Below are 162,519 nucleotides of genomic sequence, written 5' to 3'. Positions count from 1 at the left end.
CACAGAAAATAAAGAGCCTTATATAAGCACAAAGGCAAGCTCGGAAAAAATCACGGTTTCCGGTGTTGAATACAGCCTGTACAACTCAACTTCTGTAACGGTTGCGGCAAAGGCAAAAGATGCGACAACAAACGTCTCAAATCTTCTATATAATTTGAACGACGAGAAAGACAGTTCATCTTCATTAGTCTGGAAAACCGTGGACAACGGAAACATCACCGTGGAAAACCTTGCGCAGGGCTTAAACACGCTCAAGATAAAGGCCGCCGACGAGGCTGGAAACGAGACTTCACCGTTTGCGATTTCATTCTTCGTGGATTCCCTTGCTCCGGCAGAACCGGCTTTGAAATCTGTTGACAGCGACTCTGACGAAGGCTCAATGGCGGATTTTGCCGCCCAGAACAAGCAGAAGCTCGTAAACGGAAAAGAAGATGTTACGTTCACCCTTGAAGCCACGGACGACACTTCAGGCGGAGAAAACTCTTACAGCGGAATCGCCTCTGTTGAGCTTACAAAAATCGGAAACAAGACCCTTGCCAAGGCAATTTCCGGAACTTTTGTTTCGGAAGGAACCGGAAAAAAAGTCTATTCAATCACAATTCCGGCTGGCGAGCTTGCAAGCGGATCTGCAAACGTGACTGTAAAGGACAAGGCAGGAAACGCGACAACGCTTGGAATGTTCAATCTTCTTCTCGACAAGAATGAGCCAACTGTAACTTTGACGGCACCAGCGGACGCAGACAGCTCAACTTCTGAGCTCGATGTGAACAAGACAATCTCTCTGAGCGCAAGCGCGAGCGACAACCAGACTTTGGACGAAAGCTCAGTTTATCTTGAATACAGCACGGACAATGCAAACTGGGAAATTCTCACAACAGAAAACGCGGGCGAGAATTACAAAGCCGAATGGAATTCAGGAATTTTAGCAAGCGGAATCGACACTTCAAAATTCGCTGACAAGTCAACTGTTCATATCCGCGCGGCGGCGAAAGACGAGGCTGGAAACACTGGATATTCTGACCCTGTTGCGCTTTATGTAAACCAGGACTCTGACCGTCCGATTGTAAAGATAGACAATCTTGCAAGGCTTGGAGACGGAACTTTCATCCTCAAGTACGGAACAAACGCCCAGATTACAGGAACTCTTTCCGACGACGACTCAACTTCAAGCGCAGTTGTAGAGGAATTTGTTATTTCAGAAACTTCTTATACAGGAAGCGAAAGTGTAAAGGGAACAACAACTTTTGACAAGAAGACAGGCGATTTCACATTCACTCCGAGCAGCAAGGAAGACGGAGAAAAGACATTCTACATCTACATAAAAGACAACGGCGGAAGCGAATTCTACACAACGGCTTCAACCGGCACAGATTCCAGCGGAAAAACAACATATCTTAAAAACCCGCGGATTTATCTAAAAACTGATGCTCTTGAAGATTCACTTGCGGCTTCTTCATTCACGTACAAGTCGGATTCGGCTTCTCCTCAGGTTGGAAATGTCGAGGGAAAAATTTCATCTTCTGCTGAAAAAACATCGTACAGCGGAATTTCTGTAAGCTTTGTTGCAGGAGGCGACGACAGTCATCTAAATCTTAGAGTTACAGCAAACGACGCAAACGGAATTGACGGAATTTTGCTTGATGTTACAGATTCAAGCGGAAACACGCTTTTCAAACGCGCAACGGCTTCTGTAATTGCGGAAAACGCGATTGATTCTTCAACAAATGAAAGCGACGGAAACTTAAAATATTATGTGAATTCTTCTGATTCAATAACCGAATCTTCTGACGGAACATCTTACGTTTGGGAGCTTGCTTCTGCTCTTGACTTGGGAAGCGTTCCGACAGGCTCGCTCACAATAACCGTAAAGCCTTACGACAACTCTGGACTTTTCGGAAACGGCTCTTATACATTCATGGTCGATAATTCCGGTCCTGCTGTAAAGATGACAAGCCCAAGCTCTTCAACGATTGTTTCAGGCTCTTCAATCAGTGTTTCTGGAACAGCAACGGAAATCGGCTCAAGCTCGGTTGACTCAATTCAGTGGCTGATTCCTACTAATGAACAGAATGAAAATCTTAATTCGCTTGAATGGAAAGGCGAGCTTAGCAAAGTTTCAACAGCAAGCGCGTGGACATTTGTGTTTAACGGAACTGACAATGCTCTTTTAAGCGAATATACAAAAGACTCTACATATGCACCTCCTGACGGTGATGGTGTTTATACGCTTCCGATTTATTTCAAGGCGACAGACGCGCTTGGAAACTACACAATCTGCAAAGATTATTCAATCAGATACAATCCAGATGCAGACCGGCCTGTTACACAAATTACTTATCCAGATTCTTCAATATTGACGTCAGAAGGATATGCGGTTCTTGGCGGAACAATTCGTGTTACAGGAACTGTAGAAATTCCTTCTGGCGACAGTGTTGCTTATCAAGTCTATCTTCAGGTTTCTAATGATAAGGGTAATTTTGATGATAAAAACACTGCTGTAACTTATGGATTTAAGGTTCTTGATGCTGATGGACTTGAGAAAGAATGGCAGTCATCACAGGGAAGCACAGCGAGCCTCAATTTTGCTGACAGTACAAAGCGCACTGACTGGTGGGGAATTCCTGCAACGCTCTACAGCTCAAAAACTTCCTGGTATATAAAAATCAACGAAGATGGAGAGATGGACGTAAAAGATGACACAAATAACGTAAAAATACGGGTTTGTGGCGTTGGCGAAAACGGAAAAGTTGGACTTTGGTCAGACGCTTACTCAATCCACATTGATAGTCAGGTTCCGCAATACTCGGATTCTCCGCTCTTGTATCAATATTCAAATTCAAGCGAACTTTCAACTGGAGACAAATTCCATAATGCTAATCCGACTTCCTCACAAGCATATTCTTCTGGAATTTACTTGAAAGGACAGTGGTATCTCTGCACAAGTGTAACAGACGAGACAAATGTAAAAGTCAACAGCGTTTCCATTGGCTCAACTTCCCTTTCTTGCGGAAAAGATTATTTTGTTTGGCCTGAAACTGCAAACAACAGCAGCGGAAATGCGAACGGTTCTGAGCAAAAGGATTCTTCTGGAAGAAACATCGCTTATGTCTACATAAAAATTGACACTGACAAGACATCAACACAAAGCTACACAATAACTGCGGAAGATTCTGAAGACAGCGGAAAAAACAACATTTCAACTGCGACATTTGAGGTGAATGCGGACAACGTTGCGCCTGTATTCTCGCTTAACTCTAGCGGAAAGCCTGTGGTTACAGACGGCAACGATTCTGAAATTTCAATGACAAAGCTTAAGAATTCTGACCACGTTGTAACATTCGGCTCGACTGCGACAGATACAGGCTCTGGATTTGAAAGAATAGCGTTCTATTTTGTGCGCACATTTGTGCGCACAGTTGGCGAACAAAAGACCGTTGAACTTCCAATACCTTTAAATAATGGTTCTGCCTGGGAAAATTCTTCTTCTGCGGCTTATGTTGGAGAAATTGCTTCGTCTGGGTCTGTCGGCTTGCAGACAGACAAAGATTTGACAGCTTCAGATGACACAAACTACAGCGACAATGCTCTTTACGGTGTAACGCTTTCAGGAAATTCAACTGTTAATTCTTCTGCAAACACAACAACTTTCACAGCCGATTCTGGTATTTCTAATTACAAATTTATCCGTAAGGGCGGAATTATAAAGCTCTCAGGCATTTACTATACGATTTCAAGCGTAAACGTAGATGAAAAAGCAATTACGGTTGATGGCGCAATTTCGACAACACCAACAACGGCTTTTGTTCCTGCAGCCTTAATTGTGGACAATACTTCTGCCGAATCAATCGGAACTTGGTCTAGTGGTTTTGTAATCAACGGTGATGACGGAGACGGAATCATTGAGTCTGTAAAGAAGAGCGGTTCAACCTGGACATGGAACGCATCGGTTTATCTTGACGAACTTAAAGACGGACCTGTTACCCTTGTAACTATGGCATTCGATAAAGCAGGAAACGTACGTACTCTCGAAACACCTGTGATGATTGCAAATAATACACCTCGTCTTGCAAAAGTCTATCTTGCGACAGACTTGAATGGCGACGGAAAATTCTCAGACAATGAACTTGGTACAAGTAAAATGTCTGACACAAACGTAATTCAAAAGTTCTACAGTGCGCTTACAAACGGAATTAGCGGTCGTTCTCAAGAAGTTCTTACAATTGAAAGCTCTCAAGGTTCTGGAAATACTGGAATTACAATGAGAAACGACCTTGGACTTTCATTTGAATTTGTAGGAAGTGGATTTGAAGGCTACGGAAGTGGAAACGGACAGCTTTTCTACAAACTTGACGTTGCCAAGCCTACAGCAACCGAGGGAACTGTTACTGATGATTACAAGTTTACTGAGGCAACCAGTGGAATTGATGGCGAACTTGTTGTGGCAACTGCCGATACTTATGACAACACTAAAAACTCAACAACAGCTGGCATTATAAGCAGTGAACTTACAGGATTCAAAATTCCGACAAGCAAATTTAACAACGACTCAGAAACAAGCGGATTTAAGTACAATGAATGGGGAGACAATAACAAGATAAATTATATTGGCGTAACATTGTGGGATTCAACAAAGGGCACAACACCAGGAATAGGCGACACAATTGATAAGCAAGGAAATATTACAGAGTTTGGCTCTCAGTGGACTGTTGTAAATATTCCTTTGTATATCGACCTTGTTGATGACCAGTTCCCAGTTCCTAAAATCGCTGCCCCGACAGCGGTCCTAGTTCCTTCAATTACTGACCCGACAGCGCACTCTCCAATCGGACACGTTGATTTAGGCAGCACTTTGCCAGCCGCAAATTTTACTGGAACAAGCGAAGAATTTGACCCGAAAGAATTTGACACGGATACAAAGATTTCTGGAACTGTAGTCTTTACAGGAACAGTAACTGACGAAAAGCGCGTTGAAAGCATTTATCTTACGAGCAAAAGTTTTAGTTCGGAAGCTGTTGATATGGAGGTTGCAACATACGAATCTGGAAAACTCACTGAGAAAGAACTTCCAGCAGGACTTACTGGACTTACTTTTGCAATAACAAGCAACGAATTCAGTACAAAAAACGGACATACCGTTGGCTGGAGTTTGACCGTTGATACAAGTAAAGTTGAAGGTGTTGCTGCCAGTGACGTAAAATTCATAGTTGCCGCATACGACGGAACAAATAAAAACGCTTCCGGTTCAAAAGTTAAGCCTGCTGAATATCAGGCAGACATCGTGCCGTATATTACGGGAATTGAGAGAAGCTCGACAACAAAGAGCACCACGACAATGAACCGCTCTACTTACGGCGAATATCCAGTTGCAGTTGGCGATACATTGAAAGTTTCTGGCTGGAACTTTGGAACTTCACCGACTGTAAATGTTGGAACAAAACCAGCCACGGCTTCAGGGGCAGACGGAACTTCATTTACGATTAAGATTGACGCGCCTGAAAAATCTAGTGGCGCACTAACAAATTCCGGTGAACTTACAGTAACAAATTCCGGTGAACTTACAGTAACAGTAAATAAAATGGTTTCTCTGAACGACAAGAATAACAATGCCTCAAAATCAAACCTCGACTCAGACGGCAAGTTTGACAACAGATATATCCGAGTTTGGGACGTGGGACATTATTTCTCTCAGAGTTCAAGTGGAAATATTCCTACTTTGATAGCAGATAAAAAAGGAAATCTTTTCTCTTCTTGGACGATGATGGGATCTGGAACTGTCCAGCTTCAACGAAATCTTTCAAGTGGAACAACTGGTTATTCTCAAAAACCGTCTTATGCGGGATATGACCAGCCTGACAAAATAACTGCATTTGCTGTAGATAATTCAAAAGATAATGGGGACTTGAGTGTGCTCTTCTTGCCTGCAAATGTAGGAAATGGAGGAAAGGTAACTAATATAGGTTATGCTAATGGAAAAAATATTGGCGGTGCATGGGGGCAGGGAATCAGCAATAGTTTAGGTAATATTTCTGTTTCAATGGGACAGAATAAAACTGTTAAAATTACAGGTAACCCAACACATGCTATTGACGGTACGACAAATGTTGCTGGCTTCCAAATTGCAAGTTACGCAATGGGACGTGAAGTAAGCGTATTTGATGCACCAAGAACTGCAAGATACGGAAATAAATTGCATTATACATATTATGATTCTGTGAATAAGGCTCTTAGATATTCGTATATAGACATGGATGATTATAGTCTAGATACAACATCAAATGCTTACAGATATAATGTTGATGGCTGGGTTCTTATTGATGGAACGTCTACAGGAATCGACAGATTGCATGAAAAGGTTGTGTCTCCGACTGGAACTAAAATTACCAGTGGTGTTAGTAGAGAGGTTGTAAAAACAAATACTGATATTTTCGGAATTTATTCTACGGCAATAGATTCTACTTCTCAGTATAAGGAGGAGAAAGATGGGAAGAAAACAGCTTATGACTACACTAGTGATTTTTCTAATCTTGTTGCAACTGTTAAAGTTTCTAACAAATCTTATCAGACTGCAAATGTCAAAATGGCACAATATTCCGATATGGAAAATGCTTATTCAACAAATGGTATTTCTATAGCTTTGATGTATACAGATGGTTCTGGTAACTTTAAGTATGATTTGCATGATTTAAGTTCAAAACCGACTTATAGTGATGGGGCTTATACATTTACATGGGATACATCTGTTTCCGGAGAAACCCCAACTGGTTGCAGCAGATATACAGTTGCTATATATTTTGGTGCAAAAAATATTGTTTCATCAGGAAGTTCTTCATCTTCTGCTGGTAAATATCAAAGTCTTGCACTTACTTCTAACGGAAAACCTGTGATTGTTTATTATGATGCTGAACATGAACAGTTAAAAATTGCTTATTGTTCTGCGTCTTCAAATGGTGCAACGGCTTCAAATTGGACTCGTCAGGCAATCCCTGACGTTCGCGGTGGAACTTACGTTCAGGCAAAGATTGACGGCGACGATTGTCTGCACATAATGTACCGCAACTCACTCGGCGAGCTCTGTTACTTGAAGTCAACCTATAATCCTGACAATAATCCTGAAAAAAACGGTTACAAATTCGGCAGTCCTATGACAATTGACTCAAGCGGAACTTATGGAACTCTTTCTGTTATGAAAACTGATTCGGGTTACGTTCCTTGTGTATCTTGGCTCAACAGCGAAGGCACTGCAAACGGCGTAAAATACGCGCTTCTCCGCGATGTTGACACTGGCAATGGAAAAACAGAGAGCCTTTGGGACGTTCAGATTGTTCCTGCTGTTGTTGATGGCGGAAACCATTATGTAAGTGGCGGCGAGCTTGTCTACGTTGAAGGAAAGTCTGGCTCATGGAGTGTAAAAGAAGACGGAGTTTCTATGGCTGACTGCGATTCTGTAGTGGGCTTTAACACTGGTCGCATGGACGTTGTGTTCTTAAAGAGTGAAAAATAGTTTTTAGAGGCATACTAGAACAAAAAGCCCGAAAGTTCGAAAGGCTTTCGGGCTTTTTTTGTCTTTTTTTCGGGGAGAAACACCTGTTGAGGCTTATTTTGTGCAGAGCAGACTGTTTTTTATCTCCTCTACCTCGGCAAGGGAAAGTCCGGTACATCGGGCAATCACCTCAGGAGAAATATTCTCTCTTAAAAGGTTTGTGGCATCTTCAACTGCCTTTTGGTGCAGTCCACTGTCATAGCCATTGTCGTAACCTATGCTGTAACCCCGTTCTTTTTCGTAGTTTAGTTCTCTTGCCCAGTCCATGTACTGCCTCCTTGTAAGTGCGTTCTGTTTTGCTTTGGCGGTGCACAGTTCCAGTTCCTGGGTGTAGCTGTCTTCTGTTCTGCCGGTTATAAGCATTTTTAAGAACGCTTTTAGTTCTTTGTCGCTTTCTATCCTATCATAGTTTTCTGCTACGAAAAAGTGTTTAAGACTTCTGTCGCCGAGCCTTATTCTGGGGTTTTGGAGGCAGAGGTTTTCGAAGGTGTAATGGGCCAGCCCCTGTTTAAAGATGTCTTTCAGGCAGATGAATATCACGTGGCTTTCTTTTAATGCTCTGTAGGGCTCTCCGGATTTGAGCATGTCCACATCCATAACCCCCTGGTAATATCTTGACCTCTCCGGCAATTCCCCCGTGTCCTTAACCTGCATCTCCACGTCAAAAACCCTCTCCTCGTCTTTGACGTACACATCCAGCCGTATGCCCTTGGATTCTGTGTCGATTCCTAAGGATTTTTCCCCCAGGATTTCAATTTTTTCGATTTTAACGTGCAGGAGCAGTTCCAGAAGGCGGCGGCAGGTGTCGGGGTTTTCGGTCATCACCTTGTAGAAGATAAAGGTGTCTGTAAGACCTGCCCGCTCCCATTTTTCTTCGGTAGTGAGCATCTCTGGTTCTGTCAGACCTTTATGCGTTTGTGGGCTTCTCAAGTTTTCTGTCTTTTGCAGCATCTCCTGTCTTGCGAGACTTTTTGGCATTTTTGATGTCTCCTGTTTTTGCGGCACCGCTGGTTCTGCCAGTCTTTTTGTGCCTGTGGGATTTTGTGTCTGCATTTGTGCTCCTGCCGGATTTGTTTTTTCGTCTCTGTTCATAAATCTCTCTCCGTAAAAAGTTAACGAGGAAACATCAGTTTCTGATTTTGTGTTTTACGTCGCTTTATGCGAGCTTTCTTGCATCTACTATTTAATTGTTTCTGAAATTCAAATTTTGCACATTTTCGTGGGGAAAAATTGAAAATTTTAACTTTTTTTGCTGGTTTTTCTCCGGAAACTGGCGCCGGATAGTAGAGGCCGCTTTGCGGGTGCGGAGCACCGAAGGCGCTGTGACGCCGGAGCCTCGGATAGCCGTTTGTGCGTAATTTGTGCGCCTCCTTTTTATTCTTTTGTTTGCTAATTAAAAATTTCGGTCGTATAATTAAATCAGAAAGTTGCTTGCGGGCGATTTTTGAAATTTGCTGGTTTTGCTTTTGCGAAACTGTTTTTGTTTGCCGGGAATTGTGTTTTCCGGCGAATTTTGGAGGATTTATGAAAAAAATTTTAGGTCTGCTTTGTATTTCGGCCATGGCTTTTTCGCTTATGTCGTGTGGTGACAAGAAAAATGCTAAAAATGCCGGCGAACTGGTTGTTTACGGTTCTTGCGAAGAAGAATATCTTGCTGCTGCCTGTGCAAAATTTGAATCTTTGACTGGCGTACGGACTACTTTCCAGAGACTTTCGACTGGCGAAGTTCTTACAAAAATCGAAGAAGAAAAAGGAAATCCTTCGGCTGACGTTTGGTTTGGCGGTACTACTGACCCTTACAACGAAGCTGCGGCTAAAGGACTTTTGTTGCCTGTTGAGCCGAAAAATGCAAGTCATCTTGTTGGCAAGCAGTTTAAAGATGCTAATAACAACTGGTTTGGTATTTACCGCGGAATTCTGGGCTTTTTCTGGAATACGGAAGAACTTCAGCGCTTAAAGCTTGAGCCTCCGAAAGATTGGGACGACCTCTTAAAACCTGAATATAAAGGTCTTGTTTCTTTTGCAAACCCTAATACTGCCGGTACTGGTAAACTTATTGTAAATACGATGGTTCAGCTGAAGGGCGAAAAGGCTGCTATGGATTATTTTGCTAAGCTCGACAAAAATATCTGTCAGTACACTAAATCTGGTTCTGGTCCTTCAAAGCTTGTTCCAACTGGCGAAATTGTAATCGGCATTGGATTTTTGCACGACGTTGTCTATCAGATTGTAAATAACGGTTACACAAACATTGGAATGACTTCTCCTTCTTCGGGAACTTCTTACGAAATCGGTGCAACTGCAATCTTTAAGGGTGCTAAAAACCTTGACAATGCAAAAAAATTCATCGAATTTGCGCTTTCTCCAGATTGTGTAAACCTTGCCCAGGACAATGGTTCTTATCAGTTCCTGGTTATCGACAACGCAAAACCGGTTGAAGTTGCCATTAAGAACGGTTTGGACAAGATTGAAACTATGGTCTACAACTTTGATGATGCAAAAACTAACGGTCCAAAATACTATGCTGAATTCTTTGAAGTAATTTCAAAAGATGACCGCGTAAAGACTAAGTAATTTATTTGTATTTTTGAAAGGTCTGGCTGTCGGAAGGCGCATAAAAGTTATAAACAAAATGCGTTTTTTGGCGGCCAGACTTAAATTCCTGCTTTTTATTTTTGATTTTTTTTAGTTATATACAAAGGAAAATAAATGCCAAAATCACAAGGACGAGCTTTAGACAGAAAAAAACTGCTTGCAGATCCTATTCTTGTTGCTGCAATTATCGGAATTTTTCTTTTTTTATTCCTATTTATTTTGTATCCGCTGGCTATTCTTTTGACGGACAGTGTTGTTGTTGAAAAAAATATAAACGGAACGACTTTAAAGACTATCGGTTTTGCCAATTTTATAAAAATTTTTAAGATGACGAATTTTCGCCATGCCATTTCGAATACGCTTTGGCTTGGTCTTATCTCTGGAATTGGTTCTACTGTAATAGGTTTTTTGTTTGCCTATGTTGATTCGTACGTTGATGTTGGCTCTAAAATCGTAAAAAAACTTTTTGGCGTTGTGTCTATTCTTCCTGTTGTTTCTCCGCCTTTTGTTCTTTCGCTTTCCGCAATTCTGCTTTTTGGGCGGACTGGCGTTATTACCCGCGGACTTTTTAATATGAATAATACCCAGCTTTACGGCTGGCGCGGAATTGCTCTTGTTCAGATTCTGACTTTTTTTCCTGTCTGCTACATGATGCTTAAAGGGCTTTTAAAAAACATTGATCCGTCTCTTGAAGAAGCTGCCCGGAATATGGGCGCCGGCAGGTTCAAGGTTTTTCAGACGGTTACTTTTCCGCTTTTGCTTCCGGGAATCGGAAACGCTTTTTTGGTTTCGTTTATTGAATCTGTAGCGGATTTTGCAAATCCAATGATTATTGGCGGCAACTTTGACACTCTGGCGACTTCGATTTATCTTCAATTGACTGGCGCTTATGATAAATCTGGAGCAACTGCTATGGCTGTTGTTCTTCTTGTAATTTCGATGGGACTTTTTATTCTGGAAAAATACTGGCTGGAAAGGAAGTCTGTTGCTACTTTGACCGGAAAGGCAACGAGAGGAAGGGCTGCAATCACCGATTCAAGCGTAAGAATTCCTTTGGTAACAATATGTACGCTTTTGACGGTTTTTGTAATTTCCATGTATATTCTTGTTCCTTTTGGTTCTCTCTTTAAAATTTGGGGACGAGACTATCATCTTTCTCTAAAATGGTACGAATATATTTTTAAAAATAAGGGGTATCGTGTTTTTACGGATTCAATGCTTCTTTCTGCAATTGCCTCTCCGATTACGGCCTTTCTTTCTATGATTATTGCATATCTTGTCGTTAAGCGAAAATTCTTTGCCAAAGGGTTTATGGAATTTGTCGCAATGCTTGCAATGGCTGTTCCGGGAACTGTTCTTGGCGTTGGTTTTATCCGCGGTTACAATTCTGGACTTTTTCATTCTGGAATTTTGTCGGGCCTTTACGGTACAGGAGCAATCCTCGTAATTGTTTTTATTGTCCGTTCGCTTCCAATCGGAACTCGTTCGGGAATTGCGGCTTTAAGGCAGATTGACCGGTCAATTGAAGAAGCGGCCTACGATATGGGTGCAGACAGCGCAAAGGTTTTTCAGACGGTTACGTTGCCTCTAATCAAGGAATCTTTTATCAGCGGACTTGTAACAACTTTTGTGCGCTCAATTACTGCAATTTCGGCAATTATTCTTCTTGTAACTCCAAAATATCTTTTGATTACAGTACGAATAAATGAGCATGCAGAAAAAGGCAACTACGGAATTGCCTGTGCTTACGCAACAATCTTAATCGTAATCACTTATGTTGCAATCACGATAATGAATTTTGTTCTTGGAAAATTGGGAACAAGCAAACCGACAAAAGAGGTGTAAATTATGGAAAGAAAAGAGCCACAGGGCGTTAAACTCGAAAATATTACAAAAATCTATCAGGATCCAAAAACAAAAAAGGATTTTGCCGCTGTTGACAATGTTTCCCTTGACATAAAACCGGGAAGCTTTGTAACGCTTTTAGGACCTTCTGGCTGCGGAAAAACTACAACTCTGCGCATGATTGCCGGTTTTGAAAGTCCAGACCATGGCGAAATTTATCTTGGCTCAAAGGCAATAAACGAACTTATGCCAAACAAACGCGATACGGCAATGGTTTTTCAAAGCTATGCGCTTTTGCCGCATTACAACGTTTTTGACAATATTGCCTACGGTCTAAAACTCAGAAAACTTCCAAAAGAAGAAATAAAAAAACAGGTTTTTGACATGCTCGACCTTGTAGAACTGACTGGAATGGAAGAAAGAATGACAAACCAGCTTTCTGGAGGTCAGCAGCAGCGTGTAGCTCTTGCGAGGGCTCTTGTAATGCAGCCGGGAGTTCTGCTTTTTGATGAGCCTCTTTCCAATCTTGACGCAAAACTCCGCGTAACAATGCGCACAGAAATCAGAAAAATCCAGCAAAAACTCGGAATTACAGCAATTTACGTAACTCACGACCAGAGCGAAGCCATGAGCCTTTCCGACGAAATTATCCTTATGAAAAATGGCAGAATCGCGCAAAAAGGCACACCGCAAGAAATTTATTACAGCCCAAAAAGCGAATTTGTCGCGGATTTTATTGGCGAAGTAAGTTTTCTTTCTGGAAAAGTAAAATCAGTTTCCGGCCAAAACGTTGTCGTAGATGTAAACGGCATTGATGTAAAAGCCGAAAGTTACGGAAACCTTGTTGCAGGGGATTTGTGCAAAATAGTCCTGCGCCCGGAAAATGTCCAGCTTACGGATACAGGAAACGCCATTCCTTGCGAGGTCGTTTTTTCAACTTTTATGGGCGCCTACCAGTATTATCAGGTCAAAGCGGAAAACACCATAATAAAAATAAACGATTACAATCCGCGCGCCCACAAGATTTACAAAGCCGGCGACAAAGCCTATCTGAACCTGGAAAATTCAAAACTCCATGTTCTCTAAGTTTTTAGGAGCGCACCACAATCACAAACCGGCTCTGCACGGTTCCGCTGACGCTACATTCAAAAGACGGAATTTTTTTCCGCCTTTTGAACTGACCCCCCAAAAGCTCCGCCAGTTAATTTTGGCTATGTTTATAAAGACAAAAAGCAGGCGCGAACATTCAAATGTACTGTCCGAATTATTCAGATGTACTGTCCGAAAGATTCAGATGTACTGTCCGAAAGATTCAGATGTACTGTCAGAAAGATTCAGATGTACTGTCCGAAAGATTCAGATGTACTGTCTGAATTATTCAGATGTACTGTCCGAAAGATTCAGATTTATTGTCAGAAAAAATTTATGTTTTTCACGCTGCATTCGTCTTTTTATGTCCATCAAATGTGGACAGATTTCATTTATCAGGGGGCATTTTTGCAACGGCTACGGCAACGCCACTTTTTTATTGATAAATCGTGATGTTTTGAAAAAAACTGTGGTATTACCTGTTCGATGGAAGAAAGAATGACAAACCAGCTTTCTGGAGGTCAGCAGCAGCGTGTAGCTCTTGCAAGAGCTCTTGTAATGCAGCCGGGAGTTCTGCTTTTTGATGAGCCGCTTTCCAATCTTGACGCAAAACTCCGTGTAACAATGCGCACAGAAATCCGAAAAATCCAGCAAAAACTCGGAATTACAGCAATTTACGTAACTCACGACCAGAGCGAAGCCATGAGCCTTTCCGCGGAAAACACCATAATAAAAATAAACGATTACAATCCGCGCGCCCACAAAATTTACAAAGCCGGCGACAAAGCCTATTTGAACCTGGAAAATTCAAAACTCCACGTTCTCTAAGTTTTTTTAGGAGCGCACCGCAATCACAAACCGGCTCTGCACGGTTCCGCTGACGCTACATTCAAAAGACGGAAATTTTTTCCGCCTTTTGAACGCTCCGCGCCGTTCCGATCCGGGCTAAAACTCGGCTTTTTAATGCGCTAGCGCATTTGCGCGGTTTCGATGCAAGAGCCTGTGCTGCCAGAAATCTGGTAAGCAAAGACTGCATTTTTTGAACCATTGCCGTAGCACTGGCTTGTTTCTGTAGAAGAGTAGCCGTTTACGGAAATGCTGCAGGTGCTTGTGCCAATGTTTGAATCTGCCGGTGCATTGCCGTCTGTTGTAGACCAGTTTAGTTTTCCGTCTTCATCCTTGAACACTCCTATGTTAATCTTGTCTTCCCTGTTTGTGGTGGGACGGCTTGGGGTCGGTAATACCGTTACTTCCCAGGCTCCCGTAAACCGCTCGTAATCATCAACACCGGCTGGCACTTTGCCTTTTGTCGTGTCTGAAAGCCAGGCATACTTTGGAGCCTTTATGGCTGCCGTAAAGTAGCCGATGTACGGAATACTGTTTCCTTTTTCGTCCAGGGCCACGTCCAGAGTCAGGTGTTCTCCTACGGCACCGGAAGAGTCCACCGTGCAGGAATTTGTTCCTTCGCTGTATGGCGAATTATATCTTTCAAGATAAGCGTATTTTACGTCACCGTTACCAGCGTAGGCTGCAATGTGGATGTGGTTTTCTGCGTCCACAACAATCTGGCAGTATTCGCCACCTTCTTCAAAAATCGTTTTTGGTGTAGACCAGCCTGTTGCCTTACTGTCGCCTTTAAGGTTTTCCCAATTGCTGATGGGGTCTACGTAATAACTGTATTTAAGGCAGTTTTCGTAGGCATCGAACCATACAACACAGACGGCGTCTTTGTTATTTGTGCCGTTTGTTGCAACTGCAATGTCCACGTACTGTCCGGCACCCCGCCCTGAGATTGGGGCAACTTTGGTAGTGCTACCGCTGTCATCTGTAAGGAAACGTCCTCCGCTTACAGAGTTGTTTGCTATTACCTGACAGTTAGCCGTGCTGTAGTAGGATGGGGTTTGACCTTTATAAGTATCTGTAAAGCCTCCGGTAAATTGGTTTGTTGTACTGTCAAAAGTTCCTGCCCTAAAGCGTATTTCGTCCGTAAGGGCATCGTAGTTTACCAGATACAGGTTTGTGGAAGAAGAAGCAAATTCCGAAGAAAGATACCGGTACTTCATAAGGGAATAGTCAAATGTTTCTGGGCCTGTTTTTATGGCTATTTCTTCAAGCCTTAGGGCATTTGAACCGCCGTATGTTCCACCTGTGTTTCTTGTACCTAATCCCCAGCGGCTTGTGTAGAATGCGTATTTATCAACATGACCTTGAGCATTTGTATCTCCACCGCTGGCTACGGAGTAGGTGTTGCCACTGGCGTCTACGTGGAAGCCTACGCTAGGGCCTGCAAAGGTATCCCAGTCCCCTGCCCAGTAATAGCTTGAGTAGTCTGTATCCCCCACTTTTCCGCCCATGCTAAAGAACAGACCACCGTTTGCAAAGGCAAAGTTCAGCATTTTTGAACTCTGGTTTACCTGCATCTGCACTCCTGTGGCAAGACCGTTAATCGGCTTTGCTGCCCTGTCGTTAAATTCCCACACGTCAAACACAAGGTCGTCTGTAAGTATGTTGTTTGTGTCGCCGTTTGCCTGCCTGTTGTACATATTTTTGCTGGCAGTTCCCTCTGTTTCTGCAGTTCCCATGGCATCGTTGTCGTTGTAGTTGTTGATAACTTCTACGTTATTTACACTCAGTTTAAGCGTACCAGAAGCCAGGTCTGCAACGTTGAATGTGATTTTTGACAGGTCAGTGGCTGTCTGTTCAGAAACATTTCCGGTTATAACAGCATTTTTCCTTCCTGTTATTGTTACCGAAGTTCCGTTCAGGTTAAAGCCGTGCAAAGTTACGTCTTCCGAAGTTTTGGTGTTGAGTATTCCGCTGGCAACATTGCTTACAACGGACTGTACCGGATAGTGTCCGAGGGCAGAGCGGTTGTAGACAGACCAGTTGGATTTTTTCTGTTTTGAAAGTTTTGTTTCAACTTTTACGACATACGGCACAACGTCCACCCGATATTCCGGTCTGTTGAAGATGGTTTCGTCTTCTGTTTGGGCGGAGGCGGTCTGCCAGCTGTAGTTTCCTTTGTGGTCTTGGGCGGCTATGCCTATTACCTTGTCTGCTCCGACAATTCCGCTGACTTTGCTTGTGTCCCAGTCCAGCTGCCAGGTTACCCGGTGCCCTGTCTGGGAAATTCCACCGTCTGTTACCGAAAAGTTCCAGCCGTAGTCATCCATTCCGCCTTTTGTTACTGTCCAGCTTCCATTTTCGTAAGTTGCCAGCTTAACCATGGTGCGGGTTTTTGAGCCACTGCTTTCTGTGGTTGTAATGCCGGTTGTTTCCAAACCTGTGGAAGCCGTGGAGTTTGCGAAAGTAAAATCGTCGATTACAGCGTAAAGGGCGGTCAGGTTGGTGTTGTCGTAAGCAGACCCCCGGATTGTGATTTTTCCAGAAACTTTAGGGTCGCCGTCGAACTGCCCGTTTGTTTCGCTGTCTTTGTAGCCGGTGGCTTTTTTCCAGTCGGCTTCAAGTTCAATGTGGCCTTTAAGGTCAGAAAAACTTTCTGATGTTTCTGAGCCGTAGATGGAGTTGTCTGTAAGACTGTTCCACTGGAACGGGTCTATTACCGCATTTGGAGGGGTATTGTCTTTCTGGGCAATGGAAAAATTCTTCACAAAAAGAACCGAGTACTGGCTGTTTGTTCCCTGTTCTGTTTCTTCGGTTTTGTCCCAGAAAGTAAAGCTCATTCCCCTGTTTTCTCCGTCATCTCCCAGTTCATTTTCAGATATTACAAAGGCATATATGGAATTTGCTTTTGCATTTGTTGTAAATTTTTGACTGGTAAATTTTGGAGAATCGGAACTGTCCATAAGGGTCTTTTCTGTTCCTGTAACTGTAACGTCCCTGGCAGAAGCTTCTGTTACGGTGCCTGTGGTTTTTGTGGTGTCCGTTGCCGTCAGGTTGGAAATCATTCCTATGGAGCCGTTTCCGCCGGTAAATTCCGGGATAACCGCAAGATCTTTTTTTATCTTGAAGATTCCAGACTCATATTTCGGTGTTCCGTCGGATTTTTTTGCCGTAAAGTCCAGTTCATATTCCTTCTGTTCGTTGCCTTCTGCTGCCAGAATGTTGTATTCCACAATCTCTTTAATGTCAGAGCTGGAGGTGAATTTTCCATCGTTGTTCAAATCCGTACCCAGCCATACTTTTGCAAGCCTTGGTGCGTTGTTGACAATCATCAGGTTGTAACTCTTTCTGCTTACGTTTCCTGCTTCGTCAAAGGCCATTATGACCAAAGTTACAGGGCCGTCCGGCATATTGTAAGAGTGAATTGTCGCGTCCCAAGTCCATGTAGTTCCTGTCTTTGAGAATGTTTCCGGCATTCCGTCGCCGTCATCTCCGCTTTCAAAAGTGAATGGATTTGCCGAATTGCTCTTTACTTTTTCGGTGGCTGTGTTGTCGATAACCTGGGCAATAGGGAAGTATGCGGTTACAGAAGCTTTTGCCTCGGACATTGCAGGTTCAAATGTGACTGTTGTTCCGTCAAGTTTTGTAATTTTTCTGTACAGACCGTCAATGTAGATTAGCCCGCCAGTTCTAATATGAGAATCTGCCGATGTAAGAAGTGTAAACGTGTCCTTCGTGGCGCTTGAAGTCTGTGCTTTTGCATACAGATAGAATGTTTTATTTTCCTGCGTAACTGGCAATGCGGTCAAAGTTGAAAGTTCGATTTTGCTTTTGTCCGTGCCTGTTGTAATCATCGGGTCGAGAAGAACTTCGTCAGTAATCGTAGTTTTTGTTATGCCTGACTTTCTCATAAAGTAGAACAAAACTCTTTCTACTCCGGAACCTGAATCTTCGGATTTTCCGCCTACTGTGTAGACATAGTTTGAATCTTCGATAATTCCGTTTGGTGCCAAATCTTGACCGTTTCCTGTAAGGCTTTCGAGTGTTGGCGCTGTGTTGTCGAGTCTAAAAGAGAATGTTTGGGTTGCAGTGTGTTCTTTATCGTTTGCCGTGATTGTGTACGAAACAGAATCAGAATCCTTATCAATAGGAATGTAGAGCCTGTAACCGTTTTTAGACTTGTCTTCAACGTTGCTTTGAACAAAATATCCGCTTCCTTCTGTAAGCGAGGTTGTGTCCTTTTGAACTGAGTAGCTTGTAACTGCAGTTTCGTCTAAGAGAGTAACTTCAAGATACCACTGTTCTCTCAAGAACATATCAGAAACGTAATTCTGACTTGCTTTACACTCTGGAAGTTTCGTTGGATTTGAAGTGATTTCGTCTTCTTTGTACTGTTTTACAATGCTGTTGATTACTGGCGCTTTGTCATCAATATGAATTGAAATTACGTTGTCGCCGCTTGTCCATGCGCCGAATTTTCCTTCAGCATTTATGCCACAGGTGCGGATTTTTATATTCGTTGTAGAACCATCTGTTTCTGGATTGAGTTCTCCTCTTTCGTTAAGAATTATGTTCCATGCGGCAGTTCCGTTTGCCTTAATTCCCCACCAGGCGTCCATTTCGGCCTTTGTTGAGAATCCAAACTTTTTAAGCATAGAATCATCAATAGTTCTTGAAGTTGAAGAATAATCTGTTCCTGTTATTTCTTTTACAACGTCATAAGCTGTTAAAACAGCGTATCCATAGTTAGTTGAGGCAGCAGTTTTGTCAGATTCTGAGAAAGAGCCGTTTTCGCCTGCAATCTGGTAATAAACGGATCTTACGGTAGTTGTTCCGCTTGGAATTACCGCGCTTCCCGTTGCACGGATTGTGCCTCCAAGAACAACATATTCAAGGTCTTTTCCATAATCGGAAACGGTAGGGTAGAGGAAGTCGAGTTTTGGCTTGTCGCCGTCAGGGTTATGGCGCAGAGCATATTTTTCATAAATCGAGTAATTTCCGATTGCGTCTGTTGCCATAAAATAAACTGGCAGTGCATAGATTCCGTCTGTTACATTTGTTGCAAAAACGTCAGAATCATAAACGTCGAGAGCCGGGTTTCCGCCTTTGAAAATAAAGTTTGCCGGGTCGGAAGCTGCATCGTCGTTTTTGCCGTCAAAGTCGAACTGCCATGAAGTAAGTGTCGCTGTTGCCGCAAGCGCGTCTTCGCCTCCATTCCAATTCAAACTTTTCAGATATTCAAGTTTTTCTGTGCCTGTTTTTGTATTTGCGACAGTCACAAATTCTTTTTTTGGAATAAGCCATTGAATATTTGCGGTTCCTGAGCTTCCTGTGTCGGTTGCGGTTCCTGCAATGCTTACGGTTCCTGTAACTTCTTTTCCGCTTATTGGGGAGCGAATCACGATTTCTGGAGCGGAATTGTCTATGAAGAATGAGTATGAGCCGTTTCCTGCAAGACCTGCCTTGTCGTAAGGAACTATTTTTGCGGTGTACTGGGCGGTGGTCTTACCTTCTAAATCTATAATTTCCGTTGTCCAGATTGATGTTGTCGGGTCTGTCTCATTTGGTTTTATTTGTTTTTGTTCTATTGTTCCGCTTGTTGTAAATCCGCTGGCACCTGTTATTGAATCAGGAGTCTTTAGTTTTAAAACGGAATTATTTGCCTCATCAAACAGTTCAAGCGTCATTCCCTCAATTCCGCTTGCGTCATTTGCTTCAAACTGGAATTTTACGAATCTTCTTTCTGAGCCGCCGGCAACAAAACTTGTGTTAAGAGTTGAATTTGAGCTGGCAAAATCGAAAGTTTCGCCATTCGCGTCTTTTGCGGCATTTTCTCCTGCATTGTCCGAATAAAGGACACCTTTTCCTGCTGTTACTGTCGGGCTGTTCGAATCCGATTTATAAGAAAAAACTTTTGCCGCAAGAGAGTCATCGAGTGGTTCTGTCTTTAGGTACAGCTTCGGGTTTTTAAGATATGCTGTGCTTCCGCTGGAATCCGCGCCTGTCGGAGCCGTTGTGTAGAATTCGCTTCCGCCGTTGTCTTTTATATAGAAGTAAAGTGTCTTTGTCCCGTCTTCTGTGTTTTCCGGCTCGAACGTAAAGTCGCCTGTGGCAGAATCGAATTTTTTTGCAAGATTTTTTACACTTTCACTTCCTGTATAAGGGGTCTCAGAAATAACAAATTCTTCTACAACTGCGCCTGAAGTTGAGTCGTCGTCGGAAAGAGTTCCCGTAATCTGGGCGTTTGTTCCGTACTTGAGGATGAAAGTTCCGTCTCCAAGCCTTGCAAGATTGTCTATCTTTACAACCGGACGGTCAGAGTCCTGGTTTATTCTGAGGGCTACCTCTTCTGACTTTCCTTCATTCTTCGCCTTGTCGCTTATAACTGCCCTTACGTAGACTGTGGATTTGTCCGCAAATTTTGTAGTGTCAAAGCCTGTAACGCTTATTACAGAATCCGAGATTACAGCCTTGTATTCTGGGCCGGCATTATCTCTCGAAAGTTTTGTCCAGTTTGTTTTGTCGGTACTGTATTCAAGTTTAAGCGTGGCCCCGTCGATTTCCTGGTTGTCGGTCGCGCTTGCGCTCAGGGAGATTGTCTTGTTTACATCGCCTGCAGGAGAAGACATGGAAACAGCAGGAGCCTTGTTGTCCAAAAGGAAGTTGAACATTCCAAGCGTTGTCGAGTTCCCTGCCTTGTCTTTTACAGTCACGTTTGCAGATCCGCTTGCAAGCTCGCCAGCCGGAACTGTGATTGAATAGACTTGTTTTCCGTTTTCTTCTGAGACAAAAGTTCCGGAAATTGCCTTGGAAAGGGTCTTGTTTCCGATTTTTGCAAGCTCAACAGAGGCGATTCCGCTGTAAGAGTCTTTTCCGTCTGAAGTGTCGTCCGCGGCTTTGTCTGCCACCTCCACTTTGAATACGACATCAGAATTTCCGTTCACAAGTTTCTGCTTGTTCTGGGCGGCAAAAATCTTCATTGAGCCTTCGTCAGAGTCGCTGTCAACAGATTTCAAAGCAGGCTCAGCCGGAGCAAGGGAATCCACGAAGAATGAAATCGCAAACGGTGAAGTCTCGTTTCCAGCCTCGTCGGCGGCCTTTATCTTGAGCGTGTTTAAGCCCTGCGCAAGGTTTTCCACGGTGATGTTTCCGTTGTCCACGGTTTTCCAAACCAATGCAGATAAACTGTCTTTCTCGTCGTTCAAGTTGTAAAGCAGGTGTCCGACGTTTGTTGTCGCATCTTTTGCCTTTGCCGCAACCGTTACAGAAGTTGAATTGTACAGGCTGTATTCAACACCGGAAACCGTGATTTTTTCTGAGCTTGCCTTTGTGCTTATATAAGGCTCCTTATTTTCTGTGTTGTCTGTGTACCAGTAAGGAGCTGTGGTGTCGGTCGTAACGCGGCAGGTTTTAGTTGAAGTGTTTCCGACTTTGTCTTTTGCGGTTACGGTGTAAGTGTGTGAGCCGTCATTTGTCTCGTCTGCGCCTGCCGCGATTGAAGAAGGCTTCAAAGTTACAGACCATTTTCCACCGCTAACAGTCGCCTCGTATGATTTTGCAGAATCAAGAGAATCTGTTATAACGACAGATTTTACACCGATATTGTCTGAAACAGTTCCACTCAGCGTAAATTCGTCTTTTGTCGCATTTTCAGGATATGACGAGATCGCAACGGTTGGCGCGGTCGAGTCAATCATTACGTCATCGATTGTTGTTTCTGAAGAATTTCCAACGCTGTCCATTGCAATAACGCTGATTGAAGCAAAGCCATTCGAATCTGGAGTTACAGAAACTGTTCCAGTGTAAATTCCGTCATCGCCTTTTACAAGAGATGTTGAGTTAGCCGAAACGCTTGCAACTCCAGCAACATCTGTCGCAGTTACAGAAACGTTGAATGAATTTGAGCCGTAAACTCGGTAAAATTTTTCATTTTTTGTATAAGTCAAGCCTGAATCAGGCACAGAAGCCTTCAAATTAGGTCCAGTTTTATCGATGTAAAGACTGATATAATTATAGTCTTCGCTTCTGTTTCCAGCATTATCTTTAGCTTTTATATGAACTGGATAATTTTTTCCTTCCTCAACATTTAAGTCTGTAAGAGAAATAGTCCAGCCTGTTTCGCTTTCGGTTTTTGTGAGATTTGCAAGAATCCAGCCGTTTTCTGTCGATGGAATCTCTTTTCCTGTGATGTCGCCAATGTAATAGTAGACGCTGTCTATTCCGCTTCCGCTTTCGTTGTCGGCGCAGGTTCCTTTTATCGTCTTTATGTTCTCTGGGTTGAGATAGAAATTCAGTGGTTCTGTAAATCCGTTTTCGTTTTTAATCGAGTTGTATTCTGTTATTTTTACAGTTGGTGCTACGTTGTCTACAGTGAATTCTGCTTCCGAAGAGTTTGATTCGCCATATTTATTTTCAGCAGTAAAGCGAATCGTGTAGTTTCCGTTGTCAAGAGATGCCCCTGAATTGAGAGAAACTGTCCATTTTTTCGCATTTACTTCTGATTTGCTGAGCAGAGCGGTATATTTTGAAAGCTCTGTTTCGTCGGCATCTTTGCCACCAATGTTTGCCTTTGTAAATTTGGCGCTGACAGTTGCCTGGTCGCTGGAAACTGTTCCTGTAAAGCTAGGTGTAGCCGTCAAGTAGGTTTTTACAGAGTCAAGGCTTATGGTTGGAGCTCCCGCAGAAACAGCAACAAAGAAAGGACCGATGACAGTCGTCTTCGCTTCTCTTTCCCCAGAAAGTTCTGTCGATAAGATGTCGTCTTTCGCAATAACTTCAACCTTGTACACTCCTTCGGCTGTTGGAAGCGCAAAGGAAGCACTGTAGGTTGATTTTCCAATTTCGTCTTTTGTTGTCGAGTCGATTACCTCTCCTGCTTCGCTGGAAACCTTCATCGTAACGCTTTTTATAAGGTCATCGTCAGAAACAGATACTGAAATCTTGTTATTAGAAACCGTTCCAAACAGATTCTCATCCACACTTATGCCGTCAGCGCTCTTTATCGCTGGGCTTGCATTATTCAGCGTAACAACCGGCATATCCGTCTTCTGAGCAATCTTAAGTTCCTTATAATCCTCCAGCGCAGTCGAAGAAACACAGGTTTCGTTTCCTACCTTGTCTACGGCTTTAAGTCTTATTTCCAGGGCAGAGTCATCTTTCAGTGTGGTAGTGTCAATTTCGTAATTGATTGAATATTTTTTACCCAGGCTGGCATTTGAAGCCTTCTCTACAAGAGTGTCACCAGCATAAACTTCAACGGCAACGTTTTCCAGGTTTGTTTCTTCCACATTGCCTTTTACCCAGATTGTCCCGTTTACAAAAGGGCCTTTCTCCTCATCGTATTCATCAACCGTCGGCGTAATCGAAGTAATTTCCACCGCCGGATTTTTCGAGTCAATCTGAAGGTTTAAAGTTGAAGAGCTTTCGTGGCCAGAAGAAGCCTTTCCCCAAACTTCCAGAGTATAAAGGTAAGATTTTCCAACTCCCTTCACAACCTTAAAATTATCGTTACCCAGCTTGTCTGGGGTAAAAATCCAGTTTTCCTTATCAGTAAATTTAAGGGCAGCGGTTTCTGACCAGGGCTTGTCTAAGGCAGAGCGGGTCAGTGTTTCCGTTACAGTGCCAATTATCTTATCAGAGTCCTGATCCTCTACCGTAAGAGTTACAGAAAATTCCGAAGTATAGAGAGAAGAGCCTTTCAAAGTTGCTTTACCGGTAAAGTCAAAATTAGAAGACGGCACAAGATTTTTTACAGTTTTTGCCTTGTCCCCATAAATGTCGTCGATGGTCAAAGTCGGTGGAATTCCCGCTTCGTTTCCTTCAAAACCGTAAATCTTGCTCTGAGAAAATTCAACATTGTCAATGTCCCGTCCGGTTACCACCAGAAGATAATACTTGTTCAGGGCGATAGAACCCGCCGGCAAAGTTACAGAGAAAGTCTTTGTAGAAACAGAGCTTTCCCCGGAATTGTTCTGACCGTAGTCAAAAATCAGCTTCCAGCCTTCAATTTCAGTTACAGGAACTTCTTTCGTTCCCTTTACATATTCCACAAAACCTTCATTTCCCTCGTCTTCCTGGGCCTTTACCTTCGGAGCCAGAGTCTCCGTAATCTCCTCTTTTACCGCCGCTTCGTCCAAAGGTCTGTCAAGAAATTCCTTCATCCAAACCTTTACCGTTGAATTAGACTTTTCGTTTCCGTCCGGATCACCGTCCAAATCAATCATAGTCTGGTCAAGTCCCTGAAGAACAGTCACAGAAACAGCATTTCCGGCAGAAGCCTGCTGCAAATAATCGTCTTCCACAAAACTGTACTCAAAACCGTTTACGTTATAGGTAGGGTTTGCCTCTGGATTTAAAGAAAAATAAAGCCTTTTTGAAGCATCTCCAGCCGAGTCAGTGTTTTTTTCTTTCTCCAGAAGAAAATTTCTGGCTTCTTTGTTATCCAAGGTACAGTTGATTAAGTTTTTCAAATCCCCGGCACTGAGTTTTTTGCTTTCAGGATTTTTCTGGCTCAAAAGGGCGTTATAAACATCGTCGTAAAGATAGATGCTGCAGGTTGAATTTCCCTTTTCGTCCAGAGCAGCTTCCTCCGCCGACCTGGAATCGCTGAGTTCAGGAGGATTCACGTATTTTTTTGCGTTGTCGGTAAGTTTTATAGAACAGGTGAATTTTTGAGTGCCCGAACCCTCACCGTAAATCTTGTTGTACCTTCCGTCAGTAGAGCCGGACTGGGCAATAATTACGCTGGTACCACCGGCAATTTCAATGTCCTCTTCCACAAATGCCTGTAAAGTTTCCCCGTCGTAGAATTCTTCAGAAACACAGTTACCGGCTTCGTCGTAGACAGTTACTTCCATAGAACTTACAGAATGGAGTTCCGAGATTGTTCCTTCAACCGTAAAGATAGAACCGTAAGCCGAAGGAGAACTGGTTTCGGTTTTCAAAACTCCCGGATTTTTAATCACAAAGACAGGAGCGGTGTTGTCAATTTCAAAAGAAGAAGAAGTGCTGCTTTTTTCGTCAGAACTGCTGTCGTGGGAACCGTCATAAGCCCGGACAGTAACGGTATATTTTCCGTCCGCAAACTGCCAGCCGTTGTATTTGTTTTCCTCAGAGTGGGAATTCAGTTTGATTCTCCAGTGTTTCTGGTCAGAATCCACCGTAGCCGGCACATCAGAAAGCACAGTAGTCCCGGTGTCGATATTCACAAGAGTAATTTTTACCGCCGTGATCTGCTTGTCGTCGTCGCAGTCGCCGTAGAGTATGAAGGTGTCGCGGATTATGGCGTTTGTGTTCGGATCAGGATATACGATTTTTACAGATGGCGCCTCGGTGTCTACAGAGTCCCCAAGTCCTACCTTGCAGGAGCCCGCCGCGCAGACGAGGGCGCACAGCATAATTGCAAATACCCCCCCCCGTATTACTTTGAGAGGTTCTTTCCCTTTTCCTAGATTAAAAACACTTTTTTCCATGAAAAATCACCTTCCTAAAACAAAATCAATCTACATGTGCTAATCCTAGAAAAAAATTTCTAGAATACATTTACACGCAAACCTACAGAGATTTGCGGAACCAGGTTGTCAATATCAACGTCCGAACTTACATCTGTTGGAATAAACCACAACTGACCTTCTGTATAAATTGAGAACGTCCTGAACATCTTCTGCTTTGCAAAAGTCACCCTCGGGAATTCAATCTGGGCAAGCAAGGCAGAAAGAACCTGCGGCTTACCAGACTGACCTTGATTAAATCTCGTAAAGTTTGCACCGACAGTCACGTTTGCAGAAAGCCATTCGTAATCGCGTCCAAGGAAGTACATAAATGGAATATATGCAACGTTTGCAAGAATTTTTGCTCCCAATACGCTGTCGCCGCCATAACGCTGGTTTGTTTTTGTAAACATTTCGCGCTGTGTCTGCGTAAACTGTCCCCACTGCACCTGAATACGAACGTTGTCGTCAAAGAACGAAAGTCCGGCACCAATATCAAACAGAGTTGCGCCCCAGAAATGCCAGTCAAAATACAATCCCTGAATAAAAGCTGGAACTTCGTAACTTGACTTGTCACCTTTTCGCAAAGCAAGAGAAACGCTCTTAAGCGCAACATCGTCGTGTGCAAGACCGTTAAATTCAATGCTCTGGTTAAAGCGTCCGCCTTCGCCCGGGCTTATGAGCTTAACAGTCGGCTTAGTCTTATCAACCTGAACAATAGTTCTTGTAACCGCTGTCTCGCCGTTTTTCATTGTCGCACGCACGAGCATAAAGTGATAGCCTTCGGTAATGTCTTCATTTTCAATGCGGTAGCGCCATTTTCCAGTTTTTGAAATTTCTTCAAATGATTTTCCATTGTTGAAAGAAATTTCAACTTTTTCTACAGTTTTTGCCAAGGTGGCGTCTTTCATTTCTTTTTGAGCGCCCTTTGCCTTTGCAGCAACAAGTTCCGTTTCAGAAATTGCATATCCGGCATCGCCAACAATGTACGGTCTTTCGATTGCAAAATCTCCGTAAGTAAAATTGTCGATTGTAACCCAAGGACCAACAGAAGTGTAATTTATAAACTGTTCGTTAGACATAATTGTGCTTACATTTGCAAGATTTGCCTTAACCTGAATTTTGTGCTGTCCGTCAGTAAGCATTTCCGGCGAAAGATTAAATTTGTAATATCCGCTTTCGCTCAGTGTTGTTTCTGCCGTTTTTTCTCCGTCAACCAAAAGTTCAAGGCTTTCAATGTTGATTTCGCTTACTGCCGTTCCATAAATATTGAATACGCCTTTTACAAATTCTCCATTGAGCGGATACAAAAGATCAACCTTTGCCATTGCGGCGCGTTTGTCCAGCTGAACGTTTCTTGAAACGCGGGTAATGTTGTCTGCCGCGTCCATTCCTGTCAATTCAACATTGTAAAAACCGTTGTCGAGAGAAGACAAATCTATTGATTCTGTAATGATTTCTCCAGGGGTCAAGTTGATGTTTGCAAGTTTTTGACTTACAGTTTTGCCTTCAAGAGAACGAATCGTAATATAAAGTTTTTTAAGCCCAATATTATCCGTTGTCTGACCAGAGAAGAACAGCATTTTTGTTGTTTTTGAATCGTCAAGCGGCAATTCAAGGTCAATGCTCGGAGCGGTGTTGTCAATGTTTATCAAAGATGAATAAAGGCCTTCGATTCCAAACCAGTCAACAACTTTCATAAATACAACATGAGTTCCGTCTTCTACGACTCTTGTGTCGAATTCGTAAGACCAGTCAGAAACTTCATTTTCGTGGGCAAAATTTCCAGTCGCCTCGTTATAAGTATTTCCGTTGTCTACAGAAATATAAACCTTGCTTATGCCGTTTTTATCAGTTGCTTTTCCTGTAAGCTTTACCCAGCCGCGGACTGTATTGTCAATCGGAGGAGTTATAACCGCGCCCTTTGGTTCTTCAAGAGAAATTTTAAAGTTGCGGACAAATTCCGGTCCTTTTACACCATTCAAGTCTTCTGCATAAACAGTAACCGAGTGTTCGTTGTCTTTCATCGTTGAAAGAGGAACATCGATTGAAAAACTTGTGCCATATTCTTCAGAAACAAGCTTGTATTCACCGTTGTCGATTTTGTAATAAACTTTTGAAGGTCCATCGTCATCAACTACAACGCCCGAAACAACAAAGTCTGTCGTTATTACGGCATCTTCTTCCGGCATATGAACTTCTGCAATTGGAAGATCCGATTTCTGGTCAATTATAAAGTCCCAGCGGCGGAGCGTTTCGACATTTCCTGTCTCATCATAAAAATTGAATGACATCAAATCGCTAATCTGCTTGTCCGCTGTTCCAATATGAGTAACAACCATAGGTCCAAGAGGAAGTTCAACTGGCGCAGAAGCGGCATTTCCGTTTTTAGGCGCAACATATTCTGCACGGCTAAAGTGTCCGCTGTCCTTTACAATAAATGCGATAAGATTTTCGCCGTTTACAACATCATCTGCGCAAGGAACAACAACCTGAACCTGCGGAGTCTGAGTATCTTTTTGAATTACTGTCTGAGCATAAGAAATTTTTCCTGCAATGTCTTTTACAAACACGTCAACAGGAATGATTCCGTCTTCAAATGATTCAAGATTGAGCGCGGCAACATAAGTTCCGCTTCCGTTTCCTTTGCAGGGATTCCAGTTTCGACCGCCGTCTACCGAATATTCAACGCTTTCAATTCCATTTAAATCGCCGGCTTTTACAGTAAGCATTGTGTTTTTTTGAATCCACTTTTGCAGCTCAGGAGCAACAATTTCTACGGTTGGAGCAGAATCATCAACTAAAAGTTCTATCACAGTTGAATTATATGTTACGCCCTGACTGTCAGTCACTTTAAGGCCGACATTTTTATAAATTCCTTCTTTTTCTGCAATAATGTATGCAAAATTTCCGTCCGCTTGAACAGTAAGTCCGTTTTGATAAGTTGAAAGAGTCGCCGATACAGGGCCAAAAACGTTTACAAATGCTCCAAATTTTTCGCCGGTTTTTAATACATAGCGGGAATTTGCAGTGTCGAACGGAGTTTTTTCTGTCGGCGCCCAGTAAATTCTATTTTCGTTGTCCACAAGAGCAGAATCCCTTTCGCGCACAATTCCGACAGTTCCCTTATAAAAAGCATTTCCGCCAGCAGTTTCTGCCGTTATTTCAAGAGAAGTAAGTCTTGAAGGAAGATTATTCAAAGGAATATTTGCTTCGTAATGAGTTGAATCAATTTGGCGGATTTGTTTTGCATCAACTTTCCCGCTTTGTTTTTCGTCACCGCCAGGAAGCTTTTCTCCAGAAATAGCCCAGTTTACGGAAGTTACAGGGAAGTCGGAAACAATGCTCACACATGCGTTTTTTGGAGAATTAGAATTTCCGCGGGGAAGTGCAATTCTCATTCCGCTTGCGTAAGTTTTTCCGTCAATTTCTGAAATAAACACTTTTGCAGAACCTGGTTTTTTTGCAGTGTATTTTGAAATAACTTTTCCGTCGCTTGCTTTTACCGAAAGTTCTGAAGAACCGGCAGCCATTTCTGAACGGAAGAATGTTCCGCTAAAATTTGAAGAAGTAGTCTGAGAAATAATTACATAGTAAACGTCTTCCGCATCAATCCACGAATAAACAGGTTTTGCCGGAGTGATTTTTTTGCCGTCGGCTGTTTTTGAAGGCAATTCCGGAAGATTTCTGATTTTTACAGAATCTGCCGCCGTTTTTCCGTTGTTTGCTACAATTTCGACTACAGAAATTCCCTTTCTGAGCTCAGCAGCATCAATTTCGAACTCAAATCCGCCTGTTTTTGCAGGAAGTTCTGCAAATTGTCCGAACGAAGGAGAACCTGCTCCTGTCACCAGCGAAGGAGTTTTTAAGTCAAAAACAGCAGGAACTGTTATAATCCGGTATTTTAGAGAAGTAAGAGGTGTTTCTGAAGAAACCGCTCCAGAAATTTTTATTTTTGAACGTTCTTCTATCGGGTTTCCGTCTTCGTCAAACTGCTGTTCAAGATTTTCTTCAGTTTTGTCAACGGCAACTTTTGGCGCCGGAGAATCCGAATGGAAGATCAATTCGCGGCTTTCGTAAGCAACATTGTCCTGAGAAATTACACGTACTTTTACAGGAGATGAAGTTCCGAGAGCGTCAGTTGCAGTCAATTTTATCGTAAATTCATCGTACTCAATTTTTGCAAAAGGAGTTGCAGGAACAATAGAAGCGCTTTTTATTTTTCCGCCGGCAAAATATCCGGAAACAGGATGTTCAATGTCGTTTGTAATGTCGCCATTTTCGCTTATGCGGCTGTCCTCAAAAACAACCGCCGGTTTTTCGACATTTATCTGAGTAAGATCCAAAAGTTTTACAAGTTCAATTTTCTGAGATACGCGATTATAAATATCAATCGCCGTAATTTTAAGATTTACCGCTCCATAAGCAACATCATCACCGCCAAGCGCAATGCTTACAGGAACTGATTTTTCTCCGCCTTTGAGGGCAACTTCTCCGGTCTTGCTTCCGTTGTCGCCCCAGTTTAACTGCCATGCAACCGAAGAAATTCCGCAGTCGCTCAAAACTGTAGTTTCGTATTTTGGATTAGACTCAGGATGAACTGCCACTCCTGTGAACACAGGTTCGCTTCCGAGGCTTGAATTGATTTTTCCCTCTTCAATCGCTGGAACTTTTCCCATAGAAACAAAGGTTGAAGTTACAGGATTTCCGCGCACACCGTGAATGTCGGTTGCAATTACCGTTACGCTGTGTTTTCCTGCCGAAAGGTCATTTTCTTCGCTGAGAGGAACATAGAAAACACCATGAGTTTCGAGAGTTTTTGTTTCTCCGTCGTCGAGTTTGTATTCGACAGAAACAACTCCGTCATCGTCCGCCGCAATTCCGCGCAAGAACAAAGTTCCGGCCTCTCCTTCGACAATTCCGTCCTTTGCAGGATATTCAATCGTTACGACAGGCTTATCAAGTTCCTGGTCGATTGGAATTGCCTTTTTAACGGTCACTTCGTTTCCGGCAGTATCCAAAGCCGTCACCGAAAATTCAATTTTTTTTGTATTAAGACCGATTGTGTCTATTTCGTGATACCAGTATGGGTTTCCTGGAGTAAGTTCAAATTCGCCGGATTTTTCGCCGCAAGCCCATGTAAGTTTCTGAACGCCGATTGTGTCTTTTGCATAACCTGCAACTCCAAAACGGCCGTTCATAACTTCGCCGTCAGCAGGAGAAACAATTTTTACGTCTGGTTTTGTGTTGTCGATAAAATAAAGGAACGAATTGTATCCGACAGAACCCATTTTGTCCGTTGCCTTAAACCAGCAGACTGCCGCTCCGTCCGGAGATTCTTTTGTGTTGATTGGAAGCTCAAAGGTGCAAATTCCAGTTTTTTTGTCTTCATTGATTTTTACTTCGCTAAAGGTTTTTCTTCCGTCAAGTGAATATGAAAGAGCTTTTATGCCGTTTCCGTCAGAAACTGTTCCTTTGAGATTGATTTTGCCAGAAACAAGAGTTCCGAGCGCAAGATTTGTAACTTCTGTAACAGGAAGCCTGCGGTCAAGGTTCCAGGTTACCTTTGCGTTCTTTGAAGGTTTTGCCGCAGAAGAAAGTCCGTTTATATCAATTCCATAAACTTCGATTGTATGAGGGCCTTCCGAAAGTTCCGTAGTATCAAGATAATAAGACCAGAATTCTTTTCCTTTTGCTTTGACAGGTTCTGCTCCGTCAAGGCTAATCCAAACTTCGTCAACTCCGTCATCATCAATACAGGTTCCGACAATATTCAAGTTGCCCGGAACACGCATATTTTTAATCGGGTTTGTTATACCAGAAACAGGATAATCCGAATCAGGATCAATAAAAATATTATAAGGTCCGCCGACAATTTCGTTACCGCCTTTATCCTTTACGGTAACCATGGCATTGTACTTGCCTTCTTTTTTGCCGCTAATATCAAATTCTTCCTGCCAGCTGTCCATCTGGGCAACGTCGCGCTCATCAATATCGCGCTTGCCACGTGCAAAAACAGATAATCCACAGACAATTAAAACAGAAAAGAAAAACGCACTTTTTTTCATGCTCGTCCCCTTATATAACACTTTTTTATTACTTCCTAATACTATAACAAAAAACTTATAAGCGCAAATTTCCGGAAATAAATAATTTCTCGATTATATTTATCGGCATATTATAAAATATTATAACAATTATGGAGAAATTCGACATTTTGTTCAATTCTCAAATATTTTTTCTAAGTTTTTTGTTAATTTTTACCAAAAACATTGACTTTATAACTTTACAAATTATAAAACTTGTAAAATTTAGAAACAGTTTATTTTTTTATGCAAAATTGAATATATAAATATATAATTGATAAAAAATTCTATTCACATCCGGCTGATTAAAACCGGCAGTCAAAAAAAATAAAACAAAAAGAGGCGGAAGACATGGACGAAAAAATTGAACAACTTCAAAAAATGATTGATGAAAGTTCACGGATTGTATTTTTTGGAGGCGCTGGCGTAAGCACAGAGAGCGGAATTCCGGATTTTAGGAGCCAGGACGGTCTTTACCAGCAAAAATGGAAGTATCCGCCGGAAACAATAATTTCAAGAAGTTTTTTTGACACCAATCCAAAAGAATTTTACAGATTTTATCGCGAAAAACTGATTATAAAAAACGCAAAACCAAATATTACGCATTTTAAGCTTGCAGAACTTGAACAAAAAGAAAAACTTTCCGCAATCGTTACGCAAAACATTGACGGTTTGCACCAAAAAGCAGGAAGCAAAAAAGTTTTTGAACTGCACGGAAGCACTTTGCGCAATTTTTGCATGAAATGCGGCAAATTTTACGACGAAAATTTTATTCTCGAAAGCCAAAATTCTCCGGACAGCCTTCCGCACTGCACAGAATGCAACGGTCTTGTAAAACCGGACGTTGTTCTTTACGAAGAAGGCCTGGACGACAATGTTGTTGAAGGAGCAATTCAGGCAATAAAAAATGCGGATATGCTCATAATCGGAGGAACTTCACTCGTCGTTTATCCGGCAGCAGGCTTTATCCGCTATTTTACCGGAAAAAATCTTGCAATGATAAACAAAACCCAAACTCAAGCCGACGAAATGGCAAATTTAGTCATTCATCAAGGTCTGGGAAGCGTTTTTGAACAAATAAAATAGAAAAAAAGCCCGAATCTAGTGGTTTATAAAGTCAAACAAGCGGTTAAAATCGTCCTTGCTAAAATACGAAATCTCAATTGAGCCTTTTTCGTACGAACCCTTAATCTGAACTTTAGTTCCAAGTTTCTGGATAAGCTGAGTTTCGACGTCGATTAGATCCGGATCGCGCGTCAAACTTTTTGCACCATCGTTTTTCTTAATCTTTGGCTGAGGATTATTGATTTCCGATGCCATAACTTCCGTCTGATGAACAGAAAGTCCCTGGCCTACGATTTTTCCGAACAAAATGTGCATATTCATTTTGTCCTTTACCATTAAAAGAGCGCGCGCGTGTCCTGCGGTAATCTGTCCGCTCACAAGCGCATTCTGAATGTCTTCCGGAAGTTTTAGGAGGCGGATTGCGTTTGCAACAGTGGCGCGATTTTTGCCGACTTTCTGGGCAACCTCTTCCTGCTTGAGTCCGCCGAGTTCCATAAGCTTGTAATAAGCCCGGGCTTCTTCGACAGGATTTAAATCCGCGCGCTGGATATTTTCGATAAGCGCGACTTCGAGTTTTTTCTGGTCGCTAAATGCAGAAAGCTGGACAGGGATTTTTTCAAGTCCTGCAAGGCGGGAAGCGCGGGTACGGCGCTCACCGGCAATAATATAAAAAGTGCCGTCCTTTGCATCTTCAATCGTGACTGGCTGAATTACACCGTTTTCTTTAATCGAATCCGAAAGTTCTTTTAACTGCTCAGGATCAAATTCCTGACGCGGCTGGTAAGGATTTGGGCGCAAAAGTTCCGGGTTAATCCAAAGTTTTCCAAATTCGTCCTGTTCAATTCCGGCAGGCAGATTTGTCTTTACAGATTGAAAAGAATTCTCTGTTTTTGCCGGTTCGTCCTCTTTTGCAGAAGAGCCTAGAAGAGAATCAAGACCGTTTCCAAGCCCAAATTTTTTAGCCACGGCGGATTACCTCCCCAGCAAGTTTTTCATAACTTTTTGCACCGACACAACTCGGGTCGTAAAGGCAGATTGGCACTCCGTGAGAAGGAGCTTCCGAAAGACGGATATTTCGGGGAATAATTGTATTAAAAACAACATCCTTAAAATAAGCCTGAACCTGACGCACAACATCCTGGGCAAGACGGGTACGGCTGTCGTACATAGTAAAGAAAATTCCGCCGATTATAAGTTTTGGATTTATTGATTTTTGAACTTTTTTTACAGTCTGAAGCAAAAGAGTAATTCCTTCGAGAGCAAAATATTCGCACTGCATAGGAACAATTACAGAATCTGCGGCAGCAAGTCCATTAAGAGTTAAAATTCCGAGAGATGGAGGACAGTCAATAAGAATAAAGTCGTATTTTTCTCTAAGCGGCTCAAGCGCCTTTTTTAAGAAAAATTCACGGTTTTCTTCATCAACAAGTTCGATTGCAGCACCAGAAAGGTCGGTATCTGCGGTGATTGCGTCAAGATTTTCAACCGGAGTATTTTTTACAGCCTGCTCGCAAGAGCACTGGCCGGCAAGAAGTTCGTAAATCGTAGGTTTGTCTTTTTTTGCGCCAACGCCACTGGACATATTTCCCTGAGAGTCAAAATCAACAAGCAGAACTTTTTTTCCTGCCTTTGCAATATACGCTCCAATGTTTATGGCAGAAGTCGTTTTGCCAACACCACCCTTCTGATTAACAAAAACAATAATTTTTCCCATATAAATACTATACCGCAAAACAACATTAAAAATACAGTCCTTTGAGAAACATTTTTTGTTTCTCAAAAATCCGGGCGTCCCCCGCTTTGCGGGTCGCTACGGCCGCAGTTCCGGCTTTAGCCTCCATTCCTGAGTGCCGCGCGCTCAGGAACGCTTCGCGCTGCTATCATCGCTGACGCATTTTGGATAAAATACAAGCTATGCTTTTATCCGCAACACTTTCTAAACCTGCAAAAAAAACAAATGACAACCCGGAAAGCTCTTATATCCGGGTAAAAATCAAACTTTCTGTCTCTTCAAACCTGGAACAAAACCTCTATCTTGCCGAGTTTTACACAAAAACCCAGGTTTTTCATAAAAAAATGAGCGCCGTGGAAGTTGCAGAATTTATCCAAAAAAACATTCCTGCAAATTTTAAAAACTGCGTTGAACGCACAGAAACAGAAGAAATTACGGTTCTTGCAAACAAAAAAGGCGAAGTTACCCGTCTTGTAAAAAAACTAAAAAAAGAGAACGCGTTAGGGGGTGGAACCGCGCCGAAAGGCGTTGCCGAAGGCAATGACAACGGTGGAACACCCGACCCGGCAGGGGAACGCCCGATTCCGTACAAAAATCTTTTAACCGGAAAATCCTTTAATAAAAAGAAAAATTACATTCTGCCGGAAGGAAAAAGTGTTCCGTTTTTGGTGCGGCTCGGAATTATGACGGCGGAAGGCAGGGTTATTGCGGCAAAATACGACAAATTCCGGCAAATCAACCGTTTTTTGGAAATTTTTAAGGACGCGGCTCTCGAGGTTTTGGCAAAAAAAGGCGGCGGAGAACTGAGCGTTGTTGATTTTGGCTCTGGAAAAAGTTATCTGACGTTTGCTGTTCAGTATTTTTTGACGGAAATTTTAAAAGTTCCGTGCAGAATTTTCGGGCTGGATTAAAAAAAAGACGTGATTGAATACTGCTCAAGACTTTCGGACGAGCTTTGCCTTAAAAATTTGAGCTTTGCGGTCGGCGACATTGCAGAATTTGGCGAAGACAAAAAACCAGACATTATAATCACCCTGCACGCCTGCGACACTGCGACAGACTACGCCTTAAACTATGCAATAAAAAAAGGCGCGTCCGCGATTCTTTCTGTGCCTTGCTGCCAGCACGAAATAAATTTGCAGCTTAAAAAAAATAAGGCCGGCGAAAATCCGGTTTTTGAACCGCTTTTAAAATATGGACTTATAAAAGAGAGGTTTTCCGCACTTGTTACGGACGCTGTCCGTGGCGAACTTTTGGAAAATTTTGGATACAAGGTGCAGATGATTGAATTTATTGACGACGAAGGCACTCCAAAAAACCTTATGATCCGCGCAATAAAAAAAACAGGTTTTGAAAAAGAAACTGTCGCAAAAAAAAGTTCCTGCAAAATTTTACAGGAACTTGGTGTAAGCCAGACTTTAGAAAATCTTCTTAATTAGTTTTATGCAGATTTTTATTTTTGGATAAGTTTTCCGTTTTCAAAAATCATGCTTGCGGTGTCGAGATATTTTTTTGGAATTTCGATTCCGCAGTTTTTTGCCGAATCCAGGTCAAACAAAAGGTCAAAGTCTTCTGGTTCTGTCATAAAGCGGACTGGGAGTTCTGACGGTTTTTTGCCGTTCAAAATCTGAAGAACCATTTCGCCGGTTGCGCGGCCAGCCTTGTAATAGTTAAATCCAGAAGCAATTACACATCCGCCGTTCATTGCGCCAGTAACGTCGCCGGAGAAAATCGGCTTTTTTGCCTTTTCAAAAACCTGAATAAGGCTTGAAAGAGCGCTAAAAACGGTATTGTCGGTTGTAAGGTAAATTCCGTCAACGCGGTTTACGATTGTTTCTGCCGCCTGTTTTACTTCGCTTGAATTTGCAATTGACTGAGTTACAAGGTTAAGTCCGAGTTTCTGGCAGGCATTTTTTACGAGCTCGAGAGAAGAAACAGAATTTGCCTCGCTCGATGTGTAGATGTAGCCGAGTGTCTTGATTCCGGCAATTTCCTTAAAAAGCGCAATGTGCTGTTCTGTCGGAATCGCGTCGCTCATGCCGGTAACGTTTCCTTCGCCGTGGTCAAGAGTTGTTACAAGTCCAGCGCCGAGAGGGTCTGTAATTGTTCCAAATACAACAGGAATATCTTTTATTGAATTTGCAAGGGCAAGTGCTACAGGAGTTGCAATTCCTACGGCAACATCCACGTTTTCGTCCTTGTATTTGAGCGCAATCTGTGCGGCTGTATTTACGTCGCCGTTTGCATTCTGCAAGTCGTATTCCGCATCAATTCCGTTATCTTTTAAATAATCGACAATGCCCTGTTCAACAGAATCCAAAGCAACGTGCTGAACGATTTTTGCAATTCCAATCTTTACTTTTTTTTCAGAATTTGCTGATTTTTTTGAGCAGGAAAGAGTTCCAAAAAGCAAGGCCGCGGCAATTGCAGAAAAAACAATTTTATTTACGAGTTTCATAAAGTTCCTCCAAAACAAGTGATTACTTCATAATGTTACTATAAATAGAAACATTATGTCAAGAAGAATTTTCTTTTTGCTGTTTTTTTTATTTTACTGAAGCATCAATGCGTCGTTTGAAACCTGTATTTTTTTAAACTGGGCGATTAAGTCTTCCATTGTAAGATTTTTTTTCTGCTCGCCGTTTATGTCCAGAATTATCTGACCTTTGTGCATCATGATGAGGCGGTTTCCGTAATCGAGCGCATGCTGCATATTATGAGTAACCATCATCGTTGTAAGTCCCATTTCGCGTGTAAATTTGAGGGTAAGCTGCATTACAAGGTCTGCATTTGCCGGGTCAAGGGCGGCAGTGTGTTCATCAAGCAAAAGCAAATCCGGCTTGCTCATAACCGCCATCAAAAGCGTAAGAGCCTGCCTTTGGCCGCCAGAAAACTGGTCAACATTGTCGTTTAGGCGGTTTTCGAGTCCCATATTGAGCTCTTTAAGCTGTTCGCGGAACTGCTCGCGAAGACGGTTGTTCAGCGAAATTTTTAAGCCTTTGTTTCCTTTTTTGCTGGAAATCACCATATTGTCTTCTAGCTTCATTTTTCCGGCTGTTCCCAAAAGAGGATTTTGAAAAATGCGTCCAATGTAGCGTGCGCGCTTGTACTCAGGATCACCTGTTATATCGCGGACAGAACCGTTCTGTTCAAGAAAAATTTTTCCGGCAGTTGGCTTTAAGGTTCCTGCAATTATGTTGTAGAGAGTTGATTTTCCGGCTCCGTTTGAACCAATTACAGTTATAAAATCTCCGCGGTTAATTTTTAAATTTATTCCTGACAAAGCCTTGTTTTCGTCAGGCGTATGCGCATTAAATGTAATTCCAATATCTTTTAATTCAAGCATCGTTTTCTCCCATAATGAAGTTTAGACAAAGTTCTCTATTGGTCTTTATTGTTTTTCCCAATTTTCAACTTACAGAAGGCCTTTTTAAGTGTTCCTTAAAATATGCGCTAATATTCGTTTTTGAAATTATCAGGCAGACGATGATTAAAAGTCCGGTAATAAGTTTTAAGTCGTTCGGCCCAAGCCCAACAACGCTTCCATAACGCCGGGCAACGTACATAAGAGCGCGGTACAAAATCGAACCGAGAATTACACGGAAAGTCTGCCAGCCGATTTTGTTTGAACGAATCAAAAATTCACCAAGCATAAGAGAAGCAAGTCCCGATACCACAACTCCAGTTCCGCTTCCAACATCGGCAAACCCCTGATACATTGCAAACATAGCTCCAGAAAGTGCGGCCATTGCGTCTCCAAGGCAAATTCCAACCGCACGCACAAAACGCGGGTCAACACCCTGGCTAATCACCATCTGCGGATTAGAACCTAAAGCGCCCATCGTCAAACCAAAATCCGTCGAAAAAAAAGTGTTGAGCAAAAAAGTAAGGATTGCAACAAAAACCGCAATAAAAATCACGATTGCCCAGTCGCCGGCAGCAGGAAAAGCCCCGGAAAGACTTTTAAAAATCGTATTGAGCCGCAAAAAAGAAACATTTGCGTGGTTCGACATAATCCGCAGGTTCACGGAATAAAGCATTGTCATAACCAGAATTCCGGCTAAAAGGTCAGGAATCCGCAGTTTTGAATAAATCAAAGTGGTAAAAAGACCGGCAACCGCGCCGCCGCAAAAGGCAATCAAAAGCGCGCAGGAAGGCGAAATTCCGTGCGTAAGGCAGGCAGCAAGAATACACGCGCCCATCGGAAAAGAGCCGTCAACCGTCATGTCGCAAAAGTTAAGGACGCGAAATGTCATAAAAACGCCCAAAACCATAATGCCGTAAATAAAACCTTCAATTAAAATTCCAGAAATCATTTTTTTTTGTGTCCGTTTTCAGTAATATTTTGTTCTTATATAGAGTAACAGATTTTTGAAATTTTGTCAGTTTTTATTTTGGAGCGCAATTTTCCGTCTTATCCGGCTCTTACTGCAAGTCCTCCTTCGCTCCGCTCGTCCGGTCTTTCCGTGGCGATCCGGGCTAAGTTTTCCGGTCAAACAAAAAAAACTCCGCACGAAAAAGCATTTTGTTTACTTTGCCGTACGGACAATTTTTCAATTTATCTTAAAACCGAACCGCGTATCCGCTTTACGTTGCGTGCCTGTCCAAGAGAAAAAGCTCTCTCTTCGTGTTCAGGCTCAACGACAAGATGAACAACGCTGTCCACCGGATTTTTTTCTACAGAAACTGGAGTTCCAACAATTATTGCAAGTCCGTCCGGCATTTTTTTGTCGTCGTATTCAAGTTCAAGCATCATATTTTGAGTAATTGCGCTTTCCGCAACATGAACTTTTCCCTGATAATCCATTCCATTCGCTTCAATTTGTTCGAGTTTTACGCTGTCCGCATTGAGCTGCTGTGGAGTCAAAATAATTTTTCTGTTTATTCTGAGCAAAAGTCCTTCCCTCTGCTCCGGAGTAATCGCCATTTTGTCCAAAAGTCCGCGGAGCATATCAAAATGCTCTTTTCTTTCTTCGTCCGTAGTTATAACTCCGTAACTGTCGCTTCCTTCGCTTTCAGAAATTGCTCCGCTCCTAAGCTGTGCTGTTCCACCGCCCAAAAGCGCACTTCCTGCAGTTCTGTTTATCTCAAAAACTGGAAAAGCCGGTCCGGAAAATTCGCTCTTTGGCGTCTGAATGCTTCCGATAAAGTCCAGTCCGCTCTCTTTTATCAGGTTCTGAGCTTCTTCGTCAGAGGCAACGTTCAGCAAAAATGCGCCGGGTGCAATGATTTTAGAAATTTTCGGAGAAATCGAAGGGTTGTTCTGAACCAGGACTGTGCTTTTTTCATCAACTTTTAGAACATAGCCTTTGTACAAGCTTGCAGAAGAATAAGAATTGCTCCAGTCCTCAATGCTCACAAGAAGATTTTCCGGAAGTTCATAAGCGCAGAATTTTTTTATAATTTCCAAAATTTCTTTTTCGGCCAAACCGCTGTCCAAAGCGCGCATTATGGATTTTCTGGTAATCTCAAAAACCGCCGCAGTATCAAACTGCTTTAAGTCCATAATTCTCATAAGCGGTAAAAGCTCTTTCAGAGGAAGCCCCGGAAAAACCGTAACATTAAAGGCCGGATCGATATTTAAAACCTTAGGAAGCTCAGGTTCGGCTCCAATTCCTGTTCTAGAAACAGTCTTCTTAAAAAGAACGCCGCCTTTTACAAAAACAGTTTCGCCGTTTTCGTCCTTTCCGTATTCCTGCAAAATTCCAAACATTGCGGCGCTGTCGCAGAGTCTGTCCATAACCGCAGAAGGATTTTCCAAAATCGAATTTGCCGAAGAATTTTCATCTTCTCCCTGAGCGCGGGCCAAAATCGAATTAAAACGTCCGCCACCAAAAGCGCGCTCCGACGAAGAAAATGAAGAAGGATCTTTTTCAAAAAGCAAAAATGCAGTTCTCAAAACGCAGGTGCGCGCAAAACCAGTTGCCGGCAAGGAATTTGCTGTTTCGAGAAGGAGCTTTGCCTGGCTCATAAGAGCAGTGCGGCTAAAGCGTCCGATTCCCGCGACACACAGATAAGCATACTGAAGTTTTTCGTCAAGCCCGGCAAAAGAATTCAGTCTTGAACCGTCGATTTCATAACCGTTCAAATTTTCTTTTACGAGCGAAAGATTTATAAAAGCGGTAAAAATATGCTGAAAAACAGGCGCTGTTCCAGAACCGAATATTTCTTCGAGTTTTTCGCAATCGCGTTTTTTTATAGTTCCGTCCGCCTTGCAAAGTCCGGGATTTGTGCAGACAAAATTTATAAAGGCGGCAAGTTTTTCCGGCGTAAGCGACAAAGGGACTTCTTCGTTCCGGGTTTCGAGAACCGGCAATGGCAAGAGAATTTTTTTGCTGAGAAGCGGAAGAATTTCATCTTCGAGCATAGGATTCAACGAAATCAGGGTTTTGCGCGTATTTTTGTCGCCGTGGCGGTAAATCAAGAGTCTTTCTTCAAGATTTAAAAGTCTCTCGTAAAGTTTTGCAAAATTGATTGTTTTGTCAAAAAAATTGGAAAGTTTTTCGGTTGTCGCATTTGGAATATAATAAACGGCGGCAAGAATTAAAATGTCGCTTTCGGACAGAAGATTGATTATTGTGCGGCGGTTTTCTTCTTTTCTCAAAAAAGCGCCGAGCTGTTCAATGAGTTTTTGCTTGTTGAACGGGGAATGAATTTCGCCCAGATACATTCTAATAAGCTCAAAAAAATGATTATCCGGCAAAGTTATAAAACTTTCTCTCCAGTCAATTATTCTCTGCACCTTAGGATCAACTTTTATCATTTTATTCCCCCTCAAAAACTACGGCTTTTTTTTGATTTTTTCTGACGGCATAAATCCGTTCAGCTCAACAACCGCATTTTTTAATTACAGCAATCTGAAAGCACCAGTTCTGTTGAATTGGAAACTCTCACGACGCGGTAAGCATATCCTTGTTCCGCCAGAAATTTCTGACGATTAGAACCAAAATCTTCTTCGACCGTGTTTCGCGTAATCAGCGTAAAGAAACGGCTTTTTCGCTCTTTCGGGCGCAGAATTCTGCCAAGACGCTGGGCTTCTTCCTGACGGCTTCCAAAAGTTCCGCTCACCTGAATCGCCATGCTTGCATCCGGCAAATCAATTGCAAAATTTGCAACTTTTGAAACAACCAGAACCCGAATTTCGCCCGACCTGAATTTTGCATAAATCTGATCGCGCTCTTCATTCGGAGTTTTTCCGGTTATGACAGGCACTTTCAGCATTTTTGCAATTTCGCCGAGCTGCTCCAGATACTGTCCGATAACCAGAATTTTGTCTTCGGGATTTTCTTTTACGAGTTTTTCGACGATTTTATATTTTTCAGGATTTTCACTTGCAATCCGGTGTTTTTTTCTCAGAGGAGCAACTGCATATTCAAGCTCTTTGTCGCTGCTCAAATCCAACCGCAATTCAATACATTCGGCGGAAGCAATCCAGCCCGTAACTTCAAGGTCTTTCCACGGAACATCGTAGCGTTTTGGACCAACAAGGCTAAAAACGTTTCCCTCGCATCCGTCTTCGCGCACCAAAGTCGCAGTAAGTCCGACACGGCGAATCGCCTGAATTTCTGCCGTCACGCGAAAAACAGGAGCCGGAAGCATGTGCACTTCGTCGTAAATTATAAGTCCCCAATTGCGCTGCCTAAAAAGCGCAAAATGCGGATAAGGTCCGTCTTTTTCCGGACGCCATGTTAAAATCTGATAGGTTGCAACTGTAACAGGCTTTACAACTTTGTTTTCTCCGGTATATTCTGCAATCATATCGCGCGGAAGGTCGGTTTTGTCGACAAGCTCATCAATCCACTGATGCACAGCAGAAATATTTGTCGTAATAATCAGAGTGCTGGTCTTTAATAAATCCATTACCGTCATACCAACAACTGTTTTTCCTGCTCCACATGGAAGGACAATGGTGCCAAATCCGGTTCCAGGACCTTTATCGCCGACAAGAGCTGCGGCCGCTTCTTTTTGATAATTGCGAAGTTCAAAAGGACGTCCAGAATTAGTCACTTTCCGAAGGTTTACTTCCAAAGGCTCGCCTTCTGCCAGAGGGACGTCGTCTTTTACAGGCCAGCCAAGTCTCAGCAAGTCCTGCTTTACAGTTCCACGGTCGGTCAAATGCAGCATAAAGCAGTTGCGTTTTTCGTTTTCGGAAACCTTTACTTTTTTATCTTCGCTTATTCCGGCAGGCTCTTCATACTGACACTCGGTCAGCATTTTTTTTCCAACGCTACAGGCGGCAATTTCGCGGTAAACGAGAGAACTTTCTGTCACCAAATACAAATATTCTTCCGTAACCTGTTTAGAGCCTTTTTCGCCTTCAGAGTTAGCCGCAGTCAAAGGAACTTCAATTTTCGGTCCCTGCACAAGACGCAGTTTTCCAAAACGGCCGGCAGTTTCCAAAATCCACTGCTCGACAGACTGTGGCACATCGTAACGCGCAAATTCCTTAAGAACGCCAATCGCCTGTTCAGGTTTAAAACCTGCGCCGGAAGCATTCCACAAAGAAAGCGCAGTTAAACGGTAAGTATGCAAATGTTCGGGAGACCGTTCAAGCTCGGCAAAGGGAATCAGCGCATTGCGGCATTCGGCTGCACGCGGAGCATGTACATCAAGAAGCAGAGTTCTGTCACTTTGAACAATTAACGGATTATCAAATTGCATAACAGATTATTCTAGGCGATTAAAAAAGTTTATTCAATCATTCGCAATTGACTTAATCCGCAATTATTAACCTGTAATCGAAACTTCTAAAAGAGGCGCAACCTTATTCAACTCGTCAATAAATTTTGAATAATCGTTGATTTTTGGAGCGCTCACAGAATAATGGACAATCGTCTGCTCTGTTTCGAGCAACTGCGTAATATTCACATCGTTAATCACAAAACCTGTTTCAATAACAACTTTACGCAAATGCGTCATGTCCATTTTTCCGACATTAAAAGTAAGATGAAGCGATTTTGAGCGTCCTGCAGGAAACCATCTTTTTTCAATTTTTTCGAGCAAAACCAGAGACAGAATAAAAACTGTCAAAAGAAAAAACGAAGGAATATAAAGCCCTTCTCCAATGCAAAGCCCGATAGTCGAATCTGCCCAAATAACCGCCGCCGAAGTCAAACCTTTTACGTTGAGTCCGGTTTTCATAATTACGCCAGCACCTAAAAAACCAATTCCGCTGATTACGCCGGCAGCAATACGCGCAGTGTCAGCCGCTCCACTTTGAATTGCAATCCATTCGGACAAAATCGAAAGCATGGCCGAAGAACAGCAGATTAAAATCAAAGTGCGCATTCCAACAACCTGCTGGCGAAATTTTCGTTCCAGACCAAAAACAAAGCCTGCTATAAACGACAAAATAATTTTAAACACGCAAGAAATAAAAAAATCACTCATAAAAAATCCAGACAATTCAGGCAGTTGCTTTTTGAACTTCCCTATTTTTTAAAAATTCCAAATCCCCCAGGAACTTTTGCTCCTGCCTTTATCCAGCTCACCTTCTGTTTTGCAGAAAGCTCTTTTTTTAAGTCGTCAAGTTTAGAAAGATATTCGCAAAGCCAGGCCATAAAAGCAATGTCGTTTTTTGAAAGCTCGTTAGAAGAATCACATTCAACCAAAACTGGAATAACGTCGTCCGCTTCGCAAACTGAAGCCGCAAAATTTTCAGCAAAGACCTTAAATGCGACCGAGGCCGAAGCAACAAGGGTTTTAGAAAGAATCCGGTTTTCAAGACGGAGATTTGGATTTTTTACGGCATCCGCCTCGTTCACATTTGGTTTATAGACAAAAACAATTTTTCCGGGATTTTTTTCTAAGCCGGCAATTTTTCGTTGGTTAAAGCGCAACAAAAGTTCCGCAGTCAGATACTGATAGCCCAAAATCAATTCGTCGCAGGCACGTGTGCTTTCGGCAGGACCGGGAACTCCAAATTTTGGAGCAAAATATTCTTCATCAAAAATCAAGACAGCTTCATCAAGGTGGCCGTTTTTGTTCGATGCAGAAATTAAAAGGGAACGCGAAGAAAGAGCAGAGCCTTTGTTCCAGGCAACAGGATTTGAACCGTCCGCCAAACCTGTATCCGTCGCATCGCTTTCGGCAGTAATAAAAACAGTTCTTCCATGTAAAACAGCAGAAGAAGCTAAATCTTTTCCGGCCGGAACTTCTTTTCCAGCAATAAGAATTGTCTTGTCCATAGAAAGTAATTATATCATTACCGGTTATATATGGCAAAGGGCGGATTTTTTTAATATAATTTTATTCATTATGAAACTTTGGATTAAATATTTGATTGCAATAGCTCTTGGACTTGGAGCGGCTTTTATTCTTCCGGCAAACAACACTGCAATAGCGTCTGTTGTTGCTTCTTTGAGTGAATTTTCTGTCAGATTTGGAAGATACACACTTCTTCCGCTTCTTTTTTTTGGAGTTTCAACCGCCGTATTCCAGTTAAGGAGCACAAAACTCCTCGGAAAAACAGCGCTATGGACAATAATCGCAGTTTTCGGAACAACGCTGATTCTCGCACTTCTCGGTCTTCTTTCCATTTTAATTGTAAAACTTCCTAGAATTCCGATTACTGGCGAAAAAATGTCTTCTCTTCCGGCAATCGACATTAAGTCGCTCACAATGCAGCTTTTTCCGTATTCCGGCTTTGAAGCCCTGCTGCACGGAGCATATCTCCTGCCTTGCTTTATTTTTGCAGGATTTGCAGGAGCCGGCTGTACAACAGACCAAAGCGTCTCAAAACCTGTAATCTCCTTTTTGGATTCTGCGGCAAAACTCTGCTATTCAATTATGTCATTTTTTATCGAATGGCTTTCTGTCGGCATGATTGCAATTTCTGCCTGGTGGATGTTTTCTGCACGCCCGGTTTTTGCTTCAGGAACATATACTCCGCTTTTTATAATGCTTTTGGTCGATTTTGTTCTCGTGCTTGGATTGATTTATCCGCTTATTCTTTATTTTTTGTGCAAAGACCAGCATCCGTATCACGCAATTTACGCCTGCATTACCCCGATAATCACAGCGTTTTTTTCTGGCGACTCAAACCTTTCTCTTCAGGTAAATCTCCGCCATGCCCGCGAAAGTCTTGGAGTTCACCAGCCGTCTTCTGACGTTACAATTCCGCTGTTTTCGATTTTTGCACGCGGAGGTTCGGCCTTAGTAACAACAATCTGTTTTGTTATGATCTTGCGTTCTTATTCAAGCTTGGGATTCGCTTTTTTTGATATTCTGTGGATTTTTTGCGCGTCGCTTGTAATAAGTTTTGTCCTTTCTTCTCTTCCAACCGGAGGAACTTTTGTAGCGCTTACAATTCTCTGCACAATATACAGCCGCGGTTTTGAATCCGGTTATCTTCTTTTGCGTCCAGCCGCTCCTGTTTTTTGCAGTTTTGCAGCAGCCTTCGATGCAGTTTCCGCTGTTTTCGGAAGCTATGTTGTAGCTGTAAAAACAAGGCAGTTTGAACACGTTGAATTAAAGCACTTTATCTAAAAAACATGCAGAGTTTGCGGACAGATTTTTATCTTTAGTCCGCAAACCATTATTTTTCCGCCGGTTTTTATTTATCTGTCAAAACGAACATCCGAGCGAATATATTTTTCCCGGAACTGATCAGCCGTGCAAGGCCGTCCAAAATAAAATCCCTGGAATTTATCCGGATCATAAACTTTTAGTTTATCAATATCTTCGGCAACTTCAATTCCTTCCATACAAACTTTCAAGTTCAATTCATGCGCCATCTGCGTAATGTGCTTTATAACGTAACTGTCGCCCTGATCTCCGCCAGTCGCCTTATGAACAAATGAATAGTCGAGTTTTAAGGTATAAGCGTTAAGATACTGCAAATAGCGCAAATTTGAATATCCGGTTCCAAAGTCATCAATGTCAACCTTTAATCCGAGTTTATTAAAACTGTGAACCAAAGTTTCCAGTTCATGAATATCGTCCATATAACCGCTTTCTGTCAGTTCAAGCGTAATATTTTCCGGTTTTACGCCAGAATTCATCAAAGCCATTTGAACATCTGTCAAAATGTCGCTTTTTTTTACCTGAATATACGAAAGATTCAGGCTCAAATGAAAATCTTTTTGAACCTTATTCCATTCCCAGCATTGCTTAAAACCAGTTTTAAAAAGCCAGCGGCTCACAGGAATTATAAGTCCGGTTTTTTCAAGAATCGGAATAAATTCTTCTGGCGAAACAACACCGAATTCAGGACAGGAATAGCGCATCAGTCCTTCGGCTCCAATCACGTTTGTAATTGTCTTGTCGCTGTCCAGATAAATATTTTTTGCGTCCACAACCGGCTGATAAAAAATCTGAAATCCTTCGTAATTATTCTTTATTGCAAGGCGCAATTTTTCCTGAAGTTTTAAGTCGCGCTGATGTTTTGAATAATCCGTAGCATTGAACATGGAAAGGTTGTTTCCGCCCTTTTCTTTTGCCACAGAAACCGTAAAATTTGCCTTTTTTAACAAATCGTCAAGCTGCACGCTGTCCTTAAAAAACGCAACTGCACCGGCAGAAACCGTAAAAACTTCTTCATAATCAATCCGCTGCTCAGCTTCGGCAAGGGAGCGTTTTAAATTTTGATAGAACAAACTCGCATCAACGGCGGTCGCTCCTTTCAGGTTCATGCAGATAAATTCATCGCTGTTTATTTTGTACGCAACTCCAAAGTTTTTTATGCTGCGTTTAACAGAATCAGAAATCATAGAAAGAATAAAATCTCCGACACGAGTTCCATGCCGCTCATTTATTTCGCCCATTTTGTCAACGTCGATTTTCATAATAAATCCGCTGAGTTTTTCTTTCTGTTTGTAAACTTTATCAAAATCTTTTCTGAGCTGAACTTCTGTAGGCAGTTTTGAAACATCGTCAAGCTGAATAATATCGTCGATAATTTCAATTCTTCCGACCAAAATTGATTTTTTTTCTTCGCCAAAGCAGACTATTTTTCCGCGCAAATTTACCCAGGTTGAATTATGGCTTTTTGTCAAAGCGCGATAATTTAAATTAAAATTGTCTTTTTTTCCGGAAATAACATCGTCCAGCTCATTAGAAAAAAGACTTTGGTCTTCTTTTGCAACAAGCCTCAGCAAAATGTCGGTTGCATGATGAAATTTTTTGCCGGGAAGGTCAAATATTGCACCGGCCTGCTCAGAAATAAAGACCGAATTATTTTCTACATCAAGCAAAACCAAAAATGAATCTGTACAGTCGCTCAAAATATCAACAAGAGCTTCAAAAGAACTGAATGAAATGTCTTTAAAATTCTTAACCAACATAAAACTCCAAAAAAATAACAAATTTATTATAAATCATAATTTATTTTTTTTCGCTAATTTTGCGTTTATTTTTTCATTTTTTTTTGACAGAATTTTATAAAGTTTTTACGGAAAACTCCAAGATCAACAAAATATCATTTTTTAATTGCGTTTTTAAGAGCTTCGGCCGTAAATTTCTAGAATTTTTTGAGTATATTTTCCTTCCTCGTCATAAATTATCAAATCTTCAAGCTGAACTTTTTCATCACCTTCAGAAATTTCAGTTTTGTTTTTTTGCGCCAGATTTTTTTTCGCCATAATCAAAACCATTGTCGCGTCCTTTTCCTTAAAAGGTTTTACGTTCTGCCAAAAAAAATTTTTAAAGCCGGACTTTTCAAGCGCAAAAAAAATGTCGTTCAGTCTTCCGGCACGATGAATCATAAAAAAGTTTCCACCGTCTTCAAGCAAAAAATCCGCGGCACGAACAACATCTTCAAGACAACACAAAATTTCCTGGCGGGCAACCATTTTTGCAAAATTATCGCTCTGACGCCCCTGAGAAACGACCATATACGGCGGATTAGAAACAACTGCCTGCGCAAATCCGCCTTTTAAATTTTGGGGAATTTTTTTTATATCACCTTCCAGAATTTCAATCCGTTCTTCAAGCGAATTTATTTTTACAGAACGGCAAGCCATTTCTGCAATTTCCGTCTGAATTTCAATTCCCTTAATTTTTACACGCGGCCCGGTTTTTGCGGCAAGAAGAATTGGAATTATTCCGTTTCCAGTTCCAAGGTCAATAAACAAAAAATCCTTGTTCGTCTCAAAATCTTTAATCCTGCTTTTTGTATTTTTTAAGGCAAAATCCGCCAAAAGAACGGCATCAATTCCATAACAGAACTTTTTTTTATCCTGAAGAATTGAATATCCGTCCAAATGAAGTTTATCCAGCCGTTCTGCCATTTATTTTCCGTTTTTTTTCAAATCTTCTTTTATAAGATTCCGTAAACCCTCAACAGCAACTCTTACAGAAAGCTCTGTATCGTGAACCTGCGGATTTGGAAGTCCTTTTTTTGCCCTTTCCTGATTTGCAACAACCAAAAAGCACGAACCAACCCTTACCCGCAAAAAACTTCCTGCAATAAAAAGAGCGGCGCTTTCCATTTCGCTTGCAAGACAGCCCATTCTAAGCCAGGCTTGCCATTTATTTTCAAGTTCATAGCTTACAGGCATAACTTCCGGCTCATGCTGCCCAAAAAACGAATCCTTGCACTGAACAACACCTGCGTGATAAGAAATATTTTTGTCCTTTGCAGCCTTAATCAGAGCATTTACACATTCAATGTCCGGAACTGCCGGATACTCAATCGGAGCAAATTCACGGCTTGTGCCTTCCATTCTTATTGCTCCAGTTGCAATCACAATGTCGCCGCTCAAAACATTTTCCTGCATTCCACCGCAAGTGCCAGTTCTTAAAAAAGTATGCGCTCCGCATTTTGAAAGTTCTTCAATTGCAATAGCCGCAGAAGGGCCGCCAATTCCTGTCGAAGTAACGCTTACCTTTACGCCTTCGAGTGTTCCTGTATAAGTCGTGTATTCGCGCACATCCGCAACAAGACGAGGATTGTCAAAATGAGAGGCAATCTTTGCACACCGCTTAGGATCGCCCGGCAAAATTACATATTTTCCAATATCTTCAGGTCCGACGCCTGTATGGTACTGTTTTCCAGAACCTTCAGCATAATCAACCATAAATTTTCCTCTTAAAAATAAAAATCGCCATGCAAAATCCGCATAAGCATTCACATTATAACATATTCAGTTGATTTTTCGCCAAAAATTAAAATACAATGTGCGTACTAACAAAAAACTGGAGGTGCATTTTATGCCAATGATAAATTCAAAAGTGACAGTTTCTCTTCCACAGGAAAAACGCGACATTTTAAAAGCAGAGCTCGGAAAAGCCGTTGCAATTCTCGGAAAACCAGAAAGCTACCTTATGCTCGGTTTTGAAGACAATTATGACCTTTATTTTGGCGGAAAAAAACTCGAAAAAGGCGCTTTTATTTCTGTCGAAGTTTTGGGCGATATAGATTCGCAGTCAAGTTCAAAAATGAGTGGCAAACTTTGCGAAATTTTTGAAAAAGAACTCGGAATTCCCGGCGACAAAATCTACATCACCTACAGCGGCTACAAAAACTGGGGCTGGAACGGCGGAAATTTCTAAACTACCCGGTAATTTTATGCAGCCATTTACCGGATTTTATTCTCCAGATTCCGCAGACAGTTTTTAAAATCTGTTCGGTTTCCAGACAAAGCAAAATCTGGTAAGGTTGCAGTCCAAGCTTAAACGAAGCAATATAACCGAGAGGAATAGCAAAAGCCCACATCCAGCCATTATCAATCAAGGTTCCAAAAATCGTATCTCCGCCAGAACGGCAGATTCCGACAATTAAAAGCATATTAAAAGCCCGCCACGGATACAAAAATACGAGGGCAAAGAGCATGGATTGTGCAATTTTTACAATATGCGCATCAACGTTAAAGATAAATGGAATTAAATAGCTCAGCGGAATTAAAAAAAGTCCGATTACAAATCCCAAAATCGGGAAGAACCAGCAAAATCTGTGCGTAAAGGCGATCACGCTTTCTTTTTCGCCGGCACCGATTTTTTTACCGAGAATAATCGCCGCGGCATTTCCCATTCCAATAAAAACAACCCAGGTTAACTGGCTAATCGTGTTTGTAATGCTGAACGCCGCAAAAGAATCAGTTCCAGTATGAGCAAAAATTGAATTCTGAGTGGAAATTCCAAGTCCCCACAAAGTCTCGCTAAAAATTACAGGCAAGCCGACTTTTAAAAGTTTAAGCAGAAAACCTTTTGTAAACGAAGTCATTTCCTTAAAAGAACCAATCGCCTCAAATTTCTTTATGCGGCCATAAAAAACCGTAATAAAAAATTCAACAGTTCTGGAAAGCAAAGTTGCAAGAGCAGCGCCGGCAACTCCCATCTGAGGAATACCAAGGCTTTCAACACCAAAAATAAAAATCGCGTTTCCGGCAACATTCAAAACAAAAGAAATCGCGGTTGTCGTCATTGGCAAGATTACATGCTCCGTGCTGCGGTACGCCATTTGGCAGGCAAACGAGACAGCCATAAGCGGATAACTCAGGGCAACAATTCTAAGATATTCAGAAGCTTTTTGAATAACAACAGAATCTCTTGTGTAAAGCCCGATTAAAAATTCAGGCTTAAAAATTCCAGCAACGGTAAAAGCCAGCGAAACGAAAACGCAGACAATCAGCATAATTCCAAAAGTCTTGCGGATTCCTTTAAAATCTTCCTGTCCCCAAAACTGCGAAATAAAGATTGAGCAGCCGGAAGAAACGCCAAAAACAACCATATTCAAAATAAAGAAAATCTGGTTTCCAAGTCCAACAGCAGCAATTTCGACAGAACCAAGCCGTCCGACCATTACAGTATCCATCATATTGACGAAAGTCTGCAAAAGGTTCTGCAAAATAATCGGAATTGCGATTGAAAAGAGAATTTTATAAAAACCCTTAAGGTGATTTTTTTTGAGAGAATTAGAAGAATTTAAAAGTGTCATAGTTAAAAAATTTTATAAACCTAAAAAATGTGATGTTATATTCTGGCGTCAAAACCAGTCAGGTCGCCTTCGTAATCTATTCCTTTAAGCTTAAAGACCAGATTACCTTTTTCGTCGTTTGAAATTTGCAAACTTGTCGAAACCCATTCATCGCCAATCTTTACTTCAAAATTGTCGCCAAATTCAATGTTTGTAAAAGGAAAACTCTGTTCGTCCTTTGCAATTGCAAATTTTCCGTCAAATTCGTTAAAAACCAGAATTCCTTCCTTTTTTTCCATAAAAACTCCATATATTTTTTCTAAACAACTGTATACAGGATATAAAAAATAACTGCTTTTGAAAATAGAAAAAGAACCGGTCTCAAACTTAAAACGTATAATTAAGAGAAGAAACAAAAAAATGAATTGAATTCAAATTAAAAAAAACAAAAAACCGTCACTGAGCCTGACCGTTCATCGAAATAATCCATTTTAGGCGGCGGACGGTTTCGGGAAGACTGTCGCGAATCAGTTTTGTACGTTTATCCTGCGGATTTAAATTCTCAACTTCTTCCATTAAATCGCTCATAACAGGAGGAACAGTTCCAAAAATATTCAAAATTTCTTCCTGCATATAATTTTTATGCGCAAGAGGCGTTTTAAACTGAGACAGTTTTTCTGTCGGGTAAAATTTGCACGGTTTAAACATAATCTTGCCGTTTTTAGAGCGGCTTCCACAACCGCCAAACAGACGGCAAATGCAGGAACGGCCACCGTAAATCGTACAATGATATGAATTATGTTCATTCCAAAACGGACAGCCCTTGTTTTTTTCAAACGGAAAATTTCCCTCTGCAATTTTATTTACAATTTCCGGCTGATTTTCCATAAGCCAGGCCGCCATGTACAGAGCTTCACACTCAAGCAAATCCGGCTCAAAATTCCGGCAGCACTCACCGCAACCGCTCGTACAGGTAAAAGAAGATTTTTCGTACCATTTATTCTGTTCGATGGCAATCTTACTGTAAGCATTTTCCATCTGCAAAATAATTTCCGCTTCGTTTGTTCCTTTCAGTTGATTCAAAATTTTTTCAACCATCATTTTTTTTACCCATAAAAAAAAAGCCGTAAAAATGCTGTAACAAGCAGAATAACTGCTCCTTACAAGATTCTTACGGCTTCTTTGCCAAATTAAATAAATTTATGCAGGAATATTAGCGAAATGAAAAAAGTTTTTCAAGAAAAAATAAAAAAAATATCAAGCAAAGAACATTTTATTTATCGCGAATTTTCTGAATTGAATTTTATGAATTGATTGAATAAAAAACTGAAAAAAAAACAAAGACAGGCATAAAAAAAACCGGTCTTTTGACCGGTGCAATTTTCGTGAGACTGACACGATTCGAACGTGCGACCTCCACCTCCGCAGGGTGGCGCTCTAATCCAACTGAGCTACAATCTCAAACAGTTTAACAACACTTTGAAGGAAGCGTTCGTTTCTCGGAGGCGACAGGAGTTGAACCTGCCCAGCCCGTAAGGAACTGACGGATTAGCAATCCGTTGTATTACCGCTCTACCACGCCTCCAGGCGTCATCAAAAGAAACGGAGCGAGAGGGATTCGAACCCCCGATACATTGCTGTATAACGGTTTTCAAGACCGCCGCCTTCGACCGCTCGGCCATCGCTCCAGTTGATGCTCTATTAAGATATATTTTTTAAATATTTGTGTCAAGCACACAAAAGCATTTTTTTCTAATTTTTTAAGGAATTTTTAGGCGCATTGATTAAAAATAAAGAAAATTGTAATCAAAAGCTTGTTTTTTAAAATAAGCATGCCATTTTTTAGTTTAATCCGATTTTTTATAGACTAAAACCCGACTGTATGATTATATTTTAAACTATGGATAAAAATAAATTTATATTATCGATTTTAGTTGCTGTTATCGGACTTTTAATGCTGCTAAGTCCGCAGACTTTTATTGCCTTTGCAGTAATTATGCTTGGGATTGCTTCTGTTATTGACGGCGTTTTTATAATGGTTGCAACCAGAAACCTTGTTTTGGATCCGGATTATCGCCTTATGATGACAATCCGCGGAATTTTAAGCATTGTTGTAGGAACCGTTGCTGTTATTCTGCCTATTGTAACAGCGGCAATCATATGGAAAATTATGGCATACGTGCTTGGCGGATATCTGCTCGTTTCTGCAGGACTTGAAGTTTATGGAATTTTAAAACTTCACCGCAACGGCATTATGATAAAACAGTCTTTAATCGAAACCATAGTTCTTGTAATTCTTGCGATCGCACTTTTTATCATTCCTTCAAAAACGGCAGGAGGCATAATCGTGGGAATCTGCGGTGCGCTCTTAATCTTTGCAGGCGTTTTCAGCGCATTTTTGCAGTGGAGAAACCGTCCAATCACCGTTGTTCCAGATTCTGTCGTAACCGAAAACCCTGACGATTCAGAAAAAACTGATTCTGACGAAAACACTGAAAATATCTAACCATAAAAAAACAGTCCAAGGTTGACATAAAAATGGCAGTCCGGACTGTTTTTTTTGTTTCAAAAAATCTTAACAATTCAAAATTCTTCATAAAAATAAAAAGAAAAAATCTACAAAACCATCACAAGAGTTCCTGCGGCAAGAAGAATCGAGCCGACCAGCGATTTTAAGGTAAACTGCTCGTGTAAAAATACAAAAGCAAGAATTAAAGTCAAAACAGTGCTCATCTTGTCAATTGGAACAACTTTTGACGCGTCCCCAATTTTCAAAGCCTTGTAATAACAAAGCCAGGACGCTCCGGTCGCAAGTCCGGATAAAATCAAAAAAATCCAGCTGCGCTTTCCAATATTGAAAATGCCGTCTTGAGAGTGCGTCAGAAAGACCATTCCCCATGCCATCAAAAGCACAACAAATGTTCTTATGGCAGTTGCAAGGTTTGAACTTACACCTTCAATCCCAACCTTTGCAAGAATCGAAGTTAAGGCTGCAAAAACAGATGAGCCGACTGCAAATAAAATCCACATATACAAAATATATTGAATTGATTTTTTTGGTTCAATTGGTTCAGTTTTTGCTTGTTTTTTGAAGATTTTTTATGCTTTCTGCAAAAAGTCTGTTTTGGTCATCGCGCACAGGCACGCTAAAAGCAGGACCGCCGTCTTTTTCAGAAATTCTATAAATATTTTCCGAGCCGCCAGAATATGCAGGACTTTCAACATTGTTAATCCACCAATCGAGAACGCTAACAAGGCACATTGCATATTTTATCAAATTAGCATTTGTCGCAGCGCTTTCGCCCTGAGATTTTCTGCCTAAAAGCACATCGAGCCTTTTTGAAACCGGATTTGGAATATCGAATTCGTATTTTTCCCAGGGATTTGAAATTCCTAAAACAAGACCTTTTGTTCCAGCCTGTCTGTCGATTTCCTTGGAAAGCGAGGTCAAATTCTGGCGCAAAAAATCAGTGCGAAGACAGAGCGGAATATACTTGTCGTCGCTTGCAGGTTTTTCGAGCAAAAGCTGTTCAAATTCAAAATGCGGCAAAAAGTTATATTTCGTCTGCCACAAAATCGAAGTTAAAAGTTTTTTTCCAAAAAGTGAATTTTTAAAATCGCTCTGAGAATACTGCTGGTTTACAAAATCGCAAAGCTGCTCGCAGTATTTTTTTTCAAAAAGCTCTTCACGGTAAACTGTCCATTCGTTGAGGGCAACCGAAAGTTTGTCCGTCCTTTTATTTGACTTGAACTGAGATCCGTCATCTTCTTCCGTAAAAACAATGTTTCGGCAGCCTTGAAGCAAATCTTCGATAATCCTCAAAAGCGTAACGACAACCTGCATTGGATTTTGCGGGCTCAAAAGGTTGTAACCGTCACGGAATTCATAAATCGGCTGAAAATACGGATACAAGTCCGGCATTGAGTCAAGCCTTGAAAATCCGGCATCTGGAAAAAGTCTCTCAAGAAGCTTTATTCCGGCGTCCACGATTTCTGTATGCTTTCCGCGTTGAAGTTCCGGATTGTTTTTTTTGCGTTCTTCTTCCTTTTGCTTGCGTTCCTGCTCCGCCTTTTGCTGAGCCGCCTTTATATCTTCTTTTTTTTCTGGAAGAATTATGTCGAATTTAGAAATTCCAAGAAAAGAAAGAATATTTGCCGTTTCTTCTGTAAAAAATGCCGGAAAATATTCAAATTTCGGACTGCACATACGCATTAAAAGCGGATACATTCCTTTTATAATCTGGGTGTAAACATAAAGCCATTCGGTAATTCCCTGCTTAGAAAGCATGATCAGCTTTTTTTGATCCGAATTTGGATACTTCATCAAATCGCTGTAGATTTCCTTAAAAAAGCGCGGAATTGCGTTTTCGCCAATGTAATAAATTTTAAGCAAATCCTTGTAAACAGTCTTTACAATCGGCTGCATCATTGCAACTGTAACTTCTTCCGGATGTTCCTGAACGTCGAGCGCCAAAATCTTTAAATTTTTCATTGTCCAGCCGCCGACAGTCCTCAAAAACTTGAATTTTGCATCCTGACTGCTGACAATTTTTGACTTATAAGTTTCCGGGCATATTTGAATTAAAGATTTTACTGTCGTTATAAAACTTTGGTAGTGGTCAAGATGATTCTGCAAGTCGTAAGAAATGTAGCCTGGACGCAGAAGTTCCGTTCCGTTTTTTTTAAGATAGCGGACAAAGTTAAAGATTCCAAAATTCGGCTTGATCTTGTAATCTTCGCTCATCATCAGTTTGTCCATTAAGCCGCGTTCTTTTGAAGCAATTTCCGGCAGTCCGTTTTCTTCTCTTTTTCGGGCTGTTTTTGGAACATATCCGTATTTGTCGCCTTTTTTTTGTTCTGAAGATGAATTTGAATTTTTTGTCTGGGAATTATTTGCCGACAAAGAAGCGACATCCGCCGCCGAACGTCCATTTGCCCTGTGCGAATAATGCCTTTCTTTTTGAGGAAATGCAGAATAATCAATCGGTGCCGATTTTTCCTGCAAAATTTCGCCGCCAAGAAGTTTTGTCATTCTGACGGCTTCTTCCTTGTCGATTGGACCGATTGCTCTTCTTGTAGCATCGAGTGTTCCAGGTTCCCAAGACTGTTCGACTTTTTTCCGACCAAACTCATCGCTCATTTTCAAACCCTCAACAACTGCTCTCTGGCGAGTCCGCCAAAACCGCTTACAGTTATATCTTCTCCGTCTTTTGTCTTAAAAACACCTTCAAATTTTCCATAAAGGTTTAAAACTACGATTTTAAAAGCAAAAAGGCTCAGTTCCCGGTAAATTCTAGAAACAGGAACAAAAGTCAAGTCAACCATGTTTTCTGTGTCTTGAATTATCCACTTTTTGTTTACACCAAAAGGCTGTGTCATTTTTACAGGCGGAAGAGTCGTGCAGTTTCCATCGACCATCAAAACATTCTGATTTACAGCTTCCTGAAGAGAAACAGAGTCCAAAGAATTATTCAACACAAAAGAAATGCTTCTTCCTTTAAAATCTCCGGAAGCAAAAATTTTTTGTTCCTGAGTTCTGTAACCGTAATACGCGCGTTTTATCGAAAAAACAGAAGTTTCGTTTTCTACATTTATAACCTGTCCGGCAGATTTTTTTGTCTTGCCGATTGTAAGGGTTCCACGCAATTTTTGCGAAGTTACATAAGTTGCGCAGCAGCGCCGCCTGGATTTTAAAGGAACGCACTGAGTAACTTCGTTAGAGGCAGGGTCAGAAAAATGCCCGGTCAAAGCCGCCTGGACAGAAGGACTTCCAGAAGTTCCCTTTAGGTTGAATATTATCGAAATTCTATCGCGTTTGTGATCCCAGCTGATCCGTACATAACGACGCGGATTAAAACTTGCGCAAAATCCCTGTTCAAGATTATGAGGAATAAAACGGTGTCTTGGTCCCATCAAATTTCTGTAAACATATTTGCGGCCGTTTTCTTTATTCCATAAGTCAATTTCTACAAGACCAAACATTTTATTGTCAAAAAAACTGATCAGTCCCTGATAAGACCCGGCATTAAAATTAAAAAGAAGTGAGCTTTTTATACGGAAATTTGAAATGAATACAGGAAGAGGAACTCCACCGAACGGCGAGTGCAATCCACGAATGTCTAGTTGAGAAACATGCCCCGCAAAAGTTCCGAAAAGCGCGTGTCCATTTTTTACAAGCGCAGGAGGCGGTTCAAGCATTTGCCTAAAATACATTCTGTAATTATATATCAGCACCTTGGATAATTGCAAATAGAAGCATAAAAAAACTACTTTTTTTGCAAAAAAAGCAAAAGTCAATAATTAAATGTTGTAAGTCGATAAATTTCACAAATAAAAAAAAGAACTCAGTTTGACTTTGCGAATAAAGCTTAGACAAGTTATAATATTCTTATGAGGCTTTCTATTATGAAAAACACAATAAAACAAAAATCTGCTGCAAAATTTATCACAGTCCTGCTTGCAATCGGGATTGTCCTTTACGCAACCATCGTAGTCTTTGTAGTAAACAACCGGCTTTCGAGCGGAATTGTTTCTTATTTTGCCAGCGAAATCGAAAATCAGTCAAAAACTCTTACCAAAGAAATGAACAAAACTTTGGAACAGGCACAGTCAACAGCTGCAAATATCCAGCTCGCGTATGCAACAATATATCCAGAATACGGTTTTGACAGAACAATCATGAACAGTTTTGCCATTGGCGCAAGAGAATATTACGGCGCAAAAAACATTGTATTTTTTAACAGTTTTGGAATGCAGGTTTCCAGTCCAAAGTACGGTGTCGTACCAAAAACCTCCATTATCCGCGAAGTTTTAAATGGAAAAGAAGTTACAAAATTCGAAAAAGACGGAGCGGACATTTATGCAACCGTTATTCTTCCTTTAAAATCAAAAGATAAGATTTTTGGCGCTGTTGAAATAAGAACTCCGGTTTCGACCGAAGATGTCGTTAAAGAGGCTGCTTCTTACAGCGACTGCGATTTTACAATTTTTGACGGAAATACCCAGTACGTAACTTCTCTGGGCGAAATGGCAGGAACAACACTTGATGATGCCGAAGTGTTTGAAACCGTAAAAAGCGGCCAGACAGTTACCTTGCACTCAGTTTTTAACGGCCATCGCTACATTTCTTATTACTTTCCGTTTTATGACAATGACGGAAACTTTTTAACCACTCTCTTTATCGGAAAAACTCTGGATATTGCAAAGAGTCTTTCAGGCTCAATCTTCCGCTCGTTAATCGGCGCAATTGTTTTATTCTCAGCGCTTCTTCTTGTAGTCCTTTCATTTGCAATTTACAAAAAAATGATAAATCCTCTCGAAAAAATCAGAAAAGCAGTCGGAAATCTTTCTTCCGGAGATGCCGATTTGACAGTAAGAATTCCTGTTAAAGGAAATGATGAATTCTCTGGACTTGCTTCGGATGTAAACAAATTTGTCGAAATGCTCCAGAAAATAATTCAGGATTTGAATCTTTCTCAAAACGCGCTTAACGAGGCAAGCGAAAGCCTTGAACAAAGCGCCCAGGGTTCTGCTTCTGCCGCATCGGAAATTCTTGCAAATATTGAAAGCGTACGGAAACAGTCAAAAAACCAGGCCGATTCTGTTATAAACACATCTTCGGTTTTGGATTCATCTTCGAAAACAGTCGACAAGCTTTCGGAACTGATTGAAAGCCAGGCAGCCGGAATTGCACAGTCATCTGCCGCAATTGAAGAAATGCTCGGAAATATTTCGACGGTAACAACTTCCGCAGGAAAAATGGCAGACAGTTTTGCAGAGCTCTCAACGACAGTCGGCAACGGAAGTTCAAAACTTACAAGCGTTGACAAAAAAGTCACTCAGATTGCAGAGCAATCAAAAACTTTGATTCAGGCAAACAGAATTATTTCTCAAATTGCCTCAGAAACAAACTTGCTTGCAATGAACGCCGCAATCGAAGCAGCGCACGCAGGAGAAGCAGGAAAAGGCTTTAGCGTTGTTGCAGAAGAAATCAGAAAACTGGCAGAAACTTCAAGCGCACAGACAAAGACAATTTCTTCCGAATTAAAGGGAATTTCCAATTCAATCCAGGAAGTTGTTGAACTTTCTCACGAATCAAGCACGGCATTTGAAGCGATTGTTTCAAAATTGAATTCAACGGATTCGATAATTCAAGAAATTGACGGTGCAATGGGAGAACAGCAGACTGCTTCAAAACAGATATTCGAGTTTTTGGCAAGAATGCGCGACCAGTCTGGCGAAGTAAACAAAAAAGCAGACGATATGAAGGGCGGAATTGCAAACGTTTTAAGAGACATGAACAATGTTTCTCAAATCTCAACGACAATCCTCGGCAGCATGGACGAAATGACAGTCGGAATGCAGCAGATTGGCGAAGCCACACAAAACGTTTCTACCCTTGCAGAAAGCACAAAAGAAAACATTGGAACTATGAGCAGACAGCTCGGACAGTTCAAGGTTTAAGTCAATCATAAACAGCAAAAAAAAGGGGCTGTCCTAGAAGTTATTAACAGACTTCAAAAAGGGCGGCCTTTTTTATGTTAAATGAATTTTGTAGATTTTTGTTTATTGTTTTTTTTCTTAGGTGTTCATTAATCGAATCAGCTGCTTGAAATCATATCCCAGCATCAATAATCCCCATTCAATTCCAACTTTTTCTTTTCCCCGAAGATGAAATCGCCTGAATTTTAAATTGCCTTTTGTCTGTCCAAAGACAGTCTCACATTCAGTGGAGCGCTTTTTCATGAGAGTTTTATATTCTTCACTGGAAAGAAGTTCTTTTACTTTTGCTTTCTGTTCAAGCCAGTGCCCGTTTCTTTGAATCACTCTGCCATATTCAGATTTTGTACATAACTCTCTGAACGGACAGCCTTCGCAGTTTTCACACTGGTAAACTTCGTAAGTCTGTAAATATCCGGATTTATTTTTCTTAGTCACCGTCTTTCTGTAAGGAACTGGATTTCCGCAGGGGCAGGTATATTCTTTCTGTTCAGCATCGTATTTCCAGTTTTCAGTGTTGAATGTCTTTTTCTTGAAACTCCTTTTTGTTTCTTTTTCATAAGTTGTGTACTTTACGATTCCTGTGATTTCATTTTCTTCCAGATAATCGTAATTCTCTTCGCTTCCATAGCCAGCATCCGCAATTGCAAACTTAAACTTACATCCAAGACGTTTCTGAACATTTTCAAGATGAGGAATAAATGTCCTTGTGTCCGTAGGATTTGGAAATACGTCATATCCTATTACAAAATTGTTTTCAGTTCCAACCTGAATATTATAGCCCGGTTTGAGCTGACCATTGAGCATGTGGTCTTCCTTCATCCGCATGAAAGTTGCGTCTTCGTCTGTTTTTGAGTAGCTGTTTCTGTCATTAAAAGTGGCGTTAGCCTTCTCGTATTTCTCTTTTCCAGACGAATGTGTATTTATTTGCGGCACTTTCAATTTTTGTTCCGTCAACGAAATATTTTTCAAGGCTGACATAACCTTAAGCAGCATGACCGGATTGTATCTGCTTGCTCCGCCGCCTTTTGTGTTTCGTGCAAATACTTCTTCAATTTCGAGTTCATCTACTGTTTTACTGACAATTCTTACAAAATGATTTTGCGGAACCAGTTGTCCAGACTTGGTGGCAGGAGCCACTGCCCGCCCTGGTTATATGGTTTGTATGTGATTTTATCGCTTACGCCTCTGCTCATATTTAAATTTTAGCAGATTTGAATTCTCTTGTAAATTTAAAATAATTAGGGCTGCCCATTTCTTTTTGGACAGCCCCTTTTTTTTTAAATTATTGCATTTGTTTTATTTTGTAAATGCAATAACCTTGTCCATAAGGTCTTTTCCGTAAATTTCAGAGAAGATTTCAAATACGCTCTGTGTAGCCTTTTTGAATTCGCCAAGGTCTGGTCTTGTTACAACCATTCCTTCTTTTTTAAGGCTTGCAACAAGGCTGTTTGTCTGATCTTTTACAAGAGTTCTGTTAAGGTTCTGTGCTTTGATTGCCGCATCCTGAACAACTTTCTTTTCAGCAGCAGAAAGCTTGTTCCAGACATCTTTTTTGATTACGAGAGGCATTGCATCGTAACTGTGGTTTGTAATTGCAAGATATTTCTGAACCTGATAAAGCTTGTTGTTGTAAATTACAGGAATCGGGTTTTCCTGAGAATCAAACTGACCTGCTTTTAATGCGGCCGGCAATTTTCCAAAATCAAGAGGTTCCGGACGAGCACCCAAAGCTGTCATTGTTTCCATTACAATCTGGTTTGCAGGAGTTCTGATTTTAAGGCCTTTCATGTCTGCAACTTTTGTTACTTGGCGGCTTGTTGTTGTAACACAGCGGAAACCGTTGTCATAATGAGCAAGAACTACAATGTTAGATGATTCAAGTTCTTTATTAACGCCTTTTACAATATCGCTGTCCATGAATTTCCACGCTTTGTCAAAATCTGTAAAAAGGAACGGCAAAGCAGAAACACCTACGTTTGTAGCATAAATACCGAAGTTTCCTGCGCTTGATACTGTCATATCAACAGGCCCTCTGTTGATAATGCTTTCTATAAGGTTTGTGTCCGAAGCCTTCATTCCAATTGTTGGAAGTCTTGAACTGTCATAAAGTTCAACAGTAATGCTCCCTTTAGAATTTTTTTCAACCTCTTCCTTAAACAACTTTGAAGCTACAGCGCGAGGATCAGATGAACCTGTCGAGTAACCTAACTTTATTACAGTTGCGGAAAAAGCACTTGCAATAAATGAACCAGCCATGAGGGCTGCAAGAATTGTTTTCTTCATACGTGTACTCCTTAAATAAGTCTTAAGATTATTAAATTATATCACTTTTTTAAGAAAATATAAAAAAATTCTAAAAAATATGAATATTAAAACTAAGTTTTTAACAGAAAAATTTTTGCTATATTGATATAAAAAATAAAACAGACTGCGTGTTGATTTTTATGTTCTGATATGATAGATTCTCTGTATTGCCAGGATCTAACAAAGTCTGCTTTAAGCACCGTGTCAGAGGGGGAACCCAGCAGCACACTTTTTGCAGTCTTGTGTATAGACATCCTGGCTTTTTTTATGCCTAAAAAAAACTGGAGCAAAAAACATTTTTTACAAAAAGCCATGCCCCAGTTTTTCTAATTTTTTAATCCAGCGAATAAACCTGATTTCCCAAATAAAAAGTCGTATGAACGCGTCCGGTGAGTTTTTGACCTTCAAACGGCGTTGATTTTCCTTTGCTCTGGAATTTTTCTGAACAAACCGTCCACTGCTCATCTGGATCCACAAGAACAAGATTTGCTTCGTAACCTGGAGCGAGTTTTCCAGAATTGAGCTTTAAAAGTTTTGAAGGATTTTCTGACATAAGCTGGCTCAGGCGGCACAAACTTAAACCTTCGCGTTTTACAAGAACCGTATTGCATACAGCGAACGAAGTCTCAAGTCCGGTAAACCCCGGACTTCCGGCGGCCTTATCCTGCTGAGTATGAGGCGCGTGGTCTGTCGAAATTACATCGACAGTTCCGTCTTTTATTGCGGCAATAAGGGCAGAACGGTCTTCTTCGCTTCTGAGAGGCGGATTTACGAGCGCACGAAGATATGGAGAATCAGTACCAACAAGTCCGATATGGTGAGGCGTTACTTCGACAGTACATTCAAAGTCTGCTGAAGTTTTTCCTTCTTTTCTGAGGGCTTTTGCGCGTCTTACAGCGTCCATGCTGATTGCTGTGGAACAGTGGCAAACGTGAATATGGCAGCCGGCAATTTTTGCAATTTCGATATTCCGCTCTGTCGCCGCATCTTCCGCAAGAGCCAAAAGCTGGTTTGCCGCCGTCAGACAGCCGTCAATTTCAAAATTTACGGAATCAGGAACATTCTGCGTTACTACATTCACCTTGCCGGCAGGAATATTGTAATTTTCCATAAATTTTAAGGCACGCTGACGATACGGTCTTGCAGCAGCAGCCAGGAAAGGATCTTCGCAGTGGCAGCTGACAATTATGCTTTTTTTTCCGGCAGCCTTCATTCCTTCAAGCATAACAGCAGAATTTGCAACTTCGCGTCCGTCTTCGCTGATTACAGGAAATTCTTCAACTGAAAGATTTTGAATTTCAGAAACATCATCGCCTTCAAAATTTTTTGTAATGCTTACAGTCTGAAAAACGCGCGCAAGTTTTTTTTCTGACGCCTCGCTCATTATTTGACGGGCAAGTTTTGCGCTGGAAACAACAGGCGCAGTATTTGGCATTGTAACAACTGTTCCAAAGCCTCCTGCCACAGCCGCCCTTAAACCAGAATCAAGGTCTTCTTTTTGAGTCTGCCCCGGATAACGAAAATGCACGTGCATATCAACAAATGACGGCATCAAGACAAGTCCTTTTGCGTCAAACAAAACAGGACTTCCCTTAATTTCTGGCAAAACAGAACTAGCTATAACAAAAGCCATTTCTGAATTTTTAACTTCGCCAAGAAAAACTCCGCAGATTTTGCCGTTTTTTACAACGACAAGTCCAGGATTTTCTATCGAAGAATCTACTAAAATTGCATTGTAAATAATCAGTATTTTGGAGTCCATTTTATTTTCCTTGTTAAAACTTATTCGATTTTTCCTGCGGTATAGAAAGCGTCGCAGTATTCGCAGCGGTAAGTTGCCTTTTTTCTGTCAGCAAGAATAAAAACCTGAGGAACATAATGTTCGGTCATTGTTATACAGCGCGGATTTTTGCATTTTATAACGTTTTCTACACGGTCTGGAAGTTCCATTCTAATTTTGCGGACTATTTTTTCGTCTTTTATTATATTAACGCAAATATTTGGATCCACAAAACCCAAAACCGAAAAATCAATATTGATGATATTGTCGATTTTTATAATGTCTTTTCTTTCAGCCTTTTTGCTCGGAACGTTCATAATCAGCGCGCTTGTAAAACTTGCCTTATCAAGTCCAAGCCAGTGAAAAATTTGCGGGCCGCAGCCTGCCTTTATGTGGTCGATTACAAGACCATTTTTGATTGTATCAACATTAAGCATTACAGAACCCCCAGAATTTTTGCAATAAGAGCCATTCTCGCATACATTCCATATTTTACCTGCTTAAAGTAGGCGGCACGCGGATCAGAGTCAACTTCCGGTGAAATTTCGTTTACGCGTGGAAGCGGATGCAAAACAATCATATCTTTTCGGGCAAGCTCCATTTTTGCCTTGTCGAGGATATAACTGTCCTTTAAGCGCAGGTAATCCTGTTCGTTAAAAAAGCGTTCCTTTTGAACCCGGGTCATGTAAAGAATATCAAGATCGCCGATTACATCTTCCAGACGGCTTGCGGTTGAATAAGGAATATTGGCTTCGTCCAAAAAATTAGAAACCCAGTCAGGAATTTTTAATTCTTCCGGGCTTATAAAGACGAATTTTACATTTTTGTAACGGCACATTGCTTCTGTCAGAGAATGAACGGTTCGTCCAAATTTCAAGTCGCCGCAAAAACCGATTGTGTGTCCTTCAAAACCGCCTTTTAACGCACGGATCGTCACAAGGTCGGTTAGAGTTTGCGTCGGATGATAATGTCCGCCGTCGCCGGCATTGATAATCGGGCATTCTGAAAATTTGCTCGCCAGAAGAGCCGCGCCTTCTTTTGGACTTCGCATTGCAATTACATCAACGTAAGAACTTACAACGCGAATCGTGTCCGCTAAAGTTTCGCCTTTTGAAGTTGAACTGTTGGAAGCATCGCTAAAACCTTCGACAGTTCCGCCCAAATGCAGCATGGCCGCTTCAAAACTCAAGCGCGTTCTAGTGCTTGGCTCAAAAAAAAGTGTCGCAAGAATTTTCCCGCGACACACGTCCTGAAAAGATGATGGATCAACAATAATCTGTTCGGCGAGAGTACAAATCTCGTCAATTTCTGAAACAGTCAAATCGTTTGGCTGGATTAAACTTAGACCTTTAAGCATGGCTTGAGTTTACCACAACGAAAAATTTTTACCAATAGAAAACAAATCGCTTACAAAAATTTTTTAAAATAAAATTTCCGCTTAACCGCCCACGTGCTCATAAAAAAGCCTGATTTTGAAAACTCAAAACCAGGCTTATGTTAAAACTTTTTATCTGTTAGCGTTCCTTCTTAAAACTGTAAATCAAGTTATCGGACAGGGCGTTGTCTACGCTGACAAGAACCCAACCAATGCTTTGAAGCTTTAAAAAATCCGATTCAGAAATGTTTTCTACCGTTACAAAAGATTCCATAAAAGAGCGATTCCTCCAGCGCTTTTGAATTTTGTTAACACTCTCGAAAACTTTTTTAACTCTTATAACTGTATTTTAGCACTAATCCGTAAAAAAACATAAAAAAAACGAACTTTTTTGTGCAAACATAACGTTTTATTATTTTTTTGAAAAGAAAAACCTACGCCAGATTGTAGCAGCGCGTAGCGTCCGCCTTTGGCGGATGGAGCAGAAGCGGAACTGCGGAAAGCTGGTTAGACGGCAAAATTCCGTCCGCATTTATAGTAGACTTTTCAATAACTAAAAGTTACGGATTAAAATTTTGACTTGTAAAAAATCCTCATATATCATTTAAAAGTCATCTAAATATTGATTTGTTCTTGAGGAGGAATATACAGATGAAAAAAATTTTGCTTGCTGCAACAGCAGCATTGTTTTTGTTTGGTGCTGCAGGTTGTAAAGAAAAAAACAACGTTTATCCAAAAAAAGGCGTTACTATGATTTGTCCATGGGGCGCTGGTGGAGGAACTGACGCAATTCTTCGCGCTGTTTGCTCTACTGCCGAAAAATATCTTGGAACGACAATAACTGTTGAAAATAAAACTGGTGGCGCCGGCTCTATCGGTTTTCGCGCAATCAAAGATGCAAAACCGGACGGCTACACTCTCGGTATGATTACTTTTGAGTTGAATTCAAACCCATGGCAGGGACTTCAGGATTTTACTTACGAAGCTTATGATCCGCTCATTATGGTAAACACTGACGCTGCCACAATCACTGTAAAAGCTGACGCTCCATACAACACTCTTGCAGAATTTGTTGACTACTGCAAAGCTCACCCTGGAAAAGTAAATATCGGAAACTCTGCTCCAGGCTCTGTATGGCACATTGCAGCCGGACTTTTTGCCTCTGAAGCAGGAATCGACGTAAAACACGTTCCTTTTGAAGGCGCTGCTGGTGCTGTAACTGCTGTTGCCGGCGGCCACATCGAAGCCGTTTCTGTTTCTCTTGCAGAAGTAAAATCTCAGCTCGACGCTGGAAACGTAAAAGTTCTTGCAATTATGGATTCAAAACGTCCAGAAGCTTATCCAAACATTCCAACAATGAAAGAATGTGGTTATGACGTTGAATTTGGTACTTGGCGCGGAATTGGACTTCCAAAGGGAGTTTCTGCAGAAATCAAAGCTGTTCTTTTTGACGCTTTCACAAAGGCTATGAAAGATGAAAACTTCATCAAAACAGCTAAAAACCTGAACCAGAACGTTACTTACATGGATTCTGAAGTTTTTGCAACTTACCTTAAAAACAACTACGAAGGCACTGGCGCTACAATGAAGCAGCTTGGACTTACAAACTAGCTTCTAACTAAATATTTTTGGGCTGTCCAAAAAGTTTGAACCGGCGGTAAGATTTTCTGTCAAAATATTTGCGCAGAGGATTTTGCCGCAAGAACTGCTTTGGATAGCCTTTTTTTTACTGGAGACAAAAACATGAGAATAGCCAACATTGTTTCGGCAATAATTGGAATGCTCTTCTCTTTGGCCGCATTCCTTAAAACTCTTACATTCAAAAAATTTACTAACGTTCCTGTCGGTCCGGAATTTTTTCCGCGTATTCTCTGCATTGCGCTTTTTATCTGCTGTCTGATTCTTCTTATTACAAATATTTTTAAAAAAGATGACGGCAAAAAAGCTCCTACAATCAGTCCGCTTAACAAAGACATGCAAAAATGTATTCTTGCCCTTGCGGTAATTGTCGTTTATGCACTGCTGTGGAACGTAATCGGCTTTTTGTTTGCCACGCCGCTCGCGCTTTTTGCAATGATGCTGATTCTTGGACAGAGAAATTATCTTACTATGACGATTGTCGCTGTCTGTGCAGACCTTGTGATTTTCTGCGCATTCAAATTTCTTCTTCAGATTGAAATGCCTATGGGCTTTCTTGACGGATTATTCTAGGAGGTGGAAAGATGGATTTTTCTTTAATTTCTTCAGCATTTGGACAAGTTTTCTCGCTTTCTACTATACTATATACTTTTTTAGGTGCGGCCGGCGGAATTTTGATCGGCTGTATTCCAGGTCTTACCGCAACTATGGGAATTGCGCTTCTTGTTCCGTTTACTTATGGACTTGAATTTATTCCTGGCGTTGCAATGCTTTTGGGAATTTTCTGCGGCGGAATGTACGGCGGTTCAATTTCGGCAATCTTGATTCACACTCCGGGAACTCCTTCTGCCGCGGCAACGGTTCTCGAAGGCTTTCCAATGAGCCAAAAAGGTCAGAGCGCGAGAGCTTTAACACTTTCGCTTTTTTCTTCTTTCTGCGGTGGAATTATCGGCGCAGTCATTATGACTTTTCTTTCTCCGACAATTTCTAAAATGGCTTTAAGGTTTGGACCGGCAGAATTCTTTGCACTGGCATTCTTTGGTTTGAGCGTTATTGTTTCAATTTCTGGAAAATCGATTTTAAAAGGCTTGATTACGGCAATTTTTGGACTTTTAATCTGCTGCGTTGGAATCGACAAAACCTGCGGTTACATTCGCTTTATAAATCTTCCTGGATTCTACGACGGAATTCCATTTATTCCTGCCTTAATCGGACTTTTTGCAATCAGCGAGGTTCTTGCCAATTTTGAACATCTTCTAAAAGGCAATCCGGCTCCAAAAAATATAAGCGCTTACAAAGCCGGCAATGCAATCGGAAATTATCTGCGTTCTGTAATCAAAAACGTAGTTCCAAGCAAAGAAGACTTTAAGGCAATTTGGCCGCACATGCTCAAAGGCGGTTTAATCGGAACTTTTATCGGTGCAATTCCTGGAGCAGGCGGCGATATTTCGGCATTTGTTTCGTACAGCGAAGCAAAAAGAAGTTCTAAACATCCTGAAGAATTCGGACACGGAGCACCTGAAGGAATTGCGGCTGCTGAATCTGCAAACAACGGTTGTTCTGGCGGCGCGATGATTCCAATGCTTGCGCTCGGTGTTCCTGGAGACTCTAACACGGCGGTTTTGATGGGCGCATTTATTATGCACGGATTCCAGCCGGGACCGATGATGTATGTTGAACATCTCGATGTCGTTTACGCAGTTTTTGGTGCCTTGATAGCGGCAAACCTTGCTTTCCTTATAATCGGAATGCTAGGCGTAAACCTCTTTTCTAAAGTAATCAATATCCAGCGTTACATTTTAATTCCTTGTATTCTCGTTCTTTCCCTTGTTGGTTCTTACTCAATCAACCAGAGTATGTTCGACGTTTATTTTGCAATTGCAATGGGCGTAATCGGTTACCTTATGCAAAAATATGAATTCAACCTGTCTCCGATTCTCCTTGCCCTTATTTTGGGACCAATGTCAGAATCAAACATCAGACGCTATATGCAGATTGTCGACGGTAACTTTATGCAGATTTTTACCCGCCCAATCTGTATTATTTTCTTTGCACTCGCAGTTTTCTCAATTATTGCAGCGGTTTTGAACCAAAGAAAGATTGCAAAAAGAATTGCGTCTTCTCAGGCTGATGACACAAACGGCGCAAGTGTTTAAATTAGAAGTGGAATTATAATTTTTTTTGAAAACCGATTGTCGGGTTTTTGACAGTTTTGAATATTTTTATAAACAGTTATTCGGACTGCCAAAAATCTGTCTTTCAAATTCAAAACAAAATTTAAAAATTCCAGACTTTAAGTGAATTTTAAAAACGGAGGAATTCATGTTAAAAAAATTGACTGCGGTATTGCTTACTGCAGGAGCATTCTTTTCTGCAAACGCCGCTCCTAAAGTAACAATTTCCGGAAAAGGAGCAGATGCTTCTTTCGACACAATTCAGGCGGCAATCGATTCTGTAAAAGACGACGGTGAATACACAATCAGCTTGCCAAAGGGAACTTACAAAGAAGTTCTTTATTACAACGGACCGGCAACAATCAAACTGTCTGGTCAGACAACAGAAAAATACGGAAAAGACGTAATCATTTCCGAAGCAAATGACGGCGACATCTGTCTTAACAAACGCGCAGACAGCGCACAAAAAAAACGCTGCATTATCGAATTTGAAGGAACTGGAAACCTTATTCTCGAAAATCTTACCGTTCAGAATACTTTTGAACGCGGTTCTGTAAAAGGTTCAAACACACAGGCAGAAACACTCGGCTACGACGGAAGCGGATTTGTTGCAGCTTATAACTGTTCGTTCCTTTCTCATCAGGACACATTGCGCACGACCGGAAAAACCTGGTTCTACAACTGCTATGTAGAAGGCGACACTGACTTTATCTGGATGGAATCAACAGGAAAAGTAGCCCTTTTTGAAGAATGCGAAATCAACGCGGTTTACGACGAAAAACACACTACAAAAATCGCCTATGTCGGAGCACCTCGCATGCAAATTGGTCCTACAGCAGGCAAAGGTCTTGTAATCTACAATTCAAAGCTTATAACAGACCCTCGTCAAAAAACATACTTAGGCCGTACACCGTGGAGAGCAGGCTATTACAACCAGATTGCCTACATCAACACAAAGGCAGACGGAATCGAAAAAGAAATCTGGCTGGAACAGCCATTGACCGCTCCTGGAGTTCCGCAGAATATAATCGGCTGGAAAATGGACAGCAAAACTGCAAAAAGCCTTAAACTCAACACAAAAAATCGCGCCGACATTATTCCAGAAGCAGACGTTAAAAACGAATTTAACGGTCGCAATGCAATCGTAAACCGCTATTTTGATATTTTGAGCAACAAATACAGAAAAGACAGCGACACAGAATGGGATCTCAATTCACTTGCCGCAAAATCTGGCTGGAAAGTTTCAAAAGACAAGTCTTCCGCACTTGCAAAAGGCGAACAGGACAAAAAAATAGTTTACGCATTTGACGGCACAACAGACAATTCCGCTCTAAAACTCAACGGATTTGCAAAAGAAGAAGGCAAATCTCACGTTGAGGGAAATGCCGGAGATTCAATTACAATTCCACTTTCAGCAAAGGCAATTGTAAAAGTTACAGGCTACAATCTCGGAACAGGAACTATCAAAGCTGGAAAGCAGGGACCTGTTTCTTACTATTTTAGCAACGGCACAACCGACTCAACTCTTTCAAAATCTTACGTTGTTTACGAAAATAACAGCGAACTTTCAATAACGGCAGACACAAAAACCTACATCACAAAAATCGAAATTCTGCCGGACGACAGTTTGACATTCCGCCCGGTAACAGCAATCAAGGTAAATACCTACAAAAACCGCAAACAGCTTCAGGGCAAAAAAACAATGCAGATGAGCGCAGTTTTAACACCGCAGAACCCGACAAACGACGAATACACCTGGTCAGTTTCTAACCCGGACGCAGCCGAAATCGATCCAAACGGTTACTTGACAGCAAAATCTGTAAAAGAAGACTGCGTAATCAAAGTAATTGCAACTTCAAAAGACCAGAACGGCGTAAAAGGCGAAGCAGAACTTAAAATCTTAAAACCGGAAGAAGGTGCGTTCTCGGCAATCTGGCTCAACAGCGAAGCCGCATCAACAACGCTCGAAGGAAAAAGCGACGACACTTCAGTTGCAAGCGTTTCAAAAGCAATTCCTTCAAAAGGAAACTGGGCTTACAATTCAGGCAAAATCACATCTGACATTGCAAAAGGCGCGCTCAGTTTTGGCGGTTACAGCGAACCAGTCAAAGGACGCGACAAAGTTTACATCGACTTCCCGATTACAGCAAACAGAAAAATTGAAATAACAAACATTGAAGTTTCTTACGGAAACCACGGAACAAGCAACATGGCCTGCCAGATAATGTGGCTCAAAAACGGAAACAAAGGCAACATAGCCGACGACACCGACCGCCAGGTACGCAACACAAAGAAAAGTTACCGCGCTTACCCGACAGTAATAGCCGAAAAAGGCGAAACCGTAACAATCCGCGTAATTCTTTACGGACTCAACGGCACAGGCGACATTCCAATTCCGACAGGAAAATCACCGACAATCGGAACCGTAATCATAAACGGCCGGGCAGCAAAGTAATTTTGCAAAAAAAAGAGGAGCGCATCTTCCGCACTCCTCCAGCCTTTCGCCCTTCCGCATAGCTCCATCTCAGGCTAAAAGCCTGAGACTACGGGGCTACAGTCTGGGCTAAGAATACTGTTCAAACCAAACAAAAAACAGTCTTTTTGTAAACTATTCCAAGCTATTCAAAAGATAAGCCGCAAGAAGCCTTTTCCAGCTAAAGTTTTCCAAATCACTTAAACAAGTAGATTGTGTAGATTTTTGCAACTGCTTAGGAATACTTGTACTTTGGTTTTTGCTTAATGCCTCACGGTTTTTAAGATAAATCGCTTTCCAAAAAAGTTTCATATTCGAATATTCATAAGAAGTGCCGGACTCAGAAGTTAACTCTTTAACAGAACCAAAGCTCTTAAAAAGATATTGAGTTTTGGTAAGCGCTGTAAGAAGAGAATTTGTTCCAGAACCAAGAGTTACAAGAACAGAAATAGAGCCTTCAGGAATCGATCCAATATCAGAACGCAATCCTGTCGAAGAACCATTCGGTTTAACTTCTTTAGAAGCATAATAAAAACTGACATTCAGCGTTGTGCTGGAAGTGCCGTTTTCAGAAGCGTAAGTTACAGGCATGGTGCACCAAGTATCAGAAGGTCCTGTCAAATCGTCCAAAACCTTTGAATCCTCTTCCGAGCAACCTGCAAAAAACAATCCGCAAAGCAAAACAGCCGCAAAACCAAAAATTTTATTCATAATATCTCCCAAAAAGCCAAAATAAAAATACAAAATCCGACAAAATATTCTAACAACAAAATAAAAATCAAAAAAGAGAAAATAAGATTATTTATTTCGCACCGGCTTTGAAAATCCGTAACCTCTTAAAATTTCCTCCAGAAATTCTTCTTTCCAGTTGTCTTTTTCGACAAGATGTTTTCCATTAGGCTTTATGAAAATCTGAAAATATGCCTTCTCATCATTCGAGTTTCAGATGAATTTACCAAAAAGGCATTCCCTGTAAAATTTTGAATCACCACAGACAAGACAACGGGGAAATGCCATGACTGAAAACAGCCTGATTACATTGTATTGCATAAAGGAGCGTGGCAGGAATGTTCCGCAAGTTTTTCTACAGCATTTCGGCGTTTTTGCTCCAACTTGCTGACGATGCAAAACAATGGTTTTTGCAGAGCTGTCCTGTCGTTGCAAAACTCGAATTTTGACCTATCCGTATTTTTCCTCGTAAAATCATTTTTTATTACATTTTTGACAATAATCAATTTTATAGTTTAATGATTTTGCATAGTCTTCTGCTTCTTCAAAAGTATGAAATTCTTTATATAAGCCTTGTCCAAGACCACCATGTTTTCGAACTTCATCACATGGCATCTTATGAATACAAACTCTTTTATTAGGTTTATTCTCGTAAGTTGTGTATTTTTCCATAATATTTTCCTCAAAATATATAAAAACTTCCGCGCCGCAAAACTGCGGTACGGAAATTTTTTGCGTTTTAGTCTGCGTTGCGAGCAGGACGTATGCCAATCCATCCAGTTTTTGTTGAAGCATAAGAATAATAATAAGAACCATAAGAATAACCAGAAAAATAACCATCAGTTGTTCTATCAAAAATAGTACAGTACTGAGAAGATGTATATAAACTTCCCCACTTCAAAAGTGTATACTTACCATTCCAATGCACTGGATTTGTCAATTCCCCGGTTCCCCAATCTGCGTAAAAATCAAAACACCATTCTGCAACATTTCCACTCATATCATAAAGACCAAGCACATTTGCCTTTTTTGTTCCAACTTTATGTGCTTCTTTTCCGCTGTTGCTGGCATACCATGCAACTTCTTCAATTGTGTTGCTTCCGGCATAAATATACTTGTCATGCTCGGCTTCGCTTCCGCCGCCGGCGGCAAATTCCCATTCACATTCTGTTGGCAGGCGGTAGCCGTTTTTGCTTTTATACCAGCTTAATGAGCCGTTAGTGCTGGTGTCGTCTTTCCAGACAGCGTTTCCGCGGTAGTACACTGGTTCGTAGCCTTTGTATTCGCTGTAGGCGTTGAGCCATACGCATGCCATGTCCCAGCTTATGTTTGTGGCAGGAACAAAATCTTTGTAGGCGTCGTTTGCGGCGTAGCCTTTGTCTGCTCTTGTTATGTTGTAGCCGTTGTCTTCTGCCCATCGGTAAACTTCAAGCCATAATTCGTAGGTCAGTTCGTACTGTGCAATCTGGAAGCTTGAAAGCGTGATTTTTGGTCGGTTTGTGCCGTAGTTCGGGTCGCCTAAATAGAAGTTTCCTCCAGGAACTGTTACCATTGCCGCATAGTCTTTTCCCCACTGGGCGTAAAGCGTCATATTTCTGCTTGGGGTCAGATTGGAACCAGGCGCGTAAGTTTGTCCGCTTGCGCCGTCTGTGCTGGTTGCCCATTTTGTAAAAGCATATCCGGTTTTTGTAAGATTTCCAGTATTTGCGCTTACCACAAAAGAAGAGCCTTTTTCAACCTGCACTGTTTCCGGTACACTTCCGCCTGTAGCTCCGTTTGAATTGTAGGTAATTGTGTACATTTCTGTAACCCATTTTGCAAACAGAGTTACGTCTTCTGCTGGATAAAATGGAAACGTCACTTTATTTTCATCGGTACATTCTGAATCTAAATACCAGCCGGCAAATGTTTTGTTGGTTTTGGCGGTTTCCGGGCTTGTTTCTATAAAATAGCAGGAAACCGGATTTATTGCAGAACCACCGTTTGCTTCAAATCTTACGGTGAAATTCTGTTTGTAGAATGCGTAGAGCGTTGTATCTTTTGTAATTGTCAGCGGGAAAACTGCTTTTGTGTTCAAGCTGGAATCCAAGTACCATTCGATAAATGTGAATCCTGGTTTTTCCGGCTGTTGAACGTTTTCTATAGTTCTTGTCTTAAATGAAGCAATTTCGCTTCCGCCGTTTGTTTCAAAAGTTACAAGATATGTTGGAAGCCATTTTGCATACAAAGTTATATCCTGAGTTACAGTGTATGGCGCGGCAATTTTTTCTCCGCTTAAAGAGGAAGAAATATACCAGCCGGCAAATTCATAATTTTCTTTTTCTGTGAATGGAAGTTCCTGAAGAACGCCAGTTTTAATAGAAGAAATTTCTGTTCCTCCGTTTGAATTAAAACTGACTGTATAATTTTTATTCCATTTAGCGTAAAGTGTAATATCGGCATTTAAAGAAAGCGGAAACGAAACGGCTTCTCCAGAAAAATCTGCGTTCAAATACCAGCCTGCAAAAGAGTAATCTTCTTTAAATGGTGTTATGCCGCTTTTAATTTCGTTCCCTGTAAAATCAGAAACCGATGTTCCGCCGTTTGATTCAAAGTGAACTGTGTATTTTTGATTCCACCGCGCATAAAGAACAGTATTCTTTTTTGGTTCATAAGGAAATGAAACGGCGCTTCCTTCAAAATTAGAAGTTTCGTACCAGCCAAGAAATTCGCAGTTATTTTTTGTTGTTGCCGGCTGAAAAACAATTTTGTCTGTGTTTACAGTTGAAACTCCTGTTCCGCCATTCGATTCAAAGCTGACTTCATAAATGCCGGCGGCTTTCTTGAAAAACTGGTTCTCGCAGGAAATAAATTCAATTCCAATAATAGTAATTGCTGCAAATAATGCGCATATTTTCTTTATAAAATTAAATTCTTTTTTCATAAAACTTGCTCCTTGAAATTAAAAACGTAATCCTGTGCCAAATCCAACGGCAAAAATGTACGGATACCCAAAGCGAGCCATTGGTTCTATATAAAAAGAATCAAATTCTTTTCTAAAGCCGAATCCTGCGCCAGCTTCAAAAGCCGTGTGAATATTTTCATTTGAAAAAATAATATCCGCACCGGCTGATCCTTCAATATAAAATCCTGTGGAAGGCTCTCCGCTTGGGGAAACCAAATAAACTCTCAGAACGCCCAATGGTTCAAGTGAATAAATAGAATTTTCTTTTTCAAACGCATCGTAACTTACAATAATTTTTCCGCCCAAAGAAATTTTTCTGAAAAATGAATAGTCAAAATAAATTCCTGCTGCAGGCGCAACATAAGAGATGGAATTTTTGTTTACTTCTGCGCAAATTCCGATTGATGTCTTGTAGTAATTGGCCGCGCGTCCAAGCAATTGTTCTGACTTTGAGGAACGTGAGAATTCATAAGTTTTAAAAAGAACATAAGAAGCTGTTTCCACATCCAGAAGCCGAACCTGAAGATTATATTTGTTGTCTAATTCTTTAATCTGACCAAAAACAATCGCATTTGCACCCAAACGTTTGCAAATTGAAAGAGCCGTTTCATCACTTATAAGGCCGGAAAGCTGGTAATTCAACTCGTTGTCTATTTTTCCCATATTGCTGCGGGTTACAACTTTCATTCCATTTTCTGTAACTTGCGATGTAAGCTCAGTCTGAATGTATTCCGACATTTCTTGTGTCGGCGAATTAAAATCCAGAATACATAGAATTGTTTTTGTGCTGCATATTGATGAAATATCGTTTGCAACTTTTAAAACGACAGAGTCAATTTTTTCCTGGGCAAAACAAAATGCTGAAAAGAATACTAATGTTAATGTAAGAATTATTTTTTTCATAAAACTCCCAATTTGTGCTGAATTTTTTAGGTTTTCTGTGTTTTAGCTAATAATATTATTATTCAAAACACAATTTTTTACAATATTTAAACGTTTAATGAGTTTTAGTGAATAAAACAAACCTGAATATCAATGGAAAATGTTGATATGGGAATTCGACATACTTTTATTCAAAACCTAAAGTTTTACAGAAAACAAGCCGGGCTTACACAAGAAAAACTTGCCGAAAAAATAGGAATGAGCACTGCGTATATTGGCGATATGGAAGCCCGGGAACGTTTTCCTAGTGCCGAAACCATCGATAAAATTGCAGATGCCCTGAATGTCCGTCCTTCTATACTTTTTGATGAATTTGGTTCTCCGGCCAGCATTAATGATTCATTTAAAAAAATCTACGCAAAAACTCTCCAGCATGAACTTAAGGAAAAACTTGAACAGGCCGTGGAAGATGTTTGCAAGATGATTTAGTGCAGCTCGTCTGAATATTGAATTTTTTGTGATAAAAAAAAGCGGAAATCCCAGAAGAAATTCCGCTTTCAATTTTTTTGGTTAGTCTTTTTCTACGTCGTAACAATTGATGTGCAGGTCTTTGAGCTGCTGCTCGTCAACTGCACTCGGACACTCGTCCATAGGCGAAGCCGCCAAATTGTTTTTCGGGAAGGCGATTACTTCGTGGATGCTTTCCTCGTGGCACATGAGCATTATAAGGCGGTCGAGGCCCGGGGCGATTCCTCCGTGCGGTGGCGCGCCGAACTTGAATGCCTGTACCAAGAATCCGAACGCTTTTTCTGCGCGCTCGCGGCTGTAGCCTACGATTTCAAAGATGCGTTCCTGCAGCGCCGGGTCGTTGATACGCATTGAGCCTGAGGCAAGCTCGTAGCCGTTCAGGACAAGGTCGTAAAGGTCGCCTTTTACAGAACCCGGGTCGCTTTCCAAAGTGTCCCAGTATTTTTTCTGCGGAAGCGTGAACATGTGGTGCTCTGTTTCCCAGTGGTTTTCTTCCTCGTTCCATGCAAAGTACGGGAAGTCGATAATCCATGCGAAGTGGAATTCGTCTTTCGGGTTGTAAAGGTTCAGGTCTTTTCCAAGCTGCTTGCGGACCGCTCCGAGCGCAACGCACGCTGTCTGCCATTTTTCGTCGCTTACAAACAAAAGAAGGTCGTTCTTTTCCGCTCCAAGCCTTGAGCAGATTTCCGCTTCTTTTCCGGCGAAGAACTTTGAGATTCCGCCTTCAAATTTTCCTTCCGCGTCAACCTTCATCCAGGCAAGGCCTTTAGCATGGTTGATTTTTGCAACTGCTTCAAGCGCTTCAATGTGCTTTCTTGAATATTTGTCCGCGGCGTTCTTTACAACAAGGGCTTTAAGTCCGCTTCTCTTGTGGCGCTCGATGTTCTTGTCTGCGTTTGCACCTCCTGCCTTGAATGCGTTAAAGTCGCTCAAATCCGCCATAAAAGCCGCATCCTGCATCTTCATGTCAAAGCGCAAGTCCGGCTTGTCGCTTCCGTAAAGGTCAAAAGCGTCGTCCCAGCTGATTCTGTCAAAATGAACCGGAAGCTCGTAGTTCAGGGTTTTCTTGAAAATGTGGCGCATAAGCTCTTCGGTTGTTTCCAGAACTTCCTCGCGGTTTGTAAAGCTCATTTCCATATCAATCTGGGTAAATTCCGGCTGGCGGTCTCCGCGGGCATCCTCATCGCGGTAACAGCGCGCAATCTGGAAATACTTGTCAAATCCCGAAACCATCAGAAGCTGCTTGTAAAGCTGCGGCGACTGCGGCAAAGAATAGAATTTTCCCGGATGAACACGGCTCGGAACAAGGTAGTCGCGCGCGCCTTCCGGAGTTGATTTAATAAAAGTAGGAGTCTCAATTTCCAAAAAACCCTTGGAAGTCAAAAATTCGCGTGTGGCAAAAGTTACAGCCGAACGCAAGATGATGTTGTGCTGCATAGGTTCGCGGCGCAAATCAAGATAGCGGTATTTTAGGCGCAAATCTTCGTTCGCAACAACAAGAGTTCCATCCTTCTGGCGGACTTCTTCAATGCTAAAAGGCAATTCCTGCGACGTTGTAAAGATTTCTATGTCGCAAGCTTCAACTTCAATCTCGCCGGTCGCCATGTCCTTGTTCACGTCTTTTTCAGCACGTGCGGCAACAACGCCCTCAACAGCGATACAATATTCCGACTTTAAGGAAGCGGCGATTTTTTTAACTTCGTCCGAAGCATTGTCGCCAACCATTACCTGAGTAATTCCATAGCGGTCGCGCAAACGGATAAAAACAAGTCCGCCCAAGTCGCGCGTTCGGCTGACCCAACCGTTCAATACAACTTTCTTGCCAACGTCAGCCTTAGTAAGCTCGCCGCAAGTTACAGTTCGTTTAGAATTTTCCATAAATATGCCTTTCGCGCCAAAAAAACAGCGCACATTTTAAGATTTTTCTATTTTAATGACTAAAACATTTTTGAGCAATTCAAAAACACGGGTGGTTCGGCAACAAATTGCCGACGGGCTTTTCATTTTAATGCCATCTGCTAAACTTTTTACCCGGCAACGTCTAGTTTGCTATCACCGGGCAAAAGCCATTCCGCCCATCAGCAGAACAGAAAGCACCGTCATAAAAACATCGGGCACACGCCTTACAATTTTAGCAGCGGGAATTTTCGTTTTTGTTCTTGCGTGCTGCCCGACTTCTTAAAGTCCAGTTGAAGCGCATTGCGCGGAGTCTTCAGTTCAAGCTCCCTGAGCTCATCTTTTGCCGTATCATCCAATGAATACTTTTCAGAAATTTTTTCCGTAAAATCCACAGGAATAACACGCTCGCCGTTTTCAATCGCAGAAAGATAAGAAGGAGCAATCCCCATATCCTTAGCCATTGCCGCAAGCGTCTTGTCCTTGTCAATCCTGAGCTTCTTAAGATATTTTCCGTATTCAGTCGCCGGCATATTCCAAACCCCTTGTAAAATAAAATTGCAAGTAGAAAATTTGATTTTTCCGGACAGATTCCGCATTTTATTCATAAATACAGTTTATAATTAAGGGAGAACAATTTGATTTTCTTCACACACTTGTTTTATGATTTTTAATTGCTTTACGGATAATGTTTTATAAACCTCGCTAAATTTAGTTTTGTGTTCTGTGGATTTTTCGATATGATAAAGGAGCTCTTTCACGGCGACAATATCTTTTGCCCGTTTTTCTTGAGGCTCACGATTAGGATTTGTAAGAATTTTTTGAATCACATATGCAGAAGGTTCTGGAATTATGAGCGTATATTTTTCTCCATCTGTTGCAGTTGTCTCAATTTCTCTGGCAAAATCTGAAAGAATATTTATGGCACGTAATTCCAAGAGGTTTAATATTCACCTTTCCATCAGTTCCTGCCCCAAGAACTCTTGTAAGAAATTCAAGTTCAAGAAGATCTTCTTTATAAAATCTGGAAATTCCATCAACTTCGTCATAAATATAGCCAATATTCTTTAGTTTTTGTACAACATTGATTTTTTCTTTTGGAATATTAACGTTTCTGTAAAAGAAATCCACATCACGAGTTCTTAAATTAGGCATAAAATCTGTTTTTAATAACGGCGGAAATAAATACTCAGCCCAGCTACCGATAATCATTACATGACGTAATAGACCGATTTCGTCAAATGCTTTAATTGTCTGCCAAAAAGCCTCTTCCTGCTCTTTTCTCATTTTAATGCCTTTAATAAATCCTTTTGTTCGAGTTTTAATTTTTTTATGAGTTGCTTATATTCATTCCGCTTATCTAACTGCATCTGCAATTCATCTGAATCAAACGTTTCATTTTTCCCCAAAAATTTAGAAATAACTTTGTTTCCTTCTCTGTAATTTAAATAGAAATATTCATGATTACCTATTTTTCTCTTATAAATAGACCCTTTAGGGAGATTTTCCAATTCTTTTTCATAACGAGATACTAGGCGCTGGTTTCTTTCTAGTTCATCCTGAAAAACCGCTTTTACCACATCCGATTTCATATAAACACACTTACACTACAAATATGTTAATTTTGATTATTTGTAGTGTAACTATAATTTACACTACATTTTTCAATAATTCAAGATATATGTAGTGTAAGTTTCAAAAGCTGGACATTTTTGAGCAATTCAAAAACACGGGTGGTTCGGCAACAAATTGCCGCTGCTCCATTGTCTGCCACAAAACATAGCCCCGATTGGAACAGCGCCGGAGGCGTTCGGCTTTGCCGAATGCAGCGTATAGCGGAACTGCGGAAAGCGGGTTTGTGAGAAAATTGCGCTCCGGTTTATTAAAACAAAATATTTTTGAGTTTTTTATAAAAAGTTTGCTCCCGGAACTTTGATTTCCGTTCCAAATAAGCGTAAATAAATTTCTTTCTATTCTAATGAGATATTCTGTTCTTTGTTCAGTTTTTTTTCTATATTCTCAAGTTTTGATTCAATCGTTGTCAGCCGAGGAAACATAATATTCTGCATCATTGCGCAAATCATATTCACTTCTTTTATGTTAACGTCTCTTTCGCTTGCAAACAAATCTCCGCAGGAAATGTTCAGTTCCCGACAGATTCTGTCAATCAATGACGCAGAAGCGAATTGAACGCCAGTTTCAATAAATGAAAGATGTTTTTGAGAAATTTCCAGACGCTCTGAAAGTTGCTTTTGTGTTAGTCCAACTCTTTTTCTATGCTTTTTTAAATTCTGAGCAAAGACTTGTGCAACATCAGCTTTGTTTGCATTCATAGATAAAAATTATGCAGACATTTTTGTTTTTTAGAACTCTTTTAAAAGTAATATTTATTACCTATTAAATTGATTTTGTAAGAATTTATGCTAAAATATTTTTATGAAATCTAAATTAAAATTCCTTTTTACAACCTTTTGCGTAATATTAAGTTTTATTATTTCTTCTTGTACAACTATTGATTCTTTACAAGAAGCAATTTCTTCTCTTTTCGAGAGTCAAAATTCCAACATTCAAAATAATGAAACTCAAAAAATTAAAAAAGTTTCTTCAACAATGTATAAAATTCCAGAAGATTACGAAAAAGCTTATTCTTTTAGAACAGATACGCCGCATCCTATGGCAAAGAAAATTCCTACAAACATTGCAAAGTTAAAAACTTCTAATCCGGCAGAATACGTAAATAAATGTTGCGAATTTATAAATTCAAATTCTACAGATGATTTTGAAAAAGTGAAGATTGCACATGACCTCGTTGCTTTAAATGTAAAATATGATGCTAAGAATTTTTGGGCAGAAACAGTTCCGCCTCAAAATTATGAAAATGTTTTAAAAACCGGCTATGCAGTTTGTGAGGGATATTCAAATCTTTTGAAGAAATTTTTGGACACTTTAAATTTTAAAAATTCAAAGGTTTCCGGCTATGCACGTGGAGTCGGCACTTCCCTTATGGCAGAAAACAATATGGATTCAAACCATGCATGGAATATGGTAAAAATTGAAAACGCCTATTATTTTATCGATAGCACTTGGGATTCTGGTTACATGAACGGAAAAAAATCCGTCCAAAAATATACAACTGATTGGCTTTTTATAAAACCAGAACATTTTATTTTTACACATCTGCCAGAAAGACAACAACAACAGCTTTTAAAAGAGCCTGTTTCAAATACCGAGTTTTTAAAACTTGCAGACTTTCAGCCCAAATTTTTTGAAGTTGCTGAAAATTTCGTAATTAAAAATGGTGAATTACCCCAAAAAACAAATCACGTCTTAAATTCGATTCAATTTGAATATGAAACAAAAGCGAACTATTACTTAGATTTTTCAGTAGTTCAGACAGAAAAAAACAAGAGAATTGAAAACTCAACTTTTACACAAACGAAAGGAAATATTTCAAACACCGTAATTCAATTTCCAGAAGCAGGAAAGTATCAAATTCAGATTTTTTATTATAAAAAGACAGAAAGACAAGGCCTTGGATGTGCAGAATTTTTTGTGAATGCCCAAGATGGAAGTCAAATTCGTTATCCTCGAATTTATCAGAATTCTTTTGATGCAAAAGTAATTTGTCCGATTGAAATGCCTTTAAAAAAAGGTGAAACCTATCATTTTGAAATTAATTGTCCAAGCAAAAATTTTGCAGCAGTGATCTGTGGTAAAAATTTTTCGCAAATGCAGAAAAATGATGACGGAACATTTTCTTTGGACTTTACTGTTCCAACAAATATTTCTCAACTTAATATAGGCGTTTCTTCTGCAAAAACAGGTTCTTATCAGACTGTTGCAACATACATTTGCAAATAATTTTATTTTGAAGGGGAAAGTATGAAGTCTTTTTTTATAAAATGTAAGAGTGTTTTTTGCCTCGCTAAAATTAAAACAAAAATGTTCTTTTCTGAGCTTTTTTTTAAGATAAAATTATTTTTCAAAAAAATTATTTCTGCAATTCAAAATTGGTTGACTTCAATTGGCTTAAAACTTCTTGGCTTTAGAGAAAAAATCTCCAAAGTTCATAAAAAACCTCAAAACAATTGCAATACAGAGGATTTTTCGCAGCCAGAAACAAAATCTAAAACAGAACAAAAAACTTCTGACGAAACAGAGGTTCAAACTCCTTGCAAAAAAACAAATTCATTCAGAAATAAATTCGGACGCGGGATTTTTCACTTTTTTGACATTATTTTTGAAGTAATCTTTGCCTGCGGAATTATCTTTTATATCCGTCATGATTTTTTAAATTTTGACCAATTAGAAAATTTTTTTATTCACTTAAACGCTAATACAATAATTATACTAACTAGTTCTTTTTCTTCATTAGAAAATATTTCCGAAACCGCCGTTTTTTTAATTTTTGCACTTATTATTTTTTACCTTTTATTCAAATTTTTTTATTTGCTTTTCTTAGCCAACGGCGCAAATAAAATCGTTGCAATTCTCCTGCTTGCAATTTCTGCACTTTGCCTAAGCCTTGTAAACGATAAATTCTTGATTTTTCTTGCGCTTTATATTTTGGTGTTTTTTTCGTTTCAGTTTACCTGCGGCTCTTCTTTTTTAACAATTAAAAGAAAATTCTTTACAGTTGTAATCCTCGACCTTATTGCTTACTTTGTAATTTTAATAATTTTTGACAATATTTTTAGAAATTGCATTTTATTTCTTATTAAGAGAATTGCGCTGCCTGTAGGTTTATTTTAATTCCTGCCACAAAACATAGCCCCGATTGGAACAGCGCCGGAGGCGTTCGGCTTTGCCGAATGCAGCGTATAGCGGAACTGTGGAAAGCGGGTTTGTGAGAAAATTGCGCTCCGGTTTATTAAAACAAAATATTTTTGAGTTTTTTATATTAAATTAACAGCTTTTTTGCTATAACTTTTCTTAATATTCATTTTTTTGAGTTAGTTTTATGAAATTCGTTAAACAATTTGCAATTTTTGTAACAATCTGCTTTATTGGCGAGGTTTTGCACAAAGTAATTCCGCTGCCTGTTCCGGCTTCGATTTACGGTCTTGTGCTCATGTTCTGCGCGTTAAAATTTAAAATTATGCCGCTGCAGGAAGTCGAAGTTTTTTCTGATTTTCTTTTGGAAATTATGCCTCTTCTTTTTATTCCTTCGACCGTTGGTTTAATCGTTGCCTGGCCAATTATTCAAAAACACTGGCTTCCGATTTTAATTATAACTTTGCTCGGTACGACTTTTATTTTTTTTGTTGTCGGTCACGTAACTCAATTTTTTGCAAAACTTGTGAGTTCCCGAAATAACCAAAAATCTTCCGGCAATGCAGAATCTCAACAGTCAAATTCTACGGCAGGCAATAAGGATTAAAAAAATGGAACATATTTCAACTTTTTTAACAAATTCTGTTTCTTTTGGATTTTCAATAACGCTTATAAGTTTTTTGGCAGCAACCTGGCTTTACAAAAAAACTCACTTTGTTCTTTTTTCGCCGCTTTTTGTTTCCAGCGCAATTGTAATCGCTGTTTTGATTATTTTTAAAATTCCTTATTCCGAATACTTAAAAAGCGCCGACTTTTTGTATTATCTTATGACGCCGGTAACGGTTGCCCTCGCAATTCCTCTTTACCGCCAATTCCAAAAACTTCGCGAAAATGCGCTTGCTATCGTGCTTGGAATTGTGAGCGGAATTATTTCCAACGCTTTTTTTGTTCTTGGAGTTTGCCTTATTTTTAAAATCGGGCACGAAGAATACGTTTCTCTTCTTCCAAAATCGATTACAACGCCAATCGCAATTGCAATCACCGAACAGAACGGCGGACTTGCAGCCCTTACAATTATGATGGTCAGCGTAGCAGGAATTTTTTGCAACACTTTTGCCCTAATTCTCTGCCGGCTTTTTAAAATCGCAGAACCTGTAGCCCGCGGTGTTGCCTGCGGAACTTGCGGACACGCAATGGGAACTTCAAAAGCTCTGGAAATGGGCGATGTTGAAGGCGCAATGAGCGGTCTGAGCATTGCTGTCTGCGGAGTTCTTTCCGTAATAATTCTTCCGTTTTTTATGGGATTGAATTAGTTTTTTGGCAAAAACTTGGTTCATTATTTTTGTAGATTTTTCTATAAAAAATGCTCATTGTAGTGTTATAATAGAAAGACTATGAACCAAGGAATTGCAAAACGCCGCGCTTTTTTAACTCAACGCAAAAATCAGGGAAACCGCGTTACTGTCGGTTTTACAGGAATTGCCGATTTCCGTTCATTTATCGGTCAAGAATACATTGCCGGCATGATGAAGGCGGCCTCTGATTACGACTTGAATTTCATCAACTTTGCAGGAGCAATCAAATATTCGCTTTTTGACGATATTGATTTTATTTCGCACTATCTAAAAAATTTCCGTTTTATGAAGGCTCCTCTCGTTGACGGACTTGTAACCTGGACTTCTTCGCTCTGCTCTTTTTTAGACACAAAAACCATAGTTCAAACTTTTAATGCTTTAAAACCGCTTCCAATGGTAGACATTGGTTATCTTGATATTGAAGGAATTCCGTGCATCCGCATAGACAACAATTCTTCGATAGCGCTGATAATGGATCATCTTATAAACAGGCACGGCTACAAGCATTTTGTCTTTATTGGTTCAAAAATTTCAGAACCTCATATGCGCCGTCTGAACGCTTTTCAAAACGAACTTAAAAAATATGGAATTTCCGAACTGCCTGATTCAATTTATATGACAAAAACGATGGATTCTATCGATATTGCCATGGCAGTTAACAAACTTTGTTCTGCTTACAACTTAAAAGACCACTCAGAAATCGACTGTATTATAACATCTTCGGACATTATTGCGGCCACTGTAATCGAAGAGCTAGACAAACAGAATATCTGCGTTCCAAAAGATGTTGCCGTAACAGGCTTTAACAACCAGTACAATGGAATTACCGCGCGTTCTCCAGTTACAACGATGGATCTTGAATATTTTAAGCGCGGTTATGCTGCTGTTGAACTTTTAATCGACAGAATTATGTCTCCGGAAGAACAATTCAAGACGCGGCTTGTTCCTACAACCCTTCTTATCCGCCAGTCGTGCGGTTGTTTTGAGCAGAGCATTGAAGATGCAGGCGAAGAAATAAACACAGCAAACTCTATGCCTGGCACAAATCTGTCCGAAGAAGAAGTTAGGAATTATCTTTTTCGATTAACCCGGAATATTTTTTCAGGACGTCCGGAAATAGAAATTAAAAATCTTATTGATGCTATTTTTGATGATATTTACGAACAAAAAAGTCCAAGCTCAATATTGCGCTGGTTTCAAAATCTCTTGCAAAATATCCGCAAAGATTCTGTCCTTGTAAACAGCGAACTTCAGCAAAATATTACAAATCTGCGCAAAATCATTCTTCCAATGGTAAAAGATGACGACAAACAATTTTCTCATATCGAAAATATTTTTCATCAGCTGCGTTCTCTTGTTTCTGTTTTTATTGAATACGATACTCTCTCAACCCGGGAAAATTCTTATTTAATGAACAATTTGTCTCAAATTGCCATGAATTTTGCGAGCGCGACGACTGGAAAACAAATTCAAGATGTCTTGCGCTATCAGCTTTCAGAAATGGAAATTCCGGGAATTGTGCTCTGTCTTTCCGACAATATGACAATTGATTTGACTTCTTCAAACATTGAATTGATTTTGCCGGAACCGCCTCTCGACATAAAGGAAAAACTTCCTTTTAAGGTTTACGACCCGGCCTGTATTCCAAAAACTTTTTTTCCGCACAGCAGACGCTACAATCTTATGCTCGAAATTCTTTATCACGCTGACAGATATTTTGGCTATGCTTTTTTGGAAATCGGTACTCAAAACATTTCTGTTTACGACACTGTACGAATGCTTTTGAGCAACGCGCTTCATTCCGTTTACTTAAAAGAAGGCCGCACAAAAGAGCGTTCAATGTTGCTTTCAAGCGAGCAGCTTGTCGGAATCCTGCATTTAAAATCCGAAAATTCGCAGGAAAATCGAAATGGAATTACTGTCCGGCAAATTACAAATTATCTGGTTGAACATCTAAGTGAAATGACAAATCTCGACAAAATGGCAGATGAACTTATGGTAAGTAAATCTCATCTTGTGCGCAGGGCAAAGGAATTGACAGGATTTACAATTCAAACCTTGCACGAAAAATTAAAAATTGAGCAGGCAAAAAATCTTCTGCAAGTTGAATCTATAAAACTTGCAGAAATTGCTTCGCGCCTTGGTTTTCAAAATCAGAATTATTTTAGTTCCGTATTCAAAAAAAATACCGGCATGAGCCCACGTGCATGGGCACACCGGTATCATTAAAAATTAAAATCCTGCTTTTAATCCAACGTAAGCGGCAAAACCTGTTACGCCGAAACTTCTTGCAAAATCTGCGCCCCGGGTTTGAACTCCGGCGTCGATTTCAAGAACATGGGCATTTATCATAAATCCCATTGAATGTTTAAAGATAAGATTTTCGTATGCTGTTGCAAATTTTAAGCCGACAACGTTCAGCAACCTAAAGTCTGCGGACAAATTGTATTCACCGTAAACCATGCAGTCGCTTGAATAAGGATTTCGCACTGCAAGATCAACTTTCGGACAAATTTCGCACCACGCTCCAAAAGGTCTCCATGTAGCTTCCAGACCCAAAATAAACGGTCTGTGCACTTTTTTTGTTTCCTTGCTGTAAACGGTATCGTCTTCTCCATAATCTTTTGTATAAGAATTTGTCTCGTCAAAAATACCAAAGGCATTCTGCTGTTCAAAAACTCCCCAGAACCGTTTATAAGCCTTGTATTTTAAGCGTCCTGGAACAACTGGAATTCTTGTAAAAAGTCCAAGATCAAGTTTTTTTCCAAACGATCTTTCAACTTCGCCCGAAAAGTCAAAGCCGGCGCTTTTTACAAGTTCAGAAAGTGTTTCCTGAATAAACGCAGAATCTATTGTTTTATCGTCAATTCCTTCCAAATCAATTACAGAATAAAGATTTAACGGCAAATCTGCTTCTGCTCGCATTAAACCGTTTTCGTTCGACGTGTATTTTGCAGTTCCCTTTGTTTCCGTAACATGAATTACAGGAGCAAAAATTGTCGGCGTAAAATGCACTCCATAATCCTTTATCTTTGTCTTGAATGTTGCTCCAGTCTGAACGTAAACATCGCTAAAAATCTTTAGATCAATCGATTCGCTTGAATTTACTTCAAAACCTTTGCAAAAAAGATCGAAAAAGTTTTTTGAAATGCCTGTATATCCTGAACCGTCAATTCCCCAGAAAAAATTAAGTCTGAACTTTTCGTTAAAATTAAGCGCAAACCAGCTTTTTACATTGGCATTAAAATCTATTATAAAACCGTCATCGGAAAGTTCATTTGAAACTTCATCAAGGTCAATAACAAGGTCTTTTACAAGCAAGTCCGTTAAACGAATAAAATTGTTAGAAGCTCCAGCTTCTGTTTCAATTCCAAATTCAAATTTACGGTCGTAACGTTTTAATTCAGCAAACGAAAAAGAAGCGCAAATAAAAGTCAAAAAACAAATAAGCAGTTTTTTCATCTTAGTTTTCCTCCTTTTCGTTTTTATTCCAGATTTCAACCTGTCCGCTAAGTTTTATTTGAACATATCCTGACATTCCAAATTCAGCATTGCGAGGAATTTGTCTTAACTGTCCGTCAGCCGTTATTTTGATCGGGATTTTTGGAGTAAAAGGGTAATGGTCAAAAACATTTTTTATCTCTTCGCCAGTCAGTTCAAGTTTTTTGAACTCAGCGCTTGGTTCGCTTTGTTCAAACGAGAGAGTTTTTTCTTCTATAAGATTACTGTCGTCTTTTATACTTCCTGAAATTTCCAGCTGAGTAGAATTTGTTGCCTTGTAATAAATCGAAACCGAATCTACAAGGTCAAAATATTTTTTGACATCTTTAAAATCTTCTTCACTGTCGCGTTTTAAGAGGTCTTCAGTTTCGTCAAAGGTATCGCCATTGCCGTTTATTGTATTTATAAGACTGCGGACATCGGAAACCGTCACATAATCGTCTGCTACATGCGAATCAAGTGGAAAATCAAACTTGTCTTTCAAAGTAAACTGCAGCGGAACTTTAAGAAGAATAAAAATCTGAACCGACTTTAATTCAGTCAACTTTTCAAAATCTTCGCCAGTTAATTCGAGTTCATTTGTCGCATTTGAAAAACCGCTCAATTCGTATTTGATTTTTAAACTGTCCGGCATATCGTTCAAAAGATTGCAAACCGCAGAATCTTCCGTCTTTACAGAATAGTTTTCTGGAGAAAGAATCGACTTGTCTGTAATCATATAATTTTCGTCGGCAAGCGCATCCAAATCAATTTTAGTTTCTTTAAGACCAAGGCTGCCATTTACAAGCTCAGAAGTTTTAGGAATTCCGTCAGTCTCGTAAACAGCTTCCAGTTTACAGTTCGAATAATTGACTCCTTTAAAAACCTCAATTCCCGGCTGAATCGCAAAAACATAGCCTTCAACTCCAAAAAACTCAATATTTTTTATAAGGTCGCTCGCATCTCCAAGATTATCCTTTAACAAATTAGAGAAATTCAAGCCAGTGTCAACTTCGCCAGTCAAATCCGAAGCCTCGCTCAAAGCGGAAATATTGACTTTAAGGCTTTTGATTTTATCAATCTTACAAGAACCACCGATTTCTACTTCCGGATTGGCAGTTGCTTCATCAAAAACAAGAGTCGCATTTTCAAAACTGACAGAAACCTGTCCGCTTACCTTGACGTTTCCTGCAACATTGGAAGGTTTAATAGTCTGATTTTCGAGAACTGCCGTTTTATTGAAAAGATATTTTGTAGATTCTTCAGCAGATAAGGTTTCGTCAGAAAATTCATTTTCAGAAACCTTAAAACCTTCTCCCTGCGAAACATTTATTTTTTCAATGCCGGCAGTAATTCCGCTCCAGCCTTCCGGAATTGTGCTGAACACGTTCATTTTTCCCGATTTGATTTCCGCGCTGATTAAATAATCGTTTACGCCGCTAAAATCAAAGTCGCTCTCAAAAGAAACACAGCCGTCAGGAGTTTCTGGATTACTGTCAAGATCTCCAATTTCTTCGGCAGTCATGGTTAAACCAGTAACCTTCTGTATCTTGAAAGAATCTGCCTGCATAGAAACTTTAAAACTGTGAACGGTGCCTGCTGTTCCGCCCCTCATTGTTCCAGAAAGCTTAAATCTCATTTCCGGTTGCAGAATTTTTCCGCTCAGGTCGAGCACAAGAGGAGAATTTCCTGTTCCAGAAGCAATATTGCGCTCTTCACTCGAAGCAATTTCATTTCCGCTTCCGTCACACAAAATTACTCTTGCGTTCAATTCAAAATCTTCGGAAACTGTTCCTTCTGGATTTACAGAGATTTTAAAATTTCCGGCAGAAAGTTTAATTCTTGAAAAAGTCGGAGCCGTAATATTAAAAGGGATTCCCTTATTTTCTGGAATTACCGACTCAATGCCAGTTTCTATAATTGTATAAGATTTTTCCTCAATCGTGAGGGCTTTTCCGATATTTTCGTTCAAATTTGAAATTTCAATCTTTGTCGAAAAATTAATATCGTTTGTGCCGTCAGCAGAAAGACCAAGCGATACTTCTTTTATCGGATATTTTATTAAATATTGAAGCACATCGTCGTCGCGTTGAGTCGGATTGTAATCGTAAACTTTAATTTCTTCCGAGCCTTCTGAAAGGTTTTCGCTAAAATTCTTACGCAGCTCACTTGCACTCATCTTGTCGCGAATCAAAAAAGAGCCACTGCCAAGCGGAAATTCGTAATTTGTTCCACTCGTCTTTATGGAAATTCTTTCGGGAGTTTCCAAGTCGCATGAGAAAAAATTAAAACCTGCAAATAGTCCGCCAAGGACTAAAAAAAATTGCCATTTCTGTTTCATACTTCAAGTATAAAGCAAAAATGGCAAATTCCAATAATTCAGCGTTATTTTTCTAATAAATAACGCTTTTTTTCGATTATTTCTGATTATTGAAGAAAGCTGCAAACGGATTGTATGACAAGCCGTCATCGCTTCCTCTGCTGGCATTAGGACGCCTTGAACCAGAACCGGCAAAGGCATTCTCCCTGGGCTTTTCACCTTTTTTTACAACCACAACCTTCCGTCTTGGAGCACCTTCCTCCGAAGACCTAGGTTTTTTGCCTTCATTGGTCTGACCAAGCCGAGTATGGGCGTCGCTTTTTAAGGAAAGAGAAATTCTCTTACGGTCTTTGTCCAAATCGATAATTGTAAATTCCTTTACATCGCCAACCTTCACCACTTCCATAGGGTCAGAAACAAAACTGTCGCTTAACTCAGAAACGTGAATCAAAGCGGTTTCGTGCAAGCCAATGTCAACAAACGCACCAAAGTCAACAACGTTTTTGATTTTTCCTGTAACTTTCATTCCGACGGTCAAATCTTCAAAATTTACAACGCCTTTCTGCATGATTGGAGCCGGATAGCCGTCGCGAGGGTCGCGGTTTGGTTTTCCAAGTTCTTCTATTATATCGTTCAAGGTTGTTTCGCCGACGCTGTATTTTTCGCAGAGAGATTTTTTTACGTCAGCAGGAACTGCCTTTTTCTGCTGAACGTAAGACAATACTTCGCGGGCAACTTCGTAGTTTTCCGGGTGAACCCAAGTATTGTCGAGCGGATCTGAACTTTCTGCAATTTTAAGGAAGCCTGCGCACTGTTCAAAAGCCTTTGGTCCAATTCCAGGAACTTTTTTGAGTTCTTCGCGGCTCTTGATTTTTCCGTTTGCGTCGCGATAAGCAACGATTTTTTTGGCTGTTGAAAGGTTGATTCCAGAAACGTATTTTAAAAGCATGTAAGAGGCAGTGTTCAGATTAACGCCAACATTGTTTACAACTGACGAAACTACTTCATCAAGCTGTTCAGCAAGTTTTTTCTGGTTTACGTCGTGCTGATAAAGTCCAACACCAATTGCTTTCGGGTCGATTTTTACAAGTTCGGCAAGAGGATCCTGAAGACGGCGGCCCATCGAAATTGCACCACGTACCATAACATCAAGTTCCGGGAATTCTTCTGTCGCAACAGGAGAAGCAGAATAAACAGAAGCTCCGCTTTCATCAACAACAGTGTATTTTACATCAGAATCAGAATAGTTTTCAGAAAGAACTTTTGAAACAATCGCCTGCACTTCCTGAGAACCGGTTCCATTACCAACTGCAATTACCTGAATGTCGTATTTGTCGATTGCATTGTTAATTTGCTCGTAAGCGTCCTGTGGATTCTGTTCCTGGAAGATTTTGAAAAATCCAAGGAATTTTCCAGTTTCGTCGAGAGCAGCACATTTTGTTCCGTTTCTGTAGCCAGGGTCAACGCCAAGAACGCGGCTTCCCTTGATTGGCTGTGTCATAAGAAGGTTTTTTAAGTTTTCTGAGAAAAGCTCGATTCCGTGGTCGTCAGCTTCGTCAGTTTCGTTGCTGCGAATTTCGCGGACTACGGCAGGAGAAAGAAGACGAACAAGTCCATCTTCAATCGCATCATTGTGATATTTATTAGAAGGTTTTGCTTTTTTCTGCAAAAGAGCGATTGCACCGTCAACCGGCACATTGATATTTACAGAAAGAGCGCCTTCGCGTTCTGCGCGGTTCATTGCAAGAATTCTGTGTGGCTTAACCTGATTCAAACTTTCAGAATAATCCCAGTACATCTTATAAGTGGAAGTTTTTTCCGCAGTTTCTGCATCAACTCCTTCAGGAACAATTCCTTTTGTTTCGATTGTGCCTTCCGCCATGTAAAGATCGTGAACGTCCGAGCGGTTCTGAGGATTTTGAGAAGTTCTTTCGGCAATAATATCCTGTGCTCCGGCAATCGCATCCATAAATGATTCAACATTCAAAGCGGCGTCTTCGTTATCAGTCTTGATGAATTTCTGCGCTTCGGCTTCGACTGCGGCATCGTCGTTCTGACCTTCCATAAAATCCGCCAAAGGTTCGAGTCCTTTTTCGATTGCAACCATTCCGCGGGTCTTCTTCTTTTTCTTGAACGGAGCCCACAAATCTTCAAGTTCTGTCAAAGTTTTTGCGCCCATAACGGCATTGTAAAGGCTTTCGGTCAATTTTCCCTGGCCAAAAATTCCGCGGACAATTTCCAGACGGCGTTCTTCAAGATTTTTATATGATTTAAACTTGTGATCACATTCAGCAACTTCAACTTCGTTAAGATTGTCGGTTTTGTCCTTGCGGTAACGCGAAATAAAGGCAATTGTACAGTCTTCGTTAATCAAACTTATAACGGCACTAACCTGACTTACACGGATATTAAGTTCTTCCGCGATTTTTTTCATAATGTCCACTTCGTTGACAACGAGGGCGTCGATAGATTCTTGTGTAAATTCCATAGTTTTTTTATTTTACAAAAAAAAAGGTTCATATTCAATTTAATTTTTTTTCCGGCTAAATGAACTCAAATTCTTCTCATAAAATTTAATTATAACCTTGAAAAGTTAACGCTTGTTCGATATATTTTAGTTACCGATTGTTCGGTAACTTTTTTTTACAAGGAAGATGTCGTGGTTCAAAAAACTTCAACAAAACAGCTTATTTTAGACGCAGCATTCTCTTTTTATAAACAGCCGTGTTTTAAGGATTTTTCGATGAGCCAATTGGCGGCAAAAGTTGGAATTTCCAAAACGGCAATTTATCGTCATTTTAAAAACAAAGACGCTGTTGTAGAAAATATGAAGAAACAGTTTTTTGACATTTTTTACGCCCAGCTTTCGACAATTCAAAACAAAAATCTTGATTCAAAAACCTTTAATGAAAAAATTATAAAAATAATCAGTTTTTTTGCGGAAAATTCTCAATATATAAACTACTTTATAATTCTTCATGCGCAGATAAAAGATTTTGAAAAAAAAGTTTGCGATGAACTTCGTTCAAAGGGGCTAGAAGACGGTATTGCAAAATTTTATCAAAAAAACAAGCCGGCAAGGTATTCACGCATTTATTTTTGCGCAGTTACGATTTTGTATTTTATTAAACTTCGCGAAAAATCAATCATCTGCGGAAAAAAAACGGATTCAATCGGCGATTTTTCAAGAAAAATGGTCAATTTTATTCAAAAAGGAATTGTCGGAACAATCGGAGAATCTAGCCAAACTTCAAAAATTTCAAAAGAGCGTTTTGCGCAGCTCGACGAGATTTGCAAAATTAACGAAGAAGATTTGCCGGAAGAAGACAAGATTTTTACCGCTTTTTCAACTGTAATTACAAAATATGGAATAAACAACGTTACAGTCGAACACATTGCCGACGAACTCAACATGGCAAAAAGCAGCCTGTATTTTTATTTTGAAAACAAAAATAAAATGCTTCTTCATCTAGTTGCAAAGGAGTTTTCGCTTTTAGGAACAATTTGCGAAGAAAACTGCGCCGAAGCTAAAACCTACACGGAATTCATCTACATCAATATGAAAACCGAGATTTCGTATTTTTCTGCGCGGCCTTCGATTTTGGCGCTTTGCAGCTGGCTTTTGCAAAATGGAGCAGAACGCACTGTCGATGACGAAAAAGAATTTTTAGGACCGAATAATGTGTGGGAAAAGAGAATGAGCGAAATTGCAAAAAAAATTGACCTTGGATTTTCGATTCGTCCGGAACATATTACGGTTTGGTCAGGACTTTTGCCTGTTTCGCTTACAATTTTAAAAATAAAACATAAATTTTCGGACGAAGAAACTAACCAAGCCTTAAATTATATGTTTGATTTTTTGATGTACGGAGCAAAATTTTAAAATAAGGAACTGAAATTTGGACTAAAAAAATTAAAGCCATTACAGGATTTTGAATTTTTAACAGTCCTAAAATAAAAGTAAAAAAATTGGAGGTAAAGAAACAAAATGAAAAAATTACTTGTTGCATTCAGTTTAACTCTTTTTATTTCTGCAGGTTTTGCCCAGGAACAAAAAGAAAAAACAGAAACCGTTACTCTGACGATAGATCAGGCTGTTGAATACGCATTAAAAAACAGCCGCACCTTAAAAAGTAACGACATTGATTTAGAAATGAAAAAACGCGCTTCGAACGTAAGCTGGAACGTTTTTTTGCCAACAGTGCAGGCTACAGGAACCATGAGCCGTGCTAACGACTTTACTCCGGGGACGGGGGACATAATTGCGTCGGCAATGAGCAAATTGAATAATAATGAAGTTCCGCTTCCTACCGATTTCGACAAGGAAGAAGACCGCTGGAAAACTGTGGGAAACGTAAGCGTAAGCTGGAATTTTTCTCTGGCCTACTTTGGTCAGATAAAGGCTGCAAAAGCTGCCTACGAAGGTCAGAAAATCACCTGGGAACAGAGCCAGAAAGAAACGATTACAAACGTTAAAAAACTGTTTTATGCCCTTTTCCTTCAACAGGAAAATTTAAAGATTCAGAAGAGCACCCTCGAAAACGCCCGCCGCCGCATGGTTCAGGCAGAGGCAAACTTCAAGAGCGGACTTATTCCGGAAATCAGCCTTCTGCAGACCCAGGTAAACTACGAAAACACAAAACCTACGGTGGATTCTGCGGAACAGACTTTAAACCAGCAGTTTGACACCTTTGCATTTTTAATCGGTCTTCCAGTGGGCACAAAGATTGAACTGAGCGGCTCCATCGAACCGACTTACATCGAAGCCGACACGGATGACCTTCTTGCAAAATACGGCGACAGGGATTTGTCCATAAAGTCCCTCGAAAACAACATCAAAGCCATAAAAATCGGGCTTCAGGCTTTGGACTTGAGCACCTGGACACCGGCCTTTGTCCTCAGTTACGGCTGGCAGCCAGTTTACATCGGTGATGACGGTGCCTTCCACTTTTACAAGGGGCTGGGAAAGGACGACGACTGGTTCGACAACGGAAGTTTAAGCCTAACCCTGGCATGGAACGTTACAAATATGCTTCCGTGGTCATCAAACCGCCAGCAGGCAAAGGACTACAGGCAGAACCTGGCAAAACTTGAAATTTCCCTCGATATGCTCAAGGAAAACCAGAAAGTTCAGGTACGTAAAGCAGTTGATACTTTGAATCAGGCAAAACAGCAGATTGAAAATATGGAACGCTCCGTTCAGCTGGCACAGAAAGCCTACGACATGCAGCTGCGTTCTTATCAGAGCGGAACCACAGAGCTTCTGGATTTGAGGGATTCTGAAAATTCACTCAATCAGGCAAAACTCGGTCAGTTAAACCAGAAATATCAGTATATTTCGGCCCTTATGGATCTGGAAAACACCCTGAACGTCACCTTGACAGGCAGTGGAAATTCTACAGTAAAAAATTAAGGGCGGTGGGGCAAAAATTCATTTTGTGAATTTCCCAAAATACAACTGTCTTAAAGGCAGCATCTGACTTTTTAATGTGATTTATTGGAGGAAAATATGAAACTTAGAAAATTGATTTTTACTGTTGGTCTTTGTGCACTGACTTTGCCTCTGGCACTCAGCTGTGGCAATAAAAAAACGACTGCCGTAGAAACAGAAGCAGAGGTTGAACAGATTTTTGCGGTAAGCACTCTTACGACTTCTGCCGGAAATTTGGACGATTATCTTGAATTTGGCGGCGACATAAGTTCTGTAAACTCGGTGGCGGTTTTGCCAGATCAGGGTGGTAAGATTACAAACATTCTCGTGTCTGTAGGTGATTTAGTGAACAAGGGACAGATTATAGCCTATGTAAACCCTCTTCGGGCAGGAGCAGTTTACAACGACAGCCCGGTTCATTCTCCTATATCTGGAAGAATTACATCCCTTCCAACTACGGTGGGTTCCACTGTAAGTCAATCATCTCCCATTGCAACGGTTGCCCGTACAGATGATTTGGAAATCAAAATCAACATTGCAGAACGTTTTATAAGCAGAATTTCTCCAAAACAGAAGGCCACTGTCACCTTTGATGCTTATCCAAGCGTTGAATTTCCTGCCACTGTTTTTGAAATAAGTCCGGTTCTTGATACTATGACACGCACCATGGGTGTAAAACTTCACTTTGACCAGAAAGATGCCCGTGTTAAGGTGGGGATGTACGGTCGTGTAAAACTGGTAACCGAATCTGTAAAGAATGCAATCGTAATTCCAGCAACAGCGATTGTAACAAGAGATTCAAAAAACTACGTTTTTATAGTTGAACCACACACAGAAAAAACTTCAACCGTTAAACTGGTTCCTGTAACCATTGGAATAACAGTAGACAACAAGACAGAAATTGCAGAAGGCCTTAATGCCGGTGACGAAATCGTAGTAAAAGGTATGTCGCTCTTGAATGATGGTGCAAAAGTAAACATAAGTTCAAATTCAACAGCGAACTAGAAGTTTTCAGCAGGTGCTGATTTTAAAAGTAACCACATAATTCATTATTGGAGATTTATATGACATTTTCTGAAAGGTGTGTAAATAAACCCGTAACGACCCAGCTGATTTTTGTACTGGCAGTAATCTTAGGTCTTTTCTGTACGACCCAGTTACCGATAGATATGTTCCCGGAAATGGATTTGCCGTACATGATTGTATTCACGTCCTACGACAATGCAGGCCCTGAAGAAGTCGAACAGAGCGTTACCTCACTTCTGGAAACTTCCCTGTCTGGTGTTTCCGGCTTAAAAAAAATGCAGTCTCAATCTATGTCCGGGCTTTCTTTGGTAATGCTTGAATTTAACTACGGCACGAATTTGGATGCAGCCGGTGGAGATGTTCGGGATAAGATAGATATGGTGCGGGGTTATCTGCCCGACGATGCAGATTCTCCTGTTACAATTAAAATGGATCCTTCCATGATGCCTATTTTGAACTTGGCAGTTCGAGGTAATCGTACACCAGAAGAGCTCCGCACTCTAGCCTCAGACGTAATCGAACCTCGCCTTGAACAGCTGGATGGTATTGCCTCCGCAAACGTTTCCGGCGGTCGGGAAGAATCTATCAATGTTGATATTCCACGGGATCGTCTTGAAGCATACGGCCTTACAATCAGCAGTGTTGCCCAGATGATTGGTGTTCAGAACATTCAGTCTTCCGGCGGTACCATCACTTCTGGCGACATAAACTACACCATAAAAAATGACGGTAAGTACAAAAACATCGAAGATTTAAAAAATACGGTTATATCCTATAAGGCAGGCTCAGATTCTGCCCTTCGCACAATCCGCCTTCGGGACATTGCCGATGTTTACGAAGGATACAAGGACGAATCCACGCTGGCATATCTGGACGGGGATCCTTGTGTAATGATAATGCTTACAAAGCAGTCAGGAAAAAACTCCGTTCAGGCAGCAAAAAACGTTCGCAAGCAGCTGTCAAAAATTCAGGCAGAACTTCCAAAAGACGTAGAAATTATAGAAACTTCAAACACTGTAGACATCATTTCCCAGACAATCGGCGAAGTTGTAACTTCTGTAATTCAGGGTGCCCTTCTTGCCATTGCGGTACTGTTCATCTTCCTGCGGAGTTTAAAATCAACTTTGATAGTTGGACTTTCAATTCCTTTGTCAGTACTCATCACTCTTTTGTGTATGTACCTGAAGGGAATTACCGTAAATATGATTTCCATGGCAGGTCTGTTACTGGGTATCGGTATGCTTGTAGACAACTCCATCGTAGTTCTGGAAAATATTTACTCTTACATACAGCGTGATGCAAAGCCTAAGGTCGCCGCCATTTTAGGTTCACAGGAAATGGTTTCTTCAATCATGGGCTCTACCTTAACTTCTGTCTGTATCTTCCTTCCGATGCTGGTATTCCAAAAGCAGCTGGGTATGATGGGCCAGATGTTCAACGATTTGGCCTACACGATTATCTTCTCCCTTATGTCTTCCCTTATTGTTGCCGTTGCTCTGGTTCCTGTACTTTGTTCAAAATATGTATCAAAAGTTGGTGGAACAAGAAACGAAGGACGGGGATTTGCCTACGCTGTAAACAAGGTATTCAACAATTTCTTTGACAAATTGGATCAAAAATATTCAGTAGGCGTTACCTTTGTACTCCATCACCGAAAAATGTCCATAGGAATCGTCGTTGCTTTATTCTTCCTGTCCATGGGGGCAATAAAACTGGTAGGTTTTGTCTTTATGCCATCTTCAGCATCCAACAGCGTACAGGTGGACTTTAAGCTTCCTCAGGGAACAAAACTTTCAATAACAGAAGACACCATTCGGGAATTTGAAACCATGGCCCTTCAGGAGTTAACAGGGGTAAAATACACCAGCGTTACGGTGGGCGGTACAAGTTTGATTTCTTCATCGTCAGAAACCAACAGCGGTTCCGTAATTTTCAGCCTTTACGAGCCAAAAGACCGTCTTCCAGGCTACGACAACGAAAAAACAGCAAAAGCAAAACTCAGAAAATACTTTACCATGTTCCCTGGAGCCTCCCTCAGCTTTTCTGCAAATGCAAACAGCGCTTCAAGTTCATCGGGTGTGTCTGTAAACATAAAGTCTGACGATTTGAATTTGGTAATGGATACAGCCCGTCAAATCCGCAAGGTTCTGGAAGAAAAGGGTACAGACTGGGTTAGCGAAGTTGATTCCGACCTGGAAGATGGACTTCCACAGGCAAACATCATCTTTGACCGTGACCGCATGCAGGAATTCGGCCTCAACGTTTATACAGTTGGTTCAGAAATTGCAGGGGTAATCAACGGAACAACTGCCAGCCGCTACACAAAAGATGGCGACGATATAGACGTTATAGTGCGAGTTTCAGAAAAAGACCGGAGCCGTTTGGGTGATTTGGATTCAATTTCAATGGTAACATCCAGCGGTAAGAGAATTCCTCTTTCAAGTTTTGCCCGTTACGAAGAATCCACTGCACCAGTTACAATTTTCCGCGAAAACCAGTCTCGGATTATTCACGTAACAGCAAAACCAAATGATGGGCTTTCCATTGGTGTAGTTCAGTCAGAGGTAATAAAACTCATAGAAGAGAACGTTGCAAAAGAAGACGGGGTTATCATCAGTTATTCCGGCGATATGGAAGATATGATGGAGGCAGTTGTAAATTTTGGACTGGTAATTATACTGGCAGCCTTCCTGGTATTTGTAGTTATGGCTTCTCAGTTTGAATCCATGCTGGATCCTTTCATCGTTATCCTTACCATACCTCTTTCATTTATCGGTGTAATGGCGATTTACGCAATCACCGGCAACCAGCTCAACGTTATCACAATTATGGGTGTACTGGTTCTTGTAGGAACAATTGTAAACAACGGTATTGTTCTTGTAGATTACACAAACTTGCTTAGAAAGCGTGGCTACGAACTGGAAGAAGCTTGTATTCAGGCAGCCCGCAACCGTCTGCGCCCGATTTTGATGTCTACATTGACCACTGTAATCTCCCTTGCTCCAATGGCATTCTTCCCTGGCGAAGGTTCAGCGTCAATGCAGCCAATTTCCCTCACTGTATTTGGTGGAATGACCTTTGGTTCCCTTATGACACTCTTTATCATGCCGTCAATTTACTATATCTTTAATAATCGCCGTCTAAAAAAAGCTGCAAAGAAAGCAGCAAAAAGGAAGGCTCTTGAAGAAAAACTGGCACCACAGGCACAGATAGAAGATAAAACGTCCGGCGAAAATAAGGACAGTCAGTAAGGGATAAAAAGGATCTCTTAGTTGAAATCCCGGGAATTCTGCAAAAAAAATTCCTAGGATCCTGAAACAGGTCGGAGAGAGGAGGTCTTTATGGAGAACGAAAGAATGTCATATATCGACAATATCAGAAAACATGCGGGAAAACTTACCAGGCTTGAAATAATTTTTTCACAGGCTCTGGAAGAAGACTTTAAGGAAGAATTCAAAGAGCAGAAAGTCGCCGCCCGTTACACAAAACTTGCAAACGTAATGGGAGCCGGCTATTCAAATCCACGCCTCGGAGACGCAATCTGGCCGCAGCTCAACATAATGTACATAATTTACTGCCAGGAAGAAGAGGCCGAAAAAATAATCGCAATCTGCCAAAAACTCCGCGAAAAATACATGGCGGAAGGCATTGCCTGCTTTAAAAGCAGCGCCGAAGAAGTTTAGTTGTCCGCTAGTTGTCTGCAGGCACAAAACATAATTTTTCTAAAAAGCGATGGATAATAAATCTGTCGCTTTTTTTTATTTTGGGCGTTTCCTTCAGCCGCACAAAAACAGCAAGAACGTCATTGTCCGCCAGCAAGTGGCGGCAAAAAACATAAAAAAACACAATCCCGCACTAAAAAACACACAGGCCGCGCTTTCCGTGGCTACGGCGTCTACCGCGCCTCCGGTGCTGCGCACTTGCAGGCAACCACTACAATCGCTAACGCATAAAATGCCTGTTTTATATTTAGCCCTAAATTCGAGTTTTTAATCTAAGCGATGATTTCAGCCTGAATTGAAGAACGTAGGCTGAAATTGCAAAGCAATAGTAACGGAATATGCCGTGCATTGAGCGGGTCTGATGATATTCGAGAAAGTTATAACGAAGATTTATTTAAAGGGGGACATACCTTATTTCGTGAGGAAAAAAAGTAATTTAATTATTCTTGGCAAAAATCGAGATAGAATAGACTGTTTTTGTAGATTTGATTTAACACAAGTTAATACAATTAATTTTCTTAAGGAATGAATAAATCCATTTTTTCACCGTCAAGTGATTCTTCTTCATTAGATGATATTACAACATTGCAACTCTAAGCTGCTTTCCAAATACAGCCGCCACTTTCTGCAAAGTAGACAATCTTATATCTTCAGAATGGTTTTCCATTCTGGAAATTACACTTTTCTTTGTATTAAGTTTTTCGGCAAGCTGCTCTTGTGTCATTCCATTTTCAAGGCGCATTTCTTTTATCATCATTCCGATTTTAAATTCTTCATAACCTGAATCAAATCCATTTGCAAAATCAGAATCCTTTTCTTTTCTTTGAGAAATATAGTCATCTAAATCGAAAGTATCATTATTCATAATCTATAAATATTTCCACTAAGTTCTATCCTTACTTCGTAGAAATCCGTATCTGAAATCTTCTTATGGTGAAGGATTAACTCCTTGCTATACAATAAAAGGTTCTACCGCCCCTGAAAGCTGGGGAACTGTACCGGATTCATTCGATAGAGAATGGGAAGCTGCAGTCTGCGACTTTGAAGCAGACGGCTACCGCCTGCCGACAGAGGCCGAATGGGAATGGGCCGCACGCGGCGGAGAAAGCTATGAATATGCAGGAAGCGACAATATAGATGACGTTGCGTGGTATAAAGGAAATACGAATGGCAAAGGATCAAGGGAAGTAAAAACAAAGAATGCAAACGGCTACGGACTTTACGACATGAGCGGAAACGTAGATGAATGGTGCTGGGACTGGTATGGAAGTGTAGACAGCAGCACGCCAGGCTCAGGTATGTCGTCCGGTTCTGACCGCTGTCTACGTAGTGGTTCTTGGTTCTACGAGGCTAGCTACGTGCAGGTCAACTGGAACTACAACAGCCGCCCGTCCTACCGCTACAATACCTATGGCTTCCGCCTTGTTCGCTCCGCGCAGTAGTCCTATATGTAGAGGGAGCAGGAAGAAGGCGTAAGCCATACGTCTGGTCAAGGCACGCTGTGCTCAAGGCCGCGGCTTGGCTGGAGCATTCTTTCTGAAAGAATTTGTGAAAAGAATTTTTAAAAATTTTAGAAGGGTTTTATGGGAGAAATAAAAACAAACAAAATTGAATATGTTGATGTGGTTTCAAAGCCTGTTGGTATAACTTATGAAAAGGTTCAGGTTTTGGGAATTTACTGCTGGCAGTATGAAAAAAATGAAAAAAGGGCGGCATTTTTTCTTCCGCGCCTTTCATTCAACACAAACACTGACTACCTTAAAAAACTTTATCCTAGTATTTCTACAGACAAGGATTTAAAAGGTAAAGGCATTTTTACATCGCTTTGGAAAATAGAAAAATTCTACAACAAAGTTTCAATTCTTCATCCAGAGGAAGTTCTTTACAACGATTTTGCGACTTTAAGTGCTTTTAAAGCATGGGTAGAAACCGATCCTAATTTGAATGAAAAAAAACAAAAAAACGAAGAAGAATTTCTTCAGGTGTATGCACTTACTGACGAAGCGCGTTTTGCAAAATACAAATGCACGGAAGTTCAGAATTCTGCCGCGACAGCATATTACAGCCTAAAAGAAATTCTTGAAAGCGAAGATATGCTCGAAAGCCGGGCATAAAAAAATAAAAACGGTATTCTTCAGCAAAGATGAACAGGTGTGTCGTCCGGTTCTAACCGCTTTTTCTACAGCATTTCGGCATTTTTGCTCCACCTTGCTGACGATGCAAAACAATGGCTTTTGCCTTATAGTGTTATGTCATCTTTCTGACACGCTTTTATAATAACTCTGGCACTGTGCTATAGCTTTGCTGCAAGGCTTTTAACATTTTGATAAAAGCCTTGCAAAGGTTTGCAGAAAGCCTTGCGGAGTTTTGCCGGCACGCTTATTTAATCGTTCCAAAAGCCTTTTAGAGGAACTAAAACCACCTGGCTGAATAAGTTTTTATTGATTTGTTTATGCTGGAAGGATGGAAAATCTGCAATTTTTATTTTGTTGTAACAGAAAATAAAGTTAATGTTTTAATTTGCGCCTGTTGTTATAGAAGCCAACCTGAAAATCAATTCCGACTTGTCTTTTCACAAAATAACAAAATAGGCGGACTTATAGGCAAGGAGAACTTTAGTCAGTTGTATAATGTACACGAGAAAATTGTATATCGCCAAATATTATTCTAAATCTTCTGCCAATAACCTGTAAAACTCGTTTTTTTATGCTATAATGATTCCATGCAGAATATCAGAAAACTGCCGGTTGGCATTCAGACATTTGAAAAACTTCGCGAGGGCGGATATCTCTATATCGACAAGACGGATTTTGTCTACAATCTTGTTCATACCGGGCAAGTTTATTTTCTTAGCAGGCCGCGCAGGTTCGGGAAAAGCCTTCTTCTTTCAACTTTTAAGGCGTACTTTGAAGGCAGAAAGGAGCTTTTTGAAGGGCTGAAAATCGCGGAGCTTGAAAAGGAAAATCCCGACGCATGGAAAAAATATCCGGTTATCTATCTGAATTTTGCGCAGGACAATTTTTCGGAAAAGAAAACGCTTGGTGACTGCATAAACCTTCAGCTTGAGGAATATGAAAGAAAATACGGCATAACAGAAAAGCCGGAGCGCTTTGCCGGCCGCTTCATGAACATTGTGAAAACTGCCCGGGAGAAAACCGGAATGCAGGCGGCAGTTCTGATAGACGAGTACGACAAGCCGCTTCTGGACGCACAGAACAACGAGGAGCTTACAGGCAGCAACCGGGAGACGCTGAAAGGGCTTTACATAACGCTGAAGGCTCTTGATGAGAACCTGAAGTTCGTGCTTCTTACTGGAGTTACAAAATTCAGCAAGGTGAGCATTTTCAGTGATTTGAACCAGCTGAACGACATCTCGATGAATGAGCAGTTTGCAGAAATTTGCGGAATCACGGAAGAGGAGATGATTTCAAACCTGGAGCCGGAAATAAAGGCGATGGCGGAAAAAAATCAGATTTCCGAGGATGAGTGCGTACAGAAGCTTAAGCAGATGTACGACGGTTATCATTTCCATCACAACGGAAAAGGCGTCTATAATCCGTTCAGCCTGATAAATGCTTTGTATGCGAAAGAATTTTCGCTCTACTGGTTCGCCACGGGAACACCAACGTTTCTTATCAAGAAACTGAAGGCAAGCACGATGAGCTACATGGATCTTTCAAACGGAATCGAGGCGACGGCGCAGGAGCTTCAGGACTACAGGAACGACAATCCGGATCCGGTTCCGCTTTTTTACCAGACCGGCTATCTTACCATAAAGGGCTACGACCGCGAGTTCGGCGTGTACCTTCTGAAATACCCGAACGACGAGGTGAAATACGCGTTCATAAATTCGCTTGTGCCGGCCGTTCTTGACATCCAGAGCGCAAGCGCGCTTGACGTTGTTTCGTTCGCGCGCGACATAAAGAAGGGCGACATTGAAAGCGTGATGAGGCGGTTCAAGGCTCTGTTCGCAATGCTTCCGTACACAACGTTCGGCAAAGGAACGAAAGACAGCGTTATTGAGCAGAATTTCCAGAATGTGTTCTATCTGGTTTTCACGCTGCTCGGCCAGTGGTCAAGGGTGGAGGAAACCTCCGCGCTGGGCAGGGCGGACTGCGTGCTTGAAAACGGCGGCAACGTGTTCATCTTTGAGTTCAAGCGCGATAAAAGCGCGGACGAGGCTCTGCGCCAGATAGAAGAGTCCGGCTACGCAAAACCGTACGAAGCCGGCGGAAAACGCATCGTGAAAATCGGCGCAAGCTTTTCCACAAAGGAAAGAAGCCTTGTGGAATGGAAGATTGTGGAATAAAGTGGCGGTTCCTGGAACAACAACGCGAACAACTGCGCTGTTGCCAACCTTGCTTTTAGAGCCGGACTGTCTTGCAAAGTGCGGTTTTTCCGTGCAATGAAAATGTTTTTGCCAGTCTTGTGCTTTTGTAGCACACAGGTCGCTCTTTTGTGATATGATAAAATAGTTGTAAAGAAGATATGGAAAAAGAAACAGATGACCGCCTGACTGCAATCGAAGTGAAATTAGCCTACATGGAAGATTTTGTAAACCAGATTCAAAACGTTGCAGTTGAACAGGCAAAGACTATTGATAAACTTCAGAAAGAAATAAAACTGATGTCAGACCGAATCCGCGAAATGTCGAATACGATGGAAGGGGATATTCCTAATAGGAAGCCACCGCATTATTAGAAATAAAACCACAGTGAGAATGAATCCGCTTTGTGTTGTAAAAAGTTTCGATATATTCAAAAACAAGGCTCCGACAATGTTCGTAACCTTGAATCTGAAACCTGTATAGCCATTCGCGTTTTATCAATGAATGAATAAATCCATTGTATTTTGAAAAAAATGTGATAAATTATTATAAAAAAATTGCAAGAATTTAAAATTAGCAAAAACAGGATAAATATGGAAAAATTTAAGCTCATTTCAACTTTATTTATTTCAATTCTTCTAATTTTTTCAGGCTGTAATGTAGAAACAGATACTACTACATCTGGCTCTTCAGATTCTGGAAGCAGTTCTGAAGAAGATTCCAAAACACCAGAGCCTATTATCAAAACAGAAAAGCAACCTGTAACTTTCAGCAACACAAATGCCAATTTCACGATGATTGACATTTCTTTCATCGATGGAAGAACCTCAGACTCAATTATTTTAGGCGAAGATTTACTCGAAGTTCCCTACACGACGAATGTAAAACCATTCCGCCTTGCAATGTACGAAACAAGTTACAACACCTGGTATGAAGTTTTAACGTGGGCAGAAAACAACGGCTACACGATTGTAAATAAAGGCGTTGAAGGAGTTTTTGGCGAAGTTGAACATGAAAATAATATGTCAGAACCAGGAGAAAAGCCAAAACTTGTTGAAATGCCTGTTTGCCGTCTTACTTGGCGCGATGTAATGGTATGGTGCAATGCATTAAGCGAAATGAAAGGTCTTGAACCAGTTTACTGCACAGACAAAGATTTTAAAACACCTTTAAGAGATTCAACTGGAGTTGCTTTCAATGATTTAAAAAATTATGCGATAAAACCAGGAGAAGTTGACAATCCGTATGTTAACACAAATGCAGACGGCTTCAGGCTTCCTTATGTAAAAGAATGGGAATATGCTGCACGAAAGCGCTTTGATGGAACTGCAATTTCTGGAAGAAATGTTTCTGGAGATGAAACTGGTTCTGCAATTGAAACAACAGCTACAGAATTAATGAACGGATTATCGTTTCCTTTGTCTACAAAACAAAACGAATATTGCTGGCAAAGGCAAAACAGCGCTTCAAACGGACCTTCAAAAACTTACACAGGACAAGATGATACAAACACAACGCTTTCAACAAAAACAGGAAAATCCATCTCTGGAAGAAGAATGCATCTTTCAGGTGGAAAACTTCCAAATCATTTAGGATTTTTCGACATGAGCGGAAATGTTCCTGAATGGTGTTTTGACTACGATGTTCCTTACGGTTCAGTTTATAAATTTTCTACAGCACGAGGTCTTAGAGGCGGAGACCATTTAAATGAAATCGTAGGTTCACGCTGTTCCGGATACAAAGGCGGCGCTTTAGTTGGGCTTGCATTCGGTTTCCGTGTTGCACAGAATCATTAAATGAATAAACTGGTTCATGAAACTACGGTTTCAAGAACATCTTCTTTCTAAGATTTATTTTGTTTTCATTACCATATTGATTTATAAAAAAAAAGCACCCCGATTGATGGAGTGCTTTTTCAAATCATTGCATTATTGCTTATTTAGGCTGTTTTCCGATATATGCAAGAATACCGCCGTCAACGTACAAGATGTGTCCGTTTACTGCGTTTGATGCATCAGAAGCCAAGAATACTGCCGGACCTGCAAGTTCTTCTGGGTCGAGCCAGCGTCCTGCCGGTGTGCGTCCGCAAATAAACTGGTCGAATGGGTGGCGTGAGCCGTCAGGCTGTTTTTCGCGAAGTGGTGCTGTCTGTGGTGTTGCAATGTATCCAGGTCCAATTCCGTTACACTGGATGTTGTCTGCACCGTATTCAGAACAGATGTTCTTTGTAAGCATTTTAAGTCCGCCCTTTGCAGCTGCGTAAGCAGATACAGTTTCGCGTCCAAGTTCTGACATCATTGAACAGATGTTGATGATTTTTCCGTGTCCCTTTTTAATCATTCCAGGAATTACTGCTTTTGAAACGATGAATGGAGCGTTAAGGTCTACATCGATTACAGCGCGGAAATCTTCTGCTGACATTTCTGTCATTGGAATTCTCTTGATGATACCAGCATTGTTTACAAGAATATCTACAACGCCAACATCTTTTTCGATTTTTTTAACAGTTTCGATAACCTGATCTTCTTTTGTAACATCACAGATATATCCGTGTACGTCGTTCATTCCGTTTTCTTTGTAGTTTGCAAAACCTTTATCAAGCTGTTCCTGTCCACGGTCGTTAAAAACGATTTTTGCGCCAGCAGCATGGAATGCCTTTGCAATTGCAAAACCGATGCCATAAGAAGCGCCTGTAACCCAAGCTACTTTGCCAGTAAGGTCAAAGTCTTTCATTTCAAATGCTTTTGCCATTTTTTAATAGCCTCCAATAAGTATTACTTTAAAGATATAAAAATGACTTTGTAAGGTCAATAAAATTACGCCGTCATTTTTAACAAAATTATTTCGCCTTAAAAAGCGTCTGTTGAATTCTGACAAATTATTTACAAATCTTCAAGACCAAGAATAAAAATATTTTTATCTTCAAATTTCAAGATTTTTTTTATATTTTCTCTAGGAATTGAAATTTTGCACCTTGCCTCAACTTCATCATCTTCTTCAAGATTCTGAACGTCCAAAACCTGATCTGCAACTAAACCGTAAAGCGTTATTTTTTCGCTCTCGCCTTCCTGTTTTTTTACGGAAATAACGATAATTTTTGTATTTTTGTCCGGCTCTTTTTCTTTTAAGCCAAATTTTTTTCGCAAATTGATAACCGTAATTCCCTGTTCACGAGAATAAATCAGTCCTTCAATATAATTTTTGGCGCCGGGCATTATCGTAAAATTTCCATAATTCAGAACTTCGAGAACATTTGTAATTTCTACTGCGCAAATATTTGAATCCAATAAAAACGTTAAAAATGAATTTTTCATCTGCGTTTAAAATTCCTCAAAATCCGCGTCTTTAATTAAATCGGCGGTTGTTTTTCGAACAACAGTTCCCGAAATCGGATTGTCCTTCGGTTTTTCAGAAGTTTTTTCTTCCTTTTTTTGAACCTTTTCTTTTATTTTTTCTTCAGCTTCCTTTTTTTCGGCAGGCTTTTTAAGTTCAGTTTTGTCTTCTTTTTCCTGTTTTTTTGGTTCGTCCGGTTTTTCTACAGAAGTTTTGAGCATTTCCTCGGTTTCTGCCGCATTCTGGTTAAATTCGTCCGGAGTCTTAAAGAAAGCAATCGTCTGAACAAGTTTATGAGCTTCGGAACTGAGTTCTTCCGCCATAGCTGCCATTTCTTCGGCGGCACTTGCATTCTGCTGAACAACACTGTCAAGCTGGACAATTGCCGTAGAAACCTGCTGAGCTCCGTTGTCCTGTTCGCGGCTTGCAGTTGCGATTTCCTGAATAAGCATTGAAGTTTCTTCGATTGAAGGAACAAGTCCGCCAATCATTTTTCCTGCATTTTCTGCTGTTGCCAAAGTGTGGGCAGAAATTTTACCGATTTCTGCGGCAGATGCCTGTGTGCGTTCTGCAAGTTTTCTAACTTCGCTTGCAACAACCGCAAAGCCTTTACCTGCATCTCCTGCTCTAGCCGCCTCAATTGCAGCGTTAAGGGCGAGCATATTTGTCTGTCCGGCAATGTCTTCGATTACACCGATTTTTTCAGAAATTGTTTTTACAGCTTCTACAGCCTCGTTTACGGCAAGACCGCCGGCTTCGCTGTCTGCATTCGTTTTTGCGGCAATCTGGCTTGTTTTTGCCGCATTGTCCGCCGTCTGACGAATATTGCTCGTCATCTGCTCCATCGTCGCGCTCATTTCTTCGGTAGAAGCGGCCTGTTCACTTGCCCCGGAAGAAACAGCCTGGCTTGAAGAAGAAAGCTGTTCACCGCCTGCACGAACATTCATTGCGGATTCGCGTACAGACTGAATCGTTTTTATAAGCGAAGTAACCATGTTTGAAAGCGCATTAGTCATATCGCCAAGCTCATCCTTGCGGTTTTTGAGTTTTTCAACAAGCTTTAAATCTTCTTTTTTTATTATAAGATTTCCTCTCGAAAAGTTTGAAAGCGCGTCACGTATGCTATTGAGCGGCTTTGAAATTGATGAGGCATAAATCCATGAAATAATCACTGAACCGACAATAAAAATCAGAGTTACTACAAGCATAAGAATTTTCATCATATCGACAGAACCCATAAACGCTTTTTCTGGAACCATCATCGCAAAGGCCCAGTCTGTCGAGATTTTTTCATCTCCAATTGAAGAATATGCCGTGTAATACTTTTGTCCGTAAAATTTTATTTTTTCAATTCTGGATTCACCATTCATCATCTTTTTGCTAATGCTAGCAAGATTTTTAAAAATATTATTTTCCATTGAAAGCGCTTCAAAAGTCGAATTTCTTCCTTTTGCCGCCTCAATTGTATTTGCAATCAAAATTCCGTCTTTTCTGCTGATTATAAAAGACTCTGTCCCCTTAACAAACTCCATGCCTTCCGTAAAGTCATCCAAAAGGCTTGTATTTGTCTTCATTGCAAGAATTCCAGAAATATTGTCTTTTTCGTCACGCAGCGGAACTGCAAAATAAAGCGCAAGCGCTCCTGTCGTTTTTGCAATTACAGGACCGTCAACTGCAGATTTTCCGGTTATTGCCTGTTTAAAATATCCGCGTTCCTGAATTTCGCATCTGTTTCCGTTTGATGTGTATCCGTGTCCGTCTTTGTCTGCCAGAACAAAATAATTTGCTCCATAAAAATTCTTTTCGGCGCCTCTTAAAATAAGAGCTTTTTCTTTTATAGAGAGGTTTGAGCGTAAATCTTCGCGGCTTGCAAGCGCATTTACAACATCAATATTTGCCTGAATCTCTTTAGCCGCAAGTTTTTTTGTTGTATGAATAAGAGAACTTATTCCATGATTGGTTGTAATATCTACTGCGTCGCTGGCAAAAAATATTGAAATCCCAGCTAATGAAATTCCTAAAAACAACGAAACAAGCGCAACAAATCCGGTAACTGCATGGCGAATACTTTTCATAAAGACCTCTCACTAAAAGATATATTTTATCCGATTATTTTTTTGACAATGGCAATAAGTTTTTCTGAAGTAAATGGTTTTACAATCCAGCCGGTCGCTCCAGCAGCCTTGCCTTCTTCCATTTTTGACGACTGATTTTCTGTCGTAAGGGCGATTATCGGCGTAAACTTATAACCGTCGGTTTTTCTGAGTTCTTTTGTAAACTCAATTCCGTCCATATTCGGCATGTTTATATCTGTAATGATTAAATTGAATTTATCAGTCTTTGCTTTTGCCAGTCCGTCAACTCCGTCCTCGGCTTCTACAATTTCATAGCCTTCCTGACCCAAAATAAAAGAAATACTCTTTCTTATAGAAACTGAATCATCAACAGCAAGAATTTTTTTCGACATAGTTAGTTCTCCTACAAGTTGTAAAACAAATTATTTACATTTTACCATTTAATTATCATTTTCTGTTTTAATAACACGTTTTTATATGGTTAAAATTCATCTGCATGATTTTTGCTTTTGTGCAGACTTCTTCCGCAATCTTCTCCAAAGGCAGCACTTTATCGACCGCCCCGGCTTTTACCGCTTCGCCCGGCATTCCCCAGACAATGCTTGTTTTTTCGTCCTGGGCAATATTGTACGCTCCGGCGTCGTGCATTTCCTTCATTCCGTGAGAACCGTCATCCCCCATTCCGGTCATAATTACGCCGATTGCGTTTTTGCCGGCATATCGCGCGGCAGAACGAAAAAGAACATCGACTGAAGGCCTGTGCCTTGTCACAAGAGGACCATTTTTTATTTCCACAAAATATGAATTTCCTTCACGCTTTAAAAGCAGATGACTGTTTCCTGGGGCAATCAAAACCGTTCCGGTTTTTACAACGTCTCCATTTGAAGCTTCTTTTACGGTGACTTTAGAAAGTCTGTCCAGTCTTTCGGCAAAAGCCTGTGTAAAATGTTCAGGCATGTGCTGGACAACGACCATTCCCGGACAATCTTCCGGCAAGGCGCCCAAAAAGTCTTTTAAGGCTTCTGTTCCGCCTGTACTCGCACCAACTACGACAACCGGCTCAGAAAGTCCAAGAGAATTTGCAATCTGAGTATCGGGCTTTTTCATAATCACGTCGGCAGTATGTTTTGGTTCAATAATCCGCCTCTGAATATCGTTTTGTGCAAGGTTAGAACCTTCTTTTTTTTGAACAGATGAATGTGCCACAGCCTGCGAAGGAATCAACTGCTTAATTTTTCCAGTGCAACTGTACGCAGATTTAACTGCATCGCAAAGACGGATTCTTGACTCTTCGAGAAACTGTTTTGTTTGAAAAGACGGTTTTAAAATAACTTCGCACGCGCCAAGATCATAGGCCTTTAACTCTTCCGGAGAATTATTTTTTACGAGAGAAGAACAGATTACGATTGGGATCGGGTCAATTGTTTCATTCATCTTCCGCAAAAATGTAAGTCCGTCCATCCGGGCCATTTCAATGTCGGAAATTATTACGTCAGGACGTTCATTTTGAAGCATGTGAACGGCAACAATCGGATCAGTGGCAGTTCCAATTACACGAATTTCCGGGTCTGTTTCAAGAACCTGCGGCAATGTCTGTCGTACGAGTGACGAATCGTCAATTATCAAAACTTTTATAATCATTTTTTTTGTCCGTTTTTTGTCAGGCAAAAGTTCAAATTTCGTGCTTTTTCACAAAACCGAATTTAAACCTGCCTTTTTTACTCTTTTTTAAAAATTGTCGGTCCAACCGTTTTTAACGGCAACTCCATTCCAAAAATCGTCTCCGAATGTCCGAGAAATAAATATCCTCCCGGAACCAAATGCTGTAAAAGTTTGCGGATTACGCTCTTCTGAGTTGCTTTATCAAAATAAATCAACACGTTCCGGCAGAAAATTGCATTTTTTTGAGTAGTTTTTGGATAAACCGAATCCATAAAATTCAGCCTTTCAAAAACAACTTTTTCGCGAATTTGCGGTTTTAAGCGCACGCAAGGATTTTTTAAATCTTTGCTCTTTAAAAAATATCGTTTTTTTAAATCATAACTCAAACTTTCTACTTCCGACATTGGATAAACCGCATCAACCGCCTTATCCAAGACTTTTGACGAAATATCCGTTGCAAGAATAGAATAATCTTCGATTTTTCCGGGATTTTTCCTCATAAATTCCTGCATGACAATAGAAAGCGTGTAAGGCTCCTGTCCGCTTGAACAGCCTGCCGACCATAATTCAATTTTTTTTTCGTTTTTTTTGGCAAGCTCAGGAAGGACAACATTCGTTAAATACTCAAAATGCGCATTTTCCCTAAAAAAATTTGTAAGGTTTGTCGTAACCGCATTTATCATAAGAGCAATTTCTTCATTTCCTTCCGGAGTATTTGAAAAAGCAAGTTTTAAATAGTCGTCAAAATTGTCCATTTTCAGGCTTTTTAAGCGGCTTGTAAGACGGGATTGAACCATAAGCCGTTTTTCGTCCGGCATTTTTATTCCAACATTCGTATGAATAAAACTGGAAAGTTTATGGAACTGAGAATCTGTCAACGCTTCAGGAGCAAAAAATCCAATTTCGCACATTATTTTTTTCCTGTTTCTTTTGAATTAACTAAATCCGCCAGTTTATAGACATCGAGAATAAGGGCTACAGAACCGTCTCCCAAAATTGTGGAATTGCTTATGCCAAGACAATTCTGGTAAAGTTTTCCAAGAGGCTTGATTACAGTCTGGTGGCTTCCCAGAATTTTATCGACAATAATTCCAACCTGTCCTTCCTGAGAATTTATTGTGACAACTTCTTTTTTTTGTAAATAAGATTCCGGAACCTTAAAAAATTTCCGCAAGTCAATGCAAGGAACGTCTTTTCCGTGAACAAGCGTATGAGGAAAGAGAGTTTCGCTCTTTTTGCCAGTCTGTTCAAAGAAAAGACATTCAGAAATCATATTCACCGGAATTATGTACTTTGTGTTTCCTACTTGAGTGAGCATTCCGTCGATGATTGCAAGCGTAAGCGGAATTTTTAGAATAAAACTTGTGCCTTTGTTCGGTTTTGATTCAATCGAAACTGAACCTCCAAGCGAGAGCACGTCTTTTTTTACAACGTCCAGTCCAACGCCACGGCCGGAAACATTTGAAACCTTTTTTGCAGTCGAAAATCCCGGCTGAAAAATAAGATGAAAAATCTCCGATTCAGAAATTTTCTCGTCTTCCGAAATCAATTTTTTTTCTATCGCTTTTTTTCTTATTGCCTCTTTGTCCAGACCTTTTCCATCGTCCGAAATAGTAATTACAACCGCTCCAGTCTGATGCTTTGCCGAAAGAGTTACAGTTCCCTTTGGATTTTTTTTGTTTGCAATTCTTTCGACAGGAAGTTCAACTCCGTGGTCTACGGAATTTCGGATTAAATGAAGAAGAGGGTCATTGAGTTTTTCGACGACAGTCTTATCAAGTTCCGTTTCCGCTCCTTCAATAACCAAATCAATCTGTTTTCCGAGCTGTTCTGCAAGATCTCGAACTGTGCGGCGGAATCTTGTAAAAAGCGTTCCAATCGGCAGCATCCGGATTTCGAGGGAAGTGTCGCGCAAAGAAACCGCAAGCCGCGAGCTCTGCTCGCTCAAATTTTTTAAAACAGGCAAATCTTTTTCTATTGCAAGCTGCTCAAGCCGCGCATTAAAAGTTACAAGCTCGCCAATCAAGTCTACGAGAGAATCCAGTTTTTCGGAACTTACGCGGATTGAACTCTGAGAAGGCGACGAGCCTGAAACAGGATTTTCGCCGTTCATCGCCTTAAAATGCTGCTGTTCCGCCAGGGCCGACTTAATCTGCTGGTTAGAAACGAGCTGCTTTTCTACGAGAATCTGCCCAAGCTGCTTGTGTTCCTGCATAACCGAATCAATCTGGGTTTTAGAAATATCGTTCCGGTCAATGAGAATTTCGCCGATTTTGTGGTTTTCTTCCGGATTCAATTCGATTTTTTCGACGGTGAATGAAGATTCATTGTCCAAAAAAATAAAAACATCTTTAATGTCGTTTTCCGTTTTTTTCGTTGTAAGAATTATATCCCACGAAAAATAACATTCTTCTGCGTTAAGCTTTGAAAGTTCCGGCAAGGAATCATAAAAAGAAACGACGGTCGCGTTTCCCATTTCTGAAAGTTCTTTGACCAAAAGTTCAGGCCGCGTTCCGTTCTGTAAAACTTTTTTGCTTGGTCTGAATTTTATCCTGTAAGTTGAATCAGGTTCTTTTGTTTTTGCGGCGGGATTTTGATTTTGAGAAGAATTTGCGGTCAAATTTGCAGCATCTTCCGAAACAGTTCCGCCATTTCTGGCAACATAGGTTTTAAAAGCAAGGATTAAAGTCTGTGAAGTCTGCATTATTTCCGGCGTAATTTCCTGGCCGGCATCGAGCATAAAGCGGATATGATCACGGGCTTTGAGCAGCAAATCTATAAGTTCATTTGAAACAGGAACAATTCCGCTCCGGACCTGATCCATTGCGGACTCGGCTTCGTGCGTAAATTCAGAAATTGCATTAAATCCGAACATTGCCGACGAGCCTTTTATCGTGTGCATCGCCCTAAAAACTGCGCTGATTGTTTCTGAATCGGTAGGATTTTCCTCAAGCGTCAAAAGCTGTTCTTCGAGATTGTCTAAAAGTTCATTTGCTTCTTCAAGAAAAACTGAGCTGATTTGTTCAAGCATTTTTACTTTCCTCCGATTTTGATTCTGTTTTGTCGATTAAATCTTCAAAAGAAACTCCGCAAGCGCCAACGTATTCTAAAATTGCAGGAGGAATGCCGCTCTTTAACAAAATTTTTTTCTTCTGGGCGTCGGCTTCTTTTTTTGCAGCCAAAATCAACTGGATTCCCGTAAGGTCAATGTCTTCAAGCTCGCTCAGGTCTATAAAAACAAGCGGATTTTCGTCTATCGCTTTTTGCAGTTCAACCTTGAGCTTTCCTGCAGATTCAATTCCAGCAGTTTCCGTCCATTTTATGATATTTGATTTTTTTTCTTTTTTTGCAGCCAAACCAAGTTCCCCAAAAGCAATCTCTTTCATTTCAAGCGAATTCTTAAAATTTCAAATTTTGTAAATTCTCTTGTATAATAATTCTATCGTCAGTTTTAGGAGACGTCAAATTATGAATGAAAGTCATTTTTCTACAGAGTCGTTTTTTTCGTTCAATTTAAAAGATGAAATGTTTTCGCTTCCGGTCAAATATGTAAAAGAAGTTTTTGAATTTGAAACAATCACTCCAATTCCAAATTCTCTGCCGTATTTAAAAGGCGTGATGAATGTGCGCGGCGGAGTAGTTTCAATTGTCGATTTGCGTAAATTATTCGGTTTTGAAGTTTCTGACAATTTAACGGGAACCCAGGTAATCATAATGGAAATTCCTCAAAAAAACGAAAAACCGGTCTTGCTTGGAATTCTTGCCGACAAAGTTGATGTTGTGGGCAGGCTCAACATAATTCAGGCCGACTCAAAAGATTATGGAATAAACGAAGGTCAGGATTTTGTAAAATCGGTTGCGCGCCGTGGAGAATCTTTTATTTTGATTTTAGACCCGGAAAAAATTCTCTCATTTATCGAGGCCGACGTCGAAAAAGCGTTTGAAGAAGTTTCTAAAAAATCCAATTTTTAGTTAAAAAATTACAGACCCTTTGCAAGATGGTTTAATTCTGCAAGGTATTCCAGATATTTTTGCTCTTTGGATTTTATGAAGTTTTCATCGTCCGGATTATGCGAATCTATGTGTTTTAAAAATACTTTTGCATTAACCGGATCAAAAAAAATCTTCCGTGGCAAATTTCCGCCAGTATCAGAACTTTTTATTTCGACGTTGTGAGATTTTAAATATTCGAATGCAAAATCAATATTTGCCGCCCCGACAAGAGCTCTTCCGCTCTGTGGCTCAGAAGAATTAAATATATTTCCACCACCAAACACTTTTGCAAAACATCTTTTTAACGACGCGCCTTTTTTTTCCATGTCGGCAACAAGCATTTCGACCGCGTATTCTCCAAAACGCCCCAAAAGCCTGTCCTGAGAACCGTCAATATCCAGGTTAGTGTCCCTCGCCAGCATAAAATGATTCATTCCACCGACTTTTGCAATCGGATCAAAAAGGGCAATGCTCACGCACGAACCCAAAACAGTGGAAATCATTTCAGGACCTGCCGAAGACCAGTATTCTCCCGGATAAAGAGTGACAATATTTCTATTAAAATGAAGATCAAAATAACGGTTCATGTAAAATTAGAAGAAAGTGATTTCTCCCTGTTCTGCTCCATGTTCAATTTCAAAACCGCCGATTTTTCCGGCTGCTTCTTTATGCGCCGTAATCGTAAAGTGATTTATAATCTCGCTGAATTTTGAATTTTTTATGTTCCATTCAGAAATATTTTTTGCTGCAAAGAGTTTTGAACGTACAGACGAAAGTTCTTTTACCTGTTCAGACAAATTGTCGCGGCATTTTTTTAATTTAAGGTTCAGATTATTTATTCCGGAAAGATCTTCCGCCACAAGTCTGCATTTTTCGTCAAAACCTTCCGGGAAAACGTCAAAATGGGCAATTATTTCGTAAAGGTTTTTCTGCGTAATCTGAAGCTCATCAAAAAATTCAGTCTTTTCTTTGCGCAAATCCAACATGCTCTGATTGTCTTTTGTAATCGAATTGTTAAATTCAACAAGAAGGTTCGATGCTTCGCGGATAAATACAGACAAAAGTTTTTCCATAGAGTCGAGCGACAAGTTTGAAGAGTTTATCAAATCGTCCATGTCCGTTACAGAATCTTTTACCTGTTTTATCGCTTCGTTTTTCGCAACTTCAATCTGCTGCAAAATGCGCACGTGATGAAGTCTGCTCATAACAGGACGAAGATTTCCAAAAACAGTGTACATTGTACGCGCTTTTTCGTTTATGCTCTGAGTTACGTGGAGCAAATCTTTCTGAACGAGATGATAGCTGTTAAAACCGTCCATCATCTCCTTAAACCTGCCGATTACCGCAGAAAGGCGCATTGCGACATTTTCTCCGCTGTCAGAAGTTTCGTCCAAAAAACGCGTTGAAAAATTGTTTTTCTGAGATTTAATTGATTCAAGTTTTTCTGTCACATCGTTCCAGTTTTCGTCAAACTCAACAAAACCTTTAGAAACGTAATTTATAATGTCGTTCAAAACATCAACGCAAAGTTCGTAAAGCGCAATGTTAAAGCAAACCGAATCAAGCTCTTCATCGCTTCCAGGAACTTCCGTCTGAGTTTTTACTTCATGAAGGCAGGCTGTCACGTGTTCAAGTCCCTGGCGGATAATATCCTGAAGCTGCAAATTTTCCATCGCTTTCTGAATCGGAGGATAAATCAACCCAAGGTCGCTGTCCATTGTCGAAAGAGGGGCAGAAATCGAACTGATGATTGATTCAATTCCCTGCGAACCTGCATTTCCGCTCATCGAGACATTTTCCTGCGAAGCCAAAATTCCCGAAAAAATATCCTTAAGTTTATTGATGTGCTCGATAAGCTGTTTTTCTTCCGCCAAAAGCTGGTCAGAATACTGGAACATGTCGTTGGAAAGACGCTGCAAATTTTCGGTAATACGGCTGAATGCCTGGCCTTTTTCGCCCGATTTTATCGAAATTACCATTGCATTCAAGGCGATAAGTTCCATTTGCTCAGAATCTTCTTTTACGCCGGCAATAAATTTGTCAAGTTCCGAGAGCGTTTCGATTTTGCTGTTGAGCTGGTCGAGAAAAGGCTTGTATTTATCTTGAGAATTGTCAAAAATTTCTTTTTCTGACGCAGTTGATTTTTCGTTATTTTCGCTTAACTCTTTTATAACCGCCTGCAAATTCCTAAGCGACGGACTTATTTCTTTGTTCAAGAGTGATGGAAATAAATTTCCCAAATCCAAAAAATATTTTTGAGATAAGTCGCTGGTTTCCTTTACTGAATCTAAAATAAGCTGTAAATCCATTTGTCTTGCTCCCATTAAAATTGTCGCATCAGCATCTATTTTTCTGCCAGTGCAGCTGTAAATTCTTTATCAAGAATCTTTAAATCCTTGTCTTTCGAAATATCATCTGCTTCAACCCCATTGAGCTCGTTGTATCTGTAAGAGTGAATCATAATTCTTTCCGCAGAAGTTTCAATTCCCCTCACAAAACCAGAACCCGGATTTGCAAGTGCCAGAGGTTTTCTCAAGGCAATTGAAAAACTCACCTGTTCGTCTTTTGGCAAAAAACCGACAAAATCCATATTTATGCCAAGTTTTTTTTGAATAAGCGAGCGCAATCTCTTTGCCATTTCTAAATCGGCAGAATTTTGCCCTTGGTTGAATATAACCTGCGGTCTATATTTTAAAAGTTCTGTTTTTGCAGATTTTCCGGTTTCTGGAAAATTTTTGCAGATTTTTTTGACAAGCTCAACAAAATCCGCATCACTTCCAGTTTCCGCACTTTTTAAATATCCGTTTATAAATTCTCTTTCCGGACTCTTTGCCTTAAACTGCCTCATAAAAAACCGGAAAACCGCCGCCTTCAAAAAACTGTACGCATTCAAAATCGAAGTCAATTCGGGTGTCGTTACCAAAAGCGAATTATAAGTAAGCAGAAAAAAGTCCAGAGTGTTGTAAGTTGTTCCGGCTCCCAAATCCAAAATTACATAATCTGCTTCCTGAGCGTTAAGAGCCTTTATAATCCTGCGTTTTGACGAATTATCCATATTTGCGGTTCCAGGATACATGCAGTCGCCCGCAATAAACCTTAAACCGGGAATCTGCGTTTCTTGCAAAAGAGAAGAAAAGTCTTCGGTCTGACGATAAATAAAATTGCCAAGACCGGCGCGATTGTTTTTTAAGCCGAGCAAAGTATGCAAATTCGCTCCGCCAAAATCAAAATCCGCAAGAATAACATTTTTTCCTTTTTGAGCCAGAACTGTCGCAAGGTTTACAGCATAGGAACTTTTTCCGACACCGCCTTTTCCGCTGGCAATTGGTAACAGATTAGTCATTTTACTCAATTATAAAGGGCTGATGTTGATTTTACAATTGCAAAACTGTTATTCTTACCGTATGTTAAAAAATTTAAGAAAGATTTTTGTTTCAAGCGCTGTTCTTTTAAGTTCAGTTTTATTTTTTTCGTGCACAAAACCCGGAGATTCAAGCGTACAGCAGGCAGTCACCGCTTACGGAGCCGGCAAATACGACCAGGCACTCGAACTTTTTAACGAGGCTCTCGAAAAACAAACCCGCTATTCCGACGAATTGATTTTTGCCTTTATTTCAAACATTTATGCGGCGCAAGAAGATTTTGAGAACGCGGCAATCTGGATGGAAAAATCCCTCGAAAAAAAACCGGATTACCGGAATTACGTCACACTCGGAATGGACTGGCAAACCTTAAAAAATTACCAAAAAGCCGAAGAAGCCTACAAAAACGCCATCCAAATGAATGAACAAAAAGGCGAAGGCTGGGCAAGTCTGGGCATGCTCTACCTCGAAGAAGGAAAATCCCTCGAAAAATCGATCGAAAGCCTAAAAAAAGGCGCAGAATTCGCACCAAAAATCGCCGTAATCCACGCATATCTCGGAGTCGCATATTTAAAAAACGGTCAAAAAGACCTTGCCGAACAAGAATTTTCCCTCGCCCAGGAACTAAAGTGCGAAAATCTTGAGCAGATAAAAGAAAAATTTTTAAAATAAGGGCGGCTTTTTGCTTTGCAAAAACCAGGCTTTCCGCAGTTCCGCTATTCGCTGCATCCGGCAAAAGCCGGACGCTTCGCGCTGCTCCAATCCTTGCCGCAAAATTAAAATTACAAAATTCCACTTCCTTTGATGAAACTTTCCATTTTTTTTGTTAAACTCAATCTGTTATAAAAAAATTGTGAGGTTCAATATGAAAATTGCTCTTATCAACGAAAATTCTCAGGCTGCAAAAAACGCAGTTATTTTCAATGCGCTCAAAAAAGTTGCCGACGCACACGGTTTTGAAGTTGTAAACTACGGAATGTACAGTGCGGACGACAAAGCACAGCTAACTTACGTTCAGAACGGAATTCTGGCGGCAACACTTCTCAACTCAAAGGCAGCCGATTTTGTCGTAACAGGCTGTGGTACCGGCGAAGGAGCAATGCTCGCGCTTAACAGTTTCCCTGGCGTAATCTGTGGACACGTTGCAAGCCCCCTCGACGCCTACACTTTTGCGCAGATTAACGACGGAAACGCAATTTCACTTCCATTTGCGCTCGGTTTTGGCTGGGGCGGAGATTTAAACCTCGAGTATATTTTTGAAAAACTCTTTTCAGAAAGCTTTGGCGGCGGTTATCCAAAAGAACGCGCAGTTCCAGAACAGCGCAACAAAAAAATTCTTGACGGAGTACGCGAAGCCGCATTCAAGCCATTTACAGAAATTCTCGAATCTCTCGACAAAGACCTCGTAAAAGGAGCATTTGCCGGCGAAAAATTCAGCGAACTCTTCTTCAAAGACTGCAAGGACGACAAAATCGCAGAAACAGTAAAGAAATTTTTAAACTAAAACTAGCCTACTAGCACGGCAAACAAACGTATAGCGTTACTAGCACGGCAAACAGACGTAAATCTTGCAGACTTTTAGTTTGAACTCTATTGTTTAAGCATGATTTACGTCAACAAAGCCGATCCTTCAACCCTGTCCGCAACGGACAATCTTTTTAAAACACATTTTTGGGGAAAAATAAAAGACTTATCAGGTCAAACTCCTGTCTATTTCAACGTAATTTTTAAAAGCAACGCACAATAATCGCTAAATTATTCCAAAACGAGTCTGCCGCTGTTATAGAGCATTTCCAAAACCTTAGCTGTAGTAATGTAAATGTCCATTTCGCCGTGCTGCCAGATTCGTTTTATTGTAGAATCAACACGAAGTATAATAAACTCTCCATCTTCTGCCTTTGCAATTTTACAGGCAAAGGCAGCCTTTATCCGTTGAGCCGAATATTCTCCTGCAAGTTCGGACTGGTTAGACGAAATGAGAGATTCAAGCTGATTAACGTAAAAAAAATCCGCCGGAGCGCACATTGCGTTGTCAACAAGCGACAAATTAATCGGCAAAAAATCTTTTGTGCGCGACAGTTTATGAATTTTTTCAAAATAGATTTTGCAGCCTTTTTGAATGCAAATATGGTCAGCCATAAAGTACGAACTCAAAAAATTAAAGAGCATTTTTATGCCTGTATCCAGTTTTTCGATTTTCGTAAGCATCCTGAACACGTTAAAATGCAAATACATTGAACTTTGAGAACGGTCTTTTTCGGTTTTTAACTCGATATTTGCGTGTTTTTCCGGCAGATAGATTATAAAACAGTTTCTGCCTTTGTTTTTCCCACGATACAAAGCCTTGTCGGCAGTTTCCAGCAAACCTTCGTAAGTTGAATCATCTTCGGGAAAACGACTTATTCCCATAGTTATTGTCACATAAAGCCCAATAATATTTTGAATTTCGTTTGAATTCATAAATTTCATGAGCTTGTGAGCATTTTCCCAAACTTCCTTGTAATCGGTTATTTTTGGGAAAACAATTAAAAATTCATCTCCGCCAAAGCGGCCTACAAAACCTTTACCTTCGATAACTTTTTTAATTCTTTCTGCAACTTCTATCAGAACTTTGTCGCCAGTAATATGGCCGTATGTGTCGTTTACGTATTTAAAATTATCAATATCTACGATTGCAAGAGTAAATGGAATTCCCTCTGCAACCAGAAAATTTACGTAATCAACGACTACATCCCGAGTATAAAGTTTTGTAAGGCTGTCGAAAGATTTTTCATCTTCAAATAAAAAGTTAGGCCCCATATTCATTTTATTATAATGCAGTTTTTTCCTAAAACAAAAACATTTTATTAAATTTTCTGACGATAAACTTCATACAAAAGCACGCCAGCCGCAACAGAAACATTCAGACTGTCAATTTTTCCGCAAGTTGGAATCGAGACAATTGAATCGCACTGCTCTTCCAAAAGACGCGCAATTCCTTTTCCTTCGCTTCCCATTACAATGCAGGTTTTTGCAGGAAAATTTAATTTTGTAACATTTTCTCCGCCGGCATCTGCCCCGTAAACCCAAAATCCAGCGTCTTTTAGCTGCTGTACAGCGCGGACAAGATTTGTTACAACGCTGACCGGAACATAAGAACTCGCACCGGCAGAAGAACGGGCGATAATTTCGTTGTCAGAAAAATCGTTTGCACTGTGACGGGCAGGCATTACAACAAGACTTGCGCCAAACTGGTCGCAGGAACGAATTATTGCGCCGACATTGTGAGGATCAGTCACGCTGTCCAGAACAATTACAGTCTGCTTTTCATTTTCCAGGGTTTTAGACGAAGCAATCCAACTGTCAAAATCAACATCGTTTTCAGATTTTTCAGGAGCGCCTTCAACAACCATTACGATTCCACGATGATCACGCGCAACTTCCGGCAAAACTTTTACCAGCGAGTCTAGGGCATTTTTGTCGGCATTTATAACCGGAATTCCAGCTCTTTTTGCGCTTTCGAGAATTTTTTTTATGCGTGGGCCAGTCTTTGCAAGCTGAATAGAAAGTCCGTCGATTTTTCCGCTGTCGAGAGCACGGCGAACTTTTTCTTCAATCGCATGAAACCCTGTAACAATCTGTGTCATTCTATCTACCTTCCACAACAAAACAGACGCTCCCAAAAGGGAGCGTCTGTTTTAGCGGCCACAACATTTCTTATATTTTTTTCCGCTTCCACAAGGACATGGGTCATTGCGGCCGATTTTCTTTCCTTCGCGGACTACAGTCATCGGTTTTACATCGCCTACTTCATAAAGCCATTTTCCATTTACTTTCTTAAAGTAAGCATTTTCGTGATGAATTTCGTTCAAGTGATTTTTGTCAGTATAAGAAGCTTCAAATTCTACAAGACCTTCGTCATCAGCTTCCTGACCTTTCTGAGTGTTAAGAATTTTTAAACCGTGCCATGTAGATTCTTTTGACCACTGTTCAGTAGCCTTGCGGTCAATTTCGGCAATTTTTTCGCCTTCTTCGCAAGAATTGATAATAAAGTCAATTTCGTGTTTTACGTAAGAAGTATAGCGGGCGCGCATCAAACTTTCAGCAGTTGGAGCGTCTTTACTTCCTTTAATAATAGGCTCACAACATTCCGCATAAGTTTTACCAGAACCACAAGGGCACAAATCTTTATCTGCCATTAAAAAACTCCGTCGCCACAAAAATGCAGCGCAAAAAAATTAAAATAATATAGAAAAGTATACCAAAAATTCCCTGCCACTGTCGAGATTTTAAGGATTCTTCCAGTTTTTTTGGAGCGCAATTAGCCGTCAATCCGTCCACTGCGCAGTTGCGCTTATCGCTCCATCCGCCAAGGCGGACGCTGCGCGCTGCTCCGGCACGGGCTAAGTTTTCCGGCAAAATCGCATTCAGTTTTTTTCAAAAAATTCGCCGCAAATATCAGAATAGCGTCATTTGACAGGCTTTATCCCGAAAGTTAAAATACAGATATGAACGTTTTTTTAGGTACTTCGGCTTCGTCTGGAATTGGCATTGGTAAGGCTTTTGTTGTTCCTGAAACCGTCAAGAGAGTTATTCCGCGCAAAAAAATAGAAGAATCTGAGCACGACCAGCAATGGGCTCATTTTGAAAAATCACTTGCAAATGTTTCGACAGACATTTCTGAAAAAATTGCCGAATCTAAAGACAATAAAATTCAAAATCAGCTTTACGAAACTTATTTTTTAATGCTAAACGATCCCGAATTCATCAAGGAACTAAAAAAAGCGTTTTATTCACATTCGCTCAATATTGAATTCGTTCTCGACCGCCAGACAGCAAAATACGCAAAACAGCTTCGCTCAAGCGGAAACGACTACCTGGCAGAGCGAGCCCTGGATATTTACGACATTTTTGGAAAAGTCCTGGACGATATGCTGGATTTTCATCCTTTCGATATCGAAAGCGTTCCAAATGGAGTTGTAATTGTCGCAAATCAATTAAATCCGAGCGACACAATCATCCTTTCAAAACGAAAAATTGCCGGTCTTGCGCTGACCGAAGGCGGAATTTCAAGCCACGTTGGAATTTTGGCACGAAATTACGGAATTCCTGCGGTTTTTGCTCTGGACAACATTGCCTCTCAAATCGAAAACGGCGAAACTGTCGTTGTTGACGGCAACAATGCGGAAGTTTTTGCAGATCCGGACAATACTTCACTTGAAAATTTTCAGAAAAAAATCGACGAGGAAAAAGCTCACAGACTTATGCTCGAAAAATTCCGCAACGTCGAAGCCCAGACAAAAGACGGCGTAAAATTTCACATTTACGCAAATATCGGAACTGTCGAAGAAGCAAAACTCGCGTTAGAAGAAGGCGCGGACGGAATTGGTCTTTTTAGGACAGAATTCCTTTTTATGAGCGAAACAAACGGCGGACGCTCAAGCCTTTTTGACGAAGAAGAGCAGTTCAAAGCGTACAAGCAGGTTTTGCAGATAATGAACGGCAAGCCGGTTACAATCCGCACTTTGGACGCAGGAGGCGACAAACTTATAAATTCGCCGGAAATTCACATTAACGAAGAAAAAAATCCTCTCATGGGACTTCGGGCAATCCGTCTCAGCCTTGAAAATCCAATGCAGCTAAAAACCCAGTTGCGCGCACTTTACAGAGCAAGCGTTTTTGGAAATTTAAAAATTATGCTTCCGCTCATAACGAACGTTGAACAGGTAAAAAAGACTCTGGAAATTGCAGAATCAGTCCGGAATGAACTTGCTTCCGAAAAAATTGAATTCAATCCGGACGTTCCGATTGGAATTATGGTCGAAACCGCAGCGGACGCTCTGACAGCAGACTGTCTTGCAAAAGTGAGCGACTTTTTTTCAATCGGCACAAACGACCTTACCCAATACACAATCGGCGTTGACCGCGAAAATGCTTCCGTTGCTCCGCTTTATGACGAATTTCATCTTGCTGTTCTCAGAATGATTCAAAACACAATAAGCGAAGCGGAAAAAGCCGGAATCGATGTTTCTGTTTGCGGCGAAATGGCGAGCCGAAAAACAGGCGCCCTCGTTCTTGCAGGAATGGGAATCCGGAATTTGAGCATGAGTCCGGCAATGATTTGTAAAATCAAAGAACTTCTCTCAAAATATACGATAAAAGAATTAAAAAGCATCTCGTCAAAACAACTTAATTCGTTGTAAAATAAAGGTCTATGAAAAAAGCTAAAAAATCAAAGCCGGACTTTTCAAAGCCAAAGCCTCAGAAAACCGCGTCCGACGAACAAATTTTTAACGAAAACGACGATTTTAATTCATCGGAAAACGACTCTGTTCAAAAAAACGAAGAACTTTCGGATTCGGAAACAGGCGATGAATTTGGTCAAAAAGATGAAAATGCAACCGAAGAATTAAAATTTTTTCCAGATAAATCGTACATCAACCTGCCGACAGTCGCTATTGCCGGACGGCCAAATGTTGGAAAATCGACTCTATTTAACCGTTTTATGCACAAGCGTCTTGCGATTGTCGATCCAACTCCAGGCGTAACTCGAGATCCTGTCGAAGGAACTGCTTTTATCGGCGGAAAACCTGTTCACCTTGTTGATACCGGTGGTTTTAAGCTTGACCGCGATCTAAAAAGCCGTGAATCCGAAATGGACGAACTTGTAGTTGAAAAATCGCTTTCCGTAATTAAGCGCGCGGACCTGATTCTTCTTTTGCTCGAAGCCGGAAAAATCACTGGAGAAGACGAGGAATTTATTCACCTTTTGCGCCCGTATTGGGACAAAGTTGTGGTTGCCGTAAACAAATGCGAAGGCGGTTTTGGCGAAAACATCAGCTGGAATTATCTTCAGTACGGTTTTAATGAACTGCTTTTTATTTCGGCAGACCACGGCGACCACATAACAGAACTTGCAAAGGCAATTACAAGCCGCCTCGATTTTTCTGACGTAAAAGAAGGAATTGAAGAGCCTGTAATCAAAATTGCAATCGTCGGAAAACCAAACACTGGAAAATCAACGCTTTCAAACCGCCTTACGAACACTCAAAATTCAATCGTTTCTGACTATGCAGGAACAACACGCGATGTTGTTGAAGGAAGTTTTACCTGGGGCAAACGAAAATTTGAAGTTCTTGATACAGCAGGAATCCGGCGAAAAGCAAAGGTAAAGCAAAACGTTGAATATTATTCTGTAAACCGCGCAATCAAAACTCTGGACGAATGTGACATTGTTTTTTTGATGATTGACGCTGAGCAGGGACTTGCCGACCAGGACAAAAAAATCTGTTCACTCGCATACGAACGCGGCCGTGGAATCATCTTCGTTTTGAATAAATGGGACTTAAAAGAGCAGACAAAAAAAGTCTACAAAGACACTGTTGATTACATTCAGTATATGTTCGGACAAATGCAGTTTGCTCCAATTCTGCGTCTTTCAGCCTTAAACGGCGACGGAATTAAAGAGCTGATGGAAACAACAATCCGTCTTTACAAGCAGCTTACGACAAAAATCGAAACTTCTGCCCTGAACAAGGCTTTGGACGACTGGCTTTTCCGTTATCCGCCTCCGGCAAGCAAGGCAATACACTTTAAAATCCGCTATATGACGCAAACAGGAACAAATCCTGTTTCGTTCAGAATTTTTGCAACAAGTCCAGACAACGTTCCAGACAGTTACGTAACTTACTTAAAAAACAGAATTCGCGAAGATTTAGGTTTTGACCAGATTCCTGTCATGCTCGAAATGAAATCTAGCCGAAAACGCTGGGAAAATCGTTTTGAATAAAAATCAAAGGAAAGTTTGTGACATATTCAATCGGCGAAGCTGAGGAACTTACAGGCATAAAATCTCATATTCTGCGTTATTGGGAAGAAGTAATTCCCGGCTTTGCTCCAAAAAAAGATTTGGGCGGACGAAGAATTTACACAGAACGCGATATTGACTTGATTCTCCGGTTAAAATATCTCATAAACGAACGGAAATTTACAATTGAAGGCGCCCGGGACGAAATTTTGCGGGAAACGATGAATTACGACTCAAAAGCCGAAGTTCTCGATTCAATCCGGCAAATTCGCTCCGAATTAAGCCAAATGTATATGATTATCCGAAAATACCGAAAATAACCGGACAAAAAAATCAAAATCAGGAAGATTTTATGAAAAAAGAAGAAGCAAAATGGTACGAAAAGGCTTCCGGCAAAAAACAGCACAAAGCCGAAAATTCTGCAAAATTCGCCGCAAAAAATGAATTAAAAAAACAGCGCAAAGAAGAAAAAACACAGAAAAACGACGCAAAAACTGAAGATAAAAAAACTCCGCAAAAAAAGTTGAATGCTGAAAACCGCAGAAAAAACAATTTTTCTCAAAATAAAAGTTCAAAAACCGTTCCAATGTTTGAATTAAAAAACATTCCGGAAGATTCACTCGAAATTCTTAAAAATTTCGGAAAAATCATTGCCGAAACCAGAAATCTTTCGCCAAAGCAGCAGGTTCTTCTTCCAAAGCAGATAAAAAATTTAAGCCACCAGCTCACCGACGAAAGAAACAGCCGCCGTCTCGGCTACATGAACGACGCTTCCCAGCTTTCTGCGTACATCTCTTATTTTATGTGGTGGAATTTAATTCGCCTTACAAGACTTTTTGCAAATTTTCCAAAAAACGCTTTTAAACTAAAAGAAGAGGATGTTTGTCTCGACCTGGGTTCCGGACCTCTGACTGTCCCTTGCGCGCTTTGGCTTGCAAGACCGGAACTGCGCTCAAAAAAACTGACTTTTTATGTTTTGGATTTAAGCCAGGGCGCTCTTTCCGCCGGAGAAGAAATTTTTCTTTCGATTGCGGCAAAAACTCTGACAGAAGAACAAAATCCGTGGAAAATCGTCCGCGTCAAAGGCGCGATTGGAACACAAATAAAACAAAAACCTTCGCTTATAACCTGCGCAAACGTCTTCAACGAACTTGCCCAGACAAACGAAATGCCGCCGGATTTTCTTGCAAAAAATTATACAAACGACATACTAAAATATTTTGATAAAGAAACAGATTCGGCTCAGACAGTTTTGCTTATTGAACCAGGAGATCCGCACTCGGCAAGGCTTGTAAGCTTGATGCGCGATTCATTTATCCGAAAAAATTTTATGCCTTTGAGCCCATGTCCGCACATTCACGTGTGTCCAATGGCAGGAAGAACCTCTTCCAATCCGGGCGGAAAATGGTGCAACTTTGCTTTTGACACAGCAGATGCCCCGGAAGAGCTTTTAAAATTTTCTAAAAATGCGAATTTGCAAAAAGAGCGTGCTTCTTTGAGCTACGTTTTGGTCAGCAAAGAAAAAATTGCAAAACCAGAAGAAAAACCGTCTCAAAACAATTCAGAAAATCTAAAACTAAGAGTTGCCTCGGACTTTATAAAACTCCCCGAGCTGCACAAATCCGCATATTACTGCTGTTCAGAAATTGGACTTGTTCTTGCGGTTGATAAAACAAATGTCCACCCAAAAAACGGAGATTTGCTTTCTGTAAAACGACCAAAATCTTTAGAAAATGCAGATTATGACAAAAAATCCGGGGCTGTAATTCTCGAAATTTAAAATAAGTTTTTACAACGCACAAACCACGCTTAAATTAAAAACTCTAAAAATCATTTTTTTCCAGAGATTCAACCCATTTTTGCATAAGAATTCCAAAAGCAACTCCAACATTCAAGCTGGCTTTAAGACCTTTCATTGGAATTGTCACCCGGCCGTACGATGCTTTTTTGAGCGCTTCCGGGCTTACTCCGAGTTCTTCCGAGCCGATTATGCAAATTCCTTTTTTTGGAAATTTAAATTCTTCGAGCGGAGTTCCGCCAGTTTCGAGGACAAAAATCGGAATATCATTTTTTTTGGAATATTCTTCGAGTTCATCAAGACTTTTTTTCTGCCAGCCGAGGGTTTCAATACAGCCCATGCCGCTTCGCACAGCTTTTGGATGGTCAGGAGGAACGCACATTGGACTTACAAAAACATTTTCCGCACCCATCGCCTCTGCCGTTCTAAAAATTGAACCAAGGTTGAACGGAGAACGTATATCTTCCGCATAAACGCTCACGCCCTCAAAAAAATCCCTCTGCTTTACGATTCCATTTTCGTCAAAAACTTCCGGATGCGGCGCAATAATCAAATCCCATTCTGCCGGAAAAGTTCCAATTATTTTAAGCATTGTGTTGCGTGCAAGATTGCAAGAACGTTTTTCATCAAAAGGAATTTCTTCGAGCGCATTTTTTAAAATTTTTGCGTCCTCAGAAGGCATTTGTGGATCTTTTAAGCAAATTTCGACAATTTTTTTTACGTAGTCTGCGCGGGCAATAGATTTATAAGAATATTCGTTGCCTTTTTCAGGAACTCCATCAATGTCGCGTTCCAGCGCGCCTAGAGTGAGCGCAAGTTTCCTGCGTTTTTGTCCGCCTTCAAGCTGTGTTAATTTTCCAGGATCAATCATTTTTTTCCCTATTGTTAAAAATCAGTAGGCCGACTTTAAAATTTCAAAAAGAGTGTCGCTTGTCATTGAACACGGCATAAAATTTATCCAGTCGGTCGAAGCCGCATCTTCGGCAACAGAGGCAAGCTGCTCAATTGTTATAGAAAGCTCTTTTAAGCGGAGCGGCAAATTTTCTTTTGCGAGCCGTTCACGGATATTGTCCGCAAAAGCCTGAGCCTGCTCTGTCTCAGAATCTTTTTTTTCAATTCCAAAAAAATCCGCAAATTTTGCAACACGGTCAGCCTTGAATTTTGCGCAAAATTCAATCACGTACGGAAAAATAATCGAGGCAACGAGGGGACGGCTTATCTTAAATCTGGCATTTACCGCAAGAGCCAGAAGTCCTGCCGGTCCAAAAGACGAGGCGCTCGAAGCAAGGCTTGCCAAACATCCTCCTTCAAAAAGCAATTCCTCTTTTGGTGTCGTAATATTCAGAGAATTTGAACCGTCGAGAGCCAGGCGCAAAAGTTCCGCCGATTTTTCTGCGGTCATATCACTAAAAAAGTTCGCTTTTTGCGAAAAATAACTTTCAGCGGCAAGACAGACGCTTTCGACAGCCATTGAAAAAGTCTGATTTTCGGTCAGCGTAACAGACATTGTAGGGTCAAAAACTGTGGTTTTGCAAAGAGCATTCTGGACTTTTAAGAGTTTTAAGCCGTTCGTCCGAGAATCACAAATTGCAATTCTGTCCGTAAAAACACCCGGACACCTGCAAGTCGTGCTCAGAACAACAAGCGGAAGCGGAGATTTTGAAGGAACTTCTCCATCCGCAAAGTCATAAATACTTTTTTCTTCGTAAAAAAACGCAGCGACACAGCGGGCAATTTCTATGGTTTTTCCGCCGCCAACTGCAATCACCGCCTGAATATGAGAATTTTTTGCAAGATTGAGAGCCGCAGCCGCAGCCTTTGTGTCTGCCGACTCCGCAATTTCGTCAAAAATAAAAAAATCAACTCCTCGGTCAGAAAGAGCCTGTGTCATCTTGTCCGCAGCGCCCACAGAGCGCAAGACAGGATCCAGAACAAGCATAAATCTTTTTCCAAACTCGCAGGCAAACTGCCCAAGCCGGCTCGCAGCATAAGAAGAAATAATCACATTCGGCGAAACTCTAAACACAAAATCTGTCATACGCAGCCCACTCCTCCAAACTAAACAAAAAAAGCAGAACAAAATGTTCTGCTTCCAAAGTAATCAATAAACGGTTAAGTTAAAAACCCCAGGAATCCAAAATACGATCTGCGGCTGAACCAATTGTTACAGAATTTAAATAATTTGGATCTTTAATTTTTTCTTTAACAGAGGCAACAAGGTCAGAACGAACATCTGGAGTCTCTTCTGCAACCTGGCTCAAAAAATATGCTCTTGCAGCTTCTTTTGCTTCGTCAGAAACGTTGATTGAATCAGAAGTGTCTGTAATAGAAGTTCTTTCCATGCCATTAGTACGGCGAGAGTTCTGTACATTGTTGATTGGATTGATTCCATTAATGTTCTGTACCATCATTTAAAACCTACCTTACTTCTTAATTATCGGCATTGTCTTCCGAAAGTTGAGCATTTTTATTGCCCGAAATAAAAACTGCAAATTCTCCCAAAACCTTAGATCTTGAAGAAAATTCGTCACGCATCTCTTCTGCTGTACCGCCAATAATTTCTTCGTGCATTTTTGTCAGCTCGCGACCAACAACAACGCGCCGTGTACTATCAATATCGGCTATATCAGTCAAAAGCTTAACAATTCTAAACGGAGATTCGTATAAAACAACAGCATCTCCAGTTGCCAAAAGCTCTCTAAGCCTTGAACGCCTTCTTCCCGGTTTAGGAGAAAGAAAACCCTCAAAAATCAGCGTTTTTCCGCCAGCACCGGCAACGCTCACCAAAGTGGCAAAAGCGCTAGGTCCCGGAATCGGAACAACATTGTGCCCGCTTTCCCTTGCAAGACCTGCCAAAACAGCCCCCGGATCACTTATTCCAGGAGTTCCCGCATCGCTGGCATACGCAACCGACTGTCCTTCATCAAGCAGCTTGATGATTTTCTGACCGGCAATTGCCTCATTCTGCGAACGACAGGAAATCAGCGGCTTATGAATTTCAAAATGATTCAAAAGCTGCAAAGTATGCCTTGTATCTTCGGCCGCAATTACATCAACATTTTTAAAAGTTTCAATAGCACGAAAAGTAATGTCGCCCAAATTTCCAATCGGCGTACCAACTATATATAGCGTAGACACAACTCAATAATAATCTGAATAACACTAAAAATCAATATTTTATTTTTACAGACCGCATCCACCGTCAAGCCGGCTGCTCCGGGTTCGCTCACGCTCATCGTCCTCGGCTAAAGCCTGCGGTCGACTGCGCCATGCGCATCCGGGGTAAGTTTTTTTTATAAAAAAGGCATTTTTTGCTCAAGGCAGCATTCTTTTTTAGATTCTTTTTATAGAAAATTTTGAAAATTTGTTATAAACTTTTATACACGTTTTTATGAATTATTCAGACTCTGCAAATTTTGACGAAAATCCCGAATTTCTTACTACTCAAATAATCACATATCTTGGAAACAAACGGCGCCTTCTTGAACACATCGAAAAAGAAATTCTTCTGATTGCGGAAAAACTCAACTGTCAAAAACTTGTCTGTGCCGACCTTTTTTCAGGCTCTGGAATCGTTGCCCGAATGTTAAAAAAATATTCATCAAATTTAATCGTAAACGACCTTGAAAATTATTCCGCGGTCATAAACGGTTGCTATCTTATAAATAAAAAAGATTTTCCTGTCCAGGAATATTCGGCTCTTAAAAGCAAAATCGAAGAACTCTGTTCTATAGAAAAAATTTCTGGCATAATTTCGCAAAATTACGCTCCTCAAAACGACAAAGATATTCAAAAAGGCGAACGGGTGTTTTACACACGGCAAAACGCGCTCTTAATCGACACTTACCGAAGACTCATCGACGACGTTGTAAAAGAAGAGCCGTTAAAAAAATTCTTTCTTGCGCCTTTAATCACCGAAGCGTCAATTCACGTAAACACAAGCGGAGTTTTTAAGGGTTTTTACAAAGACAAAAACACTGGAATCGGCTGCTTTGGCGCAAGCGGAAAAAACGCGCTTCCAAGAATTTTCGGAAAAATCGAATTAAAGACGCCAGTTTTCAGCAATTTTGAGTCCGGCCTGGAAATCTTTCAAAAAGATGCAGTCGTGCTCTCAAAGGAATTAAAAAATCTCGACATAACGTATCTCGATCCGCCTTACAACCAGCATCCTTACGGCTCAAACTATTTTATGCTCAACCTTATCTTAAAAAACAAACTCGATGCAAATATAAGCAAAGTGAGCGGAATCGTCCAAAACTGGAACCGTTCGGTTTTTAACAAGCCTTATGCCGCCTTAAGCTCAATGGAAGAAATTATTTCGGGCATTTCAAGCAAATATGTAATAATTTCATACAATTCGGAAGGTTTTATAAGTTTTGACCAGATGTCCGGAATGCTAAAAAAATACGGAAACCTAAAAACAGTAGAAATCAAATACAACACTTTCCGAGGAAGCCGCAACCTTAAAAACCGCGACATTCACGTCCGCGAGTATCTTTTTGTTTTAGAAAAATAATTCCGGCAAAAAAAACAAACCTCTCTGTCCGCTTTTTTTGGCAACAAAGTCTAAAAAGTTGACAAAGCGCCACCTGCTCATTAAACTAACATTTGTTAGTTTGTCAGATTTTTGTATGGAGAAAAGTTAATGCCAGCTGAAAAAATCACCCATGAAAAAATTATTCACGCGGTTTTAGACTGTGCATTTATAAAAAGCGTAGGTGGAACTTCACTTGCGGACATTGCTGGCAAACTCGGAATCAAAAAAGCAAGTCTTTACAATCATTATGAATCCCGCGAAGCTATGCTCGATGATACGGTTCATTTCTGCGGCGAATATCTAAAAAAAACAACCCTAATTCCTTCGGAAATGACGGCAACCGCACAAAAATACACGGCAGAAGCGGTTTTAAAAGGAATTGTTCATCGCTGGATTAAAATAAACGAAAAAGAGCCTCTCCTTCAGATTTATTCTTTTATCGAAAGCGAAAAATATTTTTCACCAGAAGCGGCGGCAATTTCAAAAGAATCCAGAGCAAAAATTTTAAACCAGACAATAATCGCCTTAAACAGTTTAATCGAAGCAAAAAAAATTTCACCGGCTACAAAAAAAACTGTTTCAATTCATGCGGAAATTTTTACGAATATGCTTTTTAGCCTGCTTGATAAATATATTATAGAAAAGAAAAATTACATCCGCTCAAATCCTCAGTCAGGCGATGGCGAACTTTTTAGCGCGCTTCCGTTTGAACCGGATTTTACCCGGATCGACCCTCTTTTAGAAGAATTCTGCAAAATCCTGTAAAAAGCAAAATTAAATTTCAAGCAGTGGAAAAGATTTTTTTTTAGTAATATAATCGACCTTATGACATTTTAACAAATTGTGTCATTTTGGTGCTATTGCAATTTGGAGGCAATATGGAAAAAACTCTGCCAAGAATGTTCAGAGAAACTGCAAAAAAATATCCTGAATTAACTGCCCAAATGTCGCGGATCAGCGAAGGTGTTTGGGACAGCATTTCTTATAAAAACGCATTTGAAATCTCAAAAAATTTTGCCGGCGGTCTTCTTTCGATTGGAATAAAACGCGGCGATCACATCGGTATGATTTCCGACAACCGGAAAGAATGGCAGCAGATAGACATGGGCCTTCTTTCGATCGGTGCAATTGACGTTCCTCGCGGTTGCGACGCGACAATTGGCGATCTTGAATATATTCTGTCATTTGCAAAAACTCAGACAGTAATTGTCGAAAATAAATCCCAGATTTCTAAAATTCTTGGAATTAAGGATAAACTTCCGCTTTTAAAAACTTTTATTTCGATTGAAGATCAGGACGAAAAAGTTTTTGAAGAATGTAAAAACTCCGGAATTACTCTTTTTACTTTTAATCAGATTGTAGAAAAAGGTGAAGAATTCAATCAAAAAAATCCGGCAACTGTCGATGAAGAAATCAACAAAGGCCAGTGGGACGACTTGGCTTCGATTATCTTTACTTCGGGAACAACAGGACAGCCAAAGGGTGTAATGCTCACTCACGGAAACTTTTTATCGCAGCTCGAAGATATTGACGAGCGAATCTGGCTTAATCCGGGCGACCGCGGAATTCTTGTGCTTCCAGTCTGGCACGCTTTTGAACGCTCTGTTGAATATGTAGTTTTTTCTCAGGCGGCAACATTGTGCTATTCAAAACCAATCGGCCAGATTCTTTTACAGGACTTTAAGTCTCTTGACCCGCAGGTTTTGCCGGCAGTTCCACGCGTAATCGAAGCGATTTACGACGGAATTTACAAAAAAATGCGGAAAACAGGAGGAATCACCCTCAAAGTTTTCAATTTCTTTGTAACAGTTGCGCTTTTCCACTCAAAACTCGACCGCGTTCTTTTTGACAAAACCACACGCTACGGAATAGACAAGAGATGGTTGCAGTGGCCGGCATTTGTTATTCCATGGCTTTTGCTCTATCCAATAAAATTACTCGGCGGGGCAATCGTTTTCCGCAAAATCCGTGCAATGCTAGGAAAACACTTCCGTGGAGCAGTTGCAGGTGGCGGTGCGCTTCCTCCGGCAATTGATAAATTTTTCTGGGCAATCGGAGTTCCTCTCGTAGAAGGCTACGGTCTTACAGAAACTTCGCCGATTATTTCGGTTCGTCCGTTTAACAGGCCGGTTCTTGGCAATGTTGGCCGTCCGATCCGTGAGCTTGCGGCAAAAGTTGTTGATCCTGCAACAGGAAAAGAAGTTCCTCGCGGCAAAAAAGGCGTATTGCTCGTAAAAGGTCCGACAGTAATGAAAGGCTACTACGAACGTCCAGACCTTACAAAAGAAGTTATTGACGAAAACGGCTGGTTCAATACAGGCGACCTGGCCCGCCTTACGGCAAACGGCGAAATCGTTTTGTGCGGACGCATAAAAGACACAATTGTTCAGCTTGGCGGCGAAAATATCGAGCCTGTTCCTATCGAAATGAAAATTCAAGAATCGCGTTACATAAAAACAGCGGTTGTCGTAGGTCAGGACCAGAGGTATCTGGCGGCGCTCATAGTTCCAGAAAAATCCGAGATCGAACAGTTTGCCCAGGAAGCAAAAATTTCGTACAAAAAATACGAAGATTTGGCAAAAAGCCTGGAAATAAAACGGCTGCTCGAAAGCGAAATAAGCCAGCGTGTAAATTCCAAAAACGGATTTAAAATGTTTGAGAGAATCAACAAAATTGCAGTTCTTCCAAAAGAATTTGAAGTTGGCGTTGAACTTTCGGCCAAACAGGAAATAAGCCGCTATAAAATAAACGCAATTTACGCTTCTGAAATAAAAAAACTTTTTAAAGACTAAACAAATCCAGCCCGGTTGTAAAAATCGGGCTGTTTTTTTTGAGAAAAAAGCTGTTTTAAAATCTCAAAATTCTATGGTCAAAAAAAAGCACTGTATACAAGTTTATTTTTTTATTAAAATAATTGTATGGATTTTTTACAGTTTGATGATGTTACATTTTCTTATCCGCCAGTTGATGGCGATGTTGATTCCAATGGAAAACAGATTGTTCCAGCTCCAGTTTTTGAGCATTTTTCGGGAAGTCTGCCTGGTGGCGGTTTTATAAGCCTTGTAGGTCAGAACGGATGCGGAAAATCTACCTTTTTAATGCTTGCGTCCGGAAGGCTTTTGCCAGACAGCGGAAATATAAAACTTTTAGGAAAGAATCCTGCAAAACTTAATCAGGAAGAAAAAAATCTTCTTGCAAGCGTTATCTACCAGAATGTTGAATTTGACACCGAAGACAAAACTGGAGGACTGCTTGCCCAGGTTTATTCTGCAGGAGCGTTAAAAAACAACGCAAAAGCAATACGTTCTGACGGCGATTTGCTTGCAGAAATTATCGAAATTTTTGAACTCGACTCTCTTTTGGAACGTCCGCTTACACATTTGAGCAAGGGAGAAAAACAGCGCGTAATTCTCGCATTCAGTTTGCTGTACGGAAGCGCCTCTGTTTTTATGGACGAGCCAATGTTTGCAATGGAAGACCGCCAAAAAGAAAACGCCCTCGCCTATCTTAAAGAATTTGTAAAAAAGACTGGAACTACAATTTATTGTTCCATGCACGAGCTCGACCTTTCTAAAAAATATTCCGACTATGTTTTACTGTTCTATCCTGGAAGAGAAATGGCTTTTGGAACGCCGGAAGAAGTTTTGACGCCGAAAGATTTGGAAAAAGCGTATCAAATTCCTGCCGAAATGCTCAAACACAAAGAAGATATGACCCGCGAACAGTTAAAAGCCGTTGCAAAGACGATTGACGAGCAATTTTCCAAAAAAAACTAGTGCGCTAAAGCGCACGACCGGGCTTATAGCCCGGATTGGAAGGGTGCGGAGCATCCGCGTTAGAGGATGTAGCGAAAGCGGAACCCTGGAAAGCCGGTTTTTGAGACAACCGGGCGGTTTTGGCCGGAAAATATTTCTTTTGCAAAAAATGTGCTCCAAAATATAAAAATCCTTGATTATTTTTTTTATATCGTTTAATTTTTGCTATCTGAATTTTTGGAGTTTTTATGAATTATATAAATCTTGATATGCCAAAAGCCGGCGATACTGTTGTTGTCGGAATGTCGGGCGGTGTTGACTCAACTTTGACAGCACTTTTGCTCAAAAACAAGGGTTGCAGAGTAATCGGAGCAACAATGTCCATTTGGGACGGAAGATTGCCGGAAGTAAAGTCTGACAAACCGATTCGGGAAGCCTGCTATGGTCCTGGAGAAGAAGAAAACATTGCCGAATGCGAAAAATTCTGCAAAGAACACGACATTGAATATCACGTTATCGACGTAAAAGAAACTTATAGAAAAGTCGTTCTTGAATATTTTAAAAGCGAATATCGTGCCGGCCGCACTCCAAATCCGTGTATTCGCTGCAACCGTTTTATAAAATTTGATGCGCTGCTTGCCGGCTTAAAAGAACTTAAAATTGATTTTGACTATTTTTGTACTGGTCATTATGCGCGTGTTGTTCGTCCAGAAACCGGAATTTTTGGGACAGACGCAAAACCTGCCATGATTGCCGGAGCCGCCGATTCAACAAAAGACCAGACTTATTTTCTTTACCGCCTGCCGTCGGAACTTCTCGAAAAAGTAAGGTTTCCGCTCGCATTGATGCAGAAAAAAGAGGTTTTTGAGCTTGCAAAACAGGCAAATCTTGAAGCGGCAAAACGCGAAGAAAGTCAGGATTTTATTCCGCCTGAATATTTTGAAATGCTTTTTAACGACAAACCGAGCGTTCCCGGCGACATTATCGATTTGGACGGCCATGTTCTTGGACGGCACAAAGGAATCGAACACTACACAATCGGTCAGAGAAAAGGACTTGGCGTTGCATTGAATTATCCGGCTTACGTTCAGCACATTGACGCAAAAAATAATCTGGTTGTCCTTGCAAAAAATGACGATTTAAATTCAAATGCCCTGATTGCAGACGATTTTGTCTGGCCGGCAGGAATTGAACCGTCAGAACCTGTCGAAGCACTGGTAAAAATCCGGCTTGCAAGCAGACCGGCAGCCGCAATTGTAGAAAAATATGTTCCTTCTGAGGACGACAAAACTGTTTATTCCGGAACTCCGTGGAAAATCACTTTTAAGGAACCACAGCGCGCAGTTGCTCCAGGACAGTCGGCCGTTCTTTATATTGACGGTGTAATCCGTGGTGGCGGCGTAATAAGCCGTACAATCGAATAATAAAAACGACTGTAATAAAAATTCAAAAAGCAAAAAAAATGCTGGAAAACTGAACTTTTGTTCTGATTCCAGCATTTTTTATTTATTTGCAAAGTTAGCCGTCAAAAACTAGCCCTGCGTTTTTTTTATACAAACCAATTATTTTGCGTCCGAATTTGCAGAAGATGAATTTCCGTAAGTGTAAGAATATTCATTTATATCGATGAGTTCGTTTACAGTTGTTCCGAATTTCTGAGAAACGGCATAAGTTGTAGTTCTTGTAACGTTTCCTTTGTCATCGTATTTATAAATAATTCTCTTTACAAGTTTGTTTGATTCGTTGTAAGTCTGCTCTTCTGTAACCGAATATTTTTCGTCAAAGCGGAACACTACTTTCTGAGTAACAGTTCCGTCAGAAAGAGGATATGAGATTTCAGAAAGTTTTCCGGCGTCGTTGTAAGTGTAAACGCGCTTCTGCTGCAAAGAGCCGTCTGCGTTGTAAGAACAAACTTCGCTGTCGCGTCCTGCATCGTCAAATTTTATAATTGTTTTTCCGAGAAGTGCACCGTCCGCATTGTAATATGCTTCCTCGCTCTGTTTTTCCTGACTTATTTTCCAGATACTCTTGTTAACGAGCATATCGCTTGCATTGTATTCAGATTCTTCGGTTTTGTTTCCGTTTGAATCGTAAACTGTAACTGTTTTCCAGCTTATTTTTCCGTCAGAATCAAAACCTGTCGTTGAAGTCAAGTTTCCAGCAGCATCGTAAGCAAAAACTAAGCGGTCAACAACCGCGCCTTTTGCCGTAAATTCAGAAGTTTCTGTCTGTCTTCCGTTTGCGTCAAAAACATGAAGGTATTTTGCCTTTGGAGAACGATAATACTCACCAAATTTTTCAGTAATCGTATAAGTGGTTTTTGTATAATCCTTAACAGGTGCAGAAAGAGAAACAGCGGCGGCAGGATCAAAAGCATAAATATTGAATGATAAAGCGGCAACTGTCATAGCGATAAATGTTTTTTTCATTTTTAATTCCTCCGGATTCTGTTTTATTATCGGCAATTTTTATATATTATTGTAACTAATTGTATAAAAAACCTTTAAAAATTTCAATTTTAAGGTTTTTGAGGTTGAATTATGGATTTTTTTGAACTGAATGCTTTTTTGACTCTTTCAAAAACCCTTCACTTTGCAAAAACCGCCGAAAAAATAAATTTAAGTCCTTCTGCCCTCAGCCGTTTGATTACGAGGCTAGAAGACGAAACTTCCTGTCAGCTTTTTGAACGAAATAACCGCGAAGCCACATTAACAGAAAAAGGAAAGAAATTTGCCGAATTTGCGGAAAAGTGCCTGCAGCAGAAGGAAGATGTTTTTGCAAAACTGAATTCATCAAAATCTCTCATAACAGGAACCTTAAAGGTTTATGCTTCTGTAACAGCCTGCTATTCAATCATGCCGCCGTTTTTACAAAAAGTTGCGGAGCGTTTTCCAGACTTGCATTTAAATGTTCAGACGGGAGATCCTGCCGGAGCAATTCAGGCTGTAAAAAACGGAGAAGCCGATGTAGCCGTTGCGGCAATTCCAGAAACAGGTTTGAGCGGAATAGATTGTATTCCTGTAAGAAGCACGCCTCTTGTCTTTGCGGCAAGCACCGGAGGACCGTACGAAAAAGTGAGCGGCAGTCCTCAGGACATTGTCTCTTCAGTACCGCTGATTTTGCCAAAAACAGGGCTGGCCCGCGAACGGTTTGACCGCTGGATAGAATCACGCAACGTCAAACCGCAAATTGCCGCCGAAACGGAAGGAAACGAGGCAATTATGGCATTGGTTCAGCTCGGACTGGGAATTGGTCTTGTGCCTCACATCGTGCTTACAAACGGGCCTTACGAAAAAGGATTTACCTGCCACGCTGCCGGAAACGCACTCGGCTCTTACGAAGTCGGTTTTATTCAAAAAATGCAGTATTCCGGAAGCGAATCTTACAAAAAGATGCGGCAGGCCATCGACAAAATTTTACATGAGTGACTACTTAAACTGCTTATCAAGCCAGTCAAAAGCTGCTTTTTGCTGTTCTGCCGGGAAAGCATGTTCCATTCCAGGCACAATTTCGGTCTTTACCTTGTCGCCGGCATTTGCAGCAGTCCAGATTTTATGAACTTTTGCGTATGCTTCTTCAGTTCCTGCATTTGGATTTACAGCGTCCTTATCTCCGCCAATAAAGTACATTGGTTTTGGAGCGGCAAGACCTGCAATGTCTGGATAATCCAGGAATTTTGCCATTGTCGGATGCAGCATTGAATATGCGGAATTTCCCTTCAACTGTCCATCTTTTTCTACGATATGACCTTTCATCGTACCAAACCAGCAAACAGAAACTCCAGCCTTAATGTCGTCGCTGATTGCGGCAAGCTGCCAGGAACGGAAACCGCCCATGCTAAAGCCTATGCAGGCAACACGCTCTTTATCTACCTGTGGCAAACTTGCCAAAAATTTTGCAGCCCGGCAGTCTTCCTGGGCAATAAGTCCGGCAAAACTTGTTCCCATGTTGAACATATTCGAAGCCAAAGACTGCTGGCTTCCTGTGCTGAAATTTTTAACTGAACGGTCGCCCCAGCCAAGCGCATCAAAACTCAAAACAACATAACCGCGCTTTGCAAGTTCGTCGCCAGGATAAAGGTCGGAAAAGTATTGATTTGCCCATGCCTTTGAATTCTTGATTTTTTCGTACAAATCCTTGCTTTCTGGAGAAAGTTTTGCAGCTTCAATGCTGGCTTCCTTGTTGCTCTTGATTTTTAGGATTTTTTCTACAGCCTTGTCTGAAGAAAAAGCCCTTACCATTTTTTCTTTACCAATGGCAAAATTTGAACCGTGGTCGTGGAGCATAAGGGCAGCAGGAAAAGTCTGTCCTTTTTTTCCATTAGGAACCAAAAGATATGCAAGAACACGGCTGTCCTGAGAAATATTAAAAACTACTTTCTGAGCAGTGTAGCCGTCACGTTTTTCCGATTCCAAAACAACCATATCAAACGGCGTTTTGTCATCTTCCTGAATAATAAGCTCGCGGGCTTTTTCGAGTCCGTCTTTTTTCCACTGGTTAAAATCAACGCCGTCTTTGTAACCCATTTTAAAAGTCCAGCGAGATTTTATGTTCTCATAAAAAACAGGCAGGCAACGCTCCGAAGCATTAATTTCCTGAGTCACGTACTCTTTACTCCCTTTTGCAAACGCACTGAATACAAAAAAAACAGCAAATATTGCAAAAAATGATTTTTTTAAAAGTCTTTTCAAGCGAACCTCCATGCGAAAGCTTCCGCAATTTTTTAGAATTTCCGCGAATTTCAAAAATTCACTTTTAAAGAATATGACGCGATTTTGGATAAAAATATATAAAATATGCTAAAAATATCTAAAAAATAAAATATTACGCTTTTTTACCGATTGGCTGCCCATATTTTACGGTTGTTTCTTTACCATTTACAGTCTGAGCCAAAATTTCCTCATCAAGTTTTATCGTATTTTTTCTAAAAAGCATGACTATTGTTGAACCGTGAAGATCAAAATAACCTTTTTCCTCACCTTTAGAAAAACTGTAATTTTCGTGATGATTTTTTATTCCGCCGACGCTAAATGCACCGACTTCAACCTGAGCAACATCTCCAAAATTCTGCGTATGCAAAATCGTCCAGCTGCGTCTGTTTTTTGTATAAACCTTAAAAGTCCGGCAACAAACCGGCTGAACCGAATACAACTTTCCTTTTAAAAAGTGATTTTTTTCCAGCGAGCCAGAATCAATGTAGCAATAGCGGTGATAATCAGTTGCAGCAAGCCGAAAAATAAGCGCATTTCCGCCAGAAAAAGTCTTATCAAATTCATCTGTTTCAAAAAAATCTTTAAGCGTATAGTCAAAGCCTTTTATTTTAAAAGTTGAATTTTCTTCTATATTAAATACACTAAGAGCGCTGTCACAAGGCGAAATCAAAGTTTCTGACGACAGTTCCGGCTTACGGGAATTATCTTTTCTTGTAAAAAAATCATTAAACGACTTGAATTTAACGTCATTAAAAGCCGACATATCGATATTATTTTTTTTGACAAAGCCTTTTATAAAAGACTTGCTCAAAGGTGAACGCAAAAATGCTCCCATAATTTTAGGAATCTGCAAAAAAAGCGTCAAATTATACAAAAATCGTCCAAAAGGAGAACTGCACAAAAATACGACAGATTTACTGTTTCCCGGTTCGTTGCCATAAAAATCAATTGCACTCATAGCCACATTCTAGCAAATAAAAAAAAATTTGTCCGCCAGAGATTTTTTTTGCAACAATTTTTGTTCAACTTTTATATTTTTTTGCGTTTCATTATAATTTTATCTTATGAATGACAATCTTATTTCGCTAAAAGACGTGCGTGTTCAGGATTTGCACGGAACAAAAATTGAATCGCTTGACTGGCAAATGCAGGCTGGAGAAGCATGGCTTGTTATTGGACCAAATGGCGGCGGAAAGGCGGATTTTTTACAGGCTCTTGCCGGCGAAAAACAGTTTATAAACAACAAGACAAATAAAGTCGAAGACACGATTTTTGAAAAATCGGCAGAAACGGTTTCTCTTGAACGTGCGGCTCTTTTAATTCAAGAAGAACGCGATTTGGACGAATCTGAATATATTGATAAAATTGATGAGGGCCGTTCCGGAAGACGGTTTATCTGCGAGGTTTTGGGCGGACCTGACGCAAAACACAGACATCTTCCTTTGCCGCCAATTGCCAGCCGGCTGGAAACTTTGCCGGAAGTAAAACTCTGCGGGGTCGAAAAAATTCTTGACCGCGGACTAAAATTTATGTCGACGGGCGAAATTCGCCGTACACTTTTGTGCCGCGCACTGCTTTCCGGCAAAAAACTGTTAATTTTGAGCGACCCGTTTGCCGGTCTTGACGCACAGAGCCGTTCAATTCTTTTGGAATTTTTCCAGACAATGGTAGGCAGACAGAACGGTGGCGGTTTGAACGGAACTTCCATCATCATGGCAATGGAACGTTACCACGAAATTCCTCAGACAATCACGAATGTTCTGGAATTTACGGACAAAAAAATTTCATTCTGCGGAACAAAGGCTGAATACGAAAAAATCGTAGAACAGCGCAATATTCAAAAAAATGCCAACCGAAAGTCAGAAAAAGAGGCGTTTTTGAGCGAACTTTCCGAAGCCCAAAATGCGCTTTCTCAGCAAAATGCGGTTTCTCGGCAAAATGCGGTTTCTGCAGAACAATCTCTTGTATACATGAATCAGGTAAATGTCGGTTGGGACGGACATGAAGTTTTAAAAGATTTTTCATGGGAAGTTCTTCCGGGCGAGCACTGGTTTATTCGCGGTCCGAACGGTTCAGGAAAAACAACGCTTCTGGAACTCATAACAGGCGACAACAAGCAGGTTTTCTGCAACGACGTCTGGCTTTTTGGACAAAAACGCGGAACTGGAGAATCAATTTGGGACATCAAAAAAAATCTCGGAATCGTAAGTTATCGTCTTCATGTTGAATACAGAATGCTAGGCGGCACAGAACTCGAAAACGTAATAATTTCGGGTTTTCACGATTCAATCGGTTTGTACGAAAAAAAAACCGACATGGAAATCGCAGCGGCAAAAAAATGGTTAAAACTGGCAGGTTTTGAAGGACGCGAACACGAATCTTTCGGAAATTTGAGCTATGGAGAGCAGCGTGCAATTCTTATAATCCGTGCAGCTGTAAAATCTCCAAAAATTATGATTCTTGATGAACCATGCCACGGTCTTGACGAACAATATCGGCAAAAAATTCTCGATCTTCTCGAAACAGTTGCAAATTCTGGAACGACAACCCTTTTGCACGTAACCCATGATCCGACAGAAGTTCTCGAAGCCGAAAAACATATTTTGGAACTGTGCCCGGGCGAAAAACCGATGTACAAGATCATCGTAAAAGAATAATATTCGTTTTTTTTTAAAACAGCACGCTAAAGGCTCAAGTTTTTCGTAAAAACTTGAGTTTTAGTCCGGTTTTGCCGATAATAGACAATATGGATTCATTAGCCCTTGTTATAGCAATCGCCATTGCAATCGGTTTTGCAGCAATTTTGGTCGCCTTTGGAACTAGAAAAACCGGAAGCAAAAAAGGCAAAACAAAAAACCGCGCTCAAATTATACGTGAAGCAAGCCGAAAACTCGCTCAGGATCCTCATAATCCCGACGGTCTGATTGCATTAGGAAATATTTATTTTAACGAACACTCGTGGGAAAAAGCGTATCAAATTTACGATACAATGTTGAATATCGCTCCGGCTCATACGCAGATTGATCCGTTTCTTGCAGCTTTAAGACAGGGAATTTGCGCCCTTAAATTAAATAAAATTCAAGATTCGTTCCGCGGACTGTCTGCTGCTTTTCAAATAAATTCTTCAAATTTTGACGTAAGCTACAATCTCGGACTCGCGTTCTTCGCAAACAAAGATTATGACAAGGCAACTGCCTGCTTGAAAAAGGCGCTCATTGCAAAACCTGACGCTCTCAACGTAAACGCGCCGTTGGGAATGGCTTTATACAACGCTCATCATTTTAAGGAATCGTTGCCGTTTTTAAGACGCGCACTCGACGAAAACCCTGACAACAAAGAAGCTCTTTTTAGCATGGCAGATGCAATGCAGGAATGCGGATACGGCGACAAAGCAATGAAAGTATTTCTTCACTTGCGTCCAGATCCAGAATACGGAGCACGTTCCTGTCTTGCAGCAGGACTTATGCATTCAAAGGCGGCTCAGTACGAAAAAGCCCTTCAGGACTTTGAAATCGGCATAAAACATCAGAATATTACTCAGGAAACCGCTCTTGAACTGCGTTACCGCTATGCCCAGGCCTGTTTTGCAACAAAAAACATTTCAAGTGGAATTTCACTTTTGCGCGAAATTCAGGCAATGACACCTTCGTACAAAGACGTTGCCCAGCTTTTAAGCCGATATGCAGAATTAAACCAGAACAAGAACCTTCAAATTTATCTTATGAGCAGCACTTCGGACTTTGTAGCGCTTTGCCGCAAGGTAGTTATGTCTTATTATCCGCAGGCGCTCGTAAAAATTCAGGATATTTCGGTTGAACCAGACCATGTGGAAATTCAACTTACAGTGGACACAAACCGCTGGGAAGATACCGAAATTTTCCGTTTTTACAGGACAACAGGTTCAATTGGCGAACTTTTTATCCGCGATTTTCAGGCGAAGGTAAGCGAAAGCAAGGCTGACCGTGGAATCTGCTTTACAGCCGGAACATACACCGAGGAAGCGCAAAAATATTCGGAAGGCCGCCCGATTGACTTAATCACAAAAGACGGACTTATAAAATTATTAAAAAAAGTTGATGCGTCGTAAAAAAAATGCTGAACGCCTTTCAAAGACCATCAGACGCTCAGCATATATAACTTACTAAAAGATTTAGTTTTTCGAATCTTTTAATTCCCTTACAAAATCTGCAATTCTGTCGAGGGCGATTTTCATTTTTTCGATTCCAGTTGCATAGCAGCAGCGAATATGCCCTTCACCGCCAAGACCAAAAACGCTTCCAGGAACAACAGCAACGTTGTGTTTTTGAAAAAGTTTAGTTGCAAATTCTTCCGAAGAAAGTCCTGTCGAAGAAATATCCGGGAACATATAGAATGCTCCTTTTGGCTCAGGAACAGGCAACCCCATGTCGCAAAAAGCCTTGTACATTAAATTTCTTCTCTGCTGGTAACTTATGCGCATTTTTTCAACATCCTTCCAGCCGTGGCGCAAACCTTCTACAGCCGCATATTGAGAAAAAATCGGCGCGCAGATTGTGTTGTAACCGTGAAGTTTTACAATTTGCTGCAAAAGGTCGGCAGGAGCAGCAATATAACCAATTCGCCAACCTGTCATGGCAAAAGATTTGGAAAAACCGTTCAAAATAATCGAGTAATCTTTCATTCCAGGGAACGAACCAATAGAAACATGCTGTGCATCTTCGTAATGAAGCTCACAATAAATTTCGTCCGAAATACACCAAAGTTGATTTTCTACGATAACTTTTGCAATTTTTTCAAGTTCTTCTGCAGGAATCATAGTTCCAGTCGGATTATTCGGAGAACAAATCATGACAGCTTTTGTTTTTGGAGTAATTGCATCTTTAATCTGCTGAGCCGTCGGATAATAACCGTTTACACTAGAATCAATTGGAATTACCTTAACCTGACACAGTTCTGCCAAAGGAACGTAGTTTACATAACAAGGCTGAACGACAATCAGTTCGTCACCAGGATTGAGAATTGCGCGCAAAGAAGCATCAACTCCTTCGCTCGCGCCAACCGTAACGAGAATTTCATTTTTTGGATTGTAGTAAAGTTCATACCGTTCCATATATTTTGAAATTTCTTCACGCAGTTCAATCAAACCCCAGTTAGAAGTATAAGAAGTATGTCCTTTTTCAAGATGATAAAACGCTTCTTCGCGCATAACCCACGGAGTTGGAAAATCCGGTTCGCCGACAGAAAGAGAAATTACGTCATCATGACCAATCAGCATTTCAAAAAATTTGCGGATTCCTGACGGCGGAATATTCATCATTGATTTAGAAAATTTATCGGGTCTGTTGTTCATTTTTATGCCATGACTCCTTCGCGACGGTCAGTTTCGTCTTCAACGTAGAGGACATCGTTTTCTTTGTATTTTTTTAGAAGAAAATGAGTTTTTGTAGAACGCACACCGTTCAAAGTCGAAAGTTTGCTTGAAACAAAACCTGCAACTTCTTTTAAATTGTCGCCTTCGATTATAACTTTTAAGTCATAGCCGCCGCTCATCAAATAAAGCGACTTAACCTGCGGAAACCTGTAAATTCGTTCAGCGAGCGCGTCAAAACCGTGTTCACGTTCAGGCTGACACTGAATTTCAATCTCGGCAACAACCTTATCTTTATTCGCTTCGTCTTTTTCAGGATTTATAATGGCGGCATATTTTAAGATAACACCTTCGTTTTCCAGTTCGGCAATAATTTTTTTAACCTCATCTGGAGTTTTTTTCGTCATTGCGGAAATGTCTTCAACAGAAAGACGCGCATTTTCACGCAAAAGTTCAAGAATTTCTTCCTTGCCGTCCATTTTTTTACCTCGAAAAAATAAATATATGCAATTTTAGCACAGAAAAACGACTTTTTGAATATTTTAAAACCAATTTGAAATATTTTTAAGAAAAAAAATTCAATGGTTCAGTATTTTTTCTTCAAAGTGCCTTCAAAGTTGAATTTTACGTTATATTTCTTTATTATATTAGAAGATTTATTGGGTTTATCCCGAAAGGATTTTTTATGAAAAAACTGAGCATTCTTTTGGCTAAAGGAAGAATTTACGAATCTGTTGTTGAACTTTTAAAAGATGTCGGCATTTCAATTTATCTGCCAGACCGCACATATTATCCGATTACAAATCAGGACGACCTGGCTTTTCAGGTTGTAAAACCTCAAATTTCCAGCGCCCTGCTTGCCGACAACCGTGCCGATGTTGCTTTTTCGGGAAAAGACTGGGTTTTTGAAAACGGAGTTCAAGATCAGGTTGAAGAAATCATGGACTTGGGTTTTGATCCAGTGCGCATTGTCGTTGCAGTTCCTGAAACAGTAGATTTTGACGCACTTCTCAAAAAACCGGTTACAATTGCAACCGAATACCAGAATTTGAGCCGGTTTTGGGCAAAAGGAAAGAATGTTGACGGAAAAATTTTCCGCACCTGGGGAACTTCAGAAGGATTTGTGCAGGACAACGAACAGGCTCTTGCTCAGATTTTGATTGACAATACTTCGACAGGTTCAAGTTTGCGCGCAAATCATCTTAAAATTTGCGACACAATCATGGAATCTTCGACAAGAATGTACGCTTCTAAAGAGGCATTGAAAGATCCTGAGAAAAAACAAAAAATCATGGAACTTAAAATGCTTTTTGAAGCAGTTCTTGCAGCACGCAGCCGCGTAATGCTCGAAATGAACGTTTCAAAAGACAATTTCGATGCGCTTATTAAGGGAATTCCGGCAATGAAAAGCCCGACAGTTTCACCACTTTTTGGCGACAACGGTTATGCCGTAAAAATTGCCGTAAAAAAAAGCGAAGTTCCAACCCTTCTTCCAAAACTGCATCAGCTTGGAGCAACCGATATTCTCGAATACGAACTGAGAAAGGTTATGCAGTAATAAAAAAGCTGCTCGCTACAAAAACCACTTAAGGAACTATTTTTATGGAAAGAATTGCGGAAATTGAACGAAATACTAAAGAAACTCAAATAAAATTGACTCTTAATCTCGATGGAAGCGGAAAATATTCTGTAAAAAATCCAATCGGTTTTTTTAATCATATGCTCAATTCTTTCTGTAAACACGGTCTTTTTGACCTTTCCGGAGAAATATCTGGAGATTTGGACGTAGACCAGCATCATCTAATAGAAGACACTGGAATTGCTCTGGGAATGGCTTTTGCAAAAGCGCTTGGAAACTGCGCAGGAATTTTTCGGACAGGCTATTTTATCTACCCTATGGACGAAAGCCTTTTAAGATGCGGAGTTGATTTTGATTTAATTGAATCCGCCTCAACCGAAGAACGAAAAGATGCGACTTCTCAAGTAGCAGTTGACTTTGGAGGACGCCCGTACTGCGTATGTAACGCCCAGCTGACAGGAATTCCACTTTTGAGTCGCGGCGAAGACGGAAACGACTACCTTTTCCAGACAGATTGCTTTGAAGATTTTTGGCAGGGATTTGCGGCAAACGCAAAATGCAACATTCATTTGGACACAATCCGAGGCCGATCCGACCACCACAAAATAGAAGGCCTTTTTAAAGCCGCAGCCAGAGCCTTACGCCAAGCAGTAGCAATCGACCCAAGAAGAAACGGAGAAATTCCTTCGACAAAAGGCAAAGTTTAAGCGCAGGTTCGGGAAAAACGCCAGACAGACTACTTCAAGTCAAAAAGCAAAAAAATCTGACATTTTTTACGCCAAAATGCAATCATATTCTTCCAACAATGCTCCAAATTGCAATTTCTTAAACTTTTTCTATAATGTTTTATGGTGGTTAAAAATGAACAGGGTTGATCTTCACAATTCTATAATAAATAATTCTCAACTTTCGTTTTCTCGTAGCGGTGGGAAAGGCGGACAAAATGTTAATAAGGTGAATACTAAAGTTCATTTGGTTTTGCCATTGGAATTGCTTGAAGGAATAAACGAAAACGAACGAAATCGTCTTAAAACCAAACTTTCTTCTATAATTAACAAAGATTTTTGTCTTTTTTTAGATGTTGATGAAGAACGCTATCAGGAACGAAACCGGCAAATTGCTCTGGCCCGAATAGAAAACCGCATAATTCAAGCCCTTGCGATTCAAAAAAAACGAATAAAAACTAAACCAACAAAATCCAGCAAAGAGCGCAAATTAAAGCTCAAAAAAATCCGTTCCGAAATCAAAAAAAGCCGCGGCAAAATTTGGCAATAAAAATATAGTTCTATCTGTTCAAGCCGTTCAAATGCTTTCTTGAATATCTTACGCCAAGAGTTGTCTGCCATTGCCAGCTGTAGTCAAAGGGCTGAATATCTTTGTTTGTGCCCAAATTTGCGTTATCCCAGCTGAATGTTCCGTCAAGCAAAAATGTCCAGCGTTCAAAAACTGGAAATTCCACTCCTGCGTTCAAGGCAAGTCCTAAATAATTTAAGTGATATTCATCGCTCAACTGGTACATATAATGTATTCCAGGCGCAAAATTGAATGTCAAATACTTAAACGGCTTCCATTCTTCGTACGGACCTAAGAAGAAATCAAATCCATACAAAATCGTCTGCTTGGCAAATTGCTTCATTCCATTAAACTGATGCAAAAACGGATAAAGTCCTTCCATTCTGAATTTTAAATTGCATAATGATAAATTTTTTGTCTTTGCCGTAAAATACAATCCTGCCAGAGAATCTTGCCAGACAAAATTGCTGTTTTTGCTTTCCTTTTGAATTCTATGTACGTTTAAAAGTGCAAATCCATTGTCAAACGAAAAATAAAATTCTTCATCCAAAAGAATTTTTTCAACTTTTTCTTTTGTGCTTTCTTTGGCTAAAGAATTTTCATTTTCCTCACTTTCGATTACTTCGCTTTCAGTTATTTCGTTTTCCGCACTTGTTTGAGAAAATAAACTGTACGCACTAAAAATCAATATAAAGGCAAACGCGAATTTTTTCATTTTTTCCGCCTTATTTTGATATATGGTAAAGTGTCATTACGTTTGTAATTCCGCCCTTTGTCCAGGTTATGTACAGCATTGAACCGCGAATATCCCATTCTGTATTTATCGAAACTCCGTCTGTCGTCGAAAAACAGATTACATTGTCGATTACCGTATAATCGCCCTGAGTTACAGTTTTTTCTTTCGTGTTTAAATCAGTTATCGTAGCAACAAAGGTTCCGTCAGAAACAAAAGAAATTTTATTTCCGTTGTTGTCTGCCCAGGTTCCGTATAAAGGAGATGGAACATAACAGCCTGCAAAAAGCAAAACTAATTCTGCAAAAATAAGCCATTCAAGTGTTTTTTTTATATTTTTCATTCTTCTGTTTAGCATATTAACATTTTCCGTAAAAAAAATATCTGTTCTCAAAGTTTTATCTTCCTTCCTCGCCTACCAGCCAGTCGACCGCTCCCGATGAAAGAATTTCGTTTCCTTCAAGGTCGAAGGTTTTTACTCCGTAAGTTCCGCCACCAGCAGCACCGCTCTTAATTTCCAAATTTCCGTAATAAGCTTCGCCCGGATACATTCCGCTGCATTTTACTGTTCCGGACATTTTTCCGTTTCCGCTCATATTCGAAGTTGTATCCGTACTTCCGCTTTCAAAACAGAAATAAACTCCAAGTTTTTCATTGTTGTTTATCCAGAAATCTGCGTAATTTGTGTAAGGCATTTTTATTTCCGCACCAAGTCCCGCAATTTTTGCTGTATATCTGAGAGTTCCAGAAATTGTTCCTTCTACGCTTTCGCTTCCGAGTTTGTCCGTATCGTTTGGTTTGTGCATTAAAGTAAGTTTTTTCTGGCTGCTCATACAGGTTTTGTTGTATTCTCTAAACCATTGCTCGCGCGTCAATGCTCCATAACCAAGACATTTTATATTTTTGAACGCGTCTCCACCCTCTAAAACCGCATCGTCGTATTCAACCTGTGGATTGTTGCTCTTTTTTCCCTGTCCAAGTGAATTTATCGAAACAACCTTATAAAAATACGGAACTCCCACCTTTGCAAGACTTTCGCTGCTGTCGTCAATAAATTCTGTCTCTGTTACGGGATTTTCATTCAACTTTCTAAAACCGCTGTCGGTTTTTGCAGAACGATAAATGTAATAACCGGCAGGCTCGTCTTGAGCAGGTTTTTCCCAGGTTATTTTTACAGGATAAATATTATTTGAATTTGGAGCTAAGTCCGAATTCATAAAACTTGTCTTTGAAGCCGTTACATTTTGAGGCGCAGCCGGCATTGGAGCCGCGGCAAAACTCTGCGAACTTTCAAGCCCTTCGGAATTTACGGTCGAAATTTTAAAATACGGATATTTGTCAATTTCGTATTCAAGATAACCATTTTCGTTTTCAATTCCTTCTATTCCGCTCATAAGTTCAGAATAGAAATCTTCCTGCCTGCTGCTCACATAAATTTTGTAGGTAAAATTTTTGTGCTGAGAGCCAATTGCCTTTGACCAGACTAGAATAACTTTTTCCGAACTAGAACCGTCGCCAACTTCCAATTCTGCAGGAGCACTGAGCAAAAATCCAAAATTCTCATTTGAATTTTCTGTAAAGGCGCTTTTTATTTCCAGGCCTTCGTCAAGACAAACTGTCTGCACAAAATAATAATAAATCAAACCGGGAGAAACGCTTTTGTCAGTGTAAGAAGTCGCCGTCAAATTTGAACCGATTTTTTTATAAACCGAATCTTTTGAACTTGTTCTGTACAAATTGTATCTTATAACCGCAGTTTCTGAGGTTTTTTCGACTTCCTTCCATTTTATTTTCAATTCTGAGAGACTTGTTCCAAAACCGTCGGCAACTTCAACTTTTTCGCTGACAGCAGGAGCGCCTTCCACCAAAGAATATCCCATGTTCGATTTACTAAAAGCAGATTCAATTCCCAGGGAATTTACCGCCGTAATCTTGTAATAAAATTCAGTTCCCTGGTCTTTTGAAGAAATTGAATCATCGAACGATGTTAAATTTCCATAGACGGTTTTTATAAAACTGACGTTGTTTTCGTTTTCGCCACGGTAAATTTTGTATCTTGAAGCGCCACTTACCGAATCCCAGCTCAATTTGATTTTTGAGGTTGATTTACCTTTTGACGCATTCAGATTTAACGGAGGAGCAAAAAGCCAGCCTTCTGCGCGGGTCTGCGATAAAACGTTGTCAGAGCCTTCGCTTATAAGACCTTTTTCTTTATTTTCTGCATAGATTTTATAAAAATAGTGATAAAAATATTCGTCTTCCTCAATCTGCTCTTTTAAAATCACGTCAGTATACGAATTGTTTACGTTGTAAATTTCCAAAGAATTGAATTCGGATTCGTCAGGAACATTCCAGTTTCCGCTCGGATCGACCGTTTTTACAACCGCACGCTCGATTCTGTAACTTGTAGCGTTTTCGACTTCTGTCCAGGAAAGTTTAATTGAATCTGGATACAATCCCTGACTTGCAAAAACCTGTGCAGGAGAATCAAGGCTTTCTATTTTTGTTTCGGTTTTAAAAAGTTCACCAAGATTGACAAATTTTCCGTCTGTCTGCATAGAAACCTTGTCCTGAAACCATGCCGAACACGAAAAAAAGCAAAAAACAGTTAAAATGCCAAAAAACGGCGAGATTTTTTTTAGATTTTTAAGAATAAAGAATTTTCGCTTCATTGACTCTCCTGACTCTCCCACCACGGACTTTGGTAAACCGGAATTGCGCTGTTGAATGTCTTTTCTTCTGAGCCGTGGCTTGTTCCAATATCGTAAGGGAACCATTCAAGAAATTTTTCCTTATTTTCTTCTGTAATGCTTTTTACGACTTTGCCATCTTTTTTGATTGTTAAAATCCATGAAGTTTTTACTCCGTCACTTAATTGCGTCAAACCTTTATAACCTGCGGCTCCGACAGAAATAGAAAATTTAGATGAATAAGTCTTGTCGTCGTCAAATTTTTCCGTTGTTACAGTAATTTCCGTTTCCGGAAGATGATAAAGTGTTTTTCCGTCAACTGCTGACCTTTGTTCAATTTTCTTAAAATTCAATATAAAACAACTTGCAAAAGGCTCCTTGCCAGAAGGACTTCCGCCCTTAAAAATATGCTGATAATCCTCTCCGTCTGTCCCCCAATATACAGTTTTACTTGCACCGGTGTGACCGATTGTAAATTTTCCAAGCTTTCCAGAAACAGAGTTTTCTCCACCAGGGCTAATTCCACACTGAAATATTGCATCCGCAAGAACAAGAGAAACGCTCTTTGCAAATTCTTCGTCCGTAATATTTCTGTATCCATAAACCGAAAAATCGCTTCCGACACTTGCAGTTACGGTCTTTTCTTCGCTAATTTTTCTATATGCGACAAGCCGGTAATAATGCTTAAAATTTCGCAAGACTTTTAACATTCCAGACGTATTAGTTCCGCCAGAGCCAACATTCTGTCCGTCTTGCAAGTCAAAAACCGGTGCAATTTCGACCCAAGCCTTTCCAACCCCTTCTGGGTTAACACGTTTGATTTTTGCAGAATCTTCGTATGCGGAAATATCGATTTTTTCTCCAAAATCGTTGTTGGCTACATCAACATCAATTTTTCCGATTGTAGTCCAGCCGCAGGCCTTGTCCGGATTAAAAACCTGAAGTTCGTAATAATCAGGTCCAAGTTTTCGCTTATCGAAATCGTAATCGGTCCATTTGATTTGTTCGGTATAGCCCGAACCCGGAATATAATTTGCGTAAATTTTATCTAACGAAAGAATATATCCTTTATTCTGCTGCTCCAAGGGACTTTCTTCCGCCATTGTTTTTTTTAGTTTTTTTTCAAAAGAATCTGGGATTGCCGAAATTTCTGAACTTGCGCTTTCGTAAACAACAAGAAAATCGTATGCTTCTAAAGAATTTTCCGGAACAATCTGAGTTTGATAAAGCTCTTTGTCAGAACTTACAAGATTTCCTTTATCATATTTTTTCCAGGAACCATCAGAGCTTTTGCTTTCGCGAATATAAAGCGATGGCATTTTTGACTTACCGTCAAATGGCTGTTTCCATGTAATTTGGATTTTTTCGTTGTCTGTGGCTTTGCTAGCTTTTAAATCAAGTCCGTAACCAGATGTTCCGTTGCTTACAAAATCAAGATTCTCGTATAAAACTTTTGACTGTTTCGTAAGCCCAATTTTTGAATTTTCAGCCTCAAAAACAAAATCATCTTCCTCCAAAACAGGAATTACCGAATATTTGTATTCCAATCCCCAGACAATTTCCGACTGATTTTTTTTGTAGGCAATCTGATTAGTTTCGTTTTCGGTCGTATCAGCATATTTATCCGTCAAAGTAAACCTTCCGTTATCTAAAGTTACTTCAACACGCTCTTTTTCGACCAAAGAGCCTTCAATATTTACAGTTGTTCCGTCGGCACTTACAAAGTACGAATCCGCAGATTCCACAAGTCCGCTCAAGCCGTCTGCACACTTTCCTCGTCCTACGACATAACCTTTAGCACCGTCAATTTTTTTCCAGCTTACGCTCATTGAATTTCTGTCCGCTTTTCCGGCATTCAATTCAACAAGCGCAGGTCCCATCGTCGAGGTTTCAATCGTGCTTTCAGTTGAATTTCCAGTTCCGGTGTTTTTTGAAATGATTTTTACGGTGACAGATTGGCCGGAAATTTCCGCATTGTTCCAGCCAGAAGGTTCATTTATCGTGCAAATAAAAGTTTTTCCGTCTTCGCTCAAAATTGAATCTTCTCCGACAGAAATTTTATTCTCCGGGTTTTCGGTAAAAAACGCTTCTACAGAATATTCATCGGCTTTTTGAACTTTTTGCCATTCCACCTGAATTTTCTCATAGAATTTTTCTTTATTAGAAAGTTTTGCTTTACCGAGAGTTTCAGAAACATTTTGACAGACTCTGTTCGTAGTTATTTTGTTATTTTCTACTTCGAGAATATAGGTTCGTTTTTCGCCGGCAGGCGCTTCGTGAATAAATTTTGCAATTTTTTCGCCATTTTCTGCATCGCTTATGCTAAGCTTGTCTTTTTGAAGCGAAAGATACTGCTGTTCCTGCTCAACTCCATCCACAACCGGAATCCAGCAAAGATAATATACATATTCTTCTATATAACTGAACTGAATTTCAAATTTGTCAGAAAAACCGTCCATCACTTCAAAAGTTTTAATTTTTGGAACCAGCATTGAATCATCTGTCACAACAAATTTTCCGGGAATATTCGCCCGGGTATATGCGCTTTCCGGGTTTTTATTTTCTGTTGGAGCAATAAAAATTTTGTAGGTGTAATATCCGCTTTGCTCCTTCGGATTTTCAAAAATGCGCTCATTTTTAAGAAGTTCTTCAAAATTCTCAAATTCAAACTGCGTTTCCACAAGATTTTCGCCCGAAAAGTCAGTTTTTGATTCTACCAAAATATATGAATAGTCTTTTCCGAAATTTTCAAATTCGCCGTTAAAGCCAAAAATTATTTTTAAGTATTTTAAGCTGGAATCGTCAACTATGTAGCTGTCCTTTACACTCAGCACTGGAACCGAAATAAGCCAGCCATTTTCTTCTGCCGCACATTTGTCAGAACTAATTGATTTTTTTACATCGTCAACAAAAGCCTGAACTTTATATGAATATTGAATTCCGCGCTCAAGTTCGGTTTTGTCTGTCCAAAAAATTTTAGATTTGCCGACATATTTGTAATTTTCGCAAGCAACGGCTCCATCTTCAGTTGATTTTTCAACTCTAAGCCTTTCGTCGCTGCAAGTTTGTGTAAGACAGTCAAAATTAAAGATATTTTTTGAACTGTCGCCTTGCAAAACAGAACCGATATAATGAACAATTTCGACATAATCTTCGGTCGAATCTGTCTTTTTTCTATAAATCTTAAAATAAACCGGTCTTTGTTCAAAAATTCCGTTTCCAGCACTAACATCAACATATTGAGGACAATCCCAGCTAAGGCAAATTTCTTCAGCAGAAACGCCCTGTCCGACTTCGAGATTGGCAGGCGCTTCGGGAATCAGTTTTCTTGCGGTTTCTGAATCAATCATGCCGCTGGATTCAACATTTGTCTGTGCAGAAATGATATAGGCTTCCACTAAAAAATTATATTTTGTCTTTGGCTCTAAACCTTCTATTGTTACCTGAGTTTCGTTTCCAGCCACAGAAACTTCTTTTAAAACAGTTGAACCGTCAACTGAATAAACTTTTACCGTATAGCGAATCAAATTTTCGTAAGTTGAATTAGTGCAATTTTCCATCCACCAGTTTACAGTCGCAGAATTTCCTTCAGCATTCTGTTCAATCGCGGTTATAACAGGTCTTGCCAGACTTGAACCAGAAGCCACATTGCTAAAAGAAGAAAGAACATCCTTATAATTTTTAGCTTGAACTTTATAGAATTGAGATTTTCCCGCTGGAACAGAAACCGAATAAGAAATTTCGCTAGTTTCCCAAATCTGCACATATTCATCAAAAGGCGAATTCGCAGCAAAAATCAGATAACTTTTAGCGCCCCGTACAGACTTCCAGCTTAAATCAATAACCTTAAAACCGCCGTTCGTGGCCGTCAAATTCACAGGCGCGTCGATAGAATCCGCAACCTTTGTCGAGTCGTTGTCACCTTCACTTTTAGGAGAATCCAATAAATTATCGCTACAAGAAAACAAAAACAAAGAAAAAACAACTAAAAAAAATTTGTTAAAAGAATTTCTTTTATTCATTGTCAAATTATATAAAATTACACGAAAAAATTCACGTAAGATAAAAAGCGCATGACTGCAAAAAAAAGAATAAGTAGTTATATTTGGAACAAAATTGAACTTGAAACGCAGGTTTCTATAATCTCAAACCTTTAATATCTTTAATGCGTGATAAAATCACATTGCAGCTACAGAGTGGTCTGTTATAGCGGGTGCAGGACTCGAACCTGTGGCCTCCGGGCTTTGAGCAGACCAAGCATGAGCGTGGTTCTTACAGTATTTTCCCTAGGAACTAAAGTTGTGCTTGCCTATAATCTGGTGGTCAGTTCCGATTGGCTGGGCACTAGCAGACCTTGTTGGACTGGCGTATTATAAAATAAGGAAACAAAAACTGATTTGTTTTACAAAAGGAGTCATATATGAATAACAAATGTGTGGTATTAAATGCAAAGAAAATGAATTTTGACGGAAAACTGGATTTTTCTGTATTGTCTTCCGATGTAACCGTATACGATGATACAACAAATGAAGAACTTCCAGGGCGAATTCAGGGCGCAGATATAATTGTAACAAAGGAAATGCCTGTAAGTGCAGAAATGATCCAGAGATTCCCGGAATCCGTAAAACTGATCTGTGAAGCAGGTACAGGATATAATAATATTGATCTTGAGGCAGCACGAAAGAAGGGAATTACAGTCTGCAACATTCCAGCGTACAGCACAGAACGTGTGGCGCATACAGCAATAATGATGATATTGAATCTGAGCTCAACAATGCAGGTACAAATGAAGATGCTGGCAAATGGAAATCATGACAACTTTACAAAAAACCTTCAGGTTCCACATGTTGAGGTAAATGGAAAAACACTTGGCGTTATAGGTGCTGGTCATATCGGAAAAAAAGTCATAAAAATTGCCCAGGCATTAGATATGAATATACTTGTTTATACACGAACTCCAGGAGAAGACGAAAAAGGAATCCGCTATGTATCGTTAAAAGAATTGCTTGAGCATAGTGATTATGTATCACTACATTGCCCGTTAACAGAAAGCACAAAACACATGATCAACAAAGAAACATTGAAACTTATGAAACCTTCAGCGTTTATCATTAACACTTCAAGAGGAGCACTAATCGATGAAGCCGCCCTTATAGAAGCACTAAAAAATGGAAAAATCGCTGGAGCAGGCCTCGATGTCCAGGAAACAGAACCACCAAAAGAAACCAGCCCTCTTTACACCATGGAAAATGTACTGCTAACACCTCATATGGGCTGGAAAGGACTAGAAACAAGAAAGAGATTGGTTTCTATTCTGGCAGATAATATAAAGAATTTTCTAGCAGGAAATCCAAAAAACGTTGTATCAGAAGTATAAATATGAAATGACTTTCAGTAGTGCGCCAATCAGACGCACAACTGGAAGTCAAAGTTTTTTGAACCATTGAACAGTGACTTTTCAGGTTAAAAAAATACAATACTTTTTGAATATTGAATTAAGCTCTAATATATTCTGATTATTCACTGTCAGATTCTTTTCTGCAACTTTCAATGTTCCATAGTCATCATTTATAGAATATGAAACTGTATCTTCATAATCTGCAACATTATCGGTCCAAAGTTCGCACTGACTGATTACAGTTTTCAAAGCATCTTCCAGTCCTTCTGGTGGATATTTGTATTTCTTTAGAAGCTTTTTAACAATCATTCGCATTTTGGCACGAGCTGATTCTTTTTTCTGCCAGTCGATGGTTTTGTTTTTACGGAGAGTTTCGGTGAGTTCTTTTGTGAGTGCAACCAAGTTTTTGTTGGAATAGAAATCTTTTACTGCTTCTGGCTTTGTAAGTGCATCATAGAAGGCAAGTTCTTCGTCAGTGAGGCCGAGTTTGTTTCCTTCTTCGTTTGTAAGCATTCCGTTAAGGTAGCGATTAAGTGTCTGCTGGATGAGTTCGCTGAAGGCTTCTGATTTTACAAGGTTTGTGCGTTTGTAAACTTTTACCTGCTCTTCAATCAGCTTCTTGAGCATTTCTACTGCCAGATTCTTCTCTTTCATCTTTGAAATATTTTCTAGGAAGGTCGGGTCAAAGAGGTTTACTTTTTCACCGATGTCAGAGCCATAAATGCCTTATATATCTTTTGGTTTTATGATAGAATCGAAACATGATAGAAACAAATCCAATGGCTGAAATTTTTGGATTTCCACCTGAAAACATAGATAAACGTGCCTCATACTATAGGGAAAATAGGCTTTGTCCATTTTTTAACCGATTTCCAAACTGTACAAAAGATAAAGCAGATGATCCTCTTGGTGTATGCAGTATAAATCATCAAGGGAGCAAAATAATAACTTGTCCATCTAGATTTCGAGAAGATTGGATGATTTTACGAAATGCAGCAGCATTTGTTTGGCCGAAAGGTACAAAATGGACATCATTGCCAGAAATTCGACTCTCAGATGCAAACGGACAATCAGCAGGAAACATTGACTATGTACTTGTTAGTTATGACACAGATGGAAAAATTCTAGATTTTGCATCAATTGAAGTTCAAGGTGTTTATATAAGCGGAAATTTGCGTAATTCATTTAAGGAGTATATGACAAATCCATCTCCTGATTTTTCATGGGATGGTAAAAACTATCCTCATCCGGACTATCTTTCATCTTCGAGAAAGCGTTTAATTCCTCAAATGCTTTACAAAGGTGGAATCTTCAAGGCTTGGGGTAAAAAACAATGTTTTGTTATACAAAAATCATTTTTTGAAACATTGCCGTCTCTACCTCAAGTGAGCAAAGAACAAGCTGATATTGCATGGTTTCTATATGATTTAGATTATAGCAAAACCGACAATCAAAATCATCTTGTTTTAAAAGATATAATCTACACGGAATTCAAGGCCGCTCTAGATAAGGTTATTTATACTAATCCTGGTAAAATGTCAGATTTTGTTAATCAATTACAAGGAAAATTGGAGGAGCGGAAAGTTTGCCCACCAGAAACCCATTCCGTTTTTGAATTGTTATGACGATAAATGAATTGCAGCCATCGCTTTTTCCAGAGTTTGATATGGTTAATAAAAAAAAGTCTATTGTAAATGTTGCAAGCGTTCCTCAAAGAAGCCCTTTTCGCTATCCCGGTGGAAAAACATGGCTTATACCGATTGCAAGAAAATGGTTTTCTTCAGCTTCTGATAATGCAGAACTTATAGAACCTTTTGCCGGTGGCGGAATCATAAGCCTGACGGCAGCAGCCGAAAACTATTTTAATCATATAATAATGACAGAGCTTGATGAAGATGTCGCAGCTGTTTGGGAAACAATTTTTTCAGAAAAAGATTATGATTGGCTTTCAAACAAAATACTTAATTTTATTGTTACTCCTGAAAATATTAATGAAGTTGAATTACATGCAAATGAAGGAACAAAAGAGCGGGCTTTTTCGACTATAGTACGAAATAGAACAAATCATGGCGGTATACTTGCAAAAGGATCGGGTAAAATAAAAACAGGGGAAGGTGGAAAAGGACTTTCTTCTAGATGGTATCCAGAAACCCTTGTTCGCCGCATAACGGAAGCTAATAAATTACGTGATAAAATACAATTTATCAATGAAGATGCCTTTAATATTATGAGGCAACAACAAAATAATTCGAATGCTTATTTTTTTATTGATCCACCCTATACGATTGCAGGTCGACGGCTTTATAACCTATTTGATGTTGACCATAGACAAATTTTTGAAATTATATCGAAGTTACAAGGACATTTTTTATTAACATATGATGATACAACCGAAATTCGAAACTTTGCTGAAGAATTCAGCTTGTCATATAAAACAATTCCAATGCAAACGACACATTTAATAAAGAAAGAAGAACTTCTTATTTCTGATAATTTTGAATGGTTTGATGACAAGAAATGTCAATATGCATAGTACCTATGTTATATCGATATTTAGTTAATAAAAAAGCGTTAGGGATAGTAGCGGCGGCACAGCCGTTGCCTTTAGGCAATGGAGCGTTAGCGGAACCGCGGATAGCCCGACCGCCGCTTGCGGCGGGAACGCCCATGGAATAAGCCTCACTTGCATCCGTCTGCTCACGGCTCGGAGATTTTAATTCAAAAAGACAGATTGGAAGTCCATTTAAGAAAAGAAGTATATCTGGCCGCTTGTTTGAGTTTTCTATAAATGTCCACTGGTTAGCAACGATAAAAGGATTGTTCGAAGGATTATTAAAATCAGCAATGTAGATGATATCAGATTTAGTTTCGCCATTTGCGGAAAAGCTTACTTCAATACCATTCTGCAGGTATTCCATAAAAAGGGCATTTTTCTTTTTAAGTTCAGCATTTTCAAAGTGTCGGAGTTTAAGAAGTGCCTAGTCAATTGCGACAGGTGCCGCCTTTGGATTAAGCCGCCTGATAGAATTTTCAAGAACAGAATCATACAACGGAGAATGACAGTCGCGATCAACATCAGGGCCGTATACATGCTCCCATCCCATATTCTGGAACAACTCAATCAGAGCATTTTCATAGGCTTCTTCGTTGTAGGTGGACATATAATCAAAATTCCTTATTCTTCAATTATAAAATTATACTACAAAATACAGAAAATACCATCCTAACCTACTACAAACAAGACATACAGATATTACGCGAGACTTCTTTTTTAGTGTTGACAATTCAAAACAAACCGATATATTATATATTACACTTAAGGTAATACATTGAAAGGATACAATAAAAGTGCAGTCGAAAAATACCTAAAATTTTACGAAAATAAAGAGAGGTATTTCGAATGCAAAGGTACAGCAAAGAATTCAGGGAAGAAGCAATTTCGCTTTCAGATGAGATTGGACCAAAGAAGGCAGCACAGCAGCTGGGCATAAACTACGCAACCATAATTGACTGGAGAAAGAAAAGAAAAACAAAAGAAAAGAAAGAAAAATCAACAGAAGAACCAAAAACTGTCGAGGAACTGCAGAAAGAAATTGCAGAATTGAAAAAAGCCAATGACATACTGAAGGATGCCCTCGGTTTTTTCGCACTAGACCGGAAGAAATAAA

Annotated in this window: 122 protein-coding genes, 3 tRNA genes, 1 other RNA gene and 4 pseudogenes; 55 read left to right on the top strand and 75 right to left on the bottom strand. The window is 40.4% G+C overall.

Going from position 1 to position 162,519, the window contains the following annotated elements:
- Nucleotides 1-7,501 (top strand): hypothetical protein (locus tag B5D47_RS11435; RefSeq protein WP_159443499.1); only part of this gene is annotated, 7,501 nt, incomplete at its 5' end.
- A 93-nt stretch (nt 7,502-7,594) separates the two neighbouring features.
- Here the strand turns inward: B5D47_RS11435 and B5D47_RS05870 are convergent.
- Together B5D47_RS05870 and B5D47_RS11660 are read right to left on the bottom strand one after the other, a co-directional pair.
- On the bottom strand, nt 7,595-8,632 hold the full coding sequence (locus B5D47_RS05870) for an Rpn family recombination-promoting nuclease/putative transposase (RefSeq protein ID WP_078930905.1): 1,038 nt from the start codon (nt 8,630-8,632) through the stop codon (nt 7,595-7,597).
- A gap of 20 nt (nt 8,633-8,652) precedes the next feature.
- Nucleotides 8,653-9,102 carry a hypothetical protein gene (locus B5D47_RS11660; protein WP_234969922.1) on the bottom strand — a complete coding sequence of 150 codons (450 nt, stop codon included), beginning with the start codon at nt 9,100-9,102 and terminating at the stop codon, nt 8,653-8,655.
- Between B5D47_RS11660 and B5D47_RS05865 the strand changes: the two genes are divergently transcribed.
- The 4 genes and pseudogenes from B5D47_RS05865 to B5D47_RS11655 form a co-directional block, all read left to right on the top strand.
- Complete coding sequence (locus B5D47_RS05865; RefSeq protein ID WP_078930910.1) at nt 9,065-10,114, top strand: ABC transporter substrate-binding protein; 1,050 nt, start codon at nt 9,065-9,067, stop codon at nt 10,112-10,114. The genes B5D47_RS11660 and B5D47_RS05865 overlap by 38 nt on opposite strands.
- 135 nt (nt 10,115-10,249) lie before the next feature.
- Nucleotides 10,250-11,980: an ABC transporter permease gene (locus B5D47_RS05860; protein WP_078930904.1), complete on the top strand. Its 1,731-nt coding sequence runs from the start codon at nt 10,250-10,252 to the stop codon at nt 11,978-11,980.
- 3 nt (nt 11,981-11,983) lie between these two features.
- A complete protein-coding gene (locus tag B5D47_RS05855; RefSeq protein ID WP_078930903.1) occupies nt 11,984-13,066 on the top strand; it encodes an ABC transporter ATP-binding protein in 1,083 nt (360 codons plus the stop codon).
- 489 nt (nt 13,067-13,555) lie between these two features.
- Nucleotides 13,556-13,783 (top strand): annotated as a pseudogene (locus B5D47_RS11655) (ATP-binding cassette domain-containing protein); the annotation flags it as partial.
- A gap of 254 nt (nt 13,784-14,037) precedes the next feature.
- Here the strand turns inward: B5D47_RS11655 and B5D47_RS05845 are convergent.
- On the bottom strand, nt 14,038-25,383 hold the full coding sequence (locus B5D47_RS05845; RefSeq protein WP_143592615.1) for an Ig-like domain-containing protein: 11,346 nt from the start codon (nt 25,381-25,383) through the stop codon (nt 14,038-14,040).
- A gap of 59 nt (nt 25,384-25,442) precedes the next feature.
- Nucleotides 25,443-31,469 (bottom strand): Ig-like domain-containing protein, encoded by a 6,027-nt coding sequence (locus B5D47_RS05840; protein WP_078930901.1) that lies wholly within the window; start codon nt 31,467-31,469, stop codon nt 25,443-25,445.
- 369 nt (nt 31,470-31,838) lie between these two features.
- Here B5D47_RS05840 and B5D47_RS05835 point away from each other — a divergent pair, with 369 nt between their 5' ends.
- The gene (locus tag B5D47_RS05835; protein ID WP_078930900.1) at nt 31,839-32,573 is read left to right on the top strand and encodes an NAD-dependent protein deacylase; all 735 of its coding nucleotides are present in this window, start codon (nt 31,839-31,841) and stop codon (nt 32,571-32,573) included.
- 15 nt (nt 32,574-32,588) lie between these two features.
- Here the strand turns inward: B5D47_RS05835 and B5D47_RS05830 are convergent, their stop codons facing one another.
- Both B5D47_RS05830 and B5D47_RS05825 read right to left on the bottom strand, forming a co-directional pair.
- Nucleotides 32,589-33,518, bottom strand: coding sequence for a ParB/RepB/Spo0J family partition protein (locus tag B5D47_RS05830; protein ID WP_078930899.1), 930 nt, complete (start codon nt 33,516-33,518; stop codon nt 32,589-32,591).
- Nucleotides 33,511-34,266, bottom strand: coding sequence for a ParA family protein (locus B5D47_RS05825; RefSeq protein ID WP_078930898.1), 756 nt, complete (start codon nt 34,264-34,266; stop codon nt 33,511-33,513). Before B5D47_RS05825 ends, B5D47_RS05830 begins: the two co-directional genes overlap by 8 nt.
- A gap of 200 nt (nt 34,267-34,466) precedes the next feature.
- Here B5D47_RS05825 and B5D47_RS11855 point away from each other — a divergent pair.
- Nucleotides 34,467-35,723 (top strand): annotated as a pseudogene (locus B5D47_RS11855) (class I SAM-dependent methyltransferase).
- 14 nt (nt 35,724-35,737) lie between these two features.
- Here B5D47_RS11855 and B5D47_RS05810 read toward each other — a convergent pair.
- The 7 genes from B5D47_RS05810 to B5D47_RS05780 form a co-directional block, all read right to left on the bottom strand.
- Nucleotides 35,738-36,742 carry an ABC transporter substrate-binding protein gene (locus B5D47_RS05810; RefSeq protein ID WP_078930895.1) on the bottom strand — a complete coding sequence of 335 codons (1,005 nt, stop codon included), beginning with the start codon at nt 36,740-36,742 and terminating at the stop codon, nt 35,738-35,740.
- 93 nt (nt 36,743-36,835) lie between these two features.
- Nucleotides 36,836-37,630: an ABC transporter ATP-binding protein gene (locus B5D47_RS05805; protein ID WP_078930894.1), complete on the bottom strand. Its 795-nt coding sequence runs from the start codon at nt 37,628-37,630 to the stop codon at nt 36,836-36,838.
- 64 nt (nt 37,631-37,694) lie between these two features.
- Nucleotides 37,695-38,600: an ABC transporter permease gene (locus B5D47_RS05800; RefSeq protein ID WP_078930893.1), complete on the bottom strand. Its 906-nt coding sequence runs from the start codon at nt 38,598-38,600 to the stop codon at nt 37,695-37,697.
- Nucleotides 38,601-38,842: 242 nt separating this feature from the next.
- Nucleotides 38,843-41,047 (bottom strand): helicase-associated domain-containing protein, encoded by a 2,205-nt coding sequence (locus B5D47_RS05795; protein WP_078930892.1) that lies wholly within the window; start codon nt 41,045-41,047, stop codon nt 38,843-38,845.
- Nucleotides 41,048-41,127: 80 nt separating this feature from the next.
- Nucleotides 41,128-42,945, bottom strand: coding sequence for a DNA repair helicase XPB (locus tag B5D47_RS05790; RefSeq protein WP_078930891.1), 1,818 nt, complete (start codon nt 42,943-42,945; stop codon nt 41,128-41,130).
- A 66-nt stretch (nt 42,946-43,011) separates the two neighbouring features.
- Nucleotides 43,012-43,674, bottom strand: a complete 663-nt coding sequence (locus B5D47_RS05785) for an MgtC/SapB family protein (protein WP_078930909.1) — start codon at nt 43,672-43,674, stop codon at nt 43,012-43,014.
- A 41-nt stretch (nt 43,675-43,715) separates the two neighbouring features.
- Nucleotides 43,716-44,471, bottom strand: a complete 756-nt coding sequence (locus B5D47_RS05780) for a hypothetical protein (protein ID WP_078930890.1) — start codon at nt 44,469-44,471, stop codon at nt 43,716-43,718.
- Between the two features lie 70 nt (nt 44,472-44,541).
- Here B5D47_RS05780 and B5D47_RS05775 point away from each other — a divergent pair, with 70 nt between their 5' ends.
- Complete coding sequence (locus B5D47_RS05775) at nt 44,542-45,771, top strand: dicarboxylate/amino acid:cation symporter (RefSeq protein ID WP_078930889.1); 1,230 nt, start codon at nt 44,542-44,544, stop codon at nt 45,769-45,771.
- A gap of 71 nt (nt 45,772-45,842) precedes the next feature.
- Here B5D47_RS05775 and B5D47_RS05770 read toward each other — a convergent pair whose 3' ends face one another.
- From B5D47_RS05770 to udp, 3 genes are all read right to left on the bottom strand, one after another.
- Nucleotides 45,843-47,567 (bottom strand): GGDEF domain-containing phosphodiesterase, encoded by a 1,725-nt coding sequence (locus B5D47_RS05770; protein ID WP_078930888.1) that lies wholly within the window; start codon nt 47,565-47,567, stop codon nt 45,843-45,845.
- 153 nt (nt 47,568-47,720) lie between these two features.
- A complete protein-coding gene (locus B5D47_RS05765; RefSeq protein ID WP_078930887.1) occupies nt 47,721-48,512 on the bottom strand; it encodes a tRNA1(Val) (adenine(37)-N6)-methyltransferase in 792 nt (263 codons plus the stop codon).
- Nucleotides 48,513-49,301: a uridine phosphorylase gene (gene udp, locus B5D47_RS05760; RefSeq protein WP_078930886.1), complete on the bottom strand. Its 789-nt coding sequence runs from the start codon at nt 49,299-49,301 to the stop codon at nt 48,513-48,515.
- A 133-nt stretch (nt 49,302-49,434) separates the two neighbouring features.
- Here udp and B5D47_RS05755 point away from each other — a divergent pair, with 133 nt between their 5' ends.
- Complete coding sequence (locus B5D47_RS05755; protein WP_078930885.1) at nt 49,435-49,776, top strand: phenylpyruvate tautomerase MIF-related protein; 342 nt, start codon at nt 49,435-49,437, stop codon at nt 49,774-49,776.
- A gap of 1 nt (nt 49,777) precedes the next feature.
- Here B5D47_RS05755 and B5D47_RS05750 read toward each other — a convergent pair whose 3' ends face one another.
- The 6 genes from B5D47_RS05750 to B5D47_RS05725 form a co-directional block, all read right to left on the bottom strand.
- Complete coding sequence (locus tag B5D47_RS05750; protein ID WP_078930884.1) at nt 49,778-51,160, bottom strand: MATE family efflux transporter; 1,383 nt, start codon at nt 51,158-51,160, stop codon at nt 49,778-49,780.
- 35 nt (nt 51,161-51,195) lie between these two features.
- Entirely contained in the window at nt 51,196-51,438 is a 243-nt protein-coding gene (locus B5D47_RS05745; protein WP_078930883.1) for a DUF5348 domain-containing protein, read from the bottom strand.
- Between the two features lie 157 nt (nt 51,439-51,595).
- Nucleotides 51,596-52,240: a YkgJ family cysteine cluster protein gene (locus tag B5D47_RS05740; RefSeq protein WP_078930882.1), complete on the bottom strand. Its 645-nt coding sequence runs from the start codon at nt 52,238-52,240 to the stop codon at nt 51,596-51,598.
- Between the two features lie 285 nt (nt 52,241-52,525).
- Nucleotides 52,526-52,600: transfer RNA gene (locus B5D47_RS05735), tRNA-Arg, on the bottom strand.
- Between the two features lie 39 nt (nt 52,601-52,639).
- A tRNA-Ser gene (locus B5D47_RS05730) sits at nt 52,640-52,724 on the bottom strand.
- Nucleotides 52,725-52,742: 18 nt separating this feature from the next.
- Nucleotides 52,743-52,827: transfer RNA gene (locus tag B5D47_RS05725), tRNA-Ser, on the bottom strand.
- Between the two features lie 212 nt (nt 52,828-53,039).
- Here B5D47_RS05725 and B5D47_RS05720 point away from each other — a divergent pair.
- Nucleotides 53,040-53,645, top strand: coding sequence for a DUF308 domain-containing protein (locus B5D47_RS05720; RefSeq protein WP_078930881.1), 606 nt, complete (start codon nt 53,040-53,042; stop codon nt 53,643-53,645).
- 110 nt (nt 53,646-53,755) lie between these two features.
- Here B5D47_RS05720 and B5D47_RS05715 read toward each other — a convergent pair whose 3' ends face one another.
- Genes B5D47_RS05715 through B5D47_RS05705 form a run of 3 tightly spaced genes read right to left on the bottom strand, consistent with a single transcriptional unit; the run spans nt 53,756 to nt 57,352 of the window.
- Complete coding sequence (locus B5D47_RS05715) at nt 53,756-54,169, bottom strand: EamA family transporter (RefSeq protein ID WP_078930880.1); 414 nt, start codon at nt 54,167-54,169, stop codon at nt 53,756-53,758.
- A 40-nt stretch (nt 54,170-54,209) separates the two neighbouring features.
- Entirely contained in the window at nt 54,210-56,279 is a 2,070-nt protein-coding gene (locus B5D47_RS05710) for a hypothetical protein (RefSeq protein ID WP_078930879.1), read from the bottom strand.
- 2 nt (nt 56,280-56,281) lie between these two features.
- The gene (locus tag B5D47_RS05705; RefSeq protein ID WP_078930878.1) at nt 56,282-57,352 is read right to left on the bottom strand and encodes a DUF2804 family protein; all 1,071 of its coding nucleotides are present in this window, start codon (nt 57,350-57,352) and stop codon (nt 56,282-56,284) included.
- Nucleotides 57,353-57,529: 177 nt separating this feature from the next.
- Between B5D47_RS05705 and B5D47_RS05700 the strand changes: the two genes are divergently transcribed.
- On the top strand, nt 57,530-59,602 hold the full coding sequence (locus B5D47_RS05700) for a methyl-accepting chemotaxis protein (RefSeq protein WP_078930877.1): 2,073 nt from the start codon (nt 57,530-57,532) through the stop codon (nt 59,600-59,602).
- Nucleotides 59,603-59,719: 117 nt separating this feature from the next.
- On the opposite strand, the gene B5D47_RS05695 is transcribed toward B5D47_RS05700, so the two are convergent.
- Together B5D47_RS05695 and B5D47_RS05690 are read right to left on the bottom strand one after the other, a co-directional pair.
- On the bottom strand, nt 59,720-60,778 hold the full coding sequence (locus B5D47_RS05695; RefSeq protein WP_078930876.1) for a transposase: 1,059 nt from the start codon (nt 60,776-60,778) through the stop codon (nt 59,720-59,722).
- 159 nt (nt 60,779-60,937) lie between these two features.
- On the bottom strand, nt 60,938-61,924 hold the full coding sequence (locus tag B5D47_RS05690) for a TRAP transporter substrate-binding protein (RefSeq protein ID WP_078930875.1): 987 nt from the start codon (nt 61,922-61,924) through the stop codon (nt 60,938-60,940).
- Nucleotides 61,925-62,113: 189 nt separating this feature from the next.
- Here B5D47_RS05690 and ffs point away from each other — a divergent pair.
- Nucleotides 62,114-62,209: signal recognition particle sRNA small type (gene ffs / locus B5D47_RS05685), an RNA gene on the top strand.
- 70 nt (nt 62,210-62,279) lie between these two features.
- On the opposite strand, the gene B5D47_RS05680 is transcribed toward ffs, so the two are convergent.
- From B5D47_RS05680 to B5D47_RS11780, 4 genes are all read right to left on the bottom strand, one after another.
- Nucleotides 62,280-63,707: a dihydroorotase gene (locus B5D47_RS05680; RefSeq protein ID WP_078930874.1), complete on the bottom strand. Its 1,428-nt coding sequence runs from the start codon at nt 63,705-63,707 to the stop codon at nt 62,280-62,282.
- 20 nt (nt 63,708-63,727) lie between these two features.
- Complete coding sequence (locus tag B5D47_RS05675) at nt 63,728-64,162, bottom strand: aspartate carbamoyltransferase regulatory subunit (protein ID WP_078930873.1); 435 nt, start codon at nt 64,160-64,162, stop codon at nt 63,728-63,730.
- Entirely contained in the window at nt 64,162-65,082 is a 921-nt protein-coding gene (gene pyrB / locus B5D47_RS05670; protein WP_078930872.1) for an aspartate carbamoyltransferase, read from the bottom strand. Before pyrB ends, B5D47_RS05675 begins: the two co-directional genes overlap by 1 nt.
- Nucleotides 65,083-65,239: 157 nt before the next feature.
- Nucleotides 65,240-65,374: a hypothetical protein gene (locus tag B5D47_RS11780; RefSeq protein ID WP_268811069.1), complete on the bottom strand. Its 135-nt coding sequence runs from the start codon at nt 65,372-65,374 to the stop codon at nt 65,240-65,242.
- 377 nt (nt 65,375-65,751) lie between these two features.
- Between B5D47_RS11780 and B5D47_RS05665 the strand changes: the two genes are divergently transcribed.
- The 4 genes from B5D47_RS05665 to B5D47_RS05650 all read left to right on the top strand — a co-directional run bounded on the left by B5D47_RS05665 (nt 65,752) and on the right by B5D47_RS05650 (nt 71,367).
- Complete coding sequence (locus B5D47_RS05665; protein WP_078930871.1) at nt 65,752-66,711, top strand: tripartite tricarboxylate transporter substrate binding protein; 960 nt, start codon at nt 65,752-65,754, stop codon at nt 66,709-66,711.
- A 132-nt stretch (nt 66,712-66,843) separates the two neighbouring features.
- Nucleotides 66,844-67,311 (top strand): tripartite tricarboxylate transporter TctB family protein, encoded by a 468-nt coding sequence (locus tag B5D47_RS05660; RefSeq protein WP_143592614.1) that lies wholly within the window; start codon nt 66,844-66,846, stop codon nt 67,309-67,311.
- A gap of 11 nt (nt 67,312-67,322) precedes the next feature.
- Complete coding sequence (locus B5D47_RS05655) at nt 67,323-68,894, top strand: tripartite tricarboxylate transporter permease (protein WP_078930869.1); 1,572 nt, start codon at nt 67,323-67,325, stop codon at nt 68,892-68,894.
- 166 nt (nt 68,895-69,060) lie between these two features.
- Complete coding sequence (locus B5D47_RS05650; RefSeq protein ID WP_078930868.1) at nt 69,061-71,367, top strand: pectinesterase family protein; 2,307 nt, start codon at nt 69,061-69,063, stop codon at nt 71,365-71,367.
- Between the two features lie 153 nt (nt 71,368-71,520).
- On the opposite strand, the gene B5D47_RS05645 is transcribed toward B5D47_RS05650, so the two are convergent.
- The 4 genes from B5D47_RS05645 to B5D47_RS05630 form a co-directional block, all read right to left on the bottom strand.
- The gene (locus B5D47_RS05645) at nt 71,521-72,096 is read right to left on the bottom strand and encodes a hypothetical protein (protein WP_078930867.1); all 576 of its coding nucleotides are present in this window, start codon (nt 72,094-72,096) and stop codon (nt 71,521-71,523) included.
- Between the two features lie 492 nt (nt 72,097-72,588).
- Nucleotides 72,589-72,786, bottom strand: a complete 198-nt coding sequence (locus tag B5D47_RS05640) for a hypothetical protein (RefSeq protein ID WP_078930866.1) — start codon at nt 72,784-72,786, stop codon at nt 72,589-72,591.
- A 67-nt stretch (nt 72,787-72,853) separates the two neighbouring features.
- Nucleotides 72,854-75,037, bottom strand: a complete 2,184-nt coding sequence (locus B5D47_RS05635; protein WP_078930865.1) for an InlB B-repeat-containing protein — start codon at nt 75,035-75,037, stop codon at nt 72,854-72,856.
- A gap of 18 nt (nt 75,038-75,055) precedes the next feature.
- Nucleotides 75,056-75,961 (bottom strand): CsgG/HfaB family protein, encoded by a 906-nt coding sequence (locus B5D47_RS05630; RefSeq protein ID WP_078930864.1) that lies wholly within the window; start codon nt 75,959-75,961, stop codon nt 75,056-75,058.
- 147 nt (nt 75,962-76,108) lie between these two features.
- On the opposite strand from B5D47_RS05630, the gene B5D47_RS05625 reads away from it, so the two are divergent.
- Nucleotides 76,109-76,429: a helix-turn-helix domain-containing protein gene (locus B5D47_RS05625; protein WP_143592613.1), complete on the top strand. Its 321-nt coding sequence runs from the start codon at nt 76,109-76,111 to the stop codon at nt 76,427-76,429.
- An 81-nt stretch (nt 76,430-76,510) separates the two neighbouring features.
- On the opposite strand, the gene aspS is transcribed toward B5D47_RS05625, so the two are convergent.
- The 6 genes from aspS to B5D47_RS05595 all read right to left on the bottom strand — a co-directional run bounded on the left by aspS (nt 76,511) and on the right by B5D47_RS05595 (nt 80,697).
- On the bottom strand, nt 76,511-78,346 hold the full coding sequence (gene aspS, locus B5D47_RS05620; protein WP_078930862.1) for an aspartate--tRNA ligase: 1,836 nt from the start codon (nt 78,344-78,346) through the stop codon (nt 76,511-76,513).
- Between the two features lie 245 nt (nt 78,347-78,591).
- Complete coding sequence (locus B5D47_RS05615) at nt 78,592-78,897, bottom strand: helix-turn-helix domain-containing protein (protein WP_159443498.1); 306 nt, start codon at nt 78,895-78,897, stop codon at nt 78,592-78,594.
- A 90-nt stretch (nt 78,898-78,987) separates the two neighbouring features.
- Nucleotides 78,988-79,302 carry a nucleotidyltransferase family protein gene (locus tag B5D47_RS05610; protein ID WP_078930860.1) on the bottom strand — a complete coding sequence of 105 codons (315 nt, stop codon included), beginning with the start codon at nt 79,300-79,302 and terminating at the stop codon, nt 78,988-78,990.
- Nucleotides 79,253-79,651: a nucleotidyltransferase family protein gene (locus B5D47_RS05605; protein ID WP_078930859.1), complete on the bottom strand. Its 399-nt coding sequence runs from the start codon at nt 79,649-79,651 to the stop codon at nt 79,253-79,255. The genes B5D47_RS05610 and B5D47_RS05605 overlap by 50 nt, the downstream gene beginning before the upstream one ends.
- Nucleotides 79,648-79,956, bottom strand: coding sequence for a DUF6788 family protein (locus B5D47_RS05600; protein ID WP_078930858.1), 309 nt, complete (start codon nt 79,954-79,956; stop codon nt 79,648-79,650). Before B5D47_RS05600 ends, B5D47_RS05605 begins: the two co-directional genes overlap by 4 nt.
- Nucleotides 79,957-80,334: 378 nt before the next feature.
- Complete coding sequence (locus tag B5D47_RS05595; RefSeq protein WP_078930857.1) at nt 80,335-80,697, bottom strand: helix-turn-helix domain-containing protein; 363 nt, start codon at nt 80,695-80,697, stop codon at nt 80,335-80,337.
- Nucleotides 80,698-80,800: 103 nt separating this feature from the next.
- Between B5D47_RS05595 and B5D47_RS05590 the strand changes: the two genes are divergently transcribed.
- The 5 genes from B5D47_RS05590 to B5D47_RS05570 all read left to right on the top strand — a co-directional run bounded on the left by B5D47_RS05590 (nt 80,801) and on the right by B5D47_RS05570 (nt 86,721).
- Nucleotides 80,801-82,225: a transglutaminase domain-containing protein gene (locus B5D47_RS05590; protein ID WP_078930856.1), complete on the top strand. Its 1,425-nt coding sequence runs from the start codon at nt 80,801-80,803 to the stop codon at nt 82,223-82,225.
- A gap of 588 nt (nt 82,226-82,813) precedes the next feature.
- Complete coding sequence (locus B5D47_RS11290) at nt 82,814-83,116, top strand: hypothetical protein (protein ID WP_143592612.1); 303 nt, start codon at nt 82,814-82,816, stop codon at nt 83,114-83,116.
- A 208-nt stretch (nt 83,117-83,324) separates the two neighbouring features.
- Entirely contained in the window at nt 83,325-83,744 is a 420-nt protein-coding gene (locus B5D47_RS05580) for a CidA/LrgA family protein (RefSeq protein ID WP_078930854.1), read from the top strand.
- A 4-nt stretch (nt 83,745-83,748) separates the two neighbouring features.
- Entirely contained in the window at nt 83,749-84,450 is a 702-nt protein-coding gene (locus B5D47_RS05575) for an LrgB family protein (RefSeq protein ID WP_078930853.1), read from the top strand.
- Nucleotides 84,451-84,531: 81 nt separating this feature from the next.
- Complete coding sequence (locus B5D47_RS05570; RefSeq protein WP_078930852.1) at nt 84,532-86,721, top strand: substrate-binding domain-containing protein; 2,190 nt, start codon at nt 84,532-84,534, stop codon at nt 86,719-86,721.
- Nucleotides 86,722-86,724: 3 nt separating this feature from the next.
- Here the strand turns inward: B5D47_RS05570 and B5D47_RS05565 are convergent, their stop codons facing one another.
- The 3 genes from B5D47_RS05565 to B5D47_RS05555 form a co-directional block, all read right to left on the bottom strand.
- Nucleotides 86,725-87,954, bottom strand: coding sequence for a hypothetical protein (locus tag B5D47_RS05565; protein WP_078930851.1), 1,230 nt, complete (start codon nt 87,952-87,954; stop codon nt 86,725-86,727).
- A gap of 1 nt (nt 87,955) precedes the next feature.
- A complete protein-coding gene (locus B5D47_RS05560) occupies nt 87,956-90,313 on the bottom strand; it encodes a hypothetical protein (RefSeq protein WP_078930850.1) in 2,358 nt (785 codons plus the stop codon).
- A gap of 76 nt (nt 90,314-90,389) precedes the next feature.
- Nucleotides 90,390-92,780 carry a helix-hairpin-helix domain-containing protein gene (locus B5D47_RS05555; RefSeq protein ID WP_078930849.1) on the bottom strand — a complete coding sequence of 797 codons (2,391 nt, stop codon included), beginning with the start codon at nt 92,778-92,780 and terminating at the stop codon, nt 90,390-90,392.
- Nucleotides 92,781-92,951: 171 nt separating this feature from the next.
- On the opposite strand from B5D47_RS05555, the gene B5D47_RS05550 reads away from it, so the two are divergent.
- The 6 genes from B5D47_RS05550 to B5D47_RS11285 all read left to right on the top strand — a co-directional run bounded on the left by B5D47_RS05550 (nt 92,952) and on the right by B5D47_RS11285 (nt 100,742).
- Nucleotides 92,952-94,175, top strand: a complete 1,224-nt coding sequence (locus tag B5D47_RS05550) for a TetR/AcrR family transcriptional regulator (protein ID WP_078930848.1) — start codon at nt 92,952-92,954, stop codon at nt 94,173-94,175.
- A 105-nt stretch (nt 94,176-94,280) separates the two neighbouring features.
- Entirely contained in the window at nt 94,281-95,705 is a 1,425-nt protein-coding gene (locus tag B5D47_RS05545) for a TolC family protein (RefSeq protein ID WP_078930847.1), read from the top strand.
- Between the two features lie 96 nt (nt 95,706-95,801).
- Entirely contained in the window at nt 95,802-96,728 is a 927-nt protein-coding gene (locus B5D47_RS05540; RefSeq protein ID WP_078930846.1) for an efflux RND transporter periplasmic adaptor subunit, read from the top strand.
- Between the two features lie 59 nt (nt 96,729-96,787).
- Nucleotides 96,788-100,000 (top strand): efflux RND transporter permease subunit, encoded by a 3,213-nt coding sequence (locus B5D47_RS05535; protein ID WP_078930845.1) that lies wholly within the window; start codon nt 96,788-96,790, stop codon nt 99,998-100,000.
- A 90-nt stretch (nt 100,001-100,090) separates the two neighbouring features.
- Complete coding sequence (locus B5D47_RS05530) at nt 100,091-100,432, top strand: PG0541 family transporter-associated protein (RefSeq protein ID WP_234969920.1); 342 nt, start codon at nt 100,091-100,093, stop codon at nt 100,430-100,432.
- 49 nt (nt 100,433-100,481) lie between these two features.
- The gene (locus B5D47_RS11285; protein ID WP_143592611.1) at nt 100,482-100,742 is read left to right on the top strand and encodes a hypothetical protein; all 261 of its coding nucleotides are present in this window, start codon (nt 100,482-100,484) and stop codon (nt 100,740-100,742) included.
- Between the two features lie 306 nt (nt 100,743-101,048).
- Here the strand turns inward: B5D47_RS11285 and B5D47_RS05525 are convergent, their stop codons facing one another.
- Complete coding sequence (locus tag B5D47_RS05525) at nt 101,049-101,336, bottom strand: helix-turn-helix domain-containing protein (RefSeq protein WP_078930844.1); 288 nt, start codon at nt 101,334-101,336, stop codon at nt 101,049-101,051.
- A 52-nt stretch (nt 101,337-101,388) separates the two neighbouring features.
- Here B5D47_RS05525 and B5D47_RS05520 point away from each other — a divergent pair, with 52 nt between their 5' ends.
- The 4 genes from B5D47_RS05520 (at nt 101,389) to B5D47_RS05505 (ending at nt 105,172) form a co-directional block, all read left to right on the top strand.
- The gene (locus tag B5D47_RS05520) at nt 101,389-101,913 is read left to right on the top strand and encodes a formylglycine-generating enzyme family protein (protein WP_078930843.1); all 525 of its coding nucleotides are present in this window, start codon (nt 101,389-101,391) and stop codon (nt 101,911-101,913) included.
- Nucleotides 101,914-102,054: 141 nt separating this feature from the next.
- Nucleotides 102,055-102,585: a hypothetical protein gene (locus B5D47_RS05515; protein WP_078930842.1), complete on the top strand. Its 531-nt coding sequence runs from the start codon at nt 102,055-102,057 to the stop codon at nt 102,583-102,585.
- 608 nt (nt 102,586-103,193) lie between these two features.
- Complete coding sequence (locus tag B5D47_RS05510; protein WP_078930841.1) at nt 103,194-104,780, top strand: ATP-binding protein; 1,587 nt, start codon at nt 103,194-103,196, stop codon at nt 104,778-104,780.
- A 179-nt stretch (nt 104,781-104,959) separates the two neighbouring features.
- Nucleotides 104,960-105,172, top strand: coding sequence for a SlyX family protein (locus B5D47_RS05505; protein ID WP_078930840.1), 213 nt, complete (start codon nt 104,960-104,962; stop codon nt 105,170-105,172).
- Here B5D47_RS05505 and B5D47_RS11930 read toward each other — a convergent pair.
- On the bottom strand, nt 105,147-105,299 hold the full coding sequence (locus B5D47_RS11930; protein ID WP_200806552.1) for an IS3 family transposase: 153 nt from the start codon (nt 105,297-105,299) through the stop codon (nt 105,147-105,149). The genes B5D47_RS05505 and B5D47_RS11930 overlap by 26 nt on opposite strands.
- Before the next feature lie 92 nt (nt 105,300-105,391).
- Between B5D47_RS11930 and B5D47_RS05495 the strand changes: the two genes are divergently transcribed.
- Nucleotides 105,392-106,594, top strand: a complete 1,203-nt coding sequence (locus B5D47_RS05495) for a formylglycine-generating enzyme family protein (protein ID WP_078930839.1) — start codon at nt 105,392-105,394, stop codon at nt 106,592-106,594.
- A 139-nt stretch (nt 106,595-106,733) separates the two neighbouring features.
- On the opposite strand, the gene B5D47_RS05490 is transcribed toward B5D47_RS05495, so the two are convergent.
- The 8 genes from B5D47_RS05490 to B5D47_RS05455 form a co-directional block, all read right to left on the bottom strand.
- A complete protein-coding gene (locus B5D47_RS05490) occupies nt 106,734-107,549 on the bottom strand; it encodes a gluconate 5-dehydrogenase (RefSeq protein ID WP_078930838.1) in 816 nt (271 codons plus the stop codon).
- Nucleotides 107,550-107,680: 131 nt separating this feature from the next.
- Nucleotides 107,681-108,112, bottom strand: coding sequence for a chemotaxis protein CheW (locus B5D47_RS05485; protein WP_078930837.1), 432 nt, complete (start codon nt 108,110-108,112; stop codon nt 107,681-107,683).
- A 6-nt stretch (nt 108,113-108,118) separates the two neighbouring features.
- Entirely contained in the window at nt 108,119-110,206 is a 2,088-nt protein-coding gene (locus B5D47_RS11520; protein ID WP_078930836.1) for a methyl-accepting chemotaxis protein, read from the bottom strand.
- A gap of 26 nt (nt 110,207-110,232) precedes the next feature.
- A complete protein-coding gene (locus tag B5D47_RS05475; protein ID WP_078930835.1) occupies nt 110,233-110,598 on the bottom strand; it encodes a response regulator in 366 nt (121 codons plus the stop codon).
- Nucleotides 110,599-110,665: 67 nt separating this feature from the next.
- Complete coding sequence (locus B5D47_RS05470; RefSeq protein WP_078930907.1) at nt 110,666-111,847, bottom strand: protein-glutamate methylesterase/protein-glutamine glutaminase; 1,182 nt, start codon at nt 111,845-111,847, stop codon at nt 110,666-110,668.
- A 77-nt stretch (nt 111,848-111,924) separates the two neighbouring features.
- Nucleotides 111,925-112,779, bottom strand: a complete 855-nt coding sequence (locus B5D47_RS05465) for a CheR family methyltransferase (protein WP_078930834.1) — start codon at nt 112,777-112,779, stop codon at nt 111,925-111,927.
- The gene (locus B5D47_RS05460) at nt 112,779-114,899 is read right to left on the bottom strand and encodes a chemotaxis protein CheA (RefSeq protein ID WP_078930833.1); all 2,121 of its coding nucleotides are present in this window, start codon (nt 114,897-114,899) and stop codon (nt 112,779-112,781) included. Before B5D47_RS05460 ends, B5D47_RS05465 begins: the two co-directional genes overlap by 1 nt.
- The gene (locus tag B5D47_RS05455; RefSeq protein ID WP_078930832.1) at nt 114,892-115,254 is read right to left on the bottom strand and encodes an STAS domain-containing protein; all 363 of its coding nucleotides are present in this window, start codon (nt 115,252-115,254) and stop codon (nt 114,892-114,894) included. Before B5D47_RS05455 ends, B5D47_RS05460 begins: the two co-directional genes overlap by 8 nt.
- A gap of 82 nt (nt 115,255-115,336) precedes the next feature.
- On the opposite strand from B5D47_RS05455, the gene B5D47_RS05450 reads away from it, so the two are divergent.
- Nucleotides 115,337-115,840: a chemotaxis protein CheW gene (locus B5D47_RS05450; protein WP_078930831.1), complete on the top strand. Its 504-nt coding sequence runs from the start codon at nt 115,337-115,339 to the stop codon at nt 115,838-115,840.
- 8 nt (nt 115,841-115,848) lie between these two features.
- Here B5D47_RS05450 and B5D47_RS05445 read toward each other — a convergent pair whose 3' ends face one another.
- The 3 genes from B5D47_RS05445 to B5D47_RS05435 are packed head-to-tail and all read right to left on the bottom strand — an operon-like array spanning nt 115,849 to nt 119,204.
- Complete coding sequence (locus B5D47_RS05445) at nt 115,849-116,448, bottom strand: chemotaxis protein CheD (RefSeq protein ID WP_078930830.1); 600 nt, start codon at nt 116,446-116,448, stop codon at nt 115,849-115,851.
- 6 nt (nt 116,449-116,454) lie between these two features.
- A complete protein-coding gene (locus tag B5D47_RS05440) occupies nt 116,455-118,170 on the bottom strand; it encodes a methyl-accepting chemotaxis protein (protein ID WP_078930829.1) in 1,716 nt (571 codons plus the stop codon).
- Nucleotides 118,171-118,205: 35 nt separating this feature from the next.
- Nucleotides 118,206-119,204 carry a P-loop NTPase gene (locus B5D47_RS05435; RefSeq protein ID WP_078930828.1) on the bottom strand — a complete coding sequence of 333 codons (999 nt, stop codon included), beginning with the start codon at nt 119,202-119,204 and terminating at the stop codon, nt 118,206-118,208.
- 61 nt (nt 119,205-119,265) lie between these two features.
- Here B5D47_RS05435 and B5D47_RS05430 point away from each other — a divergent pair, with 61 nt between their 5' ends.
- The gene (locus tag B5D47_RS05430; RefSeq protein ID WP_159443497.1) at nt 119,266-119,895 is read left to right on the top strand and encodes a tetratricopeptide repeat protein; all 630 of its coding nucleotides are present in this window, start codon (nt 119,266-119,268) and stop codon (nt 119,893-119,895) included.
- Nucleotides 119,896-120,088: 193 nt separating this feature from the next.
- On the top strand, nt 120,089-120,727 hold the full coding sequence (locus tag B5D47_RS05425) for an RpiB/LacA/LacB family sugar-phosphate isomerase (protein ID WP_078930826.1): 639 nt from the start codon (nt 120,089-120,091) through the stop codon (nt 120,725-120,727).
- Nucleotides 120,728-120,978: 251 nt separating this feature from the next.
- Here B5D47_RS05425 and B5D47_RS05420 read toward each other — a convergent pair whose 3' ends face one another.
- The 3 genes from B5D47_RS05420 to B5D47_RS05410 are packed head-to-tail and all read right to left on the bottom strand — an operon-like array spanning nt 120,979 to nt 123,401.
- Nucleotides 120,979-122,028 (bottom strand): GGDEF domain-containing protein, encoded by a 1,050-nt coding sequence (locus B5D47_RS05420; RefSeq protein ID WP_078930825.1) that lies wholly within the window; start codon nt 122,026-122,028, stop codon nt 120,979-120,981.
- A gap of 41 nt (nt 122,029-122,069) precedes the next feature.
- The gene (gene rlmB, locus B5D47_RS05415; RefSeq protein WP_078930824.1) at nt 122,070-122,849 is read right to left on the bottom strand and encodes a 23S rRNA (guanosine(2251)-2'-O)-methyltransferase RlmB; all 780 of its coding nucleotides are present in this window, start codon (nt 122,847-122,849) and stop codon (nt 122,070-122,072) included.
- A 51-nt stretch (nt 122,850-122,900) separates the two neighbouring features.
- A complete protein-coding gene (locus tag B5D47_RS05410) occupies nt 122,901-123,401 on the bottom strand; it encodes a YchJ family protein (RefSeq protein WP_078930823.1) in 501 nt (166 codons plus the stop codon).
- Between the two features lie 309 nt (nt 123,402-123,710).
- Between B5D47_RS05410 and ptsP the strand changes: the two genes are divergently transcribed.
- The 4 genes from ptsP to B5D47_RS05385 are packed head-to-tail and all read left to right on the top strand — an operon-like array spanning nt 123,711 to nt 128,789.
- A complete protein-coding gene (ptsP, locus tag B5D47_RS05400; protein WP_078930821.1) occupies nt 123,711-125,405 on the top strand; it encodes a phosphoenolpyruvate--protein phosphotransferase in 1,695 nt (564 codons plus the stop codon).
- A gap of 11 nt (nt 125,406-125,416) precedes the next feature.
- Nucleotides 125,417-126,991 (top strand): ribosome biogenesis GTPase Der, encoded by a 1,575-nt coding sequence (der, locus tag B5D47_RS05395; RefSeq protein ID WP_078930820.1) that lies wholly within the window; start codon nt 125,417-125,419, stop codon nt 126,989-126,991.
- Nucleotides 126,992-127,008: 17 nt separating this feature from the next.
- Nucleotides 127,009-127,329 carry a MerR family transcriptional regulator gene (locus B5D47_RS05390; RefSeq protein ID WP_078930819.1) on the top strand — a complete coding sequence of 107 codons (321 nt, stop codon included), beginning with the start codon at nt 127,009-127,011 and terminating at the stop codon, nt 127,327-127,329.
- A gap of 32 nt (nt 127,330-127,361) precedes the next feature.
- Complete coding sequence (locus B5D47_RS05385; protein WP_078930818.1) at nt 127,362-128,789, top strand: small ribosomal subunit Rsm22 family protein; 1,428 nt, start codon at nt 127,362-127,364, stop codon at nt 128,787-128,789.
- 43 nt (nt 128,790-128,832) lie between these two features.
- On the opposite strand, the gene B5D47_RS05380 is transcribed toward B5D47_RS05385, so the two are convergent.
- The 4 genes from B5D47_RS05380 to rsmI all read right to left on the bottom strand — a co-directional run bounded on the left by B5D47_RS05380 (nt 128,833) and on the right by rsmI (nt 131,945).
- On the bottom strand, nt 128,833-129,678 hold the full coding sequence (locus tag B5D47_RS05380; RefSeq protein WP_078930817.1) for a TrmH family RNA methyltransferase: 846 nt from the start codon (nt 129,676-129,678) through the stop codon (nt 128,833-128,835).
- 21 nt (nt 129,679-129,699) lie between these two features.
- Nucleotides 129,700-130,845, bottom strand: a complete 1,146-nt coding sequence (locus B5D47_RS05375) for an iron-containing alcohol dehydrogenase (protein ID WP_078930816.1) — start codon at nt 130,843-130,845, stop codon at nt 129,700-129,702.
- Nucleotides 130,846-130,924: 79 nt separating this feature from the next.
- The gene (locus B5D47_RS05370) at nt 130,925-131,218 is read right to left on the bottom strand and encodes a flagellar biosynthesis anti-sigma factor FlgM (RefSeq protein WP_078930815.1); all 294 of its coding nucleotides are present in this window, start codon (nt 131,216-131,218) and stop codon (nt 130,925-130,927) included.
- 19 nt (nt 131,219-131,237) lie between these two features.
- Nucleotides 131,238-131,945: a 16S rRNA (cytidine(1402)-2'-O)-methyltransferase gene (gene rsmI / locus B5D47_RS05365; RefSeq protein WP_078930814.1), complete on the bottom strand. Its 708-nt coding sequence runs from the start codon at nt 131,943-131,945 to the stop codon at nt 131,238-131,240.
- A gap of 253 nt (nt 131,946-132,198) precedes the next feature.
- Here rsmI and B5D47_RS05360 point away from each other — a divergent pair, with 253 nt between their 5' ends.
- From B5D47_RS05360 to mnmA, 5 genes are all read left to right on the top strand, one after another.
- Nucleotides 132,199-133,323 carry a DNA adenine methylase gene (locus B5D47_RS05360; protein WP_078930813.1) on the top strand — a complete coding sequence of 375 codons (1,125 nt, stop codon included), beginning with the start codon at nt 132,199-132,201 and terminating at the stop codon, nt 133,321-133,323.
- 129 nt (nt 133,324-133,452) lie between these two features.
- Nucleotides 133,453-134,109 carry a TetR/AcrR family transcriptional regulator gene (locus tag B5D47_RS05355; RefSeq protein ID WP_078930812.1) on the top strand — a complete coding sequence of 219 codons (657 nt, stop codon included), beginning with the start codon at nt 133,453-133,455 and terminating at the stop codon, nt 134,107-134,109.
- A gap of 113 nt (nt 134,110-134,222) precedes the next feature.
- Nucleotides 134,223-136,136: an AMP-dependent synthetase/ligase gene (locus tag B5D47_RS05350; RefSeq protein ID WP_078930811.1), complete on the top strand. Its 1,914-nt coding sequence runs from the start codon at nt 134,223-134,225 to the stop codon at nt 136,134-136,136.
- 126 nt (nt 136,137-136,262) lie between these two features.
- Nucleotides 136,263-137,120 carry an ATP-binding cassette domain-containing protein gene (locus tag B5D47_RS05345; protein WP_078930810.1) on the top strand — a complete coding sequence of 286 codons (858 nt, stop codon included), beginning with the start codon at nt 136,263-136,265 and terminating at the stop codon, nt 137,118-137,120.
- A 227-nt stretch (nt 137,121-137,347) separates the two neighbouring features.
- On the top strand, nt 137,348-138,523 hold the full coding sequence (gene mnmA, locus B5D47_RS05340; RefSeq protein WP_078930809.1) for a tRNA 2-thiouridine(34) synthase MnmA: 1,176 nt from the start codon (nt 137,348-137,350) through the stop codon (nt 138,521-138,523).
- Between the two features lie 138 nt (nt 138,524-138,661).
- Here mnmA and B5D47_RS05335 read toward each other — a convergent pair whose 3' ends face one another.
- Entirely contained in the window at nt 138,662-139,528 is an 867-nt protein-coding gene (locus B5D47_RS05335; protein ID WP_078930808.1) for a hypothetical protein, read from the bottom strand.
- A gap of 111 nt (nt 139,529-139,639) precedes the next feature.
- Here B5D47_RS05335 and ilvY point away from each other — a divergent pair, with 111 nt between their 5' ends.
- A complete protein-coding gene (gene ilvY, locus B5D47_RS05330) occupies nt 139,640-140,527 on the top strand; it encodes an HTH-type transcriptional activator IlvY (protein WP_078930807.1) in 888 nt (295 codons plus the stop codon).
- Here ilvY and B5D47_RS05325 read toward each other — a convergent pair whose 3' ends face one another.
- Together B5D47_RS05325 and B5D47_RS05320 are read right to left on the bottom strand one after the other, a co-directional pair.
- On the bottom strand, nt 140,528-141,703 hold the full coding sequence (locus B5D47_RS05325) for a dienelactone hydrolase family protein (protein ID WP_234969918.1): 1,176 nt from the start codon (nt 141,701-141,703) through the stop codon (nt 140,528-140,530).
- Between the two features lie 220 nt (nt 141,704-141,923).
- Entirely contained in the window at nt 141,924-142,769 is an 846-nt protein-coding gene (locus B5D47_RS05320) for a phosphatidylserine decarboxylase (protein ID WP_078930805.1), read from the bottom strand.
- Between the two features lie 106 nt (nt 142,770-142,875).
- Here B5D47_RS05320 and B5D47_RS05315 point away from each other — a divergent pair, with 106 nt between their 5' ends.
- Nucleotides 142,876-144,468, top strand: a complete 1,593-nt coding sequence (locus B5D47_RS05315) for an ATP-binding cassette domain-containing protein (protein WP_078930804.1) — start codon at nt 142,876-142,878, stop codon at nt 144,466-144,468.
- An 89-nt stretch (nt 144,469-144,557) separates the two neighbouring features.
- Nucleotides 144,558-145,898: a tetratricopeptide repeat protein gene (locus tag B5D47_RS05310; protein ID WP_078930803.1), complete on the top strand. Its 1,341-nt coding sequence runs from the start codon at nt 144,558-144,560 to the stop codon at nt 145,896-145,898.
- 63 nt (nt 145,899-145,961) lie between these two features.
- Here the strand turns inward: B5D47_RS05310 and B5D47_RS05305 are convergent, their stop codons facing one another.
- Both B5D47_RS05305 and B5D47_RS05300 read right to left on the bottom strand, forming a co-directional pair.
- Nucleotides 145,962-147,140: a pyridoxal phosphate-dependent aminotransferase gene (locus B5D47_RS05305; RefSeq protein WP_078930802.1), complete on the bottom strand. Its 1,179-nt coding sequence runs from the start codon at nt 147,138-147,140 to the stop codon at nt 145,962-145,964.
- Nucleotides 147,141-147,142: 2 nt separating this feature from the next.
- A complete protein-coding gene (locus B5D47_RS05300; protein ID WP_078930801.1) occupies nt 147,143-147,637 on the bottom strand; it encodes an Lrp/AsnC family transcriptional regulator in 495 nt (164 codons plus the stop codon).
- Between the two features lie 206 nt (nt 147,638-147,843).
- On the opposite strand from B5D47_RS05300, the gene hisG reads away from it, so the two are divergent.
- The 3 genes from hisG to arfB all read left to right on the top strand — a co-directional run bounded on the left by hisG (nt 147,844) and on the right by arfB (nt 150,012).
- Nucleotides 147,844-148,716, top strand: coding sequence for an ATP phosphoribosyltransferase (hisG, locus tag B5D47_RS05295; RefSeq protein ID WP_078930800.1), 873 nt, complete (start codon nt 147,844-147,846; stop codon nt 148,714-148,716).
- 44 nt (nt 148,717-148,760) lie between these two features.
- Nucleotides 148,761-149,444 carry an imidazoleglycerol-phosphate dehydratase gene (locus B5D47_RS05290; RefSeq protein WP_078930799.1) on the top strand — a complete coding sequence of 228 codons (684 nt, stop codon included), beginning with the start codon at nt 148,761-148,763 and terminating at the stop codon, nt 149,442-149,444.
- Between the two features lie 154 nt (nt 149,445-149,598).
- Complete coding sequence (arfB, locus tag B5D47_RS05285) at nt 149,599-150,012, top strand: alternative ribosome rescue aminoacyl-tRNA hydrolase ArfB (protein ID WP_078930798.1); 414 nt, start codon at nt 149,599-149,601, stop codon at nt 150,010-150,012.
- A 10-nt stretch (nt 150,013-150,022) separates the two neighbouring features.
- Here the strand turns inward: arfB and B5D47_RS05280 are convergent, their stop codons facing one another.
- The 4 genes from B5D47_RS05280 to B5D47_RS05265 are packed head-to-tail and all read right to left on the bottom strand — an operon-like array spanning nt 150,023 to nt 157,475.
- On the bottom strand, nt 150,023-150,745 hold the full coding sequence (locus B5D47_RS05280; RefSeq protein WP_078930797.1) for a hypothetical protein: 723 nt from the start codon (nt 150,743-150,745) through the stop codon (nt 150,023-150,025).
- 10 nt (nt 150,746-150,755) lie between these two features.
- Nucleotides 150,756-151,121, bottom strand: a complete 366-nt coding sequence (locus tag B5D47_RS05275) for a hypothetical protein (protein WP_143592610.1) — start codon at nt 151,119-151,121, stop codon at nt 150,756-150,758.
- Between the two features lie 40 nt (nt 151,122-151,161).
- Entirely contained in the window at nt 151,162-153,435 is a 2,274-nt protein-coding gene (locus tag B5D47_RS05270; protein WP_078930795.1) for a fibronectin type III domain-containing protein, read from the bottom strand.
- Nucleotides 153,432-157,475 (bottom strand): fibronectin type III domain-containing protein, encoded by a 4,044-nt coding sequence (locus B5D47_RS05265; protein WP_078930794.1) that lies wholly within the window; start codon nt 157,473-157,475, stop codon nt 153,432-153,434. Before B5D47_RS05265 ends, B5D47_RS05270 begins: the two co-directional genes overlap by 4 nt.
- A 398-nt stretch (nt 157,476-157,873) precedes the next feature.
- On the opposite strand from B5D47_RS05265, the gene B5D47_RS05255 reads away from it, so the two are divergent.
- Nucleotides 157,874-158,830, top strand: coding sequence for a 2-hydroxyacid dehydrogenase (locus B5D47_RS05255; RefSeq protein WP_078930793.1), 957 nt, complete (start codon nt 157,874-157,876; stop codon nt 158,828-158,830).
- 81 nt (nt 158,831-158,911) lie between these two features.
- Here the strand turns inward: B5D47_RS05255 and B5D47_RS05250 are convergent.
- A pseudogene (locus B5D47_RS05250) lies at nt 158,912-159,565 on the bottom strand (type I restriction enzyme endonuclease domain-containing protein); the annotation flags it as partial.
- A gap of 47 nt (nt 159,566-159,612) precedes the next feature.
- Here B5D47_RS05250 and B5D47_RS05245 point away from each other — a divergent pair.
- Entirely contained in the window at nt 159,613-160,476 is an 864-nt protein-coding gene (locus B5D47_RS05245; protein ID WP_200806551.1) for a NotI family restriction endonuclease, read from the top strand.
- Nucleotides 160,473-161,384, top strand: coding sequence for a DNA adenine methylase (locus B5D47_RS05240; protein WP_078930792.1), 912 nt, complete (start codon nt 160,473-160,475; stop codon nt 161,382-161,384). The genes B5D47_RS05245 and B5D47_RS05240 overlap by 4 nt, the downstream gene beginning before the upstream one ends.
- 136 nt (nt 161,385-161,520) lie before the next feature.
- Here B5D47_RS05240 and B5D47_RS11925 read toward each other — a convergent pair.
- A pseudogene (locus B5D47_RS11925) lies at nt 161,521-162,012 on the bottom strand (type I restriction endonuclease); the annotation flags it as partial.
- Nucleotides 162,013-162,251: 239 nt separating this feature from the next.
- Between B5D47_RS11925 and B5D47_RS05230 the strand changes: the two are divergent.
- Nucleotides 162,252-162,518, top strand: a complete 267-nt coding sequence (locus B5D47_RS05230) for a transposase (RefSeq protein WP_078930791.1) — start codon at nt 162,252-162,254, stop codon at nt 162,516-162,518.
- Nucleotide 162,519: the final 1 nt, after the last annotated feature.

Origin of the sequence: Treponema berlinense, assembly GCF_900167025.1 — a bacterium.
GTDB lineage: Bacteria > Spirochaetota > Spirochaetia > Treponematales > Treponemataceae > Treponema_D > Treponema_D berlinense.
The sequence above is the reverse complement of the archived record's forward strand: the minus strand, read 5'-3'. Positions and strand labels throughout refer to the sequence as shown.

What these genes read in the sequence shown, in the direction of transcription:
- B5D47_RS05455 (WP_078930832.1), bottom strand. Translation starts at nt 115,254, where the DNA reads ATGAAAGAGATTGCTTTTGGGGAACTTGGTTTGGCTGCAAAAAAAGAA.
- B5D47_RS05540 (WP_078930846.1), top strand. Translation starts at nt 95,802, where the DNA reads ATGAAACTTAGAAAATTGATTTTTACTGTTGGTCTTTGTGCACTGACT.
- B5D47_RS05450 (WP_078930831.1), top strand. Translation starts at nt 115,337, where the DNA reads ATGAATGAAAGTCATTTTTCTACAGAGTCGTTTTTTTCGTTCAATTTA.
- B5D47_RS05335 (WP_078930808.1), bottom strand. Translation starts at nt 139,528, where the DNA reads ATGAAAAAAACATTTATCGCTATGACAGTTGCCGCTTTATCATTCAAT.
- udp (WP_078930886.1), bottom strand. Translation starts at nt 49,301, where the DNA reads ATGGTTGATTATGCTGAAGGTTCTGGAAAACAGTACCATACAGGCGTC.
- B5D47_RS05525 (WP_078930844.1), bottom strand. Translation starts at nt 101,336, where the DNA reads ATGAATAATGATACTTTCGATTTAGATGACTATATTTCTCAAAGAAAA.
- B5D47_RS05510 (WP_078930841.1), top strand. Translation starts at nt 103,194, where the DNA reads ATGCAGAATATCAGAAAACTGCCGGTTGGCATTCAGACATTTGAAAAA.
- B5D47_RS05555 (WP_078930849.1), bottom strand. Translation starts at nt 92,780, where the DNA reads ATGGAATTTACACAAGAATCTATCGACGCCCTCGTTGTCAACGAAGTG.
- B5D47_RS05380 (WP_078930817.1), bottom strand. Translation starts at nt 129,678, where the DNA reads ATGATTGATCCTGGAAAATTAACACAGCTTGAAGGCGGACAAAAACGC.
- B5D47_RS05835 (WP_078930900.1), top strand. Translation starts at nt 31,839, where the DNA reads ATGGACGAAAAAATTGAACAACTTCAAAAAATGATTGATGAAAGTTCA.
- B5D47_RS05360 (WP_078930813.1), top strand. Translation starts at nt 132,199, where the DNA reads ATGAATTATTCAGACTCTGCAAATTTTGACGAAAATCCCGAATTTCTT.
- B5D47_RS05640 (WP_078930866.1), bottom strand. Translation starts at nt 72,786, where the DNA reads ATGGAAAAATACACAACTTACGAGAATAAACCTAATAAAAGAGTTTGT.
- B5D47_RS05445 (WP_078930830.1), bottom strand. Translation starts at nt 116,448, where the DNA reads ATGAACCGTTATTTTGATCTTCATTTTAATAGAAATATTGTCACTCTT.
- B5D47_RS05770 (WP_078930888.1), bottom strand. Translation starts at nt 47,567, where the DNA reads ATGTTGGTTAAGAATTTTAAAGACATTTCATTCAGTTCTTTTGAAGCT.
- B5D47_RS05630 (WP_078930864.1), bottom strand. Translation starts at nt 75,961, where the DNA reads ATGAAAAAAATAATTCTTACATTAACATTAGTATTCTTTTCAGCATTT.
- B5D47_RS05825 (WP_078930898.1), bottom strand. Translation starts at nt 34,266, where the DNA reads ATGGGAAAAATTATTGTTTTTGTTAATCAGAAGGGTGGTGTTGGCAAA.
- B5D47_RS05485 (WP_078930837.1), bottom strand. Translation starts at nt 108,112, where the DNA reads ATGAAAAATTCATTTTTAACGTTTTTATTGGATTCAAATATTTGCGCA.
- B5D47_RS05765 (WP_078930887.1), bottom strand. Translation starts at nt 48,512, where the DNA reads ATGGCAGAACGGCTGGATAAACTTCATTTGGACGGATATTCAATTCTT.
- B5D47_RS05305 (WP_078930802.1), bottom strand. Translation starts at nt 147,140, where the DNA reads ATGAACAACAGACCCGATAAATTTTCTAAATCAATGATGAATATTCCG.
- B5D47_RS05635 (WP_078930865.1), bottom strand. Translation starts at nt 75,037, where the DNA reads ATGAAAAAAGAATTTAATTTTATAAAGAAAATATGCGCATTATTTGCA.
- B5D47_RS05280 (WP_078930797.1), bottom strand. Translation starts at nt 150,745, where the DNA reads ATGAAAAAATTCGCGTTTGCCTTTATATTGATTTTTAGTGCGTACAGT.
- B5D47_RS11660 (WP_234969922.1), bottom strand. Translation starts at nt 9,102, where the DNA reads ATGGCCGAAATACAAAGCAGACCTAAAATTTTTTTCATAAATCCTCCA.
- B5D47_RS05605 (WP_078930859.1), bottom strand. Translation starts at nt 79,651, where the DNA reads ATGAGAAAAGAGCAGGAAGAGGCTTTTTGGCAGACAATTAAAGCATTT.
- B5D47_RS05775 (WP_078930889.1), top strand. Translation starts at nt 44,542, where the DNA reads ATGAAACTTTGGATTAAATATTTGATTGCAATAGCTCTTGGACTTGGA.
- B5D47_RS05595 (WP_078930857.1), bottom strand. Translation starts at nt 80,697, where the DNA reads ATGAATGCAAACAAAGCTGATGTTGCACAAGTCTTTGCTCAGAATTTA.
- B5D47_RS05780 (WP_078930890.1), bottom strand. Translation starts at nt 44,471, where the DNA reads ATGGACAAGACAATTCTTATTGCTGGAAAAGAAGTTCCGGCCGGAAAA.
- B5D47_RS05845 (WP_143592615.1), bottom strand. Translation starts at nt 25,383, where the DNA reads ATGGAAAAAAGTGTTTTTAATCTAGGAAAAGGGAAAGAACCTCTCAAA.
- B5D47_RS05535 (WP_078930845.1), top strand. Translation starts at nt 96,788, where the DNA reads ATGACATTTTCTGAAAGGTGTGTAAATAAACCCGTAACGACCCAGCTG.
- B5D47_RS05435 (WP_078930828.1), bottom strand. Translation starts at nt 119,204, where the DNA reads ATGACTAATCTGTTACCAATTGCCAGCGGAAAAGGCGGTGTCGGAAAA.
- B5D47_RS05675 (WP_078930873.1), bottom strand. Translation starts at nt 64,162, where the DNA reads ATGCTTAATGTTGATACAATCAAAAATGGTCTTGTAATCGACCACATA.
- B5D47_RS05255 (WP_078930793.1), top strand. Translation starts at nt 157,874, where the DNA reads ATGAATAACAAATGTGTGGTATTAAATGCAAAGAAAATGAATTTTGAC.
- B5D47_RS05750 (WP_078930884.1), bottom strand. Translation starts at nt 51,160, where the DNA reads ATGACACTTTTAAATTCTTCTAATTCTCTCAAAAAAAATCACCTTAAG.
- B5D47_RS05490 (WP_078930838.1), bottom strand. Translation starts at nt 107,549, where the DNA reads ATGGCAAAAGCATTTGAAATGAAAGACTTTGACCTTACTGGCAAAGTA.
- B5D47_RS05715 (WP_078930880.1), bottom strand. Translation starts at nt 54,169, where the DNA reads ATGTGGATTTTATTTGCAGTCGGCTCATCTGTTTTTGCAGCCTTAACT.
- B5D47_RS05700 (WP_078930877.1), top strand. Translation starts at nt 57,530, where the DNA reads ATGAGGCTTTCTATTATGAAAAACACAATAAAACAAAAATCTGCTGCA.
- B5D47_RS05350 (WP_078930811.1), top strand. Translation starts at nt 134,223, where the DNA reads ATGGAAAAAACTCTGCCAAGAATGTTCAGAGAAACTGCAAAAAAATAT.
- B5D47_RS05740 (WP_078930882.1), bottom strand. Translation starts at nt 52,240, where the DNA reads ATGATGGTTGAAAAAATTTTGAATCAACTGAAAGGAACAAACGAAGCG.
- B5D47_RS05805 (WP_078930894.1), bottom strand. Translation starts at nt 37,630, where the DNA reads ATGCTTGAATTAAAAGATATTGGAATTACATTTAATGCGCATACGCCT.
- B5D47_RS05575 (WP_078930853.1), top strand. Translation starts at nt 83,749, where the DNA reads ATGGAACATATTTCAACTTTTTTAACAAATTCTGTTTCTTTTGGATTT.
- B5D47_RS05470 (WP_078930907.1), bottom strand. Translation starts at nt 111,847, where the DNA reads ATGATTATAAAAGTTTTGATAATTGACGATTCGTCACTCGTACGACAG.
- B5D47_RS05290 (WP_078930799.1), top strand. Translation starts at nt 148,761, where the DNA reads ATGGAAAGAATTGCGGAAATTGAACGAAATACTAAAGAAACTCAAATA.
- B5D47_RS05315 (WP_078930804.1), top strand. Translation starts at nt 142,876, where the DNA reads ATGAATGACAATCTTATTTCGCTAAAAGACGTGCGTGTTCAGGATTTG.
- B5D47_RS05660 (WP_143592614.1), top strand. Translation starts at nt 66,844, where the DNA reads ATGAGAATAGCCAACATTGTTTCGGCAATAATTGGAATGCTCTTCTCT.
- B5D47_RS05420 (WP_078930825.1), bottom strand. Translation starts at nt 122,028, where the DNA reads ATGAATATGGGGCCTAACTTTTTATTTGAAGATGAAAAATCTTTCGAC.
- B5D47_RS11780 (WP_268811069.1), bottom strand. Translation starts at nt 65,374, where the DNA reads ATGGAATCTTTTGTAACGGTAGAAAACATTTCTGAATCGGATTTTTTA.
- B5D47_RS05795 (WP_078930892.1), bottom strand. Translation starts at nt 41,047, where the DNA reads ATGATAAAAGTTGATCCTAAGGTGCAGAGAATAATTGACTGGAGAGAA.
- B5D47_RS05385 (WP_078930818.1), top strand. Translation starts at nt 127,362, where the DNA reads ATGAAAAAAGAAGAAGCAAAATGGTACGAAAAGGCTTCCGGCAAAAAA.
- B5D47_RS11520 (WP_078930836.1), bottom strand. Translation starts at nt 110,206, where the DNA reads ATGAAAAGTATTCGCCATGCAGTTACCGGATTTGTTGCGCTTGTTTCG.
- B5D47_RS05810 (WP_078930895.1), bottom strand. Translation starts at nt 36,742, where the DNA reads ATGAAACTCGTAAATAAAATTGTTTTTTCTGCAATTGCCGCGGCCTTG.
- B5D47_RS05240 (WP_078930792.1), top strand. Translation starts at nt 160,473, where the DNA reads ATGACGATAAATGAATTGCAGCCATCGCTTTTTCCAGAGTTTGATATG.
- B5D47_RS05430 (WP_159443497.1), top strand. Translation starts at nt 119,266, where the DNA reads ATGTTAAAAAATTTAAGAAAGATTTTTGTTTCAAGCGCTGTTCTTTTA.
- hisG (WP_078930800.1), top strand. Translation starts at nt 147,844, where the DNA reads ATGAAAAAACTGAGCATTCTTTTGGCTAAAGGAAGAATTTACGAATCT.
- B5D47_RS05320 (WP_078930805.1), bottom strand. Translation starts at nt 142,769, where the DNA reads ATGAGTGCAATTGATTTTTATGGCAACGAACCGGGAAACAGTAAATCT.
- B5D47_RS05860 (WP_078930904.1), top strand. Translation starts at nt 10,250, where the DNA reads ATGCCAAAATCACAAGGACGAGCTTTAGACAGAAAAAAACTGCTTGCA.
- B5D47_RS05410 (WP_078930823.1), bottom strand. Translation starts at nt 123,401, where the DNA reads ATGGCAGATAAAGATTTGTGCCCTTGTGGTTCTGGTAAAACTTATGCG.
- B5D47_RS05465 (WP_078930834.1), bottom strand. Translation starts at nt 112,779, where the DNA reads ATGTGCGAAATTGGATTTTTTGCTCCTGAAGCGTTGACAGATTCTCAG.
- B5D47_RS05720 (WP_078930881.1), top strand. Translation starts at nt 53,040, where the DNA reads ATGGATAAAAATAAATTTATATTATCGATTTTAGTTGCTGTTATCGGA.
- der (WP_078930820.1), top strand. Translation starts at nt 125,417, where the DNA reads ATGAAAAAAGCTAAAAAATCAAAGCCGGACTTTTCAAAGCCAAAGCCT.
- B5D47_RS05590 (WP_078930856.1), top strand. Translation starts at nt 80,801, where the DNA reads ATGAAATCTAAATTAAAATTCCTTTTTACAACCTTTTGCGTAATATTA.
- B5D47_RS05265 (WP_078930794.1), bottom strand. Translation starts at nt 157,475, where the DNA reads ATGAATAAAAGAAATTCTTTTAACAAATTTTTTTTAGTTGTTTTTTCT.
- B5D47_RS05460 (WP_078930833.1), bottom strand. Translation starts at nt 114,899, where the DNA reads ATGCTTGAACAAATCAGCTCAGTTTTTCTTGAAGAAGCAAATGAACTT.
- B5D47_RS05705 (WP_078930878.1), bottom strand. Translation starts at nt 57,352, where the DNA reads ATGTATTTTAGGCAAATGCTTGAACCGCCTCCTGCGCTTGTAAAAAAT.
- B5D47_RS05425 (WP_078930826.1), top strand. Translation starts at nt 120,089, where the DNA reads ATGAAAATTGCTCTTATCAACGAAAATTCTCAGGCTGCAAAAAACGCA.
- B5D47_RS05530 (WP_234969920.1), top strand. Translation starts at nt 100,091, where the DNA reads ATGGAGAACGAAAGAATGTCATATATCGACAATATCAGAAAACATGCG.
- B5D47_RS05665 (WP_078930871.1), top strand. Translation starts at nt 65,752, where the DNA reads ATGAAAAAAATTTTGCTTGCTGCAACAGCAGCATTGTTTTTGTTTGGT.
- B5D47_RS05645 (WP_078930867.1), bottom strand. Translation starts at nt 72,096, where the DNA reads ATGAATAAAATTTTTGGTTTTGCGGCTGTTTTGCTTTGCGGATTGTTT.
- B5D47_RS05375 (WP_078930816.1), bottom strand. Translation starts at nt 130,845, where the DNA reads ATGACAGATTTTGTGTTTAGAGTTTCGCCGAATGTGATTATTTCTTCT.
- B5D47_RS05600 (WP_078930858.1), bottom strand. Translation starts at nt 79,956, where the DNA reads ATGAAATCGGATGTGGTAAAAGCGGTTTTTCAGGATGAACTAGAAAGA.
- arfB (WP_078930798.1), top strand. Translation starts at nt 149,599, where the DNA reads ATGAACAGGGTTGATCTTCACAATTCTATAATAAATAATTCTCAACTT.
- ilvY (WP_078930807.1), top strand. Translation starts at nt 139,640, where the DNA reads ATGGATTTTTTTGAACTGAATGCTTTTTTGACTCTTTCAAAAACCCTT.
- B5D47_RS05615 (WP_159443498.1), bottom strand. Translation starts at nt 78,897, where the DNA reads ATGCCGGCGACTGAATACGGAAAATATCTTAAGAAGCTCAGGATTGAC.
- B5D47_RS05505 (WP_078930840.1), top strand. Translation starts at nt 104,960, where the DNA reads ATGGAAAAAGAAACAGATGACCGCCTGACTGCAATCGAAGTGAAATTA.
- B5D47_RS05855 (WP_078930903.1), top strand. Translation starts at nt 11,984, where the DNA reads ATGGAAAGAAAAGAGCCACAGGGCGTTAAACTCGAAAATATTACAAAA.
- B5D47_RS05245 (WP_200806551.1), top strand. Translation starts at nt 159,613, where the DNA reads ATGATAGAAACAAATCCAATGGCTGAAATTTTTGGATTTCCACCTGAA.
- B5D47_RS05475 (WP_078930835.1), bottom strand. Translation starts at nt 110,598, where the DNA reads ATGTCGAAAAAAATTCTTGCTGTTGATGATTCAGTTTCTATAAGAAAG.
- B5D47_RS05755 (WP_078930885.1), top strand. Translation starts at nt 49,435, where the DNA reads ATGCCAATGATAAATTCAAAAGTGACAGTTTCTCTTCCACAGGAAAAA.
- B5D47_RS05790 (WP_078930891.1), bottom strand. Translation starts at nt 42,945, where the DNA reads ATGCAATTTGATAATCCGTTAATTGTTCAAAGTGACAGAACTCTGCTT.
- B5D47_RS05745 (WP_078930883.1), bottom strand. Translation starts at nt 51,438, where the DNA reads ATGGAAAAAAAGGAAGGAATTCTGGTTTTTAACGAATTTGACGGAAAA.
- pyrB (WP_078930872.1), bottom strand. Translation starts at nt 65,082, where the DNA reads ATGCTTAAAGGTCTAAGTTTAATCCAGCCAAACGATTTGACTGTTTCA.
- rlmB (WP_078930824.1), bottom strand. Translation starts at nt 122,849, where the DNA reads ATGACACAGATTGTTACAGGGTTTCATGCGATTGAAGAAAAAGTTCGC.
- B5D47_RS05515 (WP_078930842.1), top strand. Translation starts at nt 102,055, where the DNA reads ATGGGAGAAATAAAAACAAACAAAATTGAATATGTTGATGTGGTTTCA.
- B5D47_RS05655 (WP_078930869.1), top strand. Translation starts at nt 67,323, where the DNA reads ATGGATTTTTCTTTAATTTCTTCAGCATTTGGACAAGTTTTCTCGCTT.
- B5D47_RS05800 (WP_078930893.1), bottom strand. Translation starts at nt 38,600, where the DNA reads ATGATTTCTGGAATTTTAATTGAAGGTTTTATTTACGGCATTATGGTT.
- B5D47_RS05710 (WP_078930879.1), bottom strand. Translation starts at nt 56,279, where the DNA reads ATGAGCGATGAGTTTGGTCGGAAAAAAGTCGAACAGTCTTGGGAACCT.
- B5D47_RS05560 (WP_078930850.1), bottom strand. Translation starts at nt 90,313, where the DNA reads ATGAAACAGAAATGGCAATTTTTTTTAGTCCTTGGCGGACTATTTGCA.
- B5D47_RS05690 (WP_078930875.1), bottom strand. Translation starts at nt 61,924, where the DNA reads ATGAAGAAAACAATTCTTGCAGCCCTCATGGCTGGTTCATTTATTGCA.
- B5D47_RS05580 (WP_078930854.1), top strand. Translation starts at nt 83,325, where the DNA reads ATGAAATTCGTTAAACAATTTGCAATTTTTGTAACAATCTGCTTTATT.
- B5D47_RS05275 (WP_143592610.1), bottom strand. Translation starts at nt 151,121, where the DNA reads ATGCTAAACAGAAGAATGAAAAATATAAAAAAAACACTTGAATGGCTT.
- B5D47_RS05680 (WP_078930874.1), bottom strand. Translation starts at nt 63,707, where the DNA reads ATGGACTCCAAAATACTGATTATTTACAATGCAATTTTAGTAGATTCT.
- B5D47_RS05270 (WP_078930795.1), bottom strand. Translation starts at nt 153,435, where the DNA reads ATGAAGCGAAAATTCTTTATTCTTAAAAATCTAAAAAAAATCTCGCCG.
- mnmA (WP_078930809.1), top strand. Translation starts at nt 137,348, where the DNA reads ATGAATTATATAAATCTTGATATGCCAAAAGCCGGCGATACTGTTGTT.
- B5D47_RS05650 (WP_078930868.1), top strand. Translation starts at nt 69,061, where the DNA reads ATGTTAAAAAAATTGACTGCGGTATTGCTTACTGCAGGAGCATTCTTT.
- B5D47_RS05785 (WP_078930909.1), bottom strand. Translation starts at nt 43,674, where the DNA reads ATGAGTGATTTTTTTATTTCTTGCGTGTTTAAAATTATTTTGTCGTTT.
- B5D47_RS05865 (WP_078930910.1), top strand. Translation starts at nt 9,065, where the DNA reads ATGAAAAAAATTTTAGGTCTGCTTTGTATTTCGGCCATGGCTTTTTCG.
- B5D47_RS05570 (WP_078930852.1), top strand. Translation starts at nt 84,532, where the DNA reads ATGAACCAAGGAATTGCAAAACGCCGCGCTTTTTTAACTCAACGCAAA.
- B5D47_RS05495 (WP_078930839.1), top strand. Translation starts at nt 105,392, where the DNA reads ATGGAAAAATTTAAGCTCATTTCAACTTTATTTATTTCAATTCTTCTA.
- B5D47_RS11285 (WP_143592611.1), top strand. Translation starts at nt 100,482, where the DNA reads ATGGATAATAAATCTGTCGCTTTTTTTTATTTTGGGCGTTTCCTTCAG.
- B5D47_RS05370 (WP_078930815.1), bottom strand. Translation starts at nt 131,218, where the DNA reads ATGATGGTACAGAACATTAATGGAATCAATCCAATCAACAATGTACAG.
- B5D47_RS05230 (WP_078930791.1), top strand. Translation starts at nt 162,252, where the DNA reads ATGCAAAGGTACAGCAAAGAATTCAGGGAAGAAGCAATTTCGCTTTCA.
- B5D47_RS05840 (WP_078930901.1), bottom strand. Translation starts at nt 31,469, where the DNA reads ATGAAAAAAAGTGCGTTTTTCTTTTCTGTTTTAATTGTCTGTGGATTA.
- aspS (WP_078930862.1), bottom strand. Translation starts at nt 78,346, where the DNA reads ATGGAAAATTCTAAACGAACTGTAACTTGCGGCGAGCTTACTAAGGCT.
- B5D47_RS05300 (WP_078930801.1), bottom strand. Translation starts at nt 147,637, where the DNA reads ATGGACGGCAAGGAAGAAATTCTTGAACTTTTGCGTGAAAATGCGCGT.
- B5D47_RS05345 (WP_078930810.1), top strand. Translation starts at nt 136,263, where the DNA reads ATGGATTTTTTACAGTTTGATGATGTTACATTTTCTTATCCGCCAGTT.
- B5D47_RS05355 (WP_078930812.1), top strand. Translation starts at nt 133,453, where the DNA reads ATGCCAGCTGAAAAAATCACCCATGAAAAAATTATTCACGCGGTTTTA.
- ptsP (WP_078930821.1), top strand. Translation starts at nt 123,711, where the DNA reads ATGAACGTTTTTTTAGGTACTTCGGCTTCGTCTGGAATTGGCATTGGT.
- B5D47_RS05545 (WP_078930847.1), top strand. Translation starts at nt 94,281, where the DNA reads ATGAAAAAATTACTTGTTGCATTCAGTTTAACTCTTTTTATTTCTGCA.
- B5D47_RS05565 (WP_078930851.1), bottom strand. Translation starts at nt 87,954, where the DNA reads ATGAAAAAACTGCTTATTTGTTTTTTGACTTTTATTTGCGCTTCTTTT.
- B5D47_RS05870 (WP_078930905.1), bottom strand. Translation starts at nt 8,632, where the DNA reads ATGAACAGAGACGAAAAAACAAATCCGGCAGGAGCACAAATGCAGACA.
- B5D47_RS05440 (WP_078930829.1), bottom strand. Translation starts at nt 118,170, where the DNA reads ATGGATTTACAGCTTATTTTAGATTCAGTAAAGGAAACCAGCGACTTA.
- B5D47_RS05625 (WP_143592613.1), top strand. Translation starts at nt 76,109, where the DNA reads ATGGGAATTCGACATACTTTTATTCAAAACCTAAAGTTTTACAGAAAA.
- B5D47_RS05310 (WP_078930803.1), top strand. Translation starts at nt 144,558, where the DNA reads ATGGATTCATTAGCCCTTGTTATAGCAATCGCCATTGCAATCGGTTTT.